Here is a 224,166-nt window from a genome sequence, read left to right on the forward strand (position 1 = left end):
CAACTCGTTCCTGATCCTGCAGGGGCTGGAAACCCTCGCCCTGCGTATGGAGCGCCACTGCGAAAACGCGCTCAAGGTTGCCGAGTTCCTCCAATCCCACCCACAGGTGGCATGGGTCAAGTACGCTGGACTGCCGGATCACCCTGAGCACGAACTGGCCCGCCGCTACATGGGCGGCATGCCGGCGTCGATTCTCTGCTTCGGCATCGAAGGCGGCATGGAGGCCGGCGCGCGCTTTATCGATGCGCTCAAACTGGTGGTGCGCCTGGTCAACATCGGCGATGCCAAGTCCCTGGCCTGCCATCCGGCCAGCACCACGCACCGCCAGCTGAATGCCGACGAGCTGGCCCGCGCCGGCGTGTCGCAGGACCTGATCCGGCTGTCGATCGGTATCGAGCACATCGACGACATACTCGCCGACCTGGCCCAGGCACTGGCCGCATCCAAGGGTTGAGACGGCGCGCAGCTTGATATCCGCCCGCGAGGCTCCACATTATCGGCATATCGCCGAGGGAGCCTCGCCATGACCGATTCGCTGATCGTCCCCTGCGCACATTGCGCCAGCCTCAACCGCATTCCATCCGATCGCGTACATGACGCGCCACGCTGCGGGCGCTGCAAGTCCGAGGCGCTGCCAAACCAACCGTTCGACCTGCGACAGGAGCAATTCGCCAACCAGATCAAGGGCGACCTGCCGCTACTGGTGGATGTCTGGGCCAGCTGGTGCGGCCCCTGCCGCAGCTTTGCCCCGACCTTCGCCCAGGCCGCGCGCCAGCTGCAGGGCCGCTGCCGCCTGGCCAAGCTCGACAGCGAAGCCAACGCGCAACTGTCGACGCAGCTCGGCATCCGCTCCATTCCGAGCCTGATCCTCTTTCGCGAAGGCCGCGAAGTCGCGCGCCAGAGCGGAGCCATGCCGCTGCCACAACTGTTGGCCTGGCTGGCACAGCATGGCGTGCGCTGACGGCATAAACGCCAGGCGACAACCAGAACAGCGCCAAGTTCCACCCACAATTGCGACCTCCCATCAGGATATGTGTCGCAATGTTTGCCTAGCCATCATGGCACTTGGATAATGCCCGCACTTTTCGAGCGGCACTTCCAATGCAAGTAACACACGGACGTCTATGCGCTGGCCCCACGAGAGCCGCGCAGGCATGAGCGCAATACGCTTCGACATCGACCAATGGCAGGCCTGGGCCCCGGGCTGTGCCTGCCATGCCGACTGGTCGCGCTGGGCATTGGCCAGCGTCTGGCCGGACGCTCCAGACGCTCAGCCGGACGTATCCTTTTTGCCCGCCATGCAGCGTCGGCGCTTGAGCCGGCTGGCGCGCATGGTCTTTGCTGTCGCCGCCCCCCTGGTCGAAGACCAGCCGCCGATGCCGCTGGTGTATGCCTCGCGCCACGGTGAAACCACCCGCAACTTCGCCCTGCTCAGCGACCTGGCCGAGCAGCAGCCGCTTTCGCCGACCCAGTTCAGCCTGTCAGTGCACAACGCCATCATCGGCCTCTGGTCGATCTTTCAGGGCGATTCCAGCGAAATGACGGCCCTCGCCGCGGAAGGCGACGGGCTCGAGCACGCGCTCCTCGAAGCCGCGCTGCTGTTGAACGAAGGCGCGCCGGCCGTTCTGCTGGTGATCGCCGAGGAAACGCCGCCAGACGCCTATCGACCCTGGATTGATGATGTCCAGATACCCTACGCGCTGGCGCTGCGACTGACCGCCGGAGACACCTGGCAACTGCAACTGCAATCGGCCGACGAGCCCGCCGTGACAGCATCCGCACCACATGCGCTGGAGCTGATCCGGGCATTGCTCGATGGCCGCTCCCAACTCACGCATCAATGGAAGACGCGCAGATGGAACTGGCAGCGGACGCGCTGAAGCGGCCCAATGTGCCGTGGCTGTGGCGCCTGGTTGCCACCGGGCTGTCGTTCGCCTTGTTCGGCATCGGCGGGCTGTGCCTGCGCATACTGGTCTTCCCGCTACTCGCGCTGCTGCCCGGCGACACCATCACCCGACGCAGCCGTGCACGGCAAACGGTCAGCCGGCTGTTCTGGCTGTTCGTGCAGTTCATGTACCGCAGCGGCGTGCTGACCTATGAGGTCGAAGGTGCCGAGCGCCTCGGTCGCCCGGGCCAGTTGATCATCGCCAATCATCCTTCGCTGATCGACGTGGTGGTGCTCATCGCGCTGATCCGCGACGCCAACTGCGTGGTCAAGCAGAGTCTGTGGGACAACCCCTTCACCCGCGGCCCGATTCGCGCCGCGCAGTACATCAGCAACAACGGCAGCGCCGAGATGCTCGACGAAGCCGCCGAAGCCCTGCAGCAGGGCCAGACGCTGATCATCTTTCCCGAGGGCACCCGCACCACGCCCGGCCAGCCCCCGCAGTTCCATCGCGGCGCAGCGGCCATCGCCCTGCGCGGCGCGCGGCTGGTGACGCCAGTGGTGATCAGCGTGACACCGACCACCCTGACCAAGGCCGAGCCCTGGTACCGCATCCCCTCGCGGCGCTTCCACTTTCATCTGCGCGTGGGTGACGACATCGACCCGCAGGCATTCGCCGCCCTAGGCGCCGCGCCGATCGCTTCGCGCCGCCTTAACGACCATCTGCACCGACACTTCATAAAGGAGCTCGCACTCGATGAGCCAACTGACGCTTGAAATCAAGCAACTGATCATCGACGCCCTGGGTCTGGAAGACCTCGGCCCGGACGACATCGCTGCCGACCAGCCCTTGTTCGGCGAAGGTCTTGGCCTCGACTCGGTGGATGCCCTGGAACTCGGCCTGGCGATTCAGAAGCGCTTCGGTATCAAGATCGACGCCGACGCCAAGGACACCCGCAAGCATTTCGCCAGCGTCGACAGCCTGGCAGCTTTCGTCAGCGCCAGCCGCGCCACCGCCTGAGGAGCATCTGCCGTGAACAGCCGCAACGAGATTTTCCAAACCCTGCGCGACGCCCTGGTGGAACTGTTCGAACTCGAACCCGAGCGCATCACCCTCGAGGCCAACCTCTATCAGGACCTGGAGATCGACAGCATCGACGCCGTCGACCTGATCGACCATATCAAGCGCCAGACCGGCAAGAAGATTGCCGCCGAGGAGTTCAAGACCGTGCGCACCGTCGGTGACGTGGTGGAGGCGGTCTATCGTCTGACCAGCACGGAGACAGCCTGACCGGCATCGCGCCCGCCCCGCAGCACAACCACGGTTTTTCGGACTCCTGATGCTTCCACGCTCATCCACCATCCCGCCCGGCCTGGCCCGCATGGCCGGTCTCGCCCTGCTGCTCGCCGGGTTGGCCTATCCGTTCGCCGTCTACTTCGGTATCGAGCACCTCTCGCCGCGGGTATTCGCCGCCCTACTCGGGGCGCTCTGGCTTGCCCGCCTGCTGAGCAGCGAGCGCGCCGTCAGCCGCGCGACGGCTGCTGTCGCCCTGCTGTTCTGCCTTGCCCTGGCGTTGCTCGACGACGATGTCCTGCTGCGCTGGTATCCGGTCCTGATCAACGCCGCCATGCTCGCGCTGTTCGCCGGTAGCCTGTTCGTCGGCATGCCGGTGATCGAGCGTCTGGCCCGGCTACAGGAGCCGGATCTGGCGGAAGCCGGCGTGCGCTATACGCGGCAGGTGACCAAAGTCTGGGTGGGCTTCTTCGTCATCAACGGCACCATAGCCGCCGCCCTGACGCTCTGGGCGCCGCTGGCCTGGTGGACGCTGTACAACGGGCTGATCGCCTATCTGTTGATGGGCCTGCTGTTCGCCGGCGAGTGGCTGGTACGTCAGCGGGTCAGAGGCCGCACATGAGCTGGATCGCCCTGTGTGAACTGCTGACTTCAGGCGAATCGCGGCGGGTAACCGATGCCCCCGCACTGTCGCTCGGCCAGGTGCAACAGCAGGCGCTGCAGCTGGCCGGTGGGCTGCAGCGACGCAATGTGCGCAGCCTGGCCGTGCACCTGGAGGATGCCGCGCAGCTGGCAATCGCCCTGCTCGGTGCCTGGCGCGCCGGCGCGCGTGTGCTGCTGCCGGCGGACCTGCAGCCGGCGAACCGCGAGCGCCTGGACGCCCAGGCCGAGCTGTGGCTGACCGATCAGCCTGGTGATCACAGCCTGATGGATTTGCTGGGCGAACCCTTGAATGCCGCTGAACTCGATCCGCAGCTGCTCGGCCTGACGCTCTGCACCTCGGGCTCCAGCGGCCAGCCCAAACTGATCGACAAGCGCCTGGCGCAGCTCGCCCATGAGATCGAGACGCTGGAAGCGCTGTGGGGCGCCGACCTCGGAGCTGCCAGCGTGATCGGCAGCGTCGCCACGCAACACATCTACGGCCTGCTGTTCCGTGTGCTCTGGCCGCTGTGCGCCGGCCGCCCGATGCTGCGCCGCCCCCTGCCGTTCGCCGAGGACATGCAGCGGGCCAGCCGTGAGCAACCGGCGTTCTGCTGGGTGGCCAGTCCCGCCCTGCTCAAACGCATGGGCGACAACCTCGACTGGCCGGCGCTGCGCCAGGTGCGTCGGGTGTTCTCCTCTGGCGGGCCACTGCCGGCCGAGGCCGCACAACTACTCTGGGAGCGCCTTGGCCAGTGGCCGACGGAGATCTATGGCAGCTCCGAAACCGGCGGCATCGCCTGGCGCCAGGGCGGCGAACTGTGGCAGCCGCTACCGGGCGTCGAGCTCGGCCAGGACGAGCAGGGCGCGCTGCGCGTGGCCTCGCCATGGCTCGCCAGCGGGCACGTCGAACAGACCGCCGATGGCGCCGAGCTGCACGCCGATGGCCGTTTCGCCCTGCGTGGCCGGCTGGATCGCATCGTCAAGCTGGAAGAGAAGCGGATCTCGCTACCGATGCTGGAAAGCGCCCTGGCCGAGCACGCCTACCTCAGCGAGGCTCGCCTGGGCGTCATCCAGGACCAGCGGGCCTATCTCGGCGCGTTGGTGGCGCTGAGCGAGGCTGGCATATTCGCCCTGCGCAACCAGGGCCGGCGCGCCGTCACCCAGGCTCTGCGCCAGCATCTGAACGACCACTGCGAAGCATTGGCCCTGCCGCGGCGCTGGCGACTGCTGCATCAGCTACCGGGCAATGCCCAGGGCAAACTGCCTCAGGCCGAACTCGACGCCCTGCTGCTGGCGCCGCGCCCGCGCGAACCGGAGCGTCTGCAGCAGCAGTGGCAGGACGATCACTGGCAGATCGAGCTGCGCGTGCCGCTGGACCTGGCGCACTTCAGCGGCCATTTCCCGCGTACGCCGGTCCTGCCTGGCGTCGTTCAGATCGAGTGGGCGATGAACCTCGCGCGCGAACTGATCGACGACCTGCCGCCGCGTTTCGGTGGCATGGAAGTGCTCAAGTTCCAGCAGCTCGCTCGCCCTGGCGATCACCTGGAGCTTAGCCTGCGTTTCGATCATGCCCGCGGCAAGCTGTACTTCGCCTATCACAACGCCGGCAAGCCCTGCTCGTCCGGCCGCATCCTGCTGGGAGCTCGCCCATGACCACGCTGAATCCCTTGCCGCCCGTCGAGGAGCAGCCGATCGCCAGCGTGACGCCCGCCCTGCCCAACGAAGAGGATTGGTTCAAGCCCTGCGCGGTGATCCCGGTTTACAACCACGAGCGCAGCCTGCCCGCGGTGGTTGCCGCGCTGCGTGCGGCGGATCTGCCCTGCGTGCTGGTGGACGACGGTTCCTCCCCGGACGCAGCGGCAGTCATCGACAAGCTGGCCGAGCAGACCGGCGTCTTCCTGCTCCGCCATCCGCGCAACCAGGGCAAGGGCGGCGCGGTGATCAGCGGCCTGCGCGAGGCGCGGCGACTGGGCTTCAGCCATGCACTGCAGGTCGATGCTGATGGCCAGCACGACCTGTCCGGTGTCGAGCTGTTCCTCGACCGCGCCAGCCAGGCGCCGGACGCAGTGATCTGCGGCTATCCGCGATACGACGCCAGCGTGCCCAAGGGGCGCCTGTATGCCCGCTACCTGACTCATGTCTGGGTCTGGATCAACACCCTGTCGCTGGCCATCCGCGACTCGATGTGCGGCTTCCGTGTCTACCCGCTGGAGCCGACGTTGGCGTTGATCGACAGCGTGCGCCTGGGCCGGCGCATGGATTTCGATACCGAAATTCTGGTGCGCCTACACTGGCAGCAACAGCCGATGGTCTGGCTGCCGACGCGGGTGCACTACCCGGCCGATGGCGTCTCGCACTTCCGCCTCTGGCTGGACAACGCACTGATCTCCGCCATGCATGCGCGGCTGTTCTTCGGCATGCTGCTGCGCGCGCCAAAACTGCTTGCCCGGCGCCTGCAGCGATGAGCGAAGCCCCGATGCCCTCGCACTGGGCGGCGCAGCGCGAGCGCGGCAGTTTCGCGCTGATGCGCCTGACCGCCTGGGCGGTACGGGTACTTGGTCGGCGCACCATGGCGCCGCTGCTGTATCTGATCGTGCTGTATTTCTATCTGTTCGGCCGCAGCGCCCGTGACAGCGCGCGCCAGTATCAGGGCTACCTGGCGCACTGGAGCGGTCGCGCCGAACTGCAGCCGAGTACGCGCTCGGTCTATCGCCAGTTCATGAGTTTCGCCGAAGCGCTGTTGGACAAGCTGGACGTCTGGAGCGGGCGCGTCGGACGGGAACGCCTCGTGATCCACGACCCGGCCAACCTGCACGCCAGCCTCGCCGGGGCGCGCGGTCAGCTGCTGGTCGGCTCGCACCTGGGCAATCTGGAGATCTGCCGGGCCCTGGCCGAGATCGGCGGCGAAGTGCGGATGAACGTGCTGGTGCACACCCGTCACGCCGAGCAGTTCAATCGCCTGCTGGACCAGTCCGGCGCCGACAACCTGCGGCTGATCCAGGTCAGCGAACTGGACCCGGCGACCATGCTGCAGCTGTCCCAGCGTCTGGAGCGCGGCGAGTGGCTGGCCATCGCCGGTGATCGGGTGCCGCTGCACGGTGGGCGCACCGCCGTGGCGAACTTCCTCGGTCAGCCGGCAGCCTTTCCCCAGGGGCCCTGGCTGCTCGCCGGCCTGCTGGAATGCCCGGTGAATCTGCTGTTCTGTCTCAAGCAGGACGAGCGCTTCCATGTGCATCTCGAGCCGTTCGCCGAACGCATCCGCTGGCGCCGCGCCGAGCGCGACGCGGTGATCGCGCAGGCAGTGCAGCGCTACGCCGACCGCCTCGCCGCGCGCTGCCTGGAGGCGCCGCTGCAATGGTTCAACTTCTATCCCTTCTGGAACACACAGGACCCGCGTCGTGACTGAGCCCGTGATCTTTGGCGAACACCTTCTGCGCATCGAGGACGTGCTGGCCGTGGCGCAGCGCCGTGCGTCGGCACGGCTGCAGGCAGACGAGACCTTTCGCAGCCGCATCACCCGCGGCGCGCAGTTTCTCGACACCCTGCTGGACCGCGAAGGCGTGATCTACGGCGTTACCACCGGCTATGGCGATTCCTGCGTGGTGGCGGTGCCGCTGCATCAGGTCGAGGCGTTGCCGCAGCACCTGTTCACCTTTCATGGCTGCGGGCTGGGCAAGTTGCTGGACGCCGAAGCCATCCGCGCCGTGCTCGCCGCGCGCCTGCGTTCGCTTACCCATGGCATGTCCGGTGTACGCATCGAGCTGCTGGAACGCATGCAGGCATTTCTCGAACACGATGTGCTGCCGCTGATTCCTGAGGAAGGCTCGGTCGGCGCCAGCGGCGACCTGACCCCACTGTCCTATGTCGCTGCCGCCCTCGCCGGCGAGCGCGAGGTGCTGTATCGCGGCGAGCGCCGCAGCGCCGCCGAAGTGCATCGCCAGCTCGGCTGGACACCCTTGACCCTGCGTCCCAAGGAGGCGCTGGCGTTGATGAACGGCACCGCGGTGATGACCGGCCTCGCCTGCCTGGCCTACGCCCGCGCCGACTACCTGCTGCAGCTGGCGACCCGCATCACCGCGCTGAACGCGATCGCCCTGCAGGGCAACCCCGAGCACTTCGACGAGCGTCTGTTCGCCGCCAAGCCGCATCCTGGGCAGGCTCAGGTCGCCGCCTGGATTCGTCAGGACCTGGCCATCGATGCGCCCGCGGCGCCGCTGCATCGATTGCAGGACCGCTACTCCATCCGCTGCGCGCCCCATGTGCTCGGTGTGCTGGCCGACAGCCTGGGCCTGCTGCGCCAGTTCATCGAGACCGAACTGAACAGCGCCAACGACAACCCGATCATCGATGCCGACAACGAGCGCGTGCTGCACGGCGGACATTTCTACGGCGGGCATATCGCCTTCGCCATGGACAGCCTGAAGAACCTGGTGGCCAACGTCGCCGATCTGCTCGACCGCCAGCTCGCCCTGCTGGTCGACACGCGCTACAACCACGGCCTGCCGAGCAACCTCTCCGGCGCGCCGGCCGCCACGGCGATGATCAACCACGGCTTCAAGGCGGTGCAGATCGGTGCCAGCGCCTGGACCGCCGAAGCGCTGAAGAACAGCATGCCGGCCAGCGTCTTCTCGCGCTCCACCGAATGCCACAACCAGGACAAGGTGAGCATGGGCACCATCGCCGCCCGCGACGCGCTGCGCAGCCTGGAGCTGAGCGAGCAGGTCGCCGCGGCCACGCTGCTCGCCGCCCAGCAGGGCGTCTGGCTGCGCCAGCGCCAGGAAGACGCGCGCCCGCTGCCCGCACCACTGGCGGCCATGCACAGCGAACTGGCGGCGACCTTCCCCCCGCTGATCGAAGACCGGGCGCTGGAAGGCGAACTGCGCCTGTGCCTCGAACAGATCCGCAACCGCCACTGGAGGCTTTATGCGTAAGGACGGCGTACTGCAGGCCGAGGTCGAGATGCTCGTGCCGTTCTTCGATGTCGACTCCATGGACGTGGTCTGGCACGGCCACTACGTCAAGTACTTCGAGGTTGCCCGCTGTGCGCTGCTCGAGCGTATCGGCCACAACTATCAGCAGATGCGCGATGCCGGCTATGCCTGGCCGATCATCGACGTGCAGCTGCGCTACATGCGCGGCGCGCGCTTCAACCAGCGCATCGTGGTGCGCGCCGACCTGGTGGAGTGGGAGAACCGCCTGAAGATCAACTACCTGATCCGCGATGCCGAAACCGGCGAGCGCATGACCCGCGGCAGCACCGTGCAGGTCGCCGTGGAGATCGCCAGCCGCGAGATGCTGCTGGCCTCGCCACGAGTGTTCGTCGACGCGGTGGAGCGCGCACTGGCATGACGCCGCTCTTCAAGAAATGGCTGGCCGCCGCCGTCCTGCTGCTGGCCACCACCATCGCCATGGCGCAGTCCTTCGACCTGCCACAGCTCGCCGAACAACTGAGCGGGCCGGCCGTGGTACGTGGCGACTTCATTCAGGACAAGCACCTGAGAGCCTTGCCGCAGCCGCTGACCAGTCACGGCCAGTTCACCCTGTCCCGCGACCACGGCCTGCTCTGGCTGCTGCAACAGCCGATCCGCCAGGACTATCGCATTACGCCTCAGGGGATCGCGCGGCGCGGCGAACAGGGCTGGCAGGCGGTCGACCCGCAGGGCGGTTCGGCCCGACAGAACCAGCTGTTCCTCGCCGTGCTGAGCGGCGACACCCAGGCGTTGCAGCGCGACTTCGACCTGCAGCTGAAAGGCGACCCCGACGCGTGGCGGTTGCAACTGACGCCACGCGGCGCGCTGCTCAAGCAGATCTTCGCCGACATCGAGATCCAGGGCGGTGAGACGGTGACTCGAATCGAGCTGCACGAAACCCAGGGTGATCGCACGCTGATCCGTCTGCTCGACAGCCAGACCGACCTCGCCCTCACGGCCAGCGAGCAACGCGATCTTGCCGACTGAGCGCCTGCAGACCCGGCGCTGGCCGGCCGCGCTGTTCTGCCTGGCGCTGCTCGGCCTGCTGGCGCTGAATGCCTGGCAATGGCGCGACGGCCCGCCGCTGAGCGCCAACCTGCTGCAGCTCCTGCCCGACGCGAGTCACGACGCGCTCGAAGGGCTGGCGACCGAGCGCATGCAGGAGCCGCTCAAGCGCGACCTGATGCTGCTGATCCGGCATGACGCCGAGCGTGAAACCTGGCGCCTGACTGAAAGCCTGGCAGCCGAACTGCGTGGCAGCGGCCTGTTCGCCCAGGTGCGCGAGCGAGTAAAGCCCGATCTGCCGGCAGTCGTGCGCCAGCTGCGCGAGCAGTCCCTCGGACTGCTTGGCGATACCGAGCGCCAGCAGCTCATCGAACATCCCGCGCGGTTCGTCCAGCAGCGCATCGAGCGCCTCTACGACCCCTTCGCCGCCAGCCCGCTGCCGCTCGAACAGGACTGGTTCGGCATCGCCGGCCTGGCCCTGCAACGGTTGCCGCAGCTGGGCAGCCTTCGCACCGGTGGCGATGGCCGTCTGATTGCCGAGCACGCCGGCCAGCGCTGGGCCGTCGTGCACGCGCGCACGCAGGGCGATGCGTTCGATGAGCGCCTGCCGCAACAGGTAGCCGCACTCGTCGAGGCCGCCCGCAGCGCTGTCGAAACCGCCGGCGGCGAACTGCTCGCTGCCGGCGGCGTGCTGCATGCCGCCCATGGTCAGCGCTCGGCCCGCGCCGAGGCGAGCCTGATCGGCAGCCTGTCACTGGGTGCCACCCTGCTGCTGTTGCTCTGGCTGTTCCGCACGCCGCGCATCCTCCTCGCCGCCTTGCCGGTGCTGGTCGGCGCGCTGTCGGGGGCGGCCGCCTGCGTCGCGCTGTTCGGCCAGATGCACGTACTGACCCTGGTGCTCGGCGCCAGCCTGATCGGCGTCAGCCTGGACTTCCCGCTGCACTACCTGTCCAAGAGCTGGACCCTGCAGCCCTGGCACGGCCGGCGCGCGCTGGGTCTGATCCTGCCGGGACTGGCGCTGGCCCTGTTAACCAACCTGATCGGCTATCTCGCACTGGCCTTCACGCCCTTCCCGGCACTGACCCAGGTGGCGGTCTTCTCTACAGCCGGACTGCTCGGCGCCTTCCTCTGCACCACCTGCCTGCTGCCGCTGCTGTTCAATGGTCGCCTGCAGCCCTGGCCACGCCCATTGGGTTGGGCGCAGCGCTGGCTGCAGGTGCGCCAAGCCCTGCTTGCACGCATCGGCTCGCCCTGGCTGCTGGCCGTGTTCGGACTGTTCTGCGTAAGCGGCGTGCTGCAGCTGTCATTCGAGGACGACCTGCGCCAGTGGGTCAGCCGCGCGCCGGTACTGCAGCAGCAAGCCGAGCGTATCGGCACGATCACTGGCTTCCAGCCCACCAGCCAGTACCTCCTCGTGCGCGCCGCCAATGCCGACGCGCTGCTCGAACGCCAGGCCGAGCTCAGCCGCCGCCTGTCCGACCTGCAGGCCGAGCAACGCCTGGGCGGGCACCTTGCCCTGAGCCAGCTGGTTGCACCGACTGCCGAACAGGACCGCCTGCGCGCCGCCCTGCCGCACCTGCTTGCAGCCAGCCAGCCGCTCGCCGTGCTGGGCGCCGCGACGAGCAACCTGCAGGCCGAGATCGAGCGCCTGCAGGCACAGCCACCGGTGACCATCGAGGCGGCGCTGGCAGGCCCGTTGGGCGAGCCCTGGCGCGCGCTCTGGCTCGGCGCGCAGAACGACGGAGTCGCCGGGCTGATCAGCCTGCAGGGCTTGCGCGACGGAGCCGCCCTGGAACTCATCGCTGAAGACGTGCCCGGCACGACACTGGTCGACCAGCCGGCCCGACTCAACCAGCTGTTTGCCGCGACCAAGCTTCAGGCCGGCGAACTCAAGCTGCTCGCCAGCCTGCTGATCTTTGCCCTGCTCTGCTTTCCCTTCGGGCCGAGCGGCGCCCTGCGTTGCCTGGCCGTGCCGCTGCTGGCAGCCCTGGCGAGCCTGGCCAGTCTCGGCTGGCTCGGTCAGCCGCTGACGCTGTTTGGCCTGTTCGGCCTGCTGCTGGTCACGGCGATCGGCGTGGATTACGCCATTCTGATGCGCGAGCAGGTCGGGGGCGCCGCGGTCAGCCTGGTCGGCACCCTGCTGGCGGCCACCACCACCTGGCTGTCGTTCGGCCTGCTGGCGGTGTCCAGCACGCCGGCGGTAAGCAACTTCGGCCTCACCGTCAGCCTCGGCCTGGCATTCAGTTTTTTCCTGGCCCCCTGGGCCATCCATCAGCAAGACCCACCACCACAGGCAGGGAGGCCGTATGGCGCCGCTTGAGACGCAACACCGTGAAGTCGTGATCATCGGAGCCGGCCCGTCCGGCGCAATCGCTGGCGCGCTGCTCAAGCGCCAGGGCCACGACGTGCTGATCGTCGAACGCCAGCGCTTTCCGCGCTTTTCCATCGGCGAGAGCCTGCTGTCGCACTGCCTGGACTTCATCGAGGAAGCCGGGATGCTTGAGGCGGTGCGCGCGGCGGGGTTCCAGACCAAGCACGGCGCGGCCTTCGGCTGGGGCGAGCGCTACACGGAATTCGATTTCCGCGACAAGTTCACCGCTGGCCATGGCAGCACCTACCAGGTCCAGCGCGCCGACTTCGACAAGCTGCTGGCGGACCAGGCCGAGTTGCAGGGTGTGGAAATCCGCTACGAGGAAGAAGTCACCGCGGTGGACTTCACCGGCGCGCAGCCCTGGCTGCAGATTCGTCGGGCCGATGGCAGCGAGTACCGCGTCGATGCCGCCTTCGTGCTCGATGCCAGCGGTTATGGCCGGGTACTGCCGCAGCTGCTGGATCTGGAAGCGCCGTCGGGCTTCCCGGTGCGCCGGGCGATCTTCACCCATATCGAGGACCGTATCGACGATCCACGCTTCGACCGCGAGAAGATCCTTATCACCACCCATCCCGAGCTGCGGGACGTCTGGTACTGGACCATCCCGTTCAGCAACGGCCGCTGTTCGCTGGGCGTGGTCGCCAGTGCCGAGCGCTACGAAGGCCGGCCGGTGAACCTCGATGCCTGCCTGCGCGAATTCGTCCAGGAGGCACCGAACCTCAGGCGCATTCTCGCCAATGCCGAATGGGACACCCCGGCGCGCCTGATCGGCGGCTACTCGGCCAACGTCAAGAGCCTGCACGGTCCGGGCTTCGCCCTGCTGGGCAACGCCGCCGAGTTCCTCGACCCGGTGTTTTCCTCCGGCGTGACCATCGCCATGCGCTCGGCCCACATGGCCGCCGCCGTGCTGCATCGCCAGCTGAGCGGCGAACCGGTGGATTGGGAACGCGAGTTCGCCGCGCCGCTCAAGCGCGGCGTCGATACCTTCCGGACCTACGTGGAGGGTTGGTACGATTGCAGCTTCCAGGACGTGATCTACTACGAACACGCCCAGCCGGAGATCCGCCGGATGATCAGCTCGATCCTCGCCGGCTATGCCTGGGACGAAAAGAACCCCTATGTCGCCGAACCCAAACGCCGCTTGCGCGTCCTGGCCGAACTCTGCTCGGCCGGTGCCGACGCGTGAGCGCGCGGCGATGAGGCGACTCCTGCTGGGCCTGTGTCTGGTCTTGCTGGCCGGTTGCTCGGCGCGCCTGCCGCTGCCTGCCAGCACACCCGCACTGCAGGTGCCGCTGCAGCTGCATGTGCAACGCCAGGGCAGCGAGCCGGCCGACTGGTTGCTGGTGATCCAGCGCGAAGGGGCGTCGCTGCGCTGGTCGCTGCTCGACCCGCTGGGCATTCCACTGGCGCGGCAGCAGTTGCGCAACGGTGCCTGGCAGGCTGATGGGCTGCTTCGACCCAATCCGGAGGCGCGCGAGCTGTTCGCCGCCCTGCTGTTCGCCCTGACCGACCGCGACCAGCTGGCCGCGCTGTATGGCGCCGCAGCCGAACAGCCAAGTGCTGGCGAGCGCCGGCTGCGCCAGGGCGACGACCTGCGCTGGCAGGTCCGCTATCGCGCGGCACAGCGCTTCGAACTCGACGTGGCGCCAGGGCTGACCTATCGTGTCGCCCCCTTGCCCGACTCGCCCGGAAGCCAACGATGACCGCCTACCTCGACGCCCTCGGCGTGATCTGCGCGCTCGGCAGTGGCAAGGCCGAGGTGGCCCGACGGCTGTTCGCCGGCGACACCTCCGGCATGCAGCCCCATACGCAGCCGGTGGCCGGTCGACGCTTACCGGTGGGCGCGGTCCGCTCAGCGTTGCCGGCAATGCCTGATGACGATCCACGCCATGCCACCCGCAACAACCAGCTGCTGCTGGCCGCTGCACTGGAGATCGAAGGCGATATTCGCCAGGCCATCGCCCGCCACGGCCGGCATCGCATCGGTGTGGTCCTGGGCACCAGCACCACCGGCATCCAGGAAGCCGGAGAAGGCATCGCCGGCTTGCTGCACAATGGCGGCTTTCCGCCGAGCTACCACTATGGGCATCAGGAACTGGCGGCGCCGGCGAGCTTTCTCGGCGAATGGCTGCAACTGGGCGGCCCCTGCTATGCCATCTCCACCGCCTGCACCTCCAGTGCCCGCGCCCTGCTCAGCGCCAAACGCCTGCTCGACGCCGGCATCTGCGACGCAGTGCTGTGCGGCGGTGTCGACAGCCTGAGCGACCTGACCCTGCAAGGCTTCACCGCGCTGGAAGCCACCAGCGAGTCGCTGTGCAACCCCTTCTCGCGCAACCGCAACGGCATCAACATCGGCGAGGCGGCGGCGCTGTTTCTGATGACCCGCGAGCCCGCCGATGGCGCCATCGCCCTGCTTGGCGGCGGCGCCAGTTCCGACGCCTACCATATATCCGCCCCCGAACCGGAAGGCCGCGGCGCGCTTGCCGCCATGCGCCAGGCGCTGGCCACTGCCGGCTGCACACCGGAAGAGGTCGATTACCTCAACCTGCACGGCACAGCCACCGCGCACAACGACGCCATGGAAAGCCAGGCCGTTTCCACGCTGTTTCCTCAGGGTGTCGCCTGTTCTTCGAGCAAGCCGTTGACCGGCCATACCCTCGGCGCCGCTGGCGCGCTGGAGGCGGCGTTCTGCTGGCTTGCGCTATCGCGCTTCAACGCCGACCAGCAGTTGCCACCGCATCGCTGGGACGGCCAGCCGGATCCGGAGCTGCCACCGCTGCGCCTGGTGACCGCCGAACTGCGAATGGGTAGAACCTCGCCACGCCGAATGATGAGCAACTCCTTCGCCTTCGGTGGCAACAATATCAGCCTGATCCTGGGAGACGCGCCGTGATCGACTGGCCCCTCGCCGAACTGCTACCCCACGCTGGCGACATGATCCTGCTCGACGCTGTCGAGCGCTTCGATGAAGACAGCGTGGAGACACACCTGCAGGTACGCGCCGACGGCCTGCTCAGCGCCGCCGACGGCAGTCTGCCTGCCTGGGCCGGCGTCGAGATCATGGCGCAAAGCGTCGCGGCCTTCGCCGGCTGCCATGCGCGTCAGGCCGGTCAGCCCGTGGAGCTGGGCTTCCTGCTCGGCACCCGTAGCTACCAGTGCAATGTCGAAACCTTCCCGGTCGGCGCCCGGCTGCGCGTCCGTGCCACTCGTTCGCTGCAGGACGACAACGGCATGGGCGTGTTCGAATGTCATCTCGACGGCCCCGGTATCCATGCCGAGGCCCGTCTGAACGTGTTCCGCCCGCCCGAAGTGGCGAGTTACCTACAAGAGTCTGCCCCATGAGTGAAACCGTCCTCGTCACCGGCTCCAGCCGAGGCATTGGCCGCGCCATCGCGCTGCGCCTGGCCCGCGCCAGCCATGACATCGTGCTGCACTGCCGCTCGCGCCGCGACCAGGCCGAAGCGGTCCAGGCCGAGATACAGACGATGGGTCGCAGCGCGCGCATCCTGCAGTTCGACATCGCCGACCGCGCCGCCTGCCGGCGCGAGCTGGAAGCCGATGTCGAAGCGCATGGCGCCTACTACGGCGTCGTCTGCAACGCCGGTCTGACTCGCGACGGCGCCTTCCCGGCCCTCAGCGACGATGACTGGGACCAGGTACTGCGCACCAACCTGGACGGTTTCTACAATGTGCTGCAGCCGCTGACCATGCCGATGATTCGCCGCCGCCAGCCGGGGCGCATCGTCTGCATCACCTCCGTATCCGGCCTGATCGGCAACCGCGGCCAGGTCAACTACAGCGCGTCCAAGGCTGGCGTCATCGGTGCGGCGAAGGCGTTGGCGGTGGAGCTGGGCAAGCGCAGGATCACCGTCAACTGCGTTGCCCCCGGACTGATCGATACCGAGATGCTCGACGCCGAACTGCCCATCGAAGAAATGCTGAAGATGGTTCCGGCACAGCGCATGGGCACCCCGGAAGAGGTCGCCGGTGCGGTGAATTTCCTGATGTCCGCCGAGGCGGCGTATATCACCCGGCAGGTGATCGCCGTCAACGGAGGGCTGTGCTGATGAACAGCAGACGCGTGGTGGTCACCGGCATGGCCGGCATCACCTCCCTGGGCAGCGACTGGACGAGCATCGAAGCCAATTTCAGTGCCAACCGCAGCGGCATCCGCCGCATGGCCGAGTGGGACCGCTTCACGGAGCTCAACACCCGCCTGGCCGGCCCGGTGGACGACTTCAGCGTGCCGCCGCACTGGACGCGCAAGCAGCTGCGCAGCATGGGCCGCGTGTCACGACTGTCGGTGCTGGCCGCCGAACGCGCGCTCGCCGACGCCGGTCTTTTAGAAGACGCCTCGATACGCGACGGCCGCATGGGTGTCGCCTGCGGTTCGTCCACCGGCAGCACCGAGGAGATCAAGGCGTTCGGCAACATGCTGCTGAACTCGGTGGCCGACGGGCTGAATGCCAACTCCTACATCCGCATGATGCCGCACACCACCGCGGCCAATATCAGCATCTTCTTCGGCCTCACCGGCCGGGTGATCCCCACCTCCAGCGCCTGCACCAGCGGCAGCCAGGGCATCGGTTACGCCTACGAGGCGATCAAGTTCGGCCGTCTGCCACTGATGCTTGCCGGCGGCGCCGAGGAGCTCTGCGCCACCGAGGCCATGGTCTTCGATGCGCTCTATGCCACCAGCCTGAAGAACGACGCACCGCATACTTCGCCGCGCCCCTACGACAGCGGCCGTGATGGCCTGGTGATTGGCGAAGGCGCCGGCATGCTGGTACTCGAGGAACTGGAGCACGCACTGGCCCGCGGCGCGACGATTCACGCCGAGCTGGTCGGCTTCGGCAGCAACGCCGATGGCCAACATGCCACCAAGCCGGAACAACTGACCATGCGCCGCGCCATGGAACTGGCCCTGGAAGACGCCGGACTTGCACCGGCGGCCATCGGCTACGTGAATGGCCACGGCACTGCGACCGAACAGGGCGACATCGCCGAAACCCAGGCGACCCAGGCGCTGTTCGGCAGCAGCATGCCGATCAGCTCGCAGAAGTCTTTTCTCGGCCACACTCTCGGCGCATGTGGCGCTCTGGAGTCCTGGTTCAGCATCGAGATGATGAACCGCGACCGCTATATCCACACGCTCAACCTGGATTCGGTCGACCCGCGCTGCGGCGAGCTCGACTATCTGCAGGGTGCGCCGCGCGCCATGCAGCACGAGTACGTGATGAACAACAATTTCGCCTTTGGCGGGATCAACACCTCGCTGATCTTCCGTCGCTGGGCCTGAGTTTCACCCACAACCGCAAGGAAAACGCCGATGAAAACAACCGCATGGATAGGCACAGCGCTGGCGCTTCTGGTGCTGCCGGGCATCAGCCAGGCCCGTGATACCACCCATTACCTGCCGTTCGACGCCGTAGTCGCCGAAGCCACTCAGGCCGGCCGCCTGGATGGCAGCGTCAAGTTCTACCTGGCCGGCAAGACGCCGAAGCATGCCAAGGTCGTGCGTAGCGGGGTTACCACCAGCAAGAAGACCAACGCCTTCAACAAGACAGACGAAGGCGCCTGCAGCTGGGCGCTGCAATCGGCGCTGATCGCCATGCAGCAGGCCGCCAAGGCTGCCGGCGCCAACGCCGTGGTGAACATCGCCAGCAACTACAAGCATGTCGAATACAAGGACAGCCAGAAGTACGAATGCCATGCCGGCGCCATCATGGCCGGCGTCGCCCTCAAGGGTGACCTGGCCACCGTCAAGTAAGCATCTCCTGCCGATGCGCTGGGCAAGGCATCGGCTCTACCGCGGCCGACCGTCTGCTGGAACGTTTGCCGTTGCCGTCGAGTCCACTGAACATCAGTGACCTCCACGGGAGCGCCTCATGTTCGGCAAGTCTTCGCACACCTTCGAAATCAACTACATCTACCAGAACGACCCGCGCGCCGAGACCTATGACGCCGACGTCGACAGCCTGTCCCAGGGCGAGGCGGCGCGGCACCTCATCCAGCTGCACAATGCCGATGCCGAGAACAGCCTGGTGATGCCGAAGGCCGATGCCGACGAGGCGCAGCTGCTGGAGCAGGCCGAAGTCATGGGCATCACCGACATCCGCGTGACCCGCGTGCACAAGCACGAGAAGGGCGATACACCCGGCCACTACAAGCAGCCCTGAGCGAACGCCCTAGCGCTGCGCAGAGGCCTCGCGCGTTACCAGCTCCATGAAGGCCTGCGCCAACGGCGACTGCTCCTGCCGGCGTTTGACCAGCCAGACGGCGGTGGTCGCATCCTGGTCCTGCAGGGTGCGAAAGCGCACGCCGTCGATGCGGATGCGCTGGAACGAGGCTGGCAACACCGACACTCCCAGCCCGGCAGCGACCAGGCCGATGATGGTCAGCGCCTCGTTCGCCTCTTGGGCAATGCGTGGATTGAAGCCCGCACGGCGCGCCAGGCTGAGCAACTGGTCGTACAGCCCCGTACCGTAGCTGCGCGGGAAGAACACGAAGGGCTCCTCGGCCAGATCAGCCAGTGTCAGCCCCTCGTCCCCGGCATCCGCCAGCCGGTGTCCCGCATGCATCAGCGCCACCAGCGGCTCACTGAACAGCTCGACGGTCTGCAGGCCCGCCGGCAACGCGAACGGGCGAATCATGCCCACTTGCAGCGTCTCGTCCTGGACGGCATCGACCACCTGCTTGCTGGTCATCTCCTGCAAATCAAGATGCACCGCAGGAAAGGTGCGGCGAAAGGCCAGAATCGCCCGCGGCAGGATCGAGGTGAACGGCGCCGATGAGGTGAACCCCACCTTGAGCTCGCCGATCTCGCCCTGTTCGGCGCGCCTGGCCACGTCTACCGACTTGTCGACCTGCGCGAGCGTGCGCCGCGTTTCCTCGAGAAACAGCCGGCCCGCGTCGGTCAGTGCCACGCGCCGGTTGGTCCGATCGAACAGCCTTACACCGAGTTCCTGTTCCAGCGCCTGGATCTGCTGGCTCAACGGCGGCTGTGAAATGCGCAGCTGTTCGGCGGCGCGACCGAAGTGCAGTTCCTCGGCGACTGCCACGAAGTAGCGAAGATGACGCAGCTCCATGAGGGCTCCTTATGAGTCGCAAAACATATCATTCAGGTCGAATAATATATTGGATAGCTTAAACAAAGCTTCCTATCATTTCGTCCATAAACCCAAACAACAGCAATCGCGCCCGTCGATCGAAAAAGCGATCACAGGCGTAACGGGCCGCTTTTGGCCGGAAAAAGCGAATCGGACAGAGGTCTTCATCGTGAGCAGTACGCACGACGCCAGCGACGCGTCAGCAGAGATACCGGCGCCTGGCGCGCCCATCAGCCATACCGAGAAAGGCACCCCGCGCTTCGCGCGCACCGCCCTGGCCCTGTTCGCCGGCGGCTTCGCCACCTTCGCCCTGCTCTACTGCGTGCAGCCGATGATGCCCATGCTGTCGCAGGCATTCGGCATCAACGCAGCGCAGAGCAGCCTGATCCTTTCGCTCTCGACGCTGACCCTGGCCGTCGGCCTGCTGATCACCGGGCCGATCTCCGATGCCATCGGCCGCAAGCAGGTGCTGGTCGCCTCCCTGCTCGCTGCCGCGGTGTTCACCGTCGGTAGTGCGCTGGCGCCCAGCTGGCATGGCGTTCTGCTGATGCGCGCACTGGTCGGCCTGGCGCTCAGCGGCGTGGCTGCAGTGGCCATGACCTACCTGAGCGAGGAGATCCATCCCCACCATCTGGGCCTGGCAATGGGGCTGTACATTGGCGGCAACGCCATCGGCGGCATGAGCGGACGCTTGCTGAGCGGCGTGCTGGTGGACTACCTGTCCTGGCATAGCGTGCTGGGACTGATGGGCGGGCTGGCGCTGCTGGCGGCCCTGCTGCTCTGGCGCTTTCTGCCGGAATCGCGGCACTTCCGTCCGCGACCGCTGCGCCCGCAGGGATTGCTGCAGGGCTACCGCCTGCACTTCCGCGATGCCGGCCTGCCCTGGCTGTTCCTGCAGGGCTTTCTGCTAATGGGCAGCTTCGTCACGCTGTACAACTATATCGGCTATCGATTGATTGCCGAGCCGTTCCACCTCAGCCAGACCATGATCGGTCTGCTGGCGGTGCTCTACCTGTCGGGTATCTACAGCTCGGCTCAAGTCGGCGCACTGGCCGATCGTTTCGGCCGGCGCCGGGTGTTCTGGCTGGTGATCGCCCTGATGCTGGCAGGCGTGAGCCTGACCCTGTTCGACCGGCTGCCGCTGGTGCTGCTGGGCATGCTGCTGTTCACCTTCGGCTTCTTCGGCGCCCACTCGGTTGCCAGCAGCTGGATTGGCCGCCGCGCCCGGCAGGCGCGCGGCCAGGCCTCCTCGCTCTATCTGTTCAGTTACTACCTGGGCTCCAGCATCGCCGGCACGCTGGGTGGGGTCTTCTGGCACGCCGCCGGCTGGGATGGCGTCGGTCTGTTCATCGCCTCGCTGCTGCTAATCGCCTTCGCCGTGGCGCTGCACCTGGCGCGCCTGCGTCCGTTGCCGGAGCCGCAGACGGCACACTGAGCCCGCAATGCAGAACGCCCCGCTGATGCGGGGCGTTTCGTTTCGAGCCGTTGAAAAATCAGGCGTGGTATTGCCCGGACAGTTCGTGCACCGACTCGATGAAGGCGCCGGCATGGGCTGGATCGACTTCCGGCGTGATGCCGTGGCCCAGGTTGAACACGTGGCCATTGCCATGACCGAAGCTCGCCAGGATACGCGCGACCTCGGCGCGGATGGCGTCGGGCTTGGCATAAAGCACGCTCGGGTCCATGTTGCCCTGCAGCGCCACCTTGTCACCGACGCGGCGGCGCGCCTCGCCGATGTCGCAGGTCCAGTCCAGCCCCAGCGCTTCGGCACCGGCGTCGGCCATGGACTCCAGCCACAGCCCGCCACCCTTGGTGAACAGGATCACCGGCACGCGGCGGCCGTCATGTTCGCGGATCAGACCGTCTACGATCTTGCGCATATAGGCCAGGGAGAACTCCTGATAGGCCGCGGCCGACAGGCTGCCACCCCAGGAATCGAAGATTTGCACGGCCTGGGCGCCGGCCAGGATCTGGCCGTTGAGGTAGCTGGTAACCGACTGGGCCAGCTTGTCCAGCAAGGCGTGCATTGCCTGCGGGTTTTCGTAGAGCATCGCCTTGGATTTGCGGAAGTCCTTCGAGGAGCCGCCTTCGACCATGTAGGTCGCCAGGGTCCACGGACTTCCGGAGAAACCGATCAGCGGTACGCGGCCGTTGAGTTCGCGGCGAATGGTACGCACCGCGTCCATCACGTAGCCCAGATCCTTCTCCGGATCGGGAATCGGTAGCGCCTCGATGTCCGCCGCACTGCTCACCACCTTCTTGAAGCGCGGACCTTCGCCGGTCTCGAAGTACAGGCCGAGCCCCATGGCGTCCGGCACGGTGAGGATATCGGAGAACAGGATCGCAGCATCCAGCGGATAGCGATCCAGCGGCTGCAGAGTCACCTCGCAGGCGAGCTCCGGATTCATGCACAGGCTCATGAAGTCACCGGCCTTGGCGCGGCTGGCCCGGTATTCGGGCAGATAACGGCCGGCCTGGCGCATCATCCACACCGGGGTGACGTCGACAGGCTGCTTGAGCAGGGCACGAAGGAAGCGGTCGTTCTTCAAGGCAGTCATGGCAGGGTTCCAGCGAAAAAGTGCCGTGCATTGTCGCAAAGCGGAAAAAAAAAGGCACGGCGAGTGCCGTGCCTTTTACCTTTGGGCTTGATTCAAATCAGGCCGTTCCGAGCCCCTGTCGGCGCTCGATCAACACCGATCAGACGCCGAGGTAGTCCATGATGCCTTCGGCAGCCTGGCGCCCTTCATAGATCGCGGTCACCACCAGATCGGAGCCGCGAACCATATCGCCACCGGCGAAGATCTTCGGGTTGCTGGTCTGGTGCTTGAACTGACCCTGCTCCGGGGCGACGACGCGGCCCTGGTTGTCCAGTTGGATACCCTGGCCCTCGAACCACGGTGCCGGGCTTGGCCGGAAACCGAAGGCAATGACCACTGCATCGGCCGGCAGCACCTGCTCGGAGCCTGGGATCGGCTCGGGGCTGCGGCGGCCACGGGCATCCGGCGCGCCGAGACGGGTCTCGACCACCTTCACACCTTCCACCTTGCCTTCGCCGACGATGGCGATGGGCTGGCGATTGAAGAGGAACTTCACGCCCTCTTCCTTGGCGTTCTTCACTTCACGGCGCGAACCCGGCATGTTTGCCGCATCACGACGATAGGCACAGGTCACGCTCTTGGCGCCCTGGCGGATGGAGGTGCGGTTGCAGTCCATCGCGGTATCACCGCCACCCAGAACCACGACTTTCTTGCCTTTCATGTCGATGAAGTCCTCAGCGGACTTCTCGAAGCCGAGGTTGCGGTTGACGTTGGCGATGAGGAAATCCAGCGCGTCGTACACGCCCGGCAGATCCTCGCCAGGGAAGCCGCCCTTCATGTAGGTGTAGGTGCCCATGCCCATGAACACCGCATCGTAATCGGCCAGCAGCTGGTCGATGGTGATGTCCTTGCCCACCTCGGTGTTCAGGCGGAACTCGATGCCCATGCCGCTGAAGATCTCGCGGCGGCGGCTGAGCACGGTTTTTTCCAGCTTGAACTCGGGAATGCCGAACGTCAGCAGGCCACCAATCTCGGGGTTCTTGTCGAACACCACCGGGGTCACACCGTTGCGCACGAGAATATCCGCGCAACCGAGGCCCGCCGGGCCGGCACCGATGATGGCGACCTTCTTGCCGGTCGGCTTGACCTTGGACATGTCCGGCCGCCAGCCCATGGCGAAGGCGGTATCGGCAATGTATTTCTCCACCGAGCCGATGGTCACCGCACCGAAACCGTCATTCAGCGTGCAGGCGCCTTCGCAGAGGCGGTCCTGCGGGCAGACGCGGCCGCAGACTTCCGGCAGGGTATTGGTCTGGTGCGCCAGCTCGGCAGCGGCGAGGATGTTGCCCTCGGAGACCAGCTTGAGCCAGTTGGGAATGTAGTTGTGGACCGGGCACTTCCACTCGCAATAGGGGTTACCGCAGCCCAGGCAGCGGTGGGCCTGTTCGCAGGCCTGCTGCGGCTTGAAGGGTTCGTAGATCTCGACGAACTCCTTCTTGCGCTGGCGCAGCAGTTTCTTCTTCGGATCCTTGCGCCCGACCTCGATGAACTGGAAGTCGTTATTCAGACGTTCAGTCATTTCAAAACCTCTCAACAGCGGCCGTAGACGATACATACGGCTGCAAGACAATCAGGGTGAGCAGCGGCCCCGCGTTGGCTGGGGCCGCTGCCTGAAGCGGCTTATTGTTATTGCGGGTTGGCCCGGGTGCTCGACAGCAGCGAAGCCAGGTTGGCCGCCTTGGGCTTGACCAGCCAGAACCGACGCAGGTAGTCGTCGAGATTATCCAGCAGTTCTGCCCCCCACTCACTCGCGGTTTCCGCAACGTACTCGCGCAGCACGTCCTGCAGGTGGCTGCGATGGGCTTCCATCGCCTCGCCGGTGATGCGCTGCAGGTTGACCAGTTCGTTGTTCACGCGGTCGACGAAGCTGTTGTCCATGTCCAGCACATAGGCGAAACCACCGGTCATGCCGGAGCCGAAGTTGTGCCCGGTCTTGCCCAGCACGCAGACGAAACCGCCGGTCATGTACTCGCAGCAGTGGTCGCCGGTACCCTCGACGACCGCATGGGCACCGGAGTTGCGCACGGCGAAACGCTCGCCGGCAGTACCGGCGGCGAACAGCTTGCCGCCAGTGGCGCCGTACAGGCAGGTGTTGCCGATGATCGCCGAATCCTGCGACCGATAGCTGGCGCCCTGCGGCGGGGTGACCACCAGCTTGCCGCCGGTCATACCCTTGCCGACGTAATCGTTGGCGTCGCCCTCCAGGTACAGGTTGAGGCCGCCGGCGTTCCACACGCCGAAGCTCTGACCGGCTGTGCCCTTGAAGCGGAAGGTGATCGGCGCGCCCGCCATGCCCTGGTTGCCATGCTGACGGGCGATCTCGCCGGAGACGCGGGCACCGATGGAACGGTCGCAGTTGCAAATTTCCAGCTCGAACTCGCCACCGCTCTTGGCGTCGATGGCGCCCTTGGCCAGCTTGACCATCTCCTCGGCCAGCAGACCCTGGTCGAACGGCGGGTTCTTCTCCACCTCGCAGAACTGCGGTTTGTCGGCGGCAATGTTGCTGCCGCCTAGCAGCGGCGTCAGGTCGAGGTTGTTCTGCTTGGCGGTGTCGCCCGGCAGCACCTCGAGCAGATCAGTACGGCCGATCAGCTCGCCGAGGCTGCGCACGCCCAGCTTGGCCAGCCACTCGCGGGTTTCCTCCGCGACGAACTGGAAGAAGTTGACCACCATGTCGACGGTGCCGATGAAGTGATCCTTGCGCAGCTGCTCGTTCTGGGTGGCGACACCGGTGGCGCAGTTGTTCAGGTGGCAGATGCGCAGGTACTTGCAGCCCAGCGCGATCATCGGTGCGGTACCGAAGCCGAAACTTTCAGCGCCGAGGATCGCGGCCTTGATAACGTCAAGACCAGTCTTCAGGCCGCCATCGGTCTGCACCCGGACCTTGCCGCGCAGGTCGTTGCCGCGCAGGGTCTGGTGGGTTTCGGCCAGGCCGAGTTCCCACGGCGAGCCGGCATAGCGAATGGACGTCAGTGGCGAAGCGCCGGTGCCGCCGTCGTAGCCGGAGATGGTGATCAGGTCAGCGTAGGCCTTGGCCACGCCGGCAGCGATGGTGCCGACACCCGGCTCGGCCACCAGTTTGACCGACACCAGCGCCTGTGGGTTGACCTGCTTAAGGTCGAAGATCAGCTGCGCCAGGTCCTCGATGGAGTAGATGTCGTGGTGCGGCGGCGGCGAGATCAGCGTCACACCCGGCACGGCATAGCGCAGTCGGGCGATCAGGCCGTTGACCTTGCCACCGGGCAGCTGACCGCCTTCACCCGGCTTGGCGCCCTGGGCGACCTTGATCTGCAGCACTTCGGCGTTGACCAGGTATTCCGGGGTAACACCGAAGCGACCGGTTGCGACCTGCTTGATCTTCGAGCTGCGCTCGGTGCCGTAGCGGGCCGGGTCTTCGCCGCCCTCACCGGAGTTCGAGCGCGCGCCGATTCGGTTCATCGCCGCGGCGATGGCCTCGTGCGCTTCCGGCGACAGGGCACCGAGCGAGATGCCGGCGGAGTCGAAACGCTTGAGGATCGCTTCCAGCGGCTCGACCTCTTCCAGCGCCAGCGGTTGCTCGGCCACCTTCACCTTGAGCAGGTCACGCAGCATGGCCACGGGACGCTGATCGACCAGTGCGGTGTATTCCTTGAAGCGGCTGTAGTCACCGCTCTGCACGGCCACTTGCAGCGCGCTGACCACATCGGGGTTGTAGGCGTGGTACTCACCGCCGTAGACGAACTTCAGCAAGCCGCCCTGCTGGATCGGCTTGCGGCTGCTCCAGGCTTCGGCGGCCAGCGCCTTCTGCTCGGCCTCGAGATCCTCGAAGCGCGCCCCCTTGATACGGCTGGCGACGCCACGGAAGCTGAGCTCCACGACCTCGTCGGACAGGCCGACGGCTTCGAACAGCTGCGCACCGCGGTAGGAGGCGATGGTAGAGATGCCCATCTTAGAGATGATCTTCATCAGCCCCTTGGAGATGCCCTTGCGATAGTGCTTGAACACTTCGTAAAGGTCGCCAAGCACCTCGCCAGTGCGGATCAGGTCGCCTAGCACCTCGAAGGCAAGGAACGGGTAGACCGCAGTCGCGCCGAAGCCGATCAGCACGGCGAAGTGATGCGGATCACGGGCGGTGGCGGTTTCCACCAGAATGTTGCAGCTGCAGCGCAGGCCGGTTTCCACCAGACGGTGGTGAACCGCACCCACGGCCAGCGAAGCATGCACCGGCAACTTGCCTGGTGCGATATGACGATCGCTGAGGACCAGCAGCACCTTGCCACCACGTACGGCTTCCTCGGCCTGATCGGCAATATTGCGAATCGCCGCCTCGAGGCCGATGGTTTCGTCGTAGTTCAGGTCGATGACCAGACGTTCGAAACCCGGACGCTCCAGGTTCATGATCGTGCGCCACTTCGCTGGCGAGATCACCGGGGTAGTCAGGATCGCGCGGTTGGCGTGATCGGCGGTTTCCTCGAAGACATTGCGCTCGGCACCCAGACAGGTTTCCAGCGACATCACGATGGCTTCGCGCAGCGGGTCGATCGGCGGGTTGGTGACTTGGGCGAACTGCTGGCGGAAGTAGTCGTAGGGCGACCGTACGCGGCGCGACAGAACTGCCATGGGTGTATCGTCGCCCATCGAGCCGACCGCTTCCTGGCCCTGCTCGGCCAGCGGACGCAGCACCTGATCACGCTCCTCGAAGGTGACCTGGTACATCTTCATGTACTGCTTGAGCTGGTCAGCGTCGTAGAAGGCCGAACCGTGATCGTTGTCATCGAGGGTCGACTGGATGCGCAGCGCGTTCTGCCGCAGCCACTTCTTGTAGGGCTGCTGCGCCTTCAGGTGGTTGTCGATGTCGTCGGTGTGCAGCACCTTGCCGGTGTGGGTGTCCACCGCGAGGATCTGCCCCGGGCCGACACGGCCCTTGGCCAGGACGTCCTCGGGCTTGTAATCCCACACGCCGACTTCCGAGGCGAGGGTGATGTAGCCATTCTTGGTGGTCACCCAACGCGCCGGGCGCAGGCCGTTACGGTCGAGCAGACAGACCGCGTGGCGTCCGTCGGTCAACACCACGCCAGCCGGGCCGTCCCAGGGCTCCATGTGCATGGAGTTAAATTCGTAGAAGGCGCGCAGATCGGGGTCCATGGTCTCGACGTTCTGCCACGCCGGCGGAATGATCATGCGCAGGCCACGGAACAGATCCATTCCGCCGGTGACCAAGAGTTCGAGCATGTTGTCCATGCTCGAGGAGTCAGAGCCGGTGCGGTTGATCAACGGCGACAGGCTTTCGAGATCCGGCAGCAATTCGTTGGCGAACTTCAGACGGCGCGCCTGGGCCCAGTTGCGGTTACCGGTGATGGTGTTGATTTCACCGTTGTGCGCCAGGAAGCGGAACGGCTGAGCCAGCCGCCACTGCGGCATGGTGTTGGTGGAGAAACGCTGGTGGAACACGCAGATCGCGGTCGCGAGGCGCTCGTCACCCAGGTCCGGGTAGAACTGGGCCAGGTCGGCCGGCATCATCAGGCCTTTGTAGATGATGTCTTTGTCGGAGAGACTGCATACATAGAAGGCGCTGTCGTCAGCCAGCGCCACTTCCGCGCGGCGCCGCGCGAAGAACAGCTTGATGCCGAAATCACGCTCAGCGATACCGTCTCCGGCAACGAACACCTGCTCGATCCGCGGCAGACGCTCGAGCGCGAGTTGGCCCAGGACGCCGGTATCGACCGGCACCTCGCGCCAGCCGACCAGCGTCAGGCCCTGGGAGACGATCTCCTCGCTCAGGCGAGTTCGTGCTTGGTCAGCCTTGGCTGCGTCCTGATCGAGGAACACCATGCCGACGGCATATTGCGCGGGCAGCTCGACATTGAAGTGCTCCAGTGCCTTCGCGCGCAGAAAGGCATCTGGCTTCTGCATCAGCAGACCGCAACCGTCGCCGGTCTTGCCATCGGCATTGATGCCACCGCGGTGCGTCATACAGGTCAGGGACTGGATGGCAGTCTTTAGCAGGTGATGGCTAGCCTCGCCCTGCATGTGGGCAATCAGACCGAAGCCGCAGTTATCCTTGAACTCTTCAGGACGAAACAGACCTGCTCTCATAGGCACTCCACCAGCTAAATACGTTGTAAATCAACCCCTTATTGACGGCGCAGCAAATCACCCCGTCATTCACGTGGGCAAAAGGGGGAGCAGTTTACAAAGCCAGCTAGAGCGACACAATTTATTTTTGCAAGCCCCAAAACAGTGCATTGCGCACTTTTTTGGGGCATTTTTTACGCTATTGGCCGATTTCTTTTTGCACACTGCCAAATGTACGCACCCAAGGCTTGCCGGATCGCAGCGACGCAGGCAGTGATTTGACCGCCGCTAGCGCCGCGGCGCGACTGTTGAAACTGCCATAGGTCACGACATAGAGCGGCTTGCCGTCATGCTGCTTGACGAAATAGCGATAGCCACTTCCTTGCTGCCGGACAATTGCCTGCGCATTTTTCTCGGCACGTGTGCCGAGAATCTGGACCAGGTGGTTGCTCGCAGGCTGGCTCGCATACCAGCCACCGTGCCCCGACACGGGCGGTGAAGCCTCGGTGGTGACACTGGGCTTGGCTGCAGCAGCGCTCTGTCGCACAGCGACCGGCTCTGGCGTAGTCGCCGGTGCCGGCGCCGCGGATGCGACCGACGAAGCCTGCTCCGATATTTGCGGAGCGGGAGCGGGCGCTACGGGAGAGGTAGCGTTAACCGGCTCCGAATCATCAGAGTCGGACATCGCGACGCCACTCTCGTCTTCCCCACCCGCTGCGGCAGCGAGAGGTTCTCGAATCACAGGCTGCGCATCATTACCCAACGGCAAGGACAACGGACGCTCGCTGCCATCGAACTCGATAGCAGCCTGCCCGTCCTGCCCGGCTGGCTCCTGACCGGCATCAGCCGTGGCCGCGGTATCGAGCGGTAGCTGAGTCACCTCCGGCGCGACAGACTGCCGAACGTCCTGCCCACGCAGCAACAGGAAAGCCACCGCAACGAGCAGAACAACCGCAAGGGCGGCCAATACGTGCTTGCGCGGTAGCGCGAAGCCAATGCCGCCGGCCTTGTGGCGCCCGCGGCTGCCCTGCATCGCGGCAAGGAGTTCATCACGGGCGATCTGGTTGATCGAGCCAGGCCAGCCGCCCGATTCATCGTGGATGCGCGCGATCTGCTCTTCGCTGAGGCAATCGATGCCGCTACCCGCGCCCTCGAGCCGCAACGCCAAGTACTCGCGCGTCTCGTCTTCCTCGTATGGCTGCAAGGCAATGACATGGTAGCGCTCGTCGCCCTCGCTCAGGGCCTCGAGACGTCCGGCAAGGGCTGTTTCACCGAATAGAAAAACGTGAGGGCGGGCTTCAGGAACTCCCGCAGCAAGGCGCAGCAGCGTCTCGATCGCGGCTGCAGTGAGACGTTCCGCGTCGTCTACCAGCAGATAGACTTCCTGACCCGTGAGGGCCAGCTGGACGACCTGCGCCATCACACCCTCAAAGTCAGCCTCGCGACTGTTCAGCGCCTGCGCGATCTGCGCGATCAACGCCGTGGAATCGGTAGTGTCCTGCGGTGTGATAACGACGCTCTGGACCGCTTGCTTGTTGCTGCTGGCCACCAAGGCCTGCCGGAGCAATGTCTTGCCACTGCCTTCGGGGCCCGTCACCAACAGCAGCAGCTGACTGTAGCGCGCGAGGTGATGCAACTGCCCCAGCACTGGCTTACGCTGCGCGGGAAAGAATTTGAAACCCGGAACACGCGCCGCGAAGGGGTCATGGCTGAACCCATAGTGGTTCAGATAGGCATCGTCGGCCGACAAACTGGTCATGGAAATTTTCTTACGCTCCCATCTGTTCCGTCATTGCGCCGTAGTTGGCGTTCAAGGTCGCTTCCAGTACATCGCGAGGGAAGTCGCCAGTCACCACGGCTTCTCCCATTCCACGCAGCAGGACCAGACGCAGCTTGCCGTCCAGGACCTTCTTGTCGACCGCCATGTGCTGCAGGAAGTCGCCTGGCTGCATTTCGGCAGGGGGGGACACGGGCAGAGCCGCGCGCTGCAGCAAGCGTATAGCGCGATCACGCTCCGCCTGCTGAATCCAACCAAGCCGAGAAGACATCTCAAGGGCCATGACGGTTCCCGCAGCTACCGCCTCACCATGCAGCCAGACGCCATAACCCATGTGGGTCTCGATAGCATGGCCGAAGGTGTGGCCCAGATTGAGGATGGCCCGCACGCCGGACTCGCGCTCGTCGGCATTGACTACCCGCGCCTTCGCCGCGCACGAACGATGGATCGCTTCAGTCAAGGCGACCGGGTCGAGAGCCCGCAGCCGGTCGACATTCAATTCGAGCCAGCCGATAAACTCTTCATCGCAGATCAACCCGTACTTGATGACTTCCGCCAGCCCAGCCGACAGCTCACGGGATGGCAGAGTGGCGAGTGTCGAAGTATCGATGATCACCGCTCGAGGCTGGTAGAAGGCACCGATCATGTTCTTGCCCAGTGGGTGATTGATACCGGTTTTGCCGCCGACCGAAGAGTCCACCTGGGACAGCAGGGTTGTCGGCACCTGGATAAAATCGACCCCACGCTGATAGCTTGCCGCGGCATATCCGGCCATGTCGCCAATGACCCCACCACCTAACGCGATGATCATGGTGTTGCGGTCATGACGCGCCTCGAGCAGCGCATCGAAAATCAGCTGAAGCGTCTGCCAGTTTTTGTGCTTCTCGCCATCAGGCAGGATTATGGAGGTAACAGCGTACCCGGAGAGCGCTTGCCTGAGCTGCTCGAGATACAGCGGCGCGACCGTCTCGTTGGTAACGATGGCAACCTGGCGCCCGCGAATCTTTTCCTCGAAGAGATCGCGGCGGTCGATCAACCGCTCGCCGATGTGGATGGGATAGCTACGCTCACCGAGATCGACCTGAAGAGTCCGCATGACACCCCCGAAATAAAGGGGCTTAGGATAACGCAGATTCGTCGCGGCTTTCACCGGGCGCAAGCGAAGCGAGACGATCGAGAATTTCCATCACCACCAAACGCGGCGGCCGCTCGTCGGTCTCGATGATGACGTCCGCAATCGATCGATACAACGGATCACGAACTGCCATCAGGTTGGCAAGCACACCGCGCGGATCAGCAGCCTGCAGGAGTGGACGATTACGATCCCGGGCGGTGCGCTCGAGCTGCTGATCGACCGAAGTGCAGAGGTAGACCACACGCCCGCCAGCACGAAGCGCCTTGCGGTTGTCCTCACGCATCACGGCGCCCCCGCCGGTGGCGAGCACCACGCCGTCGAGCCGGCAAAGATCAGCTATCACCGCATGCTCGCGCTCACGGAAGCCACCCTCGCCTTCGACATCGAAGATGAGCGGAATACTGGCGCCGGTACGCTGTTCGATCTCCTTGTCGGAGTCCTTGAACGGCAGACGCAGCTCTTTGGCAAGCAAACGCCCGATGGTGCTTTTCCCAGCTCCCATCGGGCCCACGAGGATGAGGTTTTGCAACGATTACTGGCCTATGGCGACCGCTCGGTAGTTAAGGATTCTAGGTGTCAAGAAGACCAGAAGCTCGGATTTTTTATCTTCCACGATGTCCCGTCGAAAAAGACGACCAACGAACGGAACGTCACCCAAGAACGGCACCTTCTCGATACTGCTAATTTGGCTGTTGGAGAATACACCACCGATGACGATTGTTTCGCCATCAGTCACTAGAACCTTGGCATTGACCTCGTTCTTATTGATCGGCGGGACCCCGTTCAGCGCGTTTGCGAAATCAGGCGCATCCTTGGTGACCTTAACCTCCATGATAATGCGGTTGTCCGGCGTGATCTGCGGCGTTACCTCAAGCGACAGGGCTGCCTCCTTGAATGAGGTTGATGTCGCACCACTCGAGCTGGCTTCCTGGTAAGGAATCTCTGAACCCTTGAGGATCTTGGCGGTTTCTTTATCCGCAGTCACCACCTTTGGCTGGGAGACGATCTCGCCGTTACCGGTCTTTTCCATCGCCGACAGTTGAAGATCTAATATTCCATGGTCCGAGACATAGCCGATACCGATACCGGCTGTGCTGTTCAATACCCCTAGGTCGACAAACGGCACCGGAGCCAGGGCGTCTTCGAGGGTAAAGTTGCCAACCTTATCGGTGCCCGGCAGGAGATATCGACCACTATCTTCATCACGGCCGATGGCCCCATCCTTGCCGTAGAAACCCCAATTGTCGTTGGTGTAGTTCCCGCCCCAGCGAACCCCAAGCGCTTTATCGTACCCAACGTTCGCCTCCACAATACGCGCCTCAATCATCACCTGCCGCACCGGGATGTCGAGCTGAGCAACGATGCGACGCAGTTCGTCAAGCCGTTCTTGAGTTTGGTAGGCAATAATATTGTTCGTGCGGTCATCTACAGCAATGGAGCCACGGTCTTCAGCAACGCCACCACTGCTTGTTACCGATTGAAACAGGCGGGCAATGTCCGCAGCTTTAGCGTAGTTGACCTGCACGACCTCGCGACGCAACGGTGCAAGCTCGGCGATCTGGCGCTGCGACTCAAGTTCTTGGCGCTCACGTGCAGCGATCTCGTCAGCAGGCGCAACGAGCAGCACGTTACCAACCTGCCGCTTATCCAGCCCTTTCGTCTTCAGTACCAAATCAAGCGCCTGATCCCAGGGCACGTTCTGCAAGCGCAGGGTAATATTCCCGCTTACAGTATCGCTTGCCACCAAATTCAGATCAGTAAAGTCAGCGATCAGCTGCAGAACTGAACGAACATCGATATCCTGAAAGTTGAGCGACAGTTTTTCACCCGAATAGGCGAAGCGATCGGCCTTGCGCTTATCAGCCTCTTCTTCTGTAAGCGGCTTGATGCTGATTGTCAATTTATTATCGGTCTGATATGCAAGATAATCGTATCGGCCAGTAGGCTCGATAGCGATGCTTGCACCACCGGACTGGGCCGTCGAATCGACAAACTTAACTGGCGTAGCGAAATCCTGAACGTCGAGACGAACGCGCAGCGCTTCTGGCAAATCTGCCTTAGCAAAGACAACGCGGATTTTTCCCCCCTGCTCTTCGATGGTCGAGCCTACTGACGGGTCGGAAAGCGTAATCACAACGTTCCCGGCGCCGTCATCACCGCGGCGAAAATCGATATTCTCGATCGCTTTACCAACCGCCATCGGCTTGGCCGGGGCGGGCTTGACAACCGGGGCGGCGGCTGCAGCGGACACGGCGACAGGATTGGCGGCACCGGCACTTTCTCCCAGCACGACAAACAGATTGTTGCCATCTACTCGCGTAGAGTACGGCACAAGTGAAGTCAGATTGACGATCAAGCGGGTGCGCCCCTGAGCCTCGACGACGGTTACACTGCGCGCGTTACCTACGCCCAGCTCTCGATTCTTCGCACCCAAATTGTTCGAAACGCCAGGGAGGTCGAGAGCGATGCGTGCAGGTTGGTCCAAGGTATAACCACGGGGTGTGGCAACGGGCTCATCAAAGGCCAACTTCAACTCAACCCGATCACCGGGCAAAGCAGCCACATCCAAGGCGTTGAGATTGGCAGCCAGCAGCGCTGGCGAAATAAACGCCGCCAGCAACGATACGCCAAGGCGTGAAAGGGTAGTGTTCATAAATTGCTTCCGTTGTGCAGACCGGTAAAGGTTTTCCATGCTTGTGCCCCGCGCTAGGTGCGCTCTTTCAAGGTCAGACTGCGCGGGCGCTCCAGCCACCCACCCTCTCCATCCGGAACGATTTCCACTACATCCACCGCCGCTTCGCTGATCTCGACGATGCGGCCATGGTTACGGCCGAGATAGTCACCAATCCTGACGCGATGAACACCGTCCCCTCCCCGGATCAGCGCATAACGCCCCTGCCCGTTGGAAAGCGTGCCGACCATGGTGAAATTTTCGATATTGAACCCTTCGAGGAACTGTTTGACGCGCGACTCATCAGGTTGGATATCCTTGGAGCCTTTTTGCCGCTGCGCCAAATCCAGCTTGACGGGCGGTTGGAATGGATGCCGCAGCGCGGCCGCGCTGTATGTAAAAGCCTCATAGGGGATGAACGCCGGCAGCGGCTCAATCGTTCCCTTCGGCTTTGCCCGAACCTCATCCATAAACGACTGCAGGTCGCTGAAATCCGAGCCGCCACCACAGCCCCCCAACATCGCCAGGCTTAAGCCCAGCGCAACGAGTTGCGAGCCTCTCATTTCTGCAACCCCTCGTTGTACCGATAAGTCTTCGCGACGATGTTCATCTGCAGCTTTGAAGTCGAGTCATCTTTTTCTGGCTTTATTTCAAAGTCGTGCAAAGTAACGATTCGTGGCAGACTGGAAACACCACTCACGAATGTAGCCAGATCGTGGTAGCCACCAATCACCTTGATAGTGATCGGGAGTTCAATGTAAAACTGCTGCACCACTTCCGGTTGCAACTTGATCTCTTCGAACTCCAAACCACTGCCCAGACCTGTCCTGGTTATATCCTCCAACAGCCCAGGAACTTCCGTATCACTTGGTAGCTGCCTCAGCAGTGCACCGAATGAAGTTTCCATTTCCGACATCTGCTTTTTATAAGCATCTAGGTTCGCCGCCTGAAATGCCTTGCTGGAGAACTGTTGCTTCAGGGTCACTTCCTGAGCCTGCTGCTGCTCCAACTGCACCTGCATATCCTGCAAATGAAGGTAATAACCCAGAGCCAGCACCACGGCGAGCAGAATGACGCCCGTAATGAACTTCACAGGCGCGGGCCACGAACCGAGGTTGTTTAGATCGAGATCGGCGACATCGATCTTACGAAGACTCTGCAACGAATCAGCCAGACTCATGGCTTCGCTCCTTCCGTGGAGACGGCTGGCTGGGTCTGCTGTACCGTCAGCTGAAAGACGTTTTCCTGATCAACCGCACCAGCCGTTACCGCCTTGACTTCATTCAGGTTGGGTGATTCGAGCCAGTCCGACCCATCAAGATTGCGCATGAGATTGGAAACCCGATTATTCGACTCAGCAGCCCCGACAATCGCAATGTTCTTGCCGGTCATTTTTAACGAAGTGAAATAAACTCCATCTGGCAGCGTGCGCACCAGCTGGTCGAATACGCGACCAATGATCGGGCGATTTCCCTGTAGATCCTGAATGATCTTCATACGCTCCAGCAATTGCTGACGACGTTCCTTGAGTTCTTTGATCTCCTTGATTCGCGCATCCAGCACGGCAATTTCTTTTTTTATGAATTCGTTGCGCGCACTCTGTTGCTCAATCGCACCCTGAAGATAGCGATCACCAAGAAAAACAAGGCCAGCCGCAACGACCAACACACCGAAAAGAGAGGCAAGGAAACGCTGCTTGCGTTCTTCACGCAATTGTTCGCGCCAAGGCAGAAGGTTGATCTGCGCCATCAGTCGAAACTCCTTAACGCCAACCCACACGCAATCATCAGCGAGGGCGCATCACTGGCCAGCGCGCCTGCGTTGACCTTGCTACTCAAAGCCATATCGGCAAACGGATTGGCAACTAGAGTCTGGGTGCCGATCTTCTGCTGAATGAGATGATCAAGACCCGGGATGGAAGCCGTTCCACCAGCAAGCAGAATGCAATCGACATCATGAAACTGCCCAGCAGCGAAGAAGAACTGCAGCGAGCGTGAGACCTGCTGAACGACCGCTTCTTTGAACGGAAGCAAAACTTCACTGTCGTAGTCATCAGGAAGCCCTCCCTGCTTTTTAGCGAGGCCAGCCTCCTCTTGTGAAAGCCCATAACGGCGTTGAATTTCCTCGGTCAGCTGCCGCCCCCCGAACAATTGCTCACGACTGTATATGGTGCGTCCGTTATGCAGGACGCTCAGAGTCGTCATCGTTGCACCGATATCCACGACGGCGACGGTCAGTTCACCATGCGCGCTCCCCAACTGCGGCGCCAGAAGGCCATAGGAGCGCTCGAGCGCATAGGCCTCGACATCAACGACCTTCGCGGTGAGCCCGGCCAGGGCCAGTGCCGCCTCGCGCACCTCGACGTTTTCCTTGCGACAGGCAGCGAGCAGAACCTCGACCCGACCGGGCGCACGCGGCGCGGGCCCCTGGACCTCAAAGTCGATCGCCACCTCTTCCAACGGATAGGGAATATATTGGTCGGCTTCGATCTTCAGCTGATTTTCCAGCTCCTCGTCGGACAGCCCGGCGTCCATCTCGATCGTCTTGGTGATCACCGCTGAGCCGGAGACAGCTACCACGGCTGACTTGCAGCCGGTCTTAGCCTTTGCGACCACGCGTTGCAGAGCCTGACCAACGCCTTCCAGTTCAGCGATGTTCTTTTCGACCACGGCATTTGGCGGGAGCGGCTCAACCGCATAAGCCTCAACCCGGTAGCGGTTCCCCGATCGACTTAATTCGAGAAGCTTGACTGAGGTCGAACTGATATCGATCCCAAGCAGCGTGTTCGCTTTCTTAGTGAAGAGCCCTAGCACGACCGATTTCCTATCTTTATCCGCAACTTACGGATTAATTATGTTTATCCACATTAAATAACAGGCTTGACAGAAGCGCAAATGGCTACCCGGCAAAAAAAGCGCATATAATGTGAACGGTTTTCCTCTTTCAGCATCGCCACCTTCCCCCTCCCAAAATTCCCGGATTCCCAGAACCCCGATGCGTCTTTTGAAATTTCTTGCCTGGTCGTGCTTCGCAGTCTTCTGCGCACTGCTGCTGAGCATCAGCGGTGCGTTTCTCTACCTCAATCCCAACCTTCCCTCGGTTGAATCCTTGCGCAGCATACAGCTGCAGATTCCACTGCGGGTTTACAGCGCCGACGAAAAGCTGATTGCCGAGTTCGGCGAGATGCGCCGATCGCCTATCCGCTTCGAGGAAATCCCAGAGGACTTCATCCACGCCCTACTCGCTGCCGAGGACGATAATTTCGCCAATCATTATGGCGTCGACATAACCGGCCTGATGCGCGCTGCCACGCAATTATTGAAAAGCGGGCAGATCCAGACAGGCGGCAGCACCATCACCATGCAGGTCGCCAAGAACTATTTCTTAACCAGCGAACGTAGCTTTTCACGCAAAATCAACGAGATTCTGCTGGCGCTGCAGATCGAGCGCGAACTGAGCAAGAACGAGATCCTCGAGCTGTACGTCAACAAGATCTACCTAGGCAACCGCGCCTACGGCATAGAGGCCGCCTCTCAGGTCTATTACGGCAAGTCGATCTCCGAGCTAAGCGTCGCCCAGCTGGCAATGATTGCCGGCCTACCCAAAGCTCCGTCAGCCTTCAATCCATTGGTCAACCCGTCTCGCAGCAAGGAGCGACGCGACTGGATTCTCGGAAGGATGTACAAGCTTGGTTCGTTAGATGAAACGAGCTATCGGCAGGCACTGGCCGAACCTGAGACCGCTCGGTACCACGGCGCGGCCCCCGAACTCGATGCTGCCTATATAGCGGAAATGGCCCGCGCCGAGATGGTCGGACGCTATGGCAGCGCTGCCTATACCGACGGCTTCCGGGTGCATACCACAGTCTCCAGCGAAAGGCAGATAGCAGCCAACATCGCACTCGATAGCGGGCTTATCGAATATGACCAGCGACACGGCTACCGCGGCCCGGAGGCACGCCTGGGTGAGCTCCCGCGCGAGTCCTGGATGCAGGAGCTGCGCAAGTACAGGAGTCTTTCCGGGCTGCATCCGGCCGTTGTCACGCAAGTGGAGAACAGCGGCATCCTGGTTCTCACTCGCGACGGCAACGAGCATCCGGTCGCCTGGGAGAGCATGAAATGGGCGCGCCCGTTTCTCGGAACGAACAGCATGGGTCCGCGGCCACAACGCCCCGCGGACGTTGTGAAAATCGGGGATGTCGTGCGTGTTCGCTGGCAGGACGACTCGGCACTGTTCAGCCAGGTCCCGCAAGCACAAGCCGCGCTGGTGTCACTCGACCCGCGGGACGGCTCGATCGAGGCCCTGGCAGGTGGATTCTCGTTCGGACAGAGCAACTACAATCGAGCCATCCAGGCCAAACGACAGCCCGGCTCGAGCTTCAAGCCCTTCATTTACAGCGCCGCTCTGGATGCCGGCTACACCGCGGCAAGTCTCGTCAACGACTCGCCGATCGTATTCGTCGAGGAAGGGATGGATCGCATTTGGCGACCCAAGAACGACAACAACACGTTCCTCGGCCCGATTCGCATGCGCGAGGCGCTCTATAAATCCAGAAACCTGGTATCGATTCGGCTGCTGCAGACCCTCGGCGTTGGGCATACGATCGACTACATCAGCCGCTTCGGCTTCGACCCGCAAGATCTGCCACGCAACCTGTCACTTGCCTTGGGGACCGCTACCTTGACCCCGATGGAGATTGCGACCGGCTGGACCACTTTCGCCAATGGTGGTTACAAGATAGAGCCGTACCTGATCCAGCGAATCGAGGATCGCGAGGGCAAACTGCTCTTCGAGGCAAACCCGGCGCGTGTACCGCAGCACGAACCGCAGGATCATGGTGTGGAGGTCAGTGCAGCGCCGGAACACGAGCTCTCGACTGATGAGCAGACTGATGGCCAGCCTCGCTTCGCCGAGCGGGTCCTCGATGAACGCACCGCGTACATCATGACCAGCATGCTGCAGGACGTCATCAAGCGGGGTACCGGCCGGCGTGCGCTCGCCATGGGGCGCGACGACATCGCCGGCAAGACCGGCACCACCAACGACTCGATCGACAGCTGGTTCTCTGGTTACAACGCCGACATCGTCACGACCGTCTGGGCAGGCTTCGATCAGCCGCAGAGCCTGGGGCGCAATGAATACGGCGGCACAGTCGCCCTGCCGATCTGGATGACCTACATGAGCGCCGTGCTCAAGGACATGCCCGAGCATCCGCCTGCCGAACCGGACGGCTTGCTGAAATTGCGTGTCGATCCGGTCAGCGGTCGCGCCGCAGCGCCAGGCACCCCTGACGCCTATTTCGAAGTATTCAAGAGCGAGGACTCACCGCCACCGATGGGCGAGTTCGAGTCGGGCTATCAGGCTCCTGGCAGCCCTCTACCTGCTGACGAGGCGGCTCCGCTGGATCTGTTCTAAGCACAGCCCCCAGTCTACCGCAGGCACAAAAAACCCCGCCAAGGCGGGGTTTTTGTGTTCTCGCTGTCAACCGTTGAAGACGTCGTTCACCGACTTCAGCGGATAGTGCGACGGGTAAGGCAGCGTAGCCACACCACTTTCGATCGCAGCCTTGGCTACAGCGTCCGAAACCAGAGTGATCAGGCGCGGGTCCATAGGCTTCGGAATGATGTACTCGCGGCCGAACTCCAGGCTGTCCACACCATAGGCAGCGGCGACTTCGGCCGGCACCGGCAGCTTGGCCAGATCACGAAGGGCCAGCGCGGCGGCGATCTTCATCTCTTCGTTGATGCGCTTGGCGCGAACGTCCAAGGCGCCACGGAAGATGAACGGGAAGCCAAGCACGTTGTTGACCTGATTCGGATAGTCGGAACGACCGGTCGCCATGATCACGTCGGAACGCGTCGCATGCGCCAGCTCAGGACTGATTTCCGGATCAGGGTTGGAGCAAGCGAACACTACCGGGTTGGCCGCCATGCGCTTGAGACCTTCCGGGCTCAGCAGGTTGGCCCCCGACAGACCGACGAAGACGTCAGCACCATCCAGCGCGTCATCCAGGGTGCGCTTATCGGTTTCGTGGGCGAACACGGCCTTGTACTGATTGAGATCGTCGCGACCGGCATGGATCACGCCCTTGCGATCGATCATGAAGATGTTCTCGATCTTCGCACCCATGCTGACCAGCAGCTTCATGCAGGAGGTCGCTGCAGCGCCAGCACCGAGGCAGACGATCTTGGCCTGTTCCAGCGTCTTGCCGGCGATTTCCAGTGCGTTCAGCATGCCGGCCGCAGTGACGATCGCCGTGCCGTGCTGGTCGTCATGGAAGACCGGAATGTCGCACTGCTCGATCAGCGCGCGCTCGATCTCGAAACACTCCGGCGCCTTGATGTCTTCGAGGTTGATGCCACCAAAGGTGATCGAGATGCGCTTGACGGTATCAATGAAAGCCTGCGGGCTCTCGGCATCGACCTCGATGTCGAATACGTCGACACCGGCGAAGCGCTTGAACAACACACCCTTGCCTTCCATCACCGGCTTGGAAGCCAGCGGACCGAGATTACCCAGACCGAGAATAGCGGTGCCATCGGAGATAACCGCCACCAGGTTGCCCTTGCCGGTGTAGCGGTAAGCCAGCTCCGCATCGCGAGCAATCTCGCGAACTGGCTCGGCGACGCCAGGGCTATAGGCCAGGGACAGGTCACGAGCAGTGGCGGTGGGCTTGGTGAGCTCGACGCTCAACTTCCCCGGACGGGGCTGGGCATGGTATTCGAGCGCGGCAGTTTTCAGGTCAGTCATGTGGCATTTCCGCTTATTTTACTGGGACAGACAGGCGGTCGAGCATACGCCAAGAACGAGCGCGCTCACAAGCCAGCGCGCGGCGCAGGCTGTCAAGCCCAGGCCAGTACGACTTTTCGGGTAGACCGGAGCTGACTGCCCAGTCAGTGAGGCAGCCCGAGCATCGCCGGATGGGTCACCCGCAACATCCAGCGAGCCTGTCCTTTTCCGGCCCGCCCGCGACGATCCACCAGCCAGCCTCTGGGTTCGAGCGTCTTGCCAGAGAGCCGGGATAACTCAGCCAGATCGAAAGCATCGAATGCCTGTGGCGGAATGTGCACCACCACCGGGCCATCCATCTCCAGCCAATAGCCGCCACGATTGTGCTCGACGCGCTCGACTAGGCTCTGCAACAAGGCGAATCCGCCTTGCCTCACCGCGCGGGTCGAGCCCGGCGTCAGCTTGCGCCAGATACCCAGGCGGGATTGCCGCGCCAGCCGCTCGGCCCGCAGATGACAGGCCACCAGCGCCGTATTGGGGGCGATCGCCACCATCAAGCCAAGGCCCTCGGCCAGCAAGGCCGATTCCAGATTACGGCCCTGCTCGTCATAGGCGTGGGCAAGGGTACGACCATAGCGATCTTTTGACTCGCGCCCAGGGACCAGCCCCACCCGTCCGTTGCTCGCCTCGACGAGCGCGCGCAGCCGACGCTGTGCTGCCACGGCGAAGGGCTCGGCCTTGCGCCCGTCACGCCCCAGTTCCGGCGCATTGATGCCGATCAGGCGCACGCTTCGGCCATCGACCAGACGCAGCGTATCGCCATCGACCACCTTCGCCACGCCCACCCGCGGCAGTGTCCCAGGCGAGGGACAGAACGCGAGCGCCGGGAGGCTGCAGATGACGGAAACGAAAAAGGCGCCCACGAGGGACGCCTTTTTCATGTGCTCGGAAAACCTCATCGGATTCCCGCTGTGCCGGCTTACTTGGCGCCGAACACACCGAAACGCTGCTTGAAGCGATCGATACGGCCGCCGGTATCCAGCACCTTCTGCTTGCCGGTGTAGAACGGGTGGCACTCGGAGCACACGTCGATGTTCAGGTTCTTGCCCAGCGTGGAGCGGGTCTTGATGACGTTGCCACAGCTGCAGGTGGCTTCGATTTCGACGTAGTTCGGATGGATATCGGCTTTCATGGTGAATCCTCTGGGATTGCGTGCCGCCACCCGACCCTATGTCGAGTACCGCACGAAGTAGGGCGCGAATCATACCAGAGCACAAAGGTGATGCAAGCGCAGGCGACCGACGTTCCGGCGCCTCCGGACGCGCTATCGGACGGCACCGAGCACCGCGATCGTTTACCATCGGCGCTCGTCACCAAGGATCAACGCGTGCCTTCCAGCATCCTCCGCCTGGCGCTGCCTTCGCCGCTGCGCCGCCTGTTCGACTACCTGCCACCACATGGCGTCGCTCCCGACTCGCTGCAGCCGGGCATGCGCCTGCGCGTGCCGTTCGGCCGGCGCGAGGTCATCGGCGTGCTGGTAGAGCTGAGCGATCAGAGCGAAGTGCCGCTGGAAAAACTCAAGCCTGCGCTCGAGCTGCTGGATAGCAAGCCGCCACTGCCGCTCCCCCTGTTCAAGCTCTGCCTGTGGACCGCTCAGTATTACCAGCACAGCCTCGGAGATACCCTGAACTGGGCATTGCCGGTGCTGTTGCGCCAGGGCGAACCGGCCGAAGCGCGCCTGGAACGCTACTGGCGCCTGGTCGAAAGTGCCAGCCCGGACGATCCGCGATTGGCCCGTGCCCCGCGTCAGCGCGAAGCCCTGAAGATCATCGCACAGCATGCCCACGGCCTGCCCCACGCCCTGATCGGCAAGCTGCAGCTGAACAAGGACAGCCTCGACCTGCTGCAGGAGAAGGGCCTGGTAAGGGTGGAGTCGCGCCGCAGCAGCCCAGCGCGACAGCACAGTGGTAGCTGGCTGCTGCAGGCCGAGCTGACGCTGAATGCGCAACAGCGCGCCGCCTTCGAAGCAGTCAGCGCCGGCCTCGGCAGCTTTCGGGCCTTTCTGCTGGCCGGCGTCACCGGCAGCGGCAAGACCGAGGTCTATCTGCAGCTGATCCATCGCGTGCTCGCGGCCGGCAAGCAGGCCCTGGTGCTGATCCCGGAGATCAACCTCGGCCCACAGACACTGGCCCGCTTCGAGCAGCGTTTCAATGCGCGGATCGCGCTGCTGCACTCCAACATCAACGATCGCGAGCGGCTCGATGCCTGGCTCGCGGCCCGCGATGGCGAAGCGGACATCATCATCGGCACCCGCTCGGCCCTGTTCACGCCGATGAAGAATCCCGGCCTGATCATCATCGACGAGGAACATGACGCTTCCTATAAACAGCAGGAAGGCCTGCGCTATCACGCCCGCGACCTGGCGCTGGTCCGTGCCCGCCAGGAAAACCTGCCGATCGTGCTCGGCTCGGCGACGCCCTCGCTGGAGAGTCTGCACAACGCCCACAGCGGCCGCTACGCGCTGCTCAAGCTGAGCCAGCGCGCCGGTAATGCCCAGCAGCCGCGCTTCCTGCGACTGGACGTGAAGAGCCGCCCCCTGGACGCCGGCATATCCGGCCCGCTGCAACAGGCCATCGGCCAGACGCTCGCAGCCGGGCAGCAAGTACTGGTCTATCTCAACCGCCGTGGCTTCGCCCCAACCCTGCTTTGCCACGACTGCGGCTGGCTCAGCCAGTGCCCGCGCTGCGATGCGCGCATGACCCTGCACCAACGGCACAACGAACTGCGCTGCCACCACTGCGGGCACGTCGAGCGGCCGCCGCGCAACTGCCCCGACTGCGGCAAGGTAGACCTGCGTCCGGTCGGCGCCGGGACCGAGCGCGCCGAAGAGCGGCTCGGCGTCCTGTTCCCCGATTACCCGGTGCTGCGCATCGACCGCGACAGCACCGCGCGCAAGGGCGCGATGGAAAAGATGTTCACCACCATCAACCGTGGCGAGCCCTGCCTTTTGGTCGGCACCCAGATGCTCGCCAAGGGGCACCATTTTCCGCGGGTGACCCTGGTGGCGATTCTCGACGCCGACGGCGGGCTGTTTTCCGCCGATTTTCGCGCCAGCGAGCGGATGGCCCAGTTGATCGTGCAGGTCGCTGGGCGTGCCGGACGCGCGGAGGAACCGGGCAAGGTGATCATCCAGACGCACCTGGCCGACCACCCGCTGCTGGTGCAGCTGACCGACCAGGGCTATTTCGCCTTCGCCGAGCAGGCGCTGTCCGAACGTCGCGCCGCCGGCCTGCCGCCCTTCAGCCATCTGGCATTGCTGCGCGCCGAAGCGCAGAAGCCCGGCCAGGCCGAGGCCTTCCTCGACGAAGCCTGCACGCTGGCGGAGCAGACGCTCGGGCAGCTGCAGCTCAGCGGCATCGAGCTGCTCGGCCCGGTGCCGGCGCCGATGGAGCGTCGCGCCGGGCGCTACCGGGCGCAGCTGCTGCTGCAGGGCAACGCCCGCGCGGCCTTGCATCGCCTGATGGATGCCTGGGTGCCACTGCTCGAGCAGCTGCCCGGCGGACGCGCCGTGCGCTGGAGCCTGGATGTCGACCCGATCGATCTGTTCTGATTATGCCGTCGGAACCATGACTTTCCGGCAGCGCGAACCACACGGCTTGAAGCCACACCCATCACGCCCCGATAATGCCGGGTTTTCGCGCACTTCCTGCGGACCGAGCCGACCATGAAAGACAGCATTCGCCACCTGATCCAGCAAGCCCTTGTTCGCCTGACCAGCGAGGGCGTGCTGCCGGAGGGACTGACGCCCGCGATTCAGGTGGAAAACACCAAGGACAAGAGCCACGGCGACTTCGCCAGCAACATCGCCATGATGCTGGCCAAGCCAGCCGGCATGAAGCCGCGCGACCTGGCCGAGAAGCTCATCGCCGCACTGCCGCAGGACGCGCAGATCAGCAAGGTCGAGATTGCCGGCCCGGGCTTTCTCAACTTCTTCCAGAATAGCGACGCCCTGGCCCAGCGCCTCGAAGCTGCGCTGGCCGATGCGCAACTTGCGGTGCACAAGGCGAGCGCCAAGCAGCGTGTGGTGATCGACCTGTCCTCGCCGAACCTGGCCAAGGAGATGCACGTCGGCCACCTGCGCTCGACCATCATCGGCGATGCGGTTGGCCGGGTGCTGGAGTTCCTCGGCGACGAGGTGATCCGGCAGAACCACGTTGGCGACTGGGGTACCCAGTTCGGCATGCTGCTGGCCTATCTTGAGGAGAAGCCGGCCGCCGCGGAAAGCGAGCTGGCAGATCTCGAGCAGTTCTACCGCGCCGCCAAGCAGCGCTTCGACGAGTCACCCGAGTTCGCCGATCGCGCCCGTGAACTGGTGGTCAAACTGCAGGCGGGCGATGACCAGTGTCTGAGCCTCTGGACGCGCTTCAACGATATCTCGCTGTCGCACTGCCAGAAGATCTATGACCGTCTCAACGTCAAGCTGACCCCGGCTGACGTCAAGGGCGAAAGCGCCTACAACGCCGACCTGGCGGACATCGTCGAGGCCCTGCGCGAGAAGGGCCTGCTCACCGAAGACAATGGCGCCCAGTGCGTCTTCCTCGATGAATTCAAGAACGCCGAAGGCAACCCGCTACCGGTGATCGTGCAGAAGGCCGGTGGCGGCTATCTCTACGCCACCACCGACCTGGCCGCCATGCGCTATCGCAGCCAGCAGCTGCACGCCGACCGCGTGTTGTATTTCGTCGACCAGCGCCAGGCCCTGCATTTCCAGATGGCCTTCGAAGTGGCCCGCCGAGCAGGCTTCGTCCATGAAGGCATGCAGTTGGAGCACATGGGCTTCGGGACCATGAACGGCGCCGACGGCCGCCCGTTCAAGACCCGCGATGGCGGCACGGTCAAGCTGATCGACCTGCTCGACGAAGCCGAGCAGCGCGCCTATGCCCTGGTCAAGGGCAAGAATCCGGAGCTCGACGAGGCCGAGCTGCGTCAGATCGCCCGTGCGGTGGGCATCAGCGCGGTCAAGTACGCCGACCTATCCAAGCATCGCACCAGCGATTACCGCTTCAACTTCGAACTGATGCTGAGCTTCGAAGGCAACACTGCACCTTACCTGCTCTATGCCTACACCCGCGTGGCCAGTGTGTTCCGCAAGCTGGGCAAGGGTATCAGCGAGATCAGCGGACAGATCCAGCTGGACGCCGAGCAGGAAGTCGCCCTGGCCGCCAAGCTCGCCCAGTTCGGCGAAGTGCTGAACAGCGTGGGCGAAAAAGGCGAGCCGCATCTACTATGCGCTTACCTCTACGACCTGGCCGGGCTGTTCTCCAGTTTCTACGAGCACTGCCCGATTCTCAGCGCCGAACAGGATGCGCAAAAGCAGAGCCGCCTGCGCCTGGCCGCCCTGACCGGCCGCACCCTCAAGCAGGGCCTGGAACTGCTCGGCCTGGAACCCCTGGAGCGCATGTAAGTGGCAGCAAGGAAGAAAGCCGCGCCCAAACGAGGCGCCAGCCGTTATCAGGCGCCGGCCAAGCAGCCCGTGCCTGGCTGGATCTGGCTGGTCTGCGGTCTGGTCATCGGCGGCTTCATCATGTTCCTGATGAGCCTCGAGCCGGGCGGCGAGGAGGTCAAACGCAACAAGGACGCGCCCAAGACTGCGATCAAGGAGCAACCCAAGCGCACGCCGGCCAACGAGCAGCCACCCAAGCCGAAGTACGACTTCTATACCTTGCTGCCCGAATCCGAAGTGATTCTGCCGCCTGAAACCAAGCAGCCTGAACCGCCGACTGCGCCGGTCACAGCCGAAGAAGCAGCGAAGATCGACGAGGCACGCGCCCAGGCCGCGCTCAACGGCCAGGTGCCACCGCCACCACCGACCGTCGCCAAGGCGCCCGTGACGCAGTTCTTCCTGCAGGCCGGCTCGTTCCGCCAACAGGCAGAGGCCGACCGGGTGCGCGCGCAGATCATCCTGCTCGGCCAGGATGTGCGGGTGGAAAGCGTCAAGGTTCGCGACGAGCCCTGGTACCGTGTGCTGGTCGGCCCGTTCAGCAGCCGCGAACAACTCAATGCAGCGCAGAAGACCCTTGGAGCAAGCGGCTACAAGAACCTACTGTTGCAGCAACGACAGACGCGCTAAATGAAAACGCCGGGCATGACCCGGCGTTTTTAATTGAGCCGAGAAACCCTGCTCAGCTTTCCCGCGGCGCGTAGGCGAAGACATCGGCGCGCATCTGATGTGGGTCCATTCCCGCCTCCACCAGCGCATCCAGAGTGCCGTAAACCATCGAGGGCGAGCCGCTGGCATAGATATGCAGCGGCTTGAGATCGCTGAAGTCTTCGCGAATCGCCTCGTGCAGCATCCCGCAGCGCCCTTCCCAGCCGCAGACATCACTGACCACGCGGTGCAGATGCAGGTTGCTCATGCTCTGCCACTCCTCCCAGTGCGGCAGTCGATAGAAGTCTTCCGGTCGCCGCACCCCCCAGTACAGATGCACCGGATGCTGAAAACCGGCAGCGCGGCAGTACTCGATCAGGCTGTGCATCTGCGCCATGCCAGTGCCGGCGGCGATCAGTACCAGCGGACCCTCCGGCAGTTCGGCCAGGTGCGTGTCGCCGAAGGGCATCTGGATCCGAGCGAAGCCCTGGCGACGCAGGAAGGCCAACAACTCGATAGCGGATTCCTCGCGAGCCAACACGTGCAGCTCCAGCTCGCGGCCACTGCCCGGCGCCGAGGCCAGCGAAAAAGCCGACCACTCGCCATCCTCGCGCTGCAGCAGCAGATACTGACCGGCGTGATAACGCGGCTGACGCCCGGCCGGCAGGCGCAGGCGCAGGCGCACCACGTCACCACCCACCTCTTCGTAGTCACTGAGCTGGCAGCTCAGCTCGCGCACCGGTAGTTCGCCGGGCGCCAGCACACCATCCCAGAGCAACACACAGTCTTCCAGCGGCTCGGCCAGGCAGGCCAGCAGCTCGCCGTGGTCGCGCACCTCGCCGTCCTGGCGCAGGCGGCCCTCGACCAGCAGCGAGGCACAGATATGGCAATTGCCATTGCGGCAGCTCTGCGGGCATTCGTAGCCCAGCCGCTTGGCCGCATCGAGTAGGCGTTCGCCGGGTCGCACATCGAGCACGGCGCCGGAGGGCTGCAAGGTCACTTTCATCTGCACGTCTTTTCTGTGAACGGGTGAACCCGTCAAGGCTTCGGGCGGGCTCGGGCCCGCCTCTTCGGTTATGTCAGTCGATACCCAGCTGCGACCAGAGTTCATCGACCCGCTGCTTGACGGCCGGGTCCTGAACGATGGCCCGCCCCCATTCGCGGTTGGTTTCGCCCGGCCACTTGTGCGTCGCATCCAGGCCCATCTTCGAGCCCAGCCCGGAGATCGGCGAGGCAAAATCCAGGTAGTCGATCGGCGTGTTGTCGATCATCACCGTGTCGCGCTTGGGGTCCATGCGCGTGGTAATGGCCCAGATCACGTCGTTCCAGTCGCGGGCATTGATGTCGTCGTCGGTGACGATGACGAACTTGGTGTACATGAACTGGCGCAGGAACGACCAGACACCAAGCATCACTCGTTTGGCATGGCCGGGATACTGCTTCTTCATGGTCACCACCGCCATGCGGTAGGAACAACCTTCCGGTGGCAGATAGAAGTCGACGATCTCCGGGAACTGCTTCTGCAGGATCGGCACGAACACCTCGTTCAGCGCGACACCGAGAATCGCCGGCTCATCCGGCGGACGTCCGGTGTAGGTGCTGTGGTAGATCGGATTCTTGCGGTGGGTGATGCGCTCGACGGTGAACACCGGGAAGCGATCCACCTCGTTGTAGTAGCCGGTGTGATCGCCGTAGGGTCCTTCGTCGGCCATCTCGCCGGGATGGATATGCCCTTCGAGAACGATCTCGGCATACGCCGGCACCTGCAGCTCGGAGCCGACCGCCTTGACCAGCTCGGTGCGCGAGCCGCGCAGCAGGCCGGCAAAGGCATATTCGGACAGCGTATCGGGTACCGGCGTAACCGCGCCGAGAATGGTCGCAGGATCGGCACCCAGCGCCACCGCCACCGGGTACGGCCGATCCGGGTACTTCTCGCACCACTCGCGGAAATCCAGCGCACCGCCACGGTGGCTCAACCAGCGCATGATGACCTTGTTGCGGCCGATGACCTGCTGCCGGTAGATGCCGAGGTTCTGCCGTTCCTTGTTCGGGCCCTTGGTGATAGTCAGGCCCCAGGTGATCAGCGGCGCGGCGTCCCCCGGCCAACAGTGCTGCACCGGGATCTTCGCCAGGTCGACGTCGTCACCTTCGATGATCACTTCCTGGCAGGGCGCGTCCTTGAGCACCTTGGGCGCCATGCTGATGACCTTCTTGTAGATCGGCAGCTTGCTCCAGGCGTCCTTCAGCCCCTTCGGCGGCTCCGGCTCCTTGAGAAAGGCCAGTAGCTTGCCGATCTCACGCAGTTCGGACACATCCTCGGCGCCCATACCGAGAGCGACCCGCTGGGGCGTGCCGAACAGATTGCCGAGCACCGGCATGTCGAAACCGGTCGGATTTTCGAAGAGCAGCGCCGGACCTTGCTTGCGCAAGGTGCGGTCGCAGATTTCGGTCATTTCCAGCACGGGGGAGACGGCAGCCGTGACGCGCTTGAGCTCACCGCGTTTTTCCAGGCCGCTGATAAAGTCGCGCAGATCGCGATACTGCATGCTTGAGCCTCGCATGGGCCGGCAGGGTCGGGGCGCAAAGTTTAGCGCCCGCGTCGGGTTTTCCAAAATCTGCAGACAGACAAAGGCCGGGTTTCCCCGGCCTTGTTGGCAACGACGAGTCGCTTACTTGCGCTTCATGGACATGAAGAATTCGTCGTTGGTCTTGGTGTCCTTGAGCTTGTCGAGCAGGAACTCGATGGCCGCGATCTCGTCCATCGGGTGCAGCAGCTTGCGCAGGATCCAGATGCGCTGCAGCTCGTCCTCGGCGGTCAGCAACTCCTCGCGGCGGGTGCCGGAGCGGTTGATGTTGATGGCCGGGAACACACGCTTCTCGGCGATGCGGCGATCCAGCTGCAGTTCGAGGTTGCCGGTGCCCTTGAATTCCTCGTAGATCACCTCGTCCATCTTCGAGCCGGTTTCCACCAGCGCGGTGGCGAGGATGGTCAGCGAGCCGCCCTCCTCGATGTTGCGCGCGGCGCCGAAGAAGCGCTTGGGCTTCTCCAGGGCGTGGGCGTCGACACCACCGGTCAGCACCTTGCCGGAGCTCGGGATCACGGTGTTGTAGGCGCGCGCCAGACGAGTGATGGAGTCGAGCAGGATGACCACGTCCTTCTTGTGCTCGACCAGGCGCTTGGCCTTCTCGATCACCATTTCGGCGACCTGCACGTGGCGGGTCGGCGGCTCGTCAAAGGTGGAGGCAACCACTTCGCCGCGCACGGTGCGTTGCATCTCGGTCACTTCTTCCGGGCGCTCGTCGATCAACAGGACGATCAGATGGCACTCGGGATTGTTACGGGTGATGTTGCTGGCGATGTTCTGCAGCATGATCGTCTTGCCCGCTTTCGGCGGTGCGACGATCAGGCCACGCTGGCCCTTGCCGATCGGCGCGCAGAGGTCGATCACGCGGCCAGTCAGGTCTTCGGTGGAACCGTTGCCGGCTTCCATCTTCAGGCGCTGGTTGGCGAACAGCGGAGTCAGGTTCTCGAAGAGGATCTTGTTCTTCGCGTTCTCCGGTCGATCGTAGTTGATCGAGTCGACCTTGAGCAGGGCGAAGTAACGCTCGCCTTCCTTGGGCGGGCGGATCTTGCCGATGATGGTGTCACCGGTGCGCAGATTGAAGCGGCGGATCTGGCTGGGCGAGACATAGATGTCGTCCGGGCCGGCCAGATAGGAAGAATCCGCGGAGCGCAGGAAGCCGAAACCGTCCTGGAGAATCTCCAGCACGCCATCACCGGAGATTTCCTCGCCGCTTTTCGCGTGCTTTTTCAGCAGGGAGAAAATCACGTCCTGCTTGCGCGAACGGGCCATGTTGTCGATGCCCATCTGTTCGGCCATTTCCAGCAGTTCGGTGATGGGCTTTTGCTTGAGTTCGGTCAGATTCATAGAAAGAGATCAGGAAGGATGTAGAAAGCGATTAGCTTGAGAAGCCGCGCAGCAGGAGACGAACGAGGCTCGTTGTGCTTTATGAGGCTGAAGTGCGTCGGCGACGGCATGCAGAGGGCGACGGAAGAAAGCGTCGCGAGGCCGAATTTAGCACCGTGCAGGCGAAGCGTCCACCCTGCTGAAGAAAAAAGCCCCCGCAAGTGCGAGGGCTTTGGAGGCGATCTTCGTCGTACTCAGATGTTGCTGTCGAGGAAGGCAGCCAATTGCGACTTGGACAGTGCGCCGACCTTGGTCGCTTCGACGTTACCGTTCTTGAACAGCATCAGCGTCGGGATACCGCGCACACCGTACTTCGGCGGAGTTTCCTGATTCTCGTCGATGTTCAGCTTGCAGACCTTCAGGCGGCCTTCGTAATCCTTGGCGATCTCGTCGAGTACCGGCGCGATCATCTTGCACGGGCCGCACCACTCAGCCCAGTAGTCGACCAGCACGGGACCGTCGGCCTGGAGGACGTCCTGCTCGAAACTGCTGTCGCTGACATTGTTGATGTATTCGCTCATGGATTTTCTCCAGGGTCGGAACAGAAAGGTCGCCATCATAGCCCTACTGCGGACGGATCGAAAGCCGCAGACCCGCCAGCGGGCTACGAGCAGCCGATCAGAGGCTCTGCGGCGGCGAAGACTGCGTTGGCGGATCGGGGCGATCATGTCAGGATGTCGGGGTTTTGCATCGAGACTGCCCAATGCGCCAGAACACCGCCGAGACCTTTCCCATGATCGCTGCCCTGGATCTGGGCTCGAACAGTTTTCACATGGTGCTCGCGCGCACCAGCAATGGCGAAATGCGCATCCTTGAACGTCTCGGAGAAAAGGTCCAGCTGGCCGCCGGGATCGACGAAAACCGCTTGCTCGACGAAGCCGCCATGCAGCGCGGGCTGGACTGCCTGCGGCGCTTTGCCCAGCTGGTCAATCATCTGCCGCAGGGCGCCGTGCGTATCGTCGGCACCAACGCGCTGCGTGAGGCGCGCAATCGCGCCACCTTCATCCGCCGCGCCGAAGAGATCATCAACCATCAGGTGGAAGTCATCTCCGGCCGCGAAGAAGCGCGCCTGATCTATCTGGGCGTGTCACACACCATCCCGAGCGGTTCGGGCCGGCGGCTGGTAGCCGATATCGGCGGTGGCAGCACCGAGTTCATCATCGGCGAAGGCTTCGAATCGCAGCTGCGCGAAAGCCTGCAGATGGGCTGCGTGAGCTACACCCAGCGTTTCTTCCGTGACGGCAAGATCACCCCGGCACGCTACGCTCAGGCCTACACCGCGGCGCGGGTCGAGCTGATGGGCATCGAGCATGGCCTGCGCCGGCTCGGCTGGCAGGAGTCCATCGGCGCATCCGGCACCATCCGCGCCGTCGGGCTGGCGATCAAGAGCGGCGGCATGGGCAACGGAGAGGCCAACGTCGAAGGTATCGGCTGGCTCAAGCGCAAGCTGTTCAAGCTCGGCGAGGTGGACAAGATCGATATCGACGGCGTCAAGCCCGATCGCCGCGGCGTGTTTCCCGCTGGCCTGGCGATTCTCGAGGCGATCTTCGATGCCCTGGAGATCAGCAGCATGACCCATTCCGAGGGTGCCCTGCGCGAAGGGGTGCTCTATGACCTGCTGGGCCGCCATCACGACGAGGACATTCGTGATCGCTCGCTGAGCTTCCTGATGGAGCGCTACCACGTCGACATGGAGCAGGCCGCGCGGGTCGAGGCCAAGGCGCTGGAGGCTTTCGACCAGGTGGCCGAAGCCTGGAACCTCGACCAGGACTGGCACCGCGAACTGCTCGCCTGGGCAGCCCGGGTGCACGAAGTGGGTCTGGACATCGCCCACTACCACTACCACAAGCACGGCGCCTACCTGATCGAGCACTCCGACCTGCCCGGTTTCTCGCGCCAGGACCAGCTCATGCTGGCGCTACTGGTGCGCGGCCACCGGCGCAACATCCCACAGGACAAGTTCGGCGAACTCGGTGCCGACGCCGATGCCCTGGTGCGCCTGTGCATCCTGCTGCGCTTCGCGATCCTGTTTCATCATATCCGCGGCGCGAACGCGGTCTCCGATGTGCAGCTCAAGCCGGCCGAGCGCAGTCTCGAACTGATCTTCCCGCCCGACTGGCTGAACGCCAACCCGCTGACCCGCGCCGACTTCGAGGCCGAAGCCGCCTGGCTCGCACGGGTGGGTTATGAACTGCGCATGAAATGAAACAAGGGCCCGCAGGGGCCCTTGTCGATTCAGGTGTGTGGTGCCGTCGCACCCAACCGGGCCGGCACCGGCGCCGTGCCTGGAACGAGCCGCGACCTCAGCGCGTGCCGACCTGCGGCCCGGTGAGGCGCTCGAGCAAGGTGCTCTGCACGTTGCGCGCGTTCTGGTTGCCGGTCGGGCTGTTGCGCACGTAGCTGCCGTCAGGCTGCAGGATCCAGCTCTGGGTGTTGTCGCTGAGGAAGCCTTCCAGCTCCTTCTTCACCCGCGTCACCAACTTCTTGCCCTCGACCGGGAAGCAGGTTTCCACCCGCCGATCTAGATTGCGCTCCATCCAGTCGGCACTGGAGAGATAGAGCTTCTCGTCGCCATCGTTCTGGAAATAGAACACCCGGCTGTGCTCGAGAAAGCGGCCGATGATCGAGCGCACATGGATGTTGTGCGACACCCCGGCGATGCCCGGCCGCAGGCAGCACATGCCGCGCACGATGAGATCGACACGCACGCCGGTCTGGCTGGCCTTGTACAGCGCCTTGATCATCTTCGGGTCGGTCAGCGCGTTGATCTTCAGGATGATGTGCGCCGGCTTGCCTTCGGCGGCGTGCTGGGTTTCCTGGGCGATCAGGTCGAGCAGCGTCTTCTTCAGCGTGAACGGCGCATGCAGCAGCTTCTTCATGCGCATGGTCTTGCCCATGCCGATCAGCTGGCTGAACAGCTTGGAGACGTCCTCGCAGAGCGCATCGTCCGAGGTCAGCAGGCTGTAGTCCGTGTACAGCCGCGCGTTGGCGGCGTGGTAGTTGCCGGTGCCCAGGTGCGCGTAACGGCACAGTTCGCCGTTCTCGCGGCGCAGGATCAGCATCATCTTGGCGTGGGTCTTGTAGCCGACCACGCCGTAGATCACCACCGCACCGGCCTGTTGCAGACGGCTGGCCAGCTGCAGGTTGGATTCCTCGTCGAAGCGGGCGCGCAGTTCGATCACCGCGGTGACCTCCTTGCCGCTGCGCGCCGCATCCACCAGCGCATCGACGATCTCGGAGTTGGCCCCGGAGCGGTACAGCGTCTGCTTGATTGCCAGCACGCAAGGGTCCTTGGCCGCCTCGCGCAGCAGGTCGACCACCGGCGTGAAGGATTCGAAGGGGTGCAGCAGCAGGATGTCCTGCTTGTTGATCACGCTGAAGATCTTGTCGCTGTTCTGCAGCAGCTTCGGAATCGACGGGGTGAACGGGCTGTATTGCAGCTCCGGGTGGCTGTCCAGGCCGGTGATACTGAACAGTCGGGTCAGGTTGACCGGGCCGTTGACCCGGTACATTTCGCTCTCGCCGAGGCTGAATTGCTTGAGCAGGAAGTCCGCCAGGTGCTGGGGACAGGTGTCGGCCACCTCGAGACGCACGGCATCACCGTAACGCCGAGAGATCAGCTCGCCACGCAGCGCACGGGCCAGGTCCTCGACGTCCTCGGTGTCCACCGAAAGGTCGGCGTTACGAGTCAGACGGAACTGGTAGCAGCCCTTGACCCGCATGCCATGGAACAGATCGTCGGCGTGCGCGTGGATCATCGAGGAGAGGAAGACGAAGTTGTCGCCCGCACCGCCGACCGACTCCGGCACGCGGATCACCCGCGGCAGCAGACGTGGCGCCGGGATGATCGCCAGACCGGAGTCACGACCGAAGGCATCGACACCTTCGAGCTCGACGATGAAGTTCAGGCTCTTGTTCACCAGCAGCGGAAACGGGTGGGTCGGATCGAGCCCGATCGGCGTGACGATCGGTGCGATCTCGTCACGGAAGTAGCGGCGCACCCATGCCTTGAGCTTGGCCGTCCAGTGCCGGCGGCGAATGAAACGGATCTGGTGTTCGGCCAGCGCCGGCAGCAGCACGTCGTTTAGGATCGCGTACTGGCGGTCGACCTGCTCATGCACCAGCTCGGAAATGCGCGCCAGCGCCTGATGCGGCTGCAGACCATCGGCGCCGGCCTGCTCGCGGGCGAAGGTGACGCGCTTCTTCAACCCGGCAACGCGAATCTCGAAGAACTCGTCGAGGTTGCTGGAGAAGATCAGCAGGAACTTCAGCCGCTCCAGTAGCGGATAGGACTCGTCCAGCGCCTGTTCCAGCACGCGGATATTGAACTGCAGCTGGGAAAGCTCGCGGTGGATATACAGTGCGCTGTCATCCAGATTGGTCACCGGCGCAACCGGCGTCTCTTCGATCGCCTCCGCCGGCGCAGGCACCGCCACCTCGGGCGCGGCCGGTTCCAGCATCTCGCTGACCACGGCGTCCTGCAGATCCTTTTCGCTGAGTCCCTGGTTGATCATCGCTTTGCCTCGAAAAGAGCTCACTGGCCCCGTTTTAATTGTTGTGCCGCCTGCTTGGCGAAGTAAGTGAGGATGCCATCGGCCCCGGCGCGCTTGAAGCCGACCAAAGACTCAAGAATGACGGCCTCGCTCAGCCAGCCGTTCTGGATGGCAGCCATGTGCATGGCGTACTCGCCGCTGACCTGATAGACGAAGGTCGGCGCCTTGAAAGCCTCCTTTACCCGCCAGACGATGTCCAGGTACGGCAGGCCGGGCTTGACCATGACCATGTCGGCGCCTTCGGCCAGGTCCGCGCCCACCTCGTGAAGTGCCTCGTCGCCGTTGGCCGGGTCCATCTGGTAGGTGTTCTTGTTGCTCTTGCCGAGATTCGCCGCTGAACCCACTGCATCGCGGAACGGGCCGTAGTAGGCACTGGCGTACTTGGCCGAATAGGCCATGATGCGCACGTTGTGGTGCTCGGCCACTTCCAGCGCCTCGCGGATCGCCTGGATGCGTCCATCCATCATGTCCGACGGCGCGACCACTTGAGCACCGGCCTCGGCATGGGAGAGCGCCTGCTTGACCAGCGCATCGACGGTGATGTCGTTCTGTACGTAGCCGTTGTCGTCGAGGATGCCGTCCTGGCCGTGAGTGGTGAACGGATCGAGCGCGACGTCGGTGATGATGCCCAGCTCCGGGAAGCGCGCACGCAACGCACGGGTTGCGCGCTGGGCGATGCCGTCGGGGTTCCAGGCTTCGGCGGCGTCCAGGGATTTCTTCTCCAGCGGCGTCACCGGGAACAGCGCCAGCGCCGGGATGCCCAGCGCCACCAGTTCCTCGGCCTCCTCGAGCAGCAGGTCGATGGATAGCCGCTCGACGCCGGGCATCGACGGCACGGCTTCGCGACGGTTCTCGCCATCGAGCACGAACACCGGGAGGATCAGGTCATCGACCGTCAGCACGTTCTCACGCACCAGGCGGCGGGAAAACTCATCGCGACGGTTGCGACGCAGGCGAGTGGCAGGGAACAACCGGCTGGCAGGAACGAAACTCACAACGGACTCCTGGCCCGCAGAACGGGCGAATATGACGTTTATAGGCCTGAAGCATGACGAAATGATGACAGCGCCATGCCGCCGGGCCTGCGAAATCGCCCCATTGTCGCCAGCCCCGCCGATGTCTGCCAGTGCTTTGATCAGCCGCAAAGCACCGGGCCAGACCCGCGGCAATGAACACCGAGCGGTCCGGCGAATCCAAGTCAGCAGGCAGGGCTTACCTGGAACCGTTCCAGGTATTAGCATCGAGTGCATCCGCAGCGCCCACCCCAGGGCCGTTGAAAACTGACCAGGAGTATCGCTATGAACAAGAAAGTCGCCGTGATCCTATCCGGCTGTGGCGTCTACGACGGCTCGGAGATCTATGAGAGCGTCATCACCCTGCTGCGCCTGGACCAGCGCGGCGTCAAGGTGCAGTGCTTCGCACCGAACATTGCGCAGATGCACGTGATCAACCACCTGACCGGCGAGGAAATGCCGGAATCGCGCAACGTGCTGACCGAATCGGCACGCCTGGCCCGTGGCGAAATCAAGGATCTGCGCGAGGCACGCGCCGAGGATTTCGACGCGCTGATCATGCCTGGCGGCTTCGGTGCCGCGAAGAACCTCTCCACCTTCGCCACCGAAGGTGCGAACAGCAAGGCGCTGCCGGACGTGGTGGCGCTGGTCAAGGCCTTCGCCGAGGCGCGCAAGCCGGTCGGCATGATGTGCATCGCGCCGACCATGGCCGCGGAGATCTTCGGCGCCGGCGTGATCTGCACCCTCGGCAGCGACGACGCCGACGCCGCCAAGGCCGTCGGCCAGATGGGTGCCAGCCACCAGGCCTGCGAGGTCAGCGACATCGTGGTGGACAAGCAGCACCGCCTGGTCACTACTCCGGCCTACATGCTGGCGCAGTCCATCAGTGAAGCGGCGTCCGGCATCTACAAGCTGGTCGACCGAGTGCTGGAGATGACCACCGAGGACTGATTCTTCGAGCAGGCTGCAAATCCCGGGGCAACCCGGGATTTTTTTGCGCGAAAGTCGCCAAAGCCGCGGGTGCTCTTGCCGTCGGCCTGTTCAGCCCGGACGTCCTCGGGCAGTTTGGTCCGACCCTCTTCAGGAATGCCGACCATGAACCATGACGATGCGCTGCTCGCCGAGCAGGCCCAGGCGGTACGCCAGATGTTCGAGCGCATCCCCTTTAACCAGGCCCTGGGCATCGAGCTCGATGAGATTTCCACCTCGCGGGTGGTGATGCACCTGCCAATGAAGCCCGAGCTGGTCGGCAACTTCGTCCATGGCATCCTCCACGGCGGCGTGATCGCCTCGCTGCTCGACGTCGCCGGTGGCGCCATGGCGATGCTGGGCGCCTTCGACAAGCATCGTCACCTGACCATGCAGGAGCGCGCCGCCCGCCTGTCCCGCCTCGGCACCATCGACCTGCGCATCGACTATCTGCGCCCCGGCCGCGGTACGCGCTTCACGGCCAGCGCGACCCTGCTGCGCTCGGGCAACAAGGTCGCGGTGGTGCGTTCGGAGCTGCACAACGAATCGGACACGCTGATCGCCGTGGGCACCGGCACTTATCTTTGCGGCTGAACGGCCGATAGGAGATTGGCGGCCGGGGTGCGCTCTCGTACACTCTGCCGAACATGGCCATGAGCCATCATCTCCGCGAGGCAGGACGCCCGACAGTTCGAGTGCCGCCGCGTGTCCAGACTGCTGTTTTCCGACCTGCCCGCCGACCAGGTTGCCCTGCTCGGGCATAGCCATGACCCGATGCTGGTCGTGCTCTCCTATCTGATCGCCAGCGCCGCGGCCTTCACCGCCCTGGCCCTGGCCAAGCGGGTCAGCCGCAGCAGCAGCCCGCGCGGGCGCGAGCTCTGGCGCTGGGTCGGCGCCTTCGCCCTGGGCGGCGGAATCTGGTCGATGCATTTCATCGGCATGCTGGCCTTCCGGGCGCCGTTGGACATTCGCTACGAGCACGGCATTACCGCCCTTTCGCTACTGATCGCCGTGGCAGTGTCCTACGTGGTGATGCGCGTGCTCGGCCGCGATCACCTGAGCGTGGCGCAGTATGCCCTGGCCGGAGCCGCTGCCGGCATCGGCATTGCGGCGATGCACTACACCGGGATGGCCGCGATTCGCTCGCTGGCCACGCTGTACTATGCGCCGCTGGCGTTTGCCGCCTCGGTGCTGATTGCCATTGGCGCTTCCATCGCCGCGCTGGTACTGGGCTTTCATTTTCGCACCAGCCAGAGCCGCCATCAGCGCTGGCAGCGCCTGCTATGCAGCCTGGTGATGGGTGCGGCAATCGTCTCCATGCACTACACCGGGATGCACGCGCTGACCCTGGCAGTCCCCGCCGGCCTAGTGGAGCACGCCGCGCCATTCGGCAGCCACACCGGCCAGGGCGCCCTGGCCACGGCGATCGGCCTGGTAGCCCTGCTGGTGATCGTCACCGGCATCGCCGCGAGCTGGGCCGAACAGCGCTTCAGCGAGCAGCGCCAGGCGCTCGATCTGGCCGAGCACCAGCTCAATGCGATGACCCACTATGACCCGCTGACCAACCTGTTCAACGGCCGCGCCTTCACCGAGATGGTCACCCAGGTGCTGGCCGTGCGGGCGGAACGCCAGGCGCTGGCCGTACTGGTGGTGGACCTGGACAGCTTCAAGCGCATCAACGACAGCCTCGGCCACCGCAGCGGCGACCTGGCGCTGCAGCAGACGGCGCAGCGCATTCGCGCGGTGCTCGGTCAGCACGACATGCTGGCGCGCTTCTCCGGCGACGAGTTCTGCGTGCTCACCCTGGGCGCGTGGGAGCACGCCCAGGCACTGGCCAACCGGATCCTCGAGCAGCTGCGCCCGCCGTTCGTCCTCGGCGAGACCCAGCTGCGCCTTACGGCCAGCATCGGCATCAGTCAGTACCCGGAAGATGGCCTCAACTTCGATGCCCTGTTCCGTCACGCCGGCCTGGCCGTCGGACAGTGCAAGGCCAGCGGCCGCAACCGCAGCCTGCGCTTCAACCCGGCTCTGGAACTGCGCGCCCAGGAGGACCTGTCGTTGGAGCAGGACCTGCGCCGCGCGCTGAACGAGAACCTGCTCAGCGTGCATTACCAGCCCATCGTCGACGGCCGCAGCGGGCGCCCGGTGAGCCTCGAAGCGCTGGTGCGCTGGCAGCATCCGCAGCAGGGGTTCATCAGTCCGGAGCGTTTCGTCGGGCTGGCCGAACAGCATGGCTTCGTCGCCGAGCTGGACACCTGGGTGGCGCGCCGAGCCTGCGCCGACCTGGCCATGTTGCTGGGCGAAGGCCACGATCTGCGCATGGCGGTCAACTGCTCGGCGCTCAACCTGTCCAACCCGCAGATGCCCGCGGTGGTTGCGCGGATCCTCGAACGCACGGGGCTGGAGCCCGCGAGACTGACCGTGGAAGTCACCGAGAACGCCCTGATGAACAGCCTCGGCGCGGCGATCCGCACGCTGGACGCGGTGCGCGAGCTGGGCGTGAAGGTTTCGATCGATGACTTCGGCAGCGGCTATTCCTCGCTGACCTACCTGCGTCAGCTGCCGGTCGATACGCTCAAGGTCGACCGTGCGTTCGTTCGGGAAATTGCCGAGCAGGCCAACGACCGCGCCATCACCGCAGCGATCATCGCCATGGCGCACAAGCTGGGTTTGAAGGTGGTGGCCGAAGGGGTGGAAGAGGCTGTGCAGCTCGACTATCTGCGCGAGAACGGCTGCGACTTCATCCAGGGTTACTACTACAGCCGGCCGCTACCGTTACCGGCGCTGCGCGACTGGCTGGCCGAGCGGCCACTCACTGCGACCGTGACAACCGCGTAAGCAGTCGGTCCAGCGCATTGGCGAACGCCTGACGGTCACGCTCGCCGTAAGCCGCCTGGCCGCCACCCACCTGCCCCTGATCCCGCAGATCGGTGAACAGGTTGCGCACTGCCAGGCGCTCGCCCATGTTGCGCTCGTCGAACTCGCGCCCGCGCGGGTCGAGCGCGGCGACCCCCTTCTTCACCAGCCGGTCGGCCAGTGGCACGTCGCTGCAGATCACCAGATCACCGGGCTCGGCATGCTCGACCAGATAGTCGTCCGCGGCATCCGGCCCGCTCGGCACGACGATCAGTCGCACGCAGGCGAATGCCGGCTTGACCTGGCTCTGCCCGGCGACCAGCAGCACCTCGAACTTGCGCTTGAGGGCGAACTTGATCACCTGATCCTTGGCTGCGCGCGGGCAGGCATCGGCGTCGATCCATACGCGCATCGGAACCGCCTCGCTCATGCCGCGGCGCGCCGAACGGTCGCCAGCAGGGCCGCCGCCCCGGCGAACATGGTGGCAAAGCTGCGGTTGACCAGGCGCTGCTGACGCGGCGTACGCAGCAGGCGCAACACCTTGGCGGCAAGCCCGGTGTAGCCGGCCATGACCACCAGATCGACCACCACCATGGTCGCGGCCATCTCGCTGTACTGCAGCAGCAGCGGCCGCTGCGGATCGAGGAACTGCGGCAGCACCGCAAGAATGAAGACGATCGCCTTGGGGTTGCTGGCATTGACCAGGAAGCCACGCAAGACCAGGCTCAGCGGCCGGCCGATGGGCCGCGGCGCCGCCGAATCATCCAGCGCTTCGGGCTGCGCCTGCCATTGCTTCCAGGCCAGCCAGAGCAGGTAGCAGACGCCGAACCACTTGATCAGGCCGAACGCCAGTTCCGAGGTGGCCAGCACCGCGCCGACGCCGGCGGCGACCACGGCAATCTGCAGCACCAGCGCCAGCTGCAAGCCGATGGCGTTCCAGTAGCCGCGCCAGAAGCCGTACTGCAAGCCGCAGGACATCGAAGCGATGGCCCCGGCCCCCGGCGACAGGCTGATCACCCAACAGGCGACGAAAAAGGCTAGCCAGGTTTCCAGCGTCATGGTCAGTCTCCCTTGGTCGAGCGCGCGAACTTAGCGCGATGGTCAGTCCGGCATGTCCTTGCCCAGTTTCACCGGTTCCTTCAGCTTGCGCTTCATGGCCTTGCGCATGCGGATGTTCAGCGCTTCGACGCCCAGCGAGAAGGCCATGGCGAAGTAGACGTAGCCCTTGGGCACATGCACATCGAAGGCTTCGGCAATGAGTAGCGTACCGACAACGATGAGGAACGACAGGGCAAGAATCTTCAGCGTCGGATGCTTGTCGATGAAGTCGCTGATGGTACCCGCCGCCAGCATCATCACCAGCACGGCGATGACGATCGCGGCGACCATCACCGGAACGTTCTGCACCAGGCCCACCGCGGTGATAACCGAGTCCAGCGAGAAAATGATATCGATCACCGCGATTTGCAGGATGACCCCGAGGAACCCGGCCTTCACTGCCCCGCTGCCAGCAGCCTGGTCCTCTTCCTCGCCCTCGACGCTGTGCCAGATCTCCATGGTGCTCTTGAACAGGAGGAACAGGCCACCGAAGAACAGGATCAGGTCGCGTCCGGAAACACCCTCCCCAAGCACCGTGAACAGGTCGTTGGTCAGGCGCATCACCCAGGCGATGGACAGCAACAGCAGGATTCGCGTGCCCATGGCCAGCGCCAGGCCGAAGAAGCGCGCCTTGGGCTGCTGCGCCTTGGGCAGGCGGCTGACCAGAATCGAGATGAAGATGATGTTGTCGATGCCCAGGACGATTTCCAGGGCAGTCAGGGTCAGAAAGGCGACCCATATTTCAGGGTTGCTGAGCCATTCCATAGGTTACTTCTCTGGGGTGGGAGGGTTGATAAGTTGCATGTCGCCGCCGCGCCAGCGGCGCACGGCTTTCTGGAAGAACAGGCTGTTAGGCACCTGGACGATGGCGCCAGTCCCGGCTTCGGCCGCTTCCTCGAGGGTCGTGTAGAGCAAATTGATGTCGATGACGCGTCCCTTGACGATCGGCTTGTCGAACGCCTCGACGATCTCCACCACGTCGCCCAGGCGGAACGGACCGACGGTGAGGATCAGCACGGCACAGAGCAGGTTGGACAGCACGCTCCAGATCGCGAAAAAGGCGATGGCCGCGACCGCGACGAAACCGGAAATGGCGGTCCACAGCACCGTGGCGGACACGCCGAAACGTTCCAGCACCATGATCAAAGCACCGCCGATGATGAACCAGCGGATACCACCGCGCACCGGGATCAGCAACTCCGGCGGCAGCGGATAGCGCGACGACAGCCGGGTCAGTCCGCGCACGACCAGGCGCTGCAGCACGTACGCCACCAACAGGATCAGCAGCACCTGCAGGCCCAGCATCCACTGCAGGCGCCACTCCTCGATCAAGGCCAACCAGGTCTCGTTCACGCGCTGGCCTCCAGTTGCGCCTGCAGGGCTTCCAGGGTTTCCAGTGCTTCCAGCCAGGCCTCTTCCAGCTCGCCTTCGCGAACCTTGAGCTCGGCCTGCTGGGCCAACAGCTCACGCAGTTCGTCCTTGCGCGCCGCCTCATAGAGCGCACTGTCGCCGAGCCGCGCTTCCAGGGCGGCCAGCTTTTCGTGCACGCCAGCCAGGTCCTTCTCCAGCTTGTCGGCCTGGCGCTTGTGCGGCGCCAGCTGCTGACGCAGCGCAGCCGCCGCTTGGCGCTGGGCACGCTTGTCGGTCTTGTCCACGGCAGGCTCGCCGCTCGCTATGGGTTGCTGGCGCGCCCGGTAGTCCACCAGCCAGCGCGCGTAATCCTCGAGATCGCCGTCGAAGTCCTGCACTCGGCCATCGGCCACCAGCAGGAATTCGTCGGTAGTGCTCTTGAGCAGATGGCGGTCGTGGGACACCACCAGCACCGCGCCTTCGAAATCCTGCAGCGCCAGGGTCAGTGCCAGGCGCATTTCCAGGTCGAGGTGGTTGGTCGGTTCGTCGAGCAGCAGCAGGTTGGGCTTGCCCCAGGCGATCAGCGCCAGCGCCAGGCGCGCCTTCTCGCCACCGGAGAAGTTCAACACCGGCTCGTCGCAACGATCGCCGCGGAAATCGAAGCCGCCGAGGAAATCGCGCAGCGTCTGCTCACGCTCATTGGCGGCGATGCGCTGCAGGTGCAGCAGCGGGCTGGCCTTGGGGTCGAGCGAATCGAGTTGGTGCTGGGCGAAGTAGCCGACCACCAGGTTCTCGCCGCGCTGCAGGCGGCCGCCGAGGGGCGATAGCTCGCCGGAGAGCGTCTTGATCAGGGTCGACTTGCCGGCACCGTTGGGACCGAGCAGGCCGATCCGTGCGCCGGGCACCAGCTGCAGCTTGACCTTGTCCAGCACCAGCTTGTCGCCATAGCCGAGGCGGCCCTCAGCCAGATCCAGCAACGGACTGGAGACCTTGTCGGCTTCGCGGAAACGGAAATCGAACGGCGAATCAACGTGCGCCGGGGCCAGCTCTTCCAGCCGTTCCAGCGCCTTGATCCGGCTCTGTGCCTGGCGCGCCTTGGTCGCCTTGGCCTTGAAGCGGCGGATGAAGCTTTCCATGTGCGCGCGCTGCGCCTGCTGCTTCTCGTAGGCCTGCTGCTGCTGGGCCAGACGCTCGGCGCGGGTGCGTTCGAACGCCGAGTAGCCGCCGCGATAAAGGGTCAGCTTGCGCTGCTCCAGGTGGATGACGTGGTCGACCACCGCGTCGAGAAAGTCGCGGTCGTGGGAGATCAGCAGCAGCGTGCCGGGATAGCCCTTGAGCCAGTCCTCGAGCCAGAGGATCGCATCCAGGTCGAGGTGATTGGTCGGCTCGTCCAGCAGCAGGAGGTCCGACGGACACATCAGCGCCTGCGCCAGATTCAGACGCATGCGCCAGCCACCGGAAAAGCTACCGACCGGCAGCGCCATCTGTTCGTTGGAAAAGCCCAACCCGGCGAGCAGCTTGCGCGCCCGTGCATCGGCGCTGTAACCGTCGGCATTGTCCAGCTCGCTGTGCAGGCGCGCCAGGGCGTTGCCGTCATGAGCCTGCTCGGCAGCAGCCAGGTCGCGCTGGATACGACGCAACTCGACGTCGCCGTCGAGCACGTAATCTACCGCCAGGCGGTCGAGGGTATCGATCTCCTGGCGCATGTGCGCGATGCGCCAATCCGGCGGCAGCTGGCAGTCGCCACCATCGGGCACCAGCTCGCCACGCAGCAGGGCGAAGAGTGTGGATTTGCCGGCACCGTTGGCACCGACCAGGCCGGCCTTCTGGCCGGGATGCAGGGTCAGCTCGGCGCCTTCCAGCAAACGCTGAGGGCCACGCTGTAGAGTGAGGTTCTGAAGTCGGATCATAATGGCGGCGAGTTTATCAGTTCGCCTGGAAAGCCAGCCGGGCGGCCGAAAAAAAAGGCGTACCACTTATGCTCAACCCTGATCTCTGGACCTTCGCCCTGCACTGTTACGCACGAGAGGGGGTCGAGACCGCCTGCCTGGAACTGCAAAGTCAGGGGGCGGATGTCTGTGTGCTGATCTGCGCGGCCTGGCTGGAGGTACGCGGAGTGGCATGCAGTCCGGAGCGGATGCGTGCGCTGGAAGAAGTCGCCGCACCCTGGCGACACAGGGTGGTGGAGCCACTGCGCGAACTGCGCCAGGCATGGCGCTCGCCGGCAGAACAGGACGAAGCCTTGCGAGAACTGCGCGAAGCGCTCAAGACGCTCGAACTGCAAGCTGAGCGCAGCCTGCTGCAGCGGCTGCAGACGGCGAGCTGCGAATGGAGCGAAAGCGCGGGTGCCGACCAGTGGTTGAGCGCTCTTGGGCCGAAAGGTAGTTGCCACGTTGCGCTGGAAACCCTGCGCAACGCGGCTTATCAGACTCAGCTGGAGCTGGCAGCTTTCTGAGTCGCGGTGCGTTTGGCTGCAGGCTTGCGAGCAGCAGGCTTTTTCGCCGCGGGCTTGGCTGCCGTGGGCTTGGCCGCTGCCTCAGCCGCAACGGGCGCAGCCTTGTTGGCGGATTGCGCGGCAGCAGCGGGGCTGGCCACAGTGGCCGAGCGTGCACGGGCTGGAGCCTTAGCCGTTGCAGGGCGTGTAGCCGCAGGCTTGGCCGCGGCAGCGGCCGAGGTCTTCGCGGCTGTCTTGGTCGGAGCTTTTGCCGGAGCCTTGGCTGGCGCTTTAGCAGCCGGCGCCGTCGCTGCCTTGGTGGTCGGGGCCTTGGCGGATGCTGCCGATTTGGCTGCAGCCGGGGCGACCTTGCTAGCAGGCTTGCGCGCAGCCGGACGGGAGGGTGCGGCGGGCTTGACAGCAGTCGCAGACTGGCTGCGCAAGGCCTTGTCAGCATCATCGGCAACCTTGCGGATACCCTGGGCCAGCTTCAGGCTCTGCTCAGAATCGCGCTTGAGATCGGCCAGGTAGGTCAGGGTTTCGCTCTGCCGGCTCTGCAGCAATGCGAGGGACTCTTCCAACTCGCCGAGCCGGGAGCGCGCCTTGACCTGTGCCTTGGCCTTGCCCGCATTGCCGGCGTCGTCCAGCTTGGCACGGACCTTGGTCAGCTTGTCCTGAGCCTTGCCTCGCTGCTTCTGCAGCTTGGCAAGCGTGCTTTCGGCATCCTTGATCGCCCGAGCGCAGGCCTGGTCAAGGTGGTCAATCAGACTGAGGGAAAGCTGCTGCAGCAAATGCAGCGGGGTGGTAACCGACTTCTTCTTCGCGGGCATGGAGGCGCCTCCTGGCAGGAACGGTGCCCCCATACTAGACGGCCGGCTCTAGCGCCGCCAGCGCCCGCCGAGCGGCTCCGGCCGGCAGCGACATGGCCACCATCTCATGCGGTAGTGGCGTCTGCCTGTTTGTGCGCGTTATGCAGGACTTCGATCAGGCAGTCTTCCAGCTCGAAGCGCTCATGCAGCAGCTGGCCCAGCTGCTTGAGCTCGTCGGCCAAGCCTGGGCTACCCAGGCAATCGCCCTTCTCGCAACGATCATTGAAGCCCAACGCAACCTTGGTGATGGTCTCGATACGCGGGTAGATCTGCTTGGCCAACTCGATCGCGCGAGCATCGCCGAACGCTTCGGCCTCGGCGAGCAGTTGTTCGTAGATTTCGAAGTGGCCGGCCGAGACGTAGTCGACCAGGTATTCGCAGAACCGCTGCAGTGCCTGTCGAGCGGTCGCGTCGCGATCGGTATGCAACTCGTGATAGGCATTGATCAGTGCATGGCGCTCGTGCAGCCAGCGATCGATCAGCAGATGTACACCACCCCAGCGTTCCTGGGCATTGCGACAGCTCTCGAGCATGATGTCCTCACTTCCCTAATCGATGATGCTTTTACGCCATTCCGAGACGTTTTTCTGTCTTTCGGTATCGGCCCTGGGTGAGTGGCGGCAGCGGATGGCGAAAATCCGTCACCGCAGGAGCAGACTATGCCGCGCTGCTCGATGCATCAAGCGAAAAGCCGACGAATCTCACAAGCGCACCTAGCCGCTGCACGTCCATGAGAAGACCCTGCTAGCGCAACGGGAGTTCGACGGTAAGAAGGAAAGTTTTGCTCAGTCGCGGCGCAATAGCTGCGCCAGACAGACAATGGCCATGCCGATGAAGGCCAGTAGACTCCACTCGGGAATGCTCAGCCCCAGCATCGTCCAGCTCACTTCGGCACACTCCGCGGTGCCGTGCAGCACCAGACGGGCGATTTCCTGGAAGGGCAACGCTTCCATCATGTATTCCAGGCTCGGCAGGCAGCTCGGCAGCTGATCGGCCGGCACACTCTGCAACCAGATCTGGCGAATGGCAGTGGCGCTGCCGAACAGTACGAACAACAGGCCGACACCAGCGTAAACGCGCCGCCCGGTCTTGGCCGGCCCGTGAATCGCAGCCACCAGGCAGGTCAGACCGAAGGCGATCACGCAGATGCGCTGGACAATGCACAGTGGGCACGGCGCCAGCCCCATTACGTGTTCCATGTAGAGCGCAACGACGATCAGCAGCGCGCTTCCGATAAAGGCGAGAAGGAACAGGGAACGTGGGCTGGCCAGACGCATGGTGGCTCCGCTTGCGAGGGAAAGTCCGCTACGGTAGTGGAAACCTGGACAGCCTTACAAGCGGCGAGAAAGACGCGCGCAAGCGTCAAGCCCGGCACATGGCGGACCTGACGAGCCGGTCACAGAGTCGCGGGCAGATTGCGATCGAGCAAACCGACGCCCTGCTGGAACAGGCGATTGCTGCTTTCGGTATCGCCCAGTTGCGCCAGGAGACGCGCCAGCTCGGCGCAGGTTTCCGGGCGGTGGTCGAAGCGTAGGCTCGCCTCGAAATAGTCGCGCGCCTTGCCCCATAGCTCGTTGCGCAGGCTGAGCCGTCCCAGCGCAAGCAGCAGCACGGGGTTTTGCGGGTGATCCTTGAGCCAGCCTTCGGCATGCGCCAGCTGGCGCGCCGGATCACGCCCGAGTACGCGGCCGTAGCGTTCTACCAGTCGATCGTCGTACTGCCGTTTGATAGCCGCGTAGAGAACCTCCTCGGCTTTCCCCTGGGCACCGAGGCGAGCGAGCCCGTCGGCGTAGGCGCGCACCACCAGTGGCTCCCCTCGCAGCGCGCTGGGGACGGTCTGCCAACGCTGATTCAGCGCCTCGATGCTCGCCTCGGGAGCCAGCTCGGACGGCTGCCCGGCCTGTTCGACCGCCGCCGTCCAGGCCAGCACTTCCAGCTCGCTGAGCTTCGCCGCTGGCAGCACGCGATGCTTGCGCAGCTCCGGTAGCAGCCGACACAGCGCTGCCCAGTCCTCGAGCTGGACATACAGCTGTTGCAGCAGCGTCAGTACATAGGGATGTCGCGGATGGTCGTTCTGCAGCTCGCTGAGCGAGGCGCGCGCCTCGACATACTGGCCGCGAGCAATCTGCAGCTGCGCCTGAGTCAGGCCGATAGCCAACGCCGCCTCGGGTTCACGCTCGCGAGCCTTCTGCAGCAGCTCATCGCTCTGGGCATACTCGCCCAGCTCGTTGGCCGCCCGCGCTGCCCCCAGATAATGCACCAACGGCTGGCGATCCTTCTCGGCGGCCAGTTGCAGGTGATTGAGCGCCGGAGCCCATTGGCCTTCGGCAAGCTCGCGCAGGCCGCTGCGGGACGCCTTCTCCACGCGTCGTTCGCGATGGCGACGCGACCATGGGTTGACCAGCGCACCGGAGATTTGCAACAGCCCCAGCAGCCAGTGCACCACAACGGCCACCAGCCACAGGCTTGCGACCAGGGCAAGGAAGACCCAGAAGCTCGACTCGTAGCGGAACTGATCATATGTGATCAGCACGTAGCCAGCGCTCTGGCTGATCGCCCAGCCGAGGAATCCGGCGACGGCAAGCAGCAGAATGAGTAGCAACGCCAATCTTTTCATGTGCGCTGGGCCTCCTGCTCGGCATCCTGCGTCTCGGGCTGGGCGGGCGCTTCGCCTGCATCGCCCGCGTCGCGGCGTTCACGCTTCTGTACGTAGGCCTGCAACGCCTCCAGCGCCGGCGCAAGATCGGGCAGGGTCACCTCCACCTCGCGCTGCGAAAGCTCTTCGAGACGCTTGCGCAGACCTCGAGCCTGGCCATTGTCTTCACTGAAGTGATCCTTGAGCACCGAGCTGGCCTGCTCCAGTGACTGCCGGTAGACCTCGGCATTGCCATTGAGCACCGCCCACTGGGCCTGCTCGATAGCCAGCGAAAGAGCCAGACGCACTTGGCCCAGGGTCTGCCCGGCAAGCAGCGGCTTGACGTCGGCACTGGCGTCGAAGTCCACCCGCACGTAGCGCGTCAGCTCGTTCAGCCAGCGTTGCCAGCGGCTGTCCTGGGCGCTTTCCGGCTGCGCCTCGCCATTGACGAACTCCGGTGCCAGTGCGCTGAGCTGAGCAGTCTGCCCACGCAAGGCGCCGAGCTGCAGAAACAGCCCGGTGCGATCGAGCTCCGGCAGGCTTCGCAGGCCTTCGAGCCCTTCCAGCAGTTTCTGCCGCGTGCTGTAGGCAGCGGGATCGTCCTGCTTCTGCAGGATCAGATCGGCTTCGTGAACCAGCATTTCGGCGCTTTTCACGTCCTGCATGGCCGACAGCTGCAGCATCGCCATGCGCAGCAAGTGTTCAGCTTCGGCCAAGCGCCACTCCTCGCGGCTCGCGCCGAGCACCTGCTCAACCCGGCCGGAAAGGCGCTGCTGATCGCTCTGCAGCGTCGCCAGCATACGCCGCCGCTCCTCCAGCTCACTGGCCGAAGGCAGTTGCTCCAGACGGCCGAGACGTGCCGCCAGTTCACGATCACGCTCGGCCAGCTGGCGAGTCTTCTCATCGGTGCTCTGCAGGGCTTCGAGCTGACGATCCTCGTCGGCGCCAAGCTGCTGCAGCTGCCAGACGCCATAGCCGCCAAGCGCCACACCGCCCAGGCCGACCAGCAGCGCCAGAGCCGCAAGAGCCTTCCCGCCACTGCTGGAAGCCGGCCGGGATGGCGTAGGCTTGGCGGGTTTGACCGGATCGACGGCGGGGGTCGGCTCACTGGCGGGGGGTTGCAGCGATTCTTTCTTGGAGTCTGCTTCGCTCACGTTTCCATCCTTTGCTTCAGGAGGCGGTCACCGCGGTCTCCCGCAACGCCGCCAGCAAGGCCGCGGCGCTGGCGCCGCGGCAATCCACAATTCGTTTGGCGCCCAGCTGCCGAGCCATCTCCGCCACCCGCGGACTGGGTACGAACAAGGGTAGCTCAAGCATTTCGGGCCAGGTATCGGCCGCCAGCTCACGCAGCGACAGCAAACCCTGCCCACTGCTGACCACCAGGCCGTTGAGCCGTTCCGAGCGGAGCGTGGCGGCAAGTGTTCCCACGGGGTAATCGGGCAGGTAGCGCCGGTACAGTTCGAGGATATCCACCTGCACCCCGCGCGCGCGCAATGTCTCGGCGAGAAACTCGCGGCCACCCTCGCCACGCAGGATCAGCACCTTCGGATCGGGCCGGGCCAGCGCGTGTTCCAACTGCGGCAGCGCCAGCAGCGCCTCGCTGTCGTCACCCCGCTCGGGCCAGCTGACATCCAGCCCATAGGCTTCGAGGATCGCCCCGGTGGCGCCACCGACGCTGAACCAGGCTTGACCGAACGGGGGCTGCGGCCAATAGCGGTCGAGCAGCTCCAGGCCCAGCCGGGCAGCCGGTTTGCTGACCACGATGACGGCGCAATAGCGATCCAGCTCGAGGATCGTCGCACGCTGCTCGGCCTTTTCCGGCAACGGCTCGATCGCCAGCAGCGGCAGACTGGCGCTGTGCACGCCGGCTTCGGCGAGTGTTGCCGCCAGCGCCTCGCATTCTTCGGCCGGCCGGGTCAGCAGCAGGCGCCAGCCAGTCACGCGTGACCAGCCTCGCCATAGACCGCCTTGAGGATCTGCTCGGCACCCTGGGCCAGCAGCTCCTCGGCGACCTGCACGCCCAACGCCTCGGCTTCGGCGGCAGGCGCCCGGCCTTCGGCGCGCAGCAGCACGGTGCCGTCCGGCTGGCCGACCAATCCGCGCAACCATAGCTGCTCGCCTTCGAGCACCGCGTAACAGGCGATCGGCACCTGGCAGCCGCCGTTCAAGCGCTTGTTCAAGGCGCGTTCGGCTACGACACGAGTCGCGGTCGGCGCGTGGTTCAGGCATTCCAGCAGCGCGTGCAGTTCGCTGTCGGTGGTACGGCATTCGATGCCGACCGCGCCCTGACCGCCGGCCGGCAGGCTCTCGTCCACGCTGATGCTGGAGCGGATGCGCTCACCGAAGCCAAGGCGGATCAGCCCGGCGGCAGCGAGGATGATGGCGTCGTACTCACCTGCATCGAGCTTGGCCAGTCGGGTGTTGACGTTGCCGCGCAGGAACTGGATTTTCAGGTCCGGCCGCCGCGCCAGCAGCTGGGCCTGGCGACGCAGCGACGAGGTGCCGACCACGCTGCCGGGCGGCAGCGCATCGAGGTCGTCGAAGTGGTTGGAGACGAAGGCATCACGCGGATCTTCACGCTCGCAGATGCAGTACAGGCCCAGCCCTTCGGGAAATTCCATCGGCACGTCCTTCATGGAGTGCACGGCGATGTCCGCTTCGTTCTCCATCAGTGCCGTTTCCAGTTCCTTGACGAACAGACCCTTGCCGCCAATCTTCGCCAGCGGTGCGTCGAGCAGTTTGTCGCCGCGGCTGACCATCGGCACCAGGCTGACCTTGAGCCCCGGGTGCGACGCCTCCAGGCGCGCCTTGACGTATTCGGCCTGCCACAGGGCCAGGGCACTCTTGCGGGTGGCGATGCGAATTTCGCGAGACATGGACAATTCCAGAACAGTGAATTGCCGACGATGATAACAGGCCGGACAACCAGCCTGGGTTGGCCGGAATCAAGTAAAGCGCGCTGTCACGCCACCACGCCGGAGCCCGCCAGCCGTAACAGCTGACGGTCACCAACGCAGCGAGCCGTGCTGGCTCAGAGGTTCTGCATCAGCTTGCGCACACCGGCCACGTGGCGCCGACTCACGGTCAACGCCTCGCCATCGAGTCCCTTGAGGAACAGCTGGAAGTGCCCGAGCGGCGTGCGCTGCAGACGCTCGATCCGATCGCGGAACACCAGCGCGTTGCGATGGATGCGCACGAAGCGTTCACCGAACTCGTCTTCAAGGGATTTGAGCGGCTCGTCCAGCAGCACCTCGCCACCAACGTGGCGCAGGGTGACGTACTTGTGGTCGGCGATGAAGTAGATCACCTGGTCCAGCGGAATCAGCTCGATGCCCTTGCGGGTGCGCGCGCTGATGTGGCTGCGCGGCCCGGCACCGGACACCGCAGCCGGACGGGTCAAGGCAGCGAGCTGAACGCGATTGGGCCGCTCGGCCTTCTTCAGCGCCTCGGACAGGTGCTCCGGGCGCACCGGCTTGACCAGATAGCCAACCGCGCTGACCTGGAAGGCATCCAGGGCGAATTCATCATGGGCAGTACAGAAAATCACCGCTGGCGGCGCATCCGTCTCGCAAAGCTTGGCTGCAACCTGCAGACCATCGAGCCCGGGCATGCGGATATCCAGCAGCACGATATCAGGGCGCAGTTCCTCGATCAGCGTCAGTGCTTCTTCGCCATTGCTGGCAGCAGGCTCGAGGACACGATAGCCGTCGAGGTCACCTACCAGTCGGCTGAGGCGCTCGCGGGCTAGAGGTTCGTCATCGACAATCAGGACATTCATATAGATCTGGCTTCCTGCGTTTGTCTCGCACATGGATAGCGTAGACATGTGTAATGGCGGCCTTCACGGCGCTCCACGCTGAGACTCGCTAGCGGACCGAAAAGTGCCGCTAATCGTGCGTCGATGTTCTGCAAACCCTGCCGCGTACCCCGTGAAGCCTGCGCTTGAGCGGTTTCGTCGAACGGGTTGCTGACCACCAACTGAAACACACCATCGACGTATTCAGCGGCTACGCTGACCAGACCGCCGTCGATACGTGGCTGAATGCCATAGACCAGCGCATTCTCCAGCAGCGGCTGCAGCGTCAGCTGCGGAATCGGCAGGTCGTCCGGTACGCTGTCGACCCGCCAGTCCATCTGCAGCCGGTCGCCCAAGCGGTACTGTTCGATCGACAGGTAGCGGCGCGACAGCTCCAGTTCGTCACGCCAGGCCACCAGCGTGCCCGGCCGCGCCAGGCTGGCGCGAAACAGGTCGGACAGGTCCAGCACCGCCTGCTCGGCCTTGGCCGGATCGCTGGCCACCAGCGCGGCAATGCTGTTGAGGCTGTTGAACAGGAAGTGCGGACGAATGCGCGCCTGCAGCGATTCGATCCGTGCCCGCAGCTCGGCCTGCTCCTGCCGCCGCCACTGGCTTTGCAGATAGAAATAGCGTAGCAGCAGGCCCGACATGATCAGGCTGATCAGCGCGTGCCGCAGGTAAAGGTTGACCTCGCCGTCACGCGAGATCGGGCCACCGAGCTGGTAGATATCGGCCACGGCGGTGCAGGCCAGGGTCAGCCCGACCACCAGCGCGCAGCACGCCAGCCCGGCCAACGCCGCGCGGAGCCGCGCCAACAGCGGACGCAGCAGGCACATGGTGCCGGCCGACAGCAGCACGATCCACTGCACGAACAACGAGGTCAGCGCCAGGCGCATCCAGTCGAAGCCCGGTTGCATCGGTTCGGCCAGTACCAGCACGAACACCAGCAGCTCGGCGAGCAGGACAAGGCCGAGCAAGGCCTCGGGCTGGCACAGCTCGGGAACGAAGAAATCATCGGATACGGCGGTGGTTTTCACGCGGATCAGCCTGTGGATCGACCTGCCGGGAGTTTCCTTGCACGCCTCGGTGACGGCAAGCCAAGCACCCGCCGGCAAAGGCGAAATCGTGCGGATTTGCCAGCCAGCTCACCCTTCGCACGGCTGCGTCCGGTGTGCCCGCCCGCAGCGCCATCCCTGTTATCATCGCCGCCTTTCCTCAGCCTTCGGATTTCAGCGAGCGCATTCATGAGCACCGACAAGACCAACCAGTCCTGGGGCGGCCGTTTCAGCGAGCCCGTCGACGCCTTCGTCGCCCGATTCACCGCCTCCGTCGAGTTCGACAAGCGCCTCTACCGCCACGACATCATGGGCTCGATCGCTCACGCCACCATGCTGGAAAAGGCCGGCGTGCTGAGCGCCGATGAGCGCGAGCAGATCATCACCAACCTCAAGGACATCCAGAGCGAGATCGAGGCCGGCACCTTCGACTGGCGCGTCGACCTGGAAGACGTGCACATGAACATCGAGGCGCGCCTGACCGACCGCATCGGCATCGTCGGCAAGAAGCTGCACACCGGCCGGTCGCGCAACGACCAGGTCGCCACCGACATCCGCCTGTGGCTGCGTGACGAAATCGACCTGATCCTCGGCGAAATCACCCGTCTGCAGCAGGGTCTGCTGGGTCTCGCCGAAGCCGAAGCCGACACCATCATGCCCGGTTTCACCCACCTGCAGACCGCCCAGCCGGTGACCTTCGGCCACCATCTGCTGGCCTGGTTCGAGATGCTCTCGCGTGACTACGAGCGTCTGGTCGACTGCCGCAAGCGCACCAACCGCATGCCGCTGGGCTCGGCTGCCCTCGCCGGCACTACCTACCCTATCCAGCGGGAAATCACCTGTGAGCTGCTGGGTTTCGAAGCGATCTCCGGCAATTCGCTGGACGGCGTCTCCGATCGCGATTTCGCCATCGAATTCTGCGCCGCCGCCTCGCTGGCGATGATGCACCTGTCGCGCTTCTCCGAAGAGCTGGTGCTCTGGACCTCCGCCCAGTTCCAGTTCATCGACCTGCCCGACCGTTTCTGCACCGGCTCCTCGATCATGCCGCAGAAGAAAAACCCCGACGTGCCCGAGCTGGTACGCGGCAAGACTGGCCGCGTATTTGGCGCGCTGGCCGGCCTGCTGGTGCTGATGAAGGGCCAGCCGCTGGCCTACAACAAGGACAACCAGGAAGACAAGGAGCCGCTGTTCGACGTCGCCGACACCCTGCGCGATAGCCTGCGCGCCTTTGCCGACATGGTTCCGGCGATCAAGCCCAAGCGCGAAATCATGCGCGAGGCGGCGTTGCGCGGCTTCTCCACCGCCACGGACCTGGCCGACTACCTGGTGCGCAAAGGCCTGCCCTTCCGCGACTGCCACGAGATCGTCGGCCATGCGGTGAAGTACGGCGTACAGACCGGCAAGGATCTGGCCGAGATGAGCCTCGACGAACTGCGCCAGTTCAGCGATCAGATCGGCGACGACGTGTTCGCCGTGCTGACCCTGGAAGGCTCGGTGAACGCTCGTGACCATATCGGCGGCACGGCGCCTAATCAGGTGCGCGCCGCGGTCAAGCGCGGCCAGGCGCTGCTCGCGTCCCGCTGACCGGAGTCGGCCGACCGCTTGCGGTCGGCTGTTCAGCTTGCGGCCGACCCGGGCTGTCGCGCCGTATGGCGCTACAGCTCGGTGACCGCCGCCGGGCCAATGTGCGGTTCAAGCGGCAGGCGATGACCATCCTCACAAGCCCGCCAACTGGCGCAACAATGCGCTCACCCTCTCCCGTTCAGGAAGATTGAGATGCCCCTCGACATTCGCCCCGCGGTTCGCGAAGATGCCGCACTGATCCTGCGCTTCATCACCGATCTGGCCATCTATGAAAAGGCCGAGCACGAGGTCCAGACCGATGTCGCCGGCATCGAGAACAGCCTGTTCGCCGACGGCAGCAGCGCCCATGGTTTGATCTGCGAGCTGGACGGCGAGCCGATCGGCTATGCGGTGTACTTCTTCAACTACTCGACCTGGCTGGGCAAGCACGGCCTGTATCTGGAAGACCTTTACGTCACCCCGCAGCAGCGCGGCGTCGGCGCCGGCAAGGCGCTGCTGCGTTATCTGGCCAAACTGGCGGTGGCACGCGGCTGCGGGCGCTTCGAGTGGTCGGTGCTGGACTGGAATCAGCCAGCCATCGACTTCTACGAATCCATCGGCGCCAGGCCGCAGAACGAGTGGATCGGCTACCGCCTGACCGGCGACGCTCTGTCAGAGTTCGCGGCGGGTTGAGCGATCGCTCGAGTTCGCCTGCGTCAGCCGCTGCGCTGCCGCCACGCAAGGCGCGCCTGCCCTTTGCCAACGCCTGGTTCTTCCCGGCTGCCGCGCTCTACGCGGCGCTGATCCTGCCGTATTCGGTACTGGCGCTACTTGGTCTGCTTCCCGCGCTGCCCGGACTCGCCACCTCCGCGGGTCACGCCCACGAGATGCTCTTCGGCTTCGCCCTGGCGGTGATCGCCGGATACCTGCTCGGCCCGCAGCCACTGCGCTTTACCCTGACTTTGCTCGGCTGCTGGGCGCTGGCACGACTGAGCTTCCTGCTGTGGCCGGGTTCGTGGCTGGCACTGGCCAGCGCCGGCGCCTTTGCTGCCGGACTTGCCTGGAGTGTGTTGCCGCGCTTTCTCGGCGCCGCGAAAAAGTGGCGTAACCAGACGGTTGCCCCGGTGGTTGCCGGACTTGGCCTGCTCAGCGCCATCGCCAGCGGCGGCTTTGCAGCTGGCTTCGACCGGCTCATGCTGGGGGAGGCGCTGCTACTGGTCGCCATCCTGATGTTCTTCATGGGCGGACGAATCATCGCGCCAGCGATCGCCGGTTACGCGCAGAGCAGGGGATGGCGACTGGATGCGCGAGTGCAGCCACATATCGAAGGCGCCGTGCTGATCCTGCTCGGCCTCGCGCTGCTGCTGAACCTCCTGCCCTGGCCGCTCACCCAGCAAGTGACCGGCGCCGTACTGGTCGCCACCGCCCTACTCACGGCCATCCGCCTGCTGCGCTGGCAACCCTGGCGCTGCGCACGTTCGGACCTCCTGACCCTGCTGCTCGGCTATGCCTGGCTCGCCATTGGCCTGCTATTGCTTGGCCTGGGTACGCTGCTACCGGCGCTGCCATTGAACGCAACGCTGCACGCCTTGACCGTCGGCGCGCTGGGCAGCCTGACCTTCGCGGTCATGGCCCGCACCCGGCTGCTCTACCGGTTCCGCGATCCCGCGGCCCAGCCCTGGATACAGCCGGTGGCGCTGCTGATCAGCCTGGCGGCGCTGGCACGTGTGCTGCCAGCCCTGCTGAATCAGCCTCAGCAGGACTGGCTACTGCTCGCCGCCGGCTGCTGGTCGCTGGCCTTTCTGGCGCTGGCCTTGCTGCTCTGGCGTTGTCGCGAGGCACACGCGGACAGCCATCGCGGTAAAGCTGACCGCTGAGTCACCGGCCGGAACTCTCGCGCGTTACGCTTGACCTACATGCAACCGACGGCGACTGCTCCCATGTCCGCCGCCGCATTCGCCGAGGCCTGCATGACCGACCTGCGCACCCTGCTGCTGAACCAGGACACCCAGGGCGCCGAGCTTTTCGACTCGCCCAAGGAGCGCCTGATGTTTTACCGCTCCGAAATCCATTTCGAATCCTCCCTGCTGGCCGAGCGCACCAGCGCCTACCTGTCGTCGCAATCGTTCCTGATGATTGCCTTCGCCTCGTCGATGGCCAACAGCAACCCTGAGTGGGGCGAGCTGTTCCGTCTGGTGGTGCCGGCGATTCTCTCGGTGCTCGGCCTCATCACGTCGCTGCACGCGATGCCCGGCATCAAGTCCAATTTCGACGTCATCGAGCGCTGGCATCAGAAACAGTCCGAACTGCTGCAGCTCGAAGGCCGCGTCGGCATGCTGCCGAACAACGAATCGGCGCTGTTCGGCGAAGGCAGCAGCCCGGTCGGCGGGCCTCGCTACAAGCGCACCCTGCTGTTTTCACTGCGCACGCCGATCATCTTCTCGCTGGTCTGGAGCGCATTCGGCCTGCTCTGCCTGGCCCTCAGCCTGATGGACTGACGCGCCGCGGCATTGCTTCACGGGGCAGCCGGTGCTTAGCTGGATGCATCCCTATGGAGAAACCCATGTCCGATCCAGACCGCCCCCGCTATCGCGTCGATGCCGATCGCCAGGCCGCTCAGCGCCGGGTACGCTACGTCGAAACCAACCGCCCGGATGACGGTAGCTGCACGATATGCCAGCTGGACGCAGAAAATCCGGCCCCGCTCGACGAGATACCTGCCATGGCGCAAGACACACCCAGCAACGATGAAGATGAAGCGTTCGCCGAAGAGACCCTGATCCAGGCGATCGAGAACCAGCTTGAAGCCGGTGAGCCCGCGGCCACCCAGGCCACGCTGAACAAGCTGACGCTGGTCGGCTACGAGCGCGACGAATGCCTGCAGATGATGGCGCTGGTCCTCGCCCACGAGATCCGCGCGATGCTCAGCGAAGACCGCCCTTTCGACGGTGCCGCCTACGAGGCCATGCTGCGCAAGCTGCCGGAACTGCCGCAGGCATCCGAATAGGACCTGGATCAAGGCAGGGTCGCCGCCAGCATCTACACTCAGCGGACAGGGCATGAGCCCACCACCCGAGGAGCGAGCATGTCGTACACCCCTGAGTTGGTCGCCGAACTGGAAGTGCTTTGCCAGTTCAATCTGGAAAACCTGCAGGAAGGGCTGAAAGTGCATCACGATGCCAGCCCGTCCACCATCGCCGCGTTCGGCCGCCTCCACGCCAAGGGACTGATCACCCAGAACGATGGCGGCTACCTCACCAGCCTTGGCCGCGACGCCGCTGAACAGGCGCAGACCCTGCTTACCATCCTCTCGTAAACCGCCACGGCCTGACACCACATTGCCGTTCCGCTTCGCCAGTCCAGGGTTACGGATGATGCCGGCCCTGGCCGTTGGTCGCTCACAGCTGGCAAACTTGCGCCCCGCCTCAAGCCGCACGCCAAGTGGCCGATGAACAGGGGTTAGCCTCGCCTGCACGAACCACCATGACCCGCACCCAGCACATCCACCCGATTCTCGAAGACGGCATCGACCGCAAGGTGCTGGCCACGCTGCGGGCGCGCTTTCTGGCCATCAACAGTGCACGTCTGGAGCGCGCCGCTCAGGCCATGTCGACCCGACAGCAGCAGGTACTCAAGCTGCTGCCGCTGTTGTTTCACGTCAACCATCCGATACTGCCCGGCTACGTCTCGGCAAGTACTCCCGCCGGGCTGGCCCATTTCGAGCCGGATGCCGAGCAACTGGCCGAAGCCCAGCGCCTGAGCCGCTCGTTCGCCTACAAACCGGTGCGCGGCAAGACACTCCAACCCATCCTTGGCCTGTTCCTGATGGGTAGCCTGGGCACCGTCGCGCAGGATGAGCACAGCGATCTGGACGTTTGGGTCTGCCACGATCCGGAGCTGACGACGCAGCAGATCGAGGAACTGCATCGCAAGTGCGAGCTGCTACGCAGCTGGGCCGCGAGCCAGGGCAGCGAGGCGCACTTCTTTCTGGTCGACCCGCAGCGCTTCACCCAGGGCCAGCGCGAAGCCAAGCTGACTTCCGATGACTGCGGCACCACCCAGCATTACCTGTTGCTCGACGAGTTCTACCGCACCGCGCTCTGGCTCGGTGGTTGCACACCACTCTGGTGGCTGGTGCCGGATTACGAAGAGCATCGCTACGCCGAATACGTCGCGACGCTGCTGGCCAAGCGCTTCGTGCGCGCCGACGAAGTGCTCGATCTCGGCCACCTTGGCCAGGTGCCGCCAGGGGAGTTCGTCGGTGCCGGCCTCTGGCAGCTGTACAAGGCCATCGACGCGCCCTACAAGTCGCTGTTCAAGCTTCTGCTGGTCGAGGTCTACGCCAGCCAGTACCCACAATTGCGCTGCCTGGCGCTGGATTTCAAGCAAGCCATCTATCAGGGTCGCCTCGACGCGCTGGACGAACTCGACCCCTACATCGCTGCCTACCAGGCCATCGAACGCTACCTCAGTGAGCGCGGCGACCGTGAGCGCCTGGAGCTGGCCCGACGTTGCCTGTATCTGAAGATCAACCGACCACTGAGCCGGCCACCGGTCAACCGCAGCAAGAGCTGGCAGCGCATCCTGCTGGAACGTTTTACCCGTGACTGGCGCTGGGACGAAAAACAGTTCTCCCTGCTCGACAACCGCAGCCGCTGGAAAGTCCGGCAGGTCAGCCAGGAGCGCCGCGCGCTGGTCAACGAGCTGACCTATGGCTACCGCTTTCTCAGTGAGTTCACCCGTCGCCTGCAGGCGACCAGCGCGCTCACCAGCCGCGACCTCGGCGTACTGGGGCGCCGCCTGTACGCCGCCATCGAGCGCAAGGCCGGCAAGGTGGAGGTGATCAACCTCGGCATATCGCCCGACATGAGCGAAGACAGCCTGACGCTCGTCCACGGCTACGATGCCGCAGGCGATGCCCATTGGTCGCTCTACCAGGGGCAGCTCACGGCACCGGAGCTGTCCAATTACGCCCCGCTCAAGCGCGCGCGCGAACTCGTCGCGCTGCTCGCCTGGTGCCATCGCAACGGTGTCGTCGATGCCAGTACCCACCTGTCGCTGTTTCCCGGCGACAGCGGCCTGAGCGAGGCAGAGCTGTTCGCGCTGTTCAGCGATCTGCGCCGCGTACTGCCCCTTCCCCTGCAGCCGGTCAGCGAGGAAGCGCTGCTCGCCGCCTGCCGCCCCAGCCGCATACTGCTGCTGGTCAATGTCGGGCTGGATCCGATGCAGCTTGCACCGGAGCAGCCGACGATCGCCGAACAGGCCATCCAGAATGCGGCACCGGAAAACCTCGTACTGAGCATCGATCAGATCACCCTCAACAGCTGGAACGAGCTGATGGTGACCCGCTACGAGGGACCGACAGCCCTGCCACAATGCCTGCGCGACTATGTCGAGCAGACGACACGCGAGACGGAGCCGCAGCTGCAGGTATTCTGCTTCGCCCGCAACCGCGGCCAGGCCATCGGCCGGCGCGTCGAAGAAATATTCCACGATGCGTGCGCCAGCCTCGCCGCCGCCCCGGCTGCCCGCTACCTGCTGCAGGTCCGTCAGCACTTCCACGTGCTGCAGCGTGACCACGACAGCCTGCGCGTGAGCAGCCTGAACGACCGCGACGCGCTGGTTGAACATCTCGCCGAGGCGCACCACGCCTACAGCCCGCTGCAGCTCGATCGCAAGGCGCTGGAAGGTGAGGAACTGGCGCTGATGCTGGCCCAAGGCCGCCCGGGCTGCCTGCAGGTGTTCTACCGTAGCCTGGGCGAAACGGCGGAGCTGAGCGTACTCGACGAATGCAACGCGCTCTGGCAGCAGACATTGCCTTATCGCGACGAGCGTTCGCTGCTCAAGCCATTGCTGCGCTTTCTCGAATCGATGCTCTATCGGCGCAGGGCGCAGCAGACCGCCACCATGGCGGAGACCACCGATCCGGCAATCCTGATCTACCGCATCCGCCCCGCCAGCACCACGCAACCTGCGCAGCTGGAACGCCGGCCGCTGCCGCAAGGCGAGATCAACGATCCGTTCTATGACGTGCAAGCCATCGTCGATGCGAGCGAGAACGGCCGCTCCCAGGTCACGCTGTACTGCAACCAGCAGGAATTTTCCGGCCTTGAGCACGGTGCCGACCTGTTCGCCGCCGTGGCGCGCACGATCCTCGCGCACCGCCGCGCGGGCGAACGCTACCCCTGTTACATCACCGATCTTGACCTCTCCGGTTTGCACGGAAGCGGCCGTAGCCAGACGGTGCAATACCTGCGTTACAAGTCGCGGCTGGAGGCGGCACTGAACGCGGTCTTGGAACAATAGAGGGAAACTGGCGTGGGCCTCAGTGAACGTCGCGGCGCGAGGTTCTGGCCCGACGAACCAGCAGCATGATGCAGTGCTATCGAACGATTGTTGCTTCAAGAGAGGCAGAGCTGCCGGAAGCTGTTACCAGCCCGGGCGCAGCGGCGGCCGGGCTGATCATTTCGCAAGCGCTGCCCGTCAGAACGGATCGCCAGCCGCTTCGGGCTGGTATTCGATGGCCAGCAGGGTGAGCTTGATCATCTTGCCGCCGGGGGCCGGCCAGTCGATGTGTTGGCCGACGCTCATGCCCAGCAGTGCAGTGCCGACCGGAGCGAGCACCGATACGGTGCCTTCCTTGCCGGCATCGTGTGGGTAGACCAGCGTCAGGTGGTAGTCCTTGCCACTGCCTTCGTCGCGGCAATGCACGCGCGAGTTCATGGTCACGACACCGGCAGGCATCTCGCTGCGTTCCACGATCTGCGCCCGCGACAGTTCCTGCTCGAGCGCTTCGGCGGCCGGACCGTAGTCGTCCAGACTGTCGAGCAGCCGCTCGAGGCGCTGCAGATCGAGTTTGGTAAGGATGATCGGCGGTGCACTGGTCATGGGTTCTGGCAAGCTCCTGCGAAAAATAAAACACGAAAAAAGCAAAACCCCGCCCGAAGGCGGGGTTTTGTTGACCTGCGAGAGACACTATCACAGCAGCCCGAATAAGCAAGGCCCCTGCCGACAGCCCCCGAAATACGGGGCCTGCGCGGCACTGGAGTCACAAATCCTCGAACTCCAGCGACTCGCCGCCCTGCTCCAGCGTCACCCGCGAAAGCAACTCACCGAGCCGTTCGCCACTGGCATCGCACAACCACAACTGGCTGCCCTCGTCATAATCGAAATGAAAGCCACCGGAGCGCGCCGCCACCCACAGCTGGCGCAGCGCAGGCTGACGACTGAGGATCAGCTGGCTGCCATTGTCGAAGCGAACGGTCAGCACGCCACCGGAGTTTTCCAGGTCGACATCCAGGTTGGTGTCGTCGAATACGTCCTCGACGCTCTCCTGTACGGCATCGACCAGATCGTGATAACGGGCTTCACTCAGGCTCATGCAAGACATCCTCGAATTATTCTGCGCGCGACGAGGCCGCGCTCAACGGCGGCGAGCTTAGCAGGCCCCGCCCGGATCAAGCGAGCCGGCGGCCAGCAACGCCGCCGTGTGACGTGCTGCTCGCATAGGCAATCTGCCGGGTGCTGGGTATACTCCGGCGATTAGATTTTTCAAGGATTCCAGCCCCCATGAAGCGCCTTCTGCTTCCCTTCATCGCCCTTGCCGTCTTCGCCGCCGCGCTCAGCGGTTGTGGCCAGAAAGGTCCGCTGTACCTGCCGGATGACGAGCAGACCGTCAAAGAACGTTCCAAAGACCGTTTCGAACTCTAAAGGAGGCTGTTCATGGAGGCCTTCTCGTACCGCGACGGTCAACTCTTCGCGGAAGGCGTGGCACTGCCCGCACTCGCGCAACGCTTCGGCACCCCGACCTACGTCTACTCCCGCGCGCACATCGAGGCCCAGTACCGGGCCTATGCCGATGCGCTGGATGGCATGCCGCACCTGGTCTGCTTCGCCGTCAAAGCCAATTCCAACCTTGGCGTGCTGAACGTGCTGGCGCGCCTCGGCGCCGGCTTCGACATCGTCTCGCGCGGTGAGCTGGAGCGTGTGCTGGCCGCCGGCGGACAGCCGGGCCGTATCGTCTTCTCCGGCGTCGGCAAGACCCGCGACGACATGCGCCGCGCGCTGGAAGTTGGCGTGCACTGCTTCAACGTCGAGTCCACCGACGAGCTGGAGCGCCTGCAGCAGGTTGCCGCCGAGCTGGGCATGAAGGCGCCGGTGTCGCTACGGGTCAATCCGGACGTGGATGCCGGTACCCATCCATATATTTCCACCGGTCTGAAAGAGAACAAGTTCGGCATCGATATCGACAACGCCGAGGCGGTCTACACCCGGGCCGCCGAGCTGCCGAACCTGGACGTGGTCGGCGTCGACTGCCACATCGGTTCGCAGCTGACCAGCCTGCCGCCCTTCCTCGATGCCCTCGACCGCCTGCTGGCGCTGGTCGATCGGCTCGCCACCCGCGGCATCCAGATCCGTCACCTCGACCTCGGTGGCGGCCTTGGCGTGCGTTACCGCGACGAGCAGCCACCGCTGGCCGGCGACTACATCCAGGCCGTGCGCCAGCGCATCGAAGGCCGCGGGCTGGCACTGGTGTTCGAGCCGGGCCGCTCCATCGTCGCCAATGCCGGCGTGCTGCTGACCCGCGTGGAATACCTCAAGCACACCGCGCACAAGGATTTCGCCATCGTCGATGCGGCGATGAACGACCTAATCCGTCCGGCGCTGTACCAGGCCTGGATGAACGTGGTCGCAGTGCAGCCGCACGAAGGCGATACCCGTCGCTACGACATCGTCGGGCCGATCTGCGAGACCGGCGACTTCCTCGCCAAGGATCGCGAGCTGGCGCTGGTCGAAGGCGATCTGCTGGCGGTGTGTTCGGCCGGTGCCTATGGCTTCGTCATGAGCTCCAACTACAACACCCGCGGCCGCGCCGCCGAGGTGCTGGTGGACGGTGACCAGGCCTTCGAAGTGCGCCGTCGCGAGAGCGTTCAGGAGCTATACGCCGGCGAAAGCCTGCTGCCCACTTGAGGCCAAGATCATGCTTCTGCGCTTTACCAAGATGCACGGTCTGGGCAACGACTTCATGGTCATCGACCTGGTCAGCCAGCACGCGCACATCCAGCCCAAGCACGCCAAGCAGTGGGGCGACCGCCACACCGGTGTCGGCTTCGATCAGCTGCTGATCGTCGAGCCGCCGCAGAATCCGGACGTGGATTTCCGCTACCGCATATTCAATTCCGATGGTTCGGAAGTGGAGCAGTGCGGCAACGGCGCGCGCTGCTTCGCCCGCTTCGTGGTCGACAAGCGCCTGACCGTCAAGCGCAAGATCAAGGTCGAAACCAAGGGCGGCATCATCGAGCTGGATATCCGCCCCGATGGGCAGATCCGCGTGGACATGGGCCCGCCGCGACTGGTGCCGGCCGAAATTCCGTTCCAGGCCGAGCAGGAAGCCCTGAGCTATCCGCTCGACGTCGATGGCCAGCGCGTAGAGCTGGCCGCCGTATCCATGGGCAACCCCCATGCGGTGCTGCGCGTCGACAGCGTCGAGCAGGCGCCGGTGCATGAGCTGGGGCCGAAGATCGAGCATCACCCGCGCTTTCCGCAGCGGGTCAACGTCGGCTTCCTGCAGGTGGTCGACCGCCGCCATGCGCGGCTGCGCGTCTGGGAACGCGGCGCCGGGGAGACCCAGGCCTGCGGCACCGGTGCCTGCGCGGCTGCGGTCGCGGCGATTCGCCAGGGCTGGATGGACTCGCCGGTGCAGATCGAGCTGCCGGGTGGCCGTCTGTCCATCGAATGGGCAGGTCCGGGGCAGCCGGTTATGATGACCGGCCCCGCCGTTCGTGTATTTGAAGGACAGGTTCGCCTATGACCGACCAGACTCAGGGCAGCACTCCGCTACCCGACGCCGAAGCCGTCGCCGCTTACCTGCGCGCCCATCCGGAATTCTTCGTCGATCACGACGAGCTGATCCCCGAGCTGCGCATTCCCCATCAACCGGGCACCGCGGTGTCGCTGGTGGAGCGTCAGGTCAAGCTGCTGCGCGAGCGCAACATCGAGATGCGCCATCGGCTGTCGCAGTTGATGGACGTCGCGCGCGACAACGACCGCCTGTTCGACAAGACCCGCCGCCTGGTGCTCGACCTGCTCGACGCCGGCAGCCTGGAAGAAGTGGTCAGCGCGGTGGAAGACAGCCTGCGCCACGAATTCCAGGTGCCCTACGTCAGCCTCATCCTGTTCAGCGACGCGACACTGCCGGTGGGCCGCTGCGTCAGCACCGGCGAGGCGCAGCAGAGCATCGGCGGCCTGCTCGACGGCGGCAAGACCATCTGCGGCGTGCTACGTCCGCACGAACTGAGTTTCCTGTTCGGCGAAGATGGCGGCAGCGTCGGCTCCGCCGCGGTGGTCAGCCTGAACAATCAGCAGGGCGTGCTGGCCATCGGCAGCCCGGACCCGCAGCACTACAAGAGCTCGCTGGGCACGCTGTTTCTCGGCTATATCGCCGAAGTGTTGACCCGGGTGCTGCCGCGCTTCGGCACCCCTCTGCGTTCGGTACGCTGACGCTTGTAGCTGCGGCAACGCATCGGCGCGGCCGTACGTGCATATGTGGAGCCCAGTGTGACGCTTGAAACTGCCCTTGATGCCTACTTCGAACATCTGCGCAGCGCCCGGCAGCTCTCGGCCCACTCGCTGGACGGCTACCGGCGCGACCTGAACAAGCTGCTGGCGTACTGCGAACGCGAGCAGATCCTCGATTGGTCCGCCTTGCAAAGCCGGCACCTGCGCCAGCTGGTGGGCGAACTGCATCGCCAGGGTCAATCCAGCCGCAGCCTGGCACGCCTCTTGTCATCGGTACGCGGGCTGTATCGCTACCTCAATCAGGAGCGCCTCTGCGAACACGACCCGGCCACCGGGCTGTCCGCACCCAGGGGCGAACGCCGGCTGCCGCGCCTGCTGGATACCGATCGCGCCATGCAGCTGCTCGATGGCGGCGTCGAGGACGATTTCATCGCGCGGCGCGATCAGGCGATGCTGGAGCTGTTCTATTCCTCCGGCCTGCGCCTGTCCGAGCTGGTCGGCTTGAATCTTGAGCAGCTGGACCTGCCCGCAGGGCTGGTACGCGTGCTCGGCAAGGGCAACAAGGCACGTGAGCTGCCGGTCGGAAGCAAGGCCCGCGAGGCGCTGCAGGCCTGGCTGCCCCTACGGTCGCTGGCCAACCCAAGCGACAGCGCGGTGTTCATCGGCCAGCAGGGCCGGCGCCTCGGCGCCCGTGCGGTGCAAGTGCGGGTGCGCCAGGCAGGGGTGCGCGAACTTGGCCAGCACTTGCATCCGCACATGCTGCGTCACAGCTTCGCCAGCCACATGCTGGAGTCTTCTCAGGATCTGCGCTCGGTCCAGGAGTTGCTCGGCCACGCCGACATCGGCACCACGCAGATCTATACCCACCTGGACTTTCAGCACCTGGCCAAGGTCTATGACCAGGCGCATCCGCGCGCCAAGCGCAAGCAGGATTCCGACATATGAACATCCGCCTGATCACATTCGACCTGGACGACACGTTCTGGGAAACCAAGCCGGCCATCCAGAGCGCGGAAACCGTGCTGCGCGACTGGCTGGCCAAGCACGCGCCGCGCCTGGGCGAGTTTCCCGTCGAGGCGCTGGGTGCGATCCGGCGCATGCTGGTCGAGCGTGAGCCGACGCTGCGTCATCGTGTCAGCGAACTGCGTCGGCGCATCCTGCAGCACGCACTGGGTGATGCGGGCTATCCTCGTGAGGAAGCGGACGAACTGGCCGAGCGGGCTTTTCAGGTGTTTCTCGATGCGCGCCATGAGGTCGAGATTTTCCCGGACGTTCAGCCCACGCTGGAGTTTCTGGCCAATCACTACACCCTTGGCGTGATCACCAACGGCAACGCCGACGTGCGCCGTCTGGGCCTGGCCGACTATTTCCAGTTCACCCTCTGTGCCGAGGAGCTCGGCATCGGCAAGCCCGACCCGCACCCGTTCCGACAAGCCCTGCGGCTGGGCGGCGCCCTCCCCGAGCAGGCGGTACATATCGGCGATCATGCCGAGGACGACATCGCCGGAGCACAACAGGCGGGACTGCGCGCGGTCTGGTTCAATCCTGGGCAAATCGCCTGGACGCAGGATTACCAGCCCGACGCGCAGATCCGCAGCCTCGCCGAGCTGCCCAAGCTGCTGCTCGACTGGCGCGGCAACTGAGCCAGAGACAAGCTGCTGCTGAATACGAACAAGCCCGCGCATGGCGGGCTTGTTCGTATGTAAATGGTGCTCAGATAGGACGGCTGCCGTACTTGCTGTCCGGCTTCTTCGGCGGGTCGGCGACTACGTTGGGCTCGACTTCCTGGACGCGACCACCACGTGCCAGGAATTCCTCCATGGCCCGCGCCAGCGCCTCACGCTCCTTCTGCTTGGCTTCCAGACTCGGCAGTTCGTCAGGCTCGGCAGCCTTGGCCTTTTTCTTGGCCGGCGTGGCGCGCTCGCTGTCGGTGCCTTCGTCGTCGAGGTTGTCGTCGCCGTCGTCGGCCGCGTTCAGCTCCTCGCCTTCCTCCTCGTCGCTCACGTCCAGATCGTCTTGTTCTAGTTCTTCGTCGCTCATGTTCTACCTCATGGCTTTGCCAAAGCGGAGTAAGTTATAGCCCAGCGATGCGGAATGACCGACACCGCCAAAAAAAATTCAACTTGCCGTCCCGTGCAGCGTTGCGACTATCTGCCGCGCGCCACCCTGGTCGCGGTGTTCCCCGAGATAGATGCCCTGCCAGGTCCCCAGCGCCAGGCGCCCCGTGCTCACTGGCAGGCTCAGTTGGCAACCGAGCAGGCTGGCCTTGAAGTGCGCCGGCAGATCATCCGGCCCTTCGTAGTCATGCTCGTAACCCTCTTCGCCCTGCGGCACCAGACGATTGAAGAAGCGTTCGAAGTCGCGCCGTACCGCCGCATCGGCATTCTCGTTGATCGTCAGCGAGGCCGAGGTATGCCGCAGCCACAGGTGTAACAGACCGACCTGGCATCGACGCAGTTCCGGCAGCGCGCCGAGCACCTCGTCGGTGATCAGATGAAAACCGCGCGGCCGGGCGCGAAGGGTGATCAGGGTCTGTTGCCACATGTTCGAAGACTCATGTTCAACGACGGGTCGCGCGCATTCTAGCGTGGCGCCGAAAAAAACAAAGGGCGCCAAAAGGCGCCCTTGTCATGACCCTTTGAGTCGTTACTGACGAGTGAACTCCGGATAGGCTTCCAGACCGCATTCGACCACGTCCACGCCCTCGTACTCTTCTTCCTCGCTGACGCGCAGGCCCATCACCGCCTTGATGATGCCCCAGACGATCAAGCTGGCGATGAACACCCAGAGGAAGATCGAGACCAGACCCAGCAGCTGGGCACCGAAGGTGGCATCGGCGTTGGTCAGCGGCACGGCCAGCAGGCCCCACATGCCGGCGACACCGTGCACGGAGATGGCACCGACCGGGTCATCGAGCTTGAGCTTGTCCAGCGCGAGAATGCTGAACACCACCAGCACGCCACCCACGCCACCGATCAGCGTCGCCTGCAGGGCGCTCGGGGTCAGCGGCTCGGCGGTGATCGCCACCAGACCGGCCAGCGCACCGTTGAGCACCATGGTCAGGTCGGACTTGCCGAACAGCAGGCGCGCAGTGATCAGCGCCGCAATCAGGCCACCGGCCGCGCCCATGTTGGTGTTGACGAAGACCTGGGCAACCGCGTTGGCGTCTTCGATGGTGCTCATTTTCAGCTGCGAGCCACCGTTGAAGCCGAACCAGCCCATCCACAGGATGAAGGCACCGAGGGTCGCCAGCGGCAGGTTGGCGCCGGGAATGGCGTTGATCTGGCCGTTCGGGCCGTACTTGCCCTTGCGCGGACCAAGCAGCAGGACACCGGCCAGCGCCGCGGCCGCACCGGCCATGTGCACGATGCCGGAGCCGGCGAAGTCGAGGAAGCCGGCGGCATCCAGGAAACCACCGCCCCACTTCCAGAAGCCCTGAACCGGATAGATGAAGCCGGTCATCACCACCGCGAAGGCGATGAACGCCCACAGCTTCATGCGCTCGGCCACCGCACCGGAAACCACCGACATACAGGTCGCGGCGAAGACGATCTGGAAGAAGAAGTCGGCACGCGCGGAGTAGTAAGGCGCGTCCTCACCACCGGCGGCGACCACATCGACCGCATGCTCGTCACCGATCAGGAAGCCCAGGCTCGGCAGGATGCCGCCTTCCGGGCTGGAGTACATGATGTAGTAGCCGACCAGCAGATACATGATCGACGCCAGCGCGTAGAGCACGATGTTCTTGGTGAGGATCTCAGCGGTGTTCTTGGCCCGGACCAGACCGGCTTCGAGCATGGCGAAACCCGCCGCCATCCACATCACCAGCGCTCCGCAGATCACGAAGTAGAAGGTATCGAGTCCGTACTGGACGGGTATCAATGCAGTGCTATCCATGTGTCACCTCTTGCTGTCGCGCTTTGTGCGCTGTTCGGTCCGCTGGCCACCGCATGCTGCATCGATGGCCAGCGCCGCTTTTCGGATTGGCCCCGGGTTGGCTCCGGGGCGCCCTGAATGGCTTACAGGTTGTAGCCGCGCTCGTTGTGCAGGCTGAGGTCGAGGCCGACGGTTTCCTGCTCCTCGTTGACCCGCAGCCCCATCACCAGATCGATCGCCTTGAGGATCAGGTAGGTGACGATGCCGGTGTACACCACGGTGAACAGCACGCCCTTGAACTGAATCCACAGCTGCAGGCCGATGTTCTCCACCTCGCCGAAGCCTCCCAGCATGGGCGCGGCGAAGATGCCGGTGAGCAGCGCACCGACGATGCCGCCCACGCCGTGCACACCGAAGGCATCCAGCGAATCGTCGTAGCCAAGCTTGCGTTTCAGGCTGGTGGCGCAGAAGAAGCAGACCACCCCGGAGACCAGACCGATGACCAGCGCGCCCATCGGGCCGACCGTGCCGGCAGCCGGCGTGATGGCGACCAGACCGGCGACCACGCCGGAGGCGATGCCCAGTGCACTGGGTTTGCCGTGGCCGATCCACTCGGCGAACATCCAGCCCAGCGCCGCGGCGGCGGTGGCGATCTGGGTGACCAGCATGGCCATGCCGGCGGTGCCGTTGGCGGCCACGGCGGAGCCGGCGTTGAAGCCGAACCAGCCGATCCACAGCATCGCCGCGCCGACCAGGGTCAGCCCCAGGTTGTGCGGTGCCATGGGCGTGGTCGGGAAGCCCTTGCGCTTGCCCAGCACCAGGCAGGCCACCAGGCCAGCGATACCGGCGTTGATGTGCACCACGGTGCCACCGGCGAAGTCCAGCACGCCCCAGTCCCACATCAGGCCGCCGTCACCGCCCCAGACCATGTGCGCGATCGGCGCATAGACCAGGGTGAACCAGACGCCCATGAACACCAGCATCGCCGAGAATTTCATGCGCTCGGCGAAGGCGCCGACGATGAGCGCCGGCGTGATGATGGCAAAGGTCATCTGGAACGTGATGAAGACGCTTTCTGGGAACGCGCCGACCAGGCTGTCAGGCGTCAGGCCGCTGAGGAAGGCACGATCCAGACCGCCGACGAAGGAATTGAAGTTGGTGACGCCCGCTTCCATACCGGTGGTATCGAACGCGAGGCTGTAGCCATAGACCATCCAGAGGATGCTCATCAGGCCGGTGATGGCGAAGCACTGCATCATCACCGAGAGGATGTTCTTCGAGCGGACCATGCCGCCGTAGAACAGCGCCAGCCCGGGGATGGTCATGAACAGCACCAGCGCAGTGGCCGTCAGCATCCATGCCGTATCGCCTGAATCCAGCGTCGCCTCCTGCGCCAAGGCGATGCCTGGGCTTATCAGAGGCAAAAGGGCTCCTAGCCCTGCGAATCTTCGCAGAGTCATGGTTTTACTCCTGGGGCGTGGGGGTTCGGAGGTGCTGCTTAAATCGCGTCGGTATCGGTTTCGCCGGTACGGATGCGGATAGCCTGTTCCAGGTTGACCACGAAGATCTTGCCGTCACCGATCTTGCCGGTGTTGGCGGCCTTGGTGATGGCCTCGATGACGCGATCGAGCTGATCGTCGGCGATGGCCACGTCAATCTTTACCTTCGGCAGGAAGTCGACGACGTATTCGGCACCGCGATACAACTCGGTGTGGCCCTTCTGACGACCGAAGCCTTTGACTTCGGTCACGGTGATGCCCTGTACGCCAATTTCCGACAGCGACTCGCGCACGTCGTCCAGCTTGAACGGCTTGATGATGGCAGTGACTAGTTTCATGAAAACTTCTCCCGTTTAGGTGGACTTGCCCCAGAAGTACGAACCCGGCTCAAGTCTAAGCTCAGTGTCTGGCTGTTGTAACGCTCCGGCTTCAGCCGGGCCGCGGACCGACACCACCAATCTCTCCGACGAAGCGTCGCGAATCGCTCATGCACCGCAACGAACCGGTGCGTGCGTCAACAGGAGCAAAGCAGAATCGATGCCAGCTTTGCGCAAGCCGCTTGCTACGCGGGTTCGGCCTCAAACGAAGCGGCCCGACGGACGGTTCCGCCTGATGAACGCACAGAAATGGTGCGCAGGCGCACCAGGCTCTGCTCATTTTTTGTGCGCCACCTGCAAGAAAGGCAGAAAAATCACCGTGCTACACTGCGCCCCGTTCAACGACAGGTGTTTTCAATGTTGCCGCCAAAAGCTTTCCTAGATGCCATCGGCTCCCAGGCCTCGCGCCTGTTCAACGGCGAGACGCCGCTGCCGCGTGGCGAGTTCGAAGCCCAGCTCAAGGGCGTGGTGCAGGGCGCACTGAACAAGCTCGACGTGGTCAGCCGCGACGAATTCGACAGCCAGATGGTGGTGCTCGCCCGCACCCGCGCGCGCCTGGAGGCGCTCGAAGCCAAGGTTGCCGAACTGGAAGAAAAGCTCACGCCGCCCGCGTCCTGATAGACCGGGCCGCGACACGATCAAAGGAGTGATCGAATGTCCCTGGCCATCGTTCATAGCCGCGCTCAGATCGGCGTCGAAGCGCCGCCGGTGACCGTCGAAGCCCACCTGGCCAACGGTCTGCCGGCGCTGACCCTGGTCGGCCTGCCGGAAACCGCGGTCAAGGAAAGCAAGGATCGCGTGCGCAGCGCCATCCTCAGCTCCGGTTTCGATTTTCCCGCACGACGCATCACCCTCAACCTCGCCCCTGCCGACCTGCCCAAGGACGGTGGCCGCTTCGACCTGTCCATTGCCCTGGGCATCCTTGCCGCCAGCGGACAGCTGCCCAGCGAACGCCTGGGGCAGCTGGAATGCCTGGGCGAACTGGCACTGTCCGGCGCCCTGCGCCCGGTGCAGGGCGTGCTGCCCGCCGCCCTCGCTGCACGTGCCGCCGGTCGTGCACTGCTGGTGCCGCGGGCCAACGCCGAGGAAGCCAGCCTGGCCTCAGGGCTAACCGTCTATGCCGCCGAGCACTTGCTCGAGGTCGCCGCGCACTTCAACGGCGTCACGCCACTCGAACCCTATGTCGCCCAGGGCCTGCTACGGCAGGTCCAGCCTTACCCTGACCTGGCCGACGTGCAGGGCCAGCAGGCGGCCAAGCGCGGCCTGCTGATCGCCGCGGCCGGTGCGCACAACCTGCTGTTTTCCGGGCCACCCGGTACCGGCAAGACGCTGCTGGCCAGCCGCCTGCCCGGCCTGTTGCCGCCGCTGGACGAACAGGAGGCGCTGGAGGTCGCGGCCATTCATTCGGTGGCCAGCCATAGCCCTCTCGAACATTGGCCGCAACGACCGTTCCGCCAGCCCCATCACAGTGCATCAGGGCCGGCGCTGGTCGGTGGCGGCAGCCGCCCGCAGCCGGGGGAAATCACCCTGGCGCATCAGGGTGTGCTGTTTCTCGACGAACTGCCTGAGTTCGATCGCAAGGTACTCGAGGTCCTGCGCGAGCCGCTGGAATCCGGCCATATCGTCATCGCCCGGGCGCGCGACAAGGTGCGCTTTCCGGCGCGTTTTCAGCTCGTCGCTGCGATGAATCCCTGCCCCTGTGGCTACCTCGGCGATCCCAACGGGCGCTGCCGCTGCACACCGGAGCAGATTCAGCGCTACCGCAACAAGCTCTCCGGACCGCTGCTCGACCGCATCGACCTGCACCTGACCGTGGCGCGCGAAGCAACCGCCCTCAACGCACCGCCGCAGACGGGCCAGAGCAGCGCGGTGCTCGCCGCGCAGGTCGCCGAGGCACGGCAGCGGCAACTTGCCCGTCAGGGCTGCGCCAACGCCTTTCTCGATCTGGCCGGCCTGCGCAGTCATTGCCAGCTCGGTGCCGACGACCAGGCCTGGCTGGAACGCGCCTGCGAACGCTTGGCGCTGTCGTTGCGCGCGGCGCACCGCTTGCTCAAGGTGGCGCGCACCCTCGCCGATCTGGAACAGGCCGAGCGAATCAGCCGTCAGCACCTCGCCGAAGCCCTGCAGTACCGGCCCGGGAGTCAAGCCTGAACCTGCTCTAGCCCGGGCTTCGGTGCGCATCGATCGGCTGCGGACAACCAGCATCCTTTGCGGTCTGTGTTAAGTTGGATGGCTTTCGCCACAGGCGGCCACTCCCCAGAAACAACCCGAAGGAGCGCAGCATGGAGGCAAAACAGCCCTCGTCGTCCCACCTCAACGCCCCGGTCTTTTACGGCTCGGCGGTCATCATCCTGGCGCTGGTGATCTACAGCGTCGCCTTCCAGAGCCACGCGCAAACGCTGTTCGGCGACACGCAGGCCTGGATCATCGCCAACGTCAGCTGGCTCTACATCCTCGCCGTTGCACTCATCCTGCTCATGGTGGTGCTGCTGGCCTTCAGTCGTTACGGCGATATCAAGCTCGGACCGGATCATAGCGAACCGGATTACAGCGCCCTGACCTGGTTCGCCATGCTGTTTTCCGCCGGCATGGGCATCGGCCTGATGTTCTTCGGCGTCGCCGAACCAGTGATGCACTTTCTCTCACCGCCAGTGGGCGAAGGCGGCACCAGCGCGGCCGCCTATGAGGCGATGAAGATCACCTTCTTCCACTGGGGCCTGCATGCCTGGGCGATCTACGCCATCGTGGCGATGATCCTGGCCTACTTCGCCTACCGCCACGGCCTGCCGCTCACCCTGCGCTCGGCGCTCTACCCGCTGATCGGCGAGCGCATCTATGGGCCAATCGGCCATGCCGTGGACATCTTCGCCATCATCGGTACTGTGCTCGGCGTCGCCACCTCGCTGGGCCTCGGCGTCACTCAGATCAACACAGGACTGAACCACCTCTACGGCCTGCCTATATCGGTGCCGGTGCAGATCGGCCTGATCATAGCCACCACGCTGCTGGCGACGATTTCGGTGGTCACCGGCCTGGACAAGGGCGTGCGCCGACTGTCGGAGCTGAACCTGACGCTGGCCGCGCTGCTGTTGCTGATGGTGCTGATCGCCGGGCCAACCGTGTTCATCCTGCAGACTTTCGTGCAGAACACCGGTAGCTACCTGTCGGACATCGTCAACAAGACCTTCAACCTCTACGCCTACGAGCCGAACGACTGGATCGGCGGCTGGACGCTGTTCTACTGGGGCTGGTGGCTGGCCTGGTCGCCCTTCGTCGGCCTGTTCATCGCGCGCATCTCGCGCGGCCGGACGATTCGCGAGTTCGTCACAGGCGTGCTGCTGGTACCGACCGCATTCACCCTGCTGTGGATGACCGTCTTCGGCGACACCGCGATCCACATGATCCTCTGGGAACACGTTTCCAGCCTCGGTGAAGCCATCGAGCAGGACAGTTCGCTAGCGCTGTTCGCCTTCCTCGAGCACTTCCCCTTCTCGGGCTTTATCTCGCTGATCGCGATCATCATGGTGGTGGTGTTCTTCGTCACTTCGGCGGACTCCGGGGCACTCGTGGTTGACATGCTCGCCTCCGGCGGCCAGCAGGGCACCCCGGTCTGGCAGCGCATCTTCTGGGCCGCCTCCATGGGCGGCGTGGCCATCGCGCTGCTGCTCGCCGATGGTCTGACCGCGCTGCAGACGGCGACCATCGCCAGCGCCCTGCCCTTCACCATCGCGCTACTCTGTTCGATGTGGGGTCTGCTCAAGGCGCTGCGCCTGGATGCCACCAAACAGGGGCTGCGCTACCAGGCCCTGAGCACGTCACCCAGCGCACCGCGCAGTGCCGGTGGCTGGCAACGTCGCCTGCGTACGCTGATGCTGTTCCCGCGACGCGCCCATGTGGTGCGCTTCATCACCGAAGTGGTGCGTCCGGCCTACGAAGACATCGCCGAGGAAATGCGCAAGCAGGGCTATGCGGTGGAGATCAGCGAAGGTGACGATCGTCGCTTGCGCTTCGAAATCACCCACGAAGGCGAGCCGGACTTCATCTACGAGGTGCGCCCGCGGGCCTACGCCATGCCGAGTTTCGTCGCCACCAGCGAGGACGACGAGCGCGAGGAGCGCAAGTACTTCCGCGCCGAGGTGCATCTCAAGGAAGGCGGGCAGGATTACGACGTGATGGGCTGGAGCCGTGAGGACGTGATCGGCGACATCCTCGGCCAGTACGAGAAGCACATGCACTTCCTGCACATGGTCCGCTGAGGCGGACCGGGTTCCGCCGAGCGCTTCGGCTCAGTGCGTCAGGCCCGCAGCCTGGCGCTCGGCGTTCATGAAGCTCATCAGCTCGGCCAGCGGCAACGGCTGGCTGACCAGATAGCCCTGCACCTGCTGCGCACCAAACTGGCGCAGCAGCTCCAGTTGCTCAGCGGTTTCAACCCCCTCGGCGACCACTTGCAACTCCAGTTCGCGGGCCAGGCCGATCATAGCCCGTACCAGCTGCATCTTCTCGGGGCGCGCGGTCATCCCGGCGACGAAACTCTTGTCGACCTTCAGCAAAGTGATCGGCAGGCTGGACAGATGCACGAAAGACGAGAAACCGGTGCCGAAGTCATCCAGCGAGAAGCGCACGCCCAGCTGACCGAGTGCGACCATGGCACTGCGGACCTGCTCGCTGCGGCGCATCACGGCGGTTTCGGTGAGCTCGAACTCCAGCCAGTGTGGATCGATGGCGCGCTCGTCGATCAGCCGCGTCAGCGTCGGCAGCAGCTGGCTGTCCTGGAATTGCCGGAACGACAGGTTGACCGCCATGTGCAGCGAGTCCGCACCCTGCTCGTGCAGGCTCTGCAGGTCGCGCAGGGCGCGGGCGATGACCCAATAGCCGAGCGGCACGATCAGTCCACTCTCCTCGGCCATGGGAATGAAGGCATCCGGCGCCAGCAGGCCGCGCTCGGGATGTAGCCAGCGCACAAGCGCCTCAAGCCCGACGACGCGGCCACTGTCCAGGCACAGGCGTGGCTGGTAGTGCAGCTCCAGCTCGCCGCGGCGCAACGCCCGGCGCAGTTCACCCTCCTGATCGGCCAGGCTGCGTGCGCTGCGGCTGACGTGCTCGTCATACAGACACCAGGTGCAGCCCTGGCTCGCCTTGGCCTGCCGCATGGCCAGTTGCGCGTGCCAGAGCAGCGCGTCGGCCGACGTCCCGGCAGTGGCTCGCGCCAGCCCGAGGCTGCATCCGAGCATCAGGCTCTCGCCGTCCACCCAGTAGGGCTCGGCCAGCGCCTCGACGATGCGATCGGCGATCGCGTCGGCGCGGCCGCTGTCGTCGCGGGTATCGAGCAGCAGCGCGAACTCGTCGCCACCCAGCCGGGCCAGCACGTCGCCCGCCTCCAGCTGCGCCTTGAGCCGGGCGACCACCTGCAGGATCAGGCGGTCCCCGGCCTCGTGACCGAGGGCGTCGTTGACATGGCGGAAATTGTCCAGATCCAGATAACCGAGCTCGAGCCCCTGGCCACCGTGCTCGCTCAGGGCATCGAGTAGCTGCGCCTGAAAGCCCTGGCGATTGGCGATGCCGGTGTGCGGGTCGCGCACCGCAAGCTTCTGCAGGGTGCCCTGCAGGTTGCAGCGTTCACGAACGTAGCGCAGGCAGCGGCGCAGCACCTCGGCGCTGAGCTGGTCGGCCACCAGCCAGTCGACCGCGCCTTCAGGGACTTCTTCCGGCTCCTCGTCGAGCAGCAGGATCAGCGGCCAGGGGAAGCGCCCGGGCGCCGGCCGGCATTGCGGCGTTGCCAGAACCAGGCAGGGCGATTCGAGCTGCTTGCTGACGGTCTGCCAGTCCGACGCCACGATCAGCTGCTCGGCGTGGGCCGAACCCTTCAGGCAGGCGCGCAGCCGCACCGCCCAGTCGGGTCGATGCGCCAACAGCAACAGTGGCATGGGTTGGGCGGGCGCTGGCAAGCGGCCTCCGGACTCTAGAGCTATTTGAAGACACCAATGGTCTCCGATCTCACCATTCCCTGTGCGACCACCCAGCATCCTGCCGCGCGACAAGACTAATCGATTCTTGCCGATAGCCAAGCCCCGAGCGCGACGATCGGCGTTTTATTGCCGCCGTAACGCGCCTGCATGACCCTTTCGGCCTGTTAAACTCGCGCCCCCGTTTCGAACGACCTGAACGACATGTCCCGACTCAACCCTCGGCAGCAGGAAGCCGTGAACTACGTCGGCGGCCCCCTGCTGGTGCTCGCCGGTGCCGGCTCCGGCAAAACCAGCGTGATCACCCGCAAGATCGCCTATCTGGTGCAGCAATGCGGCATCCAGGCCCGCCACATCGTCGCCATGACCTTCACCAACAAGGCCGCGCGGGAGATGAAGGAGCGCGTCGGCACGCTGCTCAAAGGCAGCGAGGCGCGCGGGCTGACCGTATCTACCTTCCACAACCTGGGCATGAACATCATCCGCAAGGAATACGCGCGCCTAGGCTACAAGCCCGGCTTCTCGATCTTCGATGACGGCGACATCAAGGCGCTGCTCACCGACATCATGCAGAAGGAGTATTCCGGCGACGACGGTGCGGACGAGATCAAGAACCTCATCGACAGCTGGAAGAACGACCTGATCCTGCCCGACGAGGCCCTGGCCAACGCGCGCAACCCCAAGGAGCAGACCGCCGCCATCGTCTACCTGCACTACCAGCGCACGCTCAAGGCGTACAACGCGGTGGACTTCAACGACCTGATCCTGCTGCCGGTGAAGCTCTTCCAGGAGCACGCCGACATTCTGGAAAAATGGCAGAACCGCATCCGCTACTTGCTGGTCGACGAATACCAGGACACCAACGCCAGCCAGTACCTGCTGGTCAAATTGCTGGTCGGCATGCGCAACCAGTTCACCGTGGTCGGTGACGATGACCAGTCGATCTACGCCTGGCGCGGCGCCCGTCCGGAAAACCTGATGCTGCTGAAGGAGGATTACCCGTCGCTGAAGGTGGTGATGCTGGAGCAGAACTACCGCTCCACCAGCCGCATCCTCAAGTGCGCCAACATCCTCATCGCCAACAACCCCCACGTGTTCGAGAAGCAGCTGTGGTCGGAGATGGGCCACGGCGACGAGATCCGCGTGATCCGCACGCGCAACGAAGAGGCCGAGTGCGAGCGTGTGGCGCTTGAAATCCTCACCGAACACCTGCGTACTCAACGCCCCTACAGCGACTTCGCCATCCTCTACCGCGGCAACTACCAGGCCAAGCTGATGGAGCTGAAGCTGCAGCACCACCAGATTCCCTATCGCCTGTCCGGCGGCACCAGCTTCTTCGCCCGCCAGGAGGTGAAGGACCTGATGAGCTACTTCCGCCTCTTGGTCAACCCGGACGACGACAACGCCTTCCTGCGGGTGATCAACGTGCCGCGACGGGAGATCGGCTCCACTACCCTGGAAAAGCTCGGCAACTACGCCAGCGAGCGCGGCATCTCGATGTACGCCGCGTCCGACGAGATCGGCCTGGGCGCGCATCTGGACAGCCGTTACGCCGAGCGCCTGTCGCGCTTCAAGCACTGGATGGACAACGTGCGCCAGCAATGCGTGGTCAACGAGCCGATCGCCGCCATCCGCAGCATGGTGATGGATATCGACTACGAAAACTGGCTCAGGCAGAACGCCTCCAGCGACAAGGTGGCCGACGCGCGCATGGGCAACGTCTGGTTTCTCGTCGATGCGCTGAAGAGCACGCTGGAGAAAGACGAAGACGGCGACATGACCATCGAGGACGCCATCGGCAAGCTGGTGCTGCGCGACATGCTCGAACGTCAGCAGGAAGAGGAAGAAGGTGCCGAGGGTGTGCAGATGATGACCATGCACGCCTCCAAGGGCCTGGAGTTTCCCTCGGTGTACATCATCGGCTTCGAGGAAGAAATCCTGCCGCACCGTTCCAGCATCGAGGCCGACACCATCGAGGAAGAGCGGCGCCTGGCCTATGTCGGCATCACCCGTGCCAAGCGCAACCTGGCGCTGACCTTTGCCGCCAAGCGCAAGCAGTACGGCGAGGTGATCGATTGCACGCCGAGCCGCTTCCTCGACGAACTGCCGCCCGAAGACCTGGTCTGGGAAGGCGGGGAAGAGGCGCCGGTCGAGGTGAAAGCGGCGCGCGGCAACGACGCGCTGGCGGCGATGCGGGCGATGCTCAAGCGCTGACGGCTCGCCGCGCCGAACTTTTTTTCGCGGCCGGTTTGAATCCCGTAACGCTGGCGCGGCATGCTGCTGGCATCGTGGTTTTCGGGAGGGTTGGGATGTATCACGGCGAACGCTTCAATGCCTGGACGCACCTGGTCGGTGCTGCGCTGGCGTGTCTCGGCGCGATCTGGCTGCTGGTCCTCGCCGCGCTCGACGGCTCGCCGCTGAAGATCGTCAGCGTGGCGATCTACGGCCTGAGCCTGATCCTGCTGTATAGCATCTCGACGCTCTATCACAGCCTGCGCGGGCGGGCGAAGGTGGTCATGCGCAAGCTCGATCACCTGTCGATCTACCTCTTGATCGCCGGCAGCTACACGCCGTTCTGTCTGGTCACCCTGTCCGGCACCTGGGGCTGGACGCTGTTCGGCATCGTCTGGGGCCTCGCCGTGATCGGCATGCTGCAGGAGATCAAGCCGCGCTCCGAAGCACGGGTGTTGTCACTGGTGATCTACGCGGTGATGGGCTGGATCGTGCTGGTGGCGGTCAAGCCGCTGTTCGCCGCCCTGGGTGGCGCCGGTTTCAGCTGGTTGCTGGCCGGCGGCATCTGCTACACGGTGGGCATCGTCTTTTTCGTCTTCGACGACCGCTTCCGGCACTGGCACGGCATCTGGCACATCTTCGTGATGGTCGGCAGCCTGCTGCACTTCATCGCCATTCTGTTCTACGTGCTCTGATCGGCCTCCAGCGCCGCCGCGCTGCCGAGCACCGCCTCCAGCTCGTTTGCCGCGGCACGCATCCGTGGCACGAACTCCAGCAGCTGCACCATCGAACAGCGAATGACCGGCGCGTGGCTGAACAGGCAGGCCAGCAGTTCGCCATCGGATGCTCGTACCGGCACCGCACAGGCGACCATGCCGTCGATGAATTCCTCGCAGTCGGTTCCCAGCTGTTCCTCGCGCACGCGGGCCAGGTCGTCGCGCAGCGCGCTGAGATCGGTGAGGGTGTTGCGCGCCATCCGCTGCAGCGGCAGACGCGGCAGCACCCGTTCCAGTTGCTCTGGCGGCAGCGAGGCCAGATAGAGCTTGCCGCTGGCGGTGCACCAGAGCGGCGTGTGGCTGCCGATCGGCAGGTTGATCTGCAGCGGCCAGTTGGTCTGCACCCGATCGAAATAGAGCATGTCCAGCCCGTCCGGAATCGCCAGACCGCAGGTCTCGCCGATGGCTTCGGAGAGCTGGCGCAGGATCGCCTGGCGCAGCGCCTTGTGCCGGCTGCTGCGCAGGATGTTCAGCGCCGCGACATGCAGGCGCTCGCCCGGCAGCAGCCCGCCGCGCAGGCCGAATTGCAGGAAGCCTTCCTTTTCCAGAGTCTGCACCAGCCGGTGCGCGCTGGCCTTGGGGATGTCCAGGCGCTCGGCCAGCGCGGTCGGGCTGAGCGGCTCCTTCGCCGCCGCCACCGCCTCGATGATTTCCAGCACGCGGGTGATGGAAGAGCCTTTCTCGCGGGGAGTGCTGCGCATCGTCTGCCTTGTCGTTCGATGAAGATGGACGCCCCACAGGGCGCCCGGGAGTGTAGCGACCGGCACCGCCAGTGCAACGGTACCGCGCGGGCTACTTCATGGTCGGCATGGCGAACTCGGTGCCGGCACGGATACCGGTGGGCCAGCGCCGGGTCACGGTCTTCATCCGGGTGAAGAAACGCACCCCATCCGGGCCGTGCATGTTCAGCGGGCCGAACACCGAGCGCTTCCAGCCGCCGAAGCAATGGAAGGCCATCGGCACCGGAATCGGCACGTTGACGCCAACCATGCCGACCTTGACGTTCTCCTCGAACTGCCGCGCGGTATCGCCGTCACGGGTGAAGATCGAAGTGCCGTTGCCGAACTCGTGGTCGTTGATCAGCTGCAGCGCCTCGTCGAACGACGCAACCCGCACCACGGCCAGCACCGGGCCGAAGATCTCCTCGCGGTAGATGCGCATGCTCGGCGTGACCCGGTCGAACAGCGTCGGGCCGACATAGAAGCCTTTCTCGTAGCCCTCGACCTTGATGCCGCGGCCGTCGCAGACCAGCGTTGCACCTTCCTCCACGCCCAGATCGATGTAGCCGCTGACCTTCTGCTGGTGCTCGCGGGTCACCAGCGGGCCCATGTGCGGCTCGGGCTCGACGCCCAGGCCCGGGCCGGTGCGCATCTGGCTGATTTCGCCTTTGAGCATTTCGACCAGCTTGTCAGCCACCTCGTCGCCGACACACACCGCGACGGAAATCGCCATGCAGCGCTCGCCGGCGGAGCCGTAGGCCGCGCCCATCAGCGAGCTGACCACCTGCTGCGGATCGGCGTCGGGCATCACCACCATGTGGTTCTTCGCCCCGCCCAGCGCCTGGCAGCGCTTGCCGTGGGCCGAGGCGGTGGCATAGATGTATTCGGCGATGGGCGTAGAGCCGACGAAGCTGACCGATTGCACCCGCTCATCGGTGAGCAGCACGTCCACCGCCTCTTTGTCGCCGTTGACGATGTTCAGCACACCAGCCGGCAGCCCCGCCTCGGCCAGCAGTTCGCCGATCAGCATCGTCGCGCTGGGGTCTTTTTCCGAGGGCTTCAAGACGAAGGTGTTACCGCAGGCGATGGCCACCGGCAGCATCCACAGCGGCACCATGGCCGGGAAGTTGAACGGGGTGATCCCGGCGCAGACACCGAGCGGCTGCATCAGCGAATTCGAATCGATGTCACGGCCGACGTTGGAAGAAAACTCGCCCTTGAGCAGATGCGGGATGCCGCAGGCGAACTCCACCACTTCCAGCCCGCGGGTCACTTCGCCCTGGGCGTCGGAAAACACCTTGCCGTGCTCGCTGGTGATCAGCCGGGCGACGTCGTCGCGACGTTTTTCGAGCAGTTCCTTGAAGCGAAACATGACCCGCGCGCGCACCAGCGGCGGGGTCTTCGACCAGCCGTCGAAGGCGGCCTGGGCAGCGGCGATCGCTTCGCGGGTCTCGTCCGCCGAGGACAGCGAGACATACAGGCGCGGCTCGCCGGTGGCCGGGTTGTAGACGGTGGCATGGCGCTCGGAGCGGCCGGCGACGGCCTCGTTGTTGATCAGGTTGCCGAGGGTCTGCATGGCTTCACTCCTGGTTCCAGACGGTTTCGTAGAGGTCGATGATTTCCGCTTCCGTGGGCACGCGCGGGTTGTTGCCCGGCGAGCCGGAGGCCAGCGCCTGACGCGCCATGGTCGCGCGCAGCTCGAAGAAGCGTTCGCGGGTGATGCCGAACTGTTCCGGGCTCGGCACTTTCAGCTCCTGATTGATCGCGCGCAGCTCGGCGAGCAGCTTGTCGTTCGCCACCTCGACGCTGTCGGTCTGTGCGGCGACGCCCATGCCCCGCGCGCAGTCGGCGTAGCGCTCGGGCGCCGCGGGAATCGAGAAGGCGGTGATCGCCGGCAGCAGCATGGCGTTGGACAGCCCGTGCGGCACATGAAAGAAGGCACCAATCGGCCGGCTCATGCCGTGCACCAGCGCCACCGAGGCGTTGGAGAAGGCGATCCCGGCCAGGGTCGCGCCGAGCATCATGGCCTCACGCGCGGCGCGGTTGCCCGGCTCGTGGAAGGCTGCACGCAGGTTTGGCGCCAAGAGGCGCATTGCTTCCAACGCCTGTGAATCGCTGTAGAGGCTGGCCTTGCGGCTGACATAGGCCTCGATGGCGTGGGTCAGCGCGTCGATGCCAGTGTCGGCGGTGACCCGCGGCGGCAGCGAGAGGGTCAGCTCATAGTCGATCAGCGCGGCGATAGGCATGAAACCGAGGCCCGCGCAGAGCATTTTCTCGTCGCTGGTCTCGTCGGTGATGATGGTGAAACGCGTCGCCTCCGAGCCGGTGCCGGCGGTGGTGGGAATGGCGATCAGCGGCAGGCCGGCTTCGCTGACATCGCGCGGGAAGCGGTAGTCGCGCATCTCGCCGCCGAACTTGCCGAGGATGCCGATGGCCTTGGCTGAATCGATCGGGCTGCCGCCGCCGAGGGCGACGATGGAATCGAAGTCCCCCTGACGGACCATTTCGACGCCGGCGCGAATGGAGGCAGCGGTCGGTTCGGGCAGGGTATCGGCAAAGCACTGGCTGGCGATGCCGGCCTCTTCCAGCTGGCCGGCGATGCGCGCGACATAGCCGAGCTCGACCATCATGCGGTCGGTGACGATCAGCGGGCGACTGCAGCCCAGTTCCTGCAGCACGCGGGCGAGTTGCCCGCTGGCGCCAGCGCCGACTTCCATCAGGCGCGGCAGGACGATGCGGTGGCTCATGAGCATTCTCCGAGGTGGGCCGCCTGAGGCATGGCGGCTTCTTATTCTGAGACTTTATGTCTCACTATCGAGCCTGGAGAGTAGAAAGCGAATGGGTAGACGTCAACAAAAAACGAGACCGACGGTCTCGTTTTATTCTTTGCTTAGACACCTTCGATCAAGTAGAACCCCGCCGATAGCGCTCCGCTGCTGCGGCCAGTCGCTCAGCGCGTGTCTGTACCTGCGCGCGGGTCTCCGAGTTGCCCAGCCCCTGCAGGTCGGCGTCGACATTGAGCAGCACGGCATCGACACAGGCGACCAGCAACAGGACGGCGGCCTCGACGTCGCACCGTAGCGCGGGGTCGACCAGCAGCAAGGCACGCTCGGCAATGCCCAGCGCCTCGATACAGGCATGGGCCGTGGCCAGCGGCACGGCACAGGCTTGGCGCGCCGCCGAGGACGCCAAGCGATCATCGTGCTGATCCTTGAGCACCTCGCGGAACACCGCCACATCGTCGTCGGCAAAGGCACCTGGACGGCCGAGCAGTGCCCGCGCCTGGTCGAGCAACGCGCTGCAGCGGTCATCGTCGCGCTGCCCGGCCGTGACCCGCAGCGCCTTGACGATCAGCGCTACGGCGAGGTCCGCGGTCACCGCCGCGACCGCGCCGCAGCCGGGCAGCGCGCGCTCGGCCACGGCATTGCGAAACTGCGCGAGGGGCAGTTGCCAGAGCCCCTGCCCCACACCAGGTCGGTCGGCGTCGGTCATCCGGCGTTGGCGCCTTGCCAGTGCAGCAGCACATCGAGCATGCGGTTGGAGAAGCCCCACTCGTTGTCGTACCAGGCCATCACCTTGACCAGCTCACCCTGCACGCGGGTCTGGCTGAGGTCGGCGACGCAGGACGCCGGATAGCCGTTGAAGTCGCAGGAGACCAGGGCTTCCTCGTTGCACTCCATCACACCGGCCGGCAGTTTCTGCGCCCCGGCACGGAGGATCTCGTTGATCGCGTCGACGCTTGCCGGCGCGTTCTCGGCGATGAAGGTCAGGTCGACCAGCGAGACGTTCGGCGTCGGCACCCGCACCGAGAGGCCGTCCAGACGCCCAGCCAGCTCCGGCAGCACCAGGCCGATGGCGTTGGCCGCACCGGTGGTGGAGGGAATCATCGACAACGCCGCGGCGCGCGCGCGGTAGAGATCGCTGTGCGCCTTGTCCAGCAGGTTCTGGTCATTGGTGTAGGAATGCACGGTGTTGAGCAGGCCCTGACGAATGCCGACCGCCTCGTGCAACACCTTGGCCAGCGGCGCCAGGCAATTGGTGGTGCACGAGGCGTTGGAGACGACGCGTTGATCCCCCAGCAGCTGGTGATTCACACCATAGACCACGGTCAGGTCGCCGCCATCCAGCGGGTGCGAGGCGAACACGCGGCCGGCCCCGGCCTGCAGGTGCTGCTCGATCATCGCGCGTTTCTTGAACTTGCCGGTGCACTCGAGCACCACATCTACATTCAGCTCCCTCCACGGCAACTGGGTCGCATCGCGCTCGGCCAGCAGGCGGATCGCCTGGCCGCGCACCACCATTGACTCACCGTCCAGCTCCACCGGTTCGGGAAAACGACCGAAGGTCGAATCGAACCGCGTCAGATGCACCAGCGTTTTGTGGTCGCTGAGATCGTTGATCGCGACCACCTGTACCCGATCCTGCAATCCACGCTCGAACAGCGCTCGCACGACGGCGCGGCCGATACGTCCATACCCGTTGATGGCAATACGTAGCATGCAAATCTCCTCGGAGGGGGTGGAAAGTCTGTCGTTAGCTTAGGCGGAGTATCCACCCTTGCGTTCATCGCGGACCGACCAGGATCAATTAACAGGCGAACCCATGTGCCGTTGGCCAGTCGTAAACCTGACAGAGCGGTCGTGCAGGATCGGCCGCGACCTGAGACGATTCAGGGGGTGCGTGGCATGAGCGAGACAACCCGAACGCCGTGGTGGATGGGTGCGACCGTTTATCAGATCTACCCGCGATCCTTTGCCGACAGCAATGGCGACGGCGTCGGTGACCTCAATGGCGTGCTGCGCCACCTCGATCATCTACAGCAGCTGGGCGTCGATGCCCTGTGGCTATCGCCGATCTTCCGCTCGCCAATGGCCGATGCCGGCTACGACATCAGCGACTACTGCGACATCGATCCGCTGTTCGGCTCGCTGGCCGATATCGACCGGCTGATTGCCGAAGCCCATGCGCGCGATATCCGCGTGCTGCTCGACTTCGTGCCCAACCATACCTCCGACGAGCATCCCTGGTTCGTCGAGTCGCGCAGCTCGCGGGACAACCCCAAGCGCGACTGGTACATCTGGCGGGACCAGCCGAACAACTGGCGCGCCGCGCTGGGTGCCGGCAGCGCCTGGACCTGGGACGAGCACACGCAGCAGTACTACCTGCACCTGTTCCTCGCCAAGCAGCCGGACCTAAACTGGCGCAACCCCGAAGTGGTCGCGGCAATGCACGACGTGCTGCGCTTCTGGCTCGATCGCGGCATCGATGGCTTTCGCATCGACGTCATTCACTGCACCGGCAAGGATCCGAGCTTCGCCGACGATCCGCGCTGCCAGGCCGGTCAGCCACTGTCAGACTTCAACGACCAGCCCTACAGCCACGAGGTGCTGCGCGGCCTGCGCAAGCTGGTCGACAGCTATCCCGGTGATCGCATGCTGGTCGGCGAGGTGAACATCCGCTCCACCGAACGCGTGCTGCAGTACTACGGCGCCGGCGACGAGCTGCACCTCGCCTTCAACTTCAATCCGCTCGATGCGCCCTGGGACCCGGTGCTGTTTCGCACATGCATCCGTGAGGTCGAGCACTGGCTGCAGCCGGCCGGCGCCTGGCCGAGCTGGGTGCTGTCCAACCACGACAATGTGCGTCAGCGCAGCCGCTACCAGGGCTCCGAGCGCGCCGCCCGCGCTGCCGCGGTACTGCTGCTGACGCAGCGCGGCACACCGTTCATCTACCAGGGCGAGGAACTGGGCCTGGAAGACGCACACATCGCCGACGAGGCGCGCATCGACCCGGGCGGCCGCGACGGCTGTCGTGCTCCCATTCCCTGGCTGGCCGAACCGCCCCATGACTGGAACGGCGCGTCGCCCTGGCTGCCCTTTCCGCCCGATGCCGACGAGCTGGCCGCGGAACGGCAGGTCGGCGCGGCGAACTCGATGTTCGCCCTCTATCAGCGCCTGCTCGCAGCGCGCAAGGCCAGCCCGGCGTTGCACCACGGCGACTTTACAGAGCTGCCGTCGCACCCCGAAGTACTGGCCTACCGCCGAAAGCAGGGCGGCGACTGCCGGCTGGTTTGCATCAACTTCGCCGATCACGAACATGTCTTCGCGCAGAGCGGGCACTGGCGTGTGGAGATCGCCAGCGATGGCGTCGGCGAGGGCGAACCCTTCACTGGCACCCTGACGGCCGGGCAGGCATTGATCCTGCGCCCGGCGGAGAGCTGAGCATGCGTCCACTCTGGTATCGCAACGCGGTGATCTATCAGGTCGATCCCGCCCTGTTCCGCGACAGCAACGGCGACGGCTGCGGCGACCTGCGCGGCATCACCGAACGGCTGGACTACATCCGCGGCCTGGGTGCCACCGCCGTGTGGATCATGCCCTGCTACGCCTCACCGTTTCTCGACGCCGGCTACGACGTCACCGACCACCTGCAGATCGCCACGCAGTTCGGTGACCTGGCCGACATGGTGGCGCTGCTGGAAAAGGCCGAGGAGCTGGGCTTGCACGTGATCGTCGAACTGCTGGTGCAGCACACCTCCAGCGAGCACAAGTGGTTCCAGGAGGCGCGCCGCGACCGCAACTCGCCGTACCGCGACTACTACATCTGGGCGGACGAACCCGACGACTCGATCGAGCCGATCTTTCCGACCGTCGAGGACAGCGTCTGGACCTGGGACGAGGAAGCCGGCCAGTACTATCGCCACCTCTTCTACAAGCACGAGCCGGACCTTGACCTGACCAATCCGCGGGTGATCCACGAGATCGAGCGGATCATGTCGTTCTGGCTGCGCCTGGGCGTGTCCGGCTTTCGTATCGACGCCGCGGTGCACATGGTGCGCCAGGCCGGCGGTGGCGACCTGCGCCAGGGTTACTGGCTGCTGGAACACATGCGCGACTTCGTCACCATGCGCCGCCCGGAGACCGTATTGCTCGGCGAAATCGATACCGACCCGGAGAAATACGTCGAGTACTTCGGCGACGAAGCGGACCGCGTCACTCTGCTGCTGGATTTCTGGACCAACAACCACTTCTTCCTGGCGCTGGCCCGGCAGCAGGCCGAGCCGCTGGTCCGCGCCCTGAACAGCCAGCCGCTGCCTCCCAGCCATTCGCAGTACGCGCTGTGGATTCGCAACCATGACGAGCTGAGCCTGGATCGGCTGGAGGAGGATGAACGCAACGAAGTCATGGACACCTTCGCCCCCGACCCGAAGATGCGCGCCTACAACCGCGGCATCCGCCGAAGGCTCGCGCCCATGCTCGACGGTGATGAGCGCCGGATAGCGGCGACCCACGCCCTGCTCTTCTCCTTGCCCGGCACACCGATAATCCGTTACGGCGAGGAGATCGGCATGGGCGACGACATGGAACGCCCCGAGCGGCAGGCCGTGCGTACACCGATGCAGTGGTCCAACGAGCCCAACGCCGGCTTTTCCTGCACCACCGCCGAGCTGGCAGCACCCCTGATCGACGAAGGCCCGTTCACCTACGAGAAGATCAATGTGTTCGCCCAGACCCTGCGCAGCGATTCGCTGATGGCGCGCACCGGCAACATGATCCGCACGCGCATCGGCCTGCGCGAGATCGGCATCGGCAAGCGCACAACTGTCGAAGTGAACGACCCGGCGGTGTTCGCCATCCGCCACGACAACGGCTCCACGGTACTCATGCTGGTCAATCTCGCCGACCAGGAAACGACGGTCGAGATCACCGCCGACGACCTGCAGGACATGGTCGACGTGCTTGCCGATTGCGACTACGACCAGCCGGAAGGCACGCCGCTGGAGATTCGCCTCGGGCCCTACGGCTACCGCTGGCTGCGGCGCAAGCAGCAACTGTTCGGATAGGAGCGACCCATGATTCTCGACGCAACACAGTGGCGTGCCTGGCACGGCGATGACTTTCCCGAGGGCAGCTGGTACCGCGACGCGGAGCAGCTGTGCGCCATCGTCGGCGCGCCGCGGATCGACCTGATCTCCCGCGAGCGTTACGCCGACTTCATCCTGCGCTTCGAATACGCATTGCCGGTCGGCGGCAATTCCGGGGTGTTCTACCGCGTCGACGAGGCCGCCGAACTCGCCTGGCACAGCGGGCCGGAAATGCAGCTGCTGGACGATGCCGTGCATCCCGACGGCGCCGAACCGACTACCCGCAACGGCGCACTTTATGGACTGCTGGCCACTCAGCAGGAGACGCCGATCGAACCGGGCAGCTTCATGGAGGGCGCGCTGCTGGTGCGCGGCATGGAGGTCGAACACTGGCTGGACAACCGCATGGTGCTTGGCTATCGCCTGGACGACCCGGCACTGCGCACATTGATCGGCGCCAGCAAGTTCGCCGACAAGCCCCTGTATGCACAGGCCGGCGCCGGCCATATCGTGCTGCAGCACCACGGCGAGGCCGTGCGCTTTCGCCGCCTGTCGATCGAACCGCTCAGCTGAACGTCGCCCTTGGATCGGCGCGGCGAATTGAGCGAGAATGCGCGGCTTTTCCAGGCTGCGAAACGCAGTGACGGCAGAAGCGCCAACGCGCCGAGCGTCAGGCAAGCCGCGGCCGCCCACGCTTGAGGTAGCGTTCGTGGAACAGCTGAAAGAGAAGATTCGCAGTCAGGGCATCGTGCTTTCCGACCGGGTGTTGAAGGTCGACGCGTTCCTCAACCACCAGATTGATCCAGTCCTGATGCAGGCCATCGGTCGTGAATTCGCCCGTCGCTTCCGCGATGACGGCATCACCAAGATCGTCACCATCGAGGCCTCGGGCATCGCACCTGCGGTCATGGCCGGCCTGGAGCTGGGCGTGCCGGTGATCTTCGCCCGCAAGCATCAGTCGCTGACCCTGCAGGACAACCTGCTCACGGCGACCGTCTATTCGTTCACCAAGCAGGTGGAAAGCACCATCGCCGTGTCGACGCAGCACCTGTCTTCCAACGACCGCGTGCTGATCATCGATGACTTCCTGGCCAACGGCAAAGCCGCCAAGGGCCTGATCTCGATCATCAATCAGGCCGGGGCCAGCATCGCCGGTCTCGGCATCGTCATCGAGAAATCCTTCCAGACCGGTCGCAAGGAACTGGAAGAGGCTGGCTACCGCGTCGAGTCACTCGCCCGGGTCGCCTCGCTGGCCGATGGCGCGGTGCAGTTCATCGACTGAACGCGAGCTGCGCATGCGCCGTTCATGAGGCGACCGGCGCGGCCTTCCCGCGCCACAGCGTCACCAGCGCACCCTGCGTGCCGGCCAGCGGATCGCTGACGGGCACGCCGACGCGGGCTATCCGCGCCTTCGAGTCGTCATGGCTGGCCGCGTCGGGGCGCTGCATGTCGTACTGCTGATCCACCGGATAGCCGGCCACCACCTGAAAATCCTCGCTGGCCTCCAGTGCGCAATGCCCGGTGCCGGCCGGCAGCACCAGCGCATCGCCGGCACGCAGTTCGACTTCCTCGCCATGCTCCCCACCGAGCATCAGCCGTGCCCAGCCGCTGGCCACGCCGAGCACTTCGTGGGCGGTGGAGTGGTAATGGTGGTAGTCGTAAACCGTCCCGCGCCAGGCCGACGGCCAGAGATGGCTGTCGAACAACCGCTCGAACGCCTCTGCCGGACTCGGCCCCGCCAAGGGCAGCTGGCGATAGATCAGCACCGGGTGCGGGCTGTTGGGTGTGCGCCCGTCACTGGAGAGCTGCAACTGTTCGGGATGCGGCGCGGTACTGGGCATGCGGGCCTCCTTCTCGGATCGATGAATCGGCCAGGCGGCCGTATCAGTTTCGACTCGAGACGCTCGCGCTTTGCTCCCGCCAGAAACGACAAAGCCGCCCGGAGGCGGCTTTGCTGATGACACGGCGCTCGATCAGAGGCCGGACATGTGCTGGATGGCGGCCTTCAGCTCGTCATCGGAGCAGTCGCCACAGGTGCCTTTCGGCGGCATGGCGTTGATACCGCTGATGGCGTGCTTGAGCAGGCCGTCCAGACCACCGGCGGCATCGGCACGGGCCGACCAGGCGGCGGTATCGCCAGTCTTCGGCGCGTTCAGCAGGCCAGAGCCATGGCAGGCAGTGCAGAACTTGCCGTACACATCGGAACCGCTACGGGCGGCACCACCAGCGGCAACGGCAGCGCCGGCACCAGCGGCTGCGCATTCTTCACCTTGGATACATACTTCGCCCACCGGCTTGAGGCGCTCGGCGATTGCTTCGTCGGTCGCAGCCTGAGCGCTCATTGCCCACAGGGCCAATACGGCAGTCTGTGCTACCAGGATCTTCTTAATCAGGTTCACCTTACACCCTCATTGTGGCTAGACACGCCCGCGGCCACGGTATCGCGAGCGGCGGTCAGTATAACGGCAAGCCATGCCGGCCGAAACAATACGAAAGGCCCGAGGATTCCCAGCGACGCTTTGTCGCATCGCAACTTTCGGACGAACCTAGGCCGGTAGTGGTTAAAAGTTGGCCGGTGTCGTCGCGCTGATCAACCGCGCCGGCGCATCGAACGGATTGCGAAAACGATGCGGCTTGGCGCTCTCGAAATAGTAGCTATCGCCGCTCTCCAGCACATAGACCTGACCATTCACGGTCAATTCGAGACGCCCTTCGACCAGCATGCCGGCCTCCTCGCCCTGATGCGAGAGCATGTCCATTCCGGTGTCGGAGCCGGGCGGATAGGTCTCGTCGAGAAAGGCGATGGCACGTCCCGGGTGCGCCTTGCCCACCAGCTTCATGCTCACCGCCCCGTCCGAGATATCGATCAGCTCGCCAGCCTTGTAGACCACCTGGGTATCGCTGTCCTGATCGAAGTCGGGCGAGAAAAACTCCACCAGCGACATCGGGATGCCGCCCAGTACCTTTTTCAGCGAGCTGATCGAAGGGCTGACGCTGTTCTTCTCGATCATGGAAATGGTGCTGTTGGTCACGCCTGCGCGCTTGGCGAGTTCACGCTGGGACAGGCCCTTGAGCTTACGGATGGTTTGCAGTCGAACGCCGACGTCCAATACGGGAGCCCCCTTTCAAGAGCGAAGCGATGAGGGGGCTTATGATGGCAACGGCGTTCAAAATTTACAACACTGCTTCCGGCCGAGCCGGCGCCCGGTTCACGCGGCGCTCCCAGGCCTCAGAGTACCGGCCCGGCAAGATCGGGCATGGCCGCTACAACGGTGATCTCGACCCGTACATCCGGTGAATACATCAGTGCCTGAACGGTCGTCCGTGCCGGTGCCGTTCCAGGCGCGACCCATGCATCCCACACCTCGTTCATGCCGGCATAGTCGCCAGCGATGTCCTTCAAATGGATGGTCGCCGACAGCAGACGGGCCTTGCTGGTGCCCGCCTCGTCCAGCAGACGCTCGATGCTGGCAAGCGTTTCGCGGGTCTGCTGGCGGATGTCACCGGCCAGATCATCGGCCAGTTGCCCGGACAAATAGACCGCGCCGTTATGGATCACCGCCTCGCTGTAGCGTGTCTCAGTGTGCAGCCGCCGGATGGGCATGTTTGTGATTCTCCTTGTGCTTGCCGTAACGGAAGATATCCAGCCCCTCGGTGCTGATCTGCGGGCGCTTGGATGCCAGCAGATCGGCGAGCACCCGCCCGGAGCCGCAGGCCATGGTCCAGCCCAGCGTGCCGTGACCGGTGTTGAGGAACAGGTTGCGATAGGGTGTCGCACCGATGATCGGCGTACCGTCGGGCGTGGCCGGTCGCAGGCCGGTCCAGAATACCGCTTCGCTCGGATCGCCGCCCAGCGGGAACAGATCGCCCACCACCATTTCCAGAGTCTCGCGGCGGCGCGGGTTGAGCGACAGGTCGTGTCCGGCGATCTCCGCCATGCCACCGACGCGGATACGCTGATCGAAGCGGGTGATGGCAACCTTGTAGGTCTCGTCGAGCACGGTGGACTGCGGCGCCATCGCCGGATCGCTGATCGGCACGGTCAGCGAATAGCCCTTGAGCGGATAGACCGACGCGCGAATGCCCAGCGGCTTGAGCATCTGCGGGCTGTAGCTGCCCAGCGCCAGCACGTAGCGATCGGCGACTTCCAGCTTGCCGTCGATCCACACCCCGGCGATGCGGTCACCGGCATGCTCCAGACGCTGGATGTTCTGCTCGAAACGGAACTCGACGCCCAACTGTCGAGCCATCTCCGCCAGGCGGGTGGTGAAGAGCTGGCAGTCGCCGGTCTGGTCGTTGGGCAGGCGCAGGGCGCCGCTGAGCTTGTCCGCTACCTTGGCCAGGGCCGGTTCGACCCGGGCGATACCGGCGCGATCGAGCAGTTCGTACGGCACGCCGGAGCGCTCCAGCACGGCGATATCCTTGGCCGCTGCATCCAGCTGGGCCTGAGTGCGGAACAGCTGCGTGGTACCGAGCTGGCGCCCTTCGTACGCGATACCGGTTTCGGCGCGCAGCTCGTCGAGGCAGTCGCGACTGTACTCGGACAATCGCACCATGCGCTCCTTGTTCACCGCATAACGCGCCGCAGTGCAGTTGCGCAGCATCTGCGCCATCCACAGATACTGGTCGATATCACCGGTAAGCTTGATGGCCAGCGGCGCATGACGCTGCAGCAGCCACTTCATCGCCTTCAGCGGCACACCCGGCGCGGCCCAGGGAGAGGCATAACCCGGCGACACCTGGCCGGCATTGGCGAAGCTGGTTTCCATTGCCACGGCCGGTTGCCGATCGACCACAACCACCTCGAAACCGGCCCGCGCCAGATAGTAGGCGCTGGCGGTGCCGACGACTCCGCTACCCAGTACCAGTACACGCATTGCAGCCTCCCGCCCGTTGGAACGGACTTTTCCGGATTCACTATTGATTCGGAGTATAGGAAGGCCTGAGCAGTGTTATTCACCATATAAAAAGCTATATTTGGCCATTATTCACGCCAGCGAAGCTTTATTTGGAGGGTTTATCCCTTGAGAACGCGCCACCAGAGCCGTCGCGAACTGGACAAGATCGACCGCCATATCCTGCGCATCCTGCAGGCCGAAGGACGCCTGCCGTTCACCGAGCTGGGCGAGCGCGTCGGCCTGTCCACCACGCCCTGCACCGAGCGGGTCCGGCGCCTGGAGCGCGAGGGCATCATCATGGGCTATTCGGCGCGGCTGAACCCGCAGTATCTGAAGGCGGGGCTACTGGTATTCGTCGAGATCAGCCTGGCGTACAAGTCCGGCGACATCTTCGAGGAGTTCCGCCGCGCCGTGCTCAAGCTGCCGCATGTGCTCGAATGCCACCTGGTTTCCGGCGACTTCGATTACCTGGTCAAGGCACGGATTTCGGAGATGGCGTCCTACCGCAAGCTGCTCGGCGACATCCTGCTGAAGCTGCCTCACGTACGCGAATCGAAGAGCTATATCGTGATGGAGGAGATCAAGGAGTCCCTTGACCTGCCGGTCCCGGACTAGAGCCGCTGACAACACATTTCATAATGCCGCGACGGACCTTGTACGCCGCCGTCGGTCCGAGCCGCCTTTGCTCCGGGATACCGCTCCGGTCTACCCTAGAAAAATGCAGACTCTTCATGACACTTCAGTGAACCACCGTGCATCCGCTTCGAACACCAGCGACCATGCACCCTCCTACTATGCCGCGAGCGTCAACCGCGAGCTGACCCTTGAGCCGCTGCAGGGCGAACAGCGGGCCGACGTGTGCATCGTCGGTGGCGGCTTCTCCGGCCTCAACACCGCCATCGAATTGGCCGAACGCGGGCTCAGCGTCATCCTCCTGGAAGCGCACCGCATCGGCTGGGGCGCCAGTGGCCGCAACGGCGGCCAGCTGATCCGCGGCGTCGGCCATGATGTCGAGCAGTTCAGCAAGATTATCGGCGAAGAGGGTGTCGACGAGCTCAAGCGCATGGGCTTCGAGGCGGTGGACATCGTTCGCCAGCGCATCGAGCGCTACGCCATCGACTGCGATCTGACCTGGGGCTACTGCGACCTGGCAACCAAGCCTCGTCACCTCAAGGGCTTCGACGAAGACTATTCCGACCTGCTGCGCCTGGGCTATCCGCATCAGTTGCAGCGCGTTTCGCGGCCCAACCTGGCCACCGTGGTCGGCTCGCAGCGCTATCTCGGCGGGCTGCTGGACATGGGTTCCGGGCACCTGCACCCGCTCAATCTGGCGCTTGGCGAAGCGGCCGCGGCGCAGTCGTTGGGCGTGCGGCTGTTCGAACAGTCGGCAGTCGAGCGCATCGAGTATGGCCCGCAGATCAAGGTGTATACCGCGCAGGGCGTGGTGCACGCGGACAATCTGGTGCTCGCCTGCAACGCCTACCTCAACGGCCTGCAGCCGAAGCTCGCCGGCAAGGTGCTGCCGGCCGGTAGCTACATCATTGCCACCGAACGCCTGCCCGAACCGTTGCGCCGTGAGTTGCTGCCGCAGAACACGGCCGTCTGCGATCAGCGCGTGGCGCTCGACTACTTCCGCCTCTCCGCCGATGGCCGGCTGCTGTTCGGCGGCGCCTGCCACTACTCCGGCCGCGATCCGAAAGACATCGCCGCCTATATGCAGCCGAAGATGCTCGAAGTGTTCCCGCAGCTGATCGGCATCGGCATCGACTACCAGTGGGGCGGCATGATCGGTATCGGCGCCAATCGCCTGCCACAGATCGGTCGCCTGCCGGAGCAGCCCAACGTGTTCTATGCCCAGGCCTACTCCGGGCACGGGCTGAACGCCACCCACCTGGCCGGTCGGCTGCTGGCCGAAGCCATCGCCACCCAGGAAAGCCAGGGCTTCGACCTGTTCGCCAAGGTGCCGCATCCGACCTTCCCTGGTGGCCGGGCGCTGCGTTCGCCTTTGCTGGCGCTCGGCATGCTCTGGTACAGGCTGAAGGACCGCTTCTGAATTTTCCGACGAAGCGCAGCGTCCAAGCATGAATGAATGGATGCAGACCCGGAGCCACCTTGCGCGCCTATCTGACGCTGTTGCTGCTTGTGCTGCTGGCCGGTTGCGCCAGCCATCCTGCGCCATCCGAGTCCCATGCGGTCGCCGCCGACGCCTCACCGCTCGGCCGTCGGATCCAGCAGCTCGCCGCCGACCATCCTGACGGCCACTCGGGCTTTCGCCTGCTTCCCGAGAGCACCGAGGCGTTCACCGCCCGCAGCGAGATGATCCGCGCGGCCCAGCTCAGCCTGGACGTGCAGTACTACATCGTCCATGACGGCCTGACCACGCGGGCGCTGATCGACGAACTGCTGCAGGCCGCCGATCGCGGCGTACGCGTGCGCTTGCTGCTGGACGACACTACCAGCGACGGACATGACTACCGGATCGCGACGCTCGCGGCGCACCCCAACATCCAGGTCCGCGTGTTCAATCCGCTGCATATCGGCCGCAGCAACGCTGTCACTCGCACCCTGGGACGGCTGCTGCACCTGTCTCTGCAGCACAGGCGCATGCACAACAAGCTGATGCTGGTCGACAGCAGCCTGGCGATCGTCGGCGGACGCAACCTTGGCGACGAGTACTTCGAGGCGGACCAGGCGATGAACTTCACCGACATCGACCTGCTCGGTGCCGGCCCGGTGGCCGAACAGCTGGCGCGAAGTTTCGATGAATACTGGAACAACCAGCTCAGCGTGCCCATCCAGCGCTTTCTCTGGTCGCAGCCCAAGGCCAGCCGCCTGGACAAGGCGCGGCAGGAGCTGCGTGACTACCTGCAACAGGCACGACAGGACAACAGCAAGCAGTACCAGCGGCTGATGCAGTACAAGCAGCGTCCGCAACTGCAACGGTGGCTGGAGGAACTGATCTGGGCGCCCGGCGAAGCCATGTGGGACGCGCCGGAAAAACTGCTGGCCGAGGGTGTGCCTGCTGCCTCCCTGTTGCTGACCGCCCAGCTGGCTCCCTCCATGCAGGCGGTCAGCCAGGAGCTGACGCTGGTCTCCGCCTATTTCGTGCCGACCGACAGTGGCGTCGACTACCTGGCCGACCGGGCCGGTGCCGGCGTCGTCGTTCGCGTCCTGACCAATTCGCTGGAAGCCACCGACGTTCCGGCGGTGCATGGCGGCTACGCGCCCTACCGCGAGCGGATGCTGGAGCTCGGGGTCCGCCTGTTCGAACTGCGCCGGCAGCCGGAGCAGGAACCGTCTTACAGCTTTCTCGGCGAATCGGAGTCGAGCCTGCACAGCAAGGCGGCGGTGTTCGATCAGGAAAAAGTCTTCATCGGCTCGCTCAATCTCGACCCGCGCTCGATCCTGTGGAACAGCGAAGTCGGCATTCTCGTGGAAAGCCCCGAACTGGCCCGAGAGGTGCATCGCCTGACCCTGGAAGGCATGTCGCCAGCGGTGAGCTACGAGGTGCGCCTGGAGGAGCGAGGTGGACAGCGGCAGCTGGTCTGGATCGCGGAAGACGGTGGCCGGCTGCGCGTCATCGAAAAAGAGCCAGGCGGCCCATGGCGACGTTTCAACGCGTGGTTTTCCAACGTGATCGGCCTGGAAAAAATGCTCTAGGTTCGCCGCTCGCCGCTCGCCGCTGCGCGATAGCGACGCAAATGACTACAAAGCGCTACAAATCATTCTTTGGGGTGATACCACTTGGCCAGCGCTCCGTTAGGCTCAATTCGCGGCTGCCAGCACGCAACGCTTCTATAAAAATAAGAAAGGAGCACAACAATGGAACGTTTCACCCGCCTCTGGCTATTGCTGATACTTGCGATGCTGCCCGGTTTCACCGAGGCGGCGCCAAGCGAACCTGCCACTGCCCTGCAGAACATGCAGATCCATGCCAACCGCGCCACCAGCAGCCTGCTGCTCTACCGTGGCGAAGGCTTCCAGAAGGCCCATCTGTTACGCCTGGAGGACGACATCCGGGCACTGAATGCGGCCATGCTCGAAGTGCCCAACCCCACCAGCGCGCTGCGCGAAGGTCATCAGGAGCTGCTCGCGCGTTTGCGTGAGGGAGCGGGCTTCGGCTACGAGGAAGACGATATGCCCTGGGGCTGGCCACTGCAGATGAGCAAGGCCCTGCGCGATTTTCTCACCGCGGTTCGCGCGCAACAGGGCGCCGATGCTCGAGCGGAATTGCCGGCCAAGGTCGAGTACCTCGCGGTGCAGTACCTCAGCCGTGCCTACATAGGTTCCTTCGAGATTGCCCGCGAGCAGCCGGATACCTACCTGGGTCAGGATGAACGCCAGCTGGTGCCGGCCATCGATACACAGCTGGCCGAGCTGGACGGCAAGCGTGATCCGACGCTGGCGAAGCTCAAAACGCGCTGGGATTTTCTCAAGGTGGCACTGGAGGACATGAACAGCGCCAGCAACAACTTCAGCACCGCCTCGGGCCGCCCCTTCGCGCCGATCATGGTCGACCGCCACGCGCGCAGCCTCAGCGACCAGTGGATGGCCGCACGGCCCTGACGCGCTTCAGCTACGCGCGGTCGACTCGCGCAGACGCACCGGGCCGACGCGCGCCTCGATGGCGAGGCGCAGCGGCTCGCGCAAACCGAGCATGAAACCGAGTTCCGCCGCAACGAACAGCGGGCCGATGATCAGGCCGGTCAGGTCATCGACGAAGGCCGGCTTGCGCCCCTCGAAATAGTGCCCGACGAACTGAATGATCCAGCCGAGCACGAACATCCCCACGCCCGCGCTCAGCCAGAGCGGCGTGCCGGCGCTCGCCAGGCGTGCGCCCAGCCACAGGCAGACCAGCAGCACGGCGCTCATAAGCAGGCCATAGCGCCAGTCGAGACGAAGATAGAAGACCGCAGCGGCAAGCGATACCAATGCTGCCGGACTGAGCCAAAGGCCGCCCCACTCGATGGCGGGACGCGAAAGAAGCACGGCCACGGCGAGCACGATCAGCGGGATGCCGATGAAATGGCTGAGCAGATTGCGCGGGTCACGGTGGTAGGCGGCGTATTGCGCCAGGTGATCGGTCAGGCTTTTCATGGTGCTGTCCCAGACAACGGCGGTCCGCCAAGCTTAGTCGCTGCCTGCGGAGCCGTCCCGCCCAGGCGCACGGCTATAGCGCCAAGCTGCAGGACCGAAAGGCTATTCCTCGGGCCGATAGCCCAGGCGCAACCCACCCCAGTGGCGCCCGCCGACCATGATCGGCACCGACAGATCATGCATCAGCTCACCGGTATCACGACTGTAGGTCTGCAGCAGCACGCGGCGCTGGTGGCTACCGCAGCGTCCACCGGTGCGATCGTTGAACAGGCGCTTGCTGCGACTCTTGACCCGGTCGATCTCAGGATTGCCCACCGGCGGCTGGCTGAACGCCCGATTATGGGTCGGCACATAACCTTCCGGGGTCGTGGCGATGGCGTAGACGAGTGACTGATGCTGCCCTAGCAACGGCTCCTGAATGGCCGGCAAGACCTCATCGGCGTAACGATCGAAGCGCGTCTGGTACTTCACCGGATCGGTATTGGGCAACGCCCGGTAGTTGCGATCGAAGAGGTCGTCGAGGCTGATCCGCCCGGCCTGGACGTCGGCCTCGAAGCGCGCCGCGATGGCTGCTGCGCCTTCGCGGGCCAGGTCGTAGATCGCCTGGTGGTAATCGTCCAGCTGTACCTCGGCCAACTGCTCGCTGGCGCTTTCGGCCTGGGCGACCAACCGTTCGGCAGCCTGCTCGAGCTGGCGGGTCTGCTTCTCGCTGTCCAGCGCATCGGCGCGCAGCTGGTCGAGGGCGACGAACTGCCCAGTAAGCCGCTGATGGTTGTCGGCGGTACCGGTGGTGATCTGCTCCACCTGGCTTTCGACGCTACCGGCCAGTTCGGCGATGCCGCTGAGCTGTTCGCCGGTAGCGGCGATCTGTTCGGCCGCAACGTCCAGCTCGCTGCCCTGCCGCTGGATGTAACTGACCACCGCTTCGCTCTGCTCACGGATGTCGGTCACCATGCGTCCGACTTCCTCGGTGGCGCTGGATGTGCGCGCCGCCAGGCTGCGAACCTCGTCGGCTACCACGGCGAAGCCACGACCTGCCTCGCCGGCGCGGGCGGCCTCGATGGCGGCATTGAGCGCAAGCAGATTGGTCTGACTGGCAATGGACTGAATCACATCGGTGATCCGACGGATCTCTTCGGTGCGCGCGGACAGGCCATCGATCAGCTCACGGCTGGCATGGGTCTGCGCGCTGAGCTGCTGCATGCGCTCGATGGCGCGCTGCAGCTCGGTCTGACCGGCATCGCTGCGCTGGCGTACCGCCTGCGCCGCGTCCAGCGTATGACGCGCGCGCTCGGCGCTGTCCTGCTCAGTGGCGGCGATGGCTTGGGCACCATTGGCGATCTCACTCACCGCCTGTAACTGCGACTGAAGCCGGCTGGCCAGTTGTTCGGCGCTATAGGCCACCTGTGCGGCGGACAGCGCGTTGTGGCAGGTATTGCGCGACAGGTTCTTGCTCAACTTGGTGAAGCTCTGGGAAGCATCCCCCTCGGCCGACGTACCATCCTGCGCAGCCCGCCCGAGTAGGAACCACGGCAGGAGCGCCGCGAGCAAGAGCAGGACCGCCGTGACCAGCACGGGCGGCGCCAGCCAGTGATGCGCGAACAGCAGTCCGATGATCAGCGCGGCGTGCAACACGATGGCCTGGGGATGGCGTTTGGCAGGGCTCATAGCGGCCTCTTGTTCTTGTCGGGGCGATCCGACGTTGTACCCATACGCTCCGCTAAAGAACAGTAGTGCCTTAGTAGCAACGTGCCGTTATCGGAGGCTCACTTCCGATTTAACGGCCGCTTCGCGCCAAACTGAAGGCACCACGCCTGCCACCGGTCAGCATCGCCGGTCTCGGATCACCCCGGCCGATCGGCCGCCGCGAGAGGCAGCGCCAGCTGCACGCGTCGGCGCAACCAAGGGCTCGGCCGGTAGCGCGCCTCGCCGCCATAGCAGAGCTGCATCGCCTCGAGAATGGCGAGGACGCGCGCCGCACCGTAGTGCTCGGCAAACCCCAGCGGCCCTTTTGGGTAGCCAAGCGCGAGAGTGATTGCCCGGTCCAGCGTATGCGGATCGGCGATGCCCTTCTGGGCGATCTCACAGCCCAGGTTGACGATGCTGGCCACGACGCGCTGGCTGACGAACCCCGGCGAATCGTTGATCACCTCCACCGGCACGCCGTCGCCGCCCAGCGCCTGCCGCGCCTGGGCTTCCAGTGCGGGGTCGAGCGCGGGCGTACGCATCAGCACGCGTCGCCGTTCGCGATCGCAGAACAGGTCGTAGGCGATGCAACGCTCCGCCGGCAAATCCAGACGCGCGATCATCGCGCTGGCGTCCTCACCCAACGGCGTGATCAGGCAGATCGCCTGTTCCGACGGCGTCTCGCCCGACTCCAACTGTGCACCCGCCAGGCCCAGCAAGGCCGCCAGCCAGCCGCGCAGCTCGGCGTCCTGGCTGTCCAGCCAGAACGGGCGGTCGACCGGGGCTGGCTCGACGGCCGGCTCCGGCGTCCGCATCTGCTGACCATTGTCGTAGCGGTAATAGCCCTGACCGGTCTTGCGCCCGAGCAGGCCGGCGGCGACCCGCTGCGCTGCCTGGTAGGACGGCGTATAGCGCGGGTCCTGATAGAACTGCTGGTACACCGACTCCATCACGGCGTGAGAGACGTCCAGGCCGGTGAGGTCGAACAGTTCGAACGGCCCCATGCGAAAGCCCGGGCCGTCGCGCAGGATGCGGTCGATCTGCTCGGCATCAGCGATGCCCTCGGCGAGGATGCGCTGCGCCTCGGTGCTGTAAGCGCGACCGGCATGGTTGACCAGAAATCCGGGAGTATCGGGTGTGATCGCAGGGAAATGCCCGGCCTCTTCGGCCAGCTTGACCAGCCGCTCGATCACCTGCGGATCGCTGCGCTCGCCGCGCACCACTTCCACCAGCTTCATCAACGGCACCGGGTTGAAGAAATGAAAACCGGCCACCCGCTGCGGGTGCCGGCAGGCCGCGGCGATCCGCGTGACCGACAGTGACGAGGTATTGGTCGCCAGTACCGCGTCCTCGGCAACCAGCGCCTCCAGCTCGACGAACAGCGCCTGTTTGGCCTCGAGATTCTCGACGATGGCCTCGATCAGCAGGTCGCAACCGGCCAGCTCCTGCAGCGTCGAAGCCGGCTGCATGCGCGCCAGGGTGGCATCGAGTTCTTCGGTGCTCAGGCGGCCCTTGGCCAGACTGCGCTCCAGCAGCTCGCGATTGAAACGCAGCGCCTCGGCGACCGATTCGCCGCGCGCATCGTAGAGCCATACCTGCTTGCCCGCGCTGGCAAACAGCTGAGCGATGCCCCGCCCCATGGCGCCGGCACCGATGATTCCGATACGTTCGAACATCCCAAGCCCCTCCTCACACGCCGCACATTCCGCAATGCGGAATAACATTCCGCCAGATTGACCAGCAGGCTAAAGACTGCCACTCTGCGGCGCAACCTCCTACCGATACGCCCTTATGTCCGAGCATTCACGCCAGCAGGTCGAAGCCTCCATAACCGGCTTCTTTCAGGATATCGGCTGCCGCCTGACCGAGTACGGCCCCGAGCGGGCGGTGATCGAACTGCTGCTGCAGCCTCGCCACCTGAACAACGCCAGCAACCTGCACGGCGGCGTCAGCGCAACCTTGCTCGACGTGGCGATGGGCCTGTGCGGCACCTGGACCGAGCAGGCGGACCAGCGCCGCGTGGCGACCACCCTGTCGATGAACGTCAACTTCAGCGCACCGGCGCCAGCCGGCAGCCGCATCCGCGCGGTGGCACGCTGCCGCTCCTCCGGGCACAAGGTATTCATGGCCAGCTGCGACCTGCTGGACGAGCAAGATCGCCTGCTGGCCTTTGGTGAAGGCGTCTACCAGCGCGGCAAGCTGCGCAGCGAGCTGCCCTGACCGATGCTGGCCCTGCTGCCACTGGCGCTCGCTTGCGAGCTGTTCGCGCTGGTCTCCCGCTTGCAATGGCCGAGCGTGATCAGCGGCGCCCTGCTGGTACTGTTCTTCCTCTGGCACTGGCGCTCGCTGATGCCCTACCCGCGCCGGCTGGGGCTGGTCACGCTCGGCCTGCTCGCCTGCTGGTTGCTGCTTGGCACGCCCAGCTGGGAGCAGGCGCAGCGGATGCTGGCTGCCGCTGCCTATTACGGCGCGTTCATCGGCGCGCTGGGGCTCGCGCACTGCGCAGTCAAGCGGCTGCCACAACTGGGCGAGCTGCACCGCTTGCTGCTGCGACAACCGCGCCGGCGCCTCTACCCGAGCTATCTGCTGAGCACCTTCGCCATCAGTTCGGTGCTGAGCTTCGGCATGCTCAACCTGGTCTGCGGCTCGCTGGAACGTCATCTGGACGGCCGCGGCTACAGCCCGGCACAGCGGCGCGAGGGCGCCCGCGGGGTGATGGTCACGGCACTGCGCGGCTTCGCCCTGGTGCCCTTGCTGGCACCCACCAGCGTTGCCGTGGCGATTCTCACCCGCGAGCTGCCAGGGCTCAGCTGGAGCGCACTGCTGCCGTTCGGGCTGCTCTGTGCGGCAATCCTGCTGGTGGTCGGCTGGACGATGGACAATCACCGGTTGCAGCAACTGCAAGCGGGCGGCGAGCTGCCGCCAGCTCCGGCCGGTGAGCTGCGCGGGCTGCTGTACGGCAGCCTCTTGGGCATCGCGCTGATCGCTCTACTGGCCAGCCTGACCTGGCTGTCGGCGACCCAGGCAGCGATGCTGCTGGTGCCGCTCGCCGTGGTCGGCCTGTTGTTGCGCCAGGGCGGCTCGCCAAGCGACATCTATGGCGAGGTACGCGACACCCTCGCTGGAATGCGTAACGAGACCTTCATCTTCGCCTGTTCCGCCTTGCTGGGCGGGCTGACCGCCATCCTGATTCCGGTCGAACGGCTGGCAGGTCATTTCAGCAGTACGCCCCTGGCGCTGTTCGGCCTCGGCGCCATCGGCATGCTCGCCATCATCGCCCTGGCGCTGCTGGGTGTCGCGCCGATCATCTCGCTGAGCCTGTGCGCCGCACTGCTGGCCCAGCTGGCAGGCCACGGCGTCGCGGTGATGCAGCCGGCGGTGGCGCTGCTGGTGGGCTTTTCTCTGGCGATGCTGCTGTCGCCCTATGGGCCGTCGGCGCTGATGCTGGCGCGCCACGCGGGGATCTCCCCGTGGCGCATCGCCTTCGGCTGGAACGGCCGCTTCGTCCTGCTGGTGCTCGGTCCGCTGCTGCTGGTACCGCTGCTGGCGTAGCGACGCTCACATCCAGCCATATTCGGCCATCGACAGCGGCTCGCCGTCACCGACGATGAAATGATCGAGCACCCGCACGTCGATCAGCGCCAGGGCGTCTTTCAGCCGCTGGGTCAGCTGGCGGTCGGCCTGGCTCGGCTCGGCCACGCCCGACGGGTGGTTGTGGGTAAGGATCACCGCCGCCGCGTTCTGCGCCAGGGCGCGCTTGACCACCTGCCGCGGGTAGACGCTGGCGCCATCGATGGTGCCGTGGAACAACACTTCGAAGGCCAGGACCCGGTGCTTGGCGTCGAGAAACAGGCAGCCGAACAGCTCGTGCGGTTCGTGGCGCAGGCGCGCCTTGAGGTAATCGCGTACCGCCTGCGGCGATTCCAGTGCCGAATCGCGGCGCAGCCGTTCGGCCAGGTGCCGGCGCGCCATCTCCAGCACGGCCTGCAACTGGGCGAACTTGGCCGGCCCAAGCCCCAGGTGTGCGCTGAACTGATCGAGATCCGCCTCCAGCAACGCGCGCAGGCTGCCGAACTCGGCGAGCAAGTGGCGCGCCAGATCCACCGCGCTCTTGCCAGCGACGCCGGTGCGCAGGAATATCGCCAGCAATTCGGCATCGGAAAGCGCCGCCGCGCCCTGTTCGAGAAGCTTCTCCCGCGGCCGCTCCGACGCCGGCCAGTCACGTATGCTCATGTCATCTCCCTGTCGAGCAGGCCCACTTTTCCGCTGTGGGCGCTGTGCTATCTTAGCCCGTCATTTTTCCGGGGCACCGGGCAACTTCAGACCTGGTTCTCACTCCGGACATCCCTACCAGATAACAAGGCAGGCCTATGCAGCGGCTGTATCGTAAACGCATCGTCCTGGGCGTCGGCGGCGGCATCGCCGCCTACAAGAGCGCCGAACTGGTCCGTCGCCTGCGCGACCATGGCGCCGAAGTCCGGGTGGTGATGACCCAGGGCGGGCGCGAGTTCATCACCCCCCTCACGCTGCAGGCGCTCTCCGGCCATCCCGTCCACCTGGACCTGCTCGACCCCGCGGCGGAAGCGGCCATGGGGCACATCGAACTGGCTCGCTGGGCAGACCTCGTGCTGATCGCGCCGGCCACCGCCGACCTCATGGCCCGCCTTGCTCAGGGCGTCGCCAATGATCTGCTGACCACCGTGGTGCTGGCGACCAACGCCCCGGTCGCCCTGGCACCGGCCATGAACCAGGCCATGTGGGCCGACCCCGCTACCCAGGCCAATCGTGAGCAGCTGCTGGCACGTGGCATTCGCCTGTTCGGACCCGGCTCCGGCAGCCAGGCCTGCGGCGACATCGGCATGGGGCGCATGCTCGAAGCCGAGGAGCTGGCGCGCGCCGCCGCCGACTGCTTCGAGACCGGCATGCTGACCGGCAGGCACCTGCTGATCACCGCCGGCCCCACCCAGGAAAACATCGACCCGGTGCGCTACATCACCAACCACAGCTCGGGAAAGATGGGTTTCGCCCTCGCCGAGGCCGCTGCCGAAGCCGGCGCGCGGGTCACCCTGGTGACCGGCCCGGTGTTCCTGCCCACTCCCGATCGTGTGCAGCGCATCGACGTCGTCAGTGCCCGTGACATGCTCGCGGCCTGCGAAGCGGCGATGCCCTGCGACATCCTCATCGCCGCAGCAGCCGTCGCCGATTACCGTCCGGAAGTGGTGGCCCCCCATAAACTGAAGAAAGACCCCAGCACTGGCGATGGCCTGCTGCTGCAGATGGTGCGCAACCCGGACATCCTCGCCACGCTAGCCAGCCGCACGGACCGTCCGTTCTGCGTCGGTTTCGCCGCAGAAACCGAGAATCTGCTGGCGTACGCCACGCGCAAGCTGCGCGACAAGAACCTCGACCTGATCGTCGCCAACGACGTGGCCAACCCCAGCATCGGCTTCAACAGCGAAGACAACGCCGTCAGCGTGATCGACCGCCAGCAACACGAAACCCGCTTCGGCCAGGCCAGCAAGGGACATATCGCCCGCGCGCTGGTGGCCTTTATCGCCGACCGCTACAAAGAGTCCTGACATGCACGCACTTCAAGCCAAGATTCTCGACCCTCGCCTCGGCCAGGACTTCCCCCTTCCCGAATATGCGACACCGGGCTCCGCCGGTCTCGATCTACGCGCCATGCTGCAGCAGGACGCCGTGCTTGAGCCGGGCCAGACGCTGCTGATTCCCACTGGCCTGGCCATCCACATCGGCGACCCGGGACTCGCGGCCCTGATCCTGCCGCGCTCGGGCCTCGGCCACAAGCACGGCATCGTGCTCGGCAACCTGGTCGGCCTGATCGACTCGGATTACCAAGGCGAGCTGATGGTGTCGTGCTGGAACCGTGGCCAGAGCGCCTTCACCATCGCTGTCGGCGAGCGCATTGCGCAGCTGATGCTGGTACCGGTGGTCCAGGCTCGCTTCGAACTGGTCGACAGCTTCGACAGCAGCGACCGCGGCGCTGGCGGCTTCGGACACTCCGGCAGCCACTGAGTCGCTGCGCACCGCTTACCTTTCAGGATGATTCGAGGAGCTTCATGGCACTCTTCAAGCGCACCGCCAAGGATTCAGGCGTTCTGAACCCGGCCGAGACCCGCAGCAAGCGCAGCGGCATCAACATCAAACCCTTGCTCGGTGGCCTGGCGAGCAGCCTGATCGGCCTCGGCGCAGCGGCAGCGCTGCTCTGGCTGGGCCTGCAGAATGCCGAGCAGGAGCAACGGACGCAGCTGGCCAGCGCCTGGGGCCAGAGCCAGGCCAGCGCGCTGCAGCAAGCGCTGCGTCAGCTGCAGGGCGATACCCAGGCGGTGACGGAGCGACTGATGCTGGTCGACGCGCTGCGTGGCGACGGTGAGCGTCGACGCGATGCCGAGCAGCGCCTGCTGGACCTGCCCGGCGTGGTCGACGCCCATCTGAACGTCCGCGGCCGCGCCGTACCCGACACCAGCCGTCCGGGACCGCTGAACTTCGCCGCGCTCGATCTGCTGCAGCGTGCGGAAGCCGGTCAGGCGCCCGCCCCCGAAGCGTACAAGGTCGACAACCGCTGGCTGCTGTACAGCGCCGTCGCCCTGCGCGGCGAAGGTCAGCAGGCGATTCGCGGCACGCTGCTGCTGGTCAGCGATCTCCAGCACCTGCTGTCGACACTCCCGACGCTGCCCGACGAAGCCGGGCAACTGCGGTTGAGCCAGCAGTTCGCCGGCGCACCGGAGCAAGTACTGCTGCAGCGCGGCACCCCGGGCAATGCCACGGCCCTGACACTGCCCAGCGGCAATTCCAACTGGACGCTGAGCTACGTTCCGGGCAGCGAGGCCGCGCCGGCCATGCTGACGCCCCTGCACCTGATCGCCGCGGCGCTGCTGGCACTGGCCGGCGTACTGATCGGCCTGCAACTGGTGCTCGGCAGCCAGCAATGCAAGCTGCGCGAAGACGTGCTGCGGATCAGTCGCCTGCTGCAGGAACTCTCCACGGGCAAGACCATCCAAATACCGGCCTTGAGCCTGCCGGTCCTCGACGCACTGGCCAGGAACATGGTCCGACTGCCCGTCCGCCCCGCCGGATCGGCTCCGACTCAGGCACCTGCCGCGGCCCCCGCCGTACGGCCCGCCAAACCTACCGAGTACGTCGCTCCGCCCCTGCCGGAGACCGATATTCTCGACATCGACATTCTCGACGAGGACCAGGACATCTTCGGCCTCGACACGAAGGAGCGAGAAACCGCAATGAGCAGCGCCAAAGCCCCGAATTTGCCCGCCAGTATCTTCCGCGCCTACGACATCCGTGGTGTTGTCGGCGACAGCCTGACCACCGAAACCGCCTACTGGATCGGCCGCGCCATCGGGTCCGAGAGCCTCGCCAAGGGTGAGCCCAATGTTTCGGTTGGCCGCGACGGTCGCCTGTCGGGCCCGGAGCTGGTCCAGCACTTGATCCAGGGCCTGCTCGACAGCGGCTGCGACGTCAGCGACATCGGCATGGTGCCGACCCCGGTGCTCTACTACGCGGCCAACATTCTCGCCGGCAAATCTGGGGTGATGCTCACCGGCAGTCACAACCCGCCGGACTACAACGGCTTCAAGATCGTCATCGCCGGCGATACCCTGGCCAACGAACAGATTCAGGTACTGCGCAAACGGATCGAGAGCAACGACCTGTCCAGCGGTGTCGGCAAGGTCGAACAGGTCGATGTGCTGGAGCGCTATTTCCAGCAGATCCGCGGCGACATCGCCATGGCCCGGCCGATGAAGGTGGTGGTCGACTGCGGCAACGGGGTTGCCGGCGTCATTGCGCCCCAGCTGATCGAGGCGCTGGGTTGCAAGGTGATCCCGCTGTACTGCGAGGTCGATGGCAACTTCCCCAATCACCATCCCGATCCTGGCAAGCCGGAAAACCTGGTCGACCTGATCGCCAGGGTGAAATCCGAGAAGGCCGATCTCGGCCTGGCATTCGACGGCGACGGCGACCGCGTCGGCGTGGTGACCAACGCCGGCACCATGATCTACCCGGACCGCCTGCTGATGCTGTTCGCCAAGGACGTGGTTTCGCGCAATCCAGGCGCCGACATCATCTTCGACGTCAAATGCACCCGCCGCCTGACCCCGCTGATCAGCGGCTATGGCGGCCGCCCGGTGATGTGGAAGACCGGCCATTCGCTGATCAAGAAGAAGATGAAGGAATCCGGCGCGCTGTTGGCCGGGGAGATGAGCGGTCACATCTTCTTCAAGGAGCGCTGGTTCGGCTTCGACGATGGCATCTACAGCGCCGCACGCCTGCTGGAAATCCTCAGCCAGGACAAGCGCGACGCCGAACAGGTGTTCGCCGCCTTCCCCGGCGATATCTCGACGCCGGAGATCAACATCACGGTGACAGAGGAAAGCAAATTCACCATCATGGACGCCCTGCAACGTGACGCTCAGTGGGGCGAAGCCAACCTGATCACCCTCGACGGTGTACGGGTCGACTATCCCAAGGGCTGGGGCCTGATCCGCGCCTCGAACACCACACCGGTTCTGGTGCTGCGCTTCGAGGCCGACAGCGAGGAAGAACTCGGCCGTATTCAGGACGTCTTCCGCGCACAGCTGCTCAACGTTGCACCCGACCTCAAACTGCCGTTCTGATTTGCGGAGCCCTGCATGACCCTCAGCCGTGAAGCTGCCACCCAATTCGCCAAGGTACTGTCCGAGGCGCTGCCCTACATCCGCCGCTTCGTCGGCAAGACGCTGGTCATCAAGTACGGCGGCAACGCGATGGAGAGCGAGGAGCTGAAGACCGGCTTCGCCCGCGACATCGTGCTGATGAAGGCAGTAGGCATCAACCCGGTGGTGGTGCACGGCGGTGGTCCGCAGATCGGCGACCTGCTCAAGCGCCTGAATATCGAAAGCCACTTCATCGACGGCATGCGGGTCACCGACAGCCAGACCATGGATGTGGTGGAGATGGTCCTCGGCGGCCAGGTCAACAAGAGCATCGTCAGCCTGATCAACCAGCATGGCGGCAGCGCCATCGGCCTGACCGGCAAGGATGCCGGCCTGATCCGCGCCAAAAAGCTCAAGGCCACCCGCCAGACACCGGAAATGACCAAGCCGGAAATCATCGACATCGGCCATGTCGGCGAGGTCACCGGGGTCAATGCCGAGCTGCTGGAGATGCTGGTGCAGGGAAACTTCATCCCGGTCATCGCGCCGATCGGCGTGGGTGAGAACGGCGAGTCGTACAACATCAACGCCGACCTGGTTGCCGGCAAGGTGGCCGAGGCGTTGAAGGCTGAGAAGCTGATGCTGCTGACCAACATCGCCGGCCTGATGGACAAGCAGGGCAACGTGCTGACCGGCCTGTCCACCGCCCAGGTCGACGCACTGATCGCCGATGGCACTATCTACGGCGGCATGCTGCCGAAGATCCGCTGTGCACTGGAGGCGGTGCAGGGGGGCGTCAACAGCGCCCACATCATCGACGGCCGCGTGCCCAATGCGGTGTTGCTGGAAATCTTCACCGACGTCGGCGTCGGCACGCTGATCACCAACAATCAGCGCTGATACCCGTACACGAAAAAGGGGAGCCCAGGCTCCCCTTTTTCGTGTGCGCTAGAACCTCAGAGATCGATGCGGAACGATTCGAGCATCGCCGGAATGCCCGGAAACATGCCGATGCCCAGCATCACCGCGCACAGCACGATGAACACGATCGTCGGAATCACCCAGCGGTGCAGATGGCTCAGTGACTGACCGCGCTCCTTGTCACCGATCAGCCCGAGATTATCCAGCAGCACCGTCAGCGACCAGCCGAACACCGGATTGACCAGGGCCGAGGAGAAGATGACGATGGCCGCCGACTGCGAGGTCTTGCCCTCGCGGGTCATCTGCATGCCCGCCTCCAATAGTGGCAGGAACACCCCGACCATCAGCGCCACACTGAGCACCGGCGGCCAGATGGCCAGATCCATCGGATAGCCCCACAGCGCCGCGATGACGCAGAGCAGGCCGGTGAGCAGCGCACCTGCGGGGATCGGACGCTTGGCGATGGCCGCCGGGACCATGAAAGTGCCCCAAGATGAAGCCAGGTTGCCGCCACCCAGGGAGGTGCCGACGATCTGCCGCGCCGCTGCGACGCACATGGTGTCGTCGATGTTCATCAGCACTTTCTTCGCCTTGGGCGGATAGTTGAGCTGTTGGAACACGCGATGCCCGAGGAAGTCCGGCGACCACATGGCCACCGCCAGCACGGCGAAGGGCGCGACGGCGATGAAATGGTGCAGATCCGGTAGACCGATCTGCCAGCCGGTAGTCTCCCCCCACCAGTACATCGGGTTCAGGTTGGGCACACCCGGCTCAGTGGTGAATTCGAACGGCGCGCCCAATGCCAAGGCGATCACCGCGGCCAACGCCGAACCCAGCGGAATCGCCAGCCAGCGCATGCGGATGTGTTCGAGATAGGCGTACATGACGATGGTGGCGAACACCACGACGAAGGCGATGTAGCCCATATCGAAGCTGTCAGCCCAGCCGAACAACTTCTTGATCTGCGAGGTGATGCCGATGAAGCCCAGGTAGAGCAGCAGACCACCGCAAACACCATCACTGGTCAGACGCGCCAGCAGGCTGCCACCCTTGAACACGCCGAGGGTAAAGCCGAGCACACCGACCATGATCCCCAGCGCCATCGGATGCCCGCCCGAGGCGACGATCAGCGGGATCAGCGGAATCAGCGGCCCATGAGTGCCAGCCAGGTTGGCGGTTGGGTTGAGAAACCCCGAGAACAGCACCACGAAGAGCAACGCGGCAATCAGCATCTCGTAACGCGCATTCTCGATCACGAACTCGCTGGACAGCCCCATCGGCCCGGCAAAAGCCGCAACGACCGCCGCCACCATGACGATCTTGCCGATGGTGGCCGCCATGGCCGGCACCCAATCCTCGTACTCGAAGCGGTAGTCGCGAAACGGCAGGTTTATGCCCCAGCGTTTCGGCGCCATGATCTCCAGTTCGTGCTCCAGATATTCAGTGCGAGTCGCGAAATTTCCCTTCGGCTTGTGAAGCTCCTGATAACTGCGTAGGTTCCTATCATTCATGCTAGTCAGCCATACCGAAAATTTTGCGCAACGGTACAGATTGACCTCGAACAACTCACCACGACCTTGAAACTATTGAGTTAGAGCGGTCTTTTATGATAATAAGCAAGCTATGCATCGGCACGCAAAAGTGGCTAATAGCCATTGGCGCAGGCAGATCGCTTTCAGCTAGAACTTTCGGGATGGAGCGCGAGTCGACGCGCTTACGGGTTCTGACCAAGCAGCTCGGCGATGCGCTGCCGATCCTGAGCGAAGTTGACCTCCGCCTCGGCACGCGTTTTCTCGAAACGCGCAAGATCACGCAGCAGGCTCTGCTCTTCCTTCTCGAGGTTTTCGATCTGTGCCAGCAGGTTCTCCGGAACCTTGCGCCCCGCCCGCTCGTGGTTCGCCGCCTGCTTGCGTAGACTCGCATGCTGACTGCGGATCGACTGCAGATTGCCCTGGGACAAGCCGATTACACTGTCGAGCTCAGCCAGTTTGCGCGCCTCGGCTCGCTCCACATCCTCCACGCTCGCATAGAGCCGTAGCAGCTGCGCGTCGGACGCATCGCGCGCCTTCTTTGCCTGCAGCCGGGCGAACTCTTCCGCGCTCGGGGCTGGAGGCACTTCGCGAACTACGCGCCCCTGCTCATTGAGCACCTGATAACCGCGCGAGATATGCTGCGGCGGCACGCCATGGCGATCGAGCACGACCACACCCCGCTCATCGACGTAACGATATAGCTCGGCAGCCGGAAGCAAAGCGGGAGATATGAATCCCAACAGAAGCATCGTTCGAGCGGCTACCAATCTATGCATGGCGGACTACCTATCCTGGGTCAGATTCCATACTGCTCGCGATAAGCCTGCACCGCAGGCAGGTACTGTTTCAGCTGAGCGTCGTCGGCCAGATATTCCAGCACCTGCTCCAGGGACACAATACTGATCACCGGCATTCGATAATCACGTTCAACTTCCTGAATCGCGGACAGCTGCCCCTGCCCTCTTTCCTGACGATTAAGGGCGATGAGCACCCCAGCTGCCTCGGCGTTCTGCGCCTGGATGATCTGCATAACTTCACGGATGGCGGTGCCAGCGGTGATCACATCATCGACGATCAGCACGCGCCCGGCCAACGGCGCACCGACCAGGGTGCCCCCCTCGCCGTGATCCTTGGCTTCCTTGCGGTTGAAGCACCAGGGCACGTCGCGCTGGTGCTGCTCGGCCAAGGCGATGGCGGTCGCGGCGCCGAGTGGGATGCCTTTGTAAGCAGGGCCGAAAATGACATCAAAATCCAGACCGCTCTGCATCACGGCCGAGGCATAGAAGCGTCCGAGCTGGGCGAGCGCACCGCCACTGTTGAACAAACCGGCATTGAAGAAGTAAGGGCTGGTACGTCCCGACTTGAGAGTGAACTCACCGAAACGCAGTACGCCGCGCTCGATGGCGAAGCGGATGAATTCGCGCTGGTACGCCTGCATGAAGAAATTTCCCGGAAAACCACTGTTTTAGCTAATTGCGAAGAGCTTGGGTTATCATACACGCACGTGTTTTTAGGGGCCATTTATGCGGATCATCAGCGTCAACGTGAATGGCATTCAAGCGGCGGCGCAGCGGGGATTGCTCAGCTGGCTGCAGGCGCAGAATGCCGATGTCATCTGCCTGCAGGATACCCGCGCCTCTGCCTTGGAACTCGACGACCCGGCCTATCAGCTGGACGGTTATTTCCTCTACGCCTGCGATGCCGAGATTCCGGAACAGGGCGGCGTGGCGCTTTACTCCAGATTGCAGCCAAAAGCAGTGATCACCGGACTGGGCTTCGAAACCGTGGACCGCTACGGCCGTTACCTGCAGGCTGACTTCGACAAGGTCAGCATTGCCAGCCTGCTGGTGCCGTCCGGTCAGGGTGGCGACGCCAATTTGAATCACAAGCTCAAGTTCATGGACGATTTTGCCCGCTATCTGGACAAGCAGCGCCGCAAGCGTCGCGAGTACATCTATTGCGGCTCACTGTACGTCGCGCACCAGAAGATCGATGTGAAGAACTGGCGCGACTGCCAGCAGGATCCGGGCTTCCTCGCGCCCGAACGTGCCTGGCTCGATGAGATCTTCGGCAACATGGGCTACGTCGACGCCTTGCGCGAAGTGAATCGCGAAGGCGATCTGTTCAGCTGGTGGCCGGACACGGAGCAAGCGGAGATGCTCAACCTCGGCTGGCGCTTTGATTACCAGATCCTGACCTCGGGCCTTCGCCGCTTCGTCCGCAGCGCCCGCTTGCCACGTCAGCCACGCTTCTCCCAGCACGCACCGCTGATCGCCGATTACGACTGGACGCTCAGCCTGTAAGCTCGCGACTCGCAAGGGCGACCGGCGCGGAGATGGCCGGTCGCCGCTCAGCGGTCAACTGAAGATCGAAGCCGGCCTATTTGACGAGCCGCCAGCAGAACGGATAACGGTAGGGCTTGCCCTCGTTGGCGCGGATGCCGGCGATCACCACCAGCACCAGCGCCACGACGCTCACCAGCACCATCAGCGGGAAGCCGATGAGGATCCAGGCCAGCACGCCGCAGATCATCATCGCAATGCTGAAGGTCAGTTGAAAATTCAACGCCTCCTTGCCCTGCTGGTCGACGTAGGGATCCATGTCCTTCTTCAACTGCCAGACGATCAGCGGGCCAAGCACGTTGCCGATCATCGGCGCCAGGAACCAGAAGAACGCCGAATAATGACAGAACATTGCCCACTGGCGCGCTTCGCGGCTGGGCAACGGCACGAGATCCTGATCGCTCATTCCGCGCTACCTCTTTCTCAGTCCGCCAGCGCCGCGCGCTGCAGGTCGAACAACTGGCGCATGCCTTCGTGGGCCAGTGCGAGCATGGCATTGAGCTCATCAGCATGGAACGGCGCACCCTCGGCAGTGCCCTGAACCTCGATGAAACCGCCGGCATCGGTCATCACCACATTCAGGTCGGTCTCGGCGGCAGAGTCTTCCAGATAATCCAGGTCCAGCACTGGCGCACCCTGGTAGATACCGACCGAAACGGCTGCGATCATCTGCTTGACCGGATCGCCACCCTTCAGACCACCACGCTTTTTCAGGACCTTCAGGGCGTCGATCAGCGCGACCATGCCGCCAGTGATCGAGGCTGTGCGAGTACCGCCATCGGCCTGAATCACGTCGCAGTCAATGAACAGCGTGTTCTCGCCCAGCTTGCTCATGTCCAGCGCGGCCCGCAGCGAGCGCCCGATCAGACGCTGGATTTCCAGCGTGCGTCCACCCTGTTTGCCCCGTGCGGCTTCGCGTTGGTTCCGCTCACCAGTCGAACGCGGCAGCATGCCGTACTCGGCAGTCAACCATCCCTGGCCCTGGCCCTTGAGGAAGCGCGGCACGCCGGCCTCGATGCTCGCCGTGCAGATCACCTTGGTATCGCCAAACTCGACCAGCACCGAGCCCTCTGCATGCTTGGTGTAGTTACGAGTGATGCGGATCGAGCGCAGCTGATCGGCGGCACGGCCACTGGGTCGCTTCATGGATAGGTCCTGCTAGATAAAGAATGTGAGCGGCATTATAGAGCCCCTGGCCGGGAAAGGGTCGCAACCGTCCGGCCGTCACTGCAGCGATGGCCGGTTTCCATTACAATCTTCCGCCTTTCGCAGTCCGCATCCGAGAGGTTATCCAATGGTCCACAGCATGACGGCCTTTGCCCGCAGCGAGCAGGCCGGCACCCATGGCACCCTCAGCTGGGAAATCCGCTCGGTCAATCACCGTTATCTGGAACCACACCTGCGCCTGCCTGAGGCGTTCCGCGATCTTGAAGGTCAGGTGCGCGATGCGCTGCGCAAGGGCCTCTCGCGCGGCAAAGTGGAGTGCACGCTGCGCTTCGCCGAGGAAAGCCAGCGCAGCAGCCTGCAGGTTGACCAGGAGCGCGCCAGCCAGTTGATCGCCGCCGCCGAAAGCGTTGCCGCCCTGATTCGCCAGCCGGCCGCTATCGATCCGCTGCAGGTGCTCGGCTGGCCGGGCGTGCTGGTCGCCGATGCGGCCGACCCGCAAGCACTCAACCAGAGCGCACTGGAGCTGTTCCACAAGGCTCTGGAGCAGCTCAAGGAAGGCCGTCGGCGCGAGGGCGCGGAGCTCGCCAAGCTGCTCGAGGAGCGCCTGGACAGCATCCTCGCGGAAGTCGCCACGCTGCGTGAGCAAGTGCCACAGATGCTCGCCGCCCAGCGCCAGAAGATCCTCGACCGTTTCAACGAGATGGCTGCCGAGCTGGACCCGCAACGCCTCGAGCAGGAGATGGTCCTGCTCGCACAGAAGAGTGACGTGGCCGAAGAACTCGACCGTCTGAGCACCCACGTCGGCGAAGTTCAACGCGTGCTCAAGGCCGGTGGCGCCGCCGGGCGCCGCCTTGATTTCCTCATGCAGGAACTCAACCGCGAGGCCAACACCCTCGGTTCGAAAGCCTTCGACCCGCGCAGCACCCAGGCCGCGGTGAACCTCAAGGTTCTGATCGAGCAGATGCGCGAACAGGTGCAGAACATCGAATAACCCCAGCTGCCTAGCGGCTGGTCTACTTTTGTCCCACAGGCTTTCCAGGAACCCGTCATGTCCGCCACCACCGGTACGCTTTACATCGTGTCCGCGCCTTCCGGGGCCGGCAAGACCAGTCTGGTCAAGGCCCTGGTCGACGCACAACCGCAGGTGCGGGTGTCGGTTTCGCACACGACTCGCGCCATGCGTCCGGGCGAGGTCGACGGCGTGAACTACCACTTCGTCAGCCGCGAGGATTTTCTCGAGCGCCTGGAGCGCGACGAGTTCCTAGAACATGCCGAAGTGTTCGGCAACCTCTACGGTACCTCGCAGCGCTGGCTGGAGCAGACCCTGGCCGAGGGCTTCGACCTGATCCTGGAAATCGACTGGCAGGGTGCCCAGCAGGTGCGCCGGCTGATGCCGCAAGCCAAGTCGATCTTCATCCTGCCGCCGACCCAGGAAGCTCTGCGCCAGCGCCTCAACAACCGCGGCCAGGACAGCGACGAGATCATCGAAAAGCGCATGCGCGAAGCAGTCAGCGAGATGAGCCATTACGTCGAGTACGACTACCTGGTGATCAATGACGACTTCGCCCACGCGCTGGTCGACCTGCAGTCGATCTTCCGCGCCAACCAGCTCAAGCAGCAATCCCAGCAGCAGCGCCACGCACGACTGCTCAGCGAGCTGCTGGCCTGAGAAACAGCGCTTCCATTAAGGCTGGTGATTTTTTAGACTAATCCGTCCGCTCGCCCATCCGGGCATGCTCTACCGTTACTGATCACGAGGAACACCATGGCCCGCGTTACCGTTGAAGACTGCCTGGACAACGTTGATAACCGCTTCGAGCTGGTCATGCTTGCCACCAAGCGCGCACGTCAACTGGCGACCGGCGGCAAGGAGCCGAAAGTGGCCTGGGAGAACGACAAGCCGACCGTTGTCGCGCTACGCGAAATCGCTTCCGGCCTGGTCGATTACGATGTCATCGCACAGGACGAAATCGTTGATGACGAACCGCTCTTCACCCAGTACGAGGAAGAGCCGAACGAGGCCATCTGATTAAATGCCAGGTCGAAGTCGAGCCGATCACATCGCCCGCCGGCAAGGAGCACTACCTTGCCAGCCATAGACGCACTCGCGGATCGCCTGTCGACCTATCTCGGCCCGGACCAGGTCAACCTGGTTCGCCGAGCCTATTTCTATGCCGAGCAGGCCCACGACGGGCAGCGCCGGCGCAGCGGTGAAGCCTACGTCTCCCACCCCCTCGCGGTAGCCAACATCCTCGCCGACATGCACATGGACCATCAGAGCCTGATGGCCGCGATGCTGCACGACGTCATCGAGGACACCGGTATTCCCAAGGAAGCCCTGGTCGCCCAGTTCGGCGAAACCGTGGCCGAGCTCGTCGATGGGGTCAGCAAGCTGACCCAGATGAACTTCGAGACGAAGGCCGAGGCCCAGGCCGAGAACTTCCAGAAGATGGCCATGGCCATGGCCCGCGACATCCGCGTGATCCTGGTCAAGCTCGCCGACCGTCTACACAACATGCGCACCCTGGAAGTGCTGGCCGGCGAAAAGCGTCGACGCATCGCCAAGGAAACCCTGGAAATCTACGCACCGATTGCCAATCGCCTCGGTATGCACACGATGCGCGTGGAGTTCGAGGATCTCGGCTTCAAGGCCATGCACCCGATGCGTTCGGAGCGCATCCGCGCCGCCGTACGCCGCGCCCGCGGCAACCGCAACGAGATCGTCGAGAAGATCGAACAGTCGTTGATCCACTGCCTCGAGCGCGAAGGTCTGGAAGGCGACGTACTGGGCCGCGAGAAGCACCTGTACAGCATCTACAAGAAGATGCGCGGCAAGCGGAAAGCCTTCCACGAGATCATGGATGTCTACGCCTTCCGCATCGTGGTGGACAAGGTCGATACGTGCTATCGCGTGCTCGGCGCCGTGCACAGCCTGTACAAGCCCCTGCCAGGGCGATTCAAGGACTACATCGCGATTCCCAAGGCCAACGGCTACCAGTCGCTGCACACCACCCTGTTCGGCATGCACGGCGTGCCCATCGAAATCCAGATCCGCACCCGCGAGATGGAAGAGATGGCCAACAACGGCATCGCCGCACACTGGTTGTATAAGTCCCCCGAGGACGAGGTGCCCAAAGGTACCCATGCTCGCGCCCGTCAGTGGGTCAAGGGCGTACTGGAACTGCAGCAGCGTGCCGGCAACTCGCTGGAATTCATCGAGAGCGTGAAGATCGACCTGTTCCCCGACGAGGTCTACGTCTTCACCCCCAAGGGCCGCATCATGGAGATGCCCAAGGGTTCCACCGCCGTCGACTTCGCCTACGCGGTGCACACCGATGTCGGCAACACCTGCATCGCCTGCCGCGTCAACCGTCGCCTGGCACCGCTGTCGCAGCCACTGGAAAGCGGCTCGACGGTGGAAATCGTCACCGCGCCGGGTGCACGGCCGAATCCCGCGTGGCTGAATTTCGTCGTCACCGGCAAGGCGCGCACGCACATTCGCCATGCGCTCAAGCTGCAGCGCCGCTCGGAGTCCATCAACCTCGGCGAGCGGCTGCTGAGCAAGGCCCTCAGCGGTTTCGAGACGAGCCTCGACAAGATCAGCCCCGAGCGTATCCAGCAGGTGCTTGCCGAGTACCACATGGAATACGTCGAGGACCTGCTGGAAGACATCGGCCTGGGCAACCGCATGGCCTACGTCATCGCCCGCCGCCTGATTGCCCGGGACGACGAGCAGGCACCGGCCCTCGAAGGGCCGCTGGCGATCCGAGGTACCGAAGGGCTGGTACTCAACTACGCCAAGTGCTGCACGCCGATTCCCGGCGACCCAATCGTCGGTCACCTGTCGGCCGGCAAGGGCATGGTGGTGCACCTGGAAACCTGTCGGAACATCGCTGACGTCCGCCACAATCCGGACAAGTGCATCCAGCTGTCCTGGTCCAAGGACGTCACGGGCGAGTTCAACGTCGAGCTGCGCGTCGAGCTGGAGCACCAGCGCGGCCTGATCGCCCTGCTCGCCGGCAGCGTCAATGCCGCCGACGGCAACATCGAGAAGATCGGCATGGACGAGCGAGACGGCCGCATCAGCGTGGTCCAGCTGGTGGTCAGCGTGCATGACCGCGTGCATCTGGCCCGCGTGATCAAGAAACTGCGCACCATCAAGGGCGTGACGCGCATCACCCGCGTCAAAGCCTGACCTCCCCCGTCGACTCCGACCTGTCTGCATCACGCCCCGGCTGGCCGCTGCCGGCGCCAGCCATTATGCTGGCTACCCGTTGCCCAATTCGCAGAGGAGTTTCCATGAGCAAGACCGTGATCAACACCGACAAGGCCCCGGCCGCCATCGGCACCTACTCCCAGGCCATCAAAACCGGCAACACCGTCTACCTGTCCGGACAGATCCCGCTGGATCCCAAGACCATGGAGCTGGTGGAGGGTTTCGAGGCGCAGGCCGTGCAGGTGTTCGAGAACCTCAAGGCGGTGGCCGAGGCCGCAGGCGGCTCGCTGAAGGACATCGTCAAGCTCAACATCTTCCTCACCGACCTCGGCAATTTCGCCACCGTCAACGAGGTGATGAGCCGTTACTGCCAGCAGCCGTACCCGGCGCGCGCAGCCATCGGCGTCGCCGCGCTGCCGAAAGGCGCGCAGGTCGAAATGGACGCGATCCTGGTCATCGACTGATCCGCTGCAGCCGGCGCGGCCCTGTGCCGCGCCGCTGCTCATCAGCGCACCAGCACCTCGACCCGCCGATTGCGCGGCTCGGCGGTGGCATCCGGTGTCACCACCAGCAGATTCCCCTCGCCGTGGGACGTAACCCGCAGCTCCATGGCCTCCAGCCCCCGCGCGCTCAGTAGTTCGGCGACAGCCTGGGCGCGGCGCAGGCCGACCTGCTCGTTCGTGGCCCGATGCCCCAGCGTATCGGTATGGCCGATCACCGTGACCACCGGGTAATCGCGGCGCAGCGCCGCCTGCAATACCTCGTCCACGACCTGCTTGGCGGCACCGTCCAGCCCCGAGGCTCCCGACTGAATGACGAAACGCTCCGGCAGGGCCGGCTGCGCGGACAAGGCTTCGCCGAAATCACGGCCGCGGCGCATGTCGCTGACCACAAACGCTGGACCAGTCCCGGCAATCGTCATGCCCTGGCCCGGCGCCTCGAGCAGGCGCTGCCCCTCGTCACCCAGCACCACACCACCCGGTACCCCATCGGCCAGCATGACGTACGAGTGCTGCGCGCAACCAGCAAGCGTCAGCAGCGCCATGAGCAGAGCGTGCCGCTTCATTCGTTCACCTTCATCAGCAGCTGGCCTCCATGCACCCGCACAAGCCCCTGTGGGGTATCGATGGCCACCGCGTCGGGATCGAGCCGCGCCATGTCGCCGGCAATCAGATTCAGAGATCCCCGAGCGAGCATGGCACGCAGTTGGAGGTCGCCAGCGGCTGGAGCGAAGCGGAACTCATCAAGCGTGAATTCGCTATGCGGGCCGAACGACAACACGCTGCCATCGTCGAGGATCACACCAAGCCTACCCGTGGCGCCGGTACTCAATGCCACCCCGGGCACGATCGCCTGACCGACCTTGGCCGCGTTGGTATAGCCGCGACTGCTGACATACGCAGGACCTTCCACCCGCGCCACATGCCCGACCGGTTCGGGCAGCTTTTCGGCAAAGGCAGGCGCAATCAAGGCTGCAGCGGCCAGATAGAGGGCACGCTGCATGTTGTTGAAGCAAATCATCGAATTCTCGAATCGTCAGGAATGCGGTTGGAGCGATCCCGCTCCACTGAGCTAAGGCAGTCCAAACCGGCAAAAAATCCCCTGCCGTTTCGTTTTCCGGTGATTTACTGGTGGAGCTGGGCCAGGCGGATGGCATCTGCGAGTCAGCGCGAACCGGCTCTCGCTGCGGCGGCCCGCGCAGCCGAAGGCCGCACAGGCACGGCTCGTTCATGTTTCGATTCGAGAGGCAGATCGGGCCGTGCAAAGAACCTCGGGGGACGATCACCCGTCCCCATGGAGGCATGGAACGCCATCAGTTCAGGTAACGCTGCCCTGCCTGTTGCAGCAACCCCTCCTGTTTCATCTGGTCGAGTGTTCGCTGCAGTTTCTCGACGACCGCATCCGGCGTTTCCTTGTTCAGCGCCAGGTAGAGATCGACCCTGCTCAGTGTCAGCGCCACGACCAGCGGGCCGACGCCAGCCTGCTTCGCCTCGTATTCGCCGGAGGGGTTGGTGGTCGCCCACAGATCGAACTGGCCGGCCTTCAGCTTGGCCGGCGTATCGATCAGCGAGCTCTGCACCTCGATGCCGCGGTTGATCAGGTACTGACTGCCCACGCTGCCATCCTTCGAGCCGATTCGATACTGCCTGGCATCTTCCAGGCTGGAGACCTGAACCTGGCTTTCCGGGGTCTTGAGCAGCACGATCTGAATCTCGCTGAGCGGACCGACCCACTTGTACTTGGGCTCGCGCTCGGGGGTACGACTGAGGGAGAACACGGCGAAGCCTGGGGTCTTCTCGGCCAGTTTTTGCAGGCGGCTCCACGGGAAACGCAGCGTCATCGCGTAGGGCACGTCCGCGCGCTTGAACAGGGCGGCCACCACGTCGGCGTCGATGCCGCTGATCGCATCCTCCTTGGCGAAATTCTTGCCATCGTCGGCCATGCTGAAGGGTGGAAAGTTTTGCGTGAGCAGGTTGATCGTTTCCCCGTCGGCACTGGCGGAGGCAAATGGCAGGAGGGCAATCAGCGCGCCCAGGAAAGCGCAGCGAAAATATTTCTTGTTGGTCGGCATGTTGAGATCTCGGGTCGATCGGACATCGTTATGCCGCACCGGCATCGATTCCGGGCGGCTGTCGGCAGTTCTTATTGCGCCCGGCTCGTGACAAGCGACCGCGCGGCGATGAACCCTAACAGCGCCTGGCATGACATTCTCTGCGTCGGATCACTTACGTGCGTACTGCCATCGGATGGCGGCTCCACCAGGCAGGGGCTACTGCGGAGGCACGGCATTTGGCGCTAGTTTTCGTTCCCCTGGCCGCTGGTCATTCGTCGAAAACCTGCGAGCCGTTCGTCGCGTAGCCACCCCCATGGTGGCACTTGCCGTATTCTCGCCGGCTATCGGAGTCTGCGGACCCGAGACACAGTCGGGCATATAAATCGCATCCAACGCATCCGAACTGTGGCGCGCCATGCAAATGGCGCCGCGGGGCTTCCCGCAAAACTGTGGTCCGCCTGCGGGCGGTGGTTTGTCGAAACGTCGGGGCTACCCGACTGGATGTGAAATGAAAACACCTCGTCTGCTACAAGGTCGTCGCGGCCCTGTACTCGCCATTTTTCTGCTCCTGCTGATCGCCGCTAGCATTACCTATTGGCAGCTGCAGCCCGGCTCTCCGTCGACACCAGCCACTGGCGCGGCGGCGAGCATGCTCGAAGCCCTGCAGGAATCCACCGATCCCTGGCAGGCCAATCGCCGCGACCTCTCGGTGCTGGTGAATGACCTGCGTGGCGCCAACATCGCCAGCGCCGCTCTGGGTAAGGACGCTGTGTACGTCAGCCTGCACGACGGCCTGCGTTACTGGGTGCCGGATCAGTCCGGTCGCGTCGCCGGGCTGCTGCTCGAGCAGTACGCGCAGGGCAGCGGCGAACTGTTCCCGTTGGCCATGTTCCAGACCGACGCGGAAAAGCCGTTCTACACCTACCTGCTGCCGTACTCGCCAATTGCCCTGCTGCTGCTCGGCGCGGCAATCTTCTTCGCCATGAAGACGCGCAGCTTCGAGGTCCAGCGCAAGGGCAGCGGCGTGACCTTCGCCGACGTGATCGGTGCCGCGGAGGCCAAGCAGGCCCTCAGCGACGTCACCGCCTACCTGCGCAATCCGGCCGCCTACGCACGCCTAGGCGCGCGCCCACCCAAGGGTGTGCTACTGACCGGCGAGCCCGGTACGGGAAAGACTCAGCTGGCCAAGGCACTGGCCAGCGAATCGAATGCCAGCTTCATCCAGGTCACCGGCAGCGACTTCTCCTCGATGTATTTCGGCGTCGGCATCCAGAAGGTCAAGTCGCTGTTCCGTACCGCACGCAAGCAGGCGCCGTGCATCATCTTCATCGACGAGATCGACGGCATCGGCAAGCGCGCCGAACAGCAGCGTTCCAGCGATGCCGAGAGCAACCGCATCATCAACCAGTTCCTCGCCGAGATGGATGGCTTCGACGGCGCCAGCGGCGTGCTGGTGCTGGGCGCCACCAACTTCCCCAATTCGCTCGATCCGGCGCTGGTGCGCGAAGGCCGCTTCGACCGCTCCATCGCCGTCGCCCTGCCCGGCCTCGATGACCGTGAGGCGCTGTTCCGCCTGTACGCCGGCAAGATCAGCGCGGCGACCGATCTGGACTTCCCGCAGCTGGCACGCAGTACCGTCGGTCTCACGCCGGCTGCCATCGCCTATATCGTCAACCATGCGGCGCTGCTGGCAGCACGCGCGGGTGCCAAACAGGTCGATATGGCGCACTTCGTCGATGCGGTGGAAACCTGCCGCATCGGCGAGCAGCCTTCCGGCGTGACGCCGATGTCCGCCACCGACCGCAAGCGCATCGCCGTGCACGAAGCCGGCCACGCGCTGGTGGCCGCGGCGCTGAATGTCGGTCGAGTGGAAAAGGTCACCATCCTGCCGCGCGGCCAGGCGCTGGGCGTGACCCTGGTGACGCCGGTGGAAGACAAGCGGCTGCACATGTATTCCGAACTGCGCAATCGCATCCAGATGCTGCTGGCCGGCCGTGGTGCCGAGCAGTTGTATTTCCATGAAGTATCGTCCGGTGCCGGGCAGGATCTGCAGGAAGCTTCGAAGATCGCCCTTTCCATGGTCGGTGCCCTCGGCATGGGGCCGCGTGGCTCGCTGCTGAGTCTGCAGGCCGTGCGCGACGCGCACCTGGACAGCGATCCGCGCGAAGCGTTGGAAGCAGCCGATGAACTACTGCAGCAACTCAATCAAGAGTGCCTCGCTCTGCTACAGCGCCTGAAGCCGGCGCTCGACCAGATCACTGAACGCCTGCTCGAGTGCGAGACCGTGCCGGGTGAGGAAGTGCTCGCTGCGGTTGCCGCGATTCCTGCCGACCGTGGCCACGGCATCTCGCCATGGCATGGCCCGGTCTCCGGACTCGAGCGCGTCGCCGCCTCAGGCTTCGACGACGGCACCGGGGCGCTGTTCGACCTCGTCGCTGGTGAGCCGAAGGACACTACCGAGCCGGAAGGCCCCGGGATGGCCTAGAGCTCTGCCTGGCCCCTCGGCAACACCCGTGCACTCAGGGCAATAACACCAGGCGATTGGGTAGTTCGTTGCGTTCGTGGGTCTTCGGCACGTGCTGCGCCAGCAGCGCACCGCTGGCCTCGATGCAGCCGAGGAAGCCTTCGAGCACCTGGCCCTGCTTCACCCGCTCGGTGAAGCAGGCGACGACAGACTCCCAGGCGGCATTGTCGATTCGGCTGGAAATGCCGCGGTCGACCAGAATCTCCACGTAGCGCTCGGCCTCGGAGACGAAGATCAACACGCCGGTGTCGCCGTCGGTGTGATGCAGATTGAGCTCGATGAACTGCCGCCGTGCCAGGTTGCAGGCGCGCCAGTTGCGCACCGAACGCGGGATCAGGTGGCTGGTCAGCACCGGCATGCGGAACAGCACCGCGAGCACGATAAAGGTCGCCCACTGCACCAGCAGCAGCTGCCATGCGCCAAGCCAGCCACTGAAGAACAGCAGCGCTCCGGGTAACAGCAGCGCGATCAGGCCAGCCCAGAGCAGCGGGATGTAGTGGTAGTCGTCGGCCTGCGTGGCCAGCACCGTGACCAGCTCGGCATCGGTGCTGCGCTCGACGCGCTCGATCGCTTCAGCTACCTGTTGCAGTTCGCTTTCGCTCAATAAGGTCATCGTCTATCCATCATTGATTTACCAGCCGCCGGAAGCGCCACCGCCTCCGAAACCGCCGCCGCCCCCACCGAAGCCACCGCCGCCGAAACCACCACCACCGCCCCGCCCCATACCGCCAAGCAAGGCGCCCAGCAGCAAGGCACGACGACCGCCACCGCGGCCACCGCGCCCGCCGCCGATAACGAAGATTGCTACCAGCATGAGGAAGAAACCGAGAATCCCGAGGCCGCCGGGTTGCTCCTGCACCATCGGCATCACCGGGCGCAGCTCGGCCGGCAAGGCGTCGCCGCCAAGCACGGTGACGATCGCCTCCGCACCTTCGGTGATCCCGGTCGTGAAGTCGCCGCGCTGGAACGCCGGCGCGATGATCCGGTTGATGATGACCGAGGACTGCGCGTCGGTGAGCCGGCCTTCCAGGCCGTAGCCGACCTCGATGCGAATCTTTCGGTCATCGCGAGCGACGATCAGCAGCGCACCGTTATCCTCGCCCTTCTGGCCGATGCCCCAGGCACGGCCGAGCTCCAGACCGAATTCCTCGATGCTGCGCCCGCCCAGGTCCGGAACCGTAACAACGACAACCTGCTCACCGGTCGCCTGCTCGTGGCCGGCCAGCATGCTGGTCAGCCGCGCCTCGGCCTGGGTGTCGAGCAGCTCGGCACGATCGACCACGCGGCCGGTCAGCTCGGGGACCTCGACTTCCTGGGCGACGAGGTTACCGGCCCAGAGCAGCAGGATCAGCAGTAGCGAAAACCTGGAGGTCATTGAAACTGCACTTGTGGCGCTTGCTCGGCATTCTCGGCGGTAGCCTCGAAGTTCTCGCGAATCGGCATGTCGCTGTACATCAGGGTGTGCCAGATGCGGCCAGGGAAGGTGCGGATCTCGGTGTTGTAGCGCTCTACCGCCGCGATGAAATCACGCCGGGCCACCGCAATGCGGTTCTCGGTGCCTTCGAGCTGCGATTGCAGGGCGAGGAAGTTCTGATTGGATTTGAGCTCCGGATAGCGCTCGGATACCGCCATCAGCCGGCTCAGGGCGCCAGTCAGCTGATTCTGCGCCTGCTGGAACTGCTGCAGCTTCTGCGGATCGTCGAGGGTGCTTGCATCGACCTGAATCGACGTGGCCTTTGCCCGCGCTTCCACCACCGCGGTGAGGGTTTCCTGCTCCTGACGAGCGAAGCCCTTGACCGTTTCAACCAGGTTGGGAATCAGGTCGGCACGGCGCTGGTACTGGTTCTCAACCTGCGACCAGGCGGCCTTCACCTGCTCGTCATAGGTTGGGATGTTATTGATTCCGCAGCCAGCCAGAAGCCAGGACATGAGGACGACAACCGTCAGTTGCCAGGTGTAGCGAAAACGCTGCGTATGCATGATGCGCCTGTCCATTCTGTTAACCAGTACTCAGATAAGAATAGCCAAACGCCATAAGAGTTCAGGCCAGCAACGAACGTACATGGCTGTGGTGCAAAAAACGAGCTACAGCGTCCGCCAGGGCGCGCGCGCCAGCAGCGCCTTGCAACGCGTCTGCAGATGTTCATGCAGCAGCCGCACCGGCTTGCTCAACTGTGCGCGATGGGCGCAGAGCAGGTTCAAGGGCGCCGCCTCGCCGAGACAGTCTGGCAACAACACCTGTAGACGGCCCGCGGCCACGTCGTCGGCGATGTCCAGCCAGGACTTGTAGGCCAGCCCACCGCCGGCCAGGGCCCAGCGTCGCACCACATCGGCATCGTCGCTTACCCGATCACCGCTGACCTGCACGGTGCGCCCCCGGCGGCCCTCCTGAAAGCACCAGCGGTCGTGCACGCGTCCGGCGAGCATGAAGCGCAGGCAGTTGTGCCCGGCCAGTTCGTCAAGCCGCTGCGGCGCGCCGTGGCGCTGCAGGTAGGCCGGCGCAGCGCACAGCACCCGGCGATTGCCAGCCGCCACCGGCAGCGCCACCAGACTCGAATCCTGCGGCTCGCCGTAACGCAGGACCAGGTCCACCGGCTGCCGGTACAGGTCGGTCAACCCGTCGCCCAGCAGCAGGCGCAGCTGCAACTGCGGATGGCGCGCCTGGAATTCGTCGAGCCAGGGCAGCAGGACGTTGCGACCGAAGTCCGATGGCGCCGACAGCTGCAGCACGCCGCTGATCGCCTCGCGCCCGCCAGCGAGCGTCTGGGCGCCCTCGTGCAGGCTGGCCAGAGCCGCCCGGGCATGCAGCAGATACGCCTCACCCTCGGCAGTCAGCCGCAGGCTGCGGGTGGAGCGCGCGAACAGTCGCGCCCCCAGGCTCGCCTCCAGGCGCTTCAAGGCCGCACTGGCCACTGCCGGCGACACGTCGAGCCCGCGCGCGGCCGCGGAAAGGCTACCGCTGTCGGCGGTGCGGACGAACAGCTGCAGGTCGTCGATACGCAGCATTTTCAAAATCCTGTTGAAAGAGCCTCGCTTATCGCCCCGTTTTTCCGCTGCGTCAAATAGCTGAGCATGTGCTTCCACCGAATCCACACGGAGCAACAACATGAAAGCGGTCGCCTACTTCGAATCCCGCGTCATCGCCGATCCCCAGGCGCTGCAGGACGTGGAACTGCCCGAACCGACGCCCGGCCCGCGTGACCTGCTGGTGGAAGTGCGCGCCATTTCGGTCAACCCGGTGGATACCAAGGTACGCCGCAACACCCAGCCCGAGGCCGGTCAGCCGAAGGTGCTGGGCTGGGACGTCGCCGGTGTGGTCGTCGGGGTGGGCAGCGAAGTCAGCCTGTTCAAGGTCGGCGACGAGGTGTTCTACGCAGGCTCGATCGCCCGCGCCGGCGGCAACAGCGAACGCCATCTGGTGGACGAGCGCATCGTCGGGCGCAAGCCGCGGAGCCTGAGCTTTGCCGAGGCCGCCGCACTGCCGCTGACTGCCATCACCGCCTGGGAGCTGCTGTTCGAACGCCTGCAACTGGTGGAAGGCCAGGGCGCCGGGCAGCAGTTGCTGATCGTCGGTGCCGCCGGCGGCGTCGGTTCGATCATGCTGCAGCTGGCCCGTCAGCTCACGAAGGTCAGCGTGATCGCCACCGCCTCGCGCCCGGAAACCCAGGCCTGGGCCCGCGAACTCGGCGCCCATCATGTCATCGACCATAGCCAGCCGCTGCACGCCGAGCTGCAGCGCGCCGGTTTCACCAGCGTCAGCCATGTCGCCAGCCTGACCCAGACCGATCAGCATTTCGACCAGCTGGTCGAGGCACTGACGCCCCAGGGCCGCCTGGCGCTGATCGACGATCCGGCCCAGCCGCTGGACGTGATGAAGCTCAAGCGCAAGAGTCTGTCGCTGCACTGGGAGCTGATGTTCACCCGCTCACTGTTCGAGACGCCGGACATGATCGAGCAGCACCACCTGCTGCAGCGCGTCAGCCAGCTGGTCGATCTGGGCGTGCTGCGCACCACCCTCGGCGAGCACTTCGGCACCATCAATGCGGCCAACCTGCGCCGCGCCCATGCCCTGCTGGAAAGCGGCAAGGCCAAGGGCAAGATCGTGCTGGAAGGCTTCTGAGCTAGATAGCCTCCAGGCTAGACCACTCCGGCCGCGCGCAGGCCGGCGATCTGCTCGTCGTTCATGCCCAGCAGGCGCTGCAACAGCGCCTCGCTGTGCTCGCCGAGCACTGGTGGCGGGTTGCGGTACGCCACTGGCGAAGCGGACAGCCGCAGCGGGCTGGCCACCTGCGGCACGCGGCCGGCCAGCGGATGCGGCATATCGACGTTCAGCCCGCGATGCTGCACCTGCGGGTCGGCGAACACCTGCGCCAGGTCGTTGATCGGCCCGCAGGGCACGCCGGCCTGCTCCAGCGCACTGACCCATTCGGCCGTGGTGCGGAACACCGTGACCTGGCGGATCAGCGGAATCAGTTCGGCGCGATGGGCAACGCGCGCGCGATTGGTGGCGAAGCGGGCATCAGCCGCCCACTCGGGACGCCCGGCCACCTCGCAGAACTTGCGAAACTGACCGTCGTTACCGACGGTGAGGATGATGTCGCCGTCGGCAGTGGGGAAATCCTGATAGGGCACGATGTTCGGATGGGCATTGCCCATGCGCCTGGGCGCCACGCCGGTGGTGAGGTAGTTGAGCGCCTGGTTGCCGAGGCAGGCGACCTGCACGTCGAGCAGCGCCGTGTCGATATGCTGGCCCTCGCCGCTGCGTTCGCGATGTGCCAGCGCAGCGAGCACGCCAACCGTGGCGTACAGGCCGGTGAGGATATCGGTCAGCGCCACGCCGACCTTCACCGGCCCGGCGCCCTCCTCCGCATCGCTGCGGCCGGTCAGGCTCATCAGCCCGCCGAGCCCCTGGATCATGAAGTCGTAGCCGGCACGTGTGGCGTAGGGGCCGTCCTGGCCGAAACCGGTGATCGAGCAATAGATCAGCCGGGGATTGATCGCCTTCAGGCTTTCGTAATCCAGCCCGTAGGCGGCCAGCCCGCCGACCTTGAAGTTCTCCAGCAGCACATCGCACTGCGCCACCAGCTCGCGGATGATGCGCTGGCCCTCGGGCCGGGTGAAGTCGACGGTCAGCGACTGCTTGTTGCGGTTGGCGGTCAGGTAATAGGCGGCCTCCGAAGTGTTCTCGCCGTGCTGGTCCTTGAGATAGGGCGGGCCCCAATGGCGGGTATCGTCGCCCGTGCCAGGGCGCTCGACCTTGATCACCTCGGCGCCGAGATCACCGAGGATCTGCCCGCACCAGGGCCCGGCGAGCACGCGCGACAGGTCGAGAACGCGGATATGGGACAGAGCGCCGGGCATGGACGAAACCTCGAAGGCTATTGGACGGAGCAAGCACTCTTTCCTTCTGGGAGAGGGGTGCAGTTTCAGAAGAACGCCTGAATGCCTGTCTGCGCGCGGCCGAGGATCAGTGCATGCACATCGTGGGTGCCCTCGTAGGTGTTCACCACCTCCAGGTTGACCAGGTGGCGGGCCACGCCGAACTCGTCGCTGATGCCATTGCCGCCCATCATGTCGCGCGCCATGCGCGCCACGTCGAGCGCCTTGCCGCAGCTGTTGCGCTTCATGATCGAGGTGATTTCCACCGCAGCGGTGCCCTCGTCCTTCATGCGGCCGAGGCGCAGGCAGCCCTGCAGGGCCAGGATGATCTCGGTCTGCATGTCGGCCAGCTTCTTCTGGATCAGCTGGTTGGCCGCCAGCGGCCGGCCGAACTGCTGGCGGTCGAGCACGTACTGGCGCGCGGTGTGCCAGCAGAACTCGGCGGCGCCCAGTGCGCCCCAGCTGATGCCGTAGCGGGCACTGTTCAGGCAGGTGAACGGGCCCTTCAGCCCGCGCACGTCGGGGAAGGCGTTCTCTTCCGGGCAGAACACGTTGTCCATGACGATCTCGCCGGTGATCGAGGCGCGCAGGCCAACCTTGCCGTGAATCGTCGGGGCGGACAGCCCTTCCCAGCCCTTTTCCAGCACGAAGCCGCGAATCTCGCCGGCGTCATCCTTGGCCCAGACCACGAAGACATCGGCGATCGGGCTGTTGGTGATCCACATCTTGCTGCCGGACAGGCGATAGCCGCCGTCGACCTTTTTCGCCCGGGTGACCATCGAGCCAGGGTCGGAGCCGTGGTTCGGCTCGGTGAGGCCGAAGCAGCCGATGTATTCGCCGCTGGCCAGCTTGGGCAGGTACTTCTGCCTAGTCGCCTCGTTGCCGAACTCGAAGATCGGCACCATCACCAGCGAGGACTGCACACTCATCATCGAGCGGTAGCCCGAATCGATGCGCTCGACCTCGCGGGCGATCAGGCCGTAGCACACGTAGTTCAGCCCGCTGCCGCCGTAGGCTTCGGGAATGGTCGCGCCGAGCAGACCGGTCTCGCCCATCTCGCGAAAGATCGCCGGATCGGTGCGCTCATGGCGGAAGGCTTCCAGCACCCGCGGCGCCAGCTTGTCGGCGGCGAACTGCGCGGCGCTGGCCTGCACCATGCGTTCTTCCTCGGTCAGCTGCTGGTCGAGCAGCAGCGGGTCGATCCAGTTGAAGCTTGCTTTGCCGGCCATTCGGGAGGCTCCTCTTTTGTTGTCTTCGGCACCGCGGGCGCGCGGGCGGGATGAGCTGATCCTAGGCGCCGCAACGGTGTGTCGCAAACGAGGATTTCGCACCAAACTGTGCGTTTCGCTCACTCCGAGATAAGCTCCGCGTCCATTATCAGGCTTATCCCGTGAGGTCTTTGCATAATGCGCCGCAAGATCCCTAGTACCGCCGCGCTGATCGCCTTCGAGGCCGCCGCCCGCCACGAGAGCTTCACCCGCGCGGCCGACGAGCTGGCGCTGACCCAGAGCGCCATCTGCCGGCAGATCGGCGGGCTGGAGGAATTCCTCGGCCTGGCGCTGTTCCGCCGTTCGCGGCGCGGCGTGAAGCTGACCGCCGCCGGCCAGTCCTACGCCCGCCGCATCGCCGCGCAGCTGGACGCGGTGGAGCGCGACACGCTGTCGGTGATGGGCCAGCAGGGCGCCATGAGCCTGGAGCTGGCCGTGGTGCCGACCTTCGGCACCCAGTGGCTGGTGCCGCGCCTCAGGCGTTTCCAGGCGCTGCATCCGGAAATCACGGTGAACCTGACCAACCGCACCCGGCCCTTTCTCTTTGCCGATACCGAGTTCGATGCTGCCATCTACTTCGGCGATGCCGACTGGTCCGGTACCGAGGCGCACTACCTGATGCCCGAGGACCTGCAGCCAGTCTGCAGCCCCGCCCTGCTGCGCGACGGTCAGCCGTTCACGACCCAGGCCCTGGCCGAACTGCCGCTGCTGCAGCAGACCACCCGGCCCTATGCCTGGCGCCAGTGGTTCGATTCGCTGGGGCTGAAAGTCGCTCGCGACATGACCGGCCCGCGGCTGGAGCTGTTCTCCATGCTGGCGCAGGCGGCCGAGCATGGCATGGGAGTAGCGCTGGTCCCGCCGTTCCTGATCCAGCGCGAACTGGCCGAGGGGCGGCTGGTGCTGGCGCATCCGCACGCCTATCGCAGCGAGACGCGGGCGTATTACCTGATGATTCCTGAGCGCAAGGTGGAGTCGGCTGGGCTGGTGGCGTTCCGGGACTGGTTGAAGGAGGAGGCAAGGGATTGGAGGGGGCAAGCTCCTAACGAACTCATTGCCGCCCCAAGAGAATCAGGCAGCTAACCTTAATAGGCAGCCACTTATGGCCGTGCCGCCACGACAGGCTCAGGAATAAAGCCTTCGGCCGTCAACGTACGAATGACGCCCCGAAGCAGGTAGTTGTTCGTGAAGCCCAGGGTGTACTGACGGGAGTTGGGCTGAATCGGGACCAGCATTCGTCTGTCAACCAACTTCTTGATTTGATAGGTCCGTTGCGGCCCGTTCAGGTCAGGCATCGCATCCGCTAGGTCTCCAGACTTCGCCACTCCGCTGTCAGTGTCCAGAAGTCGACGAAGAATTGAGTGCTCCTGGCCGGTGATGTGCTCTCTCTCACGAGAGAAGGCGAGTGCCGGCTGCAGGATTCTGGCTTTAAGGTAGCCATAGTCACACAGCCGATCGAGCTTGCTCAGCTCTGTGAGGATGCCCTGGAGTACATAGATGCACCACCGTTCCAGACCTAGCTGTGTACCGCGATCAGCCTCGCCCAGCATCTCGTAGTAACGCTCACGATCATTGCAGAACACTGCAGTGGGGTTCAGCAGTCGACCGCCGGCGGAGACATCGAATCCGTACTTGATGAGCATCAGGTACGTCAACAAACGAACCACCCGGCCATTGCCATTGGCAAACGGGTGAATCCATCCGAATCGGTGGTGCGCGAGCGCCACTTTCATAAGGTGATACTTCTGCGGATCGTGAGCATTTATGAACGCCACCAACTCATCCATGTACCCAGCAACTTGCACGGCGTCCGGCGGAAGGTGCTTCGATTGCGCAATGCGAACCTGGGTCGTCCTGAACTGACCGGGATTCCGGTCTCCCTCTCTGTCGAGCCCCCCTACGGTAATGGCGTGCAATTCTCGAATGAGATGGAGGCTGACGTCGTCTCCTTCCTTGAAATGTTGCTCGATGAAGCTCATAGCTCTCTCGATGTTGGAGATTTCGCGCAGTTGATCGGTAGCCGTGTCATCTCCCTCCATCTTGCTTTCAACGTAATCAGCGAGAGTTGTGTGGTTGCCTTCAATGCGGGCAGACCCAAGGCTTTCCAAGATGTGGAAAACATTCTTGAGTTGGAAGAAAAGGCTTGCTGGAGTCGTACCCGCCAGCCTGTAGCGGCGTAGGTGCTCCAGCTCATTCAGGACATCGACAAGTGGTGAGTCAAAGGCTGGATTGAGGAGGGCCAAGTCGTAATGAGTGAAATCCGGCATGTTGAAAATCTCCAACCCGCTCAACAATTAAGTCGACACAATGCCACGCAAACCCTCAAAAATACTAGACAAGGCCTAGATTCAACCCACACCACAAGTCAACTCATGCATTCAGCAAACTTAAATTTGAGTTACGACCAAGTCAAAGCTGATCCGCTCAGGCATGGACGCCCTACGCGGTTTTCCACCCTACGGTTCTTGGCCGGACATGAGAAGGTGACGCGACAGGGTCACTTCTTCTTACGAGGCTTCAGGTACTTCATCAACCCCTGAAACCACATCACCAGCGCCGGATTCCCCTGGATCTGGATGTCCTTGTTCTGAATCCCCTGCATGAACGCCAGCTGCTTGTTCTTCGCAGTCATGGTGGCGAAGCCATAGGCGGCATCCTTGAACCCAAGGGAAAACGCCGGCTCAGTCGCCGGGCCGCGCTTGCTGGTGACGCGCTGGTCCTTCACCACGAAGTGCCGGGCAACCTTGCCGTCCAGAGTGTGCAGCTGGAAGCTCAGGTCCTTGTCGCCCAGCTGCTGCTGGAACTCGGGATTGGTGCGGCTGGCCTTGGCCATCAGGCGGCCCAGCATCCAAAGCAGAAAGCGGAATTTCATGGTGATGTTCCGACCGGTACGAGAAAAGGCCGCATTGTAGTGGCTTGGTCGGCTGGGGGAAGGTTGGGTACGGATGGGTCCGGGGCGGACCGGATGGTCAGGTTTACCCGGAGCCCGTCGGCTCCGGGTGGGCGCGTCGTCAGTTGACGGCGTCTTTGAGCATCTTGCCCGGTTTGAACGCGACGGTGTTGCTGGCCTTGATGGTCACCGGTTGCCCGGTCTGCGGATTTTTTCCGGTGCGGGCGCCGCGATGGCGCTGAACGAAGGTGCCGAAACCGACCAGGGTGACGCTGTCCTTGCGGTTCAGCGCATTGGTGATTTCATCCAGCACGGCGTTGAGTACGCGATTGGCCTGGTCCTTGGATAGATCAGCCTTCTCGGCAATGGCTGCGGCGAGTTCCGGTTTACGCATTGGGAGCCTCTGAGACGTTTTTGTTGTTGTGTCCGTACTGTTCACAAGAACAGCGCTAAAGGCGCTGCAACAGCTCTAGGCTGGGGCAGACCCAAGGAGAATGGCACGGCGCTAGCACCTGCGCCAGTCCTCGCGGACGGCTTGCGTCGTCAGCCTGGAGACTTTAGCGACAGAATTTGCGGTAGTTCCGCCAATACCGGCGGCAGCTGCTTGTTCAGCGCCAGCCGCTCCTGCACCGCGGCGCCGGTCAGGGCATAGCCGAGCAGCTGCCCGGAAGGCCCGAGATAGAGCGCTTTCACATCATTACCTTGGGCTTCCACGGTCCACGAGCCGGCGCTACCGGTGGCAGGCACGGAGACCACCACAGGGCACGCCGGGGTCTTCACGGTGACCGGCATAGGGCCGTAACTGACAAAGGTAGGATTGCCAAACAGCGTTTTAGCCAGGGCGCGGGCGCCGGCCATCAGCGGCATCACGTAGAGCAGGTTGAGCCCCTCCACTTCGGCGCAGTCACCGAGGGCGTAGACGTGCTCCGCCGAGGTCTTGAGCAGGCGATCGACGACGATGCCGCGCTTGACCTCGAGCCCCGCCTCGGCGGCCAGCTCGGTACGCGGGCGCAGGCCGACCGCACTGACCACCAGATCGCAGGCCCGCTGCGAGCCGTCGGACAGGGTCGCCTGCAGAGCGTCGGCGGTGCGCTCGAGACGCTCTAGCGTGAAGCCCAGGTGAAAGCGCGCGCCGATGCCCTCCAGGCCGCGCTGAACCGCCTCGGCGGCCTGCAGCGGCAGCAGGCCGGGCATGACCTGCTCGCTGGGGGCAACCAGGTCGACCTCGTGGCCGCCCTGCAGCAGGTCGTTGGCAAACTCGCAGCCGATCAGCCCGGCGCCGAGGATCAGCACGCGGCGTTTGCCGGCGACGGCAGCGCGGAAGCGACCGTAATCGTGCAGATCGTTGATCGGGAAAATGGCGTCGGCGGCATCGCCTGCGACTGGTACCTGGATCGTCTGCGCGCCCCAGGCCAGCACCAGATCGCGGTATGGCACCGGCTCGTTGCCGATCCAGACACGGCGGTGCGCCGGGTCCAGACGAGTGACGCGGGTGTGCGTGCGAATCTCCGCGTTCAGCTGTTCGGCCATGGCCCCGGCGGTGGCCATGCCCAGGCTGTCGGCGTCCTTGTTGGCGGCGAAACCGGTGGATAGCAGCGGTTTGGAATAGGAACGACCGTCGTCCGCGGTGATCAGCAACAGCGGCGTCTGCGGGTCCAGCTTGCGGAACTCCCGCGCCAGGTTGTAGCCGGCCAGGCCGGTGCCGATGATGACTACGGGTGCGCTCACGTCATGTCCTCGTTTGATGGGTTGGCGAAACGGGATCAGCCGATGGCGATCATTTCGAAATCGAGCTTGCCGACGCCGCAGTCGGGGCAGACCCAGTCTTCCGGCACGTCTTCCCAGGCCGTCCCGGGGGCGATGCCCTCTTCCGGTACGCCCAGCGCTTCGTCATAGATGTAGCCGCACACCACACATTGCCATTTCTTCATGAACAACCTCGACGGTTATCGACTGCGACGCACGCTATACCAGAACGATGCGCCGTACCAACTGCACAAATGAAAACGGGCGGCCTGGGCCGCCCGTCACGCTACCGCCAGGCTTAGCCTGCGGCACCCACCAGCGGATCGCCGATGCCCATCACGTAGAACCCGGTCAGGCCGATGCTGCCGGCCAGGATTAGGTAGTACAAGGTCGGCAGCATGGTCTTGCGCAGGGTGATCCCTTCGCGACCGAGCAGGCCAACGGTGGCCGAGGCCGCCACCACGTTGTGGATGGCGATCATGTTGCCCGCCGCCGCACCGACCGACTGCAGCGCCACCATCAGCGCACCGGACAGGCCGAGCAGACCCGCGGTGTTGAACTGGAACTGCGACAGCATCAGGTTGGACACGGTGTTGGAGCCGGCGATGAAAGCGCCCAGCGCACCGACCGCCGGGGCGAAGAACGGATAGACCGAGCCCACGCTGTTGGCCACCAGCTGCGCCATGGCCACCGGCATGGATACCAGGTCGGAGCCGTTGACGCCGGAGTTGATCAGGATCCGCACCATGGGAATGGTGAAGATCAGCACGAAGCCCGCGCCGAGCAGGGTCTTGCTCGACTCGGAGATCGCCGCGCCCAGTTCCCGCGCGCTCATGCGGTGCAGGACGAAGGTGATCAGCACCACGATGCAGAGGATGCCACCCGGCAGGTACAGCGGCTCCAGCGTGCCGGAGACGCCGGTCTCCCCGAGGATGTCCTTCCAGCCGAACGACAGCGACATCAGCAGCGACTTGAAGTCCGGGAATACCCGCGAGGCCACCAGCAACGCGGCCAGAATCAGGTACGGCGCCCAGGCCATCGGCACGGAGATCGGCGTCTTGCCGGCGACGTCCTCGATCTTCATCTCGATCTTGCCCATCCACTCGGATGGCCACTCGCTCGCCGGAGCGAAATCCCAGCTGTCCTTCGGCAGCAGGAAACCGGCCTTGGCCGCCGGTACGACGATGGCCAGACCGACCAGCGCACCGATCATCGACGGGAATTCCGGCCCGAGGAACACACCGGCCGCGGCATACGGAATGACGAAGGCCAGGCCGGTGAACACCGCGAACGGCGCGATTGCCAGACCCTCGGTCCAGGATTTGTTACGGCCGAAGTAGCGGGTCATGATGCTGACCATGATCAGCGGCATGAGAATCCCGCACAGCGCGTGGATGATCGCCACCCGCGAGAAGATCAGGTGGAAGAACACATCCCAGTTACTGCCCACCACCGCCAGCTGCTCGCTGATGCCGGTCTTGTCCAGGCCGGCACCGACGCCGACCAGAATCGGCGTGCCCACCGCACCGAAGGATACCGGTGTGGACTGCACCATCATCCCCATCACCACCGCCGCTAGCGCCGGGAAGCCCAGTGCCACCATCAGCGGTGCCGCCACCGCCGCCGGCGTACCGAAGCCAGAGGCCCCCTCGATGAAGCAGCCGAACAGCCAGGCGACGATCAGCACCTGGACGCGACGGTCAGGGCTGATGTTGGAGAAGCCACGCCGAATCGAACTGATCCCCCCGGAATGTTTCAGCGTGTTGAGCAGCAGGATCGCACCAAAGATGATCCAGAGGATCGCCGCGGTGAGAATCAGGCCCTGAAAGGTCGAGGCGATGACCCGGTTGAGGGTCATGTCCCAGGCCAGCAGGCCGATCAGCGCGGTGAGGACGAAAACCAGCGGCATGGCGTACTTGGCCGGCCAGCGAAAGCCGATCAGCAGCACACCCGCCAGCACCAGCGGCACGAAGGCCAGTATGGACAGTAGTGTTTGACTCATTTGTTGGGTCCCTGCGTTTTTTGTTGTGAACCGCTTCTATTGTGTCCGGGCATGCCCGGTGCTTCGCATGAAGCGCCCCCACGCGGTGCGCTTCCCGACGGCCCGGCCGAAACCGTGCCGCCCATGCTCGAAAGCCCCGGGCGCCGTAGGGCGCCTGGGGCTCCTGTCCTCACCGCGGCTACCGGATCTCCGGGAGCACGCGGTTCCCCCTGCTCATCAGCCTTGGGCCGCCTTGAAACGCTGGCGCCACTGGTGCAGCAGCGGCTCGGTGTAGCCGGACGGCTGCTCACGGCCCTTGAACACCAGATCCGACGCCGCCTGGAACGCGATCGACTGAGTGTAGTCAGCGGACATGGCGCGATAGAGCGGATCGCCAGCGTTCTGCTGATCGACCACCTTGGCCATGCGCTCCAGCGTTTCCTGCACCTGCTCGCGGCTCACCACACCGTGGTGCAGCCAGTTGGCGATGTGCTGGCTGGAGATGCGCAGGGTGGCGCGGTCTTCCATCAGGCCGACGTTGTGGATGTCCGGCACCTTGGAGCAACCGACGCCCTGCTCGACCCAACGCACCACGTAACCGAGGATGCCCTGGCAGTTGTTGTCCAGCTCCTGCTGCTTTTCCTCGGCGCTCCACTTGTCCTCGGCGACCACCGGGATGGTCAGCAGATCGTTGAGCAGTTGCTCGCGCTCGGCGACCAGGTCGACCTTTTCCAGCTCGCTCTGCACCGCCTGCACGTCGATCTGGTGGTAGTGCAGCGCATGCAGGGTGGCACCGGTCGGCGACGGCACCCAGGCGGTGTTGGCGCCGGACTTCGGATGGCCGATCTTCTGCTCGAGCATGGCCGCCATCAGGTCCGGCATGGCCCACATGCCCTTGCCGATCTGCGCCTTGCCGCGCAGGCCGCAGGCCAGACCGACCAGCACGTTGTTGCGCTCGTAGGACTGGATCCACGGGGTGGACTTCATGTCGCCCTTGCGCAGCACCGGGCCGGCTTCCATGCAGGTGTGCATCTCGTCGCCGGTGCGGTCGAGGAAGCCGGTGTTGATGAACGCGACGCGGTGCTTGGCCGCGGCGATGCAGGCCTTGAGGTTGGCGCTGGTGCGGCGCTCCTCGTCCATGATGCCCATCTTCAAGGTGTAGCGCGGCACACCGATGAGGTCCTCGACGCGAGCGAACAGCTCGTCAGCGAAAGCGACTTCCTTCGGCCCATGCATCTTCGGCTTGACGATGTAGAAGCTGCCGGTGCGCGAGTTGCCCTTGCGCTTCAAGTCATGCTTGGCGATCAGGCTGGTGAACACGCCGTCCATGATGCCTTCCGGGATCTCGCGGCCGTCTTCCAGCAGGATCGCCGGGTTGGTCATCAGGTGACCGACGTTACGGATGAACAGCAGCGAGCGGCCGTGCAGTTTCAGCTCGCCGCCATTGGGCGCGCTGTATTCGCGGTCCGGGTTGAGGCGGCGGACGAAGCTCGAACTGCCCTTGGCCACTTCCTCGCTGAGGGTGCCCTGCACGATGCCCAGCCAGTTGCGGTAGGCCAGCACCTTGTCGTCGGCATCCACCGCGGCGACCGAATCTTCGCAGTCGAGAATGGTGGAAACCGCGGACTCGATCAGCAGGTCCTTCACGCCGGCGGCATCGGTCTGGCCGATCGGGCTGTTCGGGTCGATCTGGATCTCGATGTGTAGGCCGTTGTTCTTCAGCAGCACGGCCTTCGGCTCGACCGCTTCGCCCTGGAAGCCGACGAACTTCTCTGGCTGCTTGAGGCCGGTGACACTACCGTTCTCCAGGGTGACCTTCAGCTGGCCGTCCTGCACGCGGTAGGCGGTGGCGTCGGCATGGCTGCCTTCGGCCAGCGGCGCGGCCTGGTCGAGGAAGTTGCGTGCGTAGGCGATGACCTTGGCGCCACGGACTTCGTTGTAGCCCGGGCCCTTCTGTGCGCCGCCCTCTTCGGAGATGGCGTCGGTGCCGTAGAGCGCGTCATACAGCGAGCCCCAGCGGGCGTTGGCCGCGTTCAGCGCATAGCGCGCGTTCATGATCGGCACCACCAGCTGCGGACCGGCCTGGGTGGCGATCTCGCTGTCGACGTTGGCGGTCTCGATCTTCACCTCGCCCGGCACCGGCAGCAGGTAGCCGATGGATTCGAGGAAGGCGCGGTAGGCGGCCATGTCCTTGATCGGGCCCGGGTTGGCCTTGTGCCAGGCGTCCAGCTCAAGCTGCAGGCGGTCGCGCTCGGCGAGCAGCTCGCGGTTCTTCGGCGCCAGGTCATGGACCAGGGCGTCCAGGCCCTGCCAGAAGGCGGCGGCTTCGATACCGGTGCCCGGCAGGACTTCGTCTTCGATGAAACGCTGCAGATTGGCCGCGACTTGCAGGCGGCCCAGGGTTACACGCTCGGTCATCTGTCGTTCTCCTTGTCTGTTCAGTTGGCCAGGGCGGCGACGCCGGCCTTGGCGATCTGGGCGTCCTGCGCGGCGGTCACACCGGATACGCCGACCGAACCGATGACCTGGCCGTCGACCACTACCGGCACGCCACCCTCCAGCGAGCAGACCACCGGCGCGGAGAGGAAGGCACTGCGGCCGTTGTTGACCATGTCTTCATAGCCCTTGGTTTCGCGGCGACCGAGAGCCGAGCTGCGAGCCTTCTCGGTGGCGATGTAGGAGGCGATCGGCGCGCAGCCGTCCAGACGCTCCAGCGCCAGCGGATGGCCGCCGTCGTCGGCGACGACGATGGTCACGGCCCAGCCGTTGGCCTGCGCTTCGGCACGGGCGGCGGCGAGGATGGTGGCGACTTCGGTCTGGCTCAGTACGGCTTTGCTTTTCATCTCGATTCTCCTGTTCTCATGTTCCAGATGTTCGTGCGTGGCGTTACGTGACGCTCGCGATCCAGTCCCCGCAGGGTGGGCTGAAGCCCACCGAAGGTGCCCCAGCTGCATGCTGGTGGGCTGAAGCCCAACCCTACGGCCGAGGCTCACCTACGGTTACTGCATCGATTCCTCGACCACTTCGATCCAGTGCTTGACCGGCGTGCGGCCGGCGCCATCGAGGTGGGTCTGGCAACCGATGTTTGCGGTGACGATCACTTCCGGCTTGCCGCTCTCCAGCGCGTTGAGCTTGTTGTCGCGCAGCTGGTGGGAAATCTCCGGCTGGGTGATCGAATAGCTGCCGGCCGAGCCGCAGCACAGGTGCGCATCGGGCACCGCAGTGAGCTGGTAGCCCAGACGGGTGAGCACGTCTTCGACAGCGCCGCCGAGCTTCTGTGCGTGCTGCAGGGTGCACGGGCAATGGAAGGCCATGCGCTTGTCGGCGCGCACGTCGAGCTTTTCCAGCTCGGCGCTGCGCAGCACCTCGACCAGGTCCTTGGCCAGCTCGCTGACCCGTGCGGCCTTGGCCGCGTAGGCCGGGTCGTCCTTGAGCAGATGGCCGTATTCCTTGACGAAGGCGCCGCAGCCGCTGGCGGTCTGCACGATGGCTTCGGCACCCGCCTCGATGGCCGGCCACCAGGCGTCGATATTGCGCCGCGCACGGTCCAGACCGGCATCCTGCGCGTTGAGGTGGTAATCCACCGCGCCACAGCAGCCGGCTTCGCGTGCCGGGCTGACGCTGATGCCCAGGCGGTCGAGCACGCGCGCGGCGGCGGCGTTGGTATTCGGCGACAGGCTCGGCTGCACGCAGCCTTCGAGCATCAGCACGCGACGCTGGTGCATGACCTGCGGGCGCGGTTTGGCCGGGCGAATCTCGCGCGGCAGGTGGTCCTTCAGCGAGGCCGGCATCAGCGGCTTGAGCGCATTGCCGGTACCGAGCAGCGCCTTGAACAGCGCCGGACGCGGGATCACCGTGCGCAGACCGCCGCGCACCAGGCGCTCGCCCAACGGGCGCTGGACCTGGCGCTCGATGAAGTCACGGCCGATGTCCAGCAGGTTGTGGTACTTCACCCCGGACGGGCAGGTGGTCTCGCAGTTGCGGCAGGTCAGGCAGCGATCCAGGTGCAGCTGGGTGCTCTCGGTCACCTCGCCGCCCTCGAACATCTGCTTCATCAGGTAGATGCGCCCGCGCGGGCCATCCAGCTCGTCACCGAGCAGCTGGTAGGTCGGGCAGGTGGCATTGCAGAAACCGCAGTGCACGCAGGAGCGCAGGATGCTTTCGGCTTCCTCGGCGCGCGGCAGTTGCTTGGCGGCTTCGCTCAGATTCGTTTGCATACGTCGTCAGACCTCGGAATACATGCGGCCGGGGTTGAAGATCCCCTGCGGGTCCAGCGCGGCCTTGAGCTGGCGGTGGTAGCGCAACAGCGGCGCCGACAGCGGTTGGAACGGCTCGGCGGCACCGGCGGTAAAACAGGTGGCATGGCCGCCGACTTCGGCAGCGATGGCGCGGATGCTTGCGACGTCGGCCTCGGACTTCAGCCAGCGCTGGGCGCCGGCCCAGTCGACCAGCTGCTCGCCCGGCAACGCCACGGCTGGCGTGTTGTTCGGCAGCGACAGGCGCCACAGCGGGCGCGAGTCGGCGAAGAAGGACAGGCGCTGTTCGCGCAGCTCGTTCCAGTAGCCGGGGTCGAGGTCCTCGCCACCGATGCGTTCGCGCGCGGCGTTGACCGACCCTTCGCCACCTTCCAGGCGCAGATACAGCGCCTGACCGTCATGGCTGGCGGCACTGATCGGTACCGGCTGCTGGCCCCACTCGGCGAGCTTGAGCAGCGCGCGTTCGAGATCGATCTCCAGACGCAGGCTGGTGCACAAGCGTGGCTTGGGCAGCACCTTGAGCGAGACTTCGGTGAGCACGCCGAGGCAGCCGAAGCTGCCGGCCATCAGGCGCGACAGGTCGTAGCCGGCGACGTTCTTCATCACCTCGCCGCCGAAACGCAGGTGCTTGCCCTGGCCGGTGATGACCCGCGAGCCGAGCACGAAATCGCGCACCGAACCGCTCCACGGCCGACGCGGCCCGGACAGCCCGGCAGCGATCATGCCGCCAACAGTGGCGGCCTCACCGAAGTGCGGCGGTTCGCAGGGCAGCATTTGCCCGGCTTCGTCCAGCGTCGCCTCGAGTTCGGCGAGCGGCGTGCCGGCGCGCGCTGTCACTACCAGCTCGGTGGGGTCGTAGCTGACGATGCCGCGGTGCTCGCGCACGTCGAGCAGTTGGCCCTCGACCGCACGGCCGAGAAAGGCCTTGCTGCCGCTGCCCTGGATGCGCAGCGGGGTCTTGGCGGCGAGTGCCTGGTTGACCTGGTCCAGCAACTGCGCGCTGGCGTCGTTGGCAATTACGGACATCAGAAACGCTCCAGTTCAGGGAAAGGCAGCTGGCCGTTGTGGATGTGCATGCGGCCGAATTCGGCGCAGCGATGCAGGGTCGGGATGTTCTTGCCCGGATTGAGCAGACCGCTGGGGTCGAACGCCGCCTTCACCGCGTGGAACAGCGTCAGCTCGTCGGCGTTGAACTGCGAACACATCTGGTTGATCTTCTCGCGGCCGACACCGTGCTCGCCGGTGATGCTGCCGCCGACCTCGACGCAGAGTTCGAGGATCTTGCCGCCCAGTTCCTCGGCGCGCTCCAGCTCACCGGGCTGGTTGGCATCGAACAGGATCAGCGGGTGCATGTTGCCGTCGCCGGCGTGGAACACGTTGGCCACGCGCAGGCCGAACTGCTCGGACAGGTCGGAAATGCCCTTGAGCACGCCCGGCAGTTCGCGCCGCGGAATGGTGCCGTCCATGCAGTAGTAGTCCGGCGAGATGCGCCCGACCGCCGGGAAGGCGTTCTTGCGCCCGGCCCAGAAGCGCACGCGCTCGGCTTCGTCCTTGGCCAGGCGCACTTCGGTGGCACCGGCCAGCTTGAGTACTTCGCTGACGCGCGCGCAGTCGTCGTGCACGTCGGCTTCCACGCCATCCAGTTCGCAGAGCAGGATCGCTTCGGCATCCACCGGGTAGCCGGCGTGGATGAAGTCCTCGGCGGCGCGGATCGACAGGTTGTCCATCATCTCCAAGCCGCCGGGGATGATGCCGGCGGCGATGATGTCACCCACCGCACGCCCGGCCTTTTCCACCGAGTCAAACGCGGCGAGCAGCACCTTGGCCACCTGCGGCTTGGGCAGCAGCTTGACGGTCACCTCGGTGACGATGCCGAGCATGCCCTCGGAGCCGGTGAACAGCGCCAAGAGGTCGAAGCCCGGTGAATCCAGGGCATCGGAGCCGAGCGTCATGCGCTCGCCCTCGACAGTGAGAATCTCTACCTTGAGCAGGTTGTGCACGGTCAGGCCGTACTTCAGGCAGTGCACGCCACCGGCGTTCTCGGCGACGTTGCCGCCGATCGAGCAGGCGATCTGCGACGAGGGGTCCGGCGCGTAGTACAGCTCATAGGGTGCGGCGGCCTGGGAAATCGCCAGGTTACGCACGCCGGGCTGCACGCGGGCGAAACGACCGGCCGGATCGACTTCGAGTATCTTGTTGAAGCGCGCCATGACCAGCAGGATGCCCTGCTCCAGCGGCAGCGCACCTCCGGACAGCCCGGTGCCGGCGCCGCGGGCGACCACCGGCACGCCACGCTGGTGGCAGAGCTTGAGCAGTCTTTCGACCTGCTCGACCCGCTCGGGCAGCACCACCAGCAGCGGCGCGGTGCGGTAGGCGGACAAGCCGTCGCACTCGTAGGGCTTGAGGTCTTCGCTGCGGTGAAGAATGTCCAGATCGGGCAGCTGCGCCTGCAGCTCGGCCAGCAAGGCGGCCTTGTCGACCTTGGGCAACGCACCATCGACGCGTTCGTCGTAGAGAATGTTCATGGCAGGTTCCGCTTTCGTGGGTCACCGTCAGCACGGGCAGCTGCGGTGCAATGACGCATCTTTAGCGCCGATGGGTCTTGGCCGTCCATGCTCGCGACAACTGGTCCTACCAGTTTTTTGTAGTCAGCCAGGGAAAAGCACTACCTGGTGGCCGTCTATCCCTCGCGATTAGGCGCTTCCTGCCATCAGGGGTAAACTTCGCACCAACTGGTCCTACCAGCTGGAGAACTGGCATGTCGAACGAACCCAACAATGATCGCCGTCAAGTCGCCGACGTGGTTGCCGAACGCATCGAGCGACTGATCGTCGACGGCGTGCTCAAGGTCGGCCAGGCGCTGCCCTCCGAGCGGCGCCTGTGCGAAAAGCTCGGCATCTCGCGCTCGGCGCTGCGCGAGGGCCTGCGCGTATTGCGCGGGCGCGGCATCATCGAGACCTCCCAGGGCCGCGGATCCTTCGTCGCCGAACTGTCCGGCAACCACGACGCCAGCCCGCTGATGCACCTGTTCAACTCGCAACCGCGCACCCTCTACGACTTGCTGGAAGTGCGTGCGCTGCTCGAAGGCGAGTCGGCGCGATTGGCGGCCTTGCGCGGCACCGACGCGGATTTCGTCCTGCTGCGCCGGCGCTACGAGGAAATGCTCGCCGCGCATGCCGATGGCGAGGGCGCCGACCCGCGCGAACATGCGCGCCTGGACCATGCGTTTCACCTGGCCATCTGCGAGGCCTCGCACAACCCGGTGCTGGTGCACACGTTGCAGTCGCTGACCGACCTGATGCTCAGCACCGTATTCGCCTCGGTGAACAACCTCTATCACCGCCCGGCGCAGAAACGGCAGATAGACCGCCAGCACTCGCGGCTCTACCACGCGGTGATCGAACGCCTGCCGGAACAGGCACAGCGCGCCGCGCGCGACCATATCCACGGCATTCGCGACAATCTCAAGGAGATCGAGCAGGAGGAACAGCGCCTGGTGCGCGCCACCATGCGCCTGGAAGGCTGGACCTGAAATCCTGTAGGGCCTGCCGCAAGGGCCTACAAGCGACGCGAAGGCCGCATTGTCGCGCGCAGCCTGCAGCGGCCAGGGCGCGTGCTAGACTCGCCGCTCTTTTCGCTATGCCCGAACGCGCCGTGTCCGAATTCCTAGACTGGCTGAGTGCCGATCAGTTGCCCGCCCCCCCCGCTCCCGCCCTGCACGACTGGCTGTACGTCGACAAGGGCTCGCTGACCCGCCGCCTGACCGAGCTGGCCGATGGCGCCTTCAGCGTGATCCCGTTGCACCAGGCCTGGCAGCCGCTGCGCGCCGACGAATGCCTGGCGCTCGGCGTTCCGGCAGCGAGCGAGGGATGGGTACGCGAGGTCTACCTGTGCGGGCATGAGCAACCCTGGGTCTTCGCCCGCAGCGTCGCCCCCCGCGCCCAGCTGGAAGCCGCCGGACTGGACCTGCAAAGCCTGGGCAATCGCTCCCTCGGCGAGCTGCTGTTCAGCGACCCCGCCTTCGCCCGCGGGCAACTCGAAGCCTGCCATTACCCGCCGCAATGGCTGCCACAGGCGCAGCGTGTCGACGGTCTCTGGGCACGGCGCTCGTGCTTCCGCCAGAATCGACTCGGCGTGCTGGTCGCCGAGGTGTTCCTGCCCGCGCTGTGGCAGGCCGCCGCCGTCACGCCCTGAGCGAACCGCTGCATGTCCCCCTTCGCCAAGGAGAGCCGCTGATGTATTCGAAGTTGCTGCAATCGTGCAATCGCCTGCACCCGCGTGCCTGGGATTTCATCCAGCTGATGCGTCTGGACCGGCCCATCGGCACTTACCTGCTGCTCTGGCCGACGCTGTGGGCGCTGTGGATCGCCGCCGAAGGCGTGCCGAGTGCGAAGAACCTGTTCATTTTCATCACCGGCGTGATCCTCATGCGCGCCGCCGGCTGCGTGGTCAACGACTTCGCCGACCGCAAATTCGACGGTCATGTGCAACGCACCCAGACGCGCCCCATGGCCACCGGCAAGATCAGCTCGCGCGAGGCCTGGACGCTGTTCGCCATCCTGGTGGGGCTGAGTTTCGGCCTGGTGCTGCTGACCAACGCGACCACCGTCTACCTGTCCTTCGGCGCGCTGACGCTGGCTGCCTGCTACCCGTTCATGAAGCGCTACACCTTCTACCCGCAGGTGGTGCTCGGCGCGGCCTTCTCCTGGGGCATGCCGATGGCCTTCACCGCCGAGACCGGCAGTCTGCCGCCGGAAGCCTGGTTGCTGTTCATCGCCAACCTGCTGTGGACGGTGGCCTACGACACCTACTACGCCATGGCCGATCGCGAGGACGACCTGAAGATCGGCATCAAGTCCACCGCCATCCTCTTCGGCGAAGCCGACCGCATCATCATCGTCACCCTGCAGGGCCTGGCGCTGTTCTGCCTGATCCTCGCCGGGGTGCGCTTCGAGCTCGGTCAGTGGTTTCACCTGGGGCTAGTGGTCGCCGCTGGCTGCTTCGCCTGGGAGTACTGGAAGACCGCCTCGCGCAAGCCGCAGGCCTGCTTCAAGGCGTTCCTGCACAATCACTGGGCGGGGCTGGCGATTCTCGCGGGTATCGTGCTGGATTACGCGGCGAAAGCTTGAGCAAAACGCCAGCATTGAGGGCGATCGCTCTTGCACGGGTTGCCGTCTGTCTGTCACATGCCTGCAATAATTCCGTTATCTAATGCCGGACGACAAGAACGGACCCGAGGCTTGACCATGAATGGCAAGAGCATACTGATCGTCGATGACGAGGCGCCGATCCGGGAGATGATCGTCGTCGCCCTGGAAATGGCCGGCTACGATTGCCTCGAAGCGGAAAACACCCAGCAGGCCCACGCCCTGATCATCGATCGCAAGCCCGACCTGATCCTGCTCGACTGGATGCTGCCCGGCACTTCGGGTATCGAACTGGCCCGCCGGCTCAAGCGCGACGAGCTGACCGCCGACACGCCGATCATCATGCTCACCGCCAAGGGTGAAGAGGACAACAAGATCCAGGGCCTGGAAGTCGGCGCCGACGACTACATCACCAAGCCGTTCTCCCCGCGCGAACTGGTGGCCCGGCTGAAGGCCGTGCTGCGCCGCGCTGCGCCGGTAGACAGCGAGTCGCCGATCGAAATCGGCGGCCTGTTGCTCGATCCGGTCAGTCACCGCGTCACCATCGACGGCAAACCGGCCGAAATGGGCCCCACCGAATACCGTTTGCTGCAGTTCTTCATGACCCACCAGGAACGCGCCTACACCCGCAGCCAACTGCTCGATCAGGTCTGGGGCGGCAATGTCTATGTCGAGGAGCGCACCGTCGACGTGCACATCCGTCGCCTGCGCAAGGCGCTCGGCGAGGCCTACGAGAACCTGGTGCAGACGGTGCGCGGCACCGGCTATCGTTTCTCCAGCAAGAGCTGAGTGCGCCGGGTAACCATGCGTTCCGGCCCACACACCATTATCGCCACCAGCGGGGAGTGCATCGGTTGAATCAGGACTGGCAAGGAGCCCTCGTGCGTCGCCTGCTGCTTCTGCTGGGCGGCTGCCTGCTGCTCGGCCTGATCACCGGCGAGTACGCCTGGGCACTGGTCATCGGCCTGAGCGGCTACCTGGCCTGGACGCTGCGCCAGCTGTTGCGCCTGCAGCGCTGGCTGCGGCGCAGCGACCCCGATGAACCGCCGCCGGATTCGGCCGGGATCTGGGGTGACGTGTTCGACAACCTCTACCAATTGCAGCGCCGCGACCTGCGCCTGCGCGGCCAGCTGCAGAGCATCATCGATCGGGTGCAGGGCTCGACCGCAGCGCTGAAGGACGCGGTCATCATGCTCGACAGCGACGGCAACCTGGAGTGGTGGAACGTCGCCGCCAACCGGCTGCTGGGCCTGAAGAAACCGCAGGACTCCGGCCATCCCATCACCAATCTGGTGCGTCATCCGGCGTTCAAGGAGTACTTCGACAGCGGCAGCTACGATCAGCCCCTCGAACTGGCCTCGCCGGTGGATGACCGCATCCGCCTGCAGTTCAACATCACCCGTTACGGCAACCGCGAGCACCTGTTGCTGGTCCGTGATGTCACCCGGCTGCATCAGCTGGAGCAGATGCGCAAGGACTTCGTCGCCAATGTCTCGCACGAGCTGCGCACGCCCCTGACGGTTATCGCCGGCTACCTGGAAACCATGCTCGAGAGCGCCGAGGCGGTGAGTCCGCGCTGGCTGCGCGCGCTGCAGCAGATGAACCAGCAGGCGGGCCGCATGCAGCACCTGCTCAACGACCTGCTGTTGCTTGCACGCCTGGAAGCCAGCAGCCGGCCCGCCGACAGCCAGCCGGTGGCGGTGGGGCTGCTGTTGCAGTCGATCGTCAGCGACGCGCGGGCGCTGTCGGGTGCGCGCGGCCACCTGATCAGCCTGGACGCAGCCCCGGAGCTGCAGCTCAAAGGTAGCGAGACCGAACTGCGCAGTGCCTTCTCCAACCTGGTATTCAACGCCGTGAAATATACGCCCGACGGCGGCACCATTCATGTTCGCTGGTGGAGCGACGAGGCCGGCGCGCACCTGAGCGTCGAGGACAGCGGTATCGGCATCGAGCAAAAGCACCTGCCGCGCCTGACCGAACGCTTCTACCGCGTCGATTCCAGTCGCGCCAGCAGCACCGGCGGAACGGGCCTGGGCCTGGCCATCGTCAAGCACGTGCTGCTGCGCCATCAGGGCCGTCTGGACATCACCAGCGCGCCGGGCCGGGGCAGCTGCTTTTCCTGCCACTTCCCCACCGCCCAGGTGCGCGGACGCTGACCGACCAGCCGACGGCGAGGCGGGAATTTCCCGCTTCGTCGCTTGAAAAGCCGCTGCGCCGCCGCCATCCTGTCGCGATCATTGGCCACCCGACCCCTTCATGGACCCTTCCCCTAGTTACGCCGCATCTTCCTATTTCGCCGACTTCGGCCTGATTCTCTTCGCCCTGTTCCTGGTGCTGCTCAACGGTTTCTTCGTCGCCGCCGAGTTCGCCATGGTCAAGCTGCGCGCCACCAAGGTGGAAGCCATTGCCAGCCGTCACGGCTGGCGCGGACACATCCTGCGCACCGTGCACCAGCAACTGGACGCCTATCTCTCGGCCTGCCAGCTGGGCATCACCCTGGCCTCGCTGGGGCTTGGCTGGGTCGGCGAGCCGGCCTTCGCCCACCTGCTCGAACCCGTGCTGGCCAGCTTCGGCATCCAGTCGCCGGCACTGGTGCACGGCATCGCCTTCTTCACGGCGTTCTTCATCATTTCCTACCTGCACATCGTCATCGGCGAGCTGGCGCCCAAGTCCTGGGCGATCCGCAAGCCCGAGCTGCTGTCGCTATGGACGGCCGTGCCGCTGTACCTGTTCTACTGGCTGATGTACCCGGCAATCTATCTGCTCAACGCCAGCGCCAATGCCATCCTGCGCATCGCCGGCCAAGGCGAGCCGGGCATGCACCACGACCATCACTACAGCCGCGAAGAGCTCAAGCTGATCCTGCACTCCAACCGCGCCCGCGACCCCGGCAACCAGCAGATCCAGGTCCTGGCCTCGGCGGTGGAGCTGAGCGAGCTGGAGGTGGTCGACTGGGCCAACTCTCGCGAGGACCTGCTGCAGCTCGACCACGACGCACCGCTGGCCGAGATCCTCGAGATCATTCGCCGCCACAAATACAGTCGTTACCCGGTCTACGATAGCGAGCAGGGTGACTATGTCGGCCTGCTGCACATCAAGGACCTGCTGCTGGCACTGGCGGCCGACGAACGCCTGGCCGAGCACTTCTGCCTGGACGAGCTGCTGCGCCCACTGGAGCGGGTATCCAAGCACATGCCGCTGGCCAGCCTGCTGGAGCAGTTCCGCCAGGGCGGCGCGCATTTCGTGCTGGTCGAGGAAGGCGACCACAAGGTGATCGGCTTCCTGACCATGGAAGACGTACTGGAAGTGCTGGTCGGCGATATCCAGGACGAGCACCGCAAGACCGAGCGCGGCGTGCTCGCCTACCAGCCCGGCAAGCTGCTGGTGCGCGGCGACACCCCTTTATTCAAGCTGGAACGCCTGCTTGACATCGACCTCGACCACATCGAGGCCGAGACCCTGGCAGGGCTGGTCTACGAAACGCTCAAGCGCGTTCCCGACGAGGACGAAGTGCTGCAGGTCGAAGGCCTGCAGATCGTCATCAAGAAGATGCGCGGGCCGAAGATAGTGCTGGCCAAGGTGCTCAAGCAGGCCTGAGCCGGGCAATCGACCTGGGCGCCGGAGGTGCCTCGGCGGCTATGCCGGCGGCAGCACGCCTCACTCACCGCCGACTGCGAAGTTCGGCAGGCTGTTGACCGGCTGGGAGAAGTCGAACGGGATCGATTCGATTGCCAGCCCGACGTTGCGCTGTACCACGAAGTGCAGGTGCGGGCCGGTGCTGTTGCCGGTGTTGCCGGAACGCGCAATGCGGGTGCCGGTTTCCACCCGCTGGCCTTCGCGCACGGCCACCGAGCCTTTCATCAGGTGCAGATAGACACCCATGGTGCCGTCGTCATGCATGATGCGCACGAAGTTGCCGGCCGGGTTGTTGCCGCGGCCGCTCTGCTGGTTCTCGATCTTCACCACCATGCCGCCACGCGCAGCGACGATGGGTGTGCCCTCAGGCATGGCGATGTCGACCGCGTAACGCCCCTTGGGGGTGAAATGGCTGTACTGACCGTTGGCACCCTGGGTCAGGCGGAACGGACCGCCGCGCCAGGGCAGCGGATACTTGTAGGGCTTGGGTAACAGGCGCGGATCGCCCAGAGCATGGCGAAGCTTGGGCGTGTACCTGAGCGGCTTGCTGGCATCGCGCGGGGCCAGGGTGGCCAGGCGAATCTGGCTGCGCGGCGGTAATACCCAGCGGATCGGCTTGGCCGGTGCGCCGACGGCGTTCTCGACGTTGTCCAGCTTGAGTTCGATATCCACCGGCGCGAACAGGTCGTTGCGCACAAGCAGGGTCTCGCCCGCCGCGTGCTTGCGGGTTTCCAGTTTCACCTGGGTATCGAGCTTTTCCACCATGCGGTCGCTGAAGACGAAGACCTGCGCACCAGGCGCGGCCTGGTCGCTGTAGGTCACGACCCCATTGGCGTCGGTGTATTTGTAGATGGTCAGGGCCAGCGCCGGCGTAGCCAGCAGCGGCAGCCCGAGCAACAAGAGAATGCGCCCCAGCATAACGGCAGTTTCTAGTGGTTATAGTGTTGGAGCGGGAACTCTAGCAGCGGCGAGTGGCCTGTGCGAGCCACCGACCGTCGGGGTGTGATGGCGGTCAGTTTGTCTGCGCGACCAGGCGCCGAACGGTCGCCTGGCTGGGGGGTGAATCAGGCGCCGGGGACGAAGTGCCGCTGCGCCGTGCCGCGAGCGATCAGCCGCGACAGGTAGTCGAGTTTCTGCGGGTCGCGGTCGACGAAGCGGAACGACAACTGCAACCAGTCGCTGTCCGGCTTCGGCTCGAACGCCGCAACGGCGTGTAGATAACCGTTTAGGCGAGCGATCTCGCCGCCCTCACCCTGTTCCAGATCGAGCACGGCACTTTCCAGCACCTGCGGCAGCTGTTCGCCGCGTTTGACTACCAGCAGTGCCTCTTTGAGGCTCAGCGCCTTGATCACGCAGGCGACACTGCCATTGGCCAGTCGTAGCTGGCCCTGCCCACGCCCGGAAGCCGGTGCGGCGGGGGCACTGCGCGGCACTGGCGCTGCGGGCTGCACCAGAGGCGCGGGGTTTGCCTCCGCAGTCGGAGTCGGTGGCGCGGCGGGCCGCACCACCTCGGCCTTGCCACCGGTCAGCGCAGTCAGCGAGTCGTTGGCGACGCCAGTGGACAGGATTCGTGTCGGTGCGCTGGCAGCCAGGGCATCCAGCTTGCCGGCACGCCCGAGGGCCTTGCGCACCTTGCTGGTCAGCTGTTCGTTGGAAAAGGGTTTGCCGATGAAGTCCGAAACGCCGGCCTGAATGGCCTGCACAACGTTCTCCTTGTCGCCGCGGCTGGTCACCATGATGAACGGCGTGGTCTTCAGCGAATCCTGCGCACGGCACCAGCTCAGCAGCTCCAGACCGGACATCTCCGGCATTTCCCAATCGCAGAGAATCAGGTCGAAACGCTCGCGGCTGAGCATCTGCTGAGCCTTGCGTCCGTTTACCGCGTCCTCGGTGCGAATACCGGGAAAGTGGCTGCGAAGCGCCTTCTTCACCAGATCGCGGATAAAGGGTGCGTCATCCACTACCAGCACACTGACCTTGCTCATCCATCTCTCCTGCGCGAATGCCGGCAAGCATAGCCGCCTGGCGGGGTCGACAAAAGCGCTAGAGGCCATGAGCTGTGAAGTTGTTGCGCCCGATCAAGCCGGCGCAGCGCTCCACGAGGGGACAGCCGGTTGCCGGCGCGGCATACTGGCCGCTTTCGCCAGCTTCGCGAGGCCGTCATGGTTCAGCACATTCTCGTCGCCCACGATCTCAGCCCGGACGCCGACCTGGCACTGCAGCGGGGCGTGCAACTGGCGCGACAGAGCGGCGCGCGGATCAGCCTGCTGCACGTGCTCGATGAACGCGACCCAGGCTGCGATGAACAGGCGGCCCGCGCCCTGCTCGGGAGCCGCCTGCAACAGAACGGGCTGCGCGATGTTGAACCCTGGCTGCGCCGTGGCCACCCCGCCGAAGAGATCCTGACCCAGGCCCAGGGGCTGGAAGCGGACCTGCTGGTGCTGGGACGACACCACCGCGAATCGGCCCAGGGCTTCATCGGCACGACCCTGGAACGCGTCCTGCTCGACGCTCCGGCACCGCTGCTACTGGCTACTATCCCCGGCGACATCGCCTACAAGCGAGCGGTGGCCACGCTGGATTTCTCCCGCTGCGCCACCCGCGCCATGCACTGCGCCTGGGAGTTGCTGGGCGAAGGTGCCGAGCTGCACGCCCTGCATATCGACGAGATGGCCGAAGTACACGGCCCCGATTACGAAGGTCTATCGCTGCAGCAGGAGCTGTTCGACCAGCTGATCGAAGATATCCAGCCGCAGCTGCCGGATACCGGCGCGTTGCTGAGCTACAGCCTGCATCAGGGCGAGCGCAACAATTGCATGGACGCGGCGCTGCGCGACCTGCAACCGCAGCTGCTGGCCCTTGGCAGTCACAGCCGCGGCGAGCTGAGCAGTGCATTGCTCGGCAGCCTCGCCCGGCAGTTCATCGACAACCCGCCCTGCGACATCCTCATCGCGCGCTGAGGCGCGTCCTTACCCGCCTGCGCTCGATGGCGCAGGCACTGCATTGCCGCTCGACATACCACCGCCAGGTTGCGTCCCTGCAAACCCCTGCTACGTTTAGAGCCAGAACAACAATAAGAAGAAGACGCCCATGTGCCTCGCTTCGACTCGTTTCTGGTCCCGCTGTCCAGCTCCCATCTCTACGACTTTCCACGACGACGTGGTGCCCCGCACACGCCTGCGCTCGCCGTGCGCGCGTCAATGCCAGGCCGCGGCATTCAGCCAAGCGGCGACCCACGGTGTTACGCGCCTGACCGCCTGCCCAGCTTTCCCCTAACCCGCCCATACGGACCGCTTCGCATGGGGCGAGCCCGTATGCCGAGCAAACAGTGCAAGGAGATACGCATGAAGCTTTCAGCAATCGCAGCGGCAACCCTGACGGCAGTGGCCGCCGTACCCGCCTCGGCCGAGATTTCCGACGGCAAGGTAAAGATCGGCATCCTCAACGACCAGTCCGGCGTGTATGCCGATTTCGGCGGCAAGTGGTCGTTCGAGGCGGCGAAGATGGCTGCCGAGGACTTCGGCGGCAAAGTCCTCGACGCCCCCATCGAGATCGTCACCGCCGACCACCAGAACAAGCCGGACATCGCCTCCAACATCTCGCGGCAGTGGTACGACCGCGAGCAGGTCGACTCGATCATGGAGCTGACCACCTCCTCGGTGGCGCTGGCGGTACAGGGCATTTCCAAGAGCAAGAAGAAGATCAATCTGGTCACCGGCGCCGCCACCACCGAACTGACCGGCAAGCAGTGCTCGCCCTATGGCTTCCACTGGGCCTACGACACCCACGCGCTGGCGGTCGGCACCGGCGGCGCGCTGGTCTCCCAGGGCGGCGACAGCTGGTATTTCCTCACCGCCGACTACGCCTTCGGCTACTCGCTGGAGGAACAGACCTCCAAGTTCGTCAAATCCAAGGGTGGCGAGGTCAAGGGCGCGGTGCGCCACCCGCTGGCGAGCACCGATTACTCCTCGTTCCTCCTGCAGGCGCAATCCTCCGGGGCCAAGGTCATCGGCCTCGCCAACGCGGGTCTGGACACCGCCAACAGCATCAAGCAGGCGGCCGAGTTCGGCATCGTCGCCGGCGGTCAGCGCCTCGCCGCGCTGCTCTTCACCCTCGCCGAAGTGCACGGCCTGGGCCTGGACGCCGCCCAGGGCCTGACCCTGACCGAGAGCTTCTACTGGGACCGCGACGACAAGTCCCGCGAATTCGGCGAGCGTTTCTTCAAGCGCACCGGGCGCATGCCGAACATGGTCCACGCCGGCACCTATTCCGGCGTCATGCAGTACCTCAAGGCGATCGAAAAGGCCGGCACCGACGCCACCGAGCCGGTGGCCAAGGCGATGCACGAGCTGCCGGTGGACGACGTCTTCGCGCGCAACGCCAAGGTCGGCGCCAACGGCCGGCTGATCAGCGACGTCTACCTGATGGAAGTGAAGAAACCCGAGGAGAGCTCGCGGCCTTGGGACTACTACAAGGTACTGGCCACCGTGCCGGGCGATGAGGCCTACATCAAGCCGGCCGACAGCGGCTGCGAACTGGTCGGGCAATGAGCATGGCCGCCGTTCAGCCCAGCGCGGCTGGCGACGCCGGACGGGATACGCCCGTGATGCTCTCGGCGCGCTGCCTGCGCAAGGAGTTCGGCGGCTTCGTCGCGGTCAACAACGTCGATCTGGACGTGCACCATGCCCGGGTACACGCCCTGATCGGCCCCAACGGTGCGGGCAAGACCACGGTGTTCAACCTGCTGACCAAGTTCCTGCAGCCCACCGCCGGGAGCATCCGCCTGCTCGACCATGACATCACCCGTACCGACCCGGCCAAGGTGGCGCGCATGGGGCTGGTTCGCTCGTTCCAGATCTCGGCGGTGTTCCCGCACCTCTCGGTGCTGGACAACGTGCGCGTCGCCCTGCAGCGCCCGGGCGGGCTGGCCTCCCAGTTCTGGCTGCCGATGCGTTCGCTGAACCGGCTGAACGAACGTGCCATGCAGCTGATCGAGTCCGTCGGCCTGGCCGACAAGCGCCACGAACCGGCCGCCGATCTCTCGTACGGGCGCAAGCGCGTGCTGGAAATCGCCACCACCCTGGCCTTGGAGCCCAAGGTGCTGCTGCTCGACGAACCCATGGCCGGCATGGGCCATGAAGACGTGCACGTGGTGGCCGAGATCATTCGCGAAGTGGCTACCCAGCGTGCGGTGCTGATGGTCGAGCACAACCTCAAGGTGGTGGCCGACCTCTGCCATCAGGTGACCGTGCTGCAGCGCGGCGAAATCCTCACCTCCGGCGACTACCGCACGGTCAGCCAGGACGAGCGCGTGCGCGTGGCCTACATGGGGACCGACGATGACTGAACCGCTGCTCAGCGTGCGCGAGCTGAATGCCTGGTATGGCGAAAGCCATGCCCTGCACGGCATCGACCTGGACGTCCATGCGGGCGAGACGGTGACCCTGCTCGGCCGCAACGGGGTGGGCAAGACCACCGCGCTGCGCGCCATCGTCGGCATCATCCGCAAGCGCAGCGGGACGATCCGCTTCGACGGCAAGGACATGCTGCGCGTGCCACTGCACCGCACTGCCCGCCACGGAATCGGCTACGTGCCGGAGGAGCGCGGCATCTTCTCCACGCTTACCGTCGAGGAGAACCTCACCCTGCCGCCTGTGATCGCCAAGGGCGGCATGAGCCTGGCGGAGATCTACCAGCTGTTTCCCAACCTCGAGGAACGCCGCAAGAGCCCGGGCACCAAGCTCTCCGGCGGCGAGCAGCAGATGCTCGCCATGGCGCGCATCCTGCGCACCGGCGCCCGACTGCTACTCCTCGACGAGCCCACCGAAGGCCTGGCGCCGGTGATCATCCAGCGTATCGGCGAGGTGCTGCAGACGCTCAAGCAGCGCGGCATGACCATCCTGCTGGTGGAGCAGAACTTCCGCTTCGCCAGCAAGGTGGCCGACCGCTTCTACGTGGTGGACCACGGCCAGGTCATCGACACCTTCGATGTTGCCGATCTGCCTGGCCGCATGAGCATGCTCAACGAAGCCCTGGGGGTCTGATGACAACGATTTTCGATGTGCCGATCCAGGCGTTTCTCGGCCAGCTCCTGATCGGCCTGATCAATGGCTCGTTCTACGCCATGCTCAGCCTGGGCCTGGCGATCATCTTCGGCATGCTGAAGATCATCAACTTCGCCCACGGTGCGCAGTACATGATCGGCGCCTTCGCCGGCTACCTGCTGCTGGCCACCCTGGGCATCGGCTACTGGCCGGCGCTGATCCTTGCGCCGATCGTCGTCGGCCTGTGCAGCGCGGTGATCGAGCGCCTGGCGCTTTCGCGGCTGTACAACCTCGACCACCTCTACAGCCTGCTCTTCACCTTCGGCCTGGCGCTCGCCCTGGAGGGCGCCTTCCGCTACTTCTACGGCTCCTCCGGGCAACCCTATGCGGTGCCCAAGGAGCTGGCTGGCGGCTACAACCTGGGCTTCATGTTCCTGCCCAAGTACCGCGCCTGGGTGGTGCTGGCCTCGCTGGTGATCTGCATCGCCAGCTGGCTGCTGATCGAGAAGACCAAGCTCGGCGCCTACCTGCGCGCCGCCACCGAGAACCCGACCCTGGTGCGCACCTTCGGCATCAACGTGCCGCTGCTGCTGACCTTCACCTACGGCATGGGCGCCGCGCTGGCTGGGTTGGCCGGCATGCTCGCCGCGCCGATCTACCAAGTCAGCCCGCTGATGGGCTCGAACCTGATCATCGTGGTGTTCGCCGTGGTGGTGGTCGGCGGCATGGGCTCGATTCTCGGCGCCATCATCACCGGCTACATGCTGGGCATTCTCGAGGGGCTGACCAAGGTGTTCTATCCGGAAGCTTCCAACATCGTGATCTTCGTGATCATGGCGATCGTGCTGCTGGTGCGCCCGGCCGGCCTGATGGGGAGGGACGCCTGATGAACAGCCAGGTGAACGTCACGCCGACCACCAAACGCCCGCTGCTGCGCCTGGAGACCGTACTGATCCTGATCGGCGTGGTCGCGCTGGCACTGGCACCGTTCTACTTCTACCCGATCTTCCTGATGAAGGTGCTGTGCTTCGCCCTCTTCGCCTGCGCCTTCAACCTGCTGCTCGGCTACACCGGCATCCTCTCCTTCGGCCATGCGGCCTTCTTCGGCGGCGCGGCGTATTTCACCGCCCACGCGGTCAAGGAATGGGGATTGCCGCCCGAGCTGGGCATTCTCGTCGGCGTTGCCGGCGCGGCGTTTCTCGGGCTGATCATCGGCTTTCTGGCGATCCGCCGACAGGGTATCTACTCGACGATGATCACCCTGGCGCTGTCGCAGATGTTCTTTTTCTTCTGCCTGCAGGCACCCTTCACCCATGGTGAGGACGGCATTCAGAACATTCCGCGCGGGCACCTGTTCGGCTTTATCGATCTGCAGGAGCCGCTGTACATGTACTTCTTCGTGCTGTCGGTGTTCCTGGCCGGGATGCTGCTGATCTGGCGCGTGATCAACTCGCCGTACGGCATGATCCTGCGCTCGATCCGCGAGAACGAGAACCGCGCCATTTCCCTGGGCTATTCGGTGTCGCGCTACAAGCTCGGCGCCTTCGTCATGTCCGCCGCCTTGGCCGGACTGGCCGGCGGGTTGAAGGCGCTGGTGTTCCAGTTCGCCACGCTGACCGACGTCAGCTGGCAGATGTCCGGCGAGGTGGTGCTGATGACCCTGCTCGGCGGCATCGGTACGCTGGTCGGGCCGATCTTCGGCGCCGCACTGGTGACCAGCCTGGGCAACTACTTCGCCACCTCGGAGCTGCCGGTAACGCTGGTCACCGGAATCATCTTCATGGTCTGCGTACTGGTGTTCCGCCGCGGGATGATCGGCGAACTCTATGCCTCGCGGCTGGGCAAGAAGCTGTAGCGGCGCGCCGACGACTAGGGCCGCCAGGCGCAGCCCGGAGGCGACTCAGCCGTTCGCTTCGAGCAGGTCATGCAGTTCGACGAACTGCTGGCTCAGCTTGTGCCGCGGGTCCAGGTAGACCAGCGGCATGCAGGCCTGATGCGACTCGCGCATCTTTACCGAACTCATCAGGTTGACCGGCAGCACCGGCAGTCCTTCGCTCAGCAGCTCGTCGATCATCTGCTGCGGCAGCGCGGCCCGCGGCTGGAACTGATTGACCACGATGCCCTCGACCTCAAGCGTTTCGTTATGGTCGTCCTTCATGTCTTCGATCTCGTCCAGCAGGCTGTACAGCGCCTGACGGGAAAAGCTGTCGCAGTCGAAGGGGATCAGGCAGCGGTCGGCAGCGATCAGTGCCGACACGGTGTAGAAGTTCAGCGCCGGCGGTGTGTCGAGGTAGATGCGGTCGTAATCCTCGGCAAGGCCGTCGAGCAATTTTCGCAGTTTGTTGATCTTGTGCTTGGCCTCCAGCTTGGGCTGCAGGTCGGCCAGCTCGGCCGTGGCGCTGATCAGGTGCAGGTTGTCGAAGGCCGTTTCGAGGATCGGCGGGCGCGCCTTCTTGCCAGCCGTGCCGCCAGCGAGGATCTGTTTGAAGAAGTCCGCGATTCCGGTGGGAATGTCATCGCCGGTCAGCCCGGTCAGGTAGTGCGTGGAGTTGGCCTGGGCGTCCAGGTCCACCAGCAGTGTGCGGTAGCCCTGCGATGCGCTGACCGCAGCCAGATTGCAGGCGATGCTCGACTTGCCGACACCGCCCTTCTGATTGAACACGACCCTGCGCATGACCTGACTCCAATAATCCCTGAGCGGTCGAGTCTATACGGCAAATGTGGCAGTCGGGTTATCCGCAACGGCAAACCCGACCAAAGTCAGACCGCGACGGGCGCCTTGATGTGCGGGTGCGCCTCGTAGCCGACCAGCTCGAAGTCCTCGAAGCGGAAGGCGAACAGGTCCTTCACCTCCGGATTGAGCTTCATGGTCGGCAGCGGCAGCGGCTCACGGGTCAGCTGCAGGTCGGCCTGCTCCAGGTGATTGGCGTACAGATGGCAGTCGCCGCCGCTCCAGATGAACTCGCCCGGTTGCAGGTCGCAGACCTGCGCCACCATCAGCGTCAGCAGCGCGTAGCTGGCGATGTTGAATGGCACCCCGAGGAAGATATCCGCCGAGCGCTGGTACAGCTGGCAGCTGAGCTTGCCGTCGGCGACGTAGAACTGGAACAGCGCGTGGCACGGCGGCAGCGCCATCTGCTCGACCAGCGCCGGGTTCCAGGCCGAAACGATCAGCCGGCGCGAATCCGGGTTCTTGCGAATCATCGCCAGCAGGTTCGAAATCTGGTCGATGGATTCACCATTCGGCGCCGGCCAGGAGCGCCACTGGTAGCCATAGACAGGACCCAGCTCGCCGTTCTCGTCGGCCCATTCGTCCCAGATCGAGACACCGTTTTCCTTCAGGTAGCGGATATTGGTGTCGCCCTGAAGGAACCACAGCAGCTCGTGGATGATGGACTTGAGGTGGCACTTCTTGGTGGTCACCAGCGGGAAGCCTTCGGCCAGGTCGAAGCGCATCTGATGGCCGAACACGCTGTAGGTGCCGGTGCCGGTACGGTCGCTCTTGAAGGTGCCGTGTTCGCGCACGTGGCGCATCAGGTCGAGGTACTGTTTCATCGATTGACTCGAAGCAGGCGCCGAAGCGCGGTGAAAAGGCTGCGCGAATAGTAAAAGGCCTGCACCCCGCTTGTCGCCCTCATGGCGACAGGCAGGGCAACGGAGTCAGGCTGGCGCCCGGCCGGCGTCGCGGCGATAGGCCCAGGCGATCATCCCGGCACCGAGCAGCACCATTGGCACGCAGAGCAGCTGGCCCATGGTCAGCCAGCCGAACGCCAGGTAGCCCAGCTGCGCATCCGGCACGCGGACGAACTCGACGATGAAGCGGAAGACGCCGTAGCACACCGCGAAGAGTCCGGACACCGCCATGGTTGGCCGCGGCTTGCGCGAATAGAACCAGAGGATCAGGAACAGCGCGACGCCCTCCAGGGCGAACTGATAGAGCTGCGACGGGTGCCGCGCCAGCTGCTGCGGGTCGGTCGGGAAGACCATCGCCCAAGGCACATCGGTAGCCTTGCCCCACAGCTCGGCATTGATGAAGTTGCCGATGCGTCCGGCGCCAAGGCCAATCGGCACGAACGGCGCGATGAAGTCCATCAGCTCGAAGAAGCTCTTGCCGTTGCGCCGGGCGAACATCCAGCTGCACAGCAGTACGCCGATCAAGCCGCCATGGAAGGACATGCCGCCCTTCCACACCTGCAGAATCAGACTCGGCTGGTTGATATAGGCGGCCAGATCGTAGAACAGCACATACCCCAGACGGCCCCCGACGATCACCCCCATGGCGACCCAGAACACCAGGTCGGAGAGCTTGTCCTTCGGCCATTCCGGTGCGAAGCGCTGCACCCGCAGCGAAGCCAGCCACCAGGCGCCGCCGATGCCGATCAGGTACATCAGGCCGTACCAGTGAATCTGCAAGGGGCCGATGGCGATGGCCACCGGATCGATCTGCGGATAGGGCAGCATCCGTTACTCCTCAAACCAGAAAATTGATGCCAACGCTCAGCAGCAGCAGAGCGAACAGCCGTTTCAGAACCTTGGCCGACAGGCGATGCGCCAGCTTCGCACCCAGTCTGGCGAAAAACATGCTGGTTGCCGCGATGCCGAGCATGGCCGGCAGGTAGACGAAGCCCAGGCTCCACTGCGGAAGGTGCGCCTCGTGCCAGCCCACAGCCATGAAACTCAAGGCCCCGGCGACGGCAATCGGCAGCCCGCAGGCCGCGGAAGTCGCCACCGCCTGCTGCATCGGCACGCTGCGCCAGGTCAGGTACGGCACCGATAAAGAGCCGCCACCAATGCCGAAGATTGCCGAAGCCCAGCCGATCACCACGCCCACCAGCGACAGCTCCGGTCGTCCCGGCACCTGGCCGGTGGCCTTGGGACGCAGGTCGAACCCCATCTGCACCGCCATCGCCAAGGCGAACACACCGATGATCTTCTGCAGCATCGGCCCCTGGATCGCCGCCGCGGTCAGGCTGCCCAGCGCCGCGCCGAGCAGGATGCCGAAGGTCATCCAGAGCACCATCGACCAGCGCACCGCGCCCAGGCGATGGTGGGTGAGAATCGAATTGACCGAGGTGAAGACGATGGTCGCCAGCGAGGTTCCGACCGCCAGGTGCGTGAGAATGTCCTGGGAAAAACCCTGCGCACTGAAGCTGAACACCAGCACCGGCACGATGATCAGCCCGCCACCCACGCCGAACAGACCGGCCAGCACCCCGGCGAAGCCGCCCAGCAGCAGATAAAGCAGAAACTCCATGCGCCCCGTCCCGGCGAAACAAACCGGCATGGTAGCGAAAATGTCCGGCCGGCGCTTGCCCGCCGACGCGCTGACGCCGGCTGCCCATGGCCCTTTCGGCCGCCGCGCCTGTACCCTTGCAGGTCTGCAACCGCGAAGGTGTCCCATGTGCCTGATCGTTTTCGCCTGGCGCCCCGACCACGCCCAGCCGCTGGTGGTGGCCGCCAACCGCGACGAATTCCACGCCCGCCCGAGCCTGCCGCTGGGCTGCTGGGAAGACGCACCCTGGATCATCGGCGGACGTGACCTGCAAGCTGGCGGCACCTGGATGGGCGTCACCGCCCGCGGCCGCTTCGCAGCGCTGACCAATATCCGCGCGCCCGGCCAGGCGATCGGCCCACGTTCGCGCGGCGAGCTGCCGGAACAGTACCTGCGCGGAAACTTGCCGCCAGCCGACTACCTGGCCGAACTGGCCGAGCGCCGCGGCGACTACGCCGGATTCAACCTGCTGGTCGGCGATCGGCAGACGCTGTGGCATCTGAATTCCCATGATGGTCAGCCACAGGCGTTGCAGGCCGGCGTCTACGGTCTGTCCAACGCCGGGCTGGATACGCCCTGGCCCAAGCTCAGAAAGGCCCGTGCGGCACTGGCCGACGCCCTCGATCAACCGGAGCCGGAGCGCCTGCTGGCACTGCTCGCCGATGCTGAGCCGGCCGCCGAGCATGAGCTGCCACAGACCGGGGTGCCGCTGGAATGGGAACGGCGGCTGTCGAGCGTCTTCATCGCCAGCGCCGAATACGGCACCCGTGCCAGCACCGCGCTGATTCGCCACGCCGACGGCTCGCTGGATATCGTGGAGCGGAGTTTCGGCCCGGACGGCCCGTTAGACGAGGTGCGCTACCGCCAGCCGCCGCGCGACTGACGGCGGTCAGACCGCGGCAGAGGGGTTGATCAGTTTGCTCAGCCCGAGGTTACGCAAGGTCAGCTGGATCGTGCTCTGGATGACCTGCGGGCTGTCCAGCAACATGACGCGCGCCAGCAGTTGCTGAGCGGTGTCCATGCTGACCTGGCGCAGCAGCCACTTGACCTTGGGCAGGTTGGTGGCGTTCATCGACAGGCTGTCGAAGCCCATCGCCAGCAGCAGCATGGCCGCCGCAGGATCGCCGGCCATCTCGCCACAGATGCTCACCGGCTTGCCCTCGCCATGGGCTTCCTTGACCACCCGCTGCAGCGCTTCGAGCACTGCAGGATGCAGGTAGTCGTAGAGGTCGGCGACTCGCGGGTTGTTGCGGTCCACCGCCAGCAGGTACTGGGTCAGGTCATTGGAGCCAACCGAGATGAAGTCCACCATGCGCGCCAGCTCGCGCGTCAGGTAGACCGCCGCCGGCACCTCGATCATGACGCCGACCGGCGGCATGATCACGTCCAGCCCTTCGTCGCGCACCTCGCACCAGGCGCGGTGGATCAGGTGCAGCGCCTCTTCCAGCTCGCGGATGCCGGAGATCATCGGCAGCAGGATGCGCAGGTTATTCAGCCCGGCGCTGGCCTTGAGCATGGCACGAGTCTGCAGCAGGAAGATTTCGGGATGGTCGAGGGTGACGCGAATGCCGCGCCAGCCGAGGAACGGATTCTCTTCCTTGATCGGGAAGTACGGCAGGCACTTGTCGCCGCCGATATCGAGGCTACGCATGGTCACCGGTAGCGGATGGAAGGCCTCCAGCTGCTCGCGGTAGATCGCCATCTGCTCCTTCTCGCTGGGGAAGCGCTCCTTGATCATGAAAGGAACTTCGGTGCGGTACAGCCCGACGCCTTCGGCGCCACGCTCCTGGGCGCGCACCACATCGGCGAGCAGGCCGGTATTGACCCACAGCGGAATGCGGTGGCCATCGGTGGTCTCGCAGGGCAGCTCGCGCAGTACGTCGAGGCCTTCGGAGAGCTGGCGCTCCTGCTCGGCGAGCACCTCGTACTGCTCGCGCAGCACCTTGCCGGGGTTGGTGATGATCTCGCCACGGTAACCGTCGACGATCAGCTCGATGCCATCGACCTTGGAGTACGGCAGGTCGACCGCGCCCATCACCGTGGGTATGCCCATGGCGCGGGCAAGGATGGCGACGTGGGAGTTGCTCGAACCGAGCACGGACACCATGCCCACCAGCTTGCCCTCGGGCACTTCGCCGAGCATCGCTGGCGACAGTTCCTCACTGACCAGGATGGTCTTGTCGGGATAGGTCAAAGTCTGCTGGCGGGCTTCCTGCAAGTAGGAAAGCAGGCGCCGGCCGATATCCTTGACGTCCGAGGCACGCTCGCGCAGGTAGGCATCGTCCATCATCTCGAAACGCCGGACGTGCTCGGTGACCACCTGGCGCAGCGCGCCCTGGGCCCACTGGCCGGTGCGGATGACCTTGGTCACCTCGCCACCGAGGGCGGAGTCGTCGAGCATCATCAGGTAGACGTCGAACAGCGCGCGCTCTTCCTTGCGCATCTGCGTGGCGAGCTTTTCCGACAGGTTGCGCATGTCGGCGCGCACCGCTTCCAGCGCCGCCTCGAACAACGTCAGCTCGGCCTCGATGTTGTCGATGTGCTTGTCTGGCACCACGTCCAGATCGGCCGGCGGCAGCACCACCAGGGCGGTGCCCACCGCGGCGCCCGGGGCGCCGGGAATGCCGATGAAGCGAGTTTCCTGGATGCCCTTGCCCTGGCGGCCGAGGCCGCGGATCGAACCGGTGGCCTCGGCATGGGCGATAACCCCGGCGAGCTGCGCGCTCATGGTCACCAGGAAGGCTTCCTCGCCTTCATCGAACTGGCGGCGTTCCTTCTGCTGGATGACCAGTACGCCCATCACCCGCCGGTGGTGGATGATCGGCGCGCCGAGGAAGGAGGCGTAGCGTTCCTCGCCGGTCTCGGCGAAGTAGCGGTAACGCGGGTGCTCAGAGGCATGTTCGAGGTTGAGCGGCTCTTCGCGGGTGCCCACCAGGCCGACCAGGCCCTCGTTGGGCGCCATGCTGACCTTGCCGATGGCGCGCTTGTTGAGGCCTTCGGTGGCCATCAGGACGAAGCGTTCGGTTTCCGGATCGAGCAGATAGACCGAGCAGACCTGGCTGCCCATGGCCTCCCTGACTCTCAGCACGATGATGCCCAATGCCGCCTTGAGGTCCTTGGCGGCATTCACTTCCTGGACAATCTTGCGCAGCGTGCCGAGCATGCTCAGAGGCTTTCTCCCCGATTTTTCAGTCCCGCACCGGCAACCGCGGCGCGAGTTCTTTGAGTGCGCGACGATAGACTTCGCGCTTGAAGGTGACCACCTGCCCCAGCGGATACCAGTAACTGACCCAGCGCCAGCCATCGAACTCCGGCTTGCCGGTCAGGTCCATGCGCACACGCTCTTCGGCGCTGGTCAGGCGCAGCAGGAACCACTTCTGTTTCTGGCCGATGCACAGCGGTTGGCTGTGCGTACGCACCAGGCGTTGCGGCAGACGATAGCGCAACCAGCCACGGGTGCAGGCGAGGATATTCACATCCTGCTCTTCCAGGCCGATCTCTTCGTTGAGTTCGCGATACAGGGCCTCTTCCGGCGTTTCGCGGGCGTTGATGCCACCCTGCGGGAACTGCCAGGCGTCCTGATTGATCCGCCGGGCCCACAGCACCTGACCGACATCATTGGTCAGGATGATGCCGACATTAGGGCGAAAACCATCGGAATCGATCACGGCATACAACCTCGCAGACGCATGTCGCGGCATTGTTCCACAAAACTGCGACGAGCCGAAAGCGCGGCAAGGCGCCATTCGGCATGCATTTCCGGGCACGCCAGGCGGCCGGTCGAAGCTGCGTCGAGGGCGCTCTACCGTTATGCTTGGCGCTGCCCTGACTCCATCTTCGAGGAACTCATCCGTGCGCCTGGCTCTATTCGATCTCGACAACACCCTGCTGGCCGGTGACAGCGACCACGCCTGGGGCGAATACCTCTGCCAGCGCGGCATCGTCGACGCCAGCCACTACCGTGCGCGCAACGATGCCTTCTACCAGGACTACCTCGCCGGCAATCTCGACGTGCATGCGTACCAGAATTTCTGCCAGGAACTGCTTGGCCGCAGCGAAATGTCGCAGCTGCAGGCGTGGCACGAGGAGTTCATGCGCGACCACATCGAACCCATCGTGTTGAGTAAGGGCGAGGCGCTGGTCCGTCAGCACCTGGATGCCGGCGACAAGGTGGTGATCATCACCGCGACCAACCGTTTCATCACCGGACCGATCGCCGCCCGCCTGGGGGTCGACACCCTGCTGGCGACCGAGTGCGAGATGCGCGACGGCCGCTATACCGGCCGGCTGACCGACATTCCGTGCTTCCAGGAAGGCAAGGTCCAGCGCATCGAGCGCTGGCTGGCCGAGACCGAACAGACCCTGGAAGACAGCTACTTTTACAGCGATTCGCGCAACGACCTGCCGCTGCTGCAGCGGGTGACGCATCCGGTGGCGGTGGACCCGGATCCGATCCTGCGCCAGATTGCCACCGAGCGTGGCTGGCGGATCATCTCGCTGCGCTGAACCCGCTCAGCAGCGAGCGATGCCCGGGCCGGTCGAGTCAGACCGGCTTGGCGCCCATCAGAGCGGTGATGGCAATCAGCACCAGCAGCACCAGCACCGCATAGATGCCGGCATTACGCGCCGCGGTGGCGTTGCCCGGCGCCTGCCAGGCGGCAAGACGCCCGGCCAACAGCAGGACCAGCGGGATCAGCGCGAGGAACAGCACGGAGCTGGCCAGCAGCCAGAACTGGCCCAGCGGCCATCCGGCCAGATGGGTCATCCACCATCCGGTCAGCGGCAACGACAGGCCGATCACCGCCAACAGCGGCAGGGACAGCCGGCGCGTGCGTTGCAACTTGCGCTGCAGCACGGCCTGGTCGCCGCCGCGGGCCGCCTTCCACAGCATCAGCAGGTGCACGATCACGCCCAGCAGCAAGAGCACTGCGGTGGCGCCATGCACGATGCGGAGGGTCAGGTAGTGTTCCATTCGCTTTCCTTTATCTGCGCTCAGCCGAGAAACAGCTTGTAGGCGGGGTTGTCGCTTTCATCCCAGTAGCGGTAGCCGATCTTGTCCAGTGCCGCCGGCAGCAGATGGCGGTCTTCGGCCGGCACCTGCAGGCCGGCGACCACCCGGCCATCAGCCGCGCCGTGGTTGCGGTAGTGGAACATCGAGATATTCCAGCGCCCGCCCAGCTTGTTGAGGAAGTTGAACAGCGCGCCGGGCCGTTCCGGGAACTCGAAACGCAGCACCATCTCGTCGCTGACCCCGGCCGCATGCCCACCGACCATGTGCCGGGTGTGCAGCTTGGCCAGTTCGTTGTCAGTCAGATCGAGCACCGGGAAGCCCTTGTCACGCAGGCCCTGCACCAGCGCCGCGCGCGGGTCGTTCTCCGGATGGGTCTGCACGCCGACGAAGATGTGCGCCTCGCGGTCGGTGTGGTAGCGGTAATTGAATTCGGTGATCTGGCGCTTGCCGATCGCCTCGCAAAAGGCCTTGAAGCTGCCGGGCTGCTCGGGAATGGTGACGGCGATGATCGCCTCGCGCTTCTCGCCCAGCTCGGCGCGCTCGGCGACATGGCGCAGGCGGTCGAAATTGACGTTGGCGCCCGAGTCGATGCCCACCAGCACCTGACCGCTGACGCCGTCGCGCTCGACATACTTCTTGATCCCGGCCACGGCCAGGGCACCGGCCGGCTCGGTGATCGAGCGGGTGTCGTCGTAGATGTCCTTGATCGCCGCGCAGATCTCGTCGGTGCTTACGGTGATCACCTCATCGACGTAATGCTTGCAGACATCAAAGGTGTGCTGGCCGATCTGCGCCACGGCCACACCGTCGGCGAACAGCCCGACCTGCTCCAGCACCACCCGCTCGCCGGCCGCCATGGCCGCCTGCAGGCAGTTGGAGTCGTCCGGCTCGACGCCGATCACGCGGGTCTGCGGATAGAGGTATTTCACATAGGCGGCGATTCCCGCCACCAGCCCGCCACCGCCCACCGGAACGAAGATCGCATCGATCGGCCCCTGATGCTGACGGAGGATTTCCATCGCCACGGTGCCCTGCCCGGCGATCACGTCGGGATCGTCATAGGGATGGATATAGACGTAGCCCTTCTCCTCCACCAGCTTCAGTGAATAGGCCAGCGCCTCGGGGAAGGCATCGCCATGCAGGACCACCTTGCCGCCACGGGCACGCACGCCCTGCACCTTCAGCTCCGGGGTGGTGCGCGGCATGACGATGGTGGCCTTGATCCCCAGCTGCTTGGCCGCCAGCGCCACACCCTGGGCGTGATTGCCGGCCGATGCGGTGACCACGCCCCGTGCCAGCTCCTCGGCGGACAGCTGCGCCAGCTTGTTGTAGGCACCGCGAACCTTGAAGGAAAACACCGGCTGCAGATCCTCGCGCTTGAGCAGAATCTGGTTGCCGATTCGCTCGGACAGCTGGCGGGCGGGTTGCAGCGGGGTTTCGATGGCGACGTCATAGACGCGCGAAGTGAGGATCTTCTTGACGTAGTGTTCGAGCATTCTGGCTATCTTGGGCGGGCCTTGCGGGGAACGCCGAGTCTACCCTCGCGAGCGCCCCGGCGACCACCGGCAATCCGCGAAGGCCTCGGCATTGCCGCAGCACACGAGACCGGTCGCCGGCACGGGGCTATAATCCGCGCTTCGTCTTTCCCGCCCGGACTCCCCCATGACCCAGGACCAGCTCAAGCAGGCCGTCGCCCAGGCCGCTGTCGACCATATCCTTCCCAAGCTCAACGATCGCAGCATCGTCGGCGTCGGTACCGGCTCCACCGCCAACTTCTTCATCGACCTGCTGGCCAAGCACAAGGGCTTCTTCGACGGTGCCGTGGCCAGCTCCGAAGCCACCGCCGAACGTCTCAAGCAGCACGGCATCCCGGTCTACGACCTGAACTCGGTGAGCGAACTGGAGTTCTACGTGGATGGCGCCGACGAGGCGAACAAGCACCTGGAGCTGATCAAGGGCGGCGGCGCGGCGCTGACCCGCGAGAAGATCGTCGCGGCGGTGGCCAAGACCTTCATCTGCATCGCCGATGGCAGCAAGCTGGTCGAGCAGCTGGGCGCCTTTCCGCTGCCGGTGGAAGTCATCCCGATGGCGCGCAGCCATGTCGCCCGCGAGTTGGTCAAGCTCGGCGGCGACCCGGTCTACCGCGACGGCGTGGTCACCGACAACGGCAACGTCATCCTCGACGTGCACAACCTGATGATCGGCTTCGCCCCCGAGCTGGAAGGCAAGATCAACAACATCGTCGGCGTGGTCACCAATGGCCTGTTCGCCATGCGCCCGGCCGACCTGCTGCTGCTCGGCACTCAGGACGGCGTGCAGACCCTCAAGCGCTGAGCCTCCCGGCGAAGCGTAACGGCGACTACGCTTTGAAGTGCCGCGCCGAACCGGGCGCGGCCCATCACAGGAGGTGTCGCCATGTCCGGCAAATTCCAGCTGAAGCGCGCCAGTAATGGCCAGTTCCACTTCAACCTGCTGGCCAGCAACGGCCAGGTTGTCTTGTCCAGCGAACAGTACAAGGCCCATGCTTCGGCGCTCAATGGCATCGATTCGGTTCGCAAGAACGCGGTGCGCGAGGGCGCGTTCGAGGTGAAGGAATCGAGCACCGGAAAGTTCTACTTCGTGCTCAAAGCGAGCAATGGTCAGATCGTCGGCCAGAGCCAGATGTACGCCAGCCTGCACAGCGCCGAGCAGGGCTGCGACTCGGTCCGTCGCCACGCCCCGAACGCCGCCCTGCAGGACGAAAGCGCTTCGGCGGTCGGCTGACCTGCCGCTGGACCAGGTGGCCGGCGAGACCTAGTCACCTGGTCTTGCGAAACAGGTAGAACAGGTTCGGCTCGCTGACCAGATAGAGCGTGCCGTCCGGCCCCATGGCAATGCCCTCGGCCTGCGGCACGTCGCGTTCGAGGCCGTGCCTGCCGGCACGTAGCGAAAGGCTGCTGAGCGGCTGGCCGTCACCATCCAATTCGATCACCAGCCGTGACTCGTCGGACAGCGCCAGCAGATGGCCGGTCTGCTCGTCGTATTGCAGGCTGGAGAGGTCGCGGACGAACAGCCTGGCCTCGTGTTCACCGATATGCACCGACGGGCTCGGTTCGCGGTAAGGAAAGCCGGAAATCTCGTAGATACGTACCGGATCGCGCTCCTTGGCGACGAACAGGCGCTTGCCGGCGGTGTCGTAGGCCAGGCCTTCGAAGCCCTTGTTACCGTTGAGATCGATGCCCAACGAAAGCTGTTGCGCCTGCTCGGCGTCGATGACGCTGGTCTGCTCGTTTACCTCGACACGCAGCAGCCGCTGCCGGCGCTCATCGCTGATCACGTAAAAGCCTTCGGAAATGTATTCGATGGCCTCCGGATCGCCGAAGCCGACCAGGGGAATGGCGCGCAGCAGATCGCCTTCCAGGCTGAGCTCCAGCCAGTGCGGATTGCCGTTGGTCACGGCAATCAGGCTGTTGCGATCCGGATCGAAGGTCAGCGCCGAGAGGTCATCGTCGATACCGGCGACCACCTTGCCCTGGATCGCGACCCGGTAGTCCGGCAGCCACAACGAGGCGCTGCCGCTCTGCTCGCCCTGCTGCCACTGGATGAAGTGGAACCAGCCGCGCTCGAACAGACGGTAGTGAACGCCGGCCGCCACGGCCAGTAACAGGGCAACGCCGAGCAGCGCAGCCAGAAGGATTTTCAACGCACGCATGACACCCACTTTCTTCTAATTCTGAAATCGCGATTGTGTCGGGCCTGGCTTACACCAGGCTTAACGGGCGCAACGTCTCAGCGCTTGCGGCTGAACACGTAGAAGCGGTTCGGCTCGCCTACCACATAGATGTTGCCTTCGCCGTCCATGGCGACGCCCTCGGCCTGCTCGATGCCCTGCACCAGGCCATTCAGACCACCGAACAAGGCGATGAAGCTGCGTGGCTTGCCTTGCAGGTCCAGCTCCACCAGCAGCCGGGACTCGTCCGAGAGCAGCAGCGTATGACCGCTGCGCGGATCGATCGTCACCGATGACAGGTCGCGCACCAGCAGCGGCTGGCTGGGCAATGCCTTCAGCGCGCCGACTGCACCGTCCTCGCCGGGGAATGGCAGCTCGAACAGCCCCTGCGGGTCGCGTTCCTTGGCCAGCAGCAGGCGTTGCGTATGCGGATTCCACGCCAGCCCCTCGAAGCCCTTGTTGCCGGCATCGGTGAAGCCAAGGTCGTAACTGGCCAAGTCGTCCAGCTCCAGGGTTTCCACGCCCGGCTGCAGATGGAACACCGCCACCAGCCGGCGACGCTCGTCGACGATCGCCAGACGGCCATCGCTCAGCGCTTCCACCGCTTCCGGGTCGGCGAAGCCACTCAGCGCGACCCGGCGTAGCACCACGCCAGCAGGGCTGAACTCGACCAGCTGCTCACCGGTGACCGTGAACAGCGTGCCGCTCAGCGGATTCCAGGTCAGTCCCGAGGTTTCCTCGTCTTCCAGCCCGGCCAGCGTCGTCTCCAGCGCCAATTCGTAGTCCGGCAGCCAGATGCCGGCAGCACGCTGTTCGGCAGTGACCGAGCGCTCGCCCCAGTACAACCGCAGCTGGTCATCCCAGTGCAGCAGGCGGCCTGCGACGAGCAGCGCGACGAACAGCAGCAACAGGACGACAGCCACGAGCAAGCGCCAACGGGAATAACGAACGGGCATGGAAAGCGTTCCAGCGGAGGGTGCTGGATTACAACACGAGAACGGTTCGCAAAGAAGCGGCAAACGCGGCGGGTGAATCCCGCCGCGTCGATGGGATCAGAGCACGCGGCTCTCGAAGCGGGACAGGCCGACCAGCTCCAGCACCAGCTCATCGCCCTGGTTGAGCGGGCCGACACCGGCTGGCGTGCCGGTCAGTACCACGTCGCCCGGCTGCAGGCTGAAATGCCCGGCAATGTGCTGCAGCAGCGGCAGGATGGCATTGAGCATCTGGCTGCTGTTGCCGTCCTGGCGGACTTCGCCGTTGATGGTCAGGCGGATGCCGATGTCGCCCAGATCCTCCACCGCGTCGCCCGGCACGAACGGTGCCAGCACGCAGGCGCCGTCGAAGCTCTTGGCAATTTCCCACGGGTGGCCCTTTTCCTTCAGCCTGGCCTGCACGTCGCGCAGGGTCAGATCCAGCGCCGGGGCGAAGCCGGAGATGGCATCGCGCACCTCTTCCTCGTTGGGCTTGCGCGACAGCGGCTTGCCGATCAGCACGGCAATTTCCGCCTCGTAGTGCACCGCACCACGATCGCTCGGGATGCTGAAGCCGCCTTCCAGCGGCACGGTGCAGCTGCCGGCCTTGATGAACAGCAGCGGCTCGGTGGGCACCGGGTTGTTCAGTTCCTTGGCGTGCTCGGCGTAGTTGCGGCCGATGCAGACCACCTTGCCCAGCGGATAGTGGATCGGCGTGCCATCGGTGTAGTGGTGCTGGTAGCTCATCGAAGACTCCTGGTAATCCGTGGGCCCGTTCAGGCCGCGAAAATCTTGCCCGGGTTCATGATCCCGTTGGGGTCGAACACCGCCTTGACCGCTTTCATGTATTCGATTTCCGACGGCGAGCGGCTGTACTCGAGGTAGTCACGCTTGGTCATGCCGACGCCGTGTTCGGCGGAGATCGAGCCGTTGTACTTCTGCACGGTCTCGAATACCCACTTGTTCACCGTCGCGCACTTGCCGAAGAACTCGTCCTTGTCCATGGCATCGGGCTTGAGGATGTTCAGATGCAGGTTGCCGTCACCGATATGGCCGAACCAGACGATCTCGAAATCCGGGTAGTGTTCGCCGACGATCGCATCGATTTCCTTGAGGAAGGCCGGCACCTTGCCGACGGTGACCGAGATGTCGTTCTTGTACGGTGTCCAGTGACTGATGGTCTCGGAGATGTACTCGCGCAGCTTCCACAGGTTCTGCAGCTGCTGCTCGCTCTGGCTCATCACGCCGTCGAGCACCCAGCCCTGCTCGACGCAATGCTCGAAGGTCGCCAGTGCCTGGTCGGCGCGCTCGTCGGTGGTGGCCTCGAATTCCAGCAGCGCGTAGAACGGGCAGTCGGTTTCGAACGGGGCCGGCACGTCGCCACGCGCCAGCACCTTGGCCAGCGCCTTGTCGGAGAAGAACTCGAAGGCGGTCAGATCCAGCTTGTCCTGGAAGGCGTGCAGCACCGGCATGATCGAGTCGAAATCCGGGGTGCCCAGCACCAGCGCGGTGAGGTTGGTCGGTTGACGCTCCAGGCGCATGGTCGCCTCGACGACGAAGCCCAGGGTGCCCTCGGCGCCGATGAACAGCTGGCGCAGGTCGTAGCCGGTGGCGTTCTTGATCAGGTCCTTGTTCAGCTCCAGCAGGTCGCCCTTGCCGGTTACCACCTTCATGCCGGCGACCCAGTTGCGGGTCATGCCGTAGCGGATCACCTTGATGCCACCGGCGTTGGTGCCAATGTTGCCGCCAATCTGGCTGGAGCCGGCGGAGGCGAAGTCCACCGGGTAATACAGCCCCTTGTCCTCGGCGAACTGCTGCAGCTGCGCGGTGACCACGCCGGGCTGGCAGACGGCGGTGCGATCCATCTCGTTGAATTCGAGAATCTGGTTCATGTAGTCGAAAGACACCACCACCTCGCCATTGGCCGCCACGGCGGCGGCGGAGAGCCCGGTGCGACCGCCCGACGGCACCAGCGCGACCTTGTGGCCGTTGGCCCAGCGCACGATGGCCTGCACCTGCTCGATGCTCTTGGGAAAGACGATGGCCGAGGGCGCCGGAGCGAAATGCTTGGTCCAGTCCTTGCCGTAGGCATTCAGCGAATCGGCGTCGGTCAGCACTTTGCCGGGCTCGACCAGGGTTTTCAGCTCATCGATCAGGGCGGGGTCGGTCATCACGGGAACTCTCATACGATTCATGGTCACCCTGAGCACGCTTCAGCACAGGGGTGGGGGTGTTTCGAGGGGCTCGTATGCTAGCATACGCACCCCTTTGAAACGTGCCTCGGCAGACTCCCGACACCGCTAATGACGGGTCGGCCAGCCTTCGCTGGACACTTCAGTCCTATCCTTCGGCCTTAAGGTTTTAATACAGATGAGCCAGACCTCTCTCGACAAGAGCAAGATCAAGTTCCTTCTTCTCGAAGGCGTGCACCAGAACGCTGTCGACACCCTGAAGGCGGCCGGCTATACCAACATCGAGTACCTCAAGACCGCGCTGTCCGGCGATGAGCTGAAGGAAAAGATCGCCGACGCCCATTTCATCGGCATCCGCTCGCGCACCCAGCTGACCGAGGAGGTCTTCGACGCGGCCAAGAAACTGATCGCCGTCGGCTGCTTCTGCATCGGCACCAACCAGGTCGATCTCAACGCCGCTCGCGAGCGCGGCATCGCGGTATTCAACGCGCCCTACTCCAATACCCGTTCGGTAGCCGAACTGGTGCTGGCCGAAGCCATCCTGCTGCTGCGCGGCATCCCCGAGAAGAACGCCTCCTGCCATCGCGGCGGCTGGATCAAGTCGGCGGCCAACTCCTTCGAGATCCGCGGCAAGAAGCTGGGCATCATCGGCTACGGCTCCATCGGTACGCAGCTGTCGGTACTGGCCGAAGCGCTGGGTATGCAGGTCTTCTTCTATGACGTGGTGACCAAGCTGCCGCTGGGCAACGCCACCCAGATCGGCTCGCTGTACGAGCTGCTGGGCATGTGCGACATCGTCTCGCTGCACGTTCCGGAGCTGCCGTCCACCCAGTGGATGATCGGCGAGAAGGAAATCCGCGCCATGAAGAAGGGCGGCATCCTGATCAACGCTGCCCGCGGCACCGTGGTCGAGCTGGATCACCTGGCCGCCGCGATCAAGGACGAGCACCTGATCGGCGCCGCTATCGACGTGTTCCCGGTCGAACCCAGGTCCAACGACGAGGAGTTCGAAAGCCCGCTGCGCGGCCTGGATCGCGTGATCCTGACCCCTCACATCGGTGGCTCGACTGCCGAAGCACAGGCCAACATCGGCCTGGAAGTCGCCGAGAAGCTGGTCAAGTACAGCGACAACGGCACCTCGGTGTCCTCGGTCAACTTCCCGGAAGTCGCCCTGCCGTCGCACCCGGGCAAGCATCGCCTGCTGCACATCCACCAGAACATTCCGGGCGTGATGAGCGAGATCAACAAGGTCTTCGCCGACAACGGCATCAACATCTGCGGCCAGTTCCTGCAGACCAACGAGAAGGTCGGCTACGTCGTCATTGACGTGGACAAGGAATACTCCGACCTGGCGCTGGAGAAGCTGCAGCACGTCAACGGCACCATCCGCAGCCGCGTGCTGTTCTGATTCGCTGACGTGGTGCGTTGAAAGGGAGGCTTCGGCCTCCCTTTTTCGTTCATGCGCAGCGACGAACGCCGGCGTTCTCCACTAGCTGCGCAGCACCCGATTACCCGCGGCATCGACATCCGTCCCCGGCTGCTCGTCACGCGGCTCGCGCGTTGGCGGCACATCGGTCTCGATCGGCGCCTGGCGCGGCTGCAGCCTCGGTGCTTCGATCTGTTCCATCTCGTCCGATTGCCGGTCCGACTGCGGTCGCGGCTCGCGGCTGTCCAGCGGATGCTGACGGGCCTTTTCCGGATTGGTCGGCCCGGTATTCTCGGCCAGGGCGCTCGCCGCGCCCAGCAGTGACACCAGCAGAATGCTCAAGCGCAACATGGTCATTGTGCACCTCCCGATCATTGCTCTTGCAGGTTCGGCACGCCGGCGCCGACAAGGTTTCCGCACGGCTGCCGGCAACGGCCGAGCGGTCAGGCTGAACGCAGAACGGCCCGGCAAGCTGAGCCTGCCGGGCCGTTCAGATGCAAGCCATGGATCAGTAGGCGCCGCGTTCGCCGCCCTCGCCGCCTGTACCGGTCGTGCCCTGCTTACCGGACGCACCATCGCCCCCAGCATCGACGCCGGTGCCGTGATCGCTACCGTGTGTGGTCGCCGGGCGCTCAGTCTCGTCCGGCATCTTGCCGGTATCGGAGGTCGAATCCATGCCGTTGCCCGTGCCACCCATGGTTCCAGGCTGCTCGGTACTGTGTCCCTTCGAATCGCGGTGGCCGGTATCGGCACCGGTGCCGGTGTTACCGGCAGCGAATGCCGCGCTGGAAAGCAATCCCGCCAGGGTGAGTGCCGCAATCTTGTGCATGTTCATGATTGACTCCTGCATATTTTCAGGGGGTTCACGTAATCCGGCAGTGCGACGCGCCAGGGGTTTCGTCGTCAGCCTTTACAAAACGTGACAGCCCTATTGGAGCGCCTTGCCAGAGCGGCTAGTCGCCCGGACCGTCGGTCGCCTGCGGCCGGTCGCCGAGCAGATCCTCCACGTAGAGCATGCGCACCAGCACCATGCCGACCGCCGCCAGCGGCGTCGCCAGCAGCAACCCCAAGGTGCCGGCAAGCAGGCCGAACAGCAGCTGCACGCCGATGGTCAGTGCCGGCGGTACCGAGACGATGCGCTGCTGCATCCAGGGCGTGAACACATAGCTTTCCAGCGCCTGGACGAACAGGTAGAGCGCGGCAACATAGAGCACCGTGCGGCCGCCCTCCAGCGAGGCCAGCAGCAGTGCCGGAATTACCGCCAGCACCGGGCCGATGTTGGGAATGAACGACAGCAGCCCGGCGATCAGGCCGAGCACCAGGGCCAGTTCGATGCCCAGCAGCCAGAGACCGAGGGTGGTCAGCACGCCGATCAACAGCATCTCCAGCAGCTTGGCCAGCAGCCAGGCGCGCAGCGTCGCCCCGCTCTCGTCGAGCACCTCGGCGGCGCGCGGGCGATAGCTCAGCGGCACCAGCTTGAGCAGGCCGCAGACATAGATCGGCGGGTTGATGGCGAGGCAAACACCGATGGCGAAGGCAATCACGAAGCTGCTCAGTGCCCCGGCCACCGAGCCCATCACCTTGCTCACCACACTGAAGGCGCTGGAGCCGTCGGGCAGGGAGTCCTCGATGCGTTCACGCTGCTGCAATAACTCGTTGGTCCAGGGCAGTTGCTGCGCTCGTTCACGCAGCCGCTCGACGGCCTCCGGCAGTGAATCGGACAACGCATCGGCCTGCTCGGCAATACTCGGCGCCACCAGCCAGCCTGCACCTCCCAGGCCGAGCAGCGTGACGACAAAGAACAGGCCCATGGACGTCTTGTAGGACAGCGGCGTACGGCAGCTCAGCCATTGGCTCACGCCATGGATCAGCACACCGAAGAGAATGGATGCGAACAGCAGCAGCAGGAAATCGAACGCCAGCCAGGCGATGATGCACAGCAGTACCACGGTCGCGAGCACGGCCGCCTGAACCATGGCGCGGTTGGCGACCTGTTTGTTGTCGTCTGCTGACGTTGGTTCGGACATACCTCTCCCCTTGCTGGCTACAAGGGGTACGACAGGCTGTGCGGCAGAATGATTCAGCGCAGCAACTGCCAGAGCGATGCACCGACGCCCGCCATGCTTTCGCCCGCCACCAGCCCCGCGGCAGCAACGATCACGAAACGCTCGCCGAGGCTGCGCCAGCGCGAGACGAAACACCATGCCAGCACGGCGCCAAAGGTCATCATCAGCGAGATCGACGCCGGGATGATGAAAGCCAGACCGAGCGCCGCGGAGCTGGGTAGCCAATGCACACGACGCTCCGGCAGCAAGGCCTCCAGAGCCCCGAGCGTCACGCCACAGAGCGCACCGACCAGCATCGCCCAGCGCACGTCGAGCGGCAGTGCGCCGAGCCCACCGGTCAGTGCCTCGGCCACGGCCTTCCAGGTAGCGACCGCCGGCGCGGGCCATTCCGGCGTGATCAGCATGCTCTGCGGATCGGGGATCAACAGCTGATAGGCCAGCACCCCGACCACACTGCCGAGCAGGATGCCCAGACACTGCGCCACGGCCTGACGGCCAGGTGCCGCGCCGATGGCGTGCCCGACCTTGAAGTCGTTGAGCAGATCGGTGCACTGCCCGGCGGCGCCGCCGGCGGTATTGGCGCTCATCAGGTTCACCGGCACCTGGCCGGGGGCGAACACACCAAAACCCAGCTGCGACAGCTGGCCGATGGCACCGATCGGCGGAATGCCGGTGGCGCCGACCACCCGAGCCGCAACCGTCGCCAGCAGCAGCGCCAGCGGAATCGACAGCAGCGCCAGGCCGGGATGAATGCCGAACAGGCCTATCTGCAGCATCACCACCAGCGCCACCGCAAGCCCGAGGCCGATAGCGGGCCACAGCGCCACTCGTGGCAGGCGCCAGTCACCGCGTTCCGCCGCGGCGCGCGGGCGCAGCAGGCGTACGCCCAGCGAGGTCAGGGTGGCACAGACCATCAGGCTGACGCCGGGCCACAGCAACCATTCGATCAGTACCGCGAACTGCGGGCCGTCGGCCGCCGCCGGCAACCGCACCAGGCCCTCGGCCAGCAGCCAGGGGGCCAACAGCCCCCAGGCCAGCAGGGCGCCGAGCAGCAACGAGAGCCCAACGCGCAAACCGATGATGCCGCCGAAGCCGACCAGCAACAGCGAGGGCTCGAACGTGAAGGTCAGCCGCTCCAGATGCGTCGAGGGCGCCCAGCGCGGCAGCATCCAGACAAAGGTATCCATCAGCTTGACCGCTGCCGACAACAGTGCCGCACCGCCCAGCACCCACAATCGGCGCCCGGCCTCGGCCCCATGGCTGAAGATCTGTTGCAGCGTCGCCAGTGTCGCCATGCCCTCGGGAAAGCGCAGGCCCGCGCTGACGATCAGCGACGGCCGCAGGTACCAGGCCACCCATACGCCGAGAAAGCTCACCGAGAACACCCAGGCCATCAGCGCCGGGCTGCCCAGCTGCTGGCCAGTGAGCAGCGTGTACGCCGGAATCGGTGCCACCAGCCCACCGGAGATGATCGAGGCACAGGACGAGGCCGTGGTCTGGGTGATGTTGCTCTCCAGCAGCGTCCAGCGCGGGCGGCCGAAGGTCGACGCAACGCTCTGCCAGAAGGCGAAGCCAACCAGCAGCGCGATGACCGACATATTGAACGACCAGCCGATCTTGAGCCCGGAATAGACGTTCGATGGTGTCAGCAGTGCGCCAAGCAGCAACCCTGTCAGCAGGGCACGAGCCGTGAGTTCGCGAGATGAAACGGCAACGGGGATATCAGTCATGCAGCTACCTTAGCAGCCGTTCCGTGCAAAAACGCGCGACGCTCCCGGCCACGCGTCTCTCGCTCGGCCAGGTTGCGCACCTGCTGGCCGGATAGTGCCCGTTCGCCATCGCTCGGCTGAACTTCGCTGCAAGGTGCTGGTCGTTTAGTAGCTTTTTAAACGATTACGCCCGACTGACTAGGTACCGAACATGGACGCGGATCTTACGCGGGGCAACACCTCCCCAACCGTCACGCTGTTAACCGGCAATGAACTGCTCGGCTTGTTCTTCCGCCACTTCCTCGGCGAGCAGGCCCAGGTCGAAGTGGCCCTGGCCAGCCTGGAATCACCGGAGAATCGCGGCGCCGACCTGTTTCTTGTCGATGCCGGCCACAGCGAAGCCGAACAGATTTCCAGCCTCATCGATCAGCTCGACGAGCACACCCCCGTCGCGCTGGTGAACATCGTGCCAGAGCAGGCCGAACAGCTGGTCGAGAAGCATCCGGTCATCCGTGGAGTGTTCTACAGCCACGCCACGCGCGAACACCTGCTCGAAGGCATCCGCGTGCTGCTGCAGGGCGGCGACTGGCTGCCACGCATTCTCACCGAGCGCCTGCTTGGCCAGTGGCGACGCATGCGCCAGCTTGCCGAAAGCAAGTCCAGCCTAACCCTGCGCGAGCGCGAGATCCTCACGCTCGCCGGCAAGGGCCTGTCCAACGCCGAGATCGCCGAGCAGCTGTGCTTGAGCCCTCACACGATCAAGAGCCATATCCACAACCTGCTGCGCAAGATCGGCGCCTCCAACCGCGCCGAAGCCGCCTATCTGCTGCGCAGCCGTCTGGACTGGGACAAGTCTTGCAGCGCCTGAACGTCGGAGTCCCGGTAGCGCCGCGGCGACGGGCGGCCTATCGGGTGTGCCGTGCGGACCAGGCGCTCAAGCACGGCGCGCGCAGTGCCAGGCATTAATCCTTGGCGGCCATCGCGCGCCGTGTCTTTACATCGTTCGATGGATGTTCAGCCTCGCCCGCTGCGTTAAAGAATCGCGCCCACTGCCATCAGGTACACGCCCATGTCCCGTTGCGTCCCAGCCACTGCCAAGCGCCTGATCGGCCTCGTCGCCGGCCTGATCTGCTCACCGCTGATGGCAGCCGACCTGCTGGATAACGGTGACCTCGCCCCCGGAGGCATCGCCGGGCCTGCCACTGCCATCCAGCTGACCGACGCGCGGGCGGCCTACATCCAGCAGATTGGCCAAAGCAATCTCGCCGAGCTGTCCCAGAACGGACAGGCATTGAATGCATGGGTGCTACAGCAAGGCGGCGATCAGGAAGCGTTCATCCTGCAGAACGGTGACCACCTGCTGGCGATCATCGAGCAGGTCGGCCAGGGCAACTATGCCGCCATCCGCCAGTCCGGCAGTGACAACCAGGCCAGCATCAGCCAATACGGCGCTTACAACGACGCGCGCATCGAACAGACCGGCAATGGCCTGCGCAGCGCGGTGACGCAATACGGCGTCGGTCAACAGATCAATATCGTGCAGGGCCGCTGAAAGGCCACGGAGAACCAGATGATCAAGCCCGCGGCAATCGCCACCCTGCTCGCCTTCAGCACGTCACATGCGCTGGCAGAGAACAGCATCGAACTCGAGCAGCGCGGAACCGACAACGTCGCCGAGTTGCAGCAGACCGGCCTGGTCGAATCCAGCGCGATCGAGGTCAGCCAGGACGGCAACCTAAATGTCGCCGCGATCACCCAGGTCGGCGATGCCTACTTCAAGGTGGCCAACCTCCAGCAGGTCGGTAATGCCAACGTCGCCACCATCGAGCAGACCGGGCGCACCAGTACACTGAACGCTAGCAGCATCGGCAACCGCAACCGGATCAGCGCCAGCCAGACGAGCTTCGTCACGGCGCAGGTCGAGCAGCGTGGCGACGACAACGTGCTGACCTTTCGCCAGGAAGGCTATTACGAAGGCTCGCGGCTGAACGTCTCGCAGGATGGCACAGGCAACCTGGCGGATATCTACCAGGGCGACGGCAACCGCATGAACCTCGTCCAGTCGGGCGGCTACAACGTGGCCGAGATCCGGCAGAACGACTACCACAACGAGCTGGATTTCAGCCAGAACGGCACGAGCAACCGGCTCACGGTCGATCAGAACGGTTTCGGCGGCCGCATCAGCGGCTCGTCCACGGGTAGCGGCAACAGCGTCGATATCGCGCAAAGCTTCATGTCCAACAACGCCTCGGTCATCCAGAACGGCAACGACAACCTGGCGAGCATCGAGCAGGGCAACTTCGGCCACCAGGCCAGCATCACCCAGCTGGGCACTGCCAACGAAGCGCGGATCACCCAGAGCATGCCGGTGCAGGATTACACGCGCCTGCCGGCCAGCGCGACGATCATCCAGAACGGCAGCGGCAATACCGCGAGCATCGTTCAGCAGTAATGCGGCAATCGAGCCGAGGACCGGCTCTCAACGGAAGCAAAACGGATGCTGACCATGACCCTCTTCACCTGGCTGCTCGCAGCCACTCCCTCACCCACCGGCGCACCCGTCGCGGCCGACCTAGGGCTGCAACCGCTCGAGGACAACCGCGTGGCCCTCTCGCTGTGCTTCAAGGGCAGCGGACAACAGGTTCGCTTCCGCCTGAAGGTCCGCTCCAGCGGCAGCGCCGGGACCTCGCAGAGCACCCAGAGCGGCACGCTCATCGCTGACGCAACATCCCAGTGCCCGGTACGCAACCGCCTGGGTATCGCCGCAGACACCGAGGTCGAAGCCGAACTGCAGTGGTGGATCGACGATGCCGAGCAGCCCCCGCTGCTGCGCCGCTATCCGGGCAGCACGGGCGATACCGACGAGCGCGAGGAGCCGGATCAGCCGCAGCAGATCGCCTGAAACCAGCCCTGGGCGACCGGCGGCACGGCGCGCCCGATCCGTTCAGCGCAGGTTCAGGCAGGGTTCAGTTGGCGTTCAGTGACATCCGTTCAGGCTAGGGGCCGTCAGTTTCCCACTGCCTGAAACGGAGTCACCGATGAACAAACTCAGCACCCTCGCCCTGGCCACATCCCTTGGCATCTTCAGCTTCGGCGCCCATGCCGCGGAGAACTTCGCCGGTCTCACCTGGGGTAAAACCACCGTCAACACCGATCGTTCCAGCGCCTTGAAGCAGAACATGGGCGGCGAGAACCGCTTCGATGACACCATCAGGAACAGCGGCACCTGGGGTGTTCGCGCCGGTCAGATGACCGACGAAGGCCGCTACTACATGACCTACGAGAACGTCTCGGACGATTACGGCAGCACCTTCAAGCTGCGCCAGCAGAACCTTATCGGCAGCTACGACCTGTTCGTCCCGCTGGGCGACACCACCCGCCTGTTCGGCGGTGCCAGCGCCGGTCTGACCAAGCTGGAGAACGAGTCCAAGGGCTACAGCCGTGACACCGACATCGGCTACCTGGTCGGCCTGCAGGCCGGTATCCTGCAGAAGCTCGGCGACAATACCTCGGTGGAAGCCGGTTACCGCTACCTGCGCAGCAACGCCGGTACCGAGGTCTCCGAGCGTGGGGTCGGCAAGCTGGGCTCGATCGACGTGCACAGCAGCAAGCAGGCCTATCTGGGTTTGAACTATCACTTCTGATGGCGTTTACGCTGACAGAACGTTGAACGACGGCCGGGCATTGCCCGGCCGTTTGCACAGGGAGCACAAGACATGAAGGTGCTGGTGGTGGAAGACGAGGCGCTGCTGCGCCACCACTTGCAGACGCGGCTCGGTGAAAGCGGGCATATCGTCGATGCCGTGCCGGACGCCGAAGAAGCGCTGTATCAGACCCACGAATTCAACCACGACCTGGCCGTCATCGATCTCGGCCTGCCGGGTATCAGCGGGCTGGACCTGATCCGCCAGCTGCGCAGCCGTGGCAAGACCTTTCCCATCCTGATCCTCACCGCCCGCGGCAACTGGCAGGACAAGGTCGAGGGCCTGGCCGCCGGCGCCGACGACTATGTAGTCAAGCCGTTCCAGTTCGAGGAACTGGAGGCGCGGCTGAACGCGCTGCTGCGCCGTTCCAGCGGCTTCACCCAGGCCACCATCGAAGCCGGCCCACTGCTGCTCGATCTCAACCGCAAACAGGCCACGGCCAACGGCGAGCCGCTGGCGCTGACCGCCTACGAATACCGCATCCTCGAATACCTGATGCGTCACCAGCAGCAGGTGGTGGCCAAGGAACGGCTGATGGAGCAGCTCTACAGCGGCGACGAGGAGCGCGACCCGAACGTGATCGAAGTGCTGGTCGGACGGCTGCGGCGCAAGCTCGAAGCGCAGTGCGCGATGAAGCCCATCGAAACCGTGCGCGGCCTCGGCTATCTGTTCACCGAGCGCTGTCGATGAGTCGACGCTGGCGCCGGCTGCAGGCGCGCATACGAACCCGTCTGGGCGGTGCGATGTCGCTGCGTCTGCGTCTGATGCTCGGCGCCGCAAGCCTGGCCGCGCTGTTCATGCTGGTCCTGCTGCCGGTTTTGCAGGGCGCTTTCAGCCTGACCTTCGAGCGGGTCATCGAGCAGCGCCTGGCGGCCGATGCCAATACGCTGATCACCGCCGCCCAGGTCGAGGAGAGCCGGCTGCAGATGCCCGAGCGGCTGCCGGACGAGGAGTTCAACCTGCCGGATGCACGACTGCTCGGTTTCATCTACGACCGCCGCGGCAAGCTGGTCTGGCGTTCCCGCTCGGCCGCCGACGAGCGCATCGACTACCGCCCGCGCTATGAGGGCGGCACCAGCGAGTTCCTGCGCGTGCGCGACGAAGCCGGAACGGAATACTTCGCCTACGACGTCGAGCTGCACCTGGCCGGCAGCCGCGACAATGCGTTCAGCTTCGTCACCATGCAGCCGACCAGCGAATATCTCAGCCTGTTCGAGGAGTTTCGCCGGCAGCTCTACCTGTGGCTGGGCAGCGGCCTGCTGGTGCTGCTGGCCCTGCTCTGGCTCGGCCTGACCTGGGGCTTTCGCACCCTCAAGCGGGTCAGCGCCGAGCTCGACCAGGTCGAGGCCGGGCAGCGCGAGCGCCTGAGCGACAACCACCCGCGCGAACTGCTGCGCCTGACCCGCTCGCTGAACCGTCTGCTGGACAGCGAACGGCGACAGCGCGAGCAGTACCGCAACTCCCTGGGCGACCTGGCGCACAGCCTGAAGACGCCGCTAAGCGTGCTGCAGGGCGTCGGCGAGACCCTTGCCGCGCAGACGCAGAGCCGCGAACAGGCCCAGGTGATGCAGGCGCAGATCGAACGCATGAGCCAGCAGATCGGCTATCAGCTGCAGCGCGCCAGCCTCGGCAAGAGCGGCCTGGTGCGCCACCGGGTCGAGCTCAGGCCATTGCTCGACAGCCTGTGCAGCACGTTGGACAAGGTCTACCGCGACAAACACGTGCAGGTCGACGTGCAGCTCGCCGAGCCCTGTGTCGTACCGATGGAACACGGCGCGCTGATGGAGCTGCTCGGCAATCTGCTGGAGAACGCCTACCGGCTCTGTCTCCGGCAGATCCGCATCAGCGCACGCACGCATGACGGCGACCTGCTGCTCGGCATCGAGGACGACGGCCCCGGCGTGCCGGTGGACCAGCGCGCGCGCATCATCCGCCGTGGCGAACGCCTAGACGCCCAGCATCCCGGCCAGGGCATCGGCCTGGCGGTGGTCAAGGACATCCTCGACAGCTACGGGGGCGAACTCAGCCTGGGCGAGTCGGCGCTCGGTGGCGCGGCTTTTCGCATTCGGCTGCAGGCCGACTGACCGAACGGCACTCCCGCACTGCCCCGACCGCTGCTAGAGTTCGCTGCCGAGCTATCTGCAGCCCATTGGAGGGCGCATGTCACTGGATGACCGCAAGAAACTCGTCCGTCAGCACCTCGACCTGACCTGGAACCGCGGGCACCTGGCGCTCGCCGAGCATCTGCACAGCAAGGATTTCCTCTACAAGAGCTCCTTTATCGGTCGCCCGCTGGGCAGTGCCGAGTTTCTCGACATGGTCCGGCAGATCCGCCAGGCCATGCCGGAGCTGGAAGTGGTGGTCGAGGAATGCCTCGCCGAAGGCAACCGGGTGGTGACCTGGAGCACGCTGATCGGCACCATCGCGCAGCCGGCGTTCGGCTATCCGCCCAGCGACAAGGTGCTGAGCATCTCCGCCATGGCCTTCTGGACCATCACCCCGACGCAGCAGGTGCAGGAGATCTGCACCATGTTCGACATGGAAAGCTTCCGCGCCCAGCTCGGCCTGGAGACCCGGCCGTTCGCCGAAAAGGCCCTACCCTGATCACCACAGCCAGCCCAACCAGAGCAGCAGCACCAGCAGCCAGGCACTGATCGCCAGGGCGCCGCGCTCCCATAGCCGGTTCCAGCGTCGCTCCCGCCTGCGCCAGCGCCCACGATCGAGCCGCACGCTGGGTTCGGGCAGCGGTGGCTGGCGCAGGAGACGCGTCAGGTATGACGATGCGCAGAGTGCGGGGTTGGGCAAACGCGCAAGGCTGGACGGCACCTGCCAGCGCCGAAACAGCGCCCACCCGGTGAGACCCATCGCCAGCAGCAACGGCCAAAGCGCCGCCCACAGACCCGCCGGATACAGACCCGCCAGCAGCGGATCGCGCAGCGCCGGCCACAACCACGGCAGCGCCACCGAGGCCAGGCTGAGCAGTGCCCAGGGCAGCCATTGCCCGAGCGGCGCGCGCGTGCTGACCTGCTGCTGGTCGCGCCACATCAGCCAGAGTGCGCGCCAGAGCAGCAGTGCGGTGGCGAAGCTGGCCAGCGTCAGCCATGGCGCCCAGGCGGCGAAGGCGCTGTCGTGCCAGGCGTCCTTGAGCAGGTACTTCACCGCTGCACCACTGGTGAGCGGCGCCCCCATGATCGCCAGCGCCGGCAGGACCAGCAATAACCAACCGAGGCGTGGCAGGCGCCCCTCGTGAACCATCCCGGCGGCGAGAAACAGCGCACCCTTGGCCAGCCCGTGATGCACGCCAAACAGCACCAGCAGCGTGAGCAGCGCGGGGGACGGCGCCTCCAGGCTCCAGGCCAGCGCCAGGACCATCAGCAGCCAGCCCATCTGGCTCACCGATGACCAGGCCAGCACCGCCTTGGACTTAGCGGCACGCAGTCCCAGCGCAGCGGCATAGAACGCGCCGAACAGGCCGACCACGAGTAACGGCGTGCTCCAGGCCGTCAGCGTTGGATCGGCCTCCGGCACACAGCGCCAGACGCCGAGGATGCCGGCCTTGAGCATTGCCCCGGAGAGCACCGCGCTGGCCGGTGCCGGCGCCTCGGGATGGGCCAGTGGCAGCCAGACGTGCAGCGGCCAGAAGCCGGCCTTCAGCCCGAGCCCGAGCACCAGCAGGGCCAGGGTCAGATGGTCGATCGGCTGCGCCTGCCAGCTGGCGAAGTCGAAGGCCAGCGCGGCGCCGTGGCTGCGCAGCAGCAGCCCGGCAAGCAGCAGCATTTCGCCGCTGATCGCCAGTTGCAGATACAGCCGCCCGGCGCGCCGCGGCCCCGGTCCACCGTGATGCACGATCAGCCCGTAGGCAGCCAGGCTCATGGCACTGAAGCCGAGGTAGAAGCTCAGCGCATCGGTGGCGATGATCAGCAGCAGGTTGCCGGCCAATGCCAGCTGCCAGAAGGCCCAGAAGCGCAGCCGTCCCGCCCCATGGGCCAGGCTGCTGCTGGCGAAAACCGCGGCGCAGCCCCAGAGCACGGCGGAAAAGCCCAGCCAGGCGCGAGTCAGCGCATCGTCGGCGCCCCAGCGCACGCCTTCCCAGAGCCAGGGCAGCTCCAGTGACGGCGGTGGTTGCAGCGTCGCCAGCAGCGCCGGCAGACAACTCAGCCAGAGCCAGGGCAGGCAGCGTTCGCGCAGCCAGGGCAGCAACGCGCCGCCGAGCAGCGGAGCGAAGGGCACCAGCAGCCAGAGCCAGGCGTTCATATGGCGAACTCCCGCTCGACGATCAGCTGGCTCCAGCCCAGCGGGCTGAGCGCCGTCGCCGCCAGCAACCCGACCAGCAGCGATAGCAACGCAGTGAGCAATGGCGGAAGCAGCAGCATCCAGTGGGTCTCGAAGCGCTCGTCGGCCCAGCGGTTCTGGTGCCAGTCGGCGGGCTCGGCGAACCAACCGCGCCAGAGCAGCGGCAGGAAGTAGGCGGCGTTGAGCAACGCGGAGCCGAGCAACACCAGCAGCACCCAGTCCTGTCCGACCTCCAGTGCGCCGAGCCCGAGCGTCCATTTGCTGATGAAGCCGGCGATTGGCGGTATGCCGATCATGCCCAGCGCGCCCACCGAGAACGCCGTCATGGTCCAGGGCATGCGCCGGCCGACGCCATCCATCTCGCGGATGCGATGGATGCCCAGGGTCTCGGCGAAGTTACCCGCGCAGTAGAACAGCGTGACCTTCATCAGCCCCTGATGCACCAGGTGCACCAGGCCGCCCACCGCGGCGATCGGCCCGAGCAGCGCCACCCCCAGCGTGACGTAGGACACCTGACTGATGGTCGAGTAGGCCAGGCGCTTCTTCAGCTCCTGCTGCTGCATGGCACGCAGCGAGCCGTAGAGAATGGTCGCGGCCGCCAGCCAGAGCAGCGGCGTGGTGAGGTCCAGGCGCATCAGCGCCTCGGCGCCGAACACGTCGTAGACCACCCGCACGATGCCGAAGGCGCCCGCCTTCACCACCGCCACCGCATGCAACAGCGCGCTGACCGGCGCCGGCGCGACCATCGCCTGCGGTAGCCAGCCATGCAGCGGGATCAACGCGGCCTTCACGCCGAGGCCGAAGATCAGCAGGGCGAAGGCCACGCGCAGCGTCAGGTCGTGCTCCTCGACCTGTTCCAGCAGGTAGCCGGCGGCCTGGAAATCCGGAGTACCGGCGATGCTGTGCAGCAGCGCCACACCCATCAGTACCAGGGTGCCGCCAGCGACCGTGTAGGCCAGATAGATGCGCCCGGCGGCCAGCGACTCCGGCTTGCCGCGATGCACCACCAATGGGAAGGTGGCGAGGGTCAGCAGCTCGTAGAAAAGCAGGAAGCTGACCAGGTTGCCGGCCAAGGCTAGGCCGACGGTGGCGCTGACGCACAGGCTGAAGTAGCCGAAGAAGCGCGAGCGCAGCGGCGAATTTTCCAGATAGCCGATGGCGTAGACGGTGGTCACCGCCCACAGCAGCGAGGACAGCGCGACGAACAGCAGCGACAGCGCATCGGCCTGCAGCACCAGCGGCGCGCCCGGCAGCAGCGGCACGATGAAACGGTACTCGCTGCCCTGGCTGACGCCGTAGAGCATGCTCGCGACCAGCACCAGCTTGAGCGTCACGCCGAACAGGTTGAGGCTCACCCGCAGGCGCTGCTGTTCCTCGCGCAGCGCGAAGATCACGAGGCCCGGCAGCAGCGAACTGAGCACGATGCCCAGCGGCAACAGCTCACGCCAGCTCATCGCCCGAGCCCTCCGAGCCAGAGCAGCAGCGGCTCGCTGATCAGCGCCAGCCCCCAGACCAGCAGCGCCGGCAGCAGGGCCAGCCACTGCGCCAGGCGATCGGCATGAATGCTCGGCGGGTTCGGCCGGGCGCGGTCGAAGCCATGGGCGACGACGCGGAACACGTAGGCGGCCGACATCAGCGTGCCGAACAGCACGCCCAGCGCCCAGGGCCAGTGCTGCGGCCGCTCGAACAGTGGCTGCAGCAGCAGCCACTTGGCCAGGAAGCCGCCGCTGGGTGGCAGCCCGACCAGACTGCCGCCGGCCACGGCGAAGGCGGCCAGGGCGATCGGCACGTTCTGGCTGGCGCCCTTCATGCCGTTGACCCGCTTGCTGCCGAGGATGGTCTGCAACTCGCCGGCGGCGAGAAACATCGACACCTTGGCCAGCCCATGGGCCAGCACGAACAGCCACAGCGCCGCATGCAGACGCGGCTCGTCGAGGTGCAGCAGCAGGCCGAGCGCCAGCAGCGCATAACCCAGCTGGGCGACCGTCGAGTAGGCCACCAGGGTCTTCAGCCGTGGCGCGCGCAGTGCCGACCAGCCGCCGGCAACCAGCGCCAGCACACCCGCACTGCCGAACAGCAGGCCGGCGTCGCGACCGAGCTCAGCCGGGGCGATCTCGCTCCAGATCAGCCAGAGGATGTACAGCGGCCCCTTGACCACCAGCGCCGAGAGCAGCGCGCTGACCGCGGTCGGCGCCGCGGCGTGGGCCGGCGGCAACCACAGGTGCAGCGGCCACAGCGCGGCCTTGAGCATCAGCCCCACGCTCATCAGCAGCAGTGCCAGATGAGTCGCGCCATCAGCTTCGGTCAAGCGCGCCAGCAGGGCCAGATCGAGCAGCCCGTAGCGCCCGTAGATCAGCGCCACGCCAAGCAGGTAGGCCAGTGAGCCGGCCAGCGACAGCAGCAGGTAGTTCAGCGCCGGTTTCCACGCCTTGCGCCCGGCCAGCGACACCAGCGCCACGGCCACCAGGCTGAGCAGTTCCAGGGTCACGTAGAGGTTGAACAGATCGGCCGACAGCCACAGCGCGGCCAGTGCCGCATGCAGCAGGCAGGACAGCGGCCAGTAGTCCGCCTTGCCGGTGGCATGGGCGATGCGCGCGGCATACAGCGCCACCAGCAGGTGCAGCCCGGCGGTGAACACCAGCAGCAGCGCGGCCAGCGGGGTCAGGCGGAAACGGATCGCCAGCCCCGCCTCCCAGCCACCAATCAGCAGGTGGTGCTCGCCATGATCGAGCACCACCTGCAGCGCCATGATCGCCGCCAGGAGCGCGCCGAGGCTCAGCGCGATCACCCAGCGGCCGCCGCGTGCCGGGCGCAGCAGGATCAGCAGCAACGCGCCGGCCAGGGGCAGCAGCAGGCTGACCAGCGCGGCGTTCATCGCTTGGTCTCCGACGCCAGCGCGCTGCTCAGGCGCAGCGCCAGCGCGGTGGCACTGACGGCGACCACCAGCCCGGTGACCACCAGCGCCACCAGCAGCGGGTCGCTCGGATCATGACGCGCCGCCAGGGCGATCATCACCAGGAACACACCACTGCCCATCAGGTTGATGGCGATGATCCTCCGCAGCGCGTGGCGCAGCGTCAGCAGGCCGTGCAGACCGAGCAGCCAGAGGGCGAAACCGATGGTGATCCAGAACAGCGTGGCGCTCATGACTGCGGCTCCGGATCGTCGCCGATCACCAGCAGGCTCAGGCTGGCGGCGATGGACAGCGTCGCCGCGGCCTCGATGAAGACGATCAGCGGCTTGGCCCAGCCGACCGGGTAATGCAGCCAGCCATCGCCGAACCAGGCACAGGCGGCGGCCACGCCGACGAACAGCAGCAGCCCGATCAGCACCAGCAGGCGCAGCGGCCAGAAACTCCAGTACAGCGCCGGCAGCGCACCCGCCAGGCGCAGCAGGACGATGCCGGACGCCAGCAGCGCGCCAGCCTGAAATGCGCCACCCGGTGAGGCCGCACCGCGCCAGAGCACATAGCCGCCGGCGAGCACCAGCAGCGGCGCGAGGGTTCGGCCCCAGGCGCGCAACAATGGCCAGGGCTCGCTCAGCTGCGGCTGCAGCGTGCCGAGCTGGCGCGCGCCAAGCAACGCCAGTAGCAGCACCGCCAGTTCCAGCAAGGTGTCCCAGGCACGGAAGTTCAGCAGCACCGCCGTCACCGGATGCTCGACGCCGCTCTGCGCCAGCGCAGCATCGATCTGCGTCGGCACGCTCGGTTGCAATTCGGCCAGCGGCGCCAGCTGGGGCAACACCATCAACAAGAGCGGCAGCAGCACCGCCACCGCGGCCAGACGCCGGCGGCGCGACAGCTGCGGCTCGCTGCCGGCCCGCGGCTGGCGCGCCAGCGCGGCGAACAGCAGCACACCGGTCAGCCCGGCACCGATGGCGGCTTCGGCCAGCGCCAGGTCGGCGGCTCCCAGCCGCGCCCAGACCAGCGCCAGCACCAGGCCGAAGGCGATGAACAGCAGCACGCCGGCATACAGCTGGCGTACATGCAGCGCGCCGCCGGCCAGGCCGAGCAGCAACAGGCCGAGCACTGCATCCAGCAGCCAGTCAGTCATCCTCGCCCTCCTCGCCGGCCTGGCGCGCCAGCAACTGGCAGGCGGTGGCGCCGGAGGCCAGCACCAGCAGCCAGATCAGCAGCATCTGCGCCACTTCCAACAGGCTGGTCGCACGCAACGCGAGCCCGGCGACCACCAGGCCGAGGCCGAGGGTATCGGCCTTGGTCAGCGCATGCAGCCGGCTCAGGGTATCGGGAAAGCGCAGCAGGCCGACGCTGCCGGCAAAGAAGAACAGCAGGCCGCCGGCCAAGAGCAGCCAGCTGAAGGCATTCAGCAGCTCATTCATGGCGGCTGCGCCGCAACAGTTGCACCAGCGCGGCGCTGACGATCGCCGCCAGCAGTGCCAGTACCAGCGCCGCATCGCGCAACGCCGGAGCGCCCTGCCACTGCGCCAGCACCAGCAACAGCGCGGTGCCAGTGGTGCCGAACAGCTGCACGGCGAGCAACCTGTCGACCCGGCCGGGCCCGAGCAGCACGCGCCAAAGCCCGACCAACAAGGTCAGCAGCAGGAGCGCCGCGAAGACCGCCATCACGACGCATCCCCTGCAGCGAGCAGCTGATCGAGGCGTTGCTCCATCTCATCGACGGCGGCCTGCCAGGGCTGGCGCTCGTCCAGCACGTGCACCCACATCCGATCGCCGTCGATGCGTGAAGCCAGTGTGCCGGGCAGCAGCCCGACCATCGCCGACAGCAGCAGGCGTACCCGCGGCGAACGGCTGTGGAAGGCGTAGGGATGCCATGCCGGCTGCAGTGGGCAGCTGGGTCGCAGGGCACGAAGGGCCACGTCCCAGCCACCCAGCAACATGTGCTTGAGAAACAGCCCGATAAACGCCGGCAGCGCAGCCAGCCGGATAGTCAGCGGCCGCAACCCAAGCCAGAGGCTCAGGGCGACCGCCAGCGCCACCGTGGGCGCACCCAGCAACCAACCCTGCCCGGCGGCGAACAGCGCCCAGAGCGCGGTATAGATCAGCAACCAGAAGAGCGCGTCGGCAGCTCCGCGACGCAGTGCGGCGTGGCTCATCCCATTCTCCTTGGCATTCCGATCTTTGTAACAAGTCGAGGCCAAGAGTTCGCCGCTGTCCATATTCCGCGGCGAAATGCGTTGTATCAGCAGATTGCCGTTCGGCTTGGCGCTTCGCCGCGAGACCGACGGGACGACCAGAACAGACACGGGGCCTGGCTCCGATACCGCAGGCTGAACGCCCGGTACGACGAGCACCCATGAGGGAAGGACAGCGATGCCGCTGGCATGCCGAATGCCGGGAACCCCGGGTGCGTGCAATCGCGGTGATGCTGGTCGGCCAGGGCACTAGGTGCTGAGTCAGCTGCCGCTTCTGGTGTTACAACCGCTAACCGTCAATTTGGTCGGCGTAGCGGCGCTGCGGCCCTCGCCCGCCGACCTGGTGTCGCGACGGCGAAGCTACAGCCAGCCGTTGTCGCCCAGTACCTGACTCTTGTAGAAATCGAGATTGGCACGCATGGCGAACACGCCAGCGACACCATAGGAAAGGAAGCGCGCGAACTCGCCGTAGCCCAACGCATCAAGGCCCATGATGATCAGGCTGACCGCGATCAGTGCCAGCAACGTATAACTAACCGCCCGACGCCACATGCCCTTGGCCAGGTAGTACAGCGGCCCGAACAGAAAGGCGAGGATGTTGAACGCCATGGCTTTGCGCCGCTCGGCGGCAGGCAGACTCTTGAATGCTGGCAGGCGCGGCCCTCCAGCCTGGGCAATGGCAAAGAAACGCCGTTTCCAGGCGTCGGAAACGGGCAATGCATCGATCCGGTGCGTCTCATCGGCGGCCAGCGTGGCAGCCGGCGGTGCGTAAGGATTGTGGGTACTCATGAAACCTCCTTGTTGTCGAGCACCCTATCATCGCGGCCGCCGTCGATCCTCGCCAATCGACGTGCCAGCAGCGTGCTGCACCGCATGTTTCTCGCGGTCTGCAGGCGCCGCGCTCAGCGCAGGTAGCGCACGAACCAGTCGCCGGCCAGCTGGGCAACCTCTTCCAGCGTGCCATGCTCCTCGAACAGGTGGCTGGCACCGGGCACCACCACCAGCTGATGCTCGCATTGCAAACGTGCCGCGGCGGCGCGGTTGAGTTCGAGCACCTCCAGATCGCGGCTGCCGACGATGAACAGCGAAGCGGCGTGGACTCGTGCCAGCGACGGCTCGGCCAGATCGACACGGCCGCCGCGCGAGACCACCGCCGCGATGTCCGCCGGGCGTGACGCCGCGGTGGTAAGGGCCGCGGCGGCACCGGTGCTGGCGCCGAACAGGCCGATGCGCAGTTCGCGCAACTGCGCATCGCTGCTCAACTGGTCAACCACGCCAGTCAGGCGCTGGCTGAGCAGCGGAATGTCGAAGCGCAGCTGGCGGGTGATCTCGTCGATGGGTTGTTCGTGCTTGGTCAGCAGGTCGAACAGCAAGGTGCCCAGGCCCAACTCGTTGAAGCGCCGCGCCACGCTCTGGTTGCGTGGGCTGTGCCGGCTGCTGCCGCTGCCGTGGACGAACACCACCAGCCCGGTGGCATGCGGCGGCAGACAGAGGTCGCCATGCAGGCGGGCCTTGCCGAGGGTGAAGCGCATCGGTGTCGATGAAGGCTGGCTCATGCCGGCTGCCCTCCGCTGCTCCAGGCGCGCCGCAGCAAATCGACCACCAGCTGGTCCGGGGTCTGGTCGAAATTCTGATACCAGCGGCCAATGGCGTAGAGGTCGTGGGGCATGTGCAAGCAGACGACACGGTCGGCCAGCGGCTCCAGCTGTGCGACGCTCTCCGGCGCCGCCACCGGCACCGCCACGGTGATACTCGCCGGCTCCAGCTGACGCACCGCCTTCACCGCGGCACGCATGGTGGCGCCGGTGGCCAACCCGTCGTCCACCAGGATCACCGCGCGTCCCGCGACTGCTGGGCGCGGATGGTCGCCGCGATAGGCCTGTTCGCGGCGCTGCAGCTCGTGACTCTCCTGGGCGATGGTGCCGTCAATCTCGGCCTTGGAGACGTGCACGTAGCGCACGATGTCCTCGTTCATCACCCGCACACCGCCACTGGCAATGGCGCCCATGGCCAGCTCGCGATTGCCCGGCGTGCCGAGCTTGCGCACGACCAGGATGTCCAGCTCCAGGCCGAGGCGCTGCGCCACTTCGAAGGCCACCGGCACACCGCCGCGCGGCAGCGCCAGCACCAGGGCATCGGTCCAGTCGTCCTCCTGCGCGAGCCGCTCGGCCAATGCCTCGCCTGCATATATTCGATCAGGGAAAGGGATCTTCAGGGTCATGGCCGGTTCCTCGCTACGCTGCCGATTGCAATGGAGTCTGGCTCAAGAATGGGAGGTCCGTGGGCCGCTGCGACAAACAACGCGGTCGCCACTGATCGGTGCGGGTACGAAAGGCATTGCCGTCATATGTCTGGCGCCATTAAAGTGCCATTATTGCGACCGTGCCGCTCGGCCGGCGCGACCTCTGCCAGCGGAAGGATACCCATGCCGAACAACAAGAAACCCCGGGTTGCCTGGTGCGCACGCAGCGTTCTGCTGACGACCGTGAGCCTGCTGTTTCCCTCCGCCTCGCTGCAGGCGGCACAGAGCCTGACGCTGCTGACCTGGGAGGAATTCCTTGGCGAGGCGGTGATCGAGCGCTGGCAGGCCGAGACCGGCGTTGAAATCCGGCAGATCTACTTCGACAGCGGCGACAAGCGCGACGAAGTGCTGGCCAAGACCGACCACCAGGTCGACGTCGCCCTGACCGAGCTGATCAGTTCCACCCGTTTCGGCGCGCGCGGGCTGCTGCAACCGCTGGACCAGGCCACGCTGCCAGGGCTGCGCCACATCCCGCAACGCTGGCGTGACAGCTGCGGCCCGCACAGCGTGCCGTATCTCTGGGGCACGCTCGGCATCGCCTATCGCAGTGACCGCGTCGAACGCACGCCCCGCTCCTGGGCAGACCTGCTGCAGCCGGCTCGGGCGAACGAGCCACACATCATCATGATGGAAGACCACGAGGACATCCTCGCCAGCCCGCTGATCCTCCAGCAACGCTCGATCAACACCGCGGACAACGACGAGCTGAAGGCCGCGTTCGAGCTGCTCATGGCCCAGGCGCCGGCCGTGCTCACCTACGAATACGTGATCACTTCCCTGCGCAGCCAGCGCTATCTGGACCAGGCGGACATGGCCCTGGCCTACAGCGGTGACCAGCAGGTCCTCAACGAGGTCGAGGGCATCGACGGCGAACCCTGGCGCTACGTGGTGCCGGAAGAAGGCACGCTGCTGTGGGTGGACTGCCTATCGGTGCCGACCAGCACCCCGAACAAGGCCCTGGCGTATCGCTTCCTGGAGTTTCTCCTGCGCCCGGAAATCGCCGCGCTGAACGCCGCCGAGCTGGGTGTGGCGACCCCCAATGCCGCAGCACGGGCACTGCTGCCGGCGGAGGTACGCCAGGACCCGAGCATCTACCCACCGGAGCCGGTGCTCGAGCGCAGCCAGGTCTACGAACCGCGCCCGCTGCAGGCCACGCAGACGCGGCGACGCATCATCAGCGCACTGATCAACGCCCATGACGCTCGGTAAGCGCGCCCTGCTGGTGATCTTTCCGGTCATTCTGATCATCCAGCTGGTTGCCGCGACCGCCGCCTACCTGACCCAGCGATCCGCACTGCTGGATCTGGAACAGGCCCGCCTGGCGCAGCAGCTGTCCGCGCTGAAATCGGCCTATCTGGACTACGAGGCCTTCAACCGCAGCGTGCTCTACTCGATCATGGAAAGCGAGGCGCTGCTGGCATTCCTGCGCGAGGCGGATACCGCCTTTCGCAACGACACCCTCGGGCTGAGCATCCAGCAAGCCATCCGCTCGCTGTCGACCGCCAAGCTGTCGTTCGCCTCGGTCGCCATCGTTCAGCCGGACGGCGAGCCGGCCTACTACTTCGAAAGCAGCCTGTCGCCGTTCGCCAGCATGAACGTGATCCAGCAGCAAGCGGTTCGGCAGGCGAAGCAGGGGCTGGAGCCCGCCGCAATGGTCTATGTCGAGCAGGCCGAGGGCGGCCCGCTTCTGCTGCAGACTGACTTCATCCTGCCCGCATCCGGCAGCCGGCCATTGCCCAGCCAGCGTGGCGAAGCCTTCGCCCTGCAGCTGGCGGTGCGCCCGGAGGCCTTCATTGCGCTGAAACAGGCGCTTGAACACGAATACCGCGCGCAGCTGAAGATCGCCGCCGAACTGGCTCCGATCCAGCCGGAGTTGTCCGCCGACGTGCTGCTGTCGCGCTCGCTGTATGCGCGGCTCACCCCGGCCCCGGAATACCTCGCCGAGCGTCTGCAAACGCTGCGCCTGGCATTCCTCGCCGGTGGCGCGCTGGTGTGCGTGGTTTCCATCGGCCTGTTGCTGCTGTTGATCCGCCGCTACGTCACCGCCCCCATCAGCCAGCTCGACGACCAGCTCACCGACCTGTTGTTGTGCAAGCGCGCCGCGCTCGACGAACCCACCGTCGGCGGCGAAATCGGCCGCCTGACGCTGAACATGAAGACGCTGCACGATCACAACACCGCCGCGCTGCGCCGTATCCAGGAGATCTCCTGGACCGACAGCCTGACCCAGACCAGCAATCGCGCGCATTTCGGCATGCTCGCCAACGCCATGTACGAACGCTGCCTGCACAGCGACAAGCGTCTGGCGCTGCTGTTCATCGATCTGGACAACTTCAAGCAGGTCAACGATCAGCACGGTCACGATGCCGGCGACACGCTGCTGCGGATTTTTGCCCAGCGCGCCCAGGGCGTGCTGGAGGCGCACCGGCTGCGCCATCCGCAGACGGAAACGGCCCTGGCCCGTTTGTCAGGCGACGAGTTCGCCATCCTGCTGCTGACCGAGCCCGGCGCTGCAGATCTGGAAGAGCTGTGCGAGGCACTGCTGGGGCTGTGTCGTGGCGGCTTCCGTCTCGAGGATCGGCTCTACCCGGTGGGACTGAGCATCGGCACCGCCCGCTACCCGGACGACGCGGATTCCATCACCCAACTGCTGACCCGTGCCGATACCGCGATGTATCAGGCCAAGGCCGAAGGCAAGAACGCGGTGGTGGCCTTCAGTGGCGAACTCGCGCTACGCAACGAGCGCATCCGCCTGATCGAAGAGCAGCTGCGCGCGCTCGACGGCGACGACCAGCTGCGCCTGGTGTATATGCCGGCGCTCGACCGTGAAGGTGCGGTGGTCAGCTGCGAAGTGCTGCTGCGCTGGCATTCGCCGATCCTCGGCACCGTCTCGCCGGCGGAGTTCATCCCCATCGCCGAGCGTGCCGGGCTGTTTCCGAAGATCGACAGCTGGGTGATCGACCATGCACTGGCCGAGTACCCCGAGCTGGTCCGCCTGTTTGGCGAGGGTGTCATTCTGGCGATCAACGTGTCCTCGGCCCAGCTGGTGGACGATCGCATCTGCCGCTACCTGATCGAGCGCGCCGCCCACCACGGCATCGAGCCGGGCAGGATTGAAATCGAGCTGACCGAAACCTACGCCGCCGAGCTGAGCAAGGACACCATGGCGGTGGTCAAGGGCATGCGCCAGGCGGGTTTCCGCGTGGCGATCGACGACTTCGGCGTCGGCTACACCTCGTTCCAGCAGCTGCTGCAGTACCCGGCGGACACCATCAAGCTGGACATGGTGATCGTCGACAGCCTCACCCGCCCGGACATGCAGCAGAGCCTCGCGGCGCTCATCGCCTTCTGCCATGCGCAGGGCAAACGGGTGAACGCCGAGGGCGTGGACAACATGGAAAAGCAGTCGGCCCTGCTCGAGGCCGGCTGCGACCTGTTCCAGGGCTACCTGCTCTCGCCGCCGCGTTCGCTGTCGGCGCTGGCAGACTGGATGGCCGTGCGCCGGCGCGCACTGGCGCCGCTGCGCCTGGAGCAGCTGACGCCACGCGAGGTATCGCAGCCCGGTTGAGCGAGCCCTGTCAGCGCACGCCCAGCCACAGCTGATGCTTGCCCGGTCGGGCACCATACCGGCGCCACCACCGGCTGGGCGCGACAAATCATCGCAACCGGCAATCGCCACCCATGGACAGCGGACGAGCGCGCCGGGCTGATCTACGCTGCAAAGGCACCCTCCCAATCATCGAGGCCTTCGCCATGGACAATACGCGCGACAAGCTTCTGCAACCCGAACACCACGATCCCTATCTCAAGGCCTGGCACCAGCGCGGCGACACCGTCTGCCCGCAATGCGGCGCCGCCTATCAGGCCGGGCGTTGGACCTGGCACGGCCTGGTCGACGCCGCCAACGCGCAGGAAGCGCTCTGCCCGGCCTGCCAACGCATTGCCGAGAACGTCCCGGCCGGCACCATCAGTCTGCTCGGCGCCTTCGTCAAGACGCACGCCGACGAGCTCTGCGGGCTGATCCGCAACACCGAGGAAAAAGAGAAGAGCGAACATCCCCTCGAGCGCCTGATGGCCATCAGCGACGAACCCGATGGATTGCGCGTGACCACCACCGGCCTGCATCTGGCGCAGCGCATCGGCCACGCGCTGGAAGCCGCCTACGATGGCGAATTGAAGATCCGCTACGAAGGCGAAGAGTATTACGTGGACGTGCACTGGCGGCGCGACTGAAACTGGCGGGCCGCGGCGACGCTCTGCCACCCGGCCCGCTCAGCAGGGCTGCGGCGGCAGGCAGCCGGCGGCGACCTGACCGCTGGCCGCCAGTAGGCGCAGGTACTCATCGTAGCGATAGGTCGGCCCATCGACACAGGCGTAGCTGCCGCCGATGTAGCAGTGCCCGCACAACCCCACCCCGCAATGCATGCGCCGCTCCAGCGACAACCAGATCCTCCTGGCGGGCAGGCCACGATCGACGCAGCGCCGCGCCACCGCCAGCATCAGCGCCTCCGGTCCACAACAAAGCACCTGCGCGGGCGCTTCACCACGGCTCAGCGCCTGCTCCAGCGCATCCAGTGGATTGCCCTGCGGCCGGCCGTCATCGCCCTGGTCCAGCGTCTCGATCAGCGTCAGCCGCTGGCGCCAGCGCGCGCGTTCGCGCGCCAGCACCTGATAGGCGCGACTGCGTGCGGCGTAGATCAGCTGCAGCTCGCCGGCGGCGCTGTCGATCACTCCGGCCAGCGGCGCCAGCCCGCAACCGCCGGCCACCAGCAGCAACCGCTCGCCCGGCGCAGGGTGTGGCCAGCCGTGGCCGAACGGCCCGCGATAGCCGAGCACGGCGCCCGGCGCGAGGGCGAACAGCGCGGCGGTGAGTGTGCCGGCCTGACGGATCAGCGCGCTGAAGTGCCCTTCGGCATCCGGCGGGCTGACATAGGTGAAGGCCGCCTCGCCGACGCCGGGCACGGCGAGCATGAAGAACTGCCCCGGCTGCGCCGCCGGTTCACCGGCCAACGGCTCGACGGCGAAGCTGAAATGCCGCGCCGCCTCGCCATCGTCGTAACAGTCGAGCAGGCGCATGCTCCGTGGCGTCAGGTCGATCATGGCTGGCCGATCCTCTTCATCACCTGGTGCACGCCGATGCCGCCGGGGCACACCGCGTCGCAGCGCCCGCAACCGACGCAACCGTCGCGGCCGAAGCGCTGGCGGAAGTCGTCGCCGAACTTGTGGTACCAGAAGCGCTGCACGCGCTGGCCGGGGGTCGCGCTGGGGTTGTGGCCGCTGGCCTCCTGCTGGAAGCCCTGGTACAGGCAGGAGTCCCAGACCCGCTCCTGCACACTGCCGCCCGCGGGCTCGGTCTGTACGAAGGGGGCGAAGCAGGAACAGGTCGGGCACACCGAGGTGCAGCCGGAACAGCCCAGGCAGCGCAGGCCGAGCGCTTCCCAGGCCTGGCTGTCCACCGTTTCGCCATTGAGCGCCGCGCAACCAAGGGCGATCTCGGCCTGCTCGCCCTGCTCGGCGGCCACCTGCAGTGCCTGGGCGTCGCGCTGTTGTGCCCAGTCTGCCGGCGCACGAGCCAGCACCAGCCCGGCCAGCGCCTGCTGCCCACGCTCGGAGGCGACGAGCAGCAGCCAACGCCGTCCCAGCGGGCACAGGATCAGGTCGGCGGTATGCGCGCGCACCTCCGGCCCGCTGTCCATCATGGCGCAGAAGCCGTGCTGGCAGCTCTGCGCGCAATCGAGGCCGACCAGCAGGGTCGCGGCGCGGCGCGCCTGATAGTGCGGATCGGCGGCGAAGAAGCGGTCCTGGTAGGCCACCGCGGTGAGGTCGCAGGCGGCCAGGCCGAACAGCACCTGCGGCCGCACCTGGGGCTGCAGCGCGATGAAGCGGCCGCTTTCGTAGCGGAACAGCGCCTCGCGCTCGGCGAAGAAGAACGCCTTGGCGGAAAACACCGGCGGCTCGACCGGCACGACGAAGGGCTGCGACGGATCGTCCAGCGCCTGCCAGCGCAACGCGCCCTGCCCATCCGGCTGCGGCTGGTAGAGCTGCCGCTCGCGGGCCAGATGCGCGCGCAGCCGCTCGGGGCTGTCCAGCTCATAGGCCTGCATGGTCGGCCTCCAACGGGCGTTCGAGTTCGATGCGCGGCGCCTGGCCGGGCGCCAGCGGGGTCAGCGCCACCGCGCAGGCCTTGAGTTCCGGCATGTGACTGATCGGGTCCTGGGCGCTGTTGGTCAGACGGTTACAGGGCGCCTCGCGGAAGTGATAGGGCATGGCGACGGTGCCCGGCGGCACGTCGTCGGTGAGGTGCGCGCGGGTTTCCAGCTGGCCGCGACGCGATGCCACGCACACCCCCTGTGCCTCGTTCAGGCCCAGTCGCGCGGCGTCCTGCGGGTGGATGAACAGCAGCCCGGCGGGAATCTCCCGCTCCAGCAGCGGCGACTTGCGGGTCATCGCCCCGCCACCGTAGTGAAAGTGCAGGCGCTGAGTGGTGAAGCAGAACGGATAGTCGGCATCCGGACATTCATCCGGCTCGACCTGCGAGACCGGAATCAGTTGCGCGTGCCCACGCGGGAAGCACTGTTGGTGGAGGATCGCGGTACCGTCCGGGTGCGCCGCATCGCAGGGCCACTGCAGCCCACCGCCTTGCGCCAGGCGCGCATAGCTGATGCCGCTGAAAATCGGCGACAGCGCGGCCATCTCGGCGAACACTTCCTCCGCGCTGGCCCAGCGCATGCCTTCATAGCCCATACGCTCGGCCAGCGCGGCGAGGATCTGCCAGTCCGCCCGCGCCTGCCCCGGCGGCTCGATGGCCTTGTGCAGCAGCTGCATGCGCCGCTCGCAGTTGCTGAAGGTGCCGTCCTTCTCGGCGAACGATGCGGCGGGCAACACCACATCGGCGAAGCGCGCGGTCTCGCTCAGGGTCAGCTCGACCACCACCAGGAAGTCCAACGCACGCAGCGCGCGGGCCAGCTTGTGCTGGTCCGGATCGGTGACCACCAGTTCCTCGCCGAGCACCATCAGCGCGCGGAACTCGCCGCGCAGCGCCGCCTCGCTCATGCCCAGCGAGGTCAGCCCCGGTGCCGGCGGCTGCACCACGCCCCAGGCGCGGGCGAATTTCTCCCGCACCGTGCCGTCGCTGACCTTCTGGTAACCGGGGTAGACCTCCGGCAGGCAACCCATGTCGCAGGCGCCCTGCACGTTGTTCTGTCCCCGCAGCGGATTGACGCCGGTACCGGGTCGGCCGAGCTGGCCGCAGACCAGCGCCAGGTTGGCCACCGCGATGACGTTGTGGGTGCCGCTCTGGAACTGGGTGATGCCCATGCCGTAGGCGATGAAGGCGCGCCGCGCCTGGCTGTAGGCGCGCGCCAGCTCGATCAGCGCCAGCACCGGCACGCCGGTCTGCACGCTGGTACGTTCAGGGGTCAGCTCGCGCACGTGGGCACGCAGCGCCGCCTCGTTGTCGCAGCGGCGGGCGAGGAACTCGCGGTCCTCCCAGCCGTTGGCGAAGATGATGTGCAGCAGCCCGTTGAGCAGCGCGATGTTGCTGCCCACGCGCAACTGCACGTGCTGGTCGGCCAGCCGCGCCAGGCGGGTGCGCCGCGGGTCGACGACGATCAGCCGGGCGCCGCGGGCCTGCGCCCGGAGCATGCGCGCCCCGATCATCGCGTGGTTCTCGGTGACGTCGGCGCCGATCACCAGAATCAGCTCGGCCTCGTCGATGTCGGCGATGGAATTGGTCATCGCCCCGGAGCCCAGGGTGCGACTCAGCCCCGCCACCGAAGGGCTGTGGCAGATGCGCGCGCAATGATCGATGTTGGCCGTGCCGAGCACCGCGCGGGCGAACTTCTGCGCGGCATAGTTATCCTCGTTGGTCGCGTGGGCGCAGCTGATCACCCCGACCCCGGCCGGCCCGGCGACCTCCAGCGCCGCGCGAAACTCGCTGGCGACCAAACCCAGCGCCTCGTCCCAGCCCGCTTCGCGGAACCTTCCGTGCTCCTTGATCAGCGGCGTGCGCAGGCGGTTGCCGGCATCGATGGCAAACCCGCTGGCCCAGCCCTTGGCACACAGCTGCCCGGCGCTGACCGGGTGCCCCGGCTGCGGCTCAACGCCCACCACGCGGCCGTCCTCGACGCGCAGGCCGAGGCCGCAGCCAACGCCACAGAAGGTGCAGATGCTCGGAATCACGTGCATGGATGCCTCCCGCGTTCGACGCGGCGTCAGCCTCGGGCCTCGATACGCTGAGAACAGTTTAGGCGCTGAACGAGTAACGAACCCTGCAGACGCGATAAATGCACGTGACCGAAATCCGCAGCCACTCGCTCGGGTCAGCGGCGGGCTCAACCGCTCGTTCGATGTAGGCGCCTGCAGCCCTGCGTCCTCCCGGGCAGCTAGATGGTTTCTTCTCCAGCCGCGCCTGCGGGATCGGCGCGCGTCGGCATGGCGAGGATTTCCGGGACCACCTCGCGGGCGAACACATCGTGCAGCCGGCGCAGCTCGGCGAACGGATCACGGTGGTGGTCGACACGGATGTCCCACAGCGGATACGCCTCCTGATCGACCACATACACCGTCGCCGAGGATTCGCCATGGCGGTCGCCACCTTCGGCATCGCCGGCTTCCAGCGCCGCCATCAGACGCTCCACCAGCGGCCGATCGGCACTGCCGCCATAGGCCTGGCACGCCGCCTCCAGCACCTCGCGGCCCTTGAGCCGGTTGCCCTGCACGCAGAATTGCTCGCCGGCGATGGAGCCGGCCCAGGGCAGGCAGCCCTCGCCGGTCCAGCAGGCGGTGCGCCCGCTGTTGTCGATGACCGCGCACTGGCGCAGCTCCATGCAGGGGTCGGTGCGCCGCAGCCGCTCGAGGACCTCAGCGGCCGGGCTGAATTCGCGGAGGAAGCGCAGGCCGTCGATGCCGAGGTATGGGTTGATCTGCGCCTGCGTCGCCACCGCCCCGACATGCGCCGCAGCGTGGGTCAGCAGCTTGCCGACGGCCGGCATGGCGGTGGCGGCAGCGACGCCGAACTGCCCGGTGCGCGGGCAGCGGGCGACGATGGAAAAGGTCATGGGTGGGCTCCCTGGATTCGTCAGGGGTTAGGCCCGAGCCGAGCGGCAAACGTTCATGCAACGGGTGCCGGCCGGAGCTGCTCAGCGCAAGCGATCCGAACGCGACGCTCAGGGCTCCCTCGCCACAGCGTCAATGGCCGACCACGCAAGCACTGCGGGCCCGCCTCAGCGAGCTCAGCCCTGGCGCAGCGATAGCCCCTTGAGGAAGTTGCGCAGCAGCTGGTCACCGCAGGGCCGGTAGTTGCTGTGTCCCGGCTTGCGGAACAGCGCGCCGAGCTCGGATTTCGACAGCTGCAGGTCGGCGGCCCGCAGGATCGCCTGCAGGTCTTCGTCGCGCAGCTCGAAAGCCACCCGCAGTTTCTTCAGGATCTGGTTATTGCTCACCGGCAGTTCCAGCGGCGGCGCCGGGCGGCTCTCGTCCTTGCCGCGTTTGAAGTAGATCAAGCCGTCGAGAAAACGCGCCATGGCCTCGTCCGGGCATTCCTGATAGCCGTCCTCGTCCTCGCGGCTGAGCCAGGCGCGAACCTCGACCTCGTCCACCGTGCAGCCACCCAGGGCGGCAATTTCGGCCATTTGTACGTCACTGGCCTTGAGGGTGTAGCGCAGGCTGCGCAGGACGTCGTTGTTGAGCATGGTCGCTCCTCACTGAGAAAAGGCCGGCAGTGTGCGCTTTCGGGCGCCCTGCGGCGAGCCCGATCAACCGTCCTCGCGCTCGCCGAGGCGCCGGTACAGGGTGCGCCGGCCGATGCCGAGCAGGGCCGCCGCGCGGCGCTTATTGCCGTCCACCAGCTTCAGCACATGCTCGATATAACGCAGCTCCAGCTCCTCCAGGGTCGGCAGCAGCGGGCCATCGCTGAGCTGGGCGAGCAGTTCGGCGCCGGCACTGCGCGCCTTGTCATCACGATAATCGGCGATGCGGCTGGGCAGGTGCTCCAGCTCGATGCTGCGTCCGTGGCAGAAGGTCACCGCACGTTCGATGGCGTTCTGCAGCTCGCGCACGTTGCCGGGGAACGGGTAGCG

218 protein-coding genes (2 of these 218 cut by a window edge) are annotated in these 224,166 nt (G+C 65.0%); 101 read left to right on the forward strand and 117 right to left on the reverse strand.

The window, feature by feature from the left end; all coding sequences use genetic code 11:
* The 22 genes from ACX1DW_RS13895 to ACX1DW_RS14000 form a co-directional block, all read left to right on the forward strand.
* Positions 1–454, forward strand: partial view of a bifunctional O-acetylhomoserine aminocarboxypropyltransferase/cysteine synthase gene (locus tag ACX1DW_RS13895; protein ID WP_200600402.1) — the final stretch only. Its footprint begins 824 nt before the window's first position; the window shows 454 of its 1,278 coding nt (coding positions 825–1,278); its start codon lies off the left edge, out of view; it ends in the stop codon at positions 452–454.
* A gap of 69 nt (positions 455–523) precedes the next feature.
* Complete coding sequence (trxC, locus tag ACX1DW_RS13900; RefSeq protein WP_200600404.1) at positions 524–961, forward strand: thioredoxin TrxC; 438 nt, start codon at positions 524–526, stop codon at positions 959–961.
* Between the two features lie 193 nt (positions 962–1,154).
* Complete coding sequence (locus tag ACX1DW_RS13905) at positions 1,155–1,880, forward strand: beta-ketoacyl synthase chain length factor (RefSeq protein WP_102839609.1); 726 nt, start codon at positions 1,155–1,157, stop codon at positions 1,878–1,880.
* Positions 1,856–2,662 (forward strand): lysophospholipid acyltransferase family protein, encoded by an 807-nt coding sequence (locus ACX1DW_RS13910; protein WP_125868811.1) that lies wholly within the window; start codon positions 1,856–1,858, stop codon positions 2,660–2,662. The genes ACX1DW_RS13905 and ACX1DW_RS13910 overlap by 25 nt, the downstream gene beginning before the upstream one ends.
* Positions 2,643–2,906: a phosphopantetheine-binding protein gene (locus tag ACX1DW_RS13915; protein WP_061373892.1), complete on the forward strand. Its 264-nt coding sequence runs from the start codon at positions 2,643–2,645 to the stop codon at positions 2,904–2,906. Before ACX1DW_RS13910 ends, ACX1DW_RS13915 begins: the two co-directional genes overlap by 20 nt.
* A gap of 12 nt (positions 2,907–2,918) precedes the next feature.
* Positions 2,919–3,176 carry an acyl carrier protein gene (locus ACX1DW_RS13920; RefSeq protein ID WP_200600406.1) on the forward strand — a complete coding sequence of 86 codons (258 nt, stop codon included), beginning with the start codon at positions 2,919–2,921 and terminating at the stop codon, positions 3,174–3,176.
* Between the two features lie 49 nt (positions 3,177–3,225).
* Entirely contained in the window at positions 3,226–3,801 is a 576-nt protein-coding gene (locus ACX1DW_RS13925; RefSeq protein ID WP_200600408.1) for a COG4648 family protein, read from the forward strand.
* A complete protein-coding gene (locus tag ACX1DW_RS13930; RefSeq protein WP_200600410.1) occupies positions 3,798–5,474 on the forward strand; it encodes an AMP-binding protein in 1,677 nt (558 codons plus the stop codon). The genes ACX1DW_RS13925 and ACX1DW_RS13930 overlap by 4 nt, the downstream gene beginning before the upstream one ends.
* Entirely contained in the window at positions 5,471–6,286 is an 816-nt protein-coding gene (locus ACX1DW_RS13935) for a glycosyltransferase family 2 protein (RefSeq protein WP_200600412.1), read from the forward strand. Before ACX1DW_RS13930 ends, ACX1DW_RS13935 begins: the two co-directional genes overlap by 4 nt.
* Positions 6,283–7,227, forward strand: a complete 945-nt coding sequence (locus ACX1DW_RS13940) for an LpxL/LpxP family acyltransferase (protein ID WP_200600413.1) — start codon at positions 6,283–6,285, stop codon at positions 7,225–7,227. Before ACX1DW_RS13935 ends, ACX1DW_RS13940 begins: the two co-directional genes overlap by 4 nt.
* Positions 7,220–8,752 carry an HAL/PAL/TAL family ammonia-lyase gene (locus tag ACX1DW_RS13945; RefSeq protein WP_200600414.1) on the forward strand — a complete coding sequence of 511 codons (1,533 nt, stop codon included), beginning with the start codon at positions 7,220–7,222 and terminating at the stop codon, positions 8,750–8,752. Before ACX1DW_RS13940 ends, ACX1DW_RS13945 begins: the two co-directional genes overlap by 8 nt.
* Positions 8,745–9,170 (forward strand): acyl-CoA thioesterase, encoded by a 426-nt coding sequence (locus ACX1DW_RS13950; protein ID WP_015278361.1) that lies wholly within the window; start codon positions 8,745–8,747, stop codon positions 9,168–9,170. The genes ACX1DW_RS13945 and ACX1DW_RS13950 overlap by 8 nt, the downstream gene beginning before the upstream one ends.
* The gene (locus ACX1DW_RS13955; RefSeq protein ID WP_200600415.1) at positions 9,167–9,778 is read left to right on the forward strand and encodes an outer membrane lipoprotein carrier protein LolA; all 612 of its coding nucleotides are present in this window, start codon (positions 9,167–9,169) and stop codon (positions 9,776–9,778) included. The genes ACX1DW_RS13950 and ACX1DW_RS13955 overlap by 4 nt, the downstream gene beginning before the upstream one ends.
* Positions 9,768–12,116 (forward strand): MMPL family transporter, encoded by a 2,349-nt coding sequence (locus ACX1DW_RS13960; protein WP_200600416.1) that lies wholly within the window; start codon positions 9,768–9,770, stop codon positions 12,114–12,116. The genes ACX1DW_RS13955 and ACX1DW_RS13960 overlap by 11 nt, the downstream gene beginning before the upstream one ends.
* Positions 12,103–13,353, forward strand: a complete 1,251-nt coding sequence (locus ACX1DW_RS13965) for an NAD(P)/FAD-dependent oxidoreductase (protein WP_019405667.1) — start codon at positions 12,103–12,105, stop codon at positions 13,351–13,353. Before ACX1DW_RS13960 ends, ACX1DW_RS13965 begins: the two co-directional genes overlap by 14 nt.
* A gap of 10 nt (positions 13,354–13,363) precedes the next feature.
* Positions 13,364–13,870 carry a DUF3261 domain-containing protein gene (locus ACX1DW_RS13970; protein ID WP_200600417.1) on the forward strand — a complete coding sequence of 169 codons (507 nt, stop codon included), beginning with the start codon at positions 13,364–13,366 and terminating at the stop codon, positions 13,868–13,870.
* A complete protein-coding gene (locus tag ACX1DW_RS13975; RefSeq protein ID WP_200600418.1) occupies positions 13,867–15,060 on the forward strand; it encodes a beta-ketoacyl-[acyl-carrier-protein] synthase family protein in 1,194 nt (397 codons plus the stop codon). Before ACX1DW_RS13970 ends, ACX1DW_RS13975 begins: the two co-directional genes overlap by 4 nt.
* Entirely contained in the window at positions 15,057–15,509 is a 453-nt protein-coding gene (locus ACX1DW_RS13980) for an ApeP family dehydratase (RefSeq protein WP_200600420.1), read from the forward strand. Before ACX1DW_RS13975 ends, ACX1DW_RS13980 begins: the two co-directional genes overlap by 4 nt.
* Positions 15,506–16,234, forward strand: a complete 729-nt coding sequence (fabG, locus tag ACX1DW_RS13985) for a 3-oxoacyl-ACP reductase FabG (protein WP_200600422.1) — start codon at positions 15,506–15,508, stop codon at positions 16,232–16,234. Before ACX1DW_RS13980 ends, fabG begins: the two co-directional genes overlap by 4 nt.
* Positions 16,234–17,466, forward strand: coding sequence for a beta-ketoacyl-ACP synthase (locus ACX1DW_RS13990; protein ID WP_200600424.1), 1,233 nt, complete (start codon positions 16,234–16,236; stop codon positions 17,464–17,466). Before fabG ends, ACX1DW_RS13990 begins: the two co-directional genes overlap by 1 nt.
* A gap of 30 nt (positions 17,467–17,496) precedes the next feature.
* Positions 17,497–17,937 carry a hypothetical protein gene (locus ACX1DW_RS13995; RefSeq protein ID WP_063539626.1) on the forward strand — a complete coding sequence of 147 codons (441 nt, stop codon included), beginning with the start codon at positions 17,497–17,499 and terminating at the stop codon, positions 17,935–17,937.
* 118 nt (positions 17,938–18,055) lie between these two features.
* Positions 18,056–18,346 carry a hypothetical protein gene (locus ACX1DW_RS14000; RefSeq protein WP_013981662.1) on the forward strand — a complete coding sequence of 97 codons (291 nt, stop codon included), beginning with the start codon at positions 18,056–18,058 and terminating at the stop codon, positions 18,344–18,346.
* 9 nt (positions 18,347–18,355) lie between these two features.
* Here ACX1DW_RS14000 and ACX1DW_RS14005 read toward each other — a convergent pair whose 3' ends face one another.
* Complete coding sequence (locus ACX1DW_RS14005) at positions 18,356–19,255, reverse strand: LysR family transcriptional regulator (protein WP_200600426.1); 900 nt, start codon at positions 19,253–19,255, stop codon at positions 18,356–18,358.
* Positions 19,256–19,484: 229 nt separating this feature from the next.
* Here ACX1DW_RS14005 and ACX1DW_RS14010 point away from each other — a divergent pair, with 229 nt between their 5' ends.
* The gene (locus ACX1DW_RS14010; protein WP_411848501.1) at positions 19,485–20,711 is read left to right on the forward strand and encodes an MFS transporter; all 1,227 of its coding nucleotides are present in this window, start codon (positions 19,485–19,487) and stop codon (positions 20,709–20,711) included.
* A 58-nt stretch (positions 20,712–20,769) separates the two neighbouring features.
* Here the strand turns inward: ACX1DW_RS14010 and hemE are convergent, their stop codons facing one another.
* From hemE to ACX1DW_RS14065, 11 genes are all read right to left on the reverse strand, one after another.
* Positions 20,770–21,834 (reverse strand): uroporphyrinogen decarboxylase, encoded by a 1,065-nt coding sequence (gene hemE, locus ACX1DW_RS14015; RefSeq protein WP_014595714.1) that lies wholly within the window; start codon positions 21,832–21,834, stop codon positions 20,770–20,772.
* A gap of 139 nt (positions 21,835–21,973) precedes the next feature.
* The gene (locus tag ACX1DW_RS14020) at positions 21,974–23,392 is read right to left on the reverse strand and encodes an FAD-dependent oxidoreductase (RefSeq protein ID WP_063539621.1); all 1,419 of its coding nucleotides are present in this window, start codon (positions 23,390–23,392) and stop codon (positions 21,974–21,976) included.
* 107 nt (positions 23,393–23,499) lie between these two features.
* Positions 23,500–27,948, reverse strand: coding sequence for a glutamate synthase large subunit (gltB, locus tag ACX1DW_RS14025; RefSeq protein ID WP_458991713.1), 4,449 nt, complete (start codon positions 27,946–27,948; stop codon positions 23,500–23,502).
* A gap of 178 nt (positions 27,949–28,126) precedes the next feature.
* Positions 28,127–29,686, reverse strand: coding sequence for an AAA family ATPase (locus ACX1DW_RS14030; RefSeq protein WP_200600429.1), 1,560 nt, complete (start codon positions 29,684–29,686; stop codon positions 28,127–28,129).
* A 10-nt stretch (positions 29,687–29,696) separates the two neighbouring features.
* Positions 29,697–30,800, reverse strand: coding sequence for a 3-dehydroquinate synthase (gene aroB / locus ACX1DW_RS14035; protein ID WP_125877248.1), 1,104 nt, complete (start codon positions 30,798–30,800; stop codon positions 29,697–29,699).
* 22 nt (positions 30,801–30,822) lie between these two features.
* Positions 30,823–31,368, reverse strand: a complete 546-nt coding sequence (gene aroK / locus ACX1DW_RS14040; RefSeq protein ID WP_063539617.1) for a shikimate kinase AroK — start codon at positions 31,366–31,368, stop codon at positions 30,823–30,825.
* 3 nt (positions 31,369–31,371) lie between these two features.
* Positions 31,372–33,492, reverse strand: coding sequence for a type IV pilus secretin PilQ (pilQ, locus tag ACX1DW_RS14045; RefSeq protein WP_458991714.1), 2,121 nt, complete (start codon positions 33,490–33,492; stop codon positions 31,372–31,374).
* Between the two features lie 53 nt (positions 33,493–33,545).
* Positions 33,546–34,073 (reverse strand): type 4a pilus biogenesis lipoprotein PilP, encoded by a 528-nt coding sequence (pilP, locus tag ACX1DW_RS14050; RefSeq protein ID WP_125868795.1) that lies wholly within the window; start codon positions 34,071–34,073, stop codon positions 33,546–33,548.
* Positions 34,070–34,690 (reverse strand): type 4a pilus biogenesis protein PilO, encoded by a 621-nt coding sequence (gene pilO, locus ACX1DW_RS14055; protein WP_458991715.1) that lies wholly within the window; start codon positions 34,688–34,690, stop codon positions 34,070–34,072. Before pilO ends, pilP begins: the two co-directional genes overlap by 4 nt.
* Positions 34,687–35,259, reverse strand: a complete 573-nt coding sequence (locus tag ACX1DW_RS14060) for a PilN domain-containing protein (protein WP_063539613.1) — start codon at positions 35,257–35,259, stop codon at positions 34,687–34,689. The genes pilO and ACX1DW_RS14060 overlap by 4 nt, the downstream gene beginning before the upstream one ends.
* Positions 35,259–36,323, reverse strand: a complete 1,065-nt coding sequence (locus ACX1DW_RS14065; protein WP_270053161.1) for a pilus assembly protein PilM — start codon at positions 36,321–36,323, stop codon at positions 35,259–35,261. Before ACX1DW_RS14065 ends, ACX1DW_RS14060 begins: the two co-directional genes overlap by 1 nt.
* A 181-nt stretch (positions 36,324–36,504) precedes the next feature.
* On the opposite strand from ACX1DW_RS14065, the gene ACX1DW_RS14070 reads away from it, so the two are divergent.
* Positions 36,505–38,925 carry a penicillin-binding protein 1A gene (locus ACX1DW_RS14070; RefSeq protein ID WP_200600433.1) on the forward strand — a complete coding sequence of 807 codons (2,421 nt, stop codon included), beginning with the start codon at positions 36,505–36,507 and terminating at the stop codon, positions 38,923–38,925.
* Between the two features lie 66 nt (positions 38,926–38,991).
* On the opposite strand, the gene ACX1DW_RS14075 is transcribed toward ACX1DW_RS14070, so the two are convergent.
* The 3 genes from ACX1DW_RS14075 to rpmE all read right to left on the reverse strand — a co-directional run bounded on the left by ACX1DW_RS14075 (position 38,992) and on the right by rpmE (position 41,431).
* Positions 38,992–40,260: a malic enzyme-like NAD(P)-binding protein gene (locus ACX1DW_RS14075; RefSeq protein WP_102839582.1), complete on the reverse strand. Its 1,269-nt coding sequence runs from the start codon at positions 40,258–40,260 to the stop codon at positions 38,992–38,994.
* A 143-nt stretch (positions 40,261–40,403) separates the two neighbouring features.
* A complete protein-coding gene (locus tag ACX1DW_RS14080) occupies positions 40,404–41,198 on the reverse strand; it encodes a thermonuclease family protein (protein ID WP_458991716.1) in 795 nt (264 codons plus the stop codon).
* Positions 41,199–41,218: 20 nt separating this feature from the next.
* A complete protein-coding gene (rpmE, locus tag ACX1DW_RS14085; protein WP_003301052.1) occupies positions 41,219–41,431 on the reverse strand; it encodes a 50S ribosomal protein L31 in 213 nt (70 codons plus the stop codon).
* A gap of 195 nt (positions 41,432–41,626) precedes the next feature.
* Here rpmE and ACX1DW_RS14090 point away from each other — a divergent pair, with 195 nt between their 5' ends.
* The 3 genes from ACX1DW_RS14090 (at position 41,627) to ACX1DW_RS14100 (ending at position 46,369) form a co-directional block, all read left to right on the forward strand.
* Positions 41,627–43,849 carry a primosomal protein N' gene (locus ACX1DW_RS14090; protein ID WP_200600435.1) on the forward strand — a complete coding sequence of 741 codons (2,223 nt, stop codon included), beginning with the start codon at positions 41,627–41,629 and terminating at the stop codon, positions 43,847–43,849.
* 114 nt (positions 43,850–43,963) lie between these two features.
* Positions 43,964–45,703, forward strand: coding sequence for an arginine--tRNA ligase (gene argS / locus ACX1DW_RS14095; RefSeq protein WP_285360129.1), 1,740 nt, complete (start codon positions 43,964–43,966; stop codon positions 45,701–45,703).
* Positions 45,704–46,369 (forward strand): SPOR domain-containing protein, encoded by a 666-nt coding sequence (locus tag ACX1DW_RS14100; RefSeq protein WP_110778202.1) that lies wholly within the window; start codon positions 45,704–45,706, stop codon positions 46,367–46,369.
* A 52-nt stretch (positions 46,370–46,421) separates the two neighbouring features.
* Here the strand turns inward: ACX1DW_RS14100 and ACX1DW_RS14105 are convergent, their stop codons facing one another.
* From ACX1DW_RS14105 to trxA, 4 genes are all read right to left on the reverse strand, one after another.
* A complete protein-coding gene (locus ACX1DW_RS14105; RefSeq protein ID WP_200600439.1) occupies positions 46,422–47,393 on the reverse strand; it encodes a CDP-6-deoxy-delta-3,4-glucoseen reductase in 972 nt (323 codons plus the stop codon).
* 73 nt (positions 47,394–47,466) lie between these two features.
* Entirely contained in the window at positions 47,467–48,933 is a 1,467-nt protein-coding gene (ubiD, locus tag ACX1DW_RS14110) for a 4-hydroxy-3-polyprenylbenzoate decarboxylase (RefSeq protein ID WP_458991717.1), read from the reverse strand.
* 123 nt (positions 48,934–49,056) lie between these two features.
* A complete protein-coding gene (gene rho, locus ACX1DW_RS14115; RefSeq protein WP_003295563.1) occupies positions 49,057–50,316 on the reverse strand; it encodes a transcription termination factor Rho in 1,260 nt (419 codons plus the stop codon).
* Between the two features lie 233 nt (positions 50,317–50,549).
* Complete coding sequence (trxA, locus tag ACX1DW_RS14120) at positions 50,550–50,876, reverse strand: thioredoxin TrxA (protein ID WP_003283463.1); 327 nt, start codon at positions 50,874–50,876, stop codon at positions 50,550–50,552.
* Between the two features lie 182 nt (positions 50,877–51,058).
* Here trxA and ppx point away from each other — a divergent pair, with 182 nt between their 5' ends.
* Positions 51,059–52,561: an exopolyphosphatase gene (ppx, locus tag ACX1DW_RS14125; protein ID WP_110778205.1), complete on the forward strand. Its 1,503-nt coding sequence runs from the start codon at positions 51,059–51,061 to the stop codon at positions 52,559–52,561.
* A gap of 97 nt (positions 52,562–52,658) precedes the next feature.
* Here the strand turns inward: ppx and ppk1 are convergent, their stop codons facing one another.
* Together ppk1 and hemB are read right to left on the reverse strand one after the other, a co-directional pair.
* The gene (gene ppk1 / locus ACX1DW_RS14130; RefSeq protein WP_156245529.1) at positions 52,659–54,869 is read right to left on the reverse strand and encodes a polyphosphate kinase 1; all 2,211 of its coding nucleotides are present in this window, start codon (positions 54,867–54,869) and stop codon (positions 52,659–52,661) included.
* Between the two features lie 20 nt (positions 54,870–54,889).
* The gene (gene hemB / locus ACX1DW_RS14135) at positions 54,890–55,903 is read right to left on the reverse strand and encodes a porphobilinogen synthase (protein WP_161611804.1); all 1,014 of its coding nucleotides are present in this window, start codon (positions 55,901–55,903) and stop codon (positions 54,890–54,892) included.
* A 303-nt stretch (positions 55,904–56,206) separates the two neighbouring features.
* On the opposite strand from hemB, the gene elbB reads away from it, so the two are divergent.
* The 3 genes from elbB to ACX1DW_RS14150 all read left to right on the forward strand — a co-directional run bounded on the left by elbB (position 56,207) and on the right by ACX1DW_RS14150 (position 59,728).
* Entirely contained in the window at positions 56,207–56,872 is a 666-nt protein-coding gene (elbB, locus tag ACX1DW_RS14140; RefSeq protein WP_011911772.1) for an isoprenoid biosynthesis glyoxalase ElbB, read from the forward strand.
* 144 nt (positions 56,873–57,016) lie between these two features.
* Complete coding sequence (locus tag ACX1DW_RS14145) at positions 57,017–57,484, forward strand: thioesterase family protein (protein WP_013981640.1); 468 nt, start codon at positions 57,017–57,019, stop codon at positions 57,482–57,484.
* Positions 57,485–57,595: 111 nt separating this feature from the next.
* Positions 57,596–59,728 (forward strand): putative bifunctional diguanylate cyclase/phosphodiesterase, encoded by a 2,133-nt coding sequence (locus ACX1DW_RS14150; protein WP_458991718.1) that lies wholly within the window; start codon positions 57,596–57,598, stop codon positions 59,726–59,728.
* Here the strand turns inward: ACX1DW_RS14150 and ACX1DW_RS14155 are convergent.
* Genes ACX1DW_RS14155 through ACX1DW_RS14175 form a run of 5 tightly spaced genes read right to left on the reverse strand, consistent with a single transcriptional unit; the run spans position 59,703 to position 64,104 of the window.
* A complete protein-coding gene (locus ACX1DW_RS14155; RefSeq protein ID WP_013981638.1) occupies positions 59,703–60,158 on the reverse strand; it encodes a YaiI/YqxD family protein in 456 nt (151 codons plus the stop codon). The two genes, ACX1DW_RS14150 and ACX1DW_RS14155, sit on opposite strands and share 26 nt — an antisense overlap.
* A gap of 14 nt (positions 60,159–60,172) precedes the next feature.
* Complete coding sequence (locus ACX1DW_RS14160) at positions 60,173–60,805, reverse strand: LysE family transporter (RefSeq protein WP_011911768.1); 633 nt, start codon at positions 60,803–60,805, stop codon at positions 60,173–60,175.
* Positions 60,806–60,847: 42 nt separating this feature from the next.
* Entirely contained in the window at positions 60,848–61,609 is a 762-nt protein-coding gene (locus ACX1DW_RS14165) for a TerC family protein (protein WP_102839571.1), read from the reverse strand.
* A 3-nt stretch (positions 61,610–61,612) separates the two neighbouring features.
* Entirely contained in the window at positions 61,613–62,197 is a 585-nt protein-coding gene (locus ACX1DW_RS14170; RefSeq protein WP_458991719.1) for a mechanosensitive ion channel domain-containing protein, read from the reverse strand.
* Entirely contained in the window at positions 62,194–64,104 is a 1,911-nt protein-coding gene (locus ACX1DW_RS14175) for an ATP-binding cassette domain-containing protein (protein ID WP_200600446.1), read from the reverse strand. Before ACX1DW_RS14175 ends, ACX1DW_RS14170 begins: the two co-directional genes overlap by 4 nt.
* A gap of 68 nt (positions 64,105–64,172) precedes the next feature.
* On the opposite strand from ACX1DW_RS14175, the gene ACX1DW_RS14180 reads away from it, so the two are divergent.
* Positions 64,173–64,649, forward strand: coding sequence for a TIGR02444 family protein (locus ACX1DW_RS14180; RefSeq protein ID WP_458991720.1), 477 nt, complete (start codon positions 64,173–64,175; stop codon positions 64,647–64,649).
* Here the strand turns inward: ACX1DW_RS14180 and ACX1DW_RS14185 are convergent.
* From ACX1DW_RS14185 to ACX1DW_RS14225, 9 genes are all read right to left on the reverse strand, one after another.
* Positions 64,625–65,458 (reverse strand): AlgP family protein, encoded by an 834-nt coding sequence (locus ACX1DW_RS14185; RefSeq protein WP_458991721.1) that lies wholly within the window; start codon positions 65,456–65,458, stop codon positions 64,625–64,627. The two genes, ACX1DW_RS14180 and ACX1DW_RS14185, sit on opposite strands and share 25 nt — an antisense overlap.
* 104 nt (positions 65,459–65,562) lie before the next feature.
* Positions 65,563–66,030 carry an Rsd/AlgQ family anti-sigma factor gene (locus ACX1DW_RS14190; RefSeq protein WP_063539596.1) on the reverse strand — a complete coding sequence of 156 codons (468 nt, stop codon included), beginning with the start codon at positions 66,028–66,030 and terminating at the stop codon, positions 65,563–65,565.
* A 252-nt stretch (positions 66,031–66,282) separates the two neighbouring features.
* The gene (locus tag ACX1DW_RS14195) at positions 66,283–66,774 is read right to left on the reverse strand and encodes a disulfide bond formation protein B (protein ID WP_063539595.1); all 492 of its coding nucleotides are present in this window, start codon (positions 66,772–66,774) and stop codon (positions 66,283–66,285) included.
* A 119-nt stretch (positions 66,775–66,893) separates the two neighbouring features.
* Positions 66,894–68,114: a heme biosynthesis HemY N-terminal domain-containing protein gene (locus ACX1DW_RS14200; protein ID WP_102839567.1), complete on the reverse strand. Its 1,221-nt coding sequence runs from the start codon at positions 68,112–68,114 to the stop codon at positions 66,894–66,896.
* The gene (locus ACX1DW_RS14205) at positions 68,111–69,286 is read right to left on the reverse strand and encodes a uroporphyrinogen-III C-methyltransferase (RefSeq protein ID WP_458991722.1); all 1,176 of its coding nucleotides are present in this window, start codon (positions 69,284–69,286) and stop codon (positions 68,111–68,113) included. The genes ACX1DW_RS14200 and ACX1DW_RS14205 overlap by 4 nt, the downstream gene beginning before the upstream one ends.
* Positions 69,287–69,302: 16 nt before the next feature.
* Positions 69,303–70,073 (reverse strand): uroporphyrinogen-III synthase, encoded by a 771-nt coding sequence (locus ACX1DW_RS14210; protein ID WP_458991723.1) that lies wholly within the window; start codon positions 70,071–70,073, stop codon positions 69,303–69,305.
* Positions 70,070–71,008, reverse strand: a complete 939-nt coding sequence (gene hemC, locus ACX1DW_RS14215; RefSeq protein ID WP_102839564.1) for a hydroxymethylbilane synthase — start codon at positions 71,006–71,008, stop codon at positions 70,070–70,072. The genes ACX1DW_RS14210 and hemC overlap by 4 nt, the downstream gene beginning before the upstream one ends.
* 155 nt (positions 71,009–71,163) lie before the next feature.
* A complete protein-coding gene (locus ACX1DW_RS14220; RefSeq protein ID WP_102839563.1) occupies positions 71,164–71,910 on the reverse strand; it encodes a LytR/AlgR family response regulator transcription factor in 747 nt (248 codons plus the stop codon).
* A complete protein-coding gene (locus tag ACX1DW_RS14225) occupies positions 71,907–72,965 on the reverse strand; it encodes a sensor histidine kinase (protein WP_063539589.1) in 1,059 nt (352 codons plus the stop codon). Before ACX1DW_RS14225 ends, ACX1DW_RS14220 begins: the two co-directional genes overlap by 4 nt.
* A 207-nt stretch (positions 72,966–73,172) precedes the next feature.
* Between ACX1DW_RS14225 and argH the strand changes: the two genes are divergently transcribed.
* From argH to ACX1DW_RS14260, 7 genes are all read left to right on the forward strand, one after another.
* Entirely contained in the window at positions 73,173–74,567 is a 1,395-nt protein-coding gene (gene argH, locus ACX1DW_RS14230; RefSeq protein WP_458991724.1) for an argininosuccinate lyase, read from the forward strand.
* A gap of 192 nt (positions 74,568–74,759) precedes the next feature.
* Positions 74,760–75,239: a GNAT family N-acetyltransferase gene (locus ACX1DW_RS14235; protein ID WP_458991725.1), complete on the forward strand. Its 480-nt coding sequence runs from the start codon at positions 74,760–74,762 to the stop codon at positions 75,237–75,239.
* 35 nt (positions 75,240–75,274) lie between these two features.
* Positions 75,275–76,423: an NnrS family protein gene (locus ACX1DW_RS14240; RefSeq protein ID WP_458993408.1), complete on the forward strand. Its 1,149-nt coding sequence runs from the start codon at positions 75,275–75,277 to the stop codon at positions 76,421–76,423.
* A gap of 93 nt (positions 76,424–76,516) precedes the next feature.
* Positions 76,517–77,044, forward strand: coding sequence for a hypothetical protein (locus tag ACX1DW_RS14245; RefSeq protein WP_200601110.1), 528 nt, complete (start codon positions 76,517–76,519; stop codon positions 77,042–77,044).
* Positions 77,045–77,109: 65 nt separating this feature from the next.
* Positions 77,110–77,553 carry a hypothetical protein gene (locus ACX1DW_RS14250; protein ID WP_102839558.1) on the forward strand — a complete coding sequence of 148 codons (444 nt, stop codon included), beginning with the start codon at positions 77,110–77,112 and terminating at the stop codon, positions 77,551–77,553.
* 78 nt (positions 77,554–77,631) lie between these two features.
* Positions 77,632–77,862 carry a TIGR02647 family protein gene (locus tag ACX1DW_RS14255; protein WP_458991726.1) on the forward strand — a complete coding sequence of 77 codons (231 nt, stop codon included), beginning with the start codon at positions 77,632–77,634 and terminating at the stop codon, positions 77,860–77,862.
* Positions 77,863–78,029: 167 nt separating this feature from the next.
* Positions 78,030–80,852: a class I adenylate cyclase gene (locus tag ACX1DW_RS14260; RefSeq protein WP_458991727.1), complete on the forward strand. Its 2,823-nt coding sequence runs from the start codon at positions 78,030–78,032 to the stop codon at positions 80,850–80,852.
* 177 nt (positions 80,853–81,029) lie between these two features.
* On the opposite strand, the gene rnk is transcribed toward ACX1DW_RS14260, so the two are convergent.
* A complete protein-coding gene (gene rnk, locus ACX1DW_RS14265; protein ID WP_020306712.1) occupies positions 81,030–81,434 on the reverse strand; it encodes a nucleoside diphosphate kinase regulator in 405 nt (134 codons plus the stop codon).
* 160 nt (positions 81,435–81,594) lie between these two features.
* Positions 81,595–81,927 carry an iron donor protein CyaY gene (cyaY, locus tag ACX1DW_RS14270; protein WP_020306713.1) on the reverse strand — a complete coding sequence of 111 codons (333 nt, stop codon included), beginning with the start codon at positions 81,925–81,927 and terminating at the stop codon, positions 81,595–81,597.
* Between the two features lie 188 nt (positions 81,928–82,115).
* Between cyaY and lptM the strand changes: the two genes are divergently transcribed.
* The 6 genes from lptM to ACX1DW_RS14300 are packed head-to-tail and all read left to right on the forward strand — an operon-like array spanning position 82,116 to position 86,707.
* A complete protein-coding gene (gene lptM / locus ACX1DW_RS14275; protein WP_003283423.1) occupies positions 82,116–82,256 on the forward strand; it encodes an LPS translocon maturation chaperone LptM in 141 nt (46 codons plus the stop codon).
* A 12-nt stretch (positions 82,257–82,268) separates the two neighbouring features.
* A complete protein-coding gene (gene lysA / locus ACX1DW_RS14280) occupies positions 82,269–83,516 on the forward strand; it encodes a diaminopimelate decarboxylase (protein WP_458991728.1) in 1,248 nt (415 codons plus the stop codon).
* A gap of 10 nt (positions 83,517–83,526) precedes the next feature.
* The gene (dapF, locus tag ACX1DW_RS14285; protein ID WP_063539582.1) at positions 83,527–84,357 is read left to right on the forward strand and encodes a diaminopimelate epimerase; all 831 of its coding nucleotides are present in this window, start codon (positions 83,527–83,529) and stop codon (positions 84,355–84,357) included.
* Entirely contained in the window at positions 84,354–85,046 is a 693-nt protein-coding gene (locus ACX1DW_RS14290; protein WP_125868768.1) for a DUF484 family protein, read from the forward strand. The genes dapF and ACX1DW_RS14290 overlap by 4 nt, the downstream gene beginning before the upstream one ends.
* A gap of 57 nt (positions 85,047–85,103) precedes the next feature.
* Positions 85,104–86,009: a tyrosine recombinase XerC gene (gene xerC, locus ACX1DW_RS14295; RefSeq protein ID WP_458991729.1), complete on the forward strand. Its 906-nt coding sequence runs from the start codon at positions 85,104–85,106 to the stop codon at positions 86,007–86,009.
* The gene (locus ACX1DW_RS14300) at positions 86,006–86,707 is read left to right on the forward strand and encodes an HAD family hydrolase (RefSeq protein ID WP_125868766.1); all 702 of its coding nucleotides are present in this window, start codon (positions 86,006–86,008) and stop codon (positions 86,705–86,707) included. Before xerC ends, ACX1DW_RS14300 begins: the two co-directional genes overlap by 4 nt.
* A 70-nt stretch (positions 86,708–86,777) precedes the next feature.
* On the opposite strand, the gene sutA is transcribed toward ACX1DW_RS14300, so the two are convergent.
* From sutA to glnK, 5 genes are all read right to left on the reverse strand, one after another.
* Complete coding sequence (gene sutA, locus ACX1DW_RS14305) at positions 86,778–87,104, reverse strand: transcriptional regulator SutA (protein WP_125868765.1); 327 nt, start codon at positions 87,102–87,104, stop codon at positions 86,778–86,780.
* Between the two features lie 78 nt (positions 87,105–87,182).
* On the reverse strand, positions 87,183–87,608 hold the full coding sequence (locus tag ACX1DW_RS14310; RefSeq protein WP_200600466.1) for a secondary thiamine-phosphate synthase enzyme YjbQ: 426 nt from the start codon (positions 87,606–87,608) through the stop codon (positions 87,183–87,185).
* 102 nt (positions 87,609–87,710) lie between these two features.
* Entirely contained in the window at positions 87,711–88,961 is a 1,251-nt protein-coding gene (locus tag ACX1DW_RS14315; RefSeq protein WP_063539578.1) for an ammonium transporter, read from the reverse strand.
* A gap of 122 nt (positions 88,962–89,083) precedes the next feature.
* Positions 89,084–90,400 carry an ammonium transporter gene (locus tag ACX1DW_RS14320; RefSeq protein WP_458991730.1) on the reverse strand — a complete coding sequence of 439 codons (1,317 nt, stop codon included), beginning with the start codon at positions 90,398–90,400 and terminating at the stop codon, positions 89,084–89,086.
* Positions 90,401–90,438: 38 nt separating this feature from the next.
* Positions 90,439–90,777: a P-II family nitrogen regulator gene (glnK, locus tag ACX1DW_RS14325; protein WP_003096476.1), complete on the reverse strand. Its 339-nt coding sequence runs from the start codon at positions 90,775–90,777 to the stop codon at positions 90,439–90,441.
* Between the two features lie 396 nt (positions 90,778–91,173).
* On the opposite strand from glnK, the gene ACX1DW_RS14330 reads away from it, so the two are divergent.
* The 3 genes from ACX1DW_RS14330 (at position 91,174) to ACX1DW_RS14340 (ending at position 95,072) form a co-directional block, all read left to right on the forward strand.
* Entirely contained in the window at positions 91,174–91,434 is a 261-nt protein-coding gene (locus ACX1DW_RS14330; protein ID WP_013981620.1) for an accessory factor UbiK family protein, read from the forward strand.
* A 36-nt stretch (positions 91,435–91,470) separates the two neighbouring features.
* Positions 91,471–92,967, forward strand: a complete 1,497-nt coding sequence (locus tag ACX1DW_RS14335; protein WP_458991731.1) for a YifB family Mg chelatase-like AAA ATPase — start codon at positions 91,471–91,473, stop codon at positions 92,965–92,967.
* Positions 92,968–93,098: 131 nt separating this feature from the next.
* Entirely contained in the window at positions 93,099–95,072 is a 1,974-nt protein-coding gene (locus tag ACX1DW_RS14340) for a BCCT family transporter (protein ID WP_253750158.1), read from the forward strand.
* Between the two features lie 30 nt (positions 95,073–95,102).
* Here ACX1DW_RS14340 and ACX1DW_RS14345 read toward each other — a convergent pair whose 3' ends face one another.
* On the reverse strand, positions 95,103–96,740 hold the full coding sequence (locus ACX1DW_RS14345) for a putative bifunctional diguanylate cyclase/phosphodiesterase (protein WP_458993409.1): 1,638 nt from the start codon (positions 96,738–96,740) through the stop codon (positions 95,103–95,105).
* Between the two features lie 243 nt (positions 96,741–96,983).
* Here ACX1DW_RS14345 and rep point away from each other — a divergent pair, with 243 nt between their 5' ends.
* The gene (gene rep, locus ACX1DW_RS14350; protein WP_458991732.1) at positions 96,984–98,993 is read left to right on the forward strand and encodes a DNA helicase Rep; all 2,010 of its coding nucleotides are present in this window, start codon (positions 96,984–96,986) and stop codon (positions 98,991–98,993) included.
* 95 nt (positions 98,994–99,088) lie between these two features.
* Entirely contained in the window at positions 99,089–99,706 is a 618-nt protein-coding gene (gene trhA / locus ACX1DW_RS14355; RefSeq protein WP_208217386.1) for a PAQR family membrane homeostasis protein TrhA, read from the forward strand.
* Here the strand turns inward: trhA and ACX1DW_RS14360 are convergent.
* The 5 genes from ACX1DW_RS14360 to gap form a co-directional block, all read right to left on the reverse strand.
* Positions 99,694–100,488, reverse strand: coding sequence for an IclR family transcriptional regulator (locus tag ACX1DW_RS14360; protein ID WP_208217385.1), 795 nt, complete (start codon positions 100,486–100,488; stop codon positions 99,694–99,696). The genes trhA and ACX1DW_RS14360 overlap by 13 nt on opposite strands.
* 91 nt (positions 100,489–100,579) lie before the next feature.
* Positions 100,580–102,082 (reverse strand): CoA-acylating methylmalonate-semialdehyde dehydrogenase, encoded by a 1,503-nt coding sequence (locus ACX1DW_RS14365; protein WP_196111932.1) that lies wholly within the window; start codon positions 102,080–102,082, stop codon positions 100,580–100,582.
* Positions 102,083–102,086: 4 nt separating this feature from the next.
* Positions 102,087–103,253, reverse strand: a complete 1,167-nt coding sequence (locus ACX1DW_RS14370) for an iron-containing alcohol dehydrogenase (RefSeq protein WP_458991733.1) — start codon at positions 103,251–103,253, stop codon at positions 102,087–102,089.
* A 157-nt stretch (positions 103,254–103,410) separates the two neighbouring features.
* On the reverse strand, positions 103,411–103,998 hold the full coding sequence (locus ACX1DW_RS14375; RefSeq protein ID WP_458991734.1) for a cyclodeaminase/cyclohydrolase family protein: 588 nt from the start codon (positions 103,996–103,998) through the stop codon (positions 103,411–103,413).
* The gene (gene gap, locus ACX1DW_RS14380; RefSeq protein WP_458991735.1) at positions 103,995–105,005 is read right to left on the reverse strand and encodes a type I glyceraldehyde-3-phosphate dehydrogenase; all 1,011 of its coding nucleotides are present in this window, start codon (positions 105,003–105,005) and stop codon (positions 103,995–103,997) included. Before gap ends, ACX1DW_RS14375 begins: the two co-directional genes overlap by 4 nt.
* 186 nt (positions 105,006–105,191) lie before the next feature.
* Here gap and ACX1DW_RS14385 point away from each other — a divergent pair, with 186 nt between their 5' ends.
* From ACX1DW_RS14385 to ACX1DW_RS14400, 4 genes are all read left to right on the forward strand, one after another.
* Entirely contained in the window at positions 105,192–106,727 is a 1,536-nt protein-coding gene (locus tag ACX1DW_RS14385; RefSeq protein ID WP_458991736.1) for an alpha-amylase family glycosyl hydrolase, read from the forward strand.
* A gap of 2 nt (positions 106,728–106,729) precedes the next feature.
* Entirely contained in the window at positions 106,730–108,349 is a 1,620-nt protein-coding gene (locus ACX1DW_RS14390; protein ID WP_458991737.1) for an alpha-amylase family protein, read from the forward strand.
* 9 nt (positions 108,350–108,358) lie between these two features.
* The gene (locus ACX1DW_RS14395) at positions 108,359–108,943 is read left to right on the forward strand and encodes a 3-keto-disaccharide hydrolase (protein WP_020306739.1); all 585 of its coding nucleotides are present in this window, start codon (positions 108,359–108,361) and stop codon (positions 108,941–108,943) included.
* Positions 108,944–109,079: 136 nt separating this feature from the next.
* A complete protein-coding gene (locus ACX1DW_RS14400; protein WP_208217379.1) occupies positions 109,080–109,652 on the forward strand; it encodes a xanthine phosphoribosyltransferase in 573 nt (190 codons plus the stop codon).
* A 22-nt stretch (positions 109,653–109,674) separates the two neighbouring features.
* Here ACX1DW_RS14400 and ACX1DW_RS14405 read toward each other — a convergent pair whose 3' ends face one another.
* The 5 genes from ACX1DW_RS14405 to dadA all read right to left on the reverse strand — a co-directional run bounded on the left by ACX1DW_RS14405 (position 109,675) and on the right by dadA (position 113,247).
* Positions 109,675–110,211 (reverse strand): cupin domain-containing protein, encoded by a 537-nt coding sequence (locus tag ACX1DW_RS14405; protein WP_020306741.1) that lies wholly within the window; start codon positions 110,209–110,211, stop codon positions 109,675–109,677.
* Positions 110,212–110,343: 132 nt separating this feature from the next.
* The gene (locus tag ACX1DW_RS14410; RefSeq protein WP_020306742.1) at positions 110,344–110,769 is read right to left on the reverse strand and encodes a c-type cytochrome; all 426 of its coding nucleotides are present in this window, start codon (positions 110,767–110,769) and stop codon (positions 110,344–110,346) included.
* Positions 110,770–110,931: 162 nt separating this feature from the next.
* Positions 110,932–111,480: a cupin domain-containing protein gene (locus ACX1DW_RS14415; protein ID WP_020306743.1), complete on the reverse strand. Its 549-nt coding sequence runs from the start codon at positions 111,478–111,480 to the stop codon at positions 110,932–110,934.
* Between the two features lie 119 nt (positions 111,481–111,599).
* On the reverse strand, positions 111,600–111,974 hold the full coding sequence (locus ACX1DW_RS14420; protein ID WP_053526898.1) for a RidA family protein: 375 nt from the start codon (positions 111,972–111,974) through the stop codon (positions 111,600–111,602).
* Positions 111,949–113,247 (reverse strand): D-amino acid dehydrogenase, encoded by a 1,299-nt coding sequence (gene dadA / locus ACX1DW_RS14425; protein WP_458991738.1) that lies wholly within the window; start codon positions 113,245–113,247, stop codon positions 111,949–111,951. The genes ACX1DW_RS14420 and dadA overlap by 26 nt, the downstream gene beginning before the upstream one ends.
* Before the next feature lie 147 nt (positions 113,248–113,394).
* Between dadA and ACX1DW_RS14430 the strand changes: the two genes are divergently transcribed.
* From ACX1DW_RS14430 to ACX1DW_RS14445, 4 genes are all read left to right on the forward strand, one after another.
* A complete protein-coding gene (locus tag ACX1DW_RS14430; protein WP_053526900.1) occupies positions 113,395–113,883 on the forward strand; it encodes an Lrp/AsnC ligand binding domain-containing protein in 489 nt (162 codons plus the stop codon).
* Between the two features lie 103 nt (positions 113,884–113,986).
* Entirely contained in the window at positions 113,987–115,321 is a 1,335-nt protein-coding gene (locus tag ACX1DW_RS14435; RefSeq protein WP_200596080.1) for an NAD(P)/FAD-dependent oxidoreductase, read from the forward strand.
* Between the two features lie 59 nt (positions 115,322–115,380).
* Positions 115,381–116,928, forward strand: a complete 1,548-nt coding sequence (locus tag ACX1DW_RS14440; RefSeq protein WP_458991739.1) for a phospholipase D family protein — start codon at positions 115,381–115,383, stop codon at positions 116,926–116,928.
* Between the two features lie 162 nt (positions 116,929–117,090).
* Entirely contained in the window at positions 117,091–117,834 is a 744-nt protein-coding gene (locus ACX1DW_RS14445; RefSeq protein ID WP_156245508.1) for a hypothetical protein, read from the forward strand.
* 6 nt (positions 117,835–117,840) lie between these two features.
* Here ACX1DW_RS14445 and ACX1DW_RS14450 read toward each other — a convergent pair whose 3' ends face one another.
* The 3 genes from ACX1DW_RS14450 to ACX1DW_RS14460 all read right to left on the reverse strand — a co-directional run bounded on the left by ACX1DW_RS14450 (position 117,841) and on the right by ACX1DW_RS14460 (position 121,727).
* Positions 117,841–118,365 (reverse strand): Mpo1 family 2-hydroxy fatty acid dioxygenase, encoded by a 525-nt coding sequence (locus ACX1DW_RS14450; RefSeq protein WP_102839533.1) that lies wholly within the window; start codon positions 118,363–118,365, stop codon positions 117,841–117,843.
* A 102-nt stretch (positions 118,366–118,467) separates the two neighbouring features.
* The gene (locus ACX1DW_RS14455) at positions 118,468–120,033 is read right to left on the reverse strand and encodes a methyl-accepting chemotaxis protein (RefSeq protein ID WP_200600499.1); all 1,566 of its coding nucleotides are present in this window, start codon (positions 120,031–120,033) and stop codon (positions 118,468–118,470) included.
* A 176-nt stretch (positions 120,034–120,209) separates the two neighbouring features.
* Positions 120,210–121,727, reverse strand: a complete 1,518-nt coding sequence (locus ACX1DW_RS14460; RefSeq protein WP_458991740.1) for a 3-hydroxyacyl-CoA dehydrogenase — start codon at positions 121,725–121,727, stop codon at positions 120,210–120,212.
* A gap of 115 nt (positions 121,728–121,842) precedes the next feature.
* Between ACX1DW_RS14460 and ACX1DW_RS14465 the strand changes: the two genes are divergently transcribed.
* Positions 121,843–122,271, forward strand: a complete 429-nt coding sequence (locus tag ACX1DW_RS14465) for a PaaI family thioesterase (protein WP_458991741.1) — start codon at positions 121,843–121,845, stop codon at positions 122,269–122,271.
* Between the two features lie 3 nt (positions 122,272–122,274).
* On the forward strand, positions 122,275–123,603 hold the full coding sequence (locus tag ACX1DW_RS14470) for a hypothetical protein (RefSeq protein WP_458991742.1): 1,329 nt from the start codon (positions 122,275–122,277) through the stop codon (positions 123,601–123,603).
* Positions 123,604–123,609: 6 nt separating this feature from the next.
* Here ACX1DW_RS14470 and radC read toward each other — a convergent pair whose 3' ends face one another.
* Entirely contained in the window at positions 123,610–124,284 is a 675-nt protein-coding gene (radC, locus tag ACX1DW_RS14475) for a RadC family protein (RefSeq protein WP_200600507.1), read from the reverse strand.
* 137 nt (positions 124,285–124,421) lie between these two features.
* Between radC and coaBC the strand changes: the two genes are divergently transcribed.
* Genes coaBC through argB form a run of 4 tightly spaced genes read left to right on the forward strand, consistent with a single transcriptional unit; the run spans position 124,422 to position 129,620 of the window.
* On the forward strand, positions 124,422–125,630 hold the full coding sequence (gene coaBC, locus ACX1DW_RS14480) for a bifunctional phosphopantothenoylcysteine decarboxylase/phosphopantothenate--cysteine ligase CoaBC (RefSeq protein ID WP_200600509.1): 1,209 nt from the start codon (positions 124,422–124,424) through the stop codon (positions 125,628–125,630).
* A 1-nt stretch (position 125,631) separates the two neighbouring features.
* Positions 125,632–126,087 carry a dUTP diphosphatase gene (gene dut, locus ACX1DW_RS14485; protein WP_200600511.1) on the forward strand — a complete coding sequence of 152 codons (456 nt, stop codon included), beginning with the start codon at positions 125,632–125,634 and terminating at the stop codon, positions 126,085–126,087.
* 44 nt (positions 126,088–126,131) lie between these two features.
* Complete coding sequence (locus ACX1DW_RS14490) at positions 126,132–128,702, forward strand: phosphomannomutase/phosphoglucomutase (RefSeq protein ID WP_325166759.1); 2,571 nt, start codon at positions 126,132–126,134, stop codon at positions 128,700–128,702.
* A 15-nt stretch (positions 128,703–128,717) separates the two neighbouring features.
* Positions 128,718–129,620: an acetylglutamate kinase gene (argB, locus tag ACX1DW_RS14495; RefSeq protein ID WP_106442711.1), complete on the forward strand. Its 903-nt coding sequence runs from the start codon at positions 128,718–128,720 to the stop codon at positions 129,618–129,620.
* Between the two features lie 56 nt (positions 129,621–129,676).
* Here the strand turns inward: argB and ACX1DW_RS14500 are convergent, their stop codons facing one another.
* The 3 genes from ACX1DW_RS14500 to pyrE form a co-directional block, all read right to left on the reverse strand.
* Complete coding sequence (locus ACX1DW_RS14500; RefSeq protein ID WP_200600513.1) at positions 129,677–131,152, reverse strand: DUF3360 family protein; 1,476 nt, start codon at positions 131,150–131,152, stop codon at positions 129,677–129,679.
* A gap of 203 nt (positions 131,153–131,355) precedes the next feature.
* On the reverse strand, positions 131,356–131,922 hold the full coding sequence (locus tag ACX1DW_RS14505) for a DUF4124 domain-containing protein (protein WP_200601125.1): 567 nt from the start codon (positions 131,920–131,922) through the stop codon (positions 131,356–131,358).
* Between the two features lie 47 nt (positions 131,923–131,969).
* Positions 131,970–132,611, reverse strand: a complete 642-nt coding sequence (pyrE, locus tag ACX1DW_RS14510) for an orotate phosphoribosyltransferase (protein WP_102839523.1) — start codon at positions 132,609–132,611, stop codon at positions 131,970–131,972.
* An 85-nt stretch (positions 132,612–132,696) separates the two neighbouring features.
* Here pyrE and ACX1DW_RS14515 point away from each other — a divergent pair, with 85 nt between their 5' ends.
* Positions 132,697–133,476, forward strand: a complete 780-nt coding sequence (locus ACX1DW_RS14515; RefSeq protein ID WP_102839522.1) for an exodeoxyribonuclease III — start codon at positions 132,697–132,699, stop codon at positions 133,474–133,476.
* 76 nt (positions 133,477–133,552) lie between these two features.
* Here ACX1DW_RS14515 and ACX1DW_RS14520 read toward each other — a convergent pair whose 3' ends face one another.
* Together ACX1DW_RS14520 and rph are read right to left on the reverse strand one after the other, a co-directional pair.
* A complete protein-coding gene (locus ACX1DW_RS14520) occupies positions 133,553–133,921 on the reverse strand; it encodes a DUF4870 domain-containing protein (RefSeq protein ID WP_063539546.1) in 369 nt (122 codons plus the stop codon).
* A gap of 17 nt (positions 133,922–133,938) precedes the next feature.
* Entirely contained in the window at positions 133,939–134,661 is a 723-nt protein-coding gene (gene rph / locus ACX1DW_RS14525; RefSeq protein WP_200600515.1) for a ribonuclease PH, read from the reverse strand.
* 148 nt (positions 134,662–134,809) lie between these two features.
* Between rph and ACX1DW_RS14530 the strand changes: the two genes are divergently transcribed.
* From ACX1DW_RS14530 to ACX1DW_RS14550, 5 genes are all read left to right on the forward strand, one after another.
* Positions 134,810–135,673 carry a YicC/YloC family endoribonuclease gene (locus ACX1DW_RS14530; RefSeq protein ID WP_200600517.1) on the forward strand — a complete coding sequence of 288 codons (864 nt, stop codon included), beginning with the start codon at positions 134,810–134,812 and terminating at the stop codon, positions 135,671–135,673.
* 57 nt (positions 135,674–135,730) lie between these two features.
* The gene (gmk, locus tag ACX1DW_RS14535; RefSeq protein ID WP_063539543.1) at positions 135,731–136,351 is read left to right on the forward strand and encodes a guanylate kinase; all 621 of its coding nucleotides are present in this window, start codon (positions 135,731–135,733) and stop codon (positions 136,349–136,351) included.
* Between the two features lie 96 nt (positions 136,352–136,447).
* Positions 136,448–136,711 (forward strand): DNA-directed RNA polymerase subunit omega, encoded by a 264-nt coding sequence (rpoZ, locus tag ACX1DW_RS14540; RefSeq protein ID WP_003295433.1) that lies wholly within the window; start codon positions 136,448–136,450, stop codon positions 136,709–136,711.
* Between the two features lie 57 nt (positions 136,712–136,768).
* The gene (gene spoT / locus ACX1DW_RS14545; RefSeq protein WP_458991743.1) at positions 136,769–138,877 is read left to right on the forward strand and encodes a bifunctional GTP diphosphokinase/guanosine-3',5'-bis pyrophosphate 3'-pyrophosphohydrolase; all 2,109 of its coding nucleotides are present in this window, start codon (positions 136,769–136,771) and stop codon (positions 138,875–138,877) included.
* A gap of 104 nt (positions 138,878–138,981) precedes the next feature.
* Positions 138,982–139,362, forward strand: coding sequence for a RidA family protein (locus ACX1DW_RS14550; RefSeq protein WP_063539541.1), 381 nt, complete (start codon positions 138,982–138,984; stop codon positions 139,360–139,362).
* Between the two features lie 41 nt (positions 139,363–139,403).
* Here the strand turns inward: ACX1DW_RS14550 and ACX1DW_RS14555 are convergent, their stop codons facing one another.
* The 3 genes from ACX1DW_RS14555 to ACX1DW_RS14565 form a co-directional block, all read right to left on the reverse strand.
* A complete protein-coding gene (locus tag ACX1DW_RS14555) occupies positions 139,404–139,964 on the reverse strand; it encodes an OmpA family protein (RefSeq protein WP_458991744.1) in 561 nt (186 codons plus the stop codon).
* A complete protein-coding gene (locus ACX1DW_RS14560) occupies positions 139,961–140,419 on the reverse strand; it encodes a FecR domain-containing protein (RefSeq protein WP_063539539.1) in 459 nt (152 codons plus the stop codon). Before ACX1DW_RS14560 ends, ACX1DW_RS14555 begins: the two co-directional genes overlap by 4 nt.
* 292 nt (positions 140,420–140,711) lie before the next feature.
* The gene (locus ACX1DW_RS14565; protein ID WP_063539538.1) at positions 140,712–141,470 is read right to left on the reverse strand and encodes a substrate-binding periplasmic protein; all 759 of its coding nucleotides are present in this window, start codon (positions 141,468–141,470) and stop codon (positions 140,712–140,714) included.
* Positions 141,471–141,960: 490 nt separating this feature from the next.
* Here ACX1DW_RS14565 and ACX1DW_RS14570 point away from each other — a divergent pair, with 490 nt between their 5' ends.
* Complete coding sequence (locus ACX1DW_RS14570; protein WP_458991745.1) at positions 141,961–143,937, forward strand: AAA family ATPase; 1,977 nt, start codon at positions 141,961–141,963, stop codon at positions 143,935–143,937.
* A 34-nt stretch (positions 143,938–143,971) separates the two neighbouring features.
* Here ACX1DW_RS14570 and ACX1DW_RS14575 read toward each other — a convergent pair whose 3' ends face one another.
* From ACX1DW_RS14575 to ACX1DW_RS14590, 4 genes are all read right to left on the reverse strand, one after another.
* Positions 143,972–144,589 carry a TPM domain-containing protein gene (locus tag ACX1DW_RS14575; protein ID WP_458991746.1) on the reverse strand — a complete coding sequence of 206 codons (618 nt, stop codon included), beginning with the start codon at positions 144,587–144,589 and terminating at the stop codon, positions 143,972–143,974.
* Between the two features lie 18 nt (positions 144,590–144,607).
* Entirely contained in the window at positions 144,608–145,351 is a 744-nt protein-coding gene (locus ACX1DW_RS14580) for a TPM domain-containing protein (RefSeq protein ID WP_458991747.1), read from the reverse strand.
* Positions 145,348–145,971 (reverse strand): LemA family protein, encoded by a 624-nt coding sequence (locus tag ACX1DW_RS14585; RefSeq protein ID WP_174214575.1) that lies wholly within the window; start codon positions 145,969–145,971, stop codon positions 145,348–145,350. Before ACX1DW_RS14585 ends, ACX1DW_RS14580 begins: the two co-directional genes overlap by 4 nt.
* Before the next feature lie 90 nt (positions 145,972–146,061).
* On the reverse strand, positions 146,062–146,982 hold the full coding sequence (locus ACX1DW_RS14590; RefSeq protein ID WP_458991748.1) for a LysR family transcriptional regulator: 921 nt from the start codon (positions 146,980–146,982) through the stop codon (positions 146,062–146,064).
* 100 nt (positions 146,983–147,082) lie between these two features.
* On the opposite strand from ACX1DW_RS14590, the gene ACX1DW_RS14595 reads away from it, so the two are divergent.
* Entirely contained in the window at positions 147,083–148,096 is a 1,014-nt protein-coding gene (locus ACX1DW_RS14595) for a zinc-binding alcohol dehydrogenase family protein (protein WP_458991749.1), read from the forward strand.
* Positions 148,097–148,113: 17 nt separating this feature from the next.
* Here the strand turns inward: ACX1DW_RS14595 and ACX1DW_RS14600 are convergent, their stop codons facing one another.
* Both ACX1DW_RS14600 and ACX1DW_RS14605 read right to left on the reverse strand, forming a co-directional pair.
* Positions 148,114–149,337, reverse strand: coding sequence for a CaiB/BaiF CoA transferase family protein (locus tag ACX1DW_RS14600; protein ID WP_200600533.1), 1,224 nt, complete (start codon positions 149,335–149,337; stop codon positions 148,114–148,116).
* A gap of 65 nt (positions 149,338–149,402) precedes the next feature.
* On the reverse strand, positions 149,403–150,584 hold the full coding sequence (locus ACX1DW_RS14605; RefSeq protein ID WP_200600535.1) for an acyl-CoA dehydrogenase: 1,182 nt from the start codon (positions 150,582–150,584) through the stop codon (positions 149,403–149,405).
* Positions 150,585–150,761: 177 nt separating this feature from the next.
* Between ACX1DW_RS14605 and ACX1DW_RS14610 the strand changes: the two genes are divergently transcribed.
* The gene (locus ACX1DW_RS14610) at positions 150,762–151,703 is read left to right on the forward strand and encodes a LysR family transcriptional regulator (RefSeq protein ID WP_458991750.1); all 942 of its coding nucleotides are present in this window, start codon (positions 150,762–150,764) and stop codon (positions 151,701–151,703) included.
* A 17-nt stretch (positions 151,704–151,720) separates the two neighbouring features.
* On the opposite strand, the gene ACX1DW_RS14615 is transcribed toward ACX1DW_RS14610, so the two are convergent.
* The 11 genes from ACX1DW_RS14615 to glcD all read right to left on the reverse strand — a co-directional run bounded on the left by ACX1DW_RS14615 (position 151,721) and on the right by glcD (position 164,018).
* A complete protein-coding gene (locus ACX1DW_RS14615; RefSeq protein ID WP_104098083.1) occupies positions 151,721–152,887 on the reverse strand; it encodes a Fic family protein in 1,167 nt (388 codons plus the stop codon).
* A 230-nt stretch (positions 152,888–153,117) separates the two neighbouring features.
* Complete coding sequence (locus tag ACX1DW_RS14620; RefSeq protein WP_125861157.1) at positions 153,118–153,492, reverse strand: SCP2 sterol-binding domain-containing protein; 375 nt, start codon at positions 153,490–153,492, stop codon at positions 153,118–153,120.
* A 139-nt stretch (positions 153,493–153,631) separates the two neighbouring features.
* Positions 153,632–153,904 carry an HU family DNA-binding protein gene (locus ACX1DW_RS14625; protein ID WP_003283322.1) on the reverse strand — a complete coding sequence of 91 codons (273 nt, stop codon included), beginning with the start codon at positions 153,902–153,904 and terminating at the stop codon, positions 153,632–153,634.
* 149 nt (positions 153,905–154,053) lie between these two features.
* The gene (locus tag ACX1DW_RS14630; protein ID WP_458991751.1) at positions 154,054–155,238 is read right to left on the reverse strand and encodes an FAD-dependent oxidoreductase; all 1,185 of its coding nucleotides are present in this window, start codon (positions 155,236–155,238) and stop codon (positions 154,054–154,056) included.
* A 35-nt stretch (positions 155,239–155,273) separates the two neighbouring features.
* The gene (rd, locus tag ACX1DW_RS14635; protein ID WP_014595645.1) at positions 155,274–155,441 is read right to left on the reverse strand and encodes a rubredoxin; all 168 of its coding nucleotides are present in this window, start codon (positions 155,439–155,441) and stop codon (positions 155,274–155,276) included.
* 113 nt (positions 155,442–155,554) lie between these two features.
* The gene (locus tag ACX1DW_RS14640; protein ID WP_458991752.1) at positions 155,555–157,258 is read right to left on the reverse strand and encodes an L-lactate permease; all 1,704 of its coding nucleotides are present in this window, start codon (positions 157,256–157,258) and stop codon (positions 155,555–155,557) included.
* 216 nt (positions 157,259–157,474) lie between these two features.
* Complete coding sequence (locus ACX1DW_RS14645) at positions 157,475–159,655, reverse strand: malate synthase G (RefSeq protein ID WP_458991753.1); 2,181 nt, start codon at positions 159,653–159,655, stop codon at positions 157,475–157,477.
* Between the two features lie 20 nt (positions 159,656–159,675).
* On the reverse strand, positions 159,676–160,080 hold the full coding sequence (locus ACX1DW_RS14650) for a heme-binding protein (RefSeq protein WP_095460860.1): 405 nt from the start codon (positions 160,078–160,080) through the stop codon (positions 159,676–159,678).
* 156 nt (positions 160,081–160,236) lie between these two features.
* A complete protein-coding gene (gene glcF, locus ACX1DW_RS14655) occupies positions 160,237–161,454 on the reverse strand; it encodes a glycolate oxidase subunit GlcF (RefSeq protein WP_267936634.1) in 1,218 nt (405 codons plus the stop codon).
* A gap of 6 nt (positions 161,455–161,460) precedes the next feature.
* Complete coding sequence (glcE, locus tag ACX1DW_RS14660) at positions 161,461–162,519, reverse strand: glycolate oxidase subunit GlcE (protein ID WP_458991754.1); 1,059 nt, start codon at positions 162,517–162,519, stop codon at positions 161,461–161,463.
* Positions 162,519–164,018 (reverse strand): glycolate oxidase subunit GlcD, encoded by a 1,500-nt coding sequence (gene glcD / locus ACX1DW_RS14665; RefSeq protein ID WP_063539522.1) that lies wholly within the window; start codon positions 164,016–164,018, stop codon positions 162,519–162,521. Before glcD ends, glcE begins: the two co-directional genes overlap by 1 nt.
* Positions 164,019–164,251: 233 nt before the next feature.
* On the opposite strand from glcD, the gene glcC reads away from it, so the two are divergent.
* The 6 genes from glcC (at position 164,252) to ACX1DW_RS14695 (ending at position 170,237) form a co-directional block, all read left to right on the forward strand.
* Entirely contained in the window at positions 164,252–165,025 is a 774-nt protein-coding gene (gene glcC / locus ACX1DW_RS14670) for a transcriptional regulator GlcC (RefSeq protein ID WP_063539521.1), read from the forward strand.
* A gap of 107 nt (positions 165,026–165,132) precedes the next feature.
* On the forward strand, positions 165,133–165,687 hold the full coding sequence (locus ACX1DW_RS14675; RefSeq protein ID WP_267936626.1) for a chorismate--pyruvate lyase family protein: 555 nt from the start codon (positions 165,133–165,135) through the stop codon (positions 165,685–165,687).
* Positions 165,688–165,728: 41 nt separating this feature from the next.
* Complete coding sequence (gene ubiA, locus ACX1DW_RS14680; RefSeq protein ID WP_458991755.1) at positions 165,729–166,622, forward strand: 4-hydroxybenzoate octaprenyltransferase; 894 nt, start codon at positions 165,729–165,731, stop codon at positions 166,620–166,622.
* Between the two features lie 117 nt (positions 166,623–166,739).
* Positions 166,740–167,429, forward strand: coding sequence for a phosphate regulon transcriptional regulator PhoB (gene phoB, locus ACX1DW_RS14685; protein ID WP_063539518.1), 690 nt, complete (start codon positions 166,740–166,742; stop codon positions 167,427–167,429).
* Between the two features lie 65 nt (positions 167,430–167,494).
* The gene (gene phoR / locus ACX1DW_RS14690) at positions 167,495–168,796 is read left to right on the forward strand and encodes a phosphate regulon sensor histidine kinase PhoR (RefSeq protein ID WP_200600554.1); all 1,302 of its coding nucleotides are present in this window, start codon (positions 167,495–167,497) and stop codon (positions 168,794–168,796) included.
* A 100-nt stretch (positions 168,797–168,896) separates the two neighbouring features.
* On the forward strand, positions 168,897–170,237 hold the full coding sequence (locus ACX1DW_RS14695) for a hemolysin family protein (protein WP_200600556.1): 1,341 nt from the start codon (positions 168,897–168,899) through the stop codon (positions 170,235–170,237).
* A gap of 60 nt (positions 170,238–170,297) precedes the next feature.
* Here ACX1DW_RS14695 and ACX1DW_RS14700 read toward each other — a convergent pair whose 3' ends face one another.
* Positions 170,298–171,194, reverse strand: coding sequence for a peptidoglycan DD-metalloendopeptidase family protein (locus ACX1DW_RS14700; protein ID WP_063539515.1), 897 nt, complete (start codon positions 171,192–171,194; stop codon positions 170,298–170,300).
* A gap of 146 nt (positions 171,195–171,340) precedes the next feature.
* On the reverse strand, positions 171,341–172,261 hold the full coding sequence (locus ACX1DW_RS14705; protein ID WP_200600558.1) for a response regulator: 921 nt from the start codon (positions 172,259–172,261) through the stop codon (positions 171,341–171,343).
* A 177-nt stretch (positions 172,262–172,438) separates the two neighbouring features.
* Between ACX1DW_RS14705 and ACX1DW_RS14710 the strand changes: the two genes are divergently transcribed.
* The 6 genes from ACX1DW_RS14710 to ACX1DW_RS14735 all read left to right on the forward strand — a co-directional run bounded on the left by ACX1DW_RS14710 (position 172,439) and on the right by ACX1DW_RS14735 (position 178,175).
* Complete coding sequence (locus tag ACX1DW_RS14710) at positions 172,439–173,236, forward strand: universal stress protein (protein ID WP_200600560.1); 798 nt, start codon at positions 172,439–172,441, stop codon at positions 173,234–173,236.
* A 384-nt stretch (positions 173,237–173,620) separates the two neighbouring features.
* Positions 173,621–174,826 carry an ABC transporter substrate-binding protein gene (locus tag ACX1DW_RS14715; protein WP_200600562.1) on the forward strand — a complete coding sequence of 402 codons (1,206 nt, stop codon included), beginning with the start codon at positions 173,621–173,623 and terminating at the stop codon, positions 174,824–174,826.
* Entirely contained in the window at positions 174,823–175,623 is an 801-nt protein-coding gene (locus ACX1DW_RS14720; protein ID WP_043942087.1) for an ABC transporter ATP-binding protein, read from the forward strand. Before ACX1DW_RS14715 ends, ACX1DW_RS14720 begins: the two co-directional genes overlap by 4 nt.
* The gene (locus ACX1DW_RS14725) at positions 175,616–176,320 is read left to right on the forward strand and encodes an ABC transporter ATP-binding protein (protein ID WP_011911654.1); all 705 of its coding nucleotides are present in this window, start codon (positions 175,616–175,618) and stop codon (positions 176,318–176,320) included. Before ACX1DW_RS14720 ends, ACX1DW_RS14725 begins: the two co-directional genes overlap by 8 nt.
* Positions 176,320–177,207, forward strand: coding sequence for a branched-chain amino acid ABC transporter permease (locus ACX1DW_RS14730; protein ID WP_104098091.1), 888 nt, complete (start codon positions 176,320–176,322; stop codon positions 177,205–177,207). Before ACX1DW_RS14725 ends, ACX1DW_RS14730 begins: the two co-directional genes overlap by 1 nt.
* On the forward strand, positions 177,207–178,175 hold the full coding sequence (locus ACX1DW_RS14735) for a branched-chain amino acid ABC transporter permease (protein WP_200600564.1): 969 nt from the start codon (positions 177,207–177,209) through the stop codon (positions 178,173–178,175). Before ACX1DW_RS14730 ends, ACX1DW_RS14735 begins: the two co-directional genes overlap by 1 nt.
* Before the next feature lie 45 nt (positions 178,176–178,220).
* Here ACX1DW_RS14735 and ACX1DW_RS14740 read toward each other — a convergent pair whose 3' ends face one another.
* The 4 genes from ACX1DW_RS14740 to ACX1DW_RS14755 form a co-directional block, all read right to left on the reverse strand.
* A complete protein-coding gene (locus ACX1DW_RS14740; protein WP_063539509.1) occupies positions 178,221–178,994 on the reverse strand; it encodes a ParA family protein in 774 nt (257 codons plus the stop codon).
* A gap of 86 nt (positions 178,995–179,080) precedes the next feature.
* Entirely contained in the window at positions 179,081–179,875 is a 795-nt protein-coding gene (locus tag ACX1DW_RS14745; RefSeq protein ID WP_458991756.1) for a thymidylate synthase, read from the reverse strand.
* A gap of 105 nt (positions 179,876–179,980) precedes the next feature.
* A complete protein-coding gene (gene lgt / locus ACX1DW_RS14750) occupies positions 179,981–180,781 on the reverse strand; it encodes a prolipoprotein diacylglyceryl transferase (protein WP_458991757.1) in 801 nt (266 codons plus the stop codon).
* Positions 180,782–180,791: 10 nt separating this feature from the next.
* Positions 180,792–181,574, reverse strand: a complete 783-nt coding sequence (locus ACX1DW_RS14755) for a sulfite exporter TauE/SafE family protein (protein WP_458991758.1) — start codon at positions 181,572–181,574, stop codon at positions 180,792–180,794.
* 145 nt (positions 181,575–181,719) lie between these two features.
* Here ACX1DW_RS14755 and ACX1DW_RS14760 point away from each other — a divergent pair, with 145 nt between their 5' ends.
* Entirely contained in the window at positions 181,720–182,475 is a 756-nt protein-coding gene (locus ACX1DW_RS14760; protein WP_458991759.1) for an NRDE family protein, read from the forward strand.
* A 6-nt stretch (positions 182,476–182,481) separates the two neighbouring features.
* Here ACX1DW_RS14760 and ptsP read toward each other — a convergent pair whose 3' ends face one another.
* Together ptsP and ACX1DW_RS14770 are read right to left on the reverse strand one after the other, a co-directional pair.
* The gene (ptsP, locus tag ACX1DW_RS14765) at positions 182,482–184,755 is read right to left on the reverse strand and encodes a phosphoenolpyruvate--protein phosphotransferase (RefSeq protein ID WP_063539504.1); all 2,274 of its coding nucleotides are present in this window, start codon (positions 184,753–184,755) and stop codon (positions 182,482–182,484) included.
* A gap of 25 nt (positions 184,756–184,780) precedes the next feature.
* Entirely contained in the window at positions 184,781–185,260 is a 480-nt protein-coding gene (locus ACX1DW_RS14770) for an RNA pyrophosphohydrolase (protein WP_063539684.1), read from the reverse strand.
* A 184-nt stretch (positions 185,261–185,444) separates the two neighbouring features.
* Here ACX1DW_RS14770 and ACX1DW_RS14775 point away from each other — a divergent pair, with 184 nt between their 5' ends.
* Positions 185,445–186,098: a histidinol-phosphatase gene (locus ACX1DW_RS14775; RefSeq protein ID WP_125868707.1), complete on the forward strand. Its 654-nt coding sequence runs from the start codon at positions 185,445–185,447 to the stop codon at positions 186,096–186,098.
* A 37-nt stretch (positions 186,099–186,135) separates the two neighbouring features.
* On the opposite strand, the gene ACX1DW_RS14780 is transcribed toward ACX1DW_RS14775, so the two are convergent.
* Together ACX1DW_RS14780 and ilvA are read right to left on the reverse strand one after the other, a co-directional pair.
* Positions 186,136–186,564, reverse strand: coding sequence for a DUF2269 domain-containing protein (locus tag ACX1DW_RS14780; RefSeq protein ID WP_200600583.1), 429 nt, complete (start codon positions 186,562–186,564; stop codon positions 186,136–186,138).
* A 20-nt stretch (positions 186,565–186,584) separates the two neighbouring features.
* Positions 186,585–188,099 (reverse strand): threonine ammonia-lyase, biosynthetic, encoded by a 1,515-nt coding sequence (ilvA, locus tag ACX1DW_RS14785; protein WP_234464353.1) that lies wholly within the window; start codon positions 188,097–188,099, stop codon positions 186,585–186,587.
* A 166-nt stretch (positions 188,100–188,265) separates the two neighbouring features.
* Here ilvA and rpiA point away from each other — a divergent pair, with 166 nt between their 5' ends.
* The gene (gene rpiA, locus ACX1DW_RS14790) at positions 188,266–188,937 is read left to right on the forward strand and encodes a ribose-5-phosphate isomerase RpiA (protein WP_013981543.1); all 672 of its coding nucleotides are present in this window, start codon (positions 188,266–188,268) and stop codon (positions 188,935–188,937) included.
* Between the two features lie 81 nt (positions 188,938–189,018).
* Positions 189,019–189,366 carry a YegP family protein gene (locus ACX1DW_RS14795; RefSeq protein WP_013981542.1) on the forward strand — a complete coding sequence of 116 codons (348 nt, stop codon included), beginning with the start codon at positions 189,019–189,021 and terminating at the stop codon, positions 189,364–189,366.
* Between the two features lie 34 nt (positions 189,367–189,400).
* Here the strand turns inward: ACX1DW_RS14795 and ACX1DW_RS14800 are convergent, their stop codons facing one another.
* The 4 genes from ACX1DW_RS14800 to ACX1DW_RS14815 form a co-directional block, all read right to left on the reverse strand.
* Complete coding sequence (locus tag ACX1DW_RS14800) at positions 189,401–190,294, reverse strand: SdiA-regulated domain-containing protein (RefSeq protein ID WP_458991760.1); 894 nt, start codon at positions 190,292–190,294, stop codon at positions 189,401–189,403.
* Between the two features lie 77 nt (positions 190,295–190,371).
* Positions 190,372–191,268 carry an SdiA-regulated domain-containing protein gene (locus ACX1DW_RS14805; protein WP_458991761.1) on the reverse strand — a complete coding sequence of 299 codons (897 nt, stop codon included), beginning with the start codon at positions 191,266–191,268 and terminating at the stop codon, positions 190,372–190,374.
* Between the two features lie 96 nt (positions 191,269–191,364).
* The gene (locus tag ACX1DW_RS14810) at positions 191,365–192,030 is read right to left on the reverse strand and encodes a fumarylacetoacetate hydrolase family protein (protein WP_014595619.1); all 666 of its coding nucleotides are present in this window, start codon (positions 192,028–192,030) and stop codon (positions 191,365–191,367) included.
* A 29-nt stretch (positions 192,031–192,059) separates the two neighbouring features.
* Complete coding sequence (locus ACX1DW_RS14815) at positions 192,060–193,454, reverse strand: FAD-binding oxidoreductase (RefSeq protein ID WP_253748717.1); 1,395 nt, start codon at positions 193,452–193,454, stop codon at positions 192,060–192,062.
* Between the two features lie 199 nt (positions 193,455–193,653).
* Between ACX1DW_RS14815 and serA the strand changes: the two genes are divergently transcribed.
* Positions 193,654–194,883 (forward strand): phosphoglycerate dehydrogenase, encoded by a 1,230-nt coding sequence (gene serA / locus ACX1DW_RS14820; protein ID WP_063539496.1) that lies wholly within the window; start codon positions 193,654–193,656, stop codon positions 194,881–194,883.
* An 81-nt stretch (positions 194,884–194,964) separates the two neighbouring features.
* Here the strand turns inward: serA and ACX1DW_RS14825 are convergent, their stop codons facing one another.
* From ACX1DW_RS14825 to ACX1DW_RS14840, 4 genes are all read right to left on the reverse strand, one after another.
* Positions 194,965–195,258: a hypothetical protein gene (locus ACX1DW_RS14825; protein WP_458991762.1), complete on the reverse strand. Its 294-nt coding sequence runs from the start codon at positions 195,256–195,258 to the stop codon at positions 194,965–194,967.
* A 151-nt stretch (positions 195,259–195,409) separates the two neighbouring features.
* A complete protein-coding gene (locus ACX1DW_RS14830) occupies positions 195,410–195,736 on the reverse strand; it encodes a hypothetical protein (protein ID WP_200596186.1) in 327 nt (108 codons plus the stop codon).
* Positions 195,737–195,854: 118 nt separating this feature from the next.
* The gene (locus tag ACX1DW_RS14835) at positions 195,855–196,928 is read right to left on the reverse strand and encodes an AI-2E family transporter (protein ID WP_458991763.1); all 1,074 of its coding nucleotides are present in this window, start codon (positions 196,926–196,928) and stop codon (positions 195,855–195,857) included.
* Between the two features lie 53 nt (positions 196,929–196,981).
* Positions 196,982–198,697: an OPT/YSL family transporter gene (locus ACX1DW_RS14840; RefSeq protein WP_458991764.1), complete on the reverse strand. Its 1,716-nt coding sequence runs from the start codon at positions 198,695–198,697 to the stop codon at positions 196,982–196,984.
* Positions 198,698–198,959: 262 nt separating this feature from the next.
* Here ACX1DW_RS14840 and ACX1DW_RS14845 point away from each other — a divergent pair, with 262 nt between their 5' ends.
* The 8 genes from ACX1DW_RS14845 to ACX1DW_RS14880 all read left to right on the forward strand — a co-directional run bounded on the left by ACX1DW_RS14845 (position 198,960) and on the right by ACX1DW_RS14880 (position 204,984).
* A complete protein-coding gene (locus ACX1DW_RS14845; RefSeq protein WP_102839682.1) occupies positions 198,960–199,544 on the forward strand; it encodes a helix-turn-helix transcriptional regulator in 585 nt (194 codons plus the stop codon).
* 201 nt (positions 199,545–199,745) lie between these two features.
* The gene (locus ACX1DW_RS14850) at positions 199,746–200,228 is read left to right on the forward strand and encodes a curli production assembly protein CsgB (protein ID WP_458991765.1); all 483 of its coding nucleotides are present in this window, start codon (positions 199,746–199,748) and stop codon (positions 200,226–200,228) included.
* A gap of 18 nt (positions 200,229–200,246) precedes the next feature.
* Positions 200,247–201,128: a hypothetical protein gene (locus tag ACX1DW_RS14855; RefSeq protein WP_458991766.1), complete on the forward strand. Its 882-nt coding sequence runs from the start codon at positions 200,247–200,249 to the stop codon at positions 201,126–201,128.
* 45 nt (positions 201,129–201,173) lie between these two features.
* Positions 201,174–201,578, forward strand: coding sequence for a hypothetical protein (locus tag ACX1DW_RS14860; RefSeq protein ID WP_230726181.1), 405 nt, complete (start codon positions 201,174–201,176; stop codon positions 201,576–201,578).
* A 136-nt stretch (positions 201,579–201,714) separates the two neighbouring features.
* The gene (locus ACX1DW_RS14865; protein ID WP_458991767.1) at positions 201,715–202,320 is read left to right on the forward strand and encodes a hypothetical protein; all 606 of its coding nucleotides are present in this window, start codon (positions 201,715–201,717) and stop codon (positions 202,318–202,320) included.
* Positions 202,321–202,392: 72 nt separating this feature from the next.
* Positions 202,393–203,070, forward strand: a complete 678-nt coding sequence (locus tag ACX1DW_RS14870; protein WP_063539487.1) for a response regulator — start codon at positions 202,393–202,395, stop codon at positions 203,068–203,070.
* Positions 203,067–204,464: an ATP-binding protein gene (locus tag ACX1DW_RS14875; RefSeq protein ID WP_458991768.1), complete on the forward strand. Its 1,398-nt coding sequence runs from the start codon at positions 203,067–203,069 to the stop codon at positions 204,462–204,464. Before ACX1DW_RS14870 ends, ACX1DW_RS14875 begins: the two co-directional genes overlap by 4 nt.
* A 76-nt stretch (positions 204,465–204,540) precedes the next feature.
* Complete coding sequence (locus tag ACX1DW_RS14880; protein WP_458991769.1) at positions 204,541–204,984, forward strand: ketosteroid isomerase-related protein; 444 nt, start codon at positions 204,541–204,543, stop codon at positions 204,982–204,984.
* Here ACX1DW_RS14880 and ACX1DW_RS14885 read toward each other — a convergent pair whose 3' ends face one another.
* The 11 genes from ACX1DW_RS14885 to ACX1DW_RS14935 form a co-directional block, all read right to left on the reverse strand.
* Entirely contained in the window at positions 204,985–206,634 is a 1,650-nt protein-coding gene (locus ACX1DW_RS14885) for a complex I subunit 5 family protein (protein ID WP_458991770.1), read from the reverse strand.
* Positions 206,631–208,127 (reverse strand): complex I subunit 5 family protein, encoded by a 1,497-nt coding sequence (locus ACX1DW_RS14890; protein ID WP_458991771.1) that lies wholly within the window; start codon positions 208,125–208,127, stop codon positions 206,631–206,633. The genes ACX1DW_RS14885 and ACX1DW_RS14890 overlap by 4 nt, the downstream gene beginning before the upstream one ends.
* Positions 208,124–209,548 carry a complex I subunit 5 family protein gene (locus tag ACX1DW_RS14895; RefSeq protein WP_458991772.1) on the reverse strand — a complete coding sequence of 475 codons (1,425 nt, stop codon included), beginning with the start codon at positions 209,546–209,548 and terminating at the stop codon, positions 208,124–208,126. Before ACX1DW_RS14895 ends, ACX1DW_RS14890 begins: the two co-directional genes overlap by 4 nt.
* On the reverse strand, positions 209,545–209,820 hold the full coding sequence (locus ACX1DW_RS14900) for an NADH-quinone oxidoreductase subunit K (RefSeq protein ID WP_125920635.1): 276 nt from the start codon (positions 209,818–209,820) through the stop codon (positions 209,545–209,547). Before ACX1DW_RS14900 ends, ACX1DW_RS14895 begins: the two co-directional genes overlap by 4 nt.
* A complete protein-coding gene (locus ACX1DW_RS14905) occupies positions 209,817–210,725 on the reverse strand; it encodes a Na(+)/H(+) antiporter subunit B (protein ID WP_230726189.1) in 909 nt (302 codons plus the stop codon). The genes ACX1DW_RS14900 and ACX1DW_RS14905 overlap by 4 nt, the downstream gene beginning before the upstream one ends.
* On the reverse strand, positions 210,718–211,011 hold the full coding sequence (locus ACX1DW_RS14910) for a cation:proton antiporter (RefSeq protein ID WP_110778307.1): 294 nt from the start codon (positions 211,009–211,011) through the stop codon (positions 210,718–210,720). The genes ACX1DW_RS14905 and ACX1DW_RS14910 overlap by 8 nt, the downstream gene beginning before the upstream one ends.
* A complete protein-coding gene (locus tag ACX1DW_RS14915; protein ID WP_063539478.1) occupies positions 211,004–211,255 on the reverse strand; it encodes a monovalent cation/H+ antiporter complex subunit F in 252 nt (83 codons plus the stop codon). The genes ACX1DW_RS14910 and ACX1DW_RS14915 overlap by 8 nt, the downstream gene beginning before the upstream one ends.
* Positions 211,255–211,746, reverse strand: a complete 492-nt coding sequence (locus ACX1DW_RS14920) for a Na+/H+ antiporter subunit E (RefSeq protein ID WP_458991773.1) — start codon at positions 211,744–211,746, stop codon at positions 211,255–211,257. The genes ACX1DW_RS14915 and ACX1DW_RS14920 overlap by 1 nt, the downstream gene beginning before the upstream one ends.
* Positions 211,747–212,145: 399 nt before the next feature.
* A complete protein-coding gene (locus ACX1DW_RS14925; protein ID WP_208217319.1) occupies positions 212,146–212,574 on the reverse strand; it encodes a DUF2628 domain-containing protein in 429 nt (142 codons plus the stop codon).
* Between the two features lie 113 nt (positions 212,575–212,687).
* Positions 212,688–213,341, reverse strand: coding sequence for a dienelactone hydrolase family protein (locus tag ACX1DW_RS14930; protein WP_125868686.1), 654 nt, complete (start codon positions 213,339–213,341; stop codon positions 212,688–212,690).
* Positions 213,338–214,006, reverse strand: coding sequence for a phosphoribosyltransferase (locus tag ACX1DW_RS14935; protein WP_316958905.1), 669 nt, complete (start codon positions 214,004–214,006; stop codon positions 213,338–213,340). The genes ACX1DW_RS14930 and ACX1DW_RS14935 overlap by 4 nt, the downstream gene beginning before the upstream one ends.
* A 204-nt stretch (positions 214,007–214,210) precedes the next feature.
* On the opposite strand from ACX1DW_RS14935, the gene ACX1DW_RS14940 reads away from it, so the two are divergent.
* From ACX1DW_RS14940 to ACX1DW_RS14950, 3 genes are all read left to right on the forward strand, one after another.
* Complete coding sequence (locus tag ACX1DW_RS14940) at positions 214,211–215,296, forward strand: ABC transporter substrate-binding protein (protein ID WP_458991774.1); 1,086 nt, start codon at positions 214,211–214,213, stop codon at positions 215,294–215,296.
* Positions 215,283–217,655, forward strand: coding sequence for a putative bifunctional diguanylate cyclase/phosphodiesterase (locus tag ACX1DW_RS14945; protein ID WP_458991775.1), 2,373 nt, complete (start codon positions 215,283–215,285; stop codon positions 217,653–217,655). Before ACX1DW_RS14940 ends, ACX1DW_RS14945 begins: the two co-directional genes overlap by 14 nt.
* Positions 217,656–217,840: 185 nt before the next feature.
* Positions 217,841–218,320 carry a BCAM0308 family protein gene (locus ACX1DW_RS14950; protein WP_208217315.1) on the forward strand — a complete coding sequence of 160 codons (480 nt, stop codon included), beginning with the start codon at positions 217,841–217,843 and terminating at the stop codon, positions 218,318–218,320.
* 39 nt (positions 218,321–218,359) lie between these two features.
* Here the strand turns inward: ACX1DW_RS14950 and ACX1DW_RS14955 are convergent, their stop codons facing one another.
* The 6 genes from ACX1DW_RS14955 to ACX1DW_RS14980 all read right to left on the reverse strand — a co-directional run.
* Positions 218,360–219,187, reverse strand: a complete 828-nt coding sequence (locus tag ACX1DW_RS14955; RefSeq protein WP_458991776.1) for an FAD/NAD(P)-binding protein — start codon at positions 219,185–219,187, stop codon at positions 218,360–218,362.
* Positions 219,184–220,191, reverse strand: a complete 1,008-nt coding sequence (locus ACX1DW_RS14960; protein WP_458991777.1) for a 4Fe-4S dicluster domain-containing protein — start codon at positions 220,189–220,191, stop codon at positions 219,184–219,186. The genes ACX1DW_RS14955 and ACX1DW_RS14960 overlap by 4 nt, the downstream gene beginning before the upstream one ends.
* The gene (gene fdhF / locus ACX1DW_RS14965; protein ID WP_200600609.1) at positions 220,178–222,274 is read right to left on the reverse strand and encodes a formate dehydrogenase subunit alpha; all 2,097 of its coding nucleotides are present in this window, start codon (positions 222,272–222,274) and stop codon (positions 220,178–220,180) included. The genes ACX1DW_RS14960 and fdhF overlap by 14 nt, the downstream gene beginning before the upstream one ends.
* Positions 222,275–222,471: 197 nt before the next feature.
* On the reverse strand, positions 222,472–223,146 hold the full coding sequence (locus ACX1DW_RS14970; protein WP_200600610.1) for a DUF1028 domain-containing protein: 675 nt from the start codon (positions 223,144–223,146) through the stop codon (positions 222,472–222,474).
* A gap of 174 nt (positions 223,147–223,320) precedes the next feature.
* Positions 223,321–223,779: a YehS family protein gene (locus ACX1DW_RS14975; protein WP_267936570.1), complete on the reverse strand. Its 459-nt coding sequence runs from the start codon at positions 223,777–223,779 to the stop codon at positions 223,321–223,323.
* Between the two features lie 63 nt (positions 223,780–223,842).
* A protein-coding gene (locus ACX1DW_RS14980) for a sigma-54-dependent transcriptional regulator (RefSeq protein ID WP_200600611.1) crosses the window boundary here: on the reverse strand, positions 223,843–224,166 show its final stretch. 1,065 nt of this gene lie beyond the right edge of the window; the window shows 324 of its 1,389 coding nt (coding positions 1,066–1,389); its start codon lies off the right edge, out of view; it ends in the stop codon at positions 223,843–223,845.

The sequence above is a fragment of the Stutzerimonas sp. KH-1 genome, assembly GCF_054483855.1.

Excerpts from the sequence above, each read along its gene's own strand:
- ACX1DW_RS14935 (WP_316958905.1), bottom strand. The coding sequence starts at position 214,006 with ATGACCCTGAAGATCCCTTTCCCTGATCGAATATATGCAGGCGAGGCA.
- ACX1DW_RS14455 (WP_200600499.1), bottom strand. The coding sequence starts at position 120,033 with ATGAGCCCTGCCAAACGCCATCCCCAGGCCATCGTGTTGCACGCCGCG.
- ACX1DW_RS14880 (WP_458991769.1), top strand. The coding sequence starts at position 204,541 with ATGTCACTGGATGACCGCAAGAAACTCGTCCGTCAGCACCTCGACCTG.
- argS (WP_285360129.1), top strand. The coding sequence starts at position 43,964 with ATGAAAGACAGCATTCGCCACCTGATCCAGCAAGCCCTTGTTCGCCTG.
- ACX1DW_RS14175 (WP_200600446.1), bottom strand. The coding sequence starts at position 64,104 with ATGATCCGACTTCAGAACCTCACTCTACAGCGTGGCCCTCAGCGTTTG.
- ACX1DW_RS14745 (WP_458991756.1), bottom strand. The coding sequence starts at position 179,875 with ATGAAACAGTACCTCGACCTGATGCGCCACGTGCGCGAACACGGCACC.
- ACX1DW_RS14470 (WP_458991742.1), top strand. The coding sequence starts at position 122,275 with ATGCTGGCCCTGCTGCCACTGGCGCTCGCTTGCGAGCTGTTCGCGCTG.
- phoB (WP_063539518.1), top strand. The coding sequence starts at position 166,740 with ATGAATGGCAAGAGCATACTGATCGTCGATGACGAGGCGCCGATCCGG.
- ACX1DW_RS14320 (WP_458991730.1), bottom strand. The coding sequence starts at position 90,400 with ATGACTCTGCGAAGATTCGCAGGGCTAGGAGCCCTTTTGCCTCTGATA.
- ilvA (WP_234464353.1), bottom strand. The coding sequence starts at position 188,099 with ATGCTCGAACACTACGTCAAGAAGATCCTCACTTCGCGCGTCTATGAC.
- ACX1DW_RS13905 (WP_102839609.1), top strand. The coding sequence starts at position 1,155 with ATGAGCGCAATACGCTTCGACATCGACCAATGGCAGGCCTGGGCCCCG.
- ACX1DW_RS14105 (WP_200600439.1), bottom strand. The coding sequence starts at position 47,393 with ATGAAAGTGACCTTGCAGCCCTCCGGCGCCGTGCTCGATGTGCGACCC.
- ACX1DW_RS14610 (WP_458991750.1), top strand. The coding sequence starts at position 150,762 with ATGCGCCGCAAGATCCCTAGTACCGCCGCGCTGATCGCCTTCGAGGCC.
- ACX1DW_RS14930 (WP_125868686.1), bottom strand. The coding sequence starts at position 213,341 with ATGAGCCAGCCTTCATCGACACCGATGCGCTTCACCCTCGGCAAGGCC.
- gap (WP_458991735.1), bottom strand. The coding sequence starts at position 105,005 with ATGCTACGTATTGCCATCAACGGGTATGGACGTATCGGCCGCGCCGTC.
- ACX1DW_RS14595 (WP_458991749.1), top strand. The coding sequence starts at position 147,083 with ATGAAAGCGGTCGCCTACTTCGAATCCCGCGTCATCGCCGATCCCCAG.
- lptM (WP_003283423.1), top strand. The coding sequence starts at position 82,116 with ATGAAGCGCCTTCTGCTTCCCTTCATCGCCCTTGCCGTCTTCGCCGCC.
- ACX1DW_RS14020 (WP_063539621.1), bottom strand. The coding sequence starts at position 23,392 with ATGACTGAACGTCTGAATAACGACTTCCAGTTCATCGAGGTCGGGCGC.
- serA (WP_063539496.1), top strand. The coding sequence starts at position 193,654 with ATGAGCCAGACCTCTCTCGACAAGAGCAAGATCAAGTTCCTTCTTCTC.
- ACX1DW_RS14490 (WP_325166759.1), top strand. The coding sequence starts at position 126,132 with ATGGCACTCTTCAAGCGCACCGCCAAGGATTCAGGCGTTCTGAACCCG.
- ACX1DW_RS14725 (WP_011911654.1), top strand. The coding sequence starts at position 175,616 with ATGACTGAACCGCTGCTCAGCGTGCGCGAGCTGAATGCCTGGTATGGC.
- ACX1DW_RS14520 (WP_063539546.1), bottom strand. The coding sequence starts at position 133,921 with ATGAGCGATCAGGATCTCGTGCCGTTGCCCAGCCGCGAAGCGCGCCAG.
- ACX1DW_RS14250 (WP_102839558.1), top strand. The coding sequence starts at position 77,110 with ATGTCCGATCCAGACCGCCCCCGCTATCGCGTCGATGCCGATCGCCAG.
- ACX1DW_RS14435 (WP_200596080.1), top strand. The coding sequence starts at position 113,987 with ATGCAGACTCTTCATGACACTTCAGTGAACCACCGTGCATCCGCTTCG.
- ACX1DW_RS14975 (WP_267936570.1), bottom strand. The coding sequence starts at position 223,779 with ATGCTCAACAACGACGTCCTGCGCAGCCTGCGCTACACCCTCAAGGCC.
- ACX1DW_RS13950 (WP_015278361.1), top strand. The coding sequence starts at position 8,745 with ATGCGTAAGGACGGCGTACTGCAGGCCGAGGTCGAGATGCTCGTGCCG.
- ppk1 (WP_156245529.1), bottom strand. The coding sequence starts at position 54,869 with ATGATCAACCAGGGACTCAGCGAAAAGGATCTGCAGGACGCCGTGGTC.
- ACX1DW_RS14720 (WP_043942087.1), top strand. The coding sequence starts at position 174,823 with ATGAGCATGGCCGCCGTTCAGCCCAGCGCGGCTGGCGACGCCGGACGG.
- ACX1DW_RS14555 (WP_458991744.1), bottom strand. The coding sequence starts at position 139,964 with ATGAAGCGGCACGCTCTGCTCATGGCGCTGCTGACGCTTGCTGGTTGC.
- pyrE (WP_102839523.1), bottom strand. The coding sequence starts at position 132,611 with ATGCAGGCGTACCAGCGCGAATTCATCCGCTTCGCCATCGAGCGCGGC.
- ACX1DW_RS14080 (WP_458991716.1), bottom strand. The coding sequence starts at position 41,198 with ATGAGGTTTTCCGAGCACATGAAAAAGGCGTCCCTCGTGGGCGCCTTT.
- ACX1DW_RS13910 (WP_125868811.1), top strand. The coding sequence starts at position 1,856 with ATGGAACTGGCAGCGGACGCGCTGAAGCGGCCCAATGTGCCGTGGCTG.
- ACX1DW_RS14195 (WP_063539595.1), bottom strand. The coding sequence starts at position 66,774 with ATGCGTCTGGCCAGCCCACGTTCCCTGTTCCTTCTCGCCTTTATCGGA.
- ACX1DW_RS14675 (WP_267936626.1), top strand. The coding sequence starts at position 165,133 with ATGCCCGAACGCGCCGTGTCCGAATTCCTAGACTGGCTGAGTGCCGAT.
- ACX1DW_RS14900 (WP_125920635.1), bottom strand. The coding sequence starts at position 209,820 with ATGAGCGCCACGCTGTTCTGGATCACCATCGGTTTCGCCCTCTGGCTG.
- ACX1DW_RS14165 (WP_102839571.1), bottom strand. The coding sequence starts at position 61,609 with ATGGAATGGCTCAGCAACCCTGAAATATGGGTCGCCTTTCTGACCCTG.
- ACX1DW_RS14875 (WP_458991768.1), top strand. The coding sequence starts at position 203,067 with ATGAGTCGACGCTGGCGCCGGCTGCAGGCGCGCATACGAACCCGTCTG.
- aroB (WP_125877248.1), bottom strand. The coding sequence starts at position 30,800 with ATGCGGACTCTTCAGGTCGATCTCGGTGAGCGTAGCTATCCCATCCAC.
- ACX1DW_RS14550 (WP_063539541.1), top strand. The coding sequence starts at position 138,982 with ATGAGCAAGACCGTGATCAACACCGACAAGGCCCCGGCCGCCATCGGC.
- ACX1DW_RS14730 (WP_104098091.1), top strand. The coding sequence starts at position 176,320 with ATGACAACGATTTTCGATGTGCCGATCCAGGCGTTTCTCGGCCAGCTC.
- ACX1DW_RS14810 (WP_014595619.1), bottom strand. The coding sequence starts at position 192,030 with ATGAGCTACCAGCACCACTACACCGATGGCACGCCGATCCACTATCCG.
- gltB (WP_458991713.1), bottom strand. The coding sequence starts at position 27,948 with ATGAGAGCAGGTCTGTTTCGTCCTGAAGAGTTCAAGGATAACTGCGGC.
- ACX1DW_RS14590 (WP_458991748.1), bottom strand. The coding sequence starts at position 146,982 with ATGCTGCGTATCGACGACCTGCAGCTGTTCGTCCGCACCGCCGACAGC.
- trxA (WP_003283463.1), bottom strand. The coding sequence starts at position 50,876 with ATGAGCGAATACATCAACAATGTCAGCGACAGCAGTTTCGAGCAGGAC.
- ACX1DW_RS14505 (WP_200601125.1), bottom strand. The coding sequence starts at position 131,922 with ATGCTTCTGTTGGGATTCATATCTCCCGCTTTGCTTCCGGCTGCCGAG.
- ACX1DW_RS14805 (WP_458991761.1), bottom strand. The coding sequence starts at position 191,268 with ATGCCCGTTCGTTATTCCCGTTGGCGCTTGCTCGTGGCTGTCGTCCTG.
- ppx (WP_110778205.1), top strand. The coding sequence starts at position 51,059 with ATGCGCCAGAACACCGCCGAGACCTTTCCCATGATCGCTGCCCTGGAT.
- ACX1DW_RS14950 (WP_208217315.1), top strand. The coding sequence starts at position 217,841 with ATGGACAATACGCGCGACAAGCTTCTGCAACCCGAACACCACGATCCC.
- rpoZ (WP_003295433.1), top strand. The coding sequence starts at position 136,448 with ATGGCCCGCGTTACCGTTGAAGACTGCCTGGACAACGTTGATAACCGC.
- ACX1DW_RS14600 (WP_200600533.1), bottom strand. The coding sequence starts at position 149,337 with ATGCCCGGCGCTCTGTCCCATATCCGCGTTCTCGACCTGTCGCGCGTG.
- ACX1DW_RS14335 (WP_458991731.1), top strand. The coding sequence starts at position 91,471 with ATGTCCCTGGCCATCGTTCATAGCCGCGCTCAGATCGGCGTCGAAGCG.
- ACX1DW_RS14290 (WP_125868768.1), top strand. The coding sequence starts at position 84,354 with ATGACCGACCAGACTCAGGGCAGCACTCCGCTACCCGACGCCGAAGCC.
- ACX1DW_RS14060 (WP_063539613.1), bottom strand. The coding sequence starts at position 35,259 with ATGGCGCAGATCAACCTTCTGCCTTGGCGCGAACAATTGCGTGAAGAA.
- radC (WP_200600507.1), bottom strand. The coding sequence starts at position 124,284 with ATGAGCATACGTGACTGGCCGGCGTCGGAGCGGCCGCGGGAGAAGCTT.
- ACX1DW_RS13915 (WP_061373892.1), top strand. The coding sequence starts at position 2,643 with ATGAGCCAACTGACGCTTGAAATCAAGCAACTGATCATCGACGCCCTG.
- ACX1DW_RS14315 (WP_063539578.1), bottom strand. The coding sequence starts at position 88,961 with ATGGATAGCACTGCATTGATACCCGTCCAGTACGGACTCGATACCTTC.
- ACX1DW_RS14890 (WP_458991771.1), bottom strand. The coding sequence starts at position 208,127 with ATGAGCTGGCGTGAGCTGTTGCCGCTGGGCATCGTGCTCAGTTCGCTG.
- ACX1DW_RS14465 (WP_458991741.1), top strand. The coding sequence starts at position 121,843 with ATGTCCGAGCATTCACGCCAGCAGGTCGAAGCCTCCATAACCGGCTTC.
- cyaY (WP_020306713.1), bottom strand. The coding sequence starts at position 81,927 with ATGAGCCTGAGTGAAGCCCGTTATCACGATCTGGTCGATGCCGTACAG.
- ACX1DW_RS14190 (WP_063539596.1), bottom strand. The coding sequence starts at position 66,030 with ATGCTCGAGAGCTGTCGCAATGCCCAGGAACGCTGGGGTGGTGTACAT.
- coaBC (WP_200600509.1), top strand. The coding sequence starts at position 124,422 with ATGCAGCGGCTGTATCGTAAACGCATCGTCCTGGGCGTCGGCGGCGGC.
- ptsP (WP_063539504.1), bottom strand. The coding sequence starts at position 184,755 with ATGCTCGGCACGCTGCGCAAGATTGTCCAGGAAGTGAATGCCGCCAAG.
- ACX1DW_RS14860 (WP_230726181.1), top strand. The coding sequence starts at position 201,174 with ATGCTGACCATGACCCTCTTCACCTGGCTGCTCGCAGCCACTCCCTCA.
- ACX1DW_RS14530 (WP_200600517.1), top strand. The coding sequence starts at position 134,810 with ATGGTCCACAGCATGACGGCCTTTGCCCGCAGCGAGCAGGCCGGCACC.
- ACX1DW_RS14155 (WP_013981638.1), bottom strand. The coding sequence starts at position 60,158 with ATGCGCGTATGGATCGACGCCGATGCCTGCCCGCGCGCAGCCAAGGAT.
- ACX1DW_RS14605 (WP_200600535.1), bottom strand. The coding sequence starts at position 150,584 with ATGGCCGGCAAAGCAAGCTTCAACTGGATCGACCCGCTGCTGCTCGAC.
- elbB (WP_011911772.1), top strand. The coding sequence starts at position 56,207 with ATGAACAAGAAAGTCGCCGTGATCCTATCCGGCTGTGGCGTCTACGAC.
- ACX1DW_RS14255 (WP_458991726.1), top strand. The coding sequence starts at position 77,632 with ATGTCGTACACCCCTGAGTTGGTCGCCGAACTGGAAGTGCTTTGCCAG.
- ACX1DW_RS13940 (WP_200600413.1), top strand. The coding sequence starts at position 6,283 with ATGAGCGAAGCCCCGATGCCCTCGCACTGGGCGGCGCAGCGCGAGCGC.
- ACX1DW_RS14420 (WP_053526898.1), bottom strand. The coding sequence starts at position 111,974 with ATGCCCATCCGGCGGCTGCACACTGAGACACGCTACAGCGAGGCGGTG.
- ACX1DW_RS14735 (WP_200600564.1), top strand. The coding sequence starts at position 177,207 with ATGAACAGCCAGGTGAACGTCACGCCGACCACCAAACGCCCGCTGCTG.
- ACX1DW_RS14960 (WP_458991777.1), bottom strand. The coding sequence starts at position 220,191 with ATGCAGGCCTATGAGCTGGACAGCCCCGAGCGGCTGCGCGCGCATCTG.
- ACX1DW_RS14560 (WP_063539539.1), bottom strand. The coding sequence starts at position 140,419 with ATGATTTGCTTCAACAACATGCAGCGTGCCCTCTATCTGGCCGCTGCA.
- rpmE (WP_003301052.1), bottom strand. The coding sequence starts at position 41,431 with ATGAAAGCCGATATCCATCCGAACTACGTCGAAATCGAAGCCACCTGC.
- ACX1DW_RS14575 (WP_458991746.1), bottom strand. The coding sequence starts at position 144,589 with ATGACCTTATTGAGCGAAAGCGAACTGCAACAGGTAGCTGAAGCGATC.
- ACX1DW_RS14330 (WP_013981620.1), top strand. The coding sequence starts at position 91,174 with ATGTTGCCGCCAAAAGCTTTCCTAGATGCCATCGGCTCCCAGGCCTCG.
- ACX1DW_RS14445 (WP_156245508.1), top strand. The coding sequence starts at position 117,091 with ATGGAACGTTTCACCCGCCTCTGGCTATTGCTGATACTTGCGATGCTG.
- rph (WP_200600515.1), bottom strand. The coding sequence starts at position 134,661 with ATGAAGCGACCCAGTGGCCGTGCCGCCGATCAGCTGCGCTCGATCCGC.
- ACX1DW_RS14565 (WP_063539538.1), bottom strand. The coding sequence starts at position 141,470 with ATGCCGACCAACAAGAAATATTTTCGCTGCGCTTTCCTGGGCGCGCTG.
- ACX1DW_RS13975 (WP_200600418.1), top strand. The coding sequence starts at position 13,867 with ATGACCGCCTACCTCGACGCCCTCGGCGTGATCTGCGCGCTCGGCAGT.
- glcC (WP_063539521.1), top strand. The coding sequence starts at position 164,252 with ATGTCGAACGAACCCAACAATGATCGCCGTCAAGTCGCCGACGTGGTT.
- lysA (WP_458991728.1), top strand. The coding sequence starts at position 82,269 with ATGGAGGCCTTCTCGTACCGCGACGGTCAACTCTTCGCGGAAGGCGTG.
- ACX1DW_RS14645 (WP_458991753.1), bottom strand. The coding sequence starts at position 159,655 with ATGACCGAGCGTGTAACCCTGGGCCGCCTGCAAGTCGCGGCCAATCTG.
- ACX1DW_RS14390 (WP_458991737.1), top strand. The coding sequence starts at position 106,730 with ATGCGTCCACTCTGGTATCGCAACGCGGTGATCTATCAGGTCGATCCC.
- ACX1DW_RS14360 (WP_208217385.1), bottom strand. The coding sequence starts at position 100,488 with ATGCGCAGCACTCCCCGCGAGAAAGGCTCTTCCATCACCCGCGTGCTG.
- ACX1DW_RS14710 (WP_200600560.1), top strand. The coding sequence starts at position 172,439 with ATGGTTCAGCACATTCTCGTCGCCCACGATCTCAGCCCGGACGCCGAC.
- ACX1DW_RS14340 (WP_253750158.1), top strand. The coding sequence starts at position 93,099 with ATGGAGGCAAAACAGCCCTCGTCGTCCCACCTCAACGCCCCGGTCTTT.
- ACX1DW_RS14955 (WP_458991776.1), bottom strand. The coding sequence starts at position 219,187 with ATGATCGACCTGACGCCACGGAGCATGCGCCTGCTCGACTGTTACGAC.
- ACX1DW_RS14200 (WP_102839567.1), bottom strand. The coding sequence starts at position 68,114 with ATGAAAAGATTGGCGTTGCTACTCATTCTGCTGCTTGCCGTCGCCGGA.
- ACX1DW_RS14705 (WP_200600558.1), bottom strand. The coding sequence starts at position 172,261 with ATGAGCAAGGTCAGTGTGCTGGTAGTGGATGACGCACCCTTTATCCGC.
- ACX1DW_RS14885 (WP_458991770.1), bottom strand. The coding sequence starts at position 206,634 with ATGAACGCCTGGCTCTGGCTGCTGGTGCCCTTCGCTCCGCTGCTCGGC.
- ACX1DW_RS14570 (WP_458991745.1), top strand. The coding sequence starts at position 141,961 with ATGAAAACACCTCGTCTGCTACAAGGTCGTCGCGGCCCTGTACTCGCC.
- dut (WP_200600511.1), top strand. The coding sequence starts at position 125,632 with ATGCACGCACTTCAAGCCAAGATTCTCGACCCTCGCCTCGGCCAGGAC.
- ACX1DW_RS14585 (WP_174214575.1), bottom strand. The coding sequence starts at position 145,971 with ATGGACAGGCGCATCATGCATACGCAGCGTTTTCGCTACACCTGGCAA.
- rep (WP_458991732.1), top strand. The coding sequence starts at position 96,984 with ATGTCCCGACTCAACCCTCGGCAGCAGGAAGCCGTGAACTACGTCGGC.
- hemC (WP_102839564.1), bottom strand. The coding sequence starts at position 71,008 with ATGTCTCGCGAAATTCGCATCGCCACCCGCAAGAGTGCCCTGGCCCTG.
- ACX1DW_RS14920 (WP_458991773.1), bottom strand. The coding sequence starts at position 211,746 with ATGAGCCACGCCGCACTGCGTCGCGGAGCTGCCGACGCGCTCTTCTGG.
- ACX1DW_RS14515 (WP_102839522.1), top strand. The coding sequence starts at position 132,697 with ATGCGGATCATCAGCGTCAACGTGAATGGCATTCAAGCGGCGGCGCAG.
- ubiD (WP_458991717.1), bottom strand. The coding sequence starts at position 48,933 with ATGCAGTATCGCGATCTGCGCGACTTTATCAGCGGCCTGGAAAAACGC.
- fabG (WP_200600422.1), top strand. The coding sequence starts at position 15,506 with ATGAGTGAAACCGTCCTCGTCACCGGCTCCAGCCGAGGCATTGGCCGC.
- ACX1DW_RS14460 (WP_458991740.1), bottom strand. The coding sequence starts at position 121,727 with ATGTTCGAACGTATCGGAATCATCGGTGCCGGCGCCATGGGGCGGGGC.
- hemE (WP_014595714.1), bottom strand. The coding sequence starts at position 21,834 with ATGACTGCCTTGAAGAACGACCGCTTCCTTCGTGCCCTGCTCAAGCAG.
- ACX1DW_RS14840 (WP_458991764.1), bottom strand. The coding sequence starts at position 198,697 with ATGACTGATATCCCCGTTGCCGTTTCATCTCGCGAACTCACGGCTCGT.
- ACX1DW_RS14000 (WP_013981662.1), top strand. The coding sequence starts at position 18,056 with ATGTTCGGCAAGTCTTCGCACACCTTCGAAATCAACTACATCTACCAG.
- rd (WP_014595645.1), bottom strand. The coding sequence starts at position 155,441 with ATGAAGAAATGGCAATGTGTGGTGTGCGGCTACATCTATGACGAAGCG.
- ACX1DW_RS14070 (WP_200600433.1), top strand. The coding sequence starts at position 36,505 with ATGCGTCTTTTGAAATTTCTTGCCTGGTCGTGCTTCGCAGTCTTCTGC.
- ACX1DW_RS13935 (WP_200600412.1), top strand. The coding sequence starts at position 5,471 with ATGACCACGCTGAATCCCTTGCCGCCCGTCGAGGAGCAGCCGATCGCC.
- ubiA (WP_458991755.1), top strand. The coding sequence starts at position 165,729 with ATGTATTCGAAGTTGCTGCAATCGTGCAATCGCCTGCACCCGCGTGCC.
- ACX1DW_RS14235 (WP_458991725.1), top strand. The coding sequence starts at position 74,760 with ATGCCCCTCGACATTCGCCCCGCGGTTCGCGAAGATGCCGCACTGATC.
- ACX1DW_RS14625 (WP_003283322.1), bottom strand. The coding sequence starts at position 153,904 with ATGCGTAAACCGGAACTCGCCGCAGCCATTGCCGAGAAGGCTGATCTA.
- ACX1DW_RS14375 (WP_458991734.1), bottom strand. The coding sequence starts at position 103,998 with ATGACCGACGCCGACCGACCTGGTGTGGGGCAGGGGCTCTGGCAACTG.
- ACX1DW_RS14385 (WP_458991736.1), top strand. The coding sequence starts at position 105,192 with ATGAGCGAGACAACCCGAACGCCGTGGTGGATGGGTGCGACCGTTTAT.
- ACX1DW_RS14620 (WP_125861157.1), bottom strand. The coding sequence starts at position 153,492 with ATGAAATTCCGCTTTCTGCTTTGGATGCTGGGCCGCCTGATGGCCAAG.
- ACX1DW_RS14650 (WP_095460860.1), bottom strand. The coding sequence starts at position 160,080 with ATGAAAAGCAAAGCCGTACTGAGCCAGACCGAAGTCGCCACCATCCTC.
- argB (WP_106442711.1), top strand. The coding sequence starts at position 128,718 with ATGACCCTCAGCCGTGAAGCTGCCACCCAATTCGCCAAGGTACTGTCC.
- ACX1DW_RS14940 (WP_458991774.1), top strand. The coding sequence starts at position 214,211 with ATGCCGAACAACAAGAAACCCCGGGTTGCCTGGTGCGCACGCAGCGTT.
- rpiA (WP_013981543.1), top strand. The coding sequence starts at position 188,266 with ATGACCCAGGACCAGCTCAAGCAGGCCGTCGCCCAGGCCGCTGTCGAC.
- pilP (WP_125868795.1), bottom strand. The coding sequence starts at position 34,073 with ATGAGAGGCTCGCAACTCGTTGCGCTGGGCTTAAGCCTGGCGATGTTG.
- ACX1DW_RS14145 (WP_013981640.1), top strand. The coding sequence starts at position 57,017 with ATGAACCATGACGATGCGCTGCTCGCCGAGCAGGCCCAGGCGGTACGC.
- ACX1DW_RS14760 (WP_458991759.1), top strand. The coding sequence starts at position 181,720 with ATGTGCCTGATCGTTTTCGCCTGGCGCCCCGACCACGCCCAGCCGCTG.
- ACX1DW_RS14910 (WP_110778307.1), bottom strand. The coding sequence starts at position 211,011 with ATGAATGAGCTGCTGAATGCCTTCAGCTGGCTGCTCTTGGCCGGCGGC.
- ACX1DW_RS14640 (WP_458991752.1), bottom strand. The coding sequence starts at position 157,258 with ATGAGTCAAACACTACTGTCCATACTGGCCTTCGTGCCGCTGGTGCTG.
- ACX1DW_RS14915 (WP_063539478.1), bottom strand. The coding sequence starts at position 211,255 with ATGGCGGTCTTCGCGGCGCTCCTGCTGCTGACCTTGTTGGTCGGGCTT.
- ACX1DW_RS13995 (WP_063539626.1), top strand. The coding sequence starts at position 17,497 with ATGAAAACAACCGCATGGATAGGCACAGCGCTGGCGCTTCTGGTGCTG.
- ACX1DW_RS14850 (WP_458991765.1), top strand. The coding sequence starts at position 199,746 with ATGTCCCGTTGCGTCCCAGCCACTGCCAAGCGCCTGATCGGCCTCGTC.
- ACX1DW_RS14905 (WP_230726189.1), bottom strand. The coding sequence starts at position 210,725 with ATGACTGACTGGCTGCTGGATGCAGTGCTCGGCCTGTTGCTGCTCGGC.
- ACX1DW_RS13970 (WP_200600417.1), top strand. The coding sequence starts at position 13,364 with ATGAGGCGACTCCTGCTGGGCCTGTGTCTGGTCTTGCTGGCCGGTTGC.
- ACX1DW_RS14925 (WP_208217319.1), bottom strand. The coding sequence starts at position 212,574 with ATGAGTACCCACAATCCTTACGCACCGCCGGCTGCCACGCTGGCCGCC.
- dadA (WP_458991738.1), bottom strand. The coding sequence starts at position 113,247 with ATGCGTGTACTGGTACTGGGTAGCGGAGTCGTCGGCACCGCCAGCGCC.
- ACX1DW_RS14185 (WP_458991721.1), bottom strand. The coding sequence starts at position 65,458 with ATGCCCGCGAAGAAGAAGTCGGTTACCACCCCGCTGCATTTGCTGCAG.
- glnK (WP_003096476.1), bottom strand. The coding sequence starts at position 90,777 with ATGAAACTAGTCACTGCCATCATCAAGCCGTTCAAGCTGGACGACGTG.
- ACX1DW_RS14260 (WP_458991727.1), top strand. The coding sequence starts at position 78,030 with ATGACCCGCACCCAGCACATCCACCCGATTCTCGAAGACGGCATCGAC.
- ACX1DW_RS14870 (WP_063539487.1), top strand. The coding sequence starts at position 202,393 with ATGAAGGTGCTGGTGGTGGAAGACGAGGCGCTGCTGCGCCACCACTTG.
- ACX1DW_RS14780 (WP_200600583.1), bottom strand. The coding sequence starts at position 186,564 with ATGGAACACTACCTGACCCTCCGCATCGTGCATGGCGCCACCGCAGTG.
- ACX1DW_RS14160 (WP_011911768.1), bottom strand. The coding sequence starts at position 60,805 with ATGACGCTGGAAACCTGGCTAGCCTTTTTCGTCGCCTGTTGGGTGATC.
- ACX1DW_RS14300 (WP_125868766.1), top strand. The coding sequence starts at position 86,006 with ATGAACATCCGCCTGATCACATTCGACCTGGACGACACGTTCTGGGAA.
- ACX1DW_RS14895 (WP_458991772.1), bottom strand. The coding sequence starts at position 209,548 with ATGAACGCCGCGCTGGTCAGCCTGCTGCTGCCCCTGGCCGGCGCGTTG.
- ACX1DW_RS14835 (WP_458991763.1), bottom strand. The coding sequence starts at position 196,928 with ATGTCCGAACCAACGTCAGCAGACGACAACAAACAGGTCGCCAACCGC.
- fdhF (WP_200600609.1), bottom strand. The coding sequence starts at position 222,274 with ATGCACGTGATTCCGAGCATCTGCACCTTCTGTGGCGTTGGCTGCGGC.
- trhA (WP_208217386.1), top strand. The coding sequence starts at position 99,089 with ATGTATCACGGCGAACGCTTCAATGCCTGGACGCACCTGGTCGGTGCT.
- ACX1DW_RS14615 (WP_104098083.1), bottom strand. The coding sequence starts at position 152,887 with ATGCCGGATTTCACTCATTACGACTTGGCCCTCCTCAATCCAGCCTTT.
- dapF (WP_063539582.1), top strand. The coding sequence starts at position 83,527 with ATGCTTCTGCGCTTTACCAAGATGCACGGTCTGGGCAACGACTTCATG.
- ACX1DW_RS14700 (WP_063539515.1), bottom strand. The coding sequence starts at position 171,194 with ATGCTGGGGCGCATTCTCTTGTTGCTCGGGCTGCCGCTGCTGGCTACG.
- trxC (WP_200600404.1), top strand. The coding sequence starts at position 524 with ATGACCGATTCGCTGATCGTCCCCTGCGCACATTGCGCCAGCCTCAAC.
- ACX1DW_RS14005 (WP_200600426.1), bottom strand. The coding sequence starts at position 19,255 with ATGGAGCTGCGTCATCTTCGCTACTTCGTGGCAGTCGCCGAGGAACTG.
- ACX1DW_RS14075 (WP_102839582.1), bottom strand. The coding sequence starts at position 40,260 with ATGACTGACCTGAAAACTGCCGCGCTCGAATACCATGCCCAGCCCCGT.
- ACX1DW_RS14695 (WP_200600556.1), top strand. The coding sequence starts at position 168,897 with ATGGACCCTTCCCCTAGTTACGCCGCATCTTCCTATTTCGCCGACTTC.
- ACX1DW_RS13990 (WP_200600424.1), top strand. The coding sequence starts at position 16,234 with ATGAACAGCAGACGCGTGGTGGTCACCGGCATGGCCGGCATCACCTCC.
- sutA (WP_125868765.1), bottom strand. The coding sequence starts at position 87,104 with ATGAGCGACGAAGAACTAGAACAAGACGATCTGGACGTGAGCGACGAG.
- ACX1DW_RS14500 (WP_200600513.1), bottom strand. The coding sequence starts at position 131,152 with ATGAATGATAGGAACCTACGCAGTTATCAGGAGCTTCACAAGCCGAAG.
- ACX1DW_RS14825 (WP_458991762.1), bottom strand. The coding sequence starts at position 195,258 with ATGACCATGTTGCGCTTGAGCATTCTGCTGGTGTCACTGCTGGGCGCG.
- ACX1DW_RS13955 (WP_200600415.1), top strand. The coding sequence starts at position 9,167 with ATGACGCCGCTCTTCAAGAAATGGCTGGCCGCCGCCGTCCTGCTGCTG.
- ACX1DW_RS13930 (WP_200600410.1), top strand. The coding sequence starts at position 3,798 with ATGAGCTGGATCGCCCTGTGTGAACTGCTGACTTCAGGCGAATCGCGG.
- gmk (WP_063539543.1), top strand. The coding sequence starts at position 135,731 with ATGTCCGCCACCACCGGTACGCTTTACATCGTGTCCGCGCCTTCCGGG.
- ACX1DW_RS14580 (WP_458991747.1), bottom strand. The coding sequence starts at position 145,351 with ATGACCTCCAGGTTTTCGCTACTGCTGATCCTGCTGCTCTGGGCCGGT.
- ACX1DW_RS14180 (WP_458991720.1), top strand. The coding sequence starts at position 64,173 with ATGCTCAACCCTGATCTCTGGACCTTCGCCCTGCACTGTTACGCACGA.
- ACX1DW_RS14830 (WP_200596186.1), bottom strand. The coding sequence starts at position 195,736 with ATGAACATGCACAAGATTGCGGCACTCACCCTGGCGGGATTGCTTTCC.
- ACX1DW_RS14740 (WP_063539509.1), bottom strand. The coding sequence starts at position 178,994 with ATGCGCAGGGTCGTGTTCAATCAGAAGGGCGGTGTCGGCAAGTCGAGC.
- ACX1DW_RS14395 (WP_020306739.1), top strand. The coding sequence starts at position 108,359 with ATGATTCTCGACGCAACACAGTGGCGTGCCTGGCACGGCGATGACTTT.
- ACX1DW_RS14715 (WP_200600562.1), top strand. The coding sequence starts at position 173,621 with ATGAAGCTTTCAGCAATCGCAGCGGCAACCCTGACGGCAGTGGCCGCC.
- ACX1DW_RS14310 (WP_200600466.1), bottom strand. The coding sequence starts at position 87,608 with ATGTGGCAACAGACCCTGATCACCCTTCGCGCCCGGCCGCGCGGTTTT.
- ACX1DW_RS14855 (WP_458991766.1), top strand. The coding sequence starts at position 200,247 with ATGATCAAGCCCGCGGCAATCGCCACCCTGCTCGCCTTCAGCACGTCA.
- glcF (WP_267936634.1), bottom strand. The coding sequence starts at position 161,454 with ATGCAAACGAATCTGAGCGAAGCCGCCAAGCAACTGCCGCGCGCCGAG.
- ACX1DW_RS14865 (WP_458991767.1), top strand. The coding sequence starts at position 201,715 with ATGAACAAACTCAGCACCCTCGCCCTGGCCACATCCCTTGGCATCTTC.
- ACX1DW_RS14800 (WP_458991760.1), bottom strand. The coding sequence starts at position 190,294 with ATGCGTGCGTTGAAAATCCTTCTGGCTGCGCTGCTCGGCGTTGCCCTG.
- ACX1DW_RS14370 (WP_458991733.1), bottom strand. The coding sequence starts at position 103,253 with ATGAGCCACCGCATCGTCCTGCCGCGCCTGATGGAAGTCGGCGCTGGC.
- ACX1DW_RS13925 (WP_200600408.1), top strand. The coding sequence starts at position 3,226 with ATGCTTCCACGCTCATCCACCATCCCGCCCGGCCTGGCCCGCATGGCC.
- ACX1DW_RS14755 (WP_458991758.1), bottom strand. The coding sequence starts at position 181,574 with ATGGAGTTTCTGCTTTATCTGCTGCTGGGCGGCTTCGCCGGGGTGCTG.
- ACX1DW_RS14970 (WP_200600610.1), bottom strand. The coding sequence starts at position 223,146 with ATGACCTTTTCCATCGTCGCCCGCTGCCCGCGCACCGGGCAGTTCGGC.
- ACX1DW_RS14365 (WP_196111932.1), bottom strand. The coding sequence starts at position 102,082 with ATGCAGACCCTCGGCAACCTGATCAACAACGAGGCCGTCGCCGGCCGC.
- ACX1DW_RS14450 (WP_102839533.1), bottom strand. The coding sequence starts at position 118,365 with ATGAAAAGCCTGACCGATCACCTGGCGCAATACGCCGCCTACCACCGT.
- lgt (WP_458991757.1), bottom strand. The coding sequence starts at position 180,781 with ATGCTGCCCTATCCGCAGATCGATCCGGTGGCCATCGCCATCGGCCCC.
- ACX1DW_RS14795 (WP_013981542.1), top strand. The coding sequence starts at position 189,019 with ATGTCCGGCAAATTCCAGCTGAAGCGCGCCAGTAATGGCCAGTTCCAC.
- ACX1DW_RS14815 (WP_253748717.1), bottom strand. The coding sequence starts at position 193,454 with ATGACCGACCCCGCCCTGATCGATGAGCTGAAAACCCTGGTCGAGCCC.
- pilO (WP_458991715.1), bottom strand. The coding sequence starts at position 34,690 with ATGAGTCTGGCTGATTCGTTGCAGAGTCTTCGTAAGATCGATGTCGCC.
- ACX1DW_RS14345 (WP_458993409.1), bottom strand. The coding sequence starts at position 96,740 with ATGCCACTGTTGCTGTTGGCGCATCGACCCGACTGGGCGGTGCGGCTG.
- argH (WP_458991724.1), top strand. The coding sequence starts at position 73,173 with ATGAGCACCGACAAGACCAACCAGTCCTGGGGCGGCCGTTTCAGCGAG.
- pilQ (WP_458991714.1), bottom strand. The coding sequence starts at position 33,492 with ATGAACACTACCCTTTCACGCCTTGGCGTATCGTTGCTGGCGGCGTTT.
- rho (WP_003295563.1), bottom strand. The coding sequence starts at position 50,316 with ATGAATCTGACCGAACTCAAGCAAAAGCCCATCACCGAACTGCTGGAA.
- ACX1DW_RS14945 (WP_458991775.1), top strand. The coding sequence starts at position 215,283 with ATGACGCTCGGTAAGCGCGCCCTGCTGGTGATCTTTCCGGTCATTCTG.
- ACX1DW_RS14030 (WP_200600429.1), bottom strand. The coding sequence starts at position 29,686 with ATGACCAGTTTGTCGGCCGACGATGCCTATCTGAACCACTATGGGTTC.
- glcD (WP_063539522.1), bottom strand. The coding sequence starts at position 164,018 with ATGAACATTCTCTACGACGAACGCGTCGATGGTGCGTTGCCCAAGGTC.
- ACX1DW_RS13965 (WP_019405667.1), top strand. The coding sequence starts at position 12,103 with ATGGCGCCGCTTGAGACGCAACACCGTGAAGTCGTGATCATCGGAGCC.
- rnk (WP_020306712.1), bottom strand. The coding sequence starts at position 81,434 with ATGACCAGTGCACCGCCGATCATCCTTACCAAACTCGATCTGCAGCGC.
- glcE (WP_458991754.1), bottom strand. The coding sequence starts at position 162,519 with ATGTCCGTAATTGCCAACGACGCCAGCGCGCAGTTGCTGGACCAGGTC.
- ACX1DW_RS14405 (WP_020306741.1), bottom strand. The coding sequence starts at position 110,211 with ATGCCCAGTACCGCGCCGCATCCCGAACAGTTGCAGCTCTCCAGTGAC.
- ACX1DW_RS14220 (WP_102839563.1), bottom strand. The coding sequence starts at position 71,910 with ATGAATGTCCTGATTGTCGATGACGAACCTCTAGCCCGCGAGCGCCTC.
- ACX1DW_RS14245 (WP_200601110.1), top strand. The coding sequence starts at position 76,517 with ATGACCGACCTGCGCACCCTGCTGCTGAACCAGGACACCCAGGGCGCC.